The following is a 178,683-nucleotide window of genomic DNA, read 5'->3' on the forward strand; positions in this document are numbered from 1 at the left end:
GGAAAGGAAGGAATACAGCCGCTGGTAGGCCTGCATGTCACCCTTGAAGAGGACAAGGACCTCCATCTCCTCATGGGCCTCTTTCGCGGCGGTATCGTTTCCCAATGCCAGCGCTGCCTGAAAACGGTCCAAAGCCTGCTTGTATTTTTTCAAGACCCGATCGGCGACCGGCTCCAGAGCCGCAACCAAATCCCCCTGCTTCGATGAAGGGTTCATTTCGACGGCGACAATACGATTGACCTCGAAGTCGTCGTAAAACCCTTGGGCGTCGAGTTTGGCGCGTAGGTCAAAAACCAGGTTCGGATCGGATGAAGCCTCAAGCTCCGCTGTCTCGAAATAGGTCTTGAACGCCTTGAGGATTTCCTCTGAGCTGTTCACGAAGTCCACGATATAGGTGGTCTCCTTGCCTGGATAGGCACGGTTGAGGCGGGAAAGCGTCTGCACGGCCTGGATGCCAGCAAGACGCCGATCCACATACATACCGCACAATAGGGGCTGGTCGAATCCGGTCTGGAATTTGTTGGCAACGAGAAGGATATGGTAGTCGGGCTGCCTGAAGGTCTCGCGGATATCGCGGCCCCGTAATCCGGGATTCAACGCCTTACTGACCTCGGTGAAAGGCTCGTCACCGGATTCCGGGTCTTCCACCTCCCCAGAGAAGGCGACGAGCGTCCCAATGGCGTAGCCTTGGGTCTTTATATATTTCTGGATCGCGAGTTGCCAGCGGACGGCTTCCTGTCGGCTCCCGACCACCACCATAGCCTTGGCCCTGCTATCAAGCAGAGGAGCGACGTTCTCCCTAAAATGCTCCACGACAACTTCGACCTTCTGGCTGATATTGTACGGGTGAAGCCGCACCCAGCGCATAATGCCCTTGAGCGCAGCGGAACGCTCAACCTCCCTGTCCTCCATCTCTCTGCCCTCGTGGGCGAGTTTAAAGGCCAGGTTATAAGGCGTGTAGTTGCGCAGAACGTCGAGAATGAAGCCCTCCTCAATCGCCTGCCGCATGGAATAGACATGAAATGGCTCCGGCAGGTTTCCCGGACCTTTTGGTTGACCGGGATCAGGCAGCCGTCCGAACAGTTCCATCGTCTTCGATTTGGGCGTGGCGGTGAACGCGATATAGGTGATGCCGGTGTCGTTCGCCCGTGCGGCCATCTGTGCAGCCAACATGTCTTCGGCGGTGATTTCTCCGCCGTCCGCGAGGTCTTTCAATTCCTCCGCCGACAGGAGTTCTTTCAGCTTAGACGCAGCCTCGCCCGTCTGTGAGCTATGGGCCTCGTCGGCGATTACGGCAAAGCGTTTTCCCTCGGTCGCGGCCATGTCGCGAACCGCTTTGAGAGCGAACGGAAAGGTTTGAATGGTGCAAACGATAATCTTCTTCCCGCCCGCGAGGGCATCAGCAAGCTCGCCGCTCTTACTCGTTGCGTCCCCCTTGATAACCGCGACGACACCCGTATTGCGCTGGAAATCGAAGATTGCTTCCTGAAGCTGGGTATCGATGACGTTGCGATCGGAGACAACGATAACGCTGCCGAAGACCTTATTATGCGCGGCATCATGAAGGTCGGCGAGGAAATGTGCCGACCAGGCGATGGAGTTTGTTTTTCCCGAGCCGGCGGAGTGTTGGATCAAGAACCTGCCGCCTACTCCCTCTTCCAGTATTGCGCCTTGAAGCTTTCTAGTGGCATCGAGCTGGTGGTAGCGGGGAAAAATGATATCAGCGATTTTTTTCTTGGCGTCCCGTTTCGCCACCATGTAGCGGCCGAGGATTTCAAGAAAGCTTTCCCGTTCCCAGATTTCCTCCCAAAGATAGGCTGTTCGATGCCCCGCAAGATTGACGGGGTTGCCCCTCCCGCCATTGTCACCCTTGTTGAAGGGCAGGAAGCGGGTCGCCTTGCCTTGCAATTTGGTGGTCATCATCACTTCGGCATTGCTAAGCGCGAAATGAACCAGCGCGCCAGACGGAAAGACCAGAAGCGGTTCCGGAGATTGCCCTTTCGGGGTCGGATCACGGTCGAATCGGTACTGATCAACGGCATCGGCCACGCTCTGCGTGAAGTCTGTTTTTAATTCGACGGTCGCGACGGGGATGCCATTCAGGACCATTACCAGGTCGATGCAATTTTCGTTGTACCGTGAATAGCGGACCTGGCGGATGACGCGGAGCCTGTTCGCGTGGTAGCGGACAAGGATATCGGAATTCATGGCAAGCGCGGGCTTAAACTGCGCCAATGACAGGGTGGCCCGCAGGCCGATCAACTCGACACCGTTTCGGAGGATGTCCAACGTACCGCGGTCATCCAACTGCTTGCGAAGGCGATCTGCCAGCACGGTTTCGGTGTTTGCGCCATGGCTTTTCTCAAGTGTTTCCCAAGACGTGGGCTGGGTATCCTTAATCCACGCAATCAGATCGGGGAGGAACAGCGCCCGCTCGCGATCATAGGCCGTCGCCGCGTCGGCTTCGTAGAGCCATCCATGCGCCGCCATGTAGATGCAGATTTCGTCCTCGAAGCTGATCTCCCTATGAAGATTCATCAAACGAACAGCCTCCCGCCTGAGGTTCGGGGTCCATGCCCATGCGGGATGATTTTACGACGCCGCATCCATCCGAGCCATGTCCTCAACTCATCGGCCTTGAATTTTTCGCGCTTTTTAGGATGCCAGTCGTCGAGAACGCCTAACACAATCGCATCGTCGGTTGGCGTCTGTCCGTCGATCTGAAAGTCGTTCCAGACTGCGAATAGAGTTGTGACAGCCTCGACGGCCTTTGTGTCGAGATCACCCAGCTCATTCAGAAGATGATCGAACTTTTTCTTTCGGTCGCCGAGCATCGGACCCAGATAATCGGACTCTTGATTTTCGCACCCGAGAAGCCTGTAGATGACCTGTCCACCACGACCATCCGGCTGCTCGACGGAAACCTTGCCGGCTCGCTGAAGACCGATCTCAATTTCCGACAGCATGGCCCGATCTAATGGCCCCGCAGCCTCCCGGTCATAGTTGCCAGCAATTTCCGTAACCTCTGCGTAGGTCTCAGTCAGGTACAGAAACTTCTGAAGTTTAACGCGTCCGAAATTTGGGCGATGTGAAAATCGCAGGATGGTGGCCAATGCAATCGCTGACCGAACTTTGTCTCCATCGATCAAACGCTCTAAATGCAAGTTCGAACGTTCGCGAACGTCAATTTGCCCGGTGACGGCTGCAGAAATAAGGGTAGAACGTCGCTCTTGAAGCAAAGCGAGTGCTTTTGATGCCTCCGCGATCAAGGTGTCGACAGATGTCGTCTCTTTTTCAAGCCACGAAATAATATCACGCTGCTCTTCAATCGTGGGCAGGGCAAGCCAGATTTTTATCATCCGGGTCAGCCCCAAGTCTTTGTTTGTCGCCCCTCTTGTATATAGCTGGGCCTGTCGAAAACAGCCCAAGCTATTTAGCGCGAACGCCACATATCGCGGGTCAGCTCGGCCATTCATCTTCAATACTGCGACATGAACCCATACCTGAAATTTTTGCTCGAAATCCACCACTCTGGCGACACCAGTTGTTCCGCCCTTGGTGTAAAGAATATCTCCTTTTTTAGGAACTACACGGCGACTAAACTCGTGGTAATCATCCTCGCTAATGTACTTCGCATCCTCAAGTGCCCAACCATCGAGTTTGATGTTTCTGGCGGAAATGAACATAACGCCGTCGTCAACGTAGTTCGGAGAAAAATGGGGGCCATCGGAAACCTGGCTACACAAATGCCCTAACTGTACACGCTCCCAACGTTGGGGTATGTCACCAAGCCAATCAACGCCCGAGTCTTTCATTTCGGCATCAGGATTGAGTCCCTTGGTGACGGCACGGGAAATTATGGCTTGGCGCTTTTCCCTAAGCAGTTCGATCAAACGCTGCTGCTCCTCGACCAGTGTATCGATCTTGGCCGTCTCGCGGTCAAGAAAGGCGGCAATCACAGCCTGCTCGTCAGTTGGGGGTACAGGGAAGGAAAATTCGTTAAAGCTCTCAGGTGGAAGACGCCACCGTCCGAGGTGCGACGACCCTTGGCCGAATGGGAAGAACAACCGCTGATGATAACAATTTTGTAGGAGATAAAGAAAATATTTCCGCGAATTATTCTGGTCCCTCAGACGAAACGTGCGGTAATCTGGACTTGTGACCCCATGATATTGGGAAACATCGACATATCCAGTGAGTAGGTCCATATGGTTCATCACGAAGTCGCCGGGGTTAACGATCTGATATTTTGTATAATCCATTGAAAGCTGACCATCGTTGCTTTCAATATCCTTGATCTTTATGCCTTTTTGAGTAACAGACAGCACATCGAAGCCATCCGTTTTGGCAATTCGCTTCACTATTTCAAAGAGTAATTTTAATCGCTGAACTTTCCAATGCGCGGGTATCTCTTCGAGCCACGGGACGCCTGTGCTGTCGTATGTTGGATAACGGGCGTTACTCATGCCGAGAGCTCCCCGATCATCGCCAGTATTCGCCCGGTAACATGTTTTAGGTCAGCATCGATCTCGCCCAATGGCCGCGGCGGCTCAAACACGTGGAAGTATCGGTTGAATAGGACTTCGTATCCTATCTTCGTCTTGTCATGGTCGATCCAGGCGTCGGGAGCATGGGACAGCACTTCACGCCTAAAATAATCATTGATGTCGTCGACTAGCGGTATGTTCTCAGTTTCCCGCTTGGTGGTGTCCGGCTGTGGCTTGCCCTTTTGCTTGCCACGCTCAATAACTACCGGCTTGCCGCTCTCATCGTAAAGCGGTCGCTCGACAGTGATGGCGCTGTAGGCAAATTCTCTATTGCCGAATATACGCGACAGGGGGGCGAGCTTGACTCTTCCGCCCTCTGGGGCGGCAGGCGTGGCCTCGCCCTTGCTGATTATCACCCTGTCGAGTTCCTTGCCCGATGGATCGAGAACAATGGCGATCTGCGCCTCGCTGAAGCTGCCGAACAATTGCGTGACATCGTCGATGTGCCGCTCACTCATCTCCTTGCGCTTCGATCCAAGGCTCTTGCGCATCTTCTGCCAGAAGCCACTTGCGTCGATTAGTTGCACTTTGCCGCGGCGATGAGCAGGCTTGCGGTTCGACAATATCCAGACATAGGTGGAAATGCCCGTATTGTAGAACATGTCGGTCGGCAGGGCGATGATGGCCTCGACTAGATCGTTTTCGAGCACATAGCGGCGAATTTCGCTTTCGCCGCTGCCTGCACCGCCCGTAAACAGCGGCGACCCATTCAGGACGATGCCGAAGCGGCTTCCTCCATCGATGGCAGGCCGCATCTTAGAAATTAGGTGCATAAGGAATAGAAGTGAACCATCCGATACACGCGGAAGGCCGGGACCAAAGCGCCCCTCGAAGCCACGCTGCTCATGTTCCTGCCGAACTTCCTTTTCTACCTTTTTCCATTCGACGCCGAACGGTGGGTTAGAAAGCATGTAGTCGAATTTTTTGTGAGGGTGGCCATCATCCGAAAGTGTATTACCGGCCGCGATGTTGCCGACGTCCTGCCCCTTAATGAGCATGTCCGCCTTGCAAATCGCATAAGACTCGTCGTTCAATTCCTGACCGTGCATAATCAGGCGGGTGTTCGGGCGACCTTCCAAATACTCGTCCGCAACCGAAAGCATACCCCCAGTTCCAGCCGTCGGATCATATATGCTGCGGACTATACCGGGCCTGTTGAGGATGTCTTCGTCCTCAACGAACAGCAGATGGACCATTAACCGGATAACTTCGCGTGGCGTGAAGTGCTCACCGGCCGTCTCGTTCGATAGCTCGGCGAACCGGCGGATGAGTTCTTCGAATATCAGCCCCATCTGCATGTTGCTGACTTCGTTCGGGTGCAGGTCTATGCGGGCGAAGCGTTCCGTCACCTGGTACAACAGCCCTGCCTTCGCCAGTCTGTCTATCTGGGTCTGAAACTGGAACCGCTCGAAGATATCCCGCACCGACGGCGCAAAAGCTTGGATGTACGCGTAAAGGTTCTGGGCGATGTTGTCTTGGTCGCCCACCAGCTTCTTCATGTCGAGGGGCGACGTGTTGTAGAACGTTTGACCGGCCTTGCGCAGCAGGAAGGGCTCCGGATTAATGCCGACCTTTGTTTTCTCCGCGAATTCGGAAATCACGGCATCCTTGGTAGACGCCAATACGGAATCAAGACGGCGCAACACCGTGAACGGCAATATGACCTTTCCATATTCGGACTGGCGGTAGTCACCGCGGAGAAGATCGGCGACGGACCAGATGAAGGCGGAAAGAGCTTGCTGGTTCATCATGGCATCCTGAAATTCGTGCGACGCCCTCAAGACGTCAGAATCGAAAGACCCCGTCGAAGCGGAGCTTCGCGAGGTCTTGGATGAAACTAGAGAGAAATGGTTAATGCCTGTTAAAGAGCAAATAAGAATTATCTAATATAATGGATATTAGAATTTTGGGGTTTTTGGATCGTTGTCTGGGTCTTCTTTTCCGACGTCGGCGACAGGCGTGAGCGCAGCGGCCACTTCGGCAGGCCCAGAAGCGCCAGGACTCGACTTCTGTTGTCCCTCCACCCACGCCAATGTCGACTTGAGAAGGCTGACGTCGGTGTCGTCCTCGCTTCCATTTCGATGGAAACACCGCGTCAGGTCCGACCATAGGCCTTTCCGCTCGATATGGTTAAGCCATGCAAGCGCAGCGTCTGGCGCTCTCTTGCGAAGTTCGTTCATGGCATCGCGCCGCATCGGGCCGCCTTGGCGGATGTGGTCGAAGAGGATCGAATAAGGGACCTCACCTTGGCTGAGAACAAGGTCGAGATACCGAACTGGAATACCAAGACGCCGCGCGGTTTCGATCCGCTGCGCCTGCCTCGGGGACATCGGCGGCGCGATGTAAGGCGTCGGCATCGGGGCGGCGGCCGGTATTCGACAGACGATAAAAGTGAAGACCCCGAGCAATTGCAGGGCGACGGAACCGGCAGGGTTCAAACCGCGAGCACGACGGAACTCAAGCATTCGCTTCCTGAACCTGTCGTAGCATGTCCGACGTCTTCTCCTACGGCTTGTCATTGCTGTATTCATGGTCTCATCCTCCTCGTGAAATTGTAGGTTGGCGTTTGCGCCTCGATCGGATCGGAATGCGGAAATGATTTCCGCTTTTGCGTTGTCTCGGCGATCAGGCGCGAAAAACGATCCCGATCGGACTCGAACAAAGATCGGATCGATGCAGCGAGGTCCATCGCTCGCTGAAGAAGATCGTCAAGGTCCAGCTTTGCAAGCCGATACAGAAACAGCGCCTCTCGGGAACGTGCTATCGACGCGGAAGCCGATCGACCCTTATGGCGAGGTCTTTCAATGCGTTCGCTTGCTGATGCTGGGCGTCCAGGATCAGCCCCAGCAACTCCAGCAATTGCTCGATCCTGTCGGGTTGATCCGGCGCTTCGAGGAGCGATAGAAGCGGCAGGAGCCGCACTGTGTTGCTTTCCACCGTCGCGAGGGTGGTCAGGTAGTCGGGTCTGGCTTCCGATAAGTTGTTCATTCTCGATTCCTCCTTTTAGGAAATTTTGAAGCTCGTCACGCTTCATGCCGGTTGCCCGACTGGCGGCAGCAACGAACGCGCCGGACATGGAGATAAAGATCGGGCCCCTATCTCCATCCGCAACTCGAAGACCCTGGCGGTTGAGTTCGCGAACAAAGGCAGGGTGTCCCTGGTCGGCTGCCTGCCGTAGTCTGGTCCGATCGAATCCGGGGACAGTTCGCTCGGCGCGTTTGCGCGCCACATCCGAAAAGCCTTCCAAGCGCTTGGCCCGGCGTTCTTCGCGAGTGGGCTGCACGGTCTCGTCGTGTTTTTGCTCGTAGCGTCGGGCGAGGTCTTCAAGACGCCGAAAGTCGTTTTTGCAGTCGAGCACCCGGAGCGTCATGGGGTCCACTTCAGCGACCGCGAGGTGGAAATGGCTCCGGCCATGCTTGACGTGTCGCACCACCAGACGCGGCCGTGCCGTGCCGATCCTGAACTCTTCATCGATCGAGTTCAGGAACTGGGACAACTGCGCGGGCGTCATTTCCCGTTCCGGGGAAATTGAAAGATGTCGGATCGCGTAACGGCAGCCTTTCACCGAAGCGAGCGCCTGCGAGTCGTGAAGCGAATTCCTGTCGCCCGCCAGAACCTCGATGCGTTCGTTTTCCGTGGTCTTGTCGAGCAAATGACGGGCGAGGTAGTGGATGCCACCCGCGCGGCTGACGCGTGTCGTCTGGATGATCATACAATGATCTCCCGGACCTGGGCGCGCAGCGTGTCGAGTTCCGCAAGCGTTAGGGAAAGGTTGACATCGTGACCCACGAGCTTGCCGCTGTTCGCCCGCCTGACAAGCTGATTGAGGTTGCCGCCCACGCGCCCGAGTTCACCGAGGAGGCGGCCGAGTAAGGCGGCATCGGGAGTAGCAAGGGACCGGACGGGCATGCGTACGCCGAGAGCCGCGCGACGAACCAGATCGGACAATGTAAGACCCCGAGCGATTGCTAGGTCTTTCATTGTCGCCGTCTCCTCGCGGGTGGCGCGGATACGAATGGTCTGATCGCGCATCGGGCATCTCCTTGTCGGACCGTTTGGGCCGTGGGGGTTCACGGGGGACCTTCCCCCTGACCGGCGGCGTGGGCACACGCCATTGCTGGCTACCTTCCTTTTCTGGCTTTGGAAATGATGGGCTCCAGGCCCTGCCGGCGCAAATTAGGGATTTCGAACTTCGAAACGATCAGGTCGAAAATCGAACGATCGGTCTCCTCACCAAAATTCAAATTGAGCGTATCGGAGACATCAGCATAGCGCCGTCGATAAGGCGGGATGTCGGGCATTCGCGCGTGACGACAGCGGAACCGAGGCAGCCGTAGGAGGTCGCGCCCGCCGCGATCCGGAACCGACCGCCGCCGCTTTCGAACTCAATTCTGATGACATGTCGAAAGTCGAACCAATGACTTCGAAGGTCGAAACGATCATGTCGAAACTCGAAACGATCCGTTCGGCTTTCGAGCCAATATATCGGCAATCGAAGCGACGCGGGCGATTTGTCCCGATCAAGGCTCCAGAACTGGCGGAAATTTCGTCATGTAATTGTACGTGACGTCTGCAAAGCCATCTATCCGTTCGAGTTTCGACATGATCGTTTCGACTTTCGAGGTATTCACTTCGAAAGTTGAAACGTTCGAGAGGCTGCGAAGAGAAGACCCGTCAAGGTCCGGCGTAGCGGGTGGTGCGGGCGCAGGCGTTTACGCCGAGCCTCGGCCGCAAGGCGGAGCTTGACGGGTCGGAGCGACTCGACACTTCGACAACCGAGCGTGACTTCCATGCTCGGTTCTAGGCCAGCGCCAATGAGCGCCCCTATCTTGGTTATCGGGAAAATGCGGTTTCCGTGGTCGCCAGATGGGTGTCGCCCCCAAAATGATGTCGGGTGCATTCGAGAGGTTCATATGTGTCTGACGGTCCGCGATTTCCCTCTGGGGCACCACCCGACCCCCGGACGAACGGCTATCTATTCACTGTCGAACGGTACGGGGTGTAAACGCCACTGCGTACCAGTCCTTGGGTCACGGATATATCCTGACCGAATGGCTTCAGCTTGCCCATCCAACTTCCCTTTTTGCCAAGCAGCGTCTTTCAATAACGCCATTGAGGTGAAGGTCAGCAGAAACCTGGCGTCGTCATAGTCTGCCGAGTTCCCCGCCATGTATCGCAGGACATATCGGTTGTTCTCCCGAAGTTTCGGATCATCCATCTGGGCGATCGCGTCCAATCGCTTGAGCTTCCAAGTGCCGCCCGCGTCCGAAATGTCTCCGGCTACCTCCACGGCTCCTGAATCGAGTGCTCCACCTAACGTCTTCATTAACTGTTCCTCAGATTTAGGCGCATTCAAATAATCGCACCAGTATCAAATGGTCTGGTCGGCAGAAGCTTCGGTCAAGTCTAATCTCGATATACCGATGGATGTCTATCTTGAGACTCGGAGAAGGAAGCCTCCAAGAACGGCCCCCCTCACGGGGCCGCTTGTAGTCTATACCTGTGTTATCCAATTGTTTCAGAATAGCTTTCGGGCGGTTTTGGCAACAGCGTCGAACGCCGTCCGCATCACCTGCGAAAGCGTGTCCTCGTGCTCCTCCGGGACGACGAAGGAGTCATGCACAGGAAGCGCCACGATGCCTTTCCGATACATCGCCACGAGAACCTGACGGCAGATTTCAGAATCGATATTCTGGAGCGACATGCCGATGCCGCTGTGGAAATATGATTTGATATCCGGGTGCCGTGTCGTGATATCGAGGATCAACCATTCTGCGGTGTCCCGATCGACGCCCAGATTCTTGGCAATCGCGCCGCGCGCTTCCGGGAAGTCCTGAGTATTCAGAAGGGTATTGAACCCTTTCTTGACGACATCGCGATCCCATCCGGGAATAGTGTAGGCATCTCCCTCCAGGTGTAGCCCCGCAAGACCGTAAAGAAGGCGGGGATGGATTTGCTGATAGTCCAGTTCGACCGTGCGTTGGCCGTCGATAGTGAGGTGCTGCCGATGCGTCTTTCGGCACGATTGCCACCATCCGCCATAGAAACGTCCGCCGCGATCCCATCCGCCCTTATAGACCCGGTACAGGGCTGTCATGCTGGGGAACACCGCATAGCCGTCGAGGTGGATCGCATTACCGTCCCGAATGGCTGCGGGAACGTTGAAACCGATGTCCGCGTCTGCGAGGCAGCGGTTGATCTTCGTCAGCATGGCGCGATCCCTCCGCGTCCTGTCATTGTCGCGGTAATCCACTAAATGCCCCTCGATGTCTTTCATTCGGATGACCTCGCCGACCTCATAGCGCAGGTCCGGCAATGCGACGTCGGCGAGCCATGGCGCGGGCCGGCAGCTCGACTGGATGCCTGTGGCTCGGCCTGCCGGCTGTAGGTCGTAGTCGACCAGAATTCCAGCGTCCACCAGGGCGTCGATCGCCGGCACGACGTTATAGTAGGTGAAATCTGGATCGCGGTAGCGCCGTGTCTCATGCCACCACCCATTGCGGCGGGAGCAGGAAATGCGAAGCTCGGGAAAATGACGCGCCGTATAAACGGCATCGATGGCGACGGCGATTATCGCCCGTACGTTCTTCGCCGACCCCATAAGTGGGAGGTCTAGGCGCTTGGCAAACTCATACTCGTTGCAACGCCACGACAGACGAAGGGCGCGATCGCGATCCCGGCCTTGCCACACTTCATCCACGAAGGAGCGGGGCTTCCAAATTTGTTGACGCCGTTGCGCGCGCTCGTCCTCGGACTTGGCTGGGGTGTCGCCCAGCCCGCGGGTCACCGGCTAAAGTGACGGGGCTTTACTGCAGTCTCGCTGTCGGTCAACATGAACTCGCACCTAAAAAAACCGCCTGAGGGTTCCAGCCCGTCGATGGCGGTTTTTTCATGCTCAGCGCCTTTTGCGCACTGGTCAAGCGCCGATGGTCAGGATCATCCAATAAAATAGGGTGTCAGGTCCAAGCCCTCCGGAAGCTCAATGGCGCTCAGGACTTCGATCTCCTCCCGAAGCAACAATGGCGACCCATAGCTTCCTGAGACATTTTTGGCCGCATGGCCTGTCTGCTTGTCGTGTGTCCGCTCATCAATCTTGGCAACGCGCATAATATCCTTGCCGGAATGGCGCGTACTGTGGAACGTGGCCTCGATCGGCTTATGGATGCCAACTTCCTTTAACTGCGCATTCAGGCGCTTGGATGCTGCGCCGGCTGGGTCCTTCACCTGTTCCTTGCCGTGGTAAAAACATGCAGGAAATAGAAAGTCGTGAGGCCTACGGGTTTTCGCATACTGAATGAACCCTGTGCGCTTGATGACGTCAGGCAAGGCGATAATCCGACGGCTCGACTTCGTCTTGATTGCGCGTTTTATCGGTCTCCCATCGTCTCCGATCGTGTCCGTCGTAAGATCGATGACCCAGGAGCCCCCCTCAACTTGATAAACATCTTTCCCCTGAAGCCAAACCATTTCAGCGACACGCATGGATGCGATGGTTCCGAGCAGGGGCATCCATTTCATGTCGGCGCGGTCAACAAGTGCTGTCGTTGCAAACAGCACATTGAGGGAAGTGATCTCGAGCGGCAGTCGCTTAACTGCCTCTTTCGCGTCCTTCGAGATAATCACCTCGACATCGGCGAGTGGCGAACGAAAGTCGTAGTTTGGCCCAACGTTCTTGAAAAATGTTCGGAGCGGCGAAAAATAGTTCGTCTCGATAGACGTGACCGACAGAGTTGGCAGCCGTTTGTTGATAGGCAGTGCCTCGTTGTAAAGAGCCGCCTCCAAACGAGACTTGTCCCGAATTTCCGGGATTTTGTTGTAGTTCGATGGAACCTTCGCGAGCAGATTGGCGTATTTCTGAAAGTCGAAATAGCGATACTTGTTCACGGGCCTGTCGCCTGCAAACTCAATGAAATCCTTGATCCGATTGTAATCGGTATCCGTCTTCTTCTGGGCTATCCCTTGGCCCAAACGGACACTTGTGTGCCACTCGTCCAATGCAATCGACATCAAGGGGCGCACTGGTCCACCGTCCAATACAGTTTCTACGGCTTCGCTGAGCGATGCTATCCTGATGGAAAGTGCTTCGAGTTTGGGAAGAACGGCATCCGATGCCGAAGAGGCGATCCCCTTCTTCGCGCTGTTCAATGTTTCGAGGACGGTTGCCTGGGTGTCGAGATAAGAGCTGTACACCGCGTTGACGTCGCGCCTGAAACCGCTCTCCCGTTCGAGGGCCTTCGCTGTCAGTCGGAGAGTTTGCGTTTCCAACTCTGCTGCATGAACCCGTTCTTGTTGCTCCATCACCTTATCGGTGATCACGGCAGTTTTTCGCGTTTCCTCCATCAGTTCATCAATCTGCCTGCGCAGATCGGCGACGATGGCGTCTCTCGGGTCTTGTAATTTGCTCATGGTTTTACCCCCTGTGATGAGGGTATGAGCAAATAGCCGGTCGAGACGTGCGACGAGTAGCCGGCAGATTGTCGCAGCCTGTCGCGCCGGGACCTTGCCGATATTGAGTCTTATGGGAGATTTTCCAAGAATCGGAACCAGCTCTGACGGAATTCGCCGCTGGAATCGGAAACTGTTGCCGTGACGGGTGAGGTACATGAAAGCCCTGGGTACATGCGTGGGTACGCACCCTTTTTGGACTTCAGAAACTCGAGTAAAATCAACGGTCGGTTTTGTGGCGGAGAAGATGGGATTCGAACCCACGATACCCTCACGGGTATACTCCCTTAGCAGGGGAGCGCCTTCGACCACTCGGCCACCTCTCCGGTCGGGCCTGATTAAGTCGAAGCGCTTCGGAATGCAAGGCCCTTTGGCAGAATAAGAAATTTGACGCCTTCCGCCCATGCTTCCCCGCCGAGAAGCGGGTTTGGGAGGCGGATGATCAATAGCCCGAGAGCTTCGGCGCACCTTGCCCACGACCGTAACGCGCCGCCAAAGAGCGTAGGGCGGACGAGAATTCGGTCACATCGGCTCCGACCGCGACAAACGTAGCGCCGAGATCGAGATAGCGGCGATTGAGGGTTTCGCTGAAGGTGAGAATTCCGGCCGGCTTACCCGCAGCGATGATTCGGCCGAGCGCCTTCTCGATCACTTCCTGAACTTCCGCCGCTTCGAAGCGGCCACGATACCCCATATCGGCGGAAAGATCGGCCGGGCCTATGAAAATACCGTCGACGCCATCGACCGCAGCGATTCGCTCGATGTCCTTGATTGCCGCCATGGTTTCCGCCTGGACGAGCAGGCAGATCTCGTTATCGGCGGTATCGGCGTAATCCGGTATGGTATTGAACCTGGATGCCCGCGCCACGGCTGCACCTAGCCCGCGCTTGCCGGCCGGCGGATAGCGAACGGCCTGCACCAATTCCTTCGCCTGCTCGGCCGAATCGACCATGGGCACGAGCAATGTGCGCGCGCCCACGTCGAGAAGCTGCTTGATGATCCAGGTTTCGCCAACGGGCGGGCGGACAACGATTTCCGACGGTGAGGCGGCAAGCGCCTGCAACTGTGCCATGATGCTGCGCAGATCGTTGGGGCCGTGCTCGCCGTCGATGACCAGCCAATCGAAGCCCGCCTGCCCTGCCACTTCGGCCGGCAAGGCTTCGGCCATGTTCAGCCACAGCCCGATCTGCGGAAGCCGGCCCTGCAACGCCGCCTTGAACTTGTTCTTGTCAGCCGGCATGGGAGATCCTCGTCAGGACAGCAATTGCTTGAGATCGGCGGCGGGGTTGGCAAGAATGGACTTGTCGGGCGTCTGCCCGCTTTCCAAAAGCTTCTTGCCGGTCACATAGGCTTTTGCATCGTTGACGGCATCCACCGCGATCAGATGACCTTCGCGGAAATACCAGACGGAGACACTGCCTTCGCGGCTGCCGGGTCGCAGCAGCGTGTCGTCATAGCCGAGGTTGAAGCCGGCAATCTGAAGCTTCACGTCGTACTGATCCGACCAGAACCAGGGCTTCGGCACATAGGGCAAGGTGCCGCCGGCAAGAATCGCGGCTGCGGCTTCCGCCTGATCGACCGCGTTCTGTACCGATTCGAGACGGATGTGCATGCCTTTCCACGGCAGCATGGCGCAGTCGCCCATAGCGAGAATAGCAGGGTCGGAGGTACGAGCGAAGTGATCGACGACGATGCCGTTCGCCACTTCGATGCCGCTGTCCTGCGCCAGCCGGTCATTGGGCGTAACGCCGATGCCGACGATCACGAAATCCACGTCTATGACCGATCCATCGGACAGTTCGGCGGACCTGACCTTGCCGTCCTCGCCAATGAGGCGTCGCAGGCCGGTCTTTTCGCGAATGACGACGCCGTGACCGTGGTGGATGGCGCGCATGATATCGGCGGTTTCGCGCGAGGCGACCCGCTGGAGAATACGGTCGGCCATCTCGATCAGGGTCACTTCCAGCCCGAGGTGACGAGCCACGGCGGCCGCTTCGAGCCCGATATAGCCGCCGCCGATAATTAGCAGGCGCCGGCCGGGGCGCATTTCGTCCGCAAGTCGGTCGGCATCGCGCTTGTCGCGCACCGTATATACTCCATCGAGATCGCCGCCGATTGCAGGGGGCAGCGTGCGCGGGGTTGCGCCGGTGGCGAACGCCATCGTGTCATAGTCGAGCGTCGCGCCGTCCTGCATGCGCACCCGCTTTGCATTGCGATCGATCTCTTCCACATAGGCCGACAGCTTCAGCTCTACATTATTCTCCGCAAACCAGGTCTGTGGGCGGAAGGTCAGCCGCTCGAAGTCCATTTCTCCCAGCAGGTACTTCTTGGACAAGGGCGGACGCTGGTAAGGAATGACGTCTTCGGCGCCCAACATGGTGATCGGCCGGTCGTCCTTTAGCGCACGCAGCTTTGCAGCAAGCGCAAATCCTGCCTGTCCGGCACCAACGATGACCAATCTACCCGTCACGCCATGTTCCTCGTTCTTGATACCCCAACGGATGACCGTGACGGGTAACCCCGCCCCGGCGGGCCGTCAACAGCCTCAGGCAACGACAATAACCGCGCAGGCTTGAGTCTGCCGCCCGTACGCGACGAAAAGGCACAGATGCGCGGCATTTTACCGGTCGCTTTCAGCATGCTTCAGCGAAGTTGGAATAATGTCAGGCCATGAGGAGCAGAGAGGAGGGTTGCATGCCCTTGACGAACGTAGACAACCTCAAGAACGACAGCACGCCCCTGGAACAGGCTTTCGAGAAGTTCCCCGTCGATCGCCCCGGGCGAATCGTCTTTGTCGGGCATCACCTCAGCACGAAGACATCGTTCCGGTGCCTTATCCGGCGCATCTCGCTTGCTGGGGCCGAAATCGAAATCAGCCCGCAACAGCCGGTGCCGCAGAACTTCTTCCTGGAAATCCTCGGCATTCACGACGAGATCGGCTGCACGCTGGTGCGGCGGGAAGAGGAAAAGGTCACCATCGGCTTCAACATGCTGATCGATGCGGAATTCCTTCACCACGTGATTCGCCTGAGCTTCGAGACGAGCCACTGAGGGTGAAAATGCGGGATCGCCGACTGCCGGCCCTGTTTGATCGGTGTCCAAATTTTCAGGCGTGGCGCCACATTTGAGGCGGCTCAAGACTTGCGCCGGGGCGACCACTTCTTATTGTGGCCGTTCACGAAACCGGACCGCATCATGTCTGCATTCTTGCGCTTTACTCCCCTCGTCAAAACCCTGCCTGTAACCGTGCCCTTTGTGGGTCCCGAAGCCATAGAGCGAAATCGCGGGCTTTCGGTAAAGGCCAGAATCGGCGCCAATGAGAGCGGCTTCGGCCCCGCGCCTTCTGTGATCGAGGCGATGGGCGCCGCGGCCGGCGAGACATGGAAATATGCCGACCCGGAGAATTTCACGCTGAAGCAGGCGCTGGCGGCGCATCTCGGCTGCCGTGCAGAGAATATTGCGATCGGCGAAGGTATCGACAGCCTTCTCGGTCAGATCGTGCGGCTAGTAATCGAGCCGGGCATGCCTGTCGTCAGTTCGCTCGGTGCCTATCCGACCTTCAACTTCCATGTTGTCGGCCATGGCGGGCGCCTGGTGACGGTGCCTTACGAGAGCGATCAGGAGAATTTGGCGGCCCTTCTGGATTGTGTGCGACGGGAAAATGCTCCGCTCGTCTATTTCGCCAATCCCGATAATCCCATGGGAAGCTGGTGGGATGCCGGCAGCATCATCGACTTTGCCCGTGCATTGCCGGAGACCTGCCTCCTCATTCTGGACGAGGCCTATTGCGAAACGGGACCGGCTGGGGCGATGCCTGATCTGCCGTCGCTGATCGACCAGCCGAACGTGATCCGCACCCGCACATTCTCCAAGGCCTACGGTCTGGCGGGATCGCGCGTCGGCTACGCAATCTCGACCCCTGCAAATGCCCAAGCCTTTGACAAGATCCGCAATCATTTCGGCATGAACCGCGTCGGCGTCGCCGCCGCGTTGGCAGCGCTCGCCGATCAAGCCTATCTCGCTGCGGTGGTGGAAAGGATAAAGGCTTCGCGGGAACGGATTGCGGCGATTGCGGCGGCCAACGGGCTGCAGGCCCTGCCTTCTGCCACGAATTTCGTCGCGATCGATTGCGGACGCGACGGTACTTACGCGCGCGCGATCGTAAACGGTTTGATGGAACACGGCGTCTTCATCCGCATGCCGGGCGTTGCGCCACTCAATCGCTGCATCCGCATCAGCACGGGTCCCAATCCGGACATGGCCCTGTTGGAAGAGGCCCTGCCGCAGGTGCTCAAGGCGTTGGGATAACCCTTATATAAAAGAAGAGGCCGCGCCGGCCTTGTTCCTGCCGGTCGCGACCTAATTTTTGAGCGTCAGCCGCATGCGGCCTGTGCCCCGCCCCTCTTGGTGCTTGTTCTTTATATTGGCTGCGATGATGTTGCTTGCATCCGGGCGAAGCCGGATCGACGCGCCAATCAATGTATGGTCATCCACTCGCGGGCCGCGCGGAGTGCTGCGGCGAGCTGCATCTTCGTCATCGTCTGGGCTAGGTCGGCGCGCAACTCGGCGGCGCGGTCGGAGCCCTTGATCGCGGCGATGTTGAGCCACTTGTGGGCGGAGACGAGGTCGATGGCGCAACCGCGCCCCGTTGCATACATCAGCCCCATATCGCAGAAGGTATCGGCGCGGGTTTCGCCACCCATGGTGGCCGTATCGGTAGAGTTGATTTCAAAGCGTGCCATCGGTTTGGATCCCTGTTGAAGCCTGTCGTCGTCTGCCCTGTTTTCTTGCCTTCAGATCACCGTCTTGAAGCGGCTTTTTCGATCTTTCCGGCCGGCGGGTTTCCCGCTCGTTTGATGAACCCACTATGCGCCAAACCTTCCAAGAGACGCCTAAAAAGCATGATTAATTCGCTGAAAACAAAGTTCAAACACTTGGTAAACTTGAGTTTTTGTTAAACATCAGAGGTCCTGGTTTCCAAGGCAAACGGCTCAATTTTTACGAAAACTTCACCCGAGGTTTTTCACCCTTTCCTAACTACGAAAAAAGCTCTCCTTCGAAAACTCATTGGAAACCGCGTCTTTTCGCACCGCGGATCTCGGCAAACGGCCGTTTACCTTTACGTGCGGGTAAGATATTCTTCGGTTTCGATCTGAGGAGGATCGGCCGCGGCTAATGATCGAGCGTGCGGCAGCGTGACAGGAGGAGATGAGGATGAAGAGACTGGTACTGGCTGCAGCCATGGCGCTGTTTGCCGCACAGGCCGGCGCTGCCGAGCCTATCGAAGGCAATTGGAAGACGGCAAGCGGAGAAACTGCGCAAATCGCCAAATGCGGCAGTGCCTTCTGCGTGACGCTGAAGACAGGCAAGCATGCCGGCAAGCAGATCGGTTCACTCGCCGGCACGAAGGGCGAATATACGGGTGAGATCACCGATCCGGCCAATGACAAGACCTATAGCGGGTCTGGCTCTGTCTCCGGCAACTCGTTGAAAATGACGGGTTGTGTCATGAAGATTCTCTGCAAGTCGCAGACCTGGTCGAGGCTCTAACGGTCGAGACACGCATTCTGTCTCTCTCCATATATATATATGGAGCCTACAGGAGCGCCCAATCCGCGGCGGCACCAACGATGGGGCGCTCCGACACGTTCCCCACTCCTGCGGGGATGAACCGCAGATGAAGTGTCTTCTCAGCGGCCGTTCAGCCCGCGGGCTTATCCTGCAGAGATCGGGACAAGTCTGGGGGACAAGAGCATGCAAGGTCTGGGACTGCGTTTTACGATCTTCACATTGCTGATGATCAACTTTGCACTCTTGTTCTCGGCGGTCGCCCGTCATCCGGTATCCGTCATGCGGGCCTCAGCGGGGGTGACCTCCCCTTTCTGCATCGACGGACAGGGCACCGGCTGCAAAAGCAGGCTTTGAGCCTTGCGCCAAAGAGCTTCGGGCGTCGTTTGATTGTCAACGAGTTCCCGCTATAATGGCCCATGAACACACGAATCTTTTCCCTTCCCCCACTTTCCTTCATCAGCCCGAGCCCGGCTCAGCCGCAGGTTTGCCACGATGCGGTGGAAGCCGTCGATGCGCTGACGGCGCTTTACGAGCGTAACACCCGCTTCCTGATCGACGCCTTTGGCGCCCTTGCCGAAGGCGCCGCCGTCACGGGGCGATACCGCGCATGCTATCCGCAGGTGAGCATCGAGACGACATCGTTCGGCCACGCCGACTCGCGCCTGTCCTATGGGCATGTCACAGCGCCCGGCATTTACACGACCACGATCACCCGGCCGGTCCTTTTCCGGGATTACCTGATCGAGCAGCTCGACCTCCTGATGCGCAACCACAGCGTTCCGATCACGGTGTCCGAATCGACAACGCCGATCCCGCTGCATTTCGCGTTCGGCGAAGGCGCCAATGTGGAGGCTTACGGCAGCAGCGCGCTTGCCGACATTCCCATGCGCGACCTGTTCGACACGCCCGACCTCAACAATACGGACGATCTGATCGCCAATGGGGAATATGAGGCCCTGCCCGGCCAGCCGGCCCCGCTTGCGCCTTTCACCGCCCAGCGCATCGACTACTCGCTGGCACGCCTCAGCCACTATACGGCAACCGAGGCGCAGCACTTCCAGAACTTCGTGCTGTTCACCAACTACCAGTTCTATATAGACGAGTTTGCTGCCTGGGCCCGCAAGCTGATGGCAGAAGGCGGAGATGGCTATTCCGCCTTCGTGGAGCCCGGCAATGTCGTAACGCTTGCCGGCAAGGACAGGCCGGAAACGCTGGTCGCGACCCGCATGCCGCAAATGCCGGCCTATCACCTCAAGAAGGACGACCATTGCGGCATCACGCTCGTCAATATCGGGGTCGGGCCTTCCAATGCCAAGACGATCACCGACCATATCGCTGTGCTGCGCCCGCATGCCTGGCTGATGGTGGGCCACTGCGCGGGCCTGCGCAACAGCCAGCGGCTCGGCGATTACGTCCTTGCTCACGCCTATGTGCGCGAGGACCATGTGCTGGACGACGACCTGCCGGTCTGGGTGCCGATCCCCGCGCTTGCCGAAGTGCAGCAGGCGCTTGAAAGTGCCGTCGAGGAAGTGACCGGCTACGAAGGTTTCGAGCTGAAGCGCATCATGCGGACCGGCACGGTCGCCACGATCGACAACCGTAACTGGGAACTGCGCGATCAGCGTGGGCCGGTGAAGCGGCTGTCCCAATCGCGCGCCATCGCGCTCGACATGGAGTCGGCGACCATCGCCGCCAATGGCTTCCGCTTCCGCGTACCCTACGGCACGCTGCTATGCGTGTCCGACCGACCGCTGCATGGCGAGCTGAAGTTGCCCGGCATGGCGACTGCCTTCTATCGCACGCAGGTCAGCCAGCATCTGCAGATCGGCATCCGTGCCGTGCAGAAGCTTGCTGCCATGCCGGTGGAGACACTGCATTCCCGCAAGCTGCGCAGCTTCTACGAAACCGCGTTTCAGTAATATTGCACGGGCATGCGCACTGGTGTATAAAAACTGAATTCCATACACACGAGGTTGAGCATGCGCACGAACATCGATCTGGATGATGATTTGGTCGCACGGGCGATGGAGCTTGGCGGGATGTCGACGAAAAAGGCGGCTGTGGATCAGGCTCTGCGGGACTTTGTCGGCCACCGAAGCCGGAAGAAGGCTCTTGAGGAATTGAAGGGCATGGGTTGGTACGGCGACCTGGATGCCATGCGTGAAGGACGAGTTCCAGAAATGATCGAGCCGGACCACCAAGACGCCGCCGAATGATCTTGGTCGATAGTTCTGTTTGGATCTCCGTCCTGCGTGGTGTCTCAACCCTGCAGACAACGAAATTCTACCAGATCGAAGACCTTCAGGAGGTCGTTCTGGGCGATCTCGTGCTGCTTGAGATATTACAAGGCGCCCAGAGCGAACAGCATGCCGCTGAAATTCGGAAGCGAATGCACGCGTTCGATGCTGTGCCGTTGCTTTCTCCGGATCTTGCCGTAAAGGCAGCCCGTAATTACAGGTTGCTGAGGAGCCGGGGAAGGACCATGAGCAAGACAGCCGACCTCATCATCGGCACCTATTGCATCGAAAACGACCTTAGCCTGCTGCATTCGGATAAGGATTACCTCCCGATGGCGGAATATCTGGGGCTGCAGATCGCCTGATCAGCCCCGCACTCTCCGCCTCGCTGCAAACAGCGAAAGCGCCGTCCCCGCCAGCGACGAAACGATGACAAGCAGATGCGTATTGACGGCGGCCTGCGCGAGCGCGTCGAGCGCTGGTTTTGCCGTGTCGGCGCCGAAGGCGAGCGCTCCCGCAGTGATGCCAGCCGGGTAGGTGCCGACGCCGGCCGGCGCATGAACCGGCAGAACCGAGGACAGCTCGCCGCCAAGTGCGCCGCCGAAGCTCGCGGCCACCGGCAGATGCCCGAGCAGGCCTAGCACCCACGCCAGCACCGCAATCTTGGTGAACCAGTTGATCAGGGTGGCACCCCAGGCGCGCATGAAGGCGGATGCGTCTGCGGGTAGCCCCGCCTCCACCTCATGCAGAAGCGCCTGTGCCTTGCGCGGCAAAAGCCTTGTCAGCATGGACAGAGCATGGCGGCGCATCCCAAAGGCGGCGGCAGGCAGCAGCAGAAAGACCAGCCAGAGCGCCCAGGCCCAAGGACGACCGTCCTGCAGGGCCAGGCCGGTGCCGGCGGCGGCCAGCAGCGCGTGCAGATCGAAAAGGCGCATGACGAAGAGTGCCGCCGTGCCCCGCGCGAGTGGCAGGCCGAATTCGCGCTTCATCAACAGCGGAAAGCTCGCCTCTCCGGTCCGGAACGGAAGCATGATGTTCAGCAGGTTATGCACCTGAACGAGACGCAGAAGAACGCCGAAATGCCCGCCCGTTTCGCGCGGGAAATAGTCGTAGATACGCCAGGTGCGCAGCACATAGGTGGCAAGCAGCAGCAGCATGGCCAGCAATGCCGATCCCCAGCCAGCCGCAGCCCAGAGCGAGATCACTGTCTCCCAACCCCATACCCACTGGATGAAGAGGGCATAAAGCAGGATGATCGCAACGGTTGCCAGCGTCATGGCGTTGCGAATTATCCATGCGGGGCGGCTGGCAACCGGGGAATTCTTCATATAGTAGGTGCCCCATGTGAAATCGGGTTCCGCAGCCATGAAGGCCGCCAATCGAGCCCGTGGTTTAGGAGAAACGCAAGGTGCGTACAACAGCTGAGTCCGTCAGCAACCGCATCGAGACGGTTGACCCCATCGAACTGTCGCTCGTGGTCCCGCTCTTCAACGAAGAGGAAAGCGTCGGGCCGCTGATCGACCGGATCACTGCCGCCATGGTCAGCTATGGCCCGCGATGGGAACTCATCCTGGTTGACGACGGAAGCACGGATGCGACGATCGTCAATGCCCGCAGCGCCGTGAACCGCCCTGGCCTTGACCTGAAGGTCGTCGCCCTGCAGCGCAATTTCGGCCAGACGGCCGCCATGCAGGCAGGCATTACCCAGGCACAGGGGCGGCTGATCGCTACCCTCGACGGCGACCTCCAGAACGACCCGAAGGACATTCCCGGCATGGTCGCCGAGCTGGAACGCCGCGAGCTGGATCTGCTCGTCGGCTGGCGCAAGAACCGCAAGGACGGCCTTGTCCTGCGCAAGATACCGTCCTTCATCGCCAACCGGCTGATCGGGCGCATCACAGGCGTGCGGCTGCACGACTACGGCTGTTCCCTTAAGATCTATCGCAGCTCCATCATCAAGCAGGTCAAGCTGATGGGCGAGATGCACCGTTTCATCCCGGCCTGGGTTGCCGGTGTGGTGCCGAGCTCCCGCATCGGCGAAATGCCCGTCACCCACCATGCACGCCAGCACGGGGTTTCGAAGTACGGCATCTCCCGCACCTTTCGGGTCATTCTCGATCTTCTGTCGGTGATGTTCTTCATGCGCTTCAAGGCGCGTCCGGGCCACTTTTTCGGCTCGCTCGGCCTGGGCCTCGGGGCGATCTCGGCGATCATCCTCGCCTATCTGTTCGTCGACAAGTTCATCATGGGCAACGATATCGGCACACGTCCGCTGTTCATGATCGGGGTCATGCTGTTCCTGTCGGCTGTGCAGATGATCACCACCGGCATTCTGGCCGAGATGATCGCCAGAACCTATTACCGCGAAGACACCGAACTCAGCTATATCGTCAGGGAAGTGTACGAGGGCGATGCGGCGCATCCATGAGGCGCTCAGCCGCCGGCCGGAGCTCGTGCTCTGGCTGATCGCGGCCTATTACGTCATCGCTGTGGCCGTCCGCATTCTGCGGTCGGACGGCGTGCAGACCGACGAATCCGAGCAGCTTTTCCTGTCGCAGTTCCTGCTGCTTGGTTATGGCCGCCAGCCTCCCTTCTACAACTGGCTGCAATACGGGTTCGTGCACCTGCTCGGGCCTTCGATCGCCGCCCTTTCCATTCTCAAGAACGGGCTGCTTTTCCTCTGCTGCCTGTTCTACGGCATGGCGGCGCGCCTGATCGTCAAGGACCGCGCCCTGCCCTATGCCGCCATGCTGGGCGTGCTGGCCCTGCCCTCCGTATCGGTGCTCGCGCAACGCGACCTCACCCATGCGGTTGCGACCATGTGGGCGGTCTCCTTCTTCCTCTACGCCTTCCTGCTTGCGTTGACACGTCCAAGCCTTGGCGCCTATCTCCTGACCGGTATCGCGGTCGGACTTGGCACGATCTCCAAATACAATTTCGTCGTGGTTCCAGTCGCTGCCATTCTCGCCATTTTGCCGGAGGCTGAACTGCGCCGACGGCTGTTCGACTGGCGTATCCTGCCGGCACTCGCGATCGCCGCCATCATCTGCCTGCCGCATGCGCTCTGGGTGATCCAAAACCTTCAAGCAGCGACCGTCGGCACGATCAACTCCATGCGCAATGACGCCACCGGCGATCCGCTTTTCGACCGGCTGAACGGCCTCGTCATGCTGGTGGCGTCGACGCTGGACAGCCTTGTCCCACTTCTCGCCTTCGCGCTGATCGGTTTCCGTCGCGACCTCCTCAAGTCTTGGCCGGCCAGCAGCATGTGGACCCGCGTTATCGGCCGGGCCTTCCTGCTCTGCATTCTGCTCGTCGGCCTGATCGGCATCGGGCTCGGCGCCACCACCATCAGCCAGAAATGGCTGTCGCCTTTCGTCATGCTGCTGCCGCTCTATCTCTGCCTCAAGCTCGACGCGGCGGGCGCAGACACCAGGCGCGGCACAGCGCGGTTCGCCTTGCCCGTGTTCATCCTCGCCTTCGGCTTCATCCTCTATCTTGTCGTCGGCAATATCGTCTCGCCGTCGCTCGGCCGCACCGCCAAGGAAAACCTGCCCGCCGCTGACGCCGTACGGCAGGCCTTGGCCGAGCCGGGTCACACCGAGCCTGCCTTCGTGATTGCGGGGGATCTGGCCATGGCGGCGGGGGCACGGCTGGCGGCACCGCAGGCACGCGTGGTGCTTCCGTCCTTCCCAGAGGGGCCGCTGCCCGATCCGGCCAGCTGGGCCAGGACCGGCCTGGCGATCTGGAGGTCAGACGCTGCCACCACGGCCTTGCCTGAAGATCTGAAGATCTTCCTGGACGCTCAGGGCGGCAAGAGCGCGGCGCTCGACATCCGTACCCTTGAGGTGCCCTATCCCTATTCGGGCGGCCAGATGAAGGCTCGATTCGGCTATGCCTGGATCGACGGGCACTGAAAACACAAAGTTTGGAGCGCCCCTTGCAGCCGGCAGAGACATCCATCGAAGACGATAGCAGCCGGCTGACCCGCGGCAAGATGCTGCTGATCGTGCTCGGCTGTTATTTCCTGGTCAACCTTATGGTGCGGCTCGTGCTGCCGCACGGACTGGAACTGGACGAAGCGGAACAGACCTATTTCTCCCAGTGGCTGCTGGCGGGCTACAGTTCGCAGCCGCCCTTCTACAACTGGCTCGAATATGCAGCGGTCCACAGCCTGGGCATGTCGCTCTTGACGCTATCGCTGCTCAAGAACGTGCTGCTTTTCTTGACATATCTCTTCTACTGGCTGGCCGCCCGGCAGGTGCTGACCGACAAGCGGCTCGCCATCGTTGCGGCACTCGGGCTGCTCACCATTCCGCAGGTTGCCTTCGAGGCGCAGCGGGATCTCAGTCACACCGTGGCTGCAATGTTCGGGGTATCGCTCTTTCTCTATGCTCTGTTCCGCGTGATTGCGAAACCATCGCTTTCGACCTTCCTGTTGCTGGGTCTCGCGACCGGAATCGGCGGCATCACCAAATATAATTTCGCGGTTGTGCCTCTGGCCGCAGGCGTCGCGGTGCTGATGGACCGGAGCATGCGCAAGAAATTGCTGGACTGGCGCATCCTGCCGGCTGGGCTGCTGGCTCTCGCTATCGTCTCGCCGCATGCCTTCTGGCTCATCAACAATTTCGAGGCTTCCGAAAGCCATACGATGAAGAAGCTGGTGGACGACAAGACCGGCTTCCTCATCAGCCTTGTGGACGGGTTCGGTTCGCTCGCCCTTTCCACGCTCGGCTTCCTTGCCCTGACACTGGTGATCTTCTCGCTGGTGTTCCGAGAGCATATCAAACCTGTTGTCGTCGCAACCAATCCGTGGACCCGGCTCGTGGGACGCATTCTGGCCCTCTGCCTTGGTGTGATCGTGCTGATGATCCTGTTCGCAGGGCTTGAGAACGTAAGGGACCGCTGGCTTGCCCCCATCCTGCTGGCGGCTCCTCTCTATATTGCGCTCAAGGTGGATGCAGCGAAGATACCGGCAATGCTGGGTCTACGCCGGCTTTGGGGGGTGGCAGCCGTTATCATGGTGCTGATTCCCACGATACTTTTCGGACGCGTCGCAAGCTCGGCCTTCACCGGCAAATACGGCTACGTCAACATCCCCTTTGCAAGCATCGCTACCCTCGTCACGGAAAAGGCGGCCAGGGCCAATACGGTTGTGGTGGCGGGCGATGGGCAGCTGGCAGGAAATCTGCACTTCAACCTTGGCGACCTGCCGGTGCTGACGCTTCGGCCGCCGCTCGGCCTGCCGCCGCAACCGGTGCTGGAATTCGACCGTATCGTGCTCGTCTGGCGCAATTCGGACGGCAGCCCGCCGTCATCGCTGGAGGAGAGCTTTGCTCAGTATCTAAAGGAAGAACAGGTCACGATAGCGCCTACCGAATCGGCCATCGTGAGCTATCCTTACGCCTGGGGTCGAGCGGGTGACCAATACCGGTTCGGGTACGCGGTGATCGACCTTCCGCGCGAGATCAAACCTACGCCGTGACCGTGTCGCGCAGGTGGTCGAGGGCGTGGCGAAGCTTTTCCACCACCTGATCGACCTCAGAGCGGCTGATCGTCAGCGCCGGAGAGGCCAGCATGCGGTCACCGGTGGCGCGCAGGATAACCCCATTCTCGACGCAGTGGTTGCGCACCAGCGTACCGATATCGTCCGGCTTCGAATACCGGCGGCGCGTTGCCTTGTCCGCCGCAAGCTGCACCGCACCCATCAAGCCGACGCTTTCCGCCTGGCCGACGACCTCGTGATCCTCCAGGCTTTTCCAGGCGGCGGCGAAATAGGGGCCAATATCGTCGCGCACCCGCTCCACCAGGCCTTCATCCTCGATGATGCGGATGTTCTCCAAGGCCGCGGCCGCGCAGACCGGATGACCCGAATAGGTGAAGCCATGGTAGAATTCTCCCAGCTCGTTGACCATGACATCGGCAACCCGGTCGGAAACCATGACGCCGCCGATCGGCAGGTAGCCTGATGAAAGTCCCTTGGCGATGGGCGCAAGATCCGGTTCGATCCCGAAGTGCTGATAGCCGAACCAGGAGCCCAGCCGGCCGAAGCCGCAGATCACTTCGTCCGAGACCAACAGGATGTTGCGCGCTTTGCAGATGCGGGCAATCTTCGGCCAGTAGGTGTCCGGTGGAATGATGACACCGCCGGCGCCCTGAATAGGTTCGGCGACGAACGCCGCCACCCGGTCCTCGCCAAGCTCGTCGATCTTCGCCTCCAATTCGCGGGCGACCTTGAGGCCGAACTCGTCAGGGGTAAGGTCGCCGCCTTCGGCATACCAATAGGGCTGGCCGATGTGATGTACACCTTCGATCGGCAGATTGCCCTGCTCGTGCATCAGCTTCATGCCGCCGAGCGATGCGCCGGCAACGGTAGAGCCGTGATAGCCATTCTTGCGGGCGATCACTTCGGTCTTTTCCGGCTTGCCCAGCGCCTTCCAGTAGACGCGGGCGATGCGGAACCAGGTATCGGTGGCTTCGGAGCCGGAATTCGTGAAGAAGATGCGGTTCAGCTTGCCGCCAGTATGGGAGGCGATCTTCTGGGCGAGCAGGGTTGCAGGCGGCGTCGTGGTGCCGAAGAAGCTGTTGTAATAGGGCAGCTCCTCCATCTGCCTGCGAGCAGCCTCGGCAATCGAAGTGCGGCCATAGCCGACATTGACGCACCACAGACCCGCAAAGGCATCCAGATATCGCTTGCCCGTCGAGTCGTAGATGAAGACGCCTTCTGCACGTTCGATGATCCGCGTGCCCTTGGCGTTCAGCTGTTTCATGTCCGAGAACGGATGGAGATGATGGGCGGCGTCGATCGCCGCGAGATTCGAAATCTTTGGTGCGTCGTTCATGCTGTTCTCCCGGCCGGTTCCCAGATTGTCTGGTTAGTTTCTATCGGCTACGAATGGGTTTCCGCAACACCCCCCAAAGAAGTTGGCATGACGTCCCACGACACCAGCCCGCCCCGCATCGAAATCCTTCTCGTCGGCATGAACGGCGATCTGCGCGGAAAGCAAATCCCGCTCGAGGCGCAGAAGAAGGTCTGGGACGGGACTGTGCGCCTGCCCTCGTCCACCCAGTCGCTCGATATCTGGGGGTATGACAATGACGAGTTTACCGGGCTTTCGATGTCGGTCGGCGATCCGGATGGGCAGTGTATCCCCGACAGCCGGAGCCTTGCACCGATGCCATGGGCGCCGGCTGGGTCCGTTCAGGTGCTGGCGACCATGCACGAGATGGACGGCACTCCGAGCTTTATCGATCCACGGGCCATCCTTGCCGCCATGCTGGAGCGCTATCGCAAGCGTGGCCTGACGCCGGTCGTTGCCACGGAACTCGAGTTCTACGTGGTCGAGGATGACTGGCGGGAAACGGGCAGGCCACAGCCTCCGGCCCGGCTGCGCTATCGCGACGAGCCAAACGGGTTCCAGCTTTACGACATGAATGCCGTGGACACGCTCGATGCTTACCTACAGACGGTGCGGGCCTGGGCAAAGCTTCAGGAACTGCCGGCAGATGCCACGACGGCGGAATTCGGGCCGGGACAGTTCGAGATCAACCTCCTGCACCGCGCCGATGCGCTGGCTGCCGCGGACGACTGCATCTATTTGAAGCGCATTGCCGAACAGGCCGCCCGCAAGCATGGTCTGAAATCCACCTGCATGGCAAAACCTTATGCGGATCATGCCGGGTCCGGCCTGCATGTCCATGCCAGCGTGATCGATGCCGACGGCAGAAACGTGCTCGATGCTGGGGATAACGATCCGGTTCGGCTGAAATCCGTGACGGCCGGGCTGCTGAAGACCATGCGCGAAGCACAGCTGATCTTTGCGCCCTTTGCCAATTCCTACCGCCGCTTTCAGCCGGGCTCCTTTGCGCCGGTGGACATAGATTGGGGATTTGGCCATCGCGGTACGGCGATCCGCATTCCGGATGCCAAAGGGCCAGCAGCCCGCGTCGAGCATCGCGTGGCGGGTGCCGATGCCAATCCCTACCTGCTGCTGACGGCGATCCTTGGCGGCATGCTGCTTGGTCTGGACGAGGCGCTCGATCCGGGTCCCGCCACCGAGCCCGGCAAGGAACCACCCACAGGCGGACAGCGCCTGACGCATGATTTCCTGACGGCAGTGGAAGAGTTTTCCGCATCTCCCTTCATCCGGGACGCCTTCGGCGAGCGCTATCAGAAGCTCTACGGAGATACGAAGCGCAAGGAGGCGATCACCTATCTGCGAACGGTCTCCGACTTCGACTACCGGACCTATCTGCCACGGATCTGAGGTGCCAGCCCGTGGATGCGGGAGCGACTGGCGGGATGGGCGTATTGGCCATATGATGGCCCTCAGGGGGTAACAGACATGCTGTGTCAGCGGATGGGTTGGTAGCGCCGATGGAAAAGCTGATGCCGTTCTGCCGGGCTGCCGTCATAGGTCTGGCGGCGATCTTCGGAGTTGCTTCGCCGGCGCTCGCGCAGGACGCGCCGCTGACGATCATTCTCCACCAGGGCCAGAGCGCTTCGGATGTGCAGCAGGTGCTTGATCTTGCCGCCCAGACGGGGCGACCGGTCACGGTGCAGGTGGAGCAAGCCAAAACCTCGCCAGCCGGCGCTACTGCCGTGGCCGCGACTGCTCCACCCGCACCGATAGCGCCTGCTCCAGCAACACCGACCCCGGCAATGGAATCGACGCCCGAAATGGCCGCCGGTAGCATGGGCATGGCGTCCTGGGAGCGGTCTTCCGACGCCCTTCTTCGCGGCGCAACGGTTGCGCTGGCTGGTCTTTCCGGCCTTTCCGGCATGATTGCGACGACGGCTGCCAAGCTCGAGGCGGAAAATAGCAGCTACGGCCGGGCGGTGCTGGCCGGCATTTTATCCGTGGCAGCCGGCGCGGGAGCGACTTTTCTGGTGCGCTCGCTCCTGCAGATGCTCGTGTCTCGCCGCATGGTGACCCACAGGGTTGCCGGGACGTTCCGCCGGGCCATCCGCTGCCTTCTCATTGACCTTGCTTCGATAGGCTTCTTTCTTGCAGCCTCTAAACTCGTGCTTCATCTGGCAAGCGAAGCGACAACGACCGCATTCCAACTTGGCGAAGGGATCGTCACCGCGGCCTTCGTCTCCTCCGTCTACATCGTCGTCGCACGCTTCCTGTTCCTGCCCGACCGGCACGGAACACCGCTGATCGACATCCGCAATCCCCATTGGCATTACCGCATGCTGGTCTCCTACGGCCTCATCAGCGCCTGCCTGAGCGAAAGTGTGAGGCTTGCCCATGCGCTGGGTCTGGAGAAAGGGTCGATCGACGGCTGGTTCCTGATCGGCAACATGGTGCTGGTTGTCTTGAAACTTACCTGGTTCATTGGAGGACGAGAAAGTATCCGCGATGCCTTCCTGGGCGCCAAGCCCGGCCTTGTGCGCAGGGTCATCGGCAACCTGTTGCCGGAATTCTATATCGCGACGGCCATTTTCATCTGGCTGGGGGGCTTCCTTGTCGCAGGCACGACCGATAGCCCGCGCTGGACCTTTGCCGCCGGCAGCACACAGATGATCCTGCTGATCGTACCCGTTCTTGCATTGGGTGCCCATGCCCTGATGGACGAGATCACTCTGCATTGGGAAGCGACCCATGGCCACGGCTTCTGGTCGTCTTTCCTGGCAAGCCTCCGGGTCGTGCTGGCCGGCGCCGCCTGGATAATCGGGCTGCATCTCATTACCCGCATCTGGTGGCCGCTCATGCAGGGGGAAGCCGTGCTTGCCACAGGCTGGATCATTTGGCTGGAGCGTTTCAGCCTGGCGATCGCGGCAAGCTGGGCCGTCTACACCTTCGTCTGGAAATATGCCGAATCGATTGCGCCGCAGCAGCAGGTCATGCTTCCGGGCCAGGAGGACGAGCAAGCCGAGAAGAAGCCCACCAGCCGGCTTTCGACCGCACTTCCGGTGATCCGCAACCTCGTGCTGGGCGCCGTGCTGGCGGTCGGCGGATTGATTATCCTGAGTTCGCTCGGCCTCAATGTCGCGCCACTCCTGGCAGGCTTCGGCGTACTGGGCCTGGCGCTTTCCTTCGGCTCGCAGGCATTGGTGAAGGATGTTGTCTCCGGCATCTTCTTCATCGTTGATGACGCCTTCCGGATCGGGGAATATATCAATACCGGCAAGCTGCAAGGAACAGTGGAGCAGATCACGGTCCGTTCGGTGCGGCTCCGTCACCATAACGGGCCGATCCATACGATCCCGTTCGGCCAGATTACGTCCGTCAGCAATTTCAGCCGCGATTGGGGTACTATCAAGTTCCAGCTGCGCTTCGAACGCGACAGCGATGCGGAAGTCATCCGCAAGGCTGCAAAAAAGGTGGGCCTGGGCATGCTGGAAGATCCGGAATACGGGCCGGAGTTCCTGATCCCGCTGAAGATGCAGGGCATTCAGGACATCACCGAAACCTCGATGATCGTGCGCTTCAAGTTCACCTGCCTGCCCGGCAATCCCAGCATCCTGAAGCGGGAGGCGATGAAGCGGCTGATCGCTGCCTGCAAGGAGGCCGGGCTGGAATTCGCATCGAACGCGGTCACGGTCCGATCGAACTCGACCAGCGTCGTGGAGGCTGCGGCCGCGAGCTCCTCTCCTCCGTCGCTTACGTCCGTCGCCATATGACGACCGAAGGCAGCGTGGCTACAGGCGCACAGGCTTGATCTTGGCGATACGTGTCGGGTAGAGCGACACCCAAAGAGGTGAAATTTTATGCTGCCCTGGATTCAACTCGATTCCGCGACCATTCCCGGAGATGGCGGCGAACTGCGCTTGAAACAACGCGGCCAGGAATTCTCCATCATGCTTGGCGCCAATGAGCTGATGAACAGCCGGCTGAGCGGCTCGGAAGAAGCTCTGGCAACGCTGGCGCAGGAGAAGCTCCGGGGTCGGACTGCGCCCACCATGCTGATCGGCGGGCTCGGCATGGGCTTCACCCTGCGGGCAGCGCTTTCCGTTCTGCCATCCAACGCCCGCGTCACGGTTGCGGAACTGGTGCCAACCGTCATTGCTTGGGCGCGTGGCCCGATGGCGGGAGTTTTCCAAGGCTGTCTGGACGATCCACGCGTCGAAATCCATGAGGGTGATGTGGCAGGGCTTATCCGGTCGGTCAATAACCGCTTCGACGCCATCCTGCTCGATGTCGACAATGGCCCGGACGGCTTGACCCGCCCGTCCAACGACCGCCTCTACGATGCGGTCGGATTGCGCGCCAGCCGGGACGCACTGCGTCCGGGCGGCGTGCTTGCTGTCTGGTCGTCCGGTCCGGATCCGCGCTTCACGCGTCGGCTGAAGGATGCCGGCTTCACCGCCGAGGTCGTGAACATGCGCGCCAACGGCAAGCGGGGCGGCGCAAGGCATGTCATCTGGCTGGCGGTAAAGGCGGAGTGATAATCCTCTACCGACAGTGCGACAGGCCTACTTGTTCTTCAAGAGCCAGATCTTGCCGGCCATAGTAATGCCGTGCGAGGCCTCTTCCGGAGGAAGGTCCGGGTTGAGGCTTTGAATGAGCCCGAGTTCCCGCAGTTCGTTGACGGTGGTCGTCGTCAGGAACTTGATCTTCTGCGGGCGCTCCTTGAACCTGTCCGTGCGCGCATAGGTGGCCGTCGCGTTCAGATGCGTCCACCGCTTGGCTTCCTGCGGAAACAGATCGCCATCCTTGGCGAGCTTGAGACCCCGGATCTGCGTAGGGGTGAGAATGGCATCATGGGCAGCATTTGCTGCTGCCGGTTCGGGTCTAGTCGTCGCGTTCAAACTACGGGTCCTTTTCGGAAGATCGGTGCCCTGTCATCTTGGTTGCCTACGGTGCTGTTCATGTGATTTGACAACAGCTTCGCACGGCCCTGCACCGATGACGGGAAGGTGAAAGCCTTTGGCTCCCTCTTCTATGCGCCAAAATTGCGGGTTTGGGGACCCTGAAAATGCGAAAGACGACGAACAAAGTTGATTCGCGCCTCTTTCGAGGCCTTAACCCCTCATAATTTGCCTCTTGCAGACCTGCTTTGGGAGTGCACGGGTGCTTATCACCGGGCATTATCCAGCAGGTCCCGAGCTTCCTGGCCATGAACACTGTTTACCAGCACCTTCAATTCGCCGGCATGGATCTTCAGCAGCACGTCGCGTTTCATGGGCAAAAGTTCGCCATCGATGACGCAGCGCACGTCGTGACGATGGCGGGGAAAATGAAGCTCCAACTGCGTCGCCGTCATGGCCGTGACTGACGCACTCTCCTTCAATCGACCGCGCAGAATGTCGAAGGTAAGCCTTGCAACGCCAGCGGGCTTCAGAGGTTCGGCAATATAGAAGCCGAGATGTCCGCGCGTCAGGTCGTCCGCGTACATGAGCGGATCTCTGCCGAACTCGTTGTTGGAGACCGATATGGCCGATACCTTCCGATAGCCGGTCTTGCCGTCCATGGTGAACTCCACCTCGAATTCCGGCGGATTGAACATGACGCCGACGGCCGCCCGCATGCTGGCCCGCATCTTGCCGAGGCGGGAGGCGAAATCCATGGAGTTACGATAGCGCACCATGCGGGCATGGAGGCCGGCGGAGAACTGGTGGACAAAGCTCTGGCCGTTGGCGCTGGCGATGTCGATATTTTCCGGAACGGCCACTGCGAGCGCATCGAGCACTTCCCATATGTCTAGCGGCAATTTCAACGAGCGGGCGAAAAGGTTCATCGTGCCAGCCGGCACCACGCCAAGCGCGATCTGCCCTTTCCAGGCGATCCGCGCGGCCGAGGAAATGGTTCCGTCGCCGCCCCCGGCAATCAGCGCATCTATACCGTTGGTTGAAGCTGCGCGTTCCATGGTCTCGACGACCTTGTCGCCGGAAACCACATGACATTCGATCTGGTGACCTGCCGCCTCGAACGTCTTCGTTGCATGGGCGCAATAAGCGCTCATGTCGGTCGTCCTGAAAGTACCGCCATCGCGGTTAAACACGGCAAACAGATTCATGTCTGGCAAGTCCCCGGCGTTTAGCCCGGACCCACAACGGACCAGGAACCAAATGGTTGCGCGGCGGTTGGGGAGGCAAGAATCACACCACGAGACACAATGCCGTGAATATTGCAACAAATATAAATCCAATCTACCGCAATGCACAAGTTCATGATACTCAAATGACAGGTCATTGTTGACCTACACCTCCAGGGCGGGTAGGCATCCACGCCTAACCCGCTTTTTTTCCCACCTTATCCCGAACAGACGTTATCATGAGCAAAAGTGCAGCGCGCCTTGATTCTGCAGAGGAATTCGATGCAGAGAGGCAGGAGGCTGCAGTGGCTCTTTCACCACTTGCGGTCGCCTTGATCGTCATTGCACTTGCCGTCGGCGGCTTCGGCATCGGCACGGGCGAATTCGTCATCATGGGTCTTTTGCCGGAGGTCGCCTCCACATTCGAGGTCAGCATTCCCCGTGCCGGCTACGTCATTAGCGCCTATGCTCTCGGCGTCGTTGTCGGTGCGCCGATCATCGCAGTGCTCGCTGCAAAGCTGCCGCGTCGCCTGCTGCTGTTGTGCCTGATAGGGCTTTTTGCGATCGGCAATATCCTCAGCGCAATGGCGCCGACATTCTGGAGCTTCACGGCACTCCGTTTCTTAACAGGCCTGCCGCACGGCGCCTATTTTGGCGTTGCCTCGCTCGTGGCTGCATCTATGGTTCCGCCGAACAAGCGTGCCCGGGCTGTCGGGCGCGTCATGCTGGGCTTGACGATCGCCACGCTTGCCGGAACGCCGCTTGCTACCTTCCTCGGCCAGAGCCTCAACTGGCGCGCGGCCTTCCTGCTTGTCGGCGGCATCGGCGCTTTGACGGTCGCCCTGCTGTGGTACTTCCTGCCGCGTGACAAGGTTCAGGAGGGAGCGAGCATCCGCCGCGAACTCAGCGCGTTTGGCCGCACCCAAGTCTGGCTGACGCTCGGCATCTCGGCCATCGGCTTCGGCGGCATGTTTTCCGTGTTCAGCTATATCGCCTCGACCACCACCGTCATGGCAGGGCTACCGGTCGGCATGGTCTCGATCGTGCTAGCGCTTTTCGGGATCGGCATGAATGTCGGCAATGTCGTCGGCTCGCGGCTTGCCGACTGGTCGCTGAAAGGCACGATCGGCGGCTCCATGGTCTTCTACATCGTGGTCATGCTGTGCTTCGCGCTTTTCTCGCATAATCCGATTGCGCTTTACATCACCGTCTTCCTGGTAGGTTGCGGCTTTGCACCGGGTCCTGCCCTGCAGACGCGGCTGATGGATGTGGCGGCGGATGCACAGACGCTGGCGGCGGCCTCCAACCATTCGGCGTTCAATATCGCCAATGCGCTCGGTGCCTGGCTTGGCGGCCTGGTTATCACATGGGGCTGGGGCTTTGCAGCGACCGGCTATGTGGGCGCCCTGCTCTCGCTGCTCGGCCTGTGCGTCTTCGGTATTTCCGTCACCCTCGAAAAGCGCCAGGCCAGGGTTTAGATTGCCTTCTACCCGAGCGCTCGATCCAAAACGAAGCTCGACTTTTGGCTGAGCCGGGGCAGCCGATGCTCCATCTTCCTGCTATCGCCCACCGGTGCTACCTTTACACTGAGGGCACCAAAAGGGGGATATGATGGCGACTTCACAGACAAGCACATTCGGCAATCCGTTGGAGGCACTGACGGGCACGACCTGGTTCGGCTATCTGGCCCGAGCCATGTTGACTTTCATGTATTGGGGAAGCGGCCTTTCGAAGCTGATCGACTTCAATGGCGGGGTTGCCGAAATGACCCATTTCGGTCTCGAGCCGGCGGTCGCCTTCAACATCGCGGTGATCGTCACGCAACTGGCCGGCTCAGCACTGATCATCCTCAATCGCTGGACATGGCTCGGCGCCGGAGCACTGGCCGTCTTCACCGCGCTCACCATCCCAATCGCCCATACGTTCTGGGCTATGGAAGAGCCGTTCAAGACCATGGAGTTTTATGTGGTCATGGAGCACATCACCGTTATCGGCGGGCTGATGGTGGTCGCCTGGAAGTCTCGCTGACCGGGAGACCGCGGCTCAGCTTTTGCCGCGATCTTCCTTGTACAAGATGATTGATCAGGCCTGAATGACCACTACCCGGGCGCCGACTTTGACGCGCTCGTAAAGGTCGATGACATCGTGGTTCATCATGCGGATGCAGCCGCTTGACATGGCGTGACCGATTGACTGGGGCTGGTTGGTGCCGTGGATGCGGAAATGCGTGTCGTTGCCGTCGCGGTAGAGATACATGGCTCGCGCGCCGAGCGGGTTCATCGGGCCGCCCGGCATGCCGCCTGCCAATTCCCGGTAACGTGGCTCGCGCTGCATCATGTTTGCGGTCGGCGTCCAGGTAGGCCATTCCGCCTTGCGGCCGACATAGGCGCCGCCTGAAAATGCCAGGCCCTCACGACCGACGCCGACGCCATAACGGATGGCGCGGCCCTCGCCCAGCAGGTAATAGGCGCGGCGGGCCGGTGTATCGACGATCACCGTGCCTGCGGGATGGGACGTTTCATAGGCGACTTCCGTGCGGCGCAACTCGGGCTTGATCCGATCGATCGGGACCTGTCGCAGCGGATATTCTTCATTGGGCAGCGCGGCGTAATTGTTCTGCTCGCTATAGGTGGAAGCGCAGCCGGCCAGCATGAGCGGCAGGCCGGCGAGAAAGCCGCGGCGGGAGATCGACATGAAGAATCCTTGGTGCGTCGTGAAGATGACCAAGGAGTAAAAAATTATTGTTAATGAAGTGCTAAACGCTGACTGCGAAAGGTTAATGGCAAACGTCTCCGCGATTGCACCATGTAGGACAGCGCATTGAAATCCGCATTATCAGATGCTATTTTTGATGCAGGAGAGGCTTCCTATGAGAACGACAGTCACACTTGACGACAAACTTATCGCCCGTGCACAAGAGGTCACGGGTATCAAGGAGCGATCAGCTCTCTTGAAGGAGGCGCTGACGCGCCTGATCCAGGACGAAGCCGCCCGGCGCCTTATCCTGCTTGGAGGCTCCGAGCCAGACATGCGAGTTCCGCCAAGACGCCGGTGGAACGTCGACGGCACTTGGGGCGGCTCGGAGTGGGATCAGTCCGAGTGATCCTTCTCGACACATCGATTTGGATCGATCATCTCCGGAAGCGCGAAGAGCATGTCGAGTTTCTACTCAAACGAAAGCAGATCCTCGTGCATCCTTTCGTTATCGGAGAAATAGCCCTTGGGCCGATGCAGCGCTACGATCTGGTTCTTCGATCGCTTTCAGAACTGCCGCAAGTCGTAACGGCCAGTGACAGTGAAGTTTTGGCAATGATCAGAGAGCATTCACTCATGGGAAGCGGGATCGGCTACGTCGATGCACATCTACTCGCATCAGCCAGCCTGCTCGAAAGCACCCGGCTGTACACGCGCGATAAACGCCTTGTACGGGTTGCAGTGGCTCTTGCCCTTAGCTATCAGCCTTAGTGAGTAGTCGTACCGCTCATCAGGCTTGACGGCGCACAGACCTATTTCTATGGCGCCCCATCATTCCTGTCTTCGATCTCACATGCTCTGATACAATGGCCCTTCACCGCCTTGCGGCGGGACCCAGTTGATATTCTGGTTCGGGTCCTTGATGTCGCAGGTCTTGCAGTGAACGCAGTTCTGCGCGTTGATGACGTAAACCTCTTCGCCATCCTTCTCCACCCATTCATAGACGCCGGCCGGGCAATAGCGGGTCGAAGGACCGCCGTAGACTTCAAGCTCGGAGCGCTTCTGCAGGTCCATATCCTTGACCTGAAGATGGATCGGCTGGTCCTCCTCGTGATTGGTGTTGGACAGGAAGACGGACGATAGCCGGTCGAAGGTCAGCACGCCGTCGGGCTTCGGATAGTCGATGCGCTTGTGCTTGGCTGCCGGCTCCAACGATGCCGCGTCCGTCTTGCCATGCTTCATGGTTCCGAAGAGGGAGAAGCCGAAGAGCTGGTTGGTCCACATATCGAGCCCGCCAAGCGCGATGCCCAAGCCAGTACCAAGCTTAGACCAGAGCGGCTTGACGTTGCGCACGCGCCGTAGATCGGTGCCGATTGCTGTATTGCGCCATTGGTTCTCGATCTCGATGACTTCGTCATTGGCGCGGCCGGCGGCAAGTGCGGCGGCGATATTGTCTGCGGCAAGAATACCGGAGAGAACCGCGTTGTGGCTGCCCTTGATGCGCGGCACGTTGACCAGACCGGCGGAACAGCCGATCAGCGACCCGCCCGGGAAGGTGAGCTTGGGAACCGACTGATAACCGCCTTCGGTAATGGCGCGGGCGCCGTAGGAGAGACGCTTTGCGCCTTCGAACGTGCCGCGAATGGCCTCGTGCGTCTTGAAGCGCTGGAACTCTTCGAAGGGGTAGAGATAGGGGTTCTTGTAGTTGAGGTGGACCACGAAGCCGACGGCAACAAGATTGTCCTCGAGGTGATAGAGGAACGAGCCGCCGCCTGTGGACATGCCGAGCGGCCAGCCGAAGGAGTGCTGAACAAGGCCGGGACGGTGGTTTTCCGGCTTCACCTGCCAGAGTTCCTTCAAGCCGATGCCGTATTTCTGCGGCTCACGATCCTTCTGCAGATCGAAGCGCGCGATAAGCTGCTTGGCCAGCGACCCGCGAACGCCTTCGCCGATCAGCACATATTTGCCGCGTAGTTCCATGCCGCGAGTAAAGGCCGGGCCGGGTTCGCCATTGCGCTCCACGCCCATATCACCGGTCGCGACACCCACCACGGCACCCGCCTCGTTGTAGAGGACTTCCGTTGCAGCGAATCCCGGATAGATCTCGACGCCAAGCGCCTCGGCCTTTTCGGCGAGCCACCGACAGACATTGCCGAGCGACACGATGTAATTGCCGTGATTGTTCATCAGCGGCGGCATGAACATGTTCGGCAGGCGCACCGAGCCCGCGGGGCCCAAAAACAGGAAGTGGTCGGCCGTCACAGGTTGCTTGAAGGGGTGGCCCTCCTCCTCGCGCCAACCCGGCAGAAGCTTGTCGACGCCCGAAGGATCGACAACGGCGCCGGACAGGATATGCGCTCCGACCTCCGAGCCCTTTTCCAGCACGACGACGGAGAGATCCGGGTTGATCTGCTTCAGACGGATTGCCGCGGACAGGCCGGCAGGCCCCGCACCGACAACAACCACGTCGAATTCCATGCTCTCGCGTTCGGGAAGGTCTTGCTCGCTCATTCTCAACTCCGCTCGCCGGCCCCTTCCGGCGTATTGTTTAATGTCTGTCTTGGCAAAGACCTTACCCGTTGTCGAGCCGCGATTGCGTCCTCAACGGTATCAATTGCGCTTAGGGCAAAGGTCGATTTCTTACGTTTACGTACACGTAATTAACGCCACATGCGGCGGCTGGCAAGTTCAGTCTTCCGGCACCGGCGGACGCTGCTATAAAAGGCGCGACTCCAGTCACGACATGCAAGGAACTGCACCATGGATCTCGGCCTCACCGGCAAACGCGCTCTCGTTCTTGCTTCATCACGCGGCCTCGGCCTCGGCATTGCCAAGGCACTAGCCGCCGAGGGCGCAAACGTCCTGCTGGTCGGGCGCTCTGGTGACCGGCTGCTGGAAAACTGCAAGGAAATCAATGCTGCCGGCAAGGGCAAGGCCGATTGGGTCCGGGGCGATCTTGCAGAAGACAATTTCATCGAAGCCATGGTCGCAGCCGTAGAGGACAAACTGGGCGGGATCGACATCCTCGTCAACAATACCGGCGGCCCGACGCCAGGCACCGTCGAAGACATGAGCATCGCCAAGCTTGATACATTCTTCCAGTCCATGGTGCTGCGCGTCATCACGCTCACCAATGCGCTGGTGCCCCAGATGAAGGCACAGAGCTTCGGGCGGATCCTGACGGTCGCCTCTTCCGGCGTGATCGAACCCATCCCCAACCTTGCCCTGTCGAACACTTTGCGCGCAGCTCTTGTCGGCTGGAACAAGACGCTGGCCACGGAAGTCGCCGGCTTCGGGATCACGGCCAATATGCTGCTGCCCGGCCGCATTCACACGGACCGGATCGATGAACTCGACGGTGCCAATGCCAAGCGTCAGGGCAAGAGCGTTGAGGAGGTTCGTTCCGCATCGCTGAAGACGATCCCGGTCGGCCGTCTCGGCACGGTGGAAGAGTTCGGGGCCGCCGGAGCTTTCCTCTGCTCAGGCCCTGCCAGCTACATTACCGGCACGATGCTGCGCGTCGATGGTGGAGCAGCCCGATCCATCTGAACGGCCAAGCTGCGCCCGCGACCACGGTGCCTTCCCTGAGGCACCGTCACCATCAGGGGCATTGCCTCAAGGCCCATGGATATGCTCCGCAAGCGCGCATCTCACGCGATTGCGTCTCGCCTTGTCCCTTCGCTCGCCCTATGGTCATTGAAGTTGATCACGACGGGAGGCAGGCATGGTTGTGGTAAGAGCGGGCGTTTCCATTACTGGGTTGCTTGCAGCGCTGATCGGCCTTGTCTGGATCAGCCAGGGCACCGGCCTTTTTCCCTACCCGGCCACGAGCTTCATGATCAACCAGTCGCCCTGGATCTGGCGCGGCGCCCTGCTTTTTATCTTAGGGCTTGCGATCTTCTGGGCGGGCCGGCGCTTCATTCGCTGACGCTTCTCTTCATTACCAAGATTTAATCCCTTCTTACGTTAACTTAACTGGTTCATCGCGGTTAAACGGCAATATACGTTGCTTAGACATGCTCGCGCCGACGTGGCGAGCCCATGCACCCGGATCAGCCGATGAAGAAAATCTTGATGCTTGCCATCTGTCTCGCCGCCTTCGCCTATGCGGGATGGCAATACCGGGACAGGATACCTTATCTATCCGAGATCGCGCCGAAAACGGCGGCTAACGACCAGTTGCCCCAGGGGCAACAGGATCAAGGGCAACAGGATCAGGGCCGGCGTCGCGGCAACGGACCGCCGCCCGTCGTTAAGACGGTTGCCGCGAGCCGCGCCGTACTGCCGATGGACGCGACTGCGACGGGATCTGCCGACGCCGACGAAAACACCACGATCGCAGCGCAGGAAGCCGGGCTCATCGTCAGCATCGCGGCGCATGACGGCGACGTCGTGAAGGCCGGCGACCTGATTGCCAAACTCGACGATCGCACGGCCAAGGCGACAGTGGACAAGGACAAGGCGCTTCTGGCGCGGGATCAGGCGACGCTCGCCCAGGCGGAAACAGCGCTGACACGCGCCCAGACGCTGGTGGAACGCAATGCCGGCACCCAACAGGCTGCCGACGAGGCGCGTGCGTCCCGAGACACGGCTGCCGCCACGCTGCTGAGTGACAGAGCGGCAATCGCGGCGGACGAGATTACCGTAGAGCACACAGATATCCGGGCTCCGTTCGACGGACGGCTCGGCGACATCTCGATCAGCATCGGCGCCTATCTCAGCGCTGGTGCCACTGTCGTGACCATCGCCAAATACGACCCCATCTTCGTCAACTTCCACCTGCCGGAAGCTTATCTCGACGATCTGCGCGAAGGTTTCGGAGGAGACACCATCGCCGTCGATGCCATACCACAAAGCTCGGCCAAGGCCCCTGTAAAGGGCAAGCTCACCTTCTTCAACAATACGGTGGACGCCGCTTCCGGAACGATCCTCGCCAAGGCCCGGTTCGAGAACGCATCCGGTGCGCTCTGGCCCGGCCAGTCGGTCAATGTGACCGTTCACTTCCAGAGCGACAAGAAGGACATCGTGATCCCAACGGTCGCGATCAATCCCGGCGTCGATCAGCCCTTCGTCTACACGGTCGGCGACGACAAGAAGGTCCACATGACCAAGATCGAGGTCTCCCGCTCGAACGGCGACCAAAGCGCGGTTACGAAGGGACTCGATGAAGGCACGCATGTGGTGGTCGAAGGCCAGGTTCAGCTGGTGGACGGCGCGGTGGTCAACGAGCAATTCGGCGATGACCCGAAAGGCAAGAAGGCCGCGGCTCCCGCTGCCGGCATCAGCAAAGCTGACGGCTCCGTCGAGGTGGGAGAGGCGAAATGATCTCGGAATTCTGCATCCGACGTCCCGTCGCGACCACGCTGCTGGCCATCGGCGCAGTGCTGGCAGGCCTTGCCGGCTACCAGCTGCTGCCGGTTGCAGCCCTGCCGCAGGTCGATTTTCCGACGGTCAATGTGTCCGCTTCGCTGACAGGCGCGTCGCCGCAAACTATGGCGACATCTGTTTCGACGCCGCTGATCAAGAAGTTCGAGACGATCCCCGGGATCAGCGAAATCAGCGCGAGCAATTCGCTCGGCAATACGTCGATCGTGCTGCAGTTCGACCTGAACCGAAACATCGATGCGGCGGCGGCCGACGTGCAGGCGGCGATCTCCCAGGCGACGCGACAACTGCCCGACAACATGACGACGCCGCCCAGCTACCGCAAGACGAACCCTGCTGATGCGCCGGTTCTGCTGCTGGCGGTGCGCAGCGACAGCATGCCTCCAAGCAAGGTCGATGAGATTGCCGAGGACATTCTTTCGCCGGCCCTCTCCACTTTGTCGGGTGTCGCAGAAGTCTCGATCTACGGCTCCAAGACCTATGCCGTGCGTGTGGAAGTGGATCCGGCCAAGCTGCAGGCGCGCGGGATCGGCGTCCAGAGCGTGACGGACGCGATCGCGTCCGCCAACAGCCAGACACCGGTCGGTTCGCTGCAGAATCACAGCCAGAAACTGACCATCAATGCGGATACGCAGCGGACCAATGCTCAGCAGTTTCGCTCGCTGGTGATCGCTTCTCCGAACGGCGCGCCGATCCACCTGGGCGATGTGGCGCGCGTGGAAGACAGTGTCGGCGTCGTCGATTCCGGCAGCTGGTATGACGGCAAGCAGGGCATCATCCTCGCCATCCAGCGCCAGCCGGACGCCAATACTGTGGACGTGGTCGATGCGGTGAAGGCCAAGCTACCCTCCCTCATGGCCGAAATGCCGGCTTCCGTCTCCATCGACGTGATGAACGATTCGTCCACCGCGATCCGTGATTCGATTTCCGATGTGAAGTTCACCCTGCTTTTGACCATCGGCCTCGTCGTACTGGTGATCTTCCTGTTTCTGGGCCGGCTTTCGGCGACCATCGTTCCGGCGCTCGCCGTGCCGCTGTCGCTGATCACCACATTCGGCGCCATGTATGTCCTGGGCTACAGCATCGACAATATTTCGCTGCTGGGCCTTACGCTGTCCGTCGGGCTTGTGGTGGACGATGCGATCGTGATGCTTGAGAACATCATGCGGCATGTCGAGGACGGCATGCCCGTGCGCCAGGCCGCCATCCAGGGTGCTGCGGAAGTCAGCTATACCATCATTTCCATGTCGGTGTCGCTGATTGCCGTGTTCATCCCAATCCTGCTGATGGGGGGCGTTGTGGGGCGCCTGTTCAACGAGTTCGGCATGGTCGTGGCGCTGGCCATCCTTGCCTCCACCATCGTCTCCCTGACCGTCACGCCCATGCTTGGCTCGCGCATGCGGGGCGGTCACCACAATCCGGGCTTCGTGGTCCGAAATTTTGATCGCGGCTTCAACTGGACGGTGCGCGGCTACGACCGTTCCGTTGGCTGGTGCTTGCGGCACCGCATGATCATCATGCTGCTGTTTGCAGCCTCCATCGGTGGTTCGCTCTACCTGTTCAAGACTCTCCCCTCCAGCTTCTTCCCGCAGGAGGATATCGGCCGCCTTTCGATCTCGACCCGCGCCCGCGAGGACATTTCCTATACCGCCATGCGCGACCTCCAGGCGCAAATCGCCTCGGCCGTGCGGGCCAATGGCGCGGTCAAGCACGTGACCTCCATCGTTGGCGGCAATGCGCGCAGCCCTCTCAATAACGGCACCATGTTCGTCGAGTTGAAGGAACGCAACCAGCGTCCGCCGCTTGAGCAGACCTTGCGCGAGTTGCGCCAGAGCACGTCCAAGATCGCCGGCATCAAGGCCTTCATCACGCCGCAGCAGAGCCTGCGCTTCGGCGGTCGCTCGACAGCCAGCCAGTATCAGCTGGTGGTGCAGTCGGTGGATGCAAAGCAGACCAATGCCTGGTCCGGCAAGCTGCAGGACGCCATGCGCAAGGACACAGCCCATTTTACCGACGTGACCTCGGATGCGCAGAACGCCGCGATCGAGGCCAATATCAAGGTGGATACGGAAAAGGCAGCGGCTTTCGGCATCACCGACCAGACGCTTCGCCAGACCCTGGAAATGGCATTCGGCGGCTATACGGCAGCCGAGATCCAGTCCACCGGCGACAGCTATGACGTGATCACCGAGTTCGACACGACGCGCGCCTGGAACGACCAGATGCTGCAGGACATCCGCGTCATGTCGACCAATGGCGCGCTCGTGCCGCTGTCGAATTTCGCATCGGTGCAGAGAAAGACGGCGCCGGTGACGATCAACCAGACCGGCCAGCTCGTTTCCACCACCCTCTCGTTCAACCTGCCGGCCGGCGTAGCGCTCGGAGATGCGACGACCGCCATCAACGCGCTGAAGACTGATATCCAGATGCCGACAGACGTCTTCACCTCCTATGGCGGCACGGCGCAGATCTTCCAGCAGAGCCAGGGCAATACGCCCATGCTTATCCTGGCGGCCGTGCTGACCATCTATGTGGTGCTGGGGGTGCTCTACGAGAGCTTCATCCACCCGCTGACCATCCTGTCGGGCCTGCCGGCGGCTGCATTCGGAGCGCTGCTGGCGCTGAAGATCTTCGGCTTCGACCTGTCGATCATCGCGCTGATCGGCCTTCTGATGCTGATCGGCATCGTCAAGAAGAACGCCATCATGATGATTGACGTGGCGGTGGAAACCATGCGCGAGAAAGGCGAAAGCGCCGCCGCGGCCATTCACGAGGCGAGTGTGCGACGCTTCCGGCCAATCATGATGACGACTTTCTGCGCGCTGCTCGGCGCCCTGCCGATCGCGCTTGGCACCGGCGCATCGTCGGAGCTGCGCCAGCCGCTCGGCGTGGCGGTAGTCGGCGGACTGATCGTCTCCCAGGCGCTGACGCTATTCATCACGCCGGTGATCTTCGTGGAGATGGATCGTTTCGGCCGGTTCCTCAGCCGCCTTGGCAAGCGTAAGGACGACGAGCACCACGAGGCCAATGACGACGTGCCGACAGCAATTGCGGCTGAGTGAACGGTTGGATCAAAGGGCTCGTTGCGCCCGGGCGAGCCCATGCTCGACAAGCCGGTCGATGACCTCGCCATAGCTGACACCGCTTGCGGCCATGGCTTTGGCATACATGCTGATATCGGTGAAGCCGGGTATAGTGTTGATCTCGTTGACGAGGAACGTCATGTCCGGCTTCAGGAAGAAATCGACGCGGGCCATGCCATCGCAACCGAGTGCCCGGAAGGCAAGTGCTGCCGCTTTACGGATTTCGGCTTCCACCTCGGGCGGCAAATCGGCGGGCACTTTGACCGCAGCGCCATCCGCATCGATGTATTTGGCATCGTAGCTGTAGAAGCCGTGGCTTTCGGCCGGCACGATCTCGCCCGGACGGGAGACGAAGAGGCCGCCGTCGCTGTCCTCCAGCACGCTGCATTCGATCTCGCGCCCGGCGATGAATTCCTCCGCCAGCAGCTTCTGGTCATGCTCGAAGGCGGCCACGAGCGCAGGGGCAAACTCCTGGCTACCCGAAACCTTGCTAACGCCGACGGAAGAACCCTGCCGCGCCGGCTTGACGAAGATGGGCGATCCCAGCGCCTCCTCCAGGTCGGGAAGCACCGGCACCGCACCCTCATGAATGGTCACGGAGCGGGCAACCGGAAGGCCTGCGGCCTTCAGCAGCCGCTTGGCGACGTCCTTGTCCAGTGCCGCTGCCGAGCCAAGAATGCCGCAGCCGACGAGCGGGACACGCGCCACTTCGGCCAGCCCTTGCACCGAGCCATCCTCGCCGTGAAGGCCGTGCAGCACCGGAAACAGGATATCTATCCTGCCGGCATCGCTCGAACCACCGTGCGGAACGACTGCGAGCATACGGCCCTCACCGCCGGGAACAAGGCAGAGTTCCGTTCCAGTGGATGGCCTCGCAAGCGCGCCGTCCTCAAATCGGCTCAGCAACCAGCGCCCTTCCCGGCTGACATAGATCGGGACCGGGTCGTATTTCTGTGGGTCCAGCGCCGCCATGACATTGGTCGCGGAAAGAACGGAGACCTCGTGCTCCGGGGAACGTCCGCCGAAAAGCACGGCCATGCGCAGTCTGCTCGATGGATTGCTCACGATAAGCTCCGGAAATGTTTCGGAAGGGGATGGGAACAGGGAACTGGCTAGAAGCCCTTCGCCAGCAGGGGCAAATCGGCAACGAGGCTGTCGCGCACCACATAGCTGATCGGCGTATCGTGATATGGCTTGGTGTCCACCAGCAGGCGGGCGAACACGAGGCGGCGGTCGCCCTTTGTTGCCCAGCCGACGAACCAGCCGATGGGACGACTGGAGTCCGCATTTCCTGCCTTGTCGCGCTGCGACCCGCTGCCCGTCTTGCCCTGGATATCCCATCCGTCCACACCTACGAAATGCGGAACGATGGCCATGGTCATGTCCATTGCGGTCTTCGAGATGTGCAGTTCTCGGTTAAGAAAGCGGCGCAGGAAGCTGACCTGCTCGTCCGGTGAGATCTTGAGCGACGACATCAGCCAGGCATGTGTAAGACCATCCGCCTTGCCCGGTCCGCCGGTGACATCGCGGTTGCCATAGCCGAAGCGCTGGACATAATCGGTGAAGGATTTGCGGCCGAGCTTGCGGGTCAGTTCCTGCGAGTACCAGACGATGGAATCCCGCTCCCATATGACAGGATCGGTATCCTTCTGTTCGCGCGCCGAGCGGTTGAACTTCGCCTGGTACTTCCAGAGGGGCTCATGCTCGCTCTTCAGGATGCCGGCATCATAGGCCATCATGGCCAAAGCCAGTTTGAAGGTCGATTGCGGATAGACGGGCTTATCGCAGTCACCCTGCCGGTAAAGCCGCTCGCCGGTCTTTGCGTCGATAATGACCGTGCAGCGCAGTGGGTCTGCCGCCCAAGCCGCCGCAGGAGCTACAAAATTCGCGACTGCGACTGCAATGAAGGAACCGAGGAAGAATCGTCTGGGCGTCATGATCATGCTCCAACTGGATCGACTGCAGTGTTCTAGGCTGTCTTGCAGGCTGCAAACAAACGATGATAACTGCTGGCAGACATTAGCTGAGCTAGGGCTGGAAATATGGTCAGACCGCATCTGCCGCTGAACGCCCTGCGGGCCTTCGAGGCCGCCGCCCGGCATTTGAGCTTCACCCGGGCGGCGATCGAACTCTGCGTCACCCAGGCAGCCGTCAGCCATCAGGTGAAGCTGCTGGAGCAGAAACTAGGAGCGACGCTCTTCCGACGCCTGCCCCGCGGGCTGATGATCACGGAGGAAGGACTGGCGCTGCTTCCCGCCCTGCAGGACAGCTTCGATCGTATGGCGGAGATGCTGGATCGCTTCGAGGGCGGCCACGTGCGCCAGGTGCTGAAGCTCGGCACGGTCGGCACACTTGCGGTAGGGTGGCTTGTGCCACGGCTTGCCGAGTTTCGGGACAGATACCCGTTCGTCGATCTCAGGCTTTCCACCAATAACAACCGCGTCGATATCGCGGCCGAGGGCCTCGACTACGCGATCAAATTCGGCAATGGCGCCTGGCACGACATCGAGGCGGAGGCGCTGTTCGAGGCACCGCTTTCGGTTCTCTGCGTCTCCTCGATTGCGCGGCAGCTGAAGTCGCCGCAGGACGTGGCACAGCAACCGCTGCTGCGCTCCTACCGGGCCGACGAATGGCCGGGCTGGTTTGCGGCGGCGCAGGTGGCTCCGCCCCCGGTTCACGGCCTCGTCTTCGACAGTTCCGTGCTGATGGTCGAGGCGGCCCTGCAGGGCGTGGGCATAGCGCTGGCGCCTCCCCTCATGTTTTCTCGGCACCTCTCATCGGGTGCGCTTCAGCAGCCTTTCCCGATCTGCATTTCCAAGGGCAGCTATTGGCTGACCCGGCTGAAGTCGCGGGCCGCGACGCCGGCCATGGAGATGTTCCGCAACTGGCTCTCCGAGAAGGCGGCGGAGACACGGCAGCGTGTCGGAATTTAGATTCACCGCCTTGCCTTACCCTCCACCTTGTGCGATCACGCGCCCTCTCAAAAAATCAGAGGGCGCAAAGCGATTGCAGCAGCGCCCTTCTTGTGCGGCCCCAGCCCTTCCAGCAGGCGCCGGTTCATCCAATTCGCATCGGCGATCTTCAGGAGCACAGCCATGGCACAGGCGCTTGGGCTTGATTTCGGCACGACCAACACGGTTCTGGCGCTTGCACAGGGCGGTTCGGACACGGGTTCGGTGCGCTTCACCAGCAGCGCCGGCACGACCGACAGCATGCGCACCGCGCTGTCCTTCATGAAGGACGCGCAGCTCGGCGCCCAGGCGCTGAAGGTGGAGGCGGGCCAGGCGGCTATCCGCCAGTTCATCGACAATCCGGGCGATGCCCGTTTCCTGCAGTCGATCAAGACATTTGCGGCCAGCGCGCTCTTCCAGGGCACGCTGATCTTTGCGCGCCGCCACGCCTTCGAGGACCTGATGGAGATTTTCCTGAGGCGCCTCAAGGCCTACGCGGGCGACGAATGGCCGGCGGACATTTCCCGGCTTGTGGCCGGCCGCCCTGTTCATTTTGCCGGCGCCAATCCGGACCCGAACCTTGCGACGCAACGATACAACGAGGCGCTGACGCGGCTAGGCTTTCCGGAGATCCACTATGTCTACGAACCCGTCGCGGCCGCCTATTACTTTGCGCAGACACTGAAGAGCGACGCCACCGTACTGGTCGCCGACTTCGGCGGCGGCACGACGGACTATTCACTGATCCGTTTCGAGCGGCGTGCAGGCAAGCTGATCGCAACCCCGATCGGCCATTCCGGCGTCGGTATCGCCGGCGACCATTTCGACGCGAGAATGATCGAGCGTCTCGTGGCGCCTGAAATCGGCAAGGGCACGTTCTTCAAGAGCTTCGACAAGGTGCTGGAAGTGCCGTCTGGGTATTACGCCAACTTCTCGCGCTGGAACCAGCTCTCCATCTTCAAGACGAGCCGCGAATTCAATGAGCTGAAGTCGCTGGTGCGATCCTCGCTTGACCCGGACAAGCTGGAGCTGTTCATCGACCTTGTCGAACACGACGAGGGCTATCCGCTCTACCAGGCAATTTCCGCCACCAAAATGGCGCTGTCGGGCGCGGAAGAGGCCGAGTTCAGCTTCACGCCGCTCGGGAAGGCCGGCAACCGAACCGTGAAGCGTTCGGATTTCGAAGGCTGGATCGCGGATGATCTGGCGCGGATCGAGGGCGCCCTGGACGAAGTGCTGACCAAGACGAATACGGTGCCCGATCAGGTGGACAAGGTCTTCCTGACCGGAGGGACGTCATTCGTGCCGGCGGTGCGCAATATCTTCATCCGGCGATTTGATGCGTCCAGGATCGAGAGCGGCGGCGAACTCCTGTCCATCGCCCACGGGCTGGCGCTGATCGGCGAAAGCGGAGACGTGGCGCAGTGGGCGGCATGAGCTGCGCGACATGACTTCCCACTCAGCGACCGGTTCGCTACTGTCATCCTCATGAACGCTGCCAGCGACCTCGATCCCAGAGAGCTACGAGCCCTTCTGCATTTCTATGCAGACTTAGGGGTTGAATGGCTGGTGGAAGAAGAGCCGGTCGATCGGTTCGCGCAGTTTGCAGCGCAGAAGGCGGCGCATTCGGCAGCCAAGACCAAGGCTGCTGCGCGCCCATCCCCGTTGCAAGCGGATGATGTGCCTAGCTCCTCAGGCAGCTCAGCAAGTGTTCCAGCTGGCAGGGCCGAATCCGCGACAAGCGCTCGCCCCGCAGCGCCCGTGACCAGCGCGCCCGTCCCCAGCTCGGGTCCGGTTTCCATTCCCGATGGCGAGGCCGTTGCCGCTGCTCGGTTTGCTGCCGATAGTGCCCGCTCGCTCCCTGAGCTGCAGGCTGCAATCGAAGCGTTCAACGGCTGCAATCTCAAGAACGGCGCACGCTCCACGGTCTTCGCATCCGGCAGCGCTGCGGCGGGCATCATGGTGCTCGGCCCCATGCCGAATGCAGATGACGATCGTGAGGGCATTCCCTTTTCCGGCCGCCAGGGCCAGCTGCTCGACCGCATGCTCGGCGCCATCGGGCTTTCGCGGGAGACGGTGCTTCTCACCAACATCATTCCCTGGCGTCCGCCGGGAAACCGCATGCCGTCGCCTGCCGAGCTTGAGATCTGCCGACCCTTCCTAGAGCGCCAGCTGGCGCTTGCCGAGCCTAAGCATCTTCTTCTGTTGGGAAATTTTCCTGCCCGCTTCTTCCTCGGCGGCACGGGCACGATCCACTCCATGCGGGGGGAGTGGCGCAAGATCTCCATGGCCGGCACGGAGGCAGAAGCTTTGGCAACGCTGCACCCGCAGGAACTGCTCGCCGCACCCGCCAACAAATCGCTGGCCTGGCAGGATCTGCTCGCATTCAAGCAGCGAATCATGGCGGTCAACGCCTAAATTTCAGGCGGAAACTAGTTCGAAATCGATAAAATTAAAGAATTATGACGAGTGCTATGCACCAAGCACATGGCAGGGCGGCGTGATGTCGCATTGCGGAATCAATGATGCAGTGCAATATAAGCAATGTGTCTTGGGAGGAACCACATCAAGGAACCAAGGCCATGACCACACGCTTCCGTCCGATTCATTCGGGCTTCGAAACCCTCCGGATCGCTGGCCTCTCGGCTCGTTCCAGCCAGGGCTATCACCATTTCGGCTCGGCCACTAACGAGCAGATCACGTCCCGCGCATTGGGGCACCCCGTCGGCATAACCCGCCCGGCGGCCGTCTTTGCGGATTTCCGCGAAAGATAATCAAGGAAAGATCGATCCGATGGCAACCATGCTCCACCCTATCCGCGCGTTCCGCGACAGCCTGCAGCACATCGGAGCCGCCATCAACGCCTCACGCGAATACAGCCGTGCAGGCAATCGCGGCAGCGATGGCGCTCATTCGGCTTCTCAGGGCATCCCGCTCTAAAACAGTCTTGCTGAGCGTAAGTAGATCAGGTCCGCGGCGGTAACGCCTTGCGGGCCTTTCGCGTTTGCGTCTGGAGCTTTGCCTGCCACGATCGGCTACTGGAGCGGGCTCTGTCTCATTCCGGCACGAATCCAAGTCTTCGCTGTCGCAGCACCGACTGTCATTTGCCAGTGGAACCGACCGGCATGCGCGCTTCTTTTGCAGCTAACCTGTCGCGCTAAAACAGATGATATGCCAATAGTTTGCGCTGGACGAAGCGGCGATAGAGCATGATGCGCGAATAGTTCCGTAGCGCCAGCCAACAAAATTGGCTATTTAAGACATGGTTCAATAATCGTTTAACTTTGAATGCCAATATCGGCGCACGGTAATGGCCAGACCCTTTCAGGTTGAACCTGTAGCAGTGTTCCCAATACCTTTTTTAAAGATCCGGTTCAGGAAGACCCATGCGAACAGATAAGGGCCAGATCGTTAATCTGGCAGATTACCGTCCCACAGATTTCATTCTGGAACGCGTCGACCTGACATTCGAGCTCGACCCCACCAATACGAAGGTAGATTCGCGTCTCATCTTTCACCGGCGCGAAGGTGTCGATCCATCGGCGCCGCTGGTGCTGGACGGCGACGAACTGACTTTGTCCGGGCTTCTGTTCGACCAGAACGAGCTGCCGACGAGCCAGTACGACGCGACGCCGGAAAGCCTGATCGTGCGTGACCTGCCGGCGAGCGAGCCCTTCGAGCTCACCATCACCACTTATATCAATCCGGAAGCCAATACCCAGCTGATGGGGCTTTACCGGACGAACGGCATCTATTGCACGCAGTGCGAGGCCGAGGGCTTCCGCCGCATCACCTATTTCCCCGACCGGCCGGATGTGCTGGCGCCCTATACGATCACCATTATCGGCGACAAGGCCGCCAATCCGGTCATGCTGTCGAACGGCAATTTTCTCGGCGGTGCCGGCTATGACGAGGGTCGCGCCTTCGCCGCCTGGTTCGATCCACATCCGAAGCCAAGCTACCTCTTCGCGCTGGTGGCCGGCGATCTCGGTGTCGTGGACGACACGTTCGAAACCATGTCCGGCAACGAAGTCGCCCTGAAGATCTATGTGGAGCACGGCAAGGAAGCCCGTGCCGCTTATGCCATGGACGCTCTGAAGCGCTCGATGAAATGGGACGAAGAGCGCTTCGGGCGCGAATACGACCTGAACATCTTCCAGATCGTTGCCGTCTCCGACTTCAACATGGGGGCCATGGAAAACAAGGGCCTCAACGTCTTCAACGACAAATACGTGCTGGCTGACCCCGAAACGGCAACCGACCAGGACTACGCGAATATCGAGGCGATCATCGCCCACGAGTATTTTCACAACTGGACCGGAAACCGTATTACCTGCCGCGACTGGTTCCAGCTCTGCCTCAAGGAAGGCCTAACGGTCTACCGCGATCACGAGTTCTCGGCCGACATGCGGTCGCGCGCCGTCAAGCGCATCGCCGAGGTCCGGCACCTTAAATCGGAGCAGTTCCCGGAGGACGCCGGTCCGCTGGCGCATCCGGTCCGGCCGACGAAATACCGCGAGATCAACAATTTCTACACGACCACGGTCTATGAGAAGGGTTCCGAAGTCACGCGCATGATCGCCACCCTGCTGGGCGAATCGGGCTTCAAGGCGGGCATGGATCTCTATTTCGAGCGCCATGACGGCCAGGCCGTGACGGTGGAGGATTTCGTCACGTGTTTCGAGGACGCCAACCACCGCGACCTCACGCAGTTTTCGCTCTGGTATCGCCAGGCCGGCACTCCGCTCGTCACCGTCTCCAGCCAGTACGATCAGTCGAGCGGTAGCTTCACCCTGTCGCTGGAGCAGATGATCCCGGCCACGCCCGGCCAGCCGACCAAGGAGCCCATGCACATCCCGCTCTCCTTCGCGCTGATATCGGACAACGGGGCGCTCGCTACCCCGACCGCAGTCAAAGGCGGCGAAGTGACGGGAGAGGTGCTGCATCTTACCGAACGGCAGCAGAATTTCACGTTCTCGGGTATCTCACCCCGACCGGTGCTGTCGCTCAACCGGTCCTTCTCGGCGCCGGTGAACCTGCATTTCGACCAGACGCCGACGGATCTTGCCCATATCGCCCGCTACGACACGGACCTCTTTGCCCGCTGGCAGGCGCTGACGGAACTGGCCGTGCTCAATCTGACCCAGGGCGTGCGCGACCTGAAGACCGGCAAGGCTTTGACTTGCGACCCGGCATTCCTGTCGGCGCTTCTGGAAGCCGCCGGTGACGAGACATTGGAACCAGCTTTCCGGGCACAAGCCCTGACTTTGCCAAGCGAGTCCGACATCGCACGGGAGCTGGGCGGCAACAACGATCCCGAGGCCATTCATGCGGCACGGCAAGCGGTGCTTTATGCAGTCGCCAAGGAAGGCCAACCGCTCTTCCTGCGCCTCTTCGAGGACATGAAACCGGCCGGCGCCTATTCACCGGATGCCGCAAGTGCTGGCAAGCGGTCGCTGCGCAACATTGCTCTCTCTTATCTGAGCTATGCCGAGGCAAGCCATGCTCGCGCAGCAGAAGCCTTTGCGGCCGCCGACAACATGACGGATCTCGCCCAGGCGTTGACGGTTCTGGCCCATCGCTTCCCCGATTCGACGCAAGCGACGGAGGCGTTGGAGACCTTCCAGTCTCGCTTTGAAGGAAATGCGCTGGTCACCGACAAATGGTTCTCCATTCAGGCAACGATACCGGGCGCGGGGGCGCTCGAACGCGTCAAGCAGCTTATGGCGGACGCGCGTTTCGTGGCGAGCAACCCGAACCGCGTGCGAGCTCTGGTTGGCTCCTTCGCCTTCTCCAACCCGACCGGCTTCAACCGTGCGGATGGCGAAGCCTACCGGTTCCTCGCCGAGCAGATCCTGGCGATCGATCAGAGGAACCCACAGCTTGCCGCACGCATCCTCACCTCCATGCGATCCTGGCGATCGCTCGAGGCGCAGCGTGCCGATCATGCGCATTCGGCACTGATGCAGATCGAACGGGCGACCGTGCTGTCTGCCGATGTCAGGGACATCGTCGAGCGGATGCTGAAGGGCTGAATTCGAAGAGCGTCGCAAGACCTGCGGCGCCTTCTTTCGCCTATACACGCATGGGACAATGCGGCAGGCAAGCTGTGGGCAACGCTACATAGAGCTTGACGCGAAAACTCGCTCTCCCTCAGCGGACGATACAGGGTGGAAGCCTCATCCCTAGGCCGCGCGTGATTTCTGCTCGGAAATCAAAAGGTTAAAAATATATTACCTCCCCTATAGACACGAAGAATCACTAATGATTCATTAGCGCAGATTCGGGCGAGCGGCGCGTCGAATCATCGCGAGGGATCACATGAACACGATGTCGGACGTGCAGCGGGAAACCGCCGCCGAGGGGCGGCTGCGTTTCAAATTTCCGAGTTTTTCCAGTCTGAAAAGGGTCATTCCGTCGGAAGCGCAGATTTCCGTCAAGCCCATCGCGCGCCAGGTGCCGCGCGTAGAACTGGTCCTGAAGCGTTCTATCCCCCTCCTCATCATCGCCTTCCTGATGGTGGTGGCGGCATCGCGCGTGCTTGGCATCCTCGGCGAACACGAGCGCATGGAGGACGCCGCCCGCCAGTCCACCTCGCTCATGGCGGCGGCTGCCGCCGCTGCATTTTCAGGCCAGGAGGCCGTGTTTTCTTCCTCCGATCGGGCTGCCGCTGAAAAGCGGCTGAGTTCCTTCCTGCCGGAAAGCCGGCTGGAAGCTGGCGCCGTCATCCTGCTCGTGGATGGTGCCGGGCGCATTTTCGGCGGCTCAGGCGACACGTCCTCCTATATCGGCAAGCGGCTCGCCTCGGTCCTTCCAGAAACCGCGGCGCTTCGCAGCTTCGGCGGAGAAGGCGGCGTCATCGAAACCTATTTTGGCGACATCCGGCATTATGCGGCCATTCAGCCGATCGGCGACGACGGCGGGCTGATCGTCGCAGCCCATTCGCTTGGCGCCGCCAATCGTTTTCTGCGCAACGAGGTCTCCCTCAACGTTACCATCTTCACCGGCATTTCCGCTATCCTGCTCGTCATCCTCTACGCCTATTACATGCAGGTAAAGCGTGCGCGGGATGCCGACGACATCTTCGTCGAGTCGAACCTGCGCATAGAGACGGCCTTGTCTCGCGGGCGCTGCGGGCTTTGGGATTTCGACGTCAACAACCGCCGCCTGTTCTGGTCGGGATCGATGTACGAAATGCTCGGCCTGCCGCCGGCCGGCAATGTCATCTCGTTTTCGGATGCGGCGCGCATGATGCACCCGACGGATGCCAACATCTATTCGCTTGCCCGTGCCATCAGCCGCGGCAATGCCAAGCAGGTCGATCAGGTGTTTCGCATGCGTCACGCGGCCGGCCATTACGTCTGGATGCGAGCCCGCGCGCAGGTAGTACGCATGGCAAACGGCCGAACTCATGTCATCGGCATCGCCATGGACGTAACCGAACAGCACAGGCTTGCACAGAGGTATGCCGAAGCCGATCAGCGGCTGGCAGATGCCATCGAATGTACGTCGGAAGCCTTCGTGCTGTGGGACAAGAACGACAGGTTGGTCATGTGCAATACGCACTTCCAGCAAGCTTACGGTCTGCCGGACAGTGTGCTGGTCCCCGGCACCGAGCGGGTTACCGTCACCGCCGCCTCCGCCCGCCCCGTCATCGAGCGGCGCGTGGCCGACCCGGACGGCAGCGGCCATTCCCGCACTACGGAAGTGCAGCTCGCCGATGAGCGCTGGCTGCAGATCAACGAGCGCCGCACCCGCGATGGCGGCACCGTGTCGGTGGGCACCGACATCACGCTTCTGAAGCGCCATCAGGAGCGGCTGCGTGACAGCGAGCGCCGTCTGATGGCGACTATCGGCGACCTGTCATCCTCGCAGAAGAAACTCGAACGGCAGAAGGCGGAACTCTCCGTCGCCAATGCCAATTATCAGGCAGAAAAAGAGCGCGCCGAGGCCGCCAACAAGGCCAAGTCCGAGTTTCTCGCCAACATGTCACATGAACTGCGCACGCCGCTCAACGCCATCCTCGGCTTCTCGGAAATCCTTGTGAACGGCATGTTTGGCCCGCTCGGATCTGCGAAATACAACGAATATTCGAAAGACATCCACGACAGCGGCAAGCATCTTCTCAACGTCATCAACGACATTCTCGACATGTCGAAGATCGAGGCCGGCCATATGCGCGTCGAATGCGAGCCGGTCGATCTCACCCCCTTGATCGAGGAAAGCCTCCGGCTGACCGCCATCGCCGCGCAAGACAAGTCCATTTCCATCGATCAGAAGCTTTCTGAGCAATTGGAGATCATTGGCGACCGCCGGGCATTGAAACAGATCATGCTCAACATTCTTTCGAATGCGGTCAAATTTACCAATGAAGGCGGCCATGTGGAACTCCGCGCCAAGCGGCTGCCGAAGGGCGTCGTACTGACCATTGCCGATACGGGCATCGGCATTCCGGATTGCTCGCTGTCTAAGATCGGCCAGCCGTTCGAACAGGTCCAGAGCCAGTATGCCAAGAGCAAGGGCGGCTCCGGCCTCGGCCTTGCCATCTCCCGCTCGCTGATTGCGTTACATGGCGGCACGATGCGCATCCGCTCCCGGGTGGGCGAAGGCACGGTTGTCTCGCTGCATATTCCAGATAGCGTAGAACCGGCAGCCCGCAAGCTGGTGGCTTGACAGAGCTCAAACCACCGAAAGGCCCGCTTTCAGAGTTTTGTCGAAGACGGCCCGCACCGCCTTGGATAGCCGCTTCACCTCGCCTTGCACAGTCGCTATATCCGGGCAGTCAGCGGCCCTGCAAATCCGCTCGACAAGACCGGCCGGCGCATCCTTGGGGTCGAAGGGACCCTCCATGCACAGCCTGATGATTTGCGATAGCTCGGTAAACAGCGAAAGAGCCTGAAGGCAGGTGTCCAGCTCGCTTGGGGCCATGACCGGGCCGCCCAGCATCTCGAGCGACTGCCGAGTGCTGGCGCCGTAGGTTTCAGGGGCAACACCACGCGCCGGCGCGACAAGCCGCAGATATTGGGCGATGAATTCGATATCGACCAGACCGCCCGGAATAAGCTTGAAATCCCAGCCGTCGCGTGGCGGTTTTTCCTTCTCGATCAGCGCGCGCATCTCGCGCACGTCGGCTGCGATCTTCTGCGTATCCTGCTGCGTGGACAACACCTCAGCGACGACCGACTTTGCCAGGTCCATGAGGGAGGCGTCGCCGCAGACCATTCGGGCGCGCGTCAGAGCCATATGCTCCCAGGTCCAGGCCTCTTCCTGCTGGTATTTGCGGAAGGCGCCAAGGCGGGTCGCGACCGGGCCTTTATTGCCGGAAGGCCGCAGACGCATGTCCACCTCGAAAATCACGCCCTCGGCCATGGGTGCCGACAATGCCGCGATCAGCCGCTGGGTGATGCGGGTAAAATAGCGTTGAGCATCGAGCGGTTTTGGCCCGAGGCTTTCGGAGGCTTCGCCGTCATGGTCGTAGAGCAGTACGAGGTCCACGTCGGAGCCTGCAGTGAGCTCGAAACTGCCGAGTTTGCCCATGCCCATGACGGTAACATAGCTGCCCGGCAGCATGCCATGCGCCGCTTCGACCTCCGAACGCACCGCGTCGAGCGCCGCCTCGATCAGAACATCAGCCAGGTGGGTAAAGGCTCGCCCCGCCTGCTCGCCGGAGATCGCGCCGGTCAGCAGGCGGATACCGATCAGGAAGCGCTGCTCGGCGGCAAAGATGCGCAACCGGTCGAGCCGCTCCTCGTAATGGCGACCGACAGAAATGAACGTCTTCAGGCGGGCTGAAAGGTAGTCGCGTGTCGGCAGTTCCGCCATCAAACCCGGATCGAGCATTCCGTCGAAAACATGCGGCTTGGAGGCAATGATATCCGCAAGCCGCGGTGCCGACCCCATGATGGTGACGACGAGCGACAGCAATGAAGGATTGTTGCCGATCAGTGAAAACAGCTGGATGCCGGCAGGCAGGCCTTTGAGGAAAGTGTCGAAGCGCAGCAACGCATCGTCGGCGCGCCTGCTTTCGCCGAAGGCTTTCAGGAGGTCCGGTGTCAGTTCGGTCAGTCGCTCGCGCGCCTCGGCCGACTGAGTGGCGCGGTAGCGACCATTGTGCCAGGTGCGGATGACGCGGGACATGTCGGCGGGACGCTGGAAACCCAAAGCCGCAAGCGTCTTCAGCGTGTCCGGATCGTCCTTCTGCCCGGTAAAGACCAAGTTTCCCGCCCCGCTTGAAAGCTTGGCCTCCTGCTCGAAGAGCCGGGCATACCTCTTTTCGACAGTGCGCAGCACCTGCTCCAGCCGCGCCGAAAATGCTTCGACCGTTTCGAAACCCAGCATGAAGGCGATCCGCTTCAGCTCCGCATCGGTCGTCGGAAGGCTATGCGTCTGTTCATCCCGCACCATCTGGATGCGGTGCTCGACGTCTCGCAGGAACCAGTAGGCTTCCGTCAGTTCCCTGGCTATGTCGGTCGTAATCCACTTGGCATCGGCCAGTGCGAAAAGTGCGGCCTCCGTTTCCCGTACTCGAAGCGGCGGCATGCGTCCGCCCGCGATCAATTGCTGCGTCTGAGCGAAGAATTCGATCTCGCGTATTCCGCCTCGTCCGAGCTTGATGTCATGACCTTTCACGGCGATCGCGCCATGACCCTTGTGGACGTGGATCTGCCGCTTGATGGAATGGATGTCTGCTATCGCGGCGTAATCCAGGTATTTTCGGAACACGAAGGGCGTCAGCAGCCGCAGGAAGCCCTCACCTGCCACAATGTCGCCCGCAACCGGCCGTGCCTTGATGAAGGCTGCACGCTCCCAGTTCTGACCCCTGCCCTCGTAATAGATCAGTGCCGCATCCAGCGACACCGCCAGGGGTGTCGAACCCGGATCCGGGCGCAGCCGCAGATCCGTGCGGAAGACATAGCCGTCGGCCGTGCGCTCTTGCAGGATGCGGATCAGGCGCCGCATCATCCGCCCATAGATCTCCGAAGCATCGATCGGGTCGGCCACGATGCCGGCCTCCGGATCATAGAAGACGACGATGTCGATATCCGAGGAATAGTTCAGCTCGTGTCCTCCGAGCTTACCCATGCCGAGCACGATCAGGCCCGAACCCTTGCTCGGCTCGTCCGGATCCGGCAGCGTCACCTTGCCGGTCTGATGCCCGGCCAGCAGAAGATGGTCGATGGCCGCCGCGCTACACGCTTCCGCAAAAAGGCTCAACCACCGGGTGGTCTGGCGAGCATCGAATATGCGGGCAAGGTCGGCAAGCGCCAGAAGGAAACCAAAGGCGCGCTTGGCGGACCTCAGGCACGTCATCACCTCGTTTTCGGAAGGAGCCCTACCTTCTTTCGGTTGCCAGGCCTGGCGCGCCTCGGCAATGATGCGCTCCAGTTCAGGTTCCACAGGCTTTGTGACGGCAAGCGTGAGAAGGCTCGGAGAAGCGATTGCAAGGTCTCTCAGATAGGGCGAGAGCGTGAAGGCGGCAGTGACGAAGTCCTTGAGCGGGCTTGTCCCCGCCAGCAGATCCGCGACGGCGGCCTCGGTGCGGGCCATGTCCTTCAGGCTGGCCAGAACGGATTTGGTTTCCGTCTGGTTGAACGAACGGATGGTGCCTGCCTTAACGGTATCGAGCTGGTTTCCGGTCTCCATGACGGTCCTCCTTTGCAAGCACGGGCGCGAGCAACATTCGTGCCGGTCTCCTCACCGGCATTGCAGGTGCCCGCACCACTTTCAGCTTTAGAGCTTCGGTGCGGGAAAGACCATGGTGGCGGTGAGGCCAGGCGCCTGCGGTTTGTCGTCCTGCGTGGCGGAAAGCTCCAGCGCCCCGCCATGCAGTTCCATCACCGCTTCCACCAGCGACAGACCGAGGCCCGTGCCCGGCTTGGAACGGCTTTCGTCCAGCCGCACGAAGCGCTTGACGACTTCCTTGCGCTTCTCCGGCGGAATGCCCGTACCATTGTCGCAAACCGAAAGCCGGATCAGGCCATCGCTTCGCGCCAACTTTACCGTGATCCGAGGCCCGTCCGGGCTTCCCGCGGCATATTTGATCGCATTGTCGAGCAGATTGAAGATGGCCTGGCCGATCAGTTCTCGGTTTCCGTTGACGATCAGGCCGGGCTCGATCTCAGTGGTCAGCGCCAGCCCCGCCTCCTCCGCTGCTGGCTCGTAGAGTTCGGCGCTGTCGGCGGAGATGGCGGAAAGATCCACCTCGGACATTTCCGCCGCGATCGATCCCGCCTCGACGCGGGAGATCATCAGCAGCGCATTGAAGGTGCGGATCAACTGGTCCGATTCGCCGATAATGCCTTCCAGGGCATTGCGGCGAATATCCTCGCGGTTGTCGTCCAGCGCATCCGCTGCCTTGTTGCGCAGCCGCGTCAGCGGCGTCTTCAGGTCGTGCGCGATGTTGTCGGACACCTGCCGCAGACCCTCGTTCAGCCGCTCGATGCGGCCGAGCATCGCGTTCAGCGAATCGGACAAGCGGTCGAACTCGTCGCCCGAGCGACCGACGGGCAGCCGCTGCGAGAGATCGCCCGCCATGATCTTCTGGCTCGCGGCCGACATGCGGTCGATCCGCTTCAACGCATTGCGGCCGATGCCGAACCAGATGACCAGCGCGCCAAGGCCCATGATCGCCAGCGCCACCATGAGAGCACGGCGCACAATGCCACGGAACCGGCCCGGATCGCCAAGATCGCGACCCACCATGATCCGCAGCCCATTGTCGAGCTTGACCACATTGGCGGTCGCCAGATGAAAGCGTGGCCCGCCCATTTCGGCAAAGGGTTCGTAGCGGAAGGGAACATCCGTCCATCCCTCCTCCTCCAGCACGCCCGGCTGCACGGAGGAGACATTGCCGGCCAGGATTTCGCCATTGGGCGCCGCGATCACGTACAGGTTGGCGCCCGGCTGCCGGGCGCGGCGCTCCATGATCCTCAAGAGCAGGTTGATCCCGCCGCGCTCATAGGAGCGCTGGATATCCGTCACTTCTTCCTGCACGGCCTGCTGCGTCTGCTGCGATAGCAGGCGCTCGGACATGGCGGTGACGTAGAAGACGAGAAAGGCGGCGCAAAGCGCGAAAAGCAGAATGTAGAGGGCCGACAGCCGCACCGCCGTCGAACGGAACATCAGCCGAGACCGCTGGATCGTGCGGGCAAACAAGTAGGTCTACCCCTCGTCCTTGATCATGTAGCCGGCGCCGCGAATAGTTTTCAGCAGAGGCTTATCGAAGTCCTTCTCGATCTTCGAGCGCAGCCGAGACACATGCACGTCGATGACGTTGGTCTGAGGATCGAAATGATAGTCCCATACATTTTCCAGCAGCATGGTGCGGGTCACGACCTGGCCGGCATTCTTCATCAGATATTCCAGCAGGCGGAATTCGCGCGGCTGCAGCAGGATTTCCTTGCCCGTACGGCGAACCTCGTGCGACAGGCGGTCGAGTTCGAGATCGCCCACGCGGTAGACCATGTCCTGCTCGGGCGTACCCTTGCGGCGGCCCAGCACCTCGACGCGGGCCAGCAGCTCGGAAAAGGCATAGGGCTTGGGAAGATAATCGTCGCCGCCGGCGCGAAGACCGGTTACCCGGTCGTCCACCTGGCCGAGAGCCGACAGGATCAGGACCGGCGTATTGATGCCGCGCTTGCGCAGTTCGCTGATCACCGACAGGCCGTCGCGGCGCGGCAACATGCGGTCGATGACCATCACGTCATAGGTGTTCTCGGTCCCCAGGAAGAGACCGCTGTCGCCGTCGCTTGCATGGTCGGCCACAATGCCCGCCTCCCGGAAGGCCTTGGTCATATAGGCCGCAGCTTCCAGATCGTCTTCAATCACCAGAATCTTCATATGCGGCACAATAGCGTCCGCCGCATTTTTTGCATCAGCGGAATTCTGAGAGGCGGCAGAATGTGGGAAAGTGGTCTGCATCTCTAGCTCCGGGAAAGGGCGCAAAGGAAGGGGGGCCGGCCGTCACCGGCGGCGCCCCTTCCTGACGATGGCCGGGAGGCTCAGCCTTCGTTGATGGGAAGTGCCACGAAGCGGCTGGTGCCGTTAGCCTCGACCTGGAAGAGCGCGCGGGTGCGGCCATCCTTGCGAGCCTGCTCGATCACCTTGCCGATATCGCCGGCGCTCTGGACCTTGCGGTTGTTCACCGAGACGATCTTTTCGCCTTCCTTAAGGCCGCGGGCCGCAGCCTCGCTATCCGGATCGACGTCGGTGACCGAGAGGCCGGAGCCGTCTTCAGCCGGCGCAACCGTGATGCCGAGGCTTGCAAGCGCCTTGTCGCTCGAAGGAGCGGGCGCATCCGGCTGGCGCGGTTCGGCAGCGGCGGCTTCGTCGCTGGCGAGGTTGCCGAGCATGACCGGCAGGGTCTGCTGCTTGCCATCGCGCCACAGGTCCACATCGACCTTGGTGTTGGGACCGAAAGCGGCGACACGGCGGGCGAGATCGCGGGCATCCTTGATCGGCTGACCGTTGACGGCGGTGATCACGTCGCCCTGCTTGATGCCGGCCTTTTGACCCGGCGAGCCTTCCTGCGGAGCCACGACGAGAGCACCGGAGGCTTCCTTCAGGCCAAGCGAATCGGCGATGTCCTTGGTGACGGGCTGGATCTGCACACCCAGCCAGCCGCGCTCGACCTTGCCGTCCTTCATCAGGTTGGCAATGACGTCTTTCGCGGTGGAGGCCGGAATGGCGAAGGCGATGCCGACATTGCCGCCGGAGGGCGAGAAAATCGCCGTGTTGATGCCGACCACCTGGCCGTTGAGGTCGAAAGTCGGGCCGCCCGAATTGCCGCGGTTCACGGCCGCGTCCACCTGGATGTAATCATCGTAGGGGCCGGAGCCGATATCGCGGCCACGAGCCGAGACGATGCCGGCGGTGACGGTGCCACCAAGCCCGAAGGGATTGCCCACGGCGACGACCCAATCGCCCACGCGAACCTTTGCGTCATCGGCGAAGCTGACATAGGTGAACTTGCGGCTGGTCGCATCGACTTTCAGGAGCGCGAGGTCAGTGCGCGTGTCCTTGCCAACAAGCTTGGCGTCGAGTTCCGTGCCGTCGCTCAGCACGACCGTATAAGCCTGACCGTCGGAAACGACGTGGTTGTTGGTGACCAGGTAGCCGTCCTCGGAGATGAAGAAGCCTGAACCCTGGGCCGTCGGACGAAGATGGTGCGGCTTGTTATCGTTCGGACCCTTCTGCGGGCCACGATCGGCGCGGTCCTGATTGCGGTTCGGACCGCCCGGAGCATTCGGGCCACCTGGGATCTGGCCGCCAAATTCCTTGAAGAAGCGCTTCAGAGGGTGATCGTCCGGCAGTTCGTCAAAACCGCGACCGCCGAAGTTGAAGGAGAAATTGCTGTTGTCGTCGGAAACCGGCTGTGCGTCGGACTGGACCTTGACCGAAACGACGGCGGGGGAAACGGCGGACACCACATCGGCGAAGCTCGGCGCCTGGGGCGCGGTCACCTTAACGGGCTCAGCGAAAGAGGACATGACCTGGGCAGGAATACCGGTCGAAAGCATGACGGCGGCGAGGCCGGCGACGGTGGAGGTCTTCAAGACCGTCTTCAGGGAGGGACGTCCAAATGTGCTCATCTTCAAGCTACCTTCTCTATTCACTCATCAGCGCCGGACATATCCGGCAGGCGGTGGATGACAGAGATATAGGCGGCGTCAGGTTAACTGCACGTGGCGGAGGCGTGAATTCTTGGTAATATTGGCAGAACGCACGCGCAGTCGCTCATTTCTTCAAAAGGTCCTCGATCCTCGCCTGCTCCTCGGCGGTCAGAGCTGCAACCGTACGCTGCGCAGGACGCTTGCGCAGGACAGCCAAGAGGCTGAGGCCACCGATCAGCAAAAGCAGCACCGGCATTGCCCAGAGGATGATCGTCCTGGCGTTGAGGCGCGGCTTCAGAAGCACGAACTCGCCGTATCGCGACACCACGTAGTCGATCACCTGGCCGTCGCTGTCACCGTCCTTGATCCGCTCACGCACCAACAGTCGCAGATCGCGAGCAAGGTCCGCATTGGAATCGTCGATCGACTGGTTCTGGCAAACCATGCAGCGCAGCTGCGACGAAATCTCCCGCGCCCGATGCTCCTGGGTTGCGTCGGGAAGGATCTCGTCCGGGTTGACGGCAAAGGCAGGCAGAGGGGCGAGGAGAAGGACAATGCAGAGGACAAGTTTCGCGAAAAGGCCGGCGGTCCAGGAAGCGGGCAAGGCCTTTCCCTTCCTCATTCCTGTGCTTGTCACAGGAATCCAGTCACAGCGCGTCCGCGCTGTGGGAAGAGCCTTTCGCGCCATCGACATGGCGCGGCTGGATTCCTGTGACAAGCACAGGAATGAGGGAAAAAAGAGAGCCTTCACTCCGCAGCCTCCAGCCCCGGCTTGACGACCTTCGCCGCCTTCGCCTTCCGGCTCGGCGCGCCCACTCGCAGGCGGCGGTCGGAGAGCGACACGAAGCCGGCGAACATCATCACCAGCGCACCACCCCATATGCAGAGAATGAAAGGCTTCCACCATATCCGCACGACGATGCCGCCATCCGCCATGGGATCGCCCAGCGACACGTAAAGCTGGCTGGCGCCGAAGCTCAGGATTCCTGCCTCCGTCGTCGGCATGCGCCGGGCGGTATAGAGCCGCTTCGAAGACCATGTTTCCGCCACCGAGACGCTGCCGCGCTTGACCGTGAAGTGCCCGCGGCTTTCGGTGTAATTCGGACCTGCCGCTTCGCGCATGCCGTCGAAGGTCAGCGTATAGCCGCCGGCATCGACAGAGGCGCCGGGCTTCATCTCGGTCACCGTCTCGGTTCCGAACGTGGTGGCGGCAAAAATACCGAGCACGGTGACGCCGAGGCCGAAATGGGCAAGGGCGGTGCCGAAGGTGGAGCGTGGAAGACCGGACAGCCGTCGGAAGGCGACGCCGAGCTTCACCTTGCCGAAATTGCCGCGATACCAGAGATCGGCGACAGCGCCGAACATGCCCCAGAAGCCGAGTGCCAGACCGAAGATCGACAGGATCGGCCCGCCATTATAGATGTAGAAGAAGACCAGCCCGGCCACCAGCGAAAGGCCTGCGACAAGGTAGAGCCGTTGCAGCGCGCCAAGCAGATCGCCGCGCTTCCAGGCCAGCAGCGGCCCGAAGGGAACCGCGACCAGCAGCGGCAGCATGAGCAGGCCGAAGGTCATGTTGAAAAAGGGTGCGCCGACGGAGATCTTTTCACCCGTCAGCGTTTCCAGCACGAGCGGATAGAGCGTGCCCGTCAGCACCGTGCCGGTCGCAACCGTCAGGATGAGGTTGTTCAGCACCAGCGCGCCTTCCCGCGAGATCGGCGCGAACAGGCCGCCGGATTTGAGGCTCGGCGCCCGCCATGCAAACAGCGTGAAGGCGCCGCCGATGAAGATCGCCAGAATGCAAAGGATGAAGATGCCGCGTGTCGGGTCGGTCGCGAAGGAATGGACGGAGGTCAGCACGCCGGAGCGCACGAGGAAAGTCCCGAGCAGCGACAGGGAGAAGGTGATGATGGCGAGCAGCACCGTCCAGATCTTCAGCGCCTCCCGCTTTTCCATGACAAGGGCGGAATGGAGGAGCGCGGTTCCGGCCAGCCAGGGCATGAAGGACGCGTTTTCGACCGGATCCCAGAACCACCAGCCGCCCCAGCCGAGTTCGTAATAGGCCCAGTAGGAACCCATGGCGATACCGGCCGTCAGGAAGGTCCAGGCCGCCAGGGTCCAGGGCCGCACCCAGCGCGCCCAGGCAGCGTCTATGCGTCCTTCGATAAGCGCTGCGACGGCAAAGGAGAAACAGACCGAAAAGCCCACATAGCCGAGATAGAGGAGTGGCGGATGGATCGCGAGGCCCAGATCCTGCAGCACGGGGTTGAGATCCTGACCTTCCGCCGGCGCAGGGTCAAGACGCAGAAACGGGTTGGAGGTCAGCAGGATGAAGAACAGGAAGGCGCTGGCAATCAGGGCCTGCACCGCCAGCACATTGGCCTTCAGCGTCTCGGGCAAGTTGCGGCCGAACAGTGCCACCATCGCGCTGAAAAGGCACAGGATCAGCAACCAGAGCATCATGGAGCCTTCGTGATTGCCCCAGACACCGGAAAATTTATAGATCAGCGGCATCAGCGAATGGGAGTTTTCCCAGACATTGACCACTGAAAAATCCGATACGACATAGGCCCAGGTCAGGGCGCCGAAAGACATGAGGACTAGCGCAAACAGCGCCAGCGAGCCGGTGGTGGCAAGCGTCATCATGGCCATGTCGCCGCGCCTTGCGCCGATCATCGGCATCACGGACACGATCAGCGCAGTCGCAAGCGCCAGGACGAGGGCATAGTGTCCGATCTCGATGATCATTGCCGCACAACTCCCTGTGCCACAGGCATACCCGCGCCCTTCGCAGTAGCCTTGCCGTCTTCCCAGACGCCCTCTTTCTTCAGCCGGTCGGCGACATCCTTCGGCATATAGGTCTCGTCGTGCTTGGCGAGCACACTGTCCGCCACGAAAGCATGGCTTGCATCGAACGCGCCTTCCGTCACCACGCCCTGCCCCTCGCGGAACAGGTCCGGCAGGATACCGGTATAGGTTACCGGCACATTGCCCTTGCCGTCCGTCACGGTGAAGCTGACGGTCGAGCCCTGCCCGCGTTTGACAGAGCCTTCCGCCACCAGGCCGCCAAGCCTGATACGGGTGCCCGGTCGGATCTCCGTCTGGGCGATATCGGCCGGCATGAAGAAATAGGCGACCGACTGGCTGAAGGCGAACATGACCAGCAGCACCGCCACCGTGATGAAGCTCACGCCGCCGAGGATCACCGCCAGCCGCTTCTGCTTGCGCGTCATGGATTTGCTCCTTCGGCGGCAAGACCCATCTCTTGCGCCAGTGCCACAAGCTGCTTGCCGTCTTCGCCCACGGCAGGGAATTGCGTGAGGCCGCTTTTCAGGGCCTCCTGCGCCTTGGCCTTGTTACCAAGCACGGCATAGGACCGCACCAGCCGCAGCCAGCCGTCCAGGTTTTTGGGATCTTCCTTCAGCCGCGCCGCCAGGCTGTCCACCATGCCGCGGATCATCTGCTGGCGGTCGCCCTGCGACATCTGGCCGGCGGCGGCGACGTCCTGCGAAGACGGATTACCGGGCGCCTGCGCGGCATCGCTTCCGGCAGCACCCTTCGGCGCCACCTGTCCGCCGTTTTTGGCGATGTGTTCGTTGACGAGCGGCATCCAGGGCGCGTCGGACGGCGATTCGCCGGCGATCTTCTCGAACACGTCTTTCGCTTCGGGCGCGCGTCCTGCCTGCTCCAGGCCCAGGCCGGTATAAAAGCGGGCGCGCGGATTGTCCGGGTCGAGCTTCACCGCCTGCTCGAAGGCAGCGCGCGCATCGTCCGTCACCACACCGTCGCTCGCCGCCACAAGCGTTTCTCCGAGCCCGGTCAGCCTGGTCGCGCTGGGCCCGAGAATGCGAACCGCATTTCGGAAGGCCAGTTCCGCGTCGCCCAGCCGCATGCTGCGCAGATAGATGGGGGCCAGCAGGTCCCAGCCGGCGCCGTCTTGCGGGTTTTGCGCCAGATGACGTTCCGCCTTGGTGACCAGCAGCGCCAGATTATTGCCCGGATTGGCAAGCCGCGCCTGCAGAGGCTGATCCGGCAGACCGGGATTCCCGAGCGACAAGTAAAGACAGAGCCCCAGCACGGGAGGCAGCAAGGTTACGATCGCAGTTGCGACCCGATGTCGGCTAGCCTTGGCCGCCACCGTACCCGACACTGAGCCTGCTCCTGCCGCCGCCAGAAGCCGCCGCCCGATTTCGGCGCGCGCATACTCGGCTTCCTGCGTGCCGATCAGTCCCTGCGCACGGTCGCGGTTCAGTTCTTCGAGCTGGTCGCGATAGACCTCGACGTCACCGGCACGGTCGGCAGGCGTCGCTGCTGCGGTGCGTGCAAAAGGCATGAGCAGCACAGCCGCGACGCCCGCCGTCAGAAACGCAAGAAGGATCCATAAAACCATAGGTCCCATTACTGCAATGGACCACGCTTTCCAACCGATCTGCCGGCGTTGACGTGAAATTGAGGCGTTTGGCCGCAAGTTCGTGAATACGCTAGGTCAGCGGCGTCCAGGTTCCATCGGAATTACGGCAGGCAGCGCCCTTCGCCACCAGATCCTTGCCCTTTGCGGTCACTGTATGACGATATTGGCGGCAGTTCTGCGTCCCGACCTGGAAGGGGGCGTTAGCGATGACCTCTCCGCTGGCATCGCCGCCTTTCCAGTCGATCGCCTGTCCGCCTGCAGCCCCTTCAAGTGCCCGGTACTCCGCCTCCAGCGCGCGCGAACGATCGCTGTTTGAAAGCTCTGCGCCCATGCGCCCGACAATACCGCCCTGAAGCGCGGTGATGTAGTCGGTCGAGGCAGAGGACCGCGACGATACGGGGACGCGCGATCCGGCCGATGTCGTATTGCATGCCACCAAAAGGCTGGCAGCAATCAGCAGGGAAACCGTGTTACGGGGGCTCACAAAGCTCATTTTGTCGGAAACCGGTTTGCGGACAGGCGCGTGAAATCTCTGCCGGCAGAACTCACCTTCTCGTGTCATCATTATGGCACCGGAGGCGCGGGGGAATAGGGCAGCGATCGTCTCATCTCCGTTTTGTCGGTTCGCCGTCTTGCGGTTGCAGTCCAAGATATAGCAGGCGATAAAACCGTCCAGCCGGTGCGGCAGCAAGTCTTAAGGCAGTTGCTCATCGGCCACAGCTCATGCTGCTTCCTTTGCAAGCCCGGGCAGGAGAAGCTCTACCCGCAATCCGCCTCTCGTGCCACGTCCCAGATGCAGCTGTCCCTGGTACTCCGTGACGATCTCACGCACGATGGAGAGCCCCAGCCCCGCACCCGGCTTGCTTTCGTCCAGCCGGCGGCCGCGCTTCAGCGCCTCCTTGATCTGGTCCGGCTCAAGTCCCGGACCATCGTCTTCCACTGTCATAGCCAGCCATGAACGTCGTCCAGCCTCCGCCTCATGCCCCTGCGGCAGGGTTCCGGCAGTCGCAGTCACCCATACGCCCGTCTTGCAGAACCGGGCCGCATTCTCCAGGAGATTGCCTATGGCCTCCTCCACGTCCTGCTGTTCCATGGCAAGCGCCAGGCCATGCGAAACGGAAAGATGGAATTCCCTTTCCGGGTTGAGCCGCCGCATCACGCGTACCAGGCGTTCGAGCACGGGCTCCACCTCGGTTCGTGCCAGAAGCGATTCGCGCTGTGCGGCGATGCGGGCGCGGTTGAGATAGGATTGCACCTGCGCCTGCATGGCCTCCGCCTGCGAACGGACGAGATCCGACTGGACCTTCTCGAGCATGCGCGATTCGTTCAGCAGAACCGCGATCGGCGTCTTCAGCGAATGGGCAAGATTGCCCACCTGCATGCGGGCCCGCTCAACGATGCGACGGTTGCTCTCGATCAGGGCATTGACGTCATTGGCAAGCGGCATGATCTCGCGTGGGAAATCCCCTTCCAGCCGCTCCGCCTCGCCGCGCCGCACCTTCTCCAGCGAACGTCTGGCCGCATCCAGTGGCCTCAGGCCATAGAGAATGGCAAGCCCGTTCACCACCAGGCTTCCGAACCCGAAGACGGCAAGCGAAATATAGAGATTGCGGGAAAAGGCACCGATATCGTCCTCAACCACCGACAAATTGCCGGACACACGGAAACGCGCAGCCCGCCCCTCGCCATCCAGCACGACTTCCGTTTCCGCGACCAGCACACGGTTTCCGAAAGCATCGGTCGCCGGATAAAACCGTTCGTAGCGATTATTGAAGGGTGCGGCCAGAATGGAGGGCACGGCGATGTTGGATGTGCCGAGCGAAGACGAGGAAAGCGGGGTTGCCGCGAAGGTGCCGAGCGGCTCGATGATCCAGTACCAGCCCGTTTCCGGCTGGGAAAAGCGTAGGTCGCCCAGTTGCGGGCTGCCGGACAGCTTGTTGTCGTCGCCGATGGTGATGGAATTGATCACGTTGTAAAGCTGCGCGCGCAGCAGATCGGTGAAAGCGCGGTCCGCCGACTGGCGATACAATTGCAGGATGACGATCGAGATCACCACGAGCGCGAAGGCCGACCAGAGCGTCGCCAGCATGAGCACGCGGGCTGTAAGGGAGCTCGGACCGATCATGTGGCGTCGTTCGGCGCCTGCATGCGATAGCCGAGACCTCTTACCGTTTCGATCAGGTCCACGCCGAGCTTCTTGCGCAGCCTGCCCACGAAGACCTCGATGGTGTTGGAATCGCGGTCGAAATCCTGGTCGTACATATGTTCGACAAGTTCGGTGCGGGACACGACCGTTCCCATATGGTGCATGAGATAGGATAGAAGCCGGAACTCGTGCGACGTGAGTTTCAGGGTCACGCCGTCCACCGTCGCCTTGGAAGCTTTGGTGTCGAGCCGCACGGGTCCGCAGACGATCTCCGAGGAGGAGTGACCCGCAGCGCGCCGGATCAGCGCCCGCACGCGCGCCAGAACTTCCTCCACATGAAAGGGCTTGGCGACATAATCGTCGGCACCGGCGTCGATGCCGGAAACCTTGTCGCTCCAGCGGTCACGCGCGGTCAGCATCAGCACGGGCATTCCCTTGCTGTTGGCGCGCCATTTCTCGACCACGGTAATGCCATCCATGACCGGCAAGCCGATATCGAGGATGACAGCGTCGTAGGGCTCGGTGTCGCCGAGATAATGCCCTTCCTCGCCATCGAAAGCCTGATCAACGACATAGCCAGACTCTTTCAGGGCGTCGGCCAGCTGGCGATTGAGGTTGATGTCGTCTTCGACCACGAGAATGCGCATGAGCCGCCTTTTAAGATGGATTTGCCGCCGGCTCCCCCGAGCCGTTACGTCCTACATCGGCACCCGGACGGTCACCTTGCGAGGCCGTTCGCTGCCGCTGCCCTGAACCAGCACCGTCACGATGCAGGTCTGGCCGTCGGAGGAAGGCTGGGCGGAAAGCAGCTGGCCGCCCGTCTCGCGCATCACTCGTGAAGCTGCGGCACCGCAGTCGCCGGCGACAAGCACAAGATAATCGCGGGCGGGGGCCATGTCGGCCTGGAAGGCAATCAAAGCCCCCAACCCGGCGGCCACTAACGCGATAATCGGCAGTCGTGCCATGTCTACAGTTTCCGCTCACGAGACGTCAGGATCATGTCCAAAGCATGTGATGGATTATGTAGCCAAAGGCGGCTGAATGGCAAATGAATGCTCGGTAATGGGCATGGGCTCACCGCTAATTTCCCCCGATTGTGCTTTCCGCCCTGATGCGCCCGTATATCGCGATGAGCCCGCCGACCGCACCCGCCAGCGTTACGGCCAGATCGGCCAGCTGATTCTGGGCGTCCGATCCGAGATCGATCCCGAAACCATGTAGCAACGAGGCAGCGATCGCGATCAGAGCGCCCCAGACGGTCTTGGATTTGTACCAGGCTTTCATAGCGTCCATGTCGTCGTCTCCTTGAGGTTGTCAAACATCGATATCGGCCGTGGCAGGGATGCCGAGCGGCACCGCCCGACCCATTTGCCGCACACGAAAGCGCAGGCTCGGTTGCGGTACGCCGAAGTCGGCCAGTTCGTCGGCGGCCGCGTAAAGGAATTTGGGGCTATCGACCTCGGCCATGCGCTTGACACTTGGCCCGTTCAGGATTTCCACCCGGTAACGCTCGAAGGGCTCGTCCAGCGGAATGTCGGAGGCCTCCCAGTCATCCGCGTCCAGCCGTCCGCGCCGCGTCCAGCGGGTCGTAATGCCGGATGCGTTGCGTTCGGCTTTCAGATGAACCGGCGCCAATGGGGTCTGCGCCCTCATACCGCCGCTGAACTGGATCGGGCCGATCCGGCCGCCGGAAGCGCCGGTGCTTTCCACCAGCCAGTTCAGGCTACGTCCCCTCTCTTCGCTCGTCAGGCCAAGCGGGATGACCGCCTCGTCCAGCACCACCACCGGCGCACCGGCAGCCGTACCAGCCGCTATGGCATCTTCCGTGCCGGCCAGGCCGCGCAGCAGCCTGCTCAACCGCCAGATGCCGGGCTTGATCTCCATCGCGTCCGCAAAACCGACCACTTCCCAAACGCCGGCGTCACTTTTCACCGCAAGCAGGTTTCCTCCGCTCATAGCCGCCAACCTGTCGATGGACGACAGGCCGCCGAAGAACAGTTGCAGCGTCAGATCGTTTGCGTGGTCGAACCGCCCGAGCGGCCCCGCCTGCAACCCCTCCCTCAGCATGCCAATTCGCGCCGGGCAATCGAGGCTCGCGCGCAGACGGTAGCCTTCGCTTCCCGTCGAGGAGGAGGCCACCATGCGGCGCCAGGGTCGGCAATAGGCGGCGATGCGGGCAAAGCTTGCGGCATCTCCGCCGGAATATTGCGGAAGGTCGAGCCAATGGACGATCGGGGCGAAACCGGCCGAGACGGTGCTGTCGTCGTTCCGCCGGGCGTTTTCACCGGAGTGGTCGGCGGGCGCGAGCGGCGCATGGTGGCGCGCTTCCACCCGCCGCACATCCCCCTCCTCGATCCGCTCCACGATGAAGGTTCCGATTGCACCGCCGCCATCCGGCAGGGCCAGTTCCACGGCATCGCCGGGTTCGATCCCAACCTCCGCAGGCGACAATGAGAGGTTCAGCGCGCGCCGCGAGACCCGCTGGCTGCGCAGGAGCGTTTCGACGGAGGTGAGCGCTGTTTCCTCGCTCAGCGTCGCCGGCAGGTCGTAACCGAGAATGCGCTTGCTCGCCGCCTCCACCCGCCGCGACCTGACGCTCGCCTGCTCGTAGTCGAGCACGGGATTGTAGGAGGTCAGCACCGCTTCCACCGGGAAGTCGCTGTCGTGGCCGCGGTTCTCGGACCACAGCGCCTCGCCCTCCACATCGGCCAGCATCTGCAACTGTCGCGCAGGCAGGCTTGACCGCAGCCGAGACCGGAAGCGCAAGAGTCCGCCATCTTCCGCCACGTCCACCTGGAACAGTTCCAGCAGCGGTTCGAGCAGCGAGCGCGCCGAGGTCACGTCGCCTTGGATATAGCCCAGCACGTCACCGCCGACGTCGGACACGTCATAGTCGTCGAAGCCATGTTCCGTCAGGACGGCAGCGATGAGATCCGCAAGCGTCGTGCCGCCCAGGCGCCCGTTCAGCCAGTGTCCGGTTCGCCAGTTGCCGCCATCGCTCCAGATCGACAGGTCGTCCGGAAAAGCCGGCGACGGTCGCGCATCCCAGGTCCAGACGAAGACATGCTGCGGATCGACCATGCCCTGCAGCGGGCCGTCTCCATGCCACCACGCATGATGCGCCTGCAGAAACCGGCGCTGCATGCTGTCCGAGCGGCCACCGCCGGAGAAATAGGGCAAATGGCTCTCGACCGATTTCGGATCGATGAAGACGTTCGGCTGGTTGGCGCCCTTGTCGACCGCCGGGCAACCGAGTTCAGTGAACCAGATCGGCTTCATGCCGGGCAGCCACGCCGTGGGCAGCGCCTTTTCAGCACCGCCCACCCGCTCGAAATGGCGGTTCGACCACCAGCCTTCCAGGTCCTTGGGGCGGAACACCCAGGGCTTGCCCGCCAGTCCGTCGGTGATGGGCGAGCGCAGCCGCGCCGTGCGATCCGCGTCGCTGGCATAATACCAATCGAAGCCTTCGCCAGCTGCGATCTGCCGCGTCATCGCAGCCATGTCTTCCGCAGAGCGAAAGCCGTCCGGGTTGACCGCCGACAGATCCTCGTCGCGCCAATCGGCCAGCGGCATGTAGTTATCGATCCCGACCGCATCGATGTCCGGCGACGACCATAGCGGATCAAGGTGGAAGAACACGTCGCCCGATCCGTCGGCCGGATGATAGCCGAAATATTCGCTCCAGTCGGCGCCGTAGGTCAGCTTGGCCGAAGGCCCGAGAAGCGCACGCACATCCGCCGCCAGATCGACCAGCTCCTCGACAAAGGGGAACCGGTTCATCTCATCGCGCAACTGCGTCAGGCCCCGCAGTTCGGAACCCAGGATGAACCCATCCACGCCACCCGCTTCCGCCGCCAGCGCCGCGTAATGCAGCATCATGCGCCGGTAACCGTCTGCGTCCCGGCTGAAGCTCTGCACCTGGCTGCGCGCCGCCGACGTTCTGTCGGCCGTGCCCATCTGTCCCGGTCCAGGATGACAGGTGATCCGTCCTCGCCACGGAAACGCTGCCTGTTCGGCCTCGCCATAGGGATCGGGCATGCCATTGCCCGGCGGAATATCCATCATCAGAAAAGGATAGAGGAAGACGTCCAGTCCACGCCCCTTGAGGTCCGCGATGGCCTGGACGACGCTGCTGTCGCTCGGCGTGCCGCCAAAGGCCGGGCCGCCATCGATACGGCTGACCAGATGCGCCGTCGCACGGCTCACGCCCGCAACCTCCCATTGCACACTCTCGTCTTCGCGTGCCGAGACCTCCACGCCGGGCAGGATGCGGCAGTGCCCTGCCCGCAGGTCCGTCCCGAACCAGGAGACGACCAGCGCCACCCGCTGGAGGTTGGGGCAGAGCGCCTGCAACTCGTCAAGCGAGGCCTGCCAGTCGGTTGCCGCCGTCAGCGAGTTGCGGTTGAGCACGCGGGCGCTGCCTTCGCCGGTCTTCTCGCTGACCGCTTCGGTTGCATAGCCGTGTTCGGTCGCACCGGGAATGATCGTGACCGCCCGGATCTGCTTTTCCAGCCTACCGGTCGGCCGCATCACCTCGAACTGCAGCACCGGGATACGGTTGCCGAAACTGTCGAGCGGCAACCGCTCGAACACGACATAGGCGAGGCCGCGATAGGCCGGTGCCCTGCCCTCGCCCTGCTTGGCCTCGATCAGCGGATCGGGAAGCTGCGCCTCATCGCCACGATGGACGCGCATTTCGATGCCGGTCAGGTCCAGCTCGCGGCCGTCCGCCCAGACGCGCCGCACATGGGCGATCGGCCCCTCGCAGAGCCCGACCGCAAGATTGGCATAGTAGCGGAAGGTTTCCACCCGCGGCCCCGTCGCCTTGGAGCCGCTGCGCTCGCGCGTCACTTCCTCCTCGAAGCGCGTCGCCCAGATCAGGGTGCCGCCGATCCGGGCCGTGCCGTAAAGACGGCTCACCGCCGTCCCCTCGTCGGCGCCCGGCAGCCTTGCCGTCGCCAGCCGCGCGCCGGATACGGTGGTGGTGCCATTGATGAGGGCCTTGTCGAGCATGCTGCCCGCGAGTGCTCCCGCGGCACGTCCGATCACCGCGCCGACCGGACCGAAAACGCCGCCGAGTGCGGCACCCGCCGCCTGGAAGAGAAGAGTGGCCATAGAGCATCCCTCGCGGCCATCCGGCACCTTTTCGGATGCCACTGGATGCGCGTTCAAATTGTGATAGCGTCGGGGTGTTTGGGAGCAGAAGCAGTGCGCGCCGCGCCAGCCGGCGCACCGGTGAGGACGGGCCCCACCCGGTTTTCAATCATGCGATGCGGGTGGAAATCGGAACACGCCGGCCACCCTTTTCCGCCATGCCGGAACCAGCGCAGAGCGCGTCACCGCCGTCTGCTCGTAGGCGTGGATGAAGTGCTGCGGCCCGCACAGAATGCCTGCATGCTTGGCCGCGCAATCGGCCCGCCAGCGGAACAGCAGCAGGTCGCCCGGCATCGCATCGGCGATGGGAAGCGCCGGCCCGAAGAGCCGCAGCGCCGCATTCATCAGCCGGTCTTCGCCGCTGCGTTCCGCCCAATCCGGCGCATAGGCCGGCACCGGACCCGGATCCTCGCCATACAGCTCCTGCCAGATGCCGCGGATGAGGCCAATGCAATCGCAACCGACATGCTTCAGCGCGCCTTGATGACGATAAGGCGTGCCGATCCAGTCTTCCGCCAGCCGTACGATCGTTACACCGGACGCGCTCATTCGAAGATCGGGCCGCCGTCATGGACCCGCTCCCCGTCGGCGTAGGAATAGGCGAAGTCCGCGCCGGGCACATGAGGAAAGCCGCGGAAATTGAGGTGGTTGCCGAAGCGCAGGCGGCAGGTGGTGAAACTCTTGTCGCAGCCGGCACTTATGGTGAATTGGGTGCCCAGGGCCACCGGCATGTCGAGCGGCAACCACAGGCCCAGTTCCGCCGTTCCGTCCGCCAGACGCCGATGTGTGTCGATCTCCGCCATGGTTCCATCCGGAAACTGCATCCTGCCCCTGTCGAAGAAACCCGTCGCAAAATTGGCAAGGCCTGAAGCGCGAATGACGCTGCCGCCCTGCATCCCGGTCACCAGCCCCTGCCCGCGCCAGACAGCCAGATCGACACTGCATCGGGTGTCGCCCAGACTTGCGTCGCAGCGCCGGTTGTAGACACGCCCCTGCGGCTGGCTCAGCCGGTGCGCAAGGCTGCGCAATTCGGCCCTGAACTGGCCGCCAGCCCGCACCACGTCGCCGATCTCACGCAGGTTCAGCAGCACATGCTGCTCGGGCTCGGCCCAATTGACGAGAAACAACTCCACCCGCGCGCCGTCGTAATGCCCGTCCGCCAGGTCCTTCTCGCTGATCACGGCACTCGAAAATCCACCGGATACCTCGTCGGCGCTGGCCGCAAGGCCGGATGCACTGTCCGCTTCGCTTGCGGAAAAGCCGCTTGCGGCCTGAAAGACCGTGCCGCTGAAAGCAAGGTCGTGATCATGTTCGGTAAAGCCGAGCACCTCGCCGTCGCGGCGGGTTACGCGCCAGCAATGGCAGGTTGTGGTCGCCTCTTCGCGAAGATGCGCTGCGAGCGCGTCGGGAAGAACTCTCATGCCAGGACCTCCGCAAGCGGGATGGATGGGATACGACCGGCGTTGAAATGCGCCAGATCCACATCGATGCGGTCGGTATCGAAGCGCACCGGCACATCGAATTCGAAGCCGGCGCGGATCGCCGCGCCAGCCGCCGGCACATGACCGGCCGCAAAACCGACGGTGCCGGTCGTGGCATCCACCTCAAAGGCCGAGGTAGCTACGGTCACCCCGTCCACTGAGACCATCACCGATCCCGCAACCGGCTTGGTGATGCGCCTCACCCAATTGCCGCCGCTGTCGCCATAAATCTTCACCAGCGGAAAGTTCGACGTGACACCGTCGCCGGTGCCGAGCGCCTGGTCCACTGCGGAGATGCTTTCCGTTGGCCCGCAGGATTTCCAGTCGAGCGGATCGCGAAAGCGGAAGCCGTAGAGCTGCCCGCCCCGCGCTTCGAAGAATTCCAGCACGGCATAGAGATCGGCGAGCGACTTCACGCCCGACCCCGCATCATATCGGCGGCGCGAATCCCGCCAGCGCTGGTTGCGCTGTTCCCGCCCGTTCGACAGATTGACGATATCGGTGCGACGCATCGGCCCGCCGCTTGCTCCCAGCGCCAGGCGCAGGGGAAACCGCACGTCGTGAAAACCGCTCATGGCTTACTTCCTCTCTATCGGGTCACAATCCCCGACGGCCGCGCGCCACGCTGCGAGCCAGCATGGCGGAGACCTGACCCTCGCTCTTGCGGAAGCTCGCTGCATCGGTCGCCGTCACGTTGAAGACGATCTGCGGCTGCGAGCCGCCCCCGGAGGCCGCGACGCCGAGACTTCCGTCAGCCCCGCGCTGCAGAGGCAGGATCGCCTCCGCGCCCGCCTCGCCCATCAGGCCGGTTCCGCCGCCTGTCGAAAAATAGGTCGGCGCGCGCACCACGCCGCCATCCGCAAAAGCGGTGACCGAACCGAGCGCGCTGCCGACAGCATTGCCCAGCATGCTCTCCAGCGGCTTCAGGCCGGCCGAAAGCGCGACATCCGTCAGCCGGTTTGCCAGCCCCTTCAGCACGTCGTCCAGTCCCTTGCCGCCGGTGGTCGCGGAGCGCAGCGCGCTCGTCAGCGCAGATCCGAAGCGTTGTGACCGCGCCTCCAGATCGGCCATGGTCTGGCTCAAGGCCGTCGCCCCGGAAAGGCTGCCGGCAAAATCGTTATCGCTATTGTCCGTCACGGATCGTCTCCATCAGGCGTCTTGATCGGGAAAATCCCCCATCAGCGCGTCGAGCCTCTGCCCGTCGATGCCATGCCCGCGCGGCTTCAGCCCGCCTGCCATGGCGAAGAATTCGATCGGCGTCAGGCTCCAGAAGTCTTGAGGTTTAAGCCGCAGCAGGCAGAGGCCGATGTGCATCGACGCTTCCCAAGGGAAGGGCTCGACGCCCAGCCTGCCGCCCGCTGCGGCCTTCAAGGGTTTGCGGTCGGTGCTCCGTCCGCCGGTGCGAATGTGGCGCTCAGCAGTTCGCCGACGGTCCGGGCGCAGCCGGCCACGCCTTCGTCGAAACAGGCCGCCGCCACGTCATCGTCGGAGATGAGGTTGCCGGCACCGCGCAGGCCCGCGCCGATAATGCGGATCATGTCGGCCGCCTTCAGCCCGCCGGAGGAAAAACGTGCCGCCAGCCCGGCAAGATCGCCGGCCGCGAATGCGGTTTCCAGCTCCGCCAGTGCCCCAAGCGTCAGGCAGAGGATCCGGCATTGACCGTCGATCAGCGCCTCCACCTCGCCGCGACGGCGGTTCGCGCGTCGTCCGCTCGCCATATTCATCAGAGCGCTCCGAAGGAAAGGCTGCCGGCCGACTCGAGCGCTAGCTCGAAGCGCACCTCGCCATTGTACTCGCCGGAATATTCCAGCGATGTCATCTGGAAGGGTCCCGTAACGGAACCGAAATCGGGAATGAGGATCTGCCAGGACAGAATGCTGCCCGCGAAGAAGGCGCTGCGCACCGTCGCGTCGCTCGCCTGATCCTTGAAGATGCCACCGCCCGAAAGGGAGGCGCGCTGGATGCCGGCGCCGCCTAAGAGTTCGCGCCAGCGGCCGGCGCTTTCGGCGTCGGTAATGTCCACGGTTTCCGCGTTGAAGGCGAGCCGCTTCGTCCGCAGCCCCGCCACCGTCACGAATGCTCCGCCGTCACTGATCTTCAGCAGCAGGTCCCTGCCCTTCTGCGCCACCATTGTCACATCCCTTTCGTTCGCCGATGCTACGGCTTCTGCCTCTCGCGCGGCTATGCTACGCCGTCGGAATCCTTCGCCTTCCCGAGTCGCCGCCAATGCCCCAGACACTCCCGCTGCGCTCGGCGCGAACCATCGCGGTGCTCGCCGTCACGCAGATCATTTCCTGGGGCACGAGCTTCGACATGCTCGGCATCATGGGCCGCGTGATCGCGCCCGATCTCGGTCTCCCGAACGAGGTCATTTTCTTCGGCCTGACGATCATGATGCTGGTCAGCGCATTTGCCGGTCCATCGGCCGGACGGCTGCTGAAGCGATACGGCGCTGCGAGCGTGCTCGCCTGCGCCTCGCTGATTTTTGCTGCCGGGCTGCTATTGCTCGCCGCCGCGGGAGGGATCGCAACCTACGCCCTTGCCTGGGTGGTCATCGGCATCGGCGGTGCGCTCGGCCTCTCGGCTCCGGCCTATACGGCCGTCGTCGAGCGCGAAGGCATGAACGGCAAGCGTGTCATCGCCATTCTCATGCTCTTCACCGGCCTGTCCGCCACCGTCTTCTGGCCGGCGCTCGCCGCCCTCGATCATCTCTTCGGCTGGCGAATGACATTCGTCATCTGCGCCGCGCTCCAGGTCTTCGTCTGCCTGCCGCTTTACCTGTTCGGTTTGCCGAAGCCCGTGGAAAGCCGCGAACAGGCGCAGGCGGCGGCGCTCGATCCGGTGGATCTTACCCCCGCCGAACGCAGCCGCGCCTTTCTCTACATGGCGGCGGCAACCTCGATCAGTTCCTTCGTCAGCTTCGGGCTGGCGCCATCCCTGCTCGCGCTCCTGCGCCAATCCGGTGCGTCGCCGGCGCTCGCCCTGCAGCTCGGCTCTGCCCGCGGCGCACTTGGGGTCACGGCCCGCTTCGTCGATACGGTTCTCGGCCGGCGCGGCAACGCCATCCTCACCTCGGTCATCGGCACGGTGCTCACGCTTGCAAGCTTCCTGCTTGCCGCGCTCGTTCCGTCCACGCCCACGGTGCTGATCGTCTTCATGATCCTCTACGGCTTCGGCACCGGCGTCCTGGCCGTAGCCCGGGCGCTGCTGCCGCTCTCGCTGTTTTCCGCCCGCGACTACGGTTTGCAGGCGGCGCGGCTGTCGCTGCCGCAGAACCTTGCCAACGGGGTCGCGCCCGTGGTCTTCACGGCGCTTCTCGACCGTGTCGGCGCCACAGCCGCTCTCTGCGTCGGCGCTGTTCTTTCCGCGATCTCGCTCGCCTGCATTCTCATGCTGCTGCGTCTGGTGAGACGCGCCGACCACCGGACGACCTATTCGGTCACCGCCCGCAACCTCACCTCGGCAAGGTAGTATTTCGTCTTCGGCTCGCGCCTTGTGCGCAAGCTCGTGACCTGCAGGTTCACCAGAACTGTGTCGCCAAGATCCAGATCCAGATCCGCCTCGTGAAGAAGCGTGTGAACGCGGCCCGCAACCTCTTGGCCTTGGCGGCGCCCTTCGCCGTCCGACCAGACTTCCAGCGTCAGGACATGCTCATCGAGCTTTCCGTCATCGGCGGAAATATCGCGCGTCTCCATGTCGCCGAACACGATGCAGGGCAGGCTCGGGCGCGGCAGAAGCCGGTCCCGCACTCCGTCCGCGCCGAGCATGGCGACAAGCGCCGCATCCGATGACAGTCGCTGAAACAGGGCGGCAAGCAGAGACTGGGCAGATTTCATCGCGCATCCTCCTCGCACTGGCACACCAGGTAGCGGCGCGTCTCGTCCGGATCGCGCACCAGCTTGATCGTGAAAACGCGCATGCCCTTGCGAAGCCGCTGTCCGGCCACGACGTCATCGCGGAAGCGCAGCCAGATCCGGTGGCTGATCGTCCCAGTCTGTGCGGCCGCCTCGTCCTCTGCCACGACGAAGGAGACGGGCTCGATCCGCGCCCAGACCGACGCTAGGACCTGCCAGATCAAAGTCGCGCCGCCCTGCCCATCGGCGAACGGCTGCGGCGCTTCGATATCCAGCCGAGCGGTCATCTGGCCGGGGTCGAAGAAGGCGACCATCAGAGCCTCCGCAGTTTGAACGGCGCCGTCAGTCGCTCGTATCCGTCCGGAATGCCGGCCGGCTGCTGGTCGGGCGAGATCACGCCACGGAAGGCGAACATGTGACCGATATGGATCAGCATGGCCCGCTTCAGCGTATCGGGCACGTCCGTGCCCGCCTCGCCATAGCCGGCCGTAAAATCGATCTCGATGCCATTGACCGCCTGGGCAGGCTTCGGCGGGTTGCGCAGCCAGAACCGGGCCGGACGTCCTGAGCCATCCAGCAGATGATCCTCCAGTGAAACATCAACCGGATCACCGTCGGCATCATAGACGCGAGCGTTTTGAATCGCTTGCACAGGAGATCTCGCAATCCGGACGATGCCGTCCCTCGGCCAGCGGTCGAGGTAGAGCCGCCAGGACTGGGTGATCAGGCAGAGCCCGGTCTCGCGCTCCAGGTGTTCGCGGGCGGTGCGGATCAGGGATAGGAGCAGCGCATCCTCGTCGGTCTGGTCCAGGCGCAGATGCGCCTTCACCTCGGCAAGCGTCAGCGGCTCCGCGACAGGCGGAGTGATCAGGGCATAGGTCATGGGAAGCCTTTTCATTGCGGGGTCAGTGCTCCTCGCACCCCCCTCTGTCACTTCGTGACATCTCCCCCTCAAGGGGGGAGATTGGGAACTCGTGGCCGCGCCTCCTTCGATCTCCCCCCTTGAGGGGGAGATGCCCGGCAGGGCAGAGGGGGGTATTCAGTTGGCTGCGAACTTTACGAGCTTGATCGCCTCGAAATTCTGCACCCCGCCACCGACGCGCTTGGTCGTGTAGAACAGCACATAGGGCTTTGCCGAATAGGGATCGCGCAGGATACGCACACCCGCCCGGTCCACAACCAGATAGCCGGAGCGAAAGTCGCCGAAGGCAAGCGACAGCGAATTGGCACCGACATCGGGCATTTCCTCCGCCTCGGCAATCGCGAAGCCGAGCAGCGAGGCCGGCTGGCTGGCGGTCGCCGGCGGGCGCCAGAGGTAATTGCCGTCCGCATCCTTGAACTTGCGGATGTCGCTCTGCGTCTTGCGGTTCATCATGAACGTGCCGTTCTGGCGATGGCCGGCCCGCAGCGAATAGATCGTCTCGATCAGCGTGTCGGAGGGGCCGGTCGCCTTCCATCCGGCTGCCGCGCCGGTGGCGATGTAGCCGAGACTGCCCCAGCTCCAGGCGCTGTCGGCCACCGTCGGGTAGGAGAGGAAGCCCTTCGGCTTGGCCACGCCATCGCCGCGGATGAAGGCGTCGCCTTCCTGTTCGGCAAAGACGACGTCCACTTCGCCGGCGATCCAGGCCTCGATATCGACGGCGGCATCATCGAGCAGCGCCTGCGTGGCGGCCGGCATGGCGTAGAGTTCCATGGTCGGGAAGGCCAGTTCCGCCAGCTGCGCGGAATTGGTCTGCGGCCGCGCCGCCGTCTCGGCCACCCATCCGGTGGCAAGGCCGCTGGTGGCAAAGGGCTTCTTCAGGACGGAGGAGGAGACAGTCCGCACGGTCGAGAGCGCCCGCATCGGCGAGACCACGGAAATGCGCCGGCCGATCTCGCTATCGGTTTCCGGCGGCACCAGATAGCCGCCATCGGCGCCGCTGCCGGCGGAAAAGGCCTTGGCCTCCAGTTCGCGCAGGCTCGCCTCCTCGCCACGCCGGACATAGGCGTCGAAAGCCGCCTTGTGCTCCGTGGCGTCCGGCGACAGGTCATCCTGCCCACGCCCGAGCGGCGGCCGCGCCTTCTTGAGCACGATCTGGTCGAGCACCTTCTTCTGCTCGTCCATCGCCCGATTGATGCGGTCCATCTTGTCGCGTGTCACGACATCGGCGGTCAGCTTCTGCTCGATCTCGCCGAGCCTGCGGTCGTTGACGTCCTTGAAGGCCTCGAAGGCCTCCATGAATTCGTCGAAGGCCGCCGTCATCGTCTCCGGCACGGCCTTCACCTCGGGCGCCACCCGGCTCGCCTGCATATCCGTCTGCACACCCTGTTGCGTCATATCGCTTTTCCCTTGAAGGTTGTTCTGATCATCATCTTTGCCGCCCGCCGCATCTGGCGGACCAGCTCGGTTTCCCGATCCCGGAAGAACCGTGCATTCTTGACGTCGGAGACCCTGGCCGATGGCAGCATCGGAAAGGTCACCACCGAGATCTCCCAGAGATCCGCCTCGAGAATCCGCCGCACCCCGCTCCTGGGGTCGGTGCGAGCCCGCACAGTGCGAAAGCCGATCGACAGGCCGTCGAGCGCGCCGGACTTCATCAGCGCCAGCACCTCGCGGGAGCGGGCGACGCCGGGCGACAGCACACCCTCGACGTAAAGGCCGCGGGCATCCTCGCGGATTGCCTTCCAGGCGCCGATCGGTTCGTTCGGGTCATGCTGGTAGAGCATGCGCACGCCCTGCGGCCCGCGGCCGACGAGCGAGTTGAGGAAGGCGCCGCGTTCGATCCGGTCCTTGCCGAGATCGACCTCGCCGAAGACGCTGGCATAGCCGGAAAACGTCCCGTCGCCCTTGAGGCCCGACAGTTCGAGATTGGCGAATTTGCGCGCAGACGAAGTCATGACGGGGCGCGGCCCGCGGTAAGCGTGCATCGAGCATTCTCCTGCATTGAATTGAAAAGGCCGGCTCAGTCGCCGCTGGTCGTCCGTCGGCCGTAACGCTCAGCGATCCGGGCCAGCGCACCCAGCGCCCACCAGGCGCAGAGGCTGGCGGACGCCGAACCCGCCAGCATGAGTTCCGGGCCGGACAGGAGGCCGTTGATGCCCAGCCGGGCCGCCAGCCACAGGCCGGTCGGCGCGCCGAAGATCAGGCCGCAGCTGACGCCGGTGATGAAGCGGGTGGCGGCCTCGCGACGGCTCTTCGGCAAGAGGTAGATGAGCGAGACGCCCGCTCCCGATGCCGCGCCCAACAGCTTCGCCGCCCAGACGCCGGTGTCGTTGCCGATGTCAGCCATTGTTAATCTTTCTGTTTCAGAATGGAGGCCGCAAGAGCGGTTCACGCCAGACGTACGGACGCCGGCGCTGCTTCACGCGACACTTCAAGAGCAGCGAATTTCAAGAGTCGGCTCAAGCCCTTGGTGGGGCCGGCTGACGAACGACATCCGGTGCCTCGGGCTTTGAATGAGGAGCCTGAGACTACACCAAGTGTGATCGGCAGCCGGTTCCTTACTCGAAGCTGCCGTCTTCGTCCTTCTCCAGATCTGCCGGTCCCTGTCTTGCATGCAAAACCGAAACGATCAGGACGTGATCCGGCTTGATTACGTAGTCCAGGTGATAAGGTGCCGATACGAACCTGCGGACACCCTCAACGGGTGCCACCACCGTACCGATCCGAGGATGCTCACCAATCAGTCGGACCCCACGTTTCAGCTGCTGAGAAAACGCAATTGAAGCACGGCGGCTGAAGTGGCCAAGGTAAGTCCTCTCTCTTTGGATGTAGCGGATCGCTTCTTCCGAGATGAGAACTTTCATCAGGCGGCGTCTTCCTGATCGAGACGGTCGAGTTCATCGAAGAATTCCTCGGCATCGATTGTCCGCCCGGCGGCTGCGTCCTCCAGGCCTCGCCGAATGCTTAGTATTTCACTCCCCTCTGCCATCAGATAATATTTCAGCGCGCGGACGATCACCCAGCTGCGGCTGCGCTCGGAGGTCTCGGCGATCTTCTCGATGTCATCGAGAATGTCCTGGGGCATGCGCAGCGTGATAGGATCGGACAGAACGGGCTTGTCGGCCATCGGAGCCTCCTTTTGTAATACGGCGTATTACAATCTACACCCGCGGCCGCACTTCATCAATAACCCACCGCCTCGCGCTTCTCGTCGTCGGTGAGGAAGCTTGCCGCGCCCACCCGCGCCCACAACGCCTCGCGCTCGGCGGCAAGGCCGGCGATCGCATCCAAATCCGGCTCCAGCCGCAGCGCATCGCCATAGGCTTCGCCCAGCCAGGCGGAAAAGCTTGCGGCCGTTCTCGCCACCAGCGGCAGCACGGTCAGGCGGTAGAAGGCGCGGTTAGCCTCCTGGTAATTGGCGTAGGTATTGTCGCCCGGAATGCCGATCAGCATGGGCGGCACGCCGAGCCCCAGCGCAATATCGCGGGCCGCACCGTTGCGGGCCTCCGCGAAATCCATGTCCTTGGGCGACAGCGCCATCGCCTTCCAGTCCAGCCCGCCTTCGAGCAGCAGCGGCCGTCCGGCATTGACGGCGCCGGCATATCCGGCCTCCAGCTCCTCCTTCAGCCGCTCATACTGGTCGGCGGAAAGATTGCCGCCCTCCTTGGGCTGATAGACGAGCGCGCCGGAGGGTCTGGCCGAATTGTCGAGAAGCGCCTTGTTCCAGGCCATGGCCGCATTGTGTAGATCAAGCGCCGCGCCCGCCGCACCGAGCGGGGAGAAGCCGCACTGATCGTCGAGCGGATGGAACAGCTTCAGGTGCAGCAGCGCCACGCCCGGCGTCTCGGCCGGTAGCCGGCGCGTCACGCCACCGGCGCGGTAGTCGTAGGCGGCGATCCAGCCGTCGCGGCCCTCGACCACGCTGACACGATCCGGCCGCAGCAGGTGCAGCTCGCGCAGTTCCTCGCCCAGCACCAGCGGTTCCACATAGGCATTACCGGAAAGTTGCAGATGACCGTACAGCGTCTCGAAGAAATCCGGCCCGCTCTGGCGGCTGTTCGGCCGGGCCAGCAGCGACCGCGCCGAATGATCGGCGATTTCGCTGCGTCCCTCATAGGCGAGCCATGGCACGGCGGCTGCCGCTTCCGCGATCATGCGGATGCAGCGATAGGCGACCGGGTTCTTCATGAAGCCCGTGCGCGACAGCGCCGCATAGGAGCGGCCCGACCAGTGGGCAGCACCCTCGCCCGAGACGATTGCAAAGGCTCCGCCTAGGCTGGTGGTCTTTACCTCGACAGACTGCCTTTCGGCCACGGCCGGTCGTCCGCCCGCGAGGAATCGCGGCCGGCGAAATGGAGATTTCATGATGGATCTTCCTCTGGATGAAGATTTGGAGTTGAATATCTGGCGGGATGCGTTTCAGGCAGCCTGTGCCCCGACCGTATAGCTGATGGAGGCGTAATAGCTTCTGGCATAGTCGGCGATGTCGCTGGCGCGGTCCAGCGCGTTGATGATCTTGCGGGCGTTCACCCAATCTGCCTCGTCGCCGTGGAAATAGCTCGCCAGGCTCTTGCCAGTATAGCGCCCGGCGATCATGCCCTCGACCAGAATACGCACCGCGGTCCGCGGCTCAAGCGCCCTGTCCGGCTCGCCTGCAAGACCGAACTTGCCGTAATTGCTCCGGCCGGTGATCTGCACAAGGCCACGGCCTCGATAGCGCCAGCCATCGCCGCTCGCCTCGGGGCCGTTGCCGAGCCGGCCGCCATACACACGGTTGGCGATCCGCTCCGGCCGGCGGGCATAGCGCCTCGCCTCTTCCGGTGTGAACCGGCTCGGAAACACGACCAGCAGACGTTCGGCAGTGTAATTCAGGTTCTCGACCACCGGCAGCAGCGTCCGCCCCGTTTCGTGGAAGGCCGTCGCCAGACTATAGGCGAGCCAGCGGTCGTCCTCATGGGCATGATGTGCTTCCCAATAGTCGAGAACAGCTTCGTGCCCATTGACCTGCGCCTGGCTTAAGCCCTTGCGGTAAAGCGCGTCGCTCAAATGATCGAAGAAAAAGCTGCGGTTGATTCCCATCTGTGAACCCCTTCGAAGGCAGGCTCGCGTCTCGGTTCCAGCCTCTTCAGGCCTTTCACCGGACGCGGTCCAAGTTTCAATCGGTTTAGAAAAATCTAAATCGTTTTAGGCGCTTAGGCGCCCGTTTACATTTCGGATCGCCTGTGGAACCAAGAGCGTCGCACGACGTTTGGGGTCGGCTTTCATGAAGAAACAGGAGATCATGATGATGCAGCAACCGGTGCAGGCAACCCCTTCGAAACCGATCCCCCAGCACGTCCTCGATCGTCTCGAGTCCGAGTGGAAGCAGATCCGCGAAACCGCTCCGAAGCAGCCGAACCAGCGCTGATCCTGCGTTGGCTTGCCGCGTCAGATCCCTCTGATCCGCGGCACGCCCGTTCCGTCCAGCACCAGCTCCGTCAGCGCCCAGACCAGCGCATCGAGCCTGTCCGGCGAGCGGCCGGATGATAGGCCGTCAGGACCGAAATCGCACATCTGGTCCTCGAGATCGGTGAAACGGCCGGCATGGACCACCCGGCCCTGCTCGTAGAGTGCTGCCACCGGTTCGGCCCGCAGGAATTTCCCCCGCGTCGCCCGCACCATGGTCACGGGCAATGCGGCCTCCACGCTTTTCAGCATGGCCGCCACCATTTCCCCGCCCTGGTTGACTTCCGCCACCACGCGATCCGCCTGGAACCGCCGATAGGCCTTGACCACCGCCTGCGCCCAACCGGCCGGGCTTGCGCCTGCCACAGAGCAGTCGGCCAGCACCACGGCCCGGCCGTTTTCCTCCAGTCCGGCCACCACGATGCCGCAGCAGGAGGCCTCCCCGGCGCCCGCCGGCGGGTCCACGGCTACTACGATGCGCCGAAGCGGCGACGTCAGCCGTATCCGAAGCGTTTCCAGATCGGCGCGGTTCCACAGCGCATCCTGCCGGTCCTCGATCAGTTCACCGCCCAGTTCCTGACGACCCAGACGGCTGCCGCCATAGCGGGCTTCCAGCGCCTCGATGAAGCCCGGCGCCAGATTGCCGGCATTGGTGCGGGTCGAGATCTTCACCAGCCGCGTGCCCGCCTCGCCGATCAGCTGCTTGAGGATCGGCACAGACCGTGGCGTGGTCGTTACCAGCTGGCGCGGATCGGTGCCTAGCCTCAAGCCGAACTGCAGCATGTCGTATGTCTCCTGCGCATGCTTCCACTTGGCGAGTTCATCGCACCAGGCAAAATGAAACTGCGGCCCGCGCAGACTTTCTGGATCTTCCGAGGAGAAGATCTGCGCGATTGCTCCGTTCGGCCAGACCAGCCGGCGCCGGGAGATCTCGAATTCCGGCGGGTTCTTGCGGGCAATCCGGCAAATGCCGGAAACGCCGTCGATCATCACCTCGCGGGCATCGCCCAGAGTTTCGGCCACCAGCGCGATCCTGAGACTGGAGCGAGACGCGTCCGAAGCAAGTGCATGCACCCATTCGGCGCCGGCGCGGGTCTTGCCCGAGCCGCGCCCGCCCATGATCAGCCAGGTGCGCCAGTCGCCTTCCGGCGGCCTCTGCTCGGGCCGCCCCGTAAACGTCCAGTCGCGTTCGAGGCGAAGGATGAAGGGGCCATCCGGGTCGTAGTGCGTCTGGCCAATCTCTATCTTGGGAGCAGCGCCGTCGTTGCCGGGAACATGCGGCGGTGTGAGGAGCCCCTCCCCCTTGTGGGGAGGGGCTGGGGAGGGGTTTTTCGGAAGCGCCGAGTTTTCCGCAGAGACCAGATCCCCTCCCGCCTGCCGGCCACCCTCCCCACAAGGGGGAGGGTTAGGCACACCGCACAGCCCAGCAATTCCCTGCCCGATCGCATTGCTCAACACCGTGCTTACCATCAGGGCGGCGCGACCTTCTGTCCGAAGTTGCATAAACTGACGCATCTTCCGTTCTTGCTGCGTCAAAGCCGCCAGCGCGCTATCCGCAATCTTCTCCTGCGCCAGACGCATCGACCGCTGACTGTGTCCCACCTTCCCCAGGTGGGCCGTCGCGTTTCCAGGCTTCGTAAAGCTTGAGAGCATTTTCATTCGCCCGCTCCTCGATCATCTTCAGGAAGCGGCCCTTGGCCTCTTCATAGCCGCCCTCGTCGGCGGTCCGTTCCACCTCCATTGCCCGGTCACGAGCCAGCTGGCGCTGCAGGGAATCCACCTTTTCGAGCGTCCGGACGATCAGCGACATGGCATCGGTCGCGGCCTTCACGTCGGCGCGGGCAAGCTTCTGCGCCGCATCGTCACCATCCTCCAATGCCTTTTCGGCGGCAGCCCGCAGGCGCCGGAAGGTCGAAAACTGGTCGCGCATCTCGACCGTCATCTCGTTCAAAAGCCGCCGCAACTCCTCCGCCTGGTCCAGCGCGCCCTCGGCTGCCTTGGTCTCCAGCAGCACGCCGCGCACATGGTCGGCCAGTTCCGCATCCGAAAATCGAGGCTGCTGCGCATAGCGCGGGCGCTCCGTCCAGATGCCGAAAAGGCTCGGGTCGAAGTGGTCCAGATTGTCCATGGGGCGCTCGCCGCTTTACGTCATACGCAAGCAGCACCGTCCGCATCCGGCCATTCGACCGATGCAGGCGTTGCCGCTGATGATGACATGTCTGTTGTTTATGAACTCTGCGTCGCAGTGACGTGCGGACCCGAAGTCCCCGGCGCCGTATCCGGCCTTACCATTGCCGCTTCGGCGGCCCTTGAGCCGCCCGGTGTCGCACTTCTCCGACTATAGCTAGACACTACCAAAGCACCGTCACGCCGTCAAGGATTATTTTCCTATATCGGTATTTTTCCTTCGCCCCTGCCACGCAGACGGGCAGGCCGGGGGAACAAAGGGCTTTTGCTACTGTTACCGATCCATCAGCAGAGAAAGGCGTTCTCCCATGGATCTCAGCTCCCAGCATCCTCCCCTGTCCACCTGTCCGGTTTCGCTCACCATCAACGGCCAGATCCGCAATTTCGACCTTCACCCCTGGGTGTCGCTTCTCGATCTTCTGCGCGGTCCGCTGGAACTTACCGGCACCAAGAAGGGATGCGATCACGGCCAGTGCGGCGCCTGCACGGTGCTGGTGGACGGCGAACGGATGAATTCCTGCCTGAAGCTCGCGGTATCGCTCGATGGCGCCGAGATCACCACGATCGAAGGCCTCGGCACGCCGGATGACATGCACCCGATGCAGAAGGCCTTTCTGGAGCATGACGCCTACCAGTGCGGCTATTGCACGCCCGGCCAGATCTGTTCCGCCGTGGCCCTCCTCAAGGAAGGCCACGCCCATCAACGCCACGAAATCCGCGAAGCCATGAGCGGCAATCTCTGTCGCTGCGGCGCCTATACCAACATTGCCGATGCCATCGAGGAGGTGCTGGGCACCGAGGCGGCGGCTTCTGTGCGGGAGGCTGCGGAATGAGACATTTTTCCTATACCCGCGCCGAAACTGTGTCCGATGCCGTCGAGGCGCTCGCCTCCGATCCGCAAGCGCAGATCCTTGCCGGCGGCACCAATCTCGTCGATCTGATGAAATACGAGGTCATGCGGCCCGCCGCGATCATCGACATCAACAGGCTTCCTCTGCGCGACATCGAGGATCTGCCGAACGGCGGATTGCGGATCGGCGCGCTCGCCAGCAATTCGGCCGTCGCCTATGACGAGCGGGTGAAGGAGCGCTATCCGCTTCTCTCCAGCGCCATCCTAGCCGGCGCCTCGCCGCAGCTGCGCAATGCGGCCACCAGCGGCGGAAACCTTCTCCAGCGCACCCGCTGCTATTATTTCTACGATCCCGCCACGCCCTGCAACAAGCGCGAGCCTGGTTCCGGCTGCGGCGCCATCGGCGGCGTCAACCGCATCCACGCCATTCTCGGCGCCAGCGACCATTGCATCGCCACCCATCCGTCCGACATGTGCGTGGCCCTTGCCGCCCTCTCTGCCGTGGTCGAGGTGGAAGGGCCGGACGGGCGGCACGATATTCCCTTTGCCGAGTTCCACCGCCTGCCGGGTGACCATCCGGAGCGTGACAATACCTTGGGCCAGGGCGAAATCGTCACCGCGATCCGTCTCGAAGGCAACCATTTCGCCAGCCACCACACCTATCTCAAGCTGCGCGACCGCCGATCCTACGCCTTTGCGCTGGTTTCCGTTGCCGCCGCCATGGAAGTTGCCGACGACAAGATCGTCGAGCTTCGCGTGGCGCTTGGCGGCGTTGCCCACAAGCCATGGCGCGACTTTCTGGCGGAGGCGGAATTTGCCGGCGAAGCCGTGGACGAAGTGACTTTCCGCCGCATCGCCCAGCGGCTTCTCACCGGCGCCAAGGGTCAGGGCCAGAACGATTTCAAGATCCCGCTGGCCGAAAAGGCGATCGTCCGCGCCCTGCGCCAGGCCGCCTCCGGCCGCCCGCAGGACCAGGCCGTCAAGGCGATCCAGTAAACAAGGAACCGGACCCATGCTGAATTCATCCAAGGTCGTCGGGCTTCCGCTTCCGCGCATCGACGGGCCGCTCAAGGTCACCGGCCGCGCGCCCTATGCGGCCGAGCATTTCGCGCCCGGCATGCTGCAGGGTTATGCGCTCTGTTCCACCATCGCCACCGGCCGCATTGCCGAGATCGACACGTCGGAGGCGGAACGCATGCCCGGCGTGGTCAAGATCTACACCCATGAGAACCGGCCCAAGGCGGCCAGGAGAGACGAGAAGTGGAAGGACGAGGTTGCCGTTCCCGGCCATCCGCTGCGCCCGCTGGAAAACGACCGTATCCTCTATGACGGCCAGCCGGTGGCGCTGGTGGTGGCGGAAAGCTTCGAGGCCGCCCGCGATGCCGCAGCCCTCATCCGCGTCCGTTACGAGGCGGGCGAGCCGCATACGGATCTTTTCCGCGAACAGGCCAACAGCTATGTCCCGCCCGTTCTCCGTGCCAAGGACATGGCGCCCCCTTCGCCGCGCGGAAACGCCGAGGCAGCCTTTGCCCAGGCGCCCCACCAGATTTCCGCCGAATATTCCATCGAAGGCGAGTATCACAACCCGATCGAGCTGTTCGGCACGACTGCCATCCCCGCTGAAGACGGCAGCCTGATGATCCACGACAAGTCGCAGGGTTCGCAGAACAGCCACGACACGATCTGCAAGATCTTCGGCCTGAACCCGGACAAGGTGACGGTCAGGAACAGCTTTGTCGGCGGCGCCTTCGGCTCCGGCCTGCGTCCCAAGCACCAGCTGTTCTTCGCGGTCATGGCCGCGCTGGATCTGAAGCGCCCGGTCAAGGTGGAGATGAGCCGCAGCGAGATGTTCTATCTCACCTGGCGTCCGTCCTGCATCCAGACGGTGTCGCTGGCGGCGGACGAACAGGGGCGCCTGCAGTCGGTCATGCACCATGCGCTGGAAGCCACGTCGCGCTATGAGGACTATCAGGAGAATGTCGTCAACTGGTCGGGCCTCGCCTACAAATGCGATAACGTCACCATGTCTTACGAAATCGCCAAGCTCGACGTTTCCACCCCCGGCGACATGCGGGCACCGGGGGCCGCGACCGGCATAACGGCGCTGGAAGCCGCCATGGACGAGCTTGCCTACGAGGTCGGCATGGATCCGCTGGAACTCAGGGTCATCAACTTCGTCCACCGCGACCAGAACCAGGACAAGGAGATCACCTCCAAGGCGCTGCATGCTTGCTACCGCGAGGGTGCGGCCCGGTTCGGCTGGTCGGAGCGCAGCCACGAGCCGCGGTCCATGCGCGAGGGCAACGAGCTGATCGGCTGGGGCGTCGCCACCGGCATATGGGAAGCACAAATGTCGCCCGCCGAAGCCAGGGTCAGCCTTTCGGCCGAGGGCAAGGTCGTGGTTTCGGCCGCCGCCTCCGATATCGGCACCGGCACCTATACCATTCTGGGCCAGCTTGCGGCAGAAACGCTCGGCGTCGCCTTGAGCGAGGTCGCGGTCGAGATCGGCGATTCCCGGCTTCCAACGACGAGTGTCGAAGGCGGATCGTGGACCGCCGCTTCTTCCGGCACCGCGGTTCAGGTCGCCGGCCGGATGATTATTGCCACCCTGCTGAAGCACGCCCGAAAGATGGACAATTCGCCGTTCGCGAAAGCCACGGAGGACCAGGTGGAGCTTTCCGACGGCCGTCTCGTGCTCGAAGCCAATCATCAGTTGGGCGTCGCAGTCTCTGACATCATGGGAGAAGCCGGCCTCACCGTGATCGAGGAGCATGCCAAGGTGGAGCCGGACAAAGCCATCCAGAAGAAGTACTCCGCCTATACCCATTCGGTCGTCTTCGTGGAGGTGCGGGTGGACGAGGAGCTTGGCCAGGTGCGCGTCACCCGCGTGGTCGATGCGGTCGCCGCAGGTCGCATCCTCAACCCCAAGACGGCACGCAGCCAGGTGCTTGGCGGCGTCGTGATGGGCATCGGCATGGCGCTCGAAGAGGAAGGCATGGTCGATCATCGGACCGGCCGGATCATGAACCACAATATCGCCGAGTATCACGTGCCCGTCCATGCGGATATCGAGGATATCGAGGTCATCTTCGTGGACGAGGACGACGACAAGGCAAGCCCGATCGGCGTCAAGGGACTGGGCGAGATCGGCATCCTCGGTGTCGCAGCCGCCGTCTCCAATGCCATCTTCCACGCCACGGGAAGCCGCATCCGCTCCTTCCCCATTACCATAGACAAGATCCTCGAAAGCGAGACGATGCAATGATCGACCCGGCCTCCATCTCCCCCGTCCGCTTCAGCCCCGATGTCGAGCAGATTGAACCGGACGAGCCGCAGACGGCCCGCGACATCGCCGAAACCATGCTGTCCGTATCCGAAAAGACTTATGCTGACTCCGGCCATGCCATCCGCTCCGTCCATGCCAAGAGCCATGGCCTGCTGGAGGCACGGATCGAGGTGCTGGCGAATCTGCCGCCGTATTACGCGCAGGGCCTTTTTGCCAAACCCGACAGCTATGAAGCGGTAATCCGTCTCTCCACCACACCAGGCGACCTGCTGCATGACAGCGTATCCACGCCGCGCGGCATGGCACTGAAGATCCTCGACGTGGAGGGCGAACGCCTGCCTGGCTCGGAACAGTCCCGCAGCCAGGATTTCATCATGGTCAACGGCCGCGAATTCAATTCGCCGAGCGGCAAGGCGTTTCTGAAAAACCTGAAGCTGCTGGCAGCCACCACCGACCGCATGGAAGGCGCCAAGCAACTGCTGTCCAAGGCGTTCCGCGGTGTGGAAGCGGCACTGGAAGCCGTGGGGCACGAAAGCGCTACGCTCAAATCCATGGGCGGCAATCCCCATACCCATATTCTTGGTGAAAGCTTCTTTGCGCAACTGCCGCTCCGCTATGGTGATTATATCGCCAAGTTTGCCCTGATCCCTGTTTCCGAAAACCTGAAAGCCTTGACCGGCGTCAAGCTCGATACGGGCAAGGACAGCGATGTCATCCGCCACGCGGTGCAGAGTTTCTTCGAAGGCCAGACCGCCATGTGGGAGCTGCAGGTCCAGCTTTGCACCGATCTCGACGCCATGCCGGTGGAGGGCATCGACGCCTGGGACGAGGAGAAGAGCCCCTTCGTCACCGTAGCCCGCATCACCACGCAGCCGCAGACGGCCTGGACGGATGACCGCTCGGAAGCGGTGGATGACGGCATGCATTTCAGCCCCTGGAACGGTCTTGCCGCGCACCAGCCGCTCGGGTCGATCATGCGGCTGCGCAAGCTCGCCTATCAGCGTTCCGCAGCCTTCCGGTCGCAGCGCAACGAGACGCCGGTCACAGAACCGCTCATCTGTCCTTTCGGGCATGGCGGGCATGCCGTGGCGCCGGCGGTGACCGAGGCCTCCGCGTCTGCTCCGCACTGATCCACGGCGGGCTCCTGAAACCAAGCCGCCGCCCTCCACGGGCGGCGTTTTTCGTTCGGGCGCGACTTGCACCCGGTCACCAGCCGAGCATAGTAGCGCAGCAGTCTTTACCCGGAGCCATTCATGCCGCAGCCGATCTTCGCCGGTCTTTCCGCCTTCCCGCTGACCCCCGCCGACGAGGCAGGCCGGGTGGAAACCGAAGGGTTGCAGCGCCTGTTGAAACGCATCCTCGATGCGGATGTCCAGTCGATCGGCCTGCTCGGCAGCACCGGCACCTACATGTATCTCAGCCGAGAAGAACGGCGGCGGGCAATAGCGGCGGCGGTCGAGTGCGTCAACCGGAAGGTCCCGATCATCGTCGGTATCGGGGCGCTGCGCACCGACGAGGCGCAGGCCCTAGCCCAGGATGCAGCCAAAGAGGGCGCAGATGCCCTGCTTCTGGCGCCCGTCTCCTACACGCCGTTGACCGAAGAGGAAGCCTTCCGGCATTTCGAGGCCGTGGCCGGTGCGACAGACCTGCCGCTCTGCATCTACAACAATCCTTCGACCACGCATTTCAACTTCAGCGAGCCGCTGCTGGAGCGACTGGCCGGCCTTCCAACCATTCAGGGGGTCAAGATGCCGCTGCCGAAGGACGCGGACTTCGCCGGTGAAATCGCCCGGCTCAGGGCGGTCACGCCCGTCGGCTTCATGATCGGCTATAGCGGCGACTGGGGCGCGGCAGAGTCCCTGCTTGCCGGCGGCGATGCCTGGTACAGTGTCGTTGCAGGTTTGTTTCCCAGCCAAGCTGCCGCGCTCACCCGAGCCGCGACCCAGGGCCAGGCGACGGAAGTCGATTATCTGGACAAGGCCTTCGCGCCTTTCTGGCGGCTGTTCAAGGCGCATGGCAGCCTGCGCGTCGTCTATGCCGCTGCCAATATACTCGGCCTGACCGATGCCAAGCCGCCTCGCCCGATTTTGCCGCTTTCGCCTGACCTCACGCCCGCCATCGAAGCGGCCATTGCGGCGCTGGAGGGGTAGCAACGTTGCCGCTGCAAATATGGGTAGTTAGGTAGCAATGCCACTACGCACACAGCAGGACAACGTCAGCAGGAAAATCTACAAATAATGCTTGCCGGTAGCGCTTTCCATTACGCCGGCTAGCTGTGTAGCCAACATGCCTTCTATGAGGTCTTCCATTCTGGAAAGATCTATTTTCCCGCTTTTTGCTGCCTCATCCGCAGCCTCCAGAGCGTCGAAATACGGCTTGCGATTATTAACGATTTGATCCGGGATTGTATTTCGTCCCGGTAATAAAAGGGCCAACTTCACGCATAAAACCAGATAGGACACCATTCTTGACGTGCGTCCATTGCCGTCACTGAAGGGATGAATCCAGTTCAGACGCCACATAACATACGAGGCTAAATGGACAGCGGTTTTGTTCTTCCAATTGTCATTTACGTAGTCGCAAAGTTCTTCCACAAGTTCCGGCACCAGATGAGATTCGACCGGCTTATGGTCGCTACCTTCGATTTTCACACCGGATGGTCGAAAATTTCCTGCATAATTGCTGAGGCCGCTGAGAGCCTCACGATGTAGAGCTAGCAGAACAGAAAGTCGAAGCTTCCAGCTCTCGCCCTTCTCAATTGCATCCACGATCATGCGACATGCGACATCAAACTGCAGCAACCCGTTGCGCGCTTCGGCCTCAGCACGAGCTGTCTGGTCTTTTACCAGATTCGCGTCAGCAGCTACGCTATGTCGACGAGTGTGGTCAGTCATCCTTGTCCTTTGCGGCCATTTCGTCCGCAATACGATCGACCATCTCTCGCGTTATCATGCTGTTTTCGAAATGGGTGTTTCCATAAGCGAAACTGCGACGCTGTAACTCGATATCTTTTTGGGTCTGAGGAACCTTTTTAGCGGCATCCAGAAGCTTCTGCAGTGGTTCGTTCATCCGAAAATCCTTCCAAGTTCTGATCCATAAACTCAATTTTCCGATTCCCGGCAATCCGGCTTGATCAATCCGCAAAATTTGCGTCATCCTTATGATGATATGGCCACAGCATGAATGCGACCAGACAGCCCGTTCACGTCCCGCAAAACGTCTGCATGACCCGTTCTTCCACCTGCGGCGGGAGAGCGTATGAGGCGAAATCCGGGCGTTCCTCGTATGGCTTTTCCAGCGCCTGCAACAGCCGTTCGAAGACGCTCAGATCGCCCTGCAGGGCTGCGGCGATCGCCTCCTCGACGCGGTGGTTGCGCGGAATGACCGCCGGATTGACCGAGCGCATGGCTGCCGCACGGGCTTCAGGGGATGCCTGCTCTCGCTCAAGCCTCTGCCGCCATGTGGCCAGCCAGGCCTCGGCTTTGGCGGGGTCTGGAAAGAGCGCCAGAAAGGCCTCATCGCTTCCATCGGCAGCATGGCTCAGCAGGCGGAAGGCGAGCGTGAAATCGGCCTGCGCTTCCTGCATGGCAGCCAGCAGGCCCTGAACAAGATCGAGATCACCGTCTTCCTGCGTTTGCAGCCCGATCTTTGCCCGGAACACTTCCAGCCACTGCGCCTGAAAGCGCTCGCCGAAGCGTTTCAACACGGCATTGGCCGCCTCGACGGCCTTTTCCTCGTCGTCGTCCAGAAGCGGCAGCAGGCATTCGGCCAGCCTTGCCATGTTCCACTGGCCGATGCCGGGCTGGTTGCCATAGGCATAACGGCCCATTCGGTCGATGGAGGAAAACACCTTCTTGGGGTCGTATTCGTCCAGGAAGGCGCAGGGGCCGAAATCGATCGTCTCGCCCGAAATCGTCATATTGTCCGTGTTCATGACGCCGTGGATGAAGCCGACGCCCATCCAGCGCGCGATGAGATCGGCCTGGCGCAGCGCCACCGCGTCCATGAGCGCGAGGTAGGGGTTGGAAGCGCCCTTCAGCTCCGGATAGTGCCGTTCGATGACGTAGTCCGCCAGCACCTTCACACCGTCATTGTCGCCACGCGCCGCGAAGAACTGGAAGGTGCCGACGCGGACATGGCTTGCGGCAACGCGTACGAAGACGGCGCCGGGCAATACCTGTTCGCGTTGCACGGCCTCTCCCGTTGCCACCGCTGCCAATGCCCGGGTCGCCGGAATGCCGAGCGCATTCATGGCTTCCGAGACGATATATTCGCGCAGCACCGGCCCCAGTGCTGCACGCCCGTCGCCGCGGCGGGAAAAGGGCGTCGGACCGGCGCCTTTCAGCTGGATATCGCGGCGCCTGCCGGTGGTGTCGATTACCTCGCCCAGCAGAATGGCACGCCCGTCGCCGAGCTGCGGCACGAAATTGCCGAACTGGTGACCGGCATAGGCCATGGCGAGCGGCATGGCGCCGGGCGGGACCACATTGCCCGCAAGCACCGCCGCCAGCCGCGCCTTGTCGGAAAGATCCGCCTCGATCCCCAGTTCCTCCGCCAGAGCCTCGTTGAATTTCAGGAGCACCGGTCCTTCGACCGGCTCCGGATAGACCGAGGCATGAAAACGGTCCGGCAGCTGGGCGTAGCTATTGTCGAAATGGAACACGGAAAACTCCTTTGGCCGAAGAAGCGGCGGCCGTATTTCCCCATATGGGGCCGCATTTTCCCATATGGGAATGCCGTCCTGCCGAACAAGGCAAGCCGCTTTTTATTGCCGGCACCGGGGCTCCTTGATTTTCAGGGCATCTTTTTAGCTTTTCATAATGTATGACGGTCATTCTGCTCCCGCATGTTGAAAAGGCATGGAATGTTTTCCCCCGCTATCCGATCGACACTGTCGACGCTCACGGCGTTATGCAGCTTCCTTGCCTTTATCGCCCTGTTCTGCTGGGCCGAATATTCCAACTGGGGCACGCAGGTTTCCCGTGTGGAGGTCAGCCTCGAGCAGACGGCGGAGGCGGTTGCCCAGCATGCCGACGATGTCATCGAGATGTCGCACCTGCCGCTCGCCAGCCTGATTGCCGAAATCAACGACGATGTCGGGCACCCGGACCTTGCCACAAAGATCAAGGCGCTGATCACCCGGCAAATGAAGGCCTCACCCACGCTCGACACGCTGTCTTATATCGATGCGGACGGGCAAATGATCGCCACATCCTCCAACGATCCGCCAGCCGGCATGAACTATGCCGATCGCGAATATTTCACCTTTCACAAGACGAACCCGCTGCCGCTTCCCGTCGTCGGGCGACCGATCATGAGCCGTTTGTCGAAGATCTGGGTGATCCCGATCACGCAAAAGGTGACGCTGGAGGACGGTTCCTTTAGCGGCGTCGTCGTTTCCACGATCCGGGTCAACCACTTCATCAACTTCTTCCGCAATTTCGACGTTGGCAGCGACGGCACTTTCCTTCTCGTGCGCGGCGATGGCATCTTGCTTGTGCGCGGACCGGCTCAGGAGAGCACGTTCGGCATGAACATCTCGTCCTCCCAGCTTTTCAGCCTTTATCTCAAGCGGCAGACGGTCGGTGCCTATCATTACACGTCACCGATCGACGCCACGGACCGTGTTGGCGGCTTCTACCAGAGCGAGCGCACCGGGATCGTCGTGCTTGCTTCCGCAGCGGAGAGGGAAGTCCTCCTCAACTGGGTCGAAACAGCCCGGCCGCGATGGATCTATGCCTCCGTTCTCGTCGCAGTCACCCTGATGGCGGCCCTGCTTTGGCAGAGGCAGACACGGTTGCGGCGCGAAAGCGAGGCGCTGGTGGCAGCGCGAGAGGCGGAATTCCGGCTGCTTGCGGAATCTTCCAGCGATGTCATTTCCCGCTACGACGAGAACGGACTGCGCGAATATGTATCGCCCTCCTCGACCGTGATCCTGGGGATAGAGCCGGAACGGCTGATCGGCAAAAGCGTCTTTGCCGGCATGCCGGAGGAGACCGCGGTAATCGTGAAGCAGGCGGCGGAGCGCCTCAAGACCGGTTCCATGCAGGAGAAGCTCGTCACCCCCTATGTCAAGCCGAACGGCGAGGAAGTGTGGCTCGAAACGGCGCTGAGCAAGCTTCCTGCCACGCGCGACCATCCGGCCACCCGCGTCGTCGCCATCACCCGCGACGTCAGCCGCCAGAAGAAGATGCAGGACGAGCTCGATACGCTCGCCCATACGGACGAGCTGACGCGGCTTGCGAACCGCCGCTTCTTCAACATCCGCTTCGAGGAATCGATGCAGCGGGCTCTCGATATCGCGGCACCGCTCAGCCTGCTGATGATCGATGCAGACCGGTTCAAGCTCTTCAACGACACCTATGGACATGCCGCCGGAGACGAATGCCTGCGCCAGATCGCGGCCGTGATCCGCGACTGCGTGCGCCGCCCGGGCGACGTTGCCGCCCGCTATGGCGGCGAGGAACTGTCCATCCTGCTGGCCGACACGGACGCGGGCCAGGCCGCCCAGGTTGCCGAAGCCATCCGCTCCAAGGTGGAAGCGCTCGGCCTGCCGCATGTCCATAACGCACCGATGAGCCGGGTTACCGTCAGCATCGGTGTGGCAAGCTTCGATCCGCAGGCCGCGGCCCCCATGACCGCGCAGGCGCTCTTCGCACAGGCGGACGAAGCACTCTACAGCGCCAAGTCTGTCGGCCGAAACCGCGTCGTCAGCGCCGGGCCGCAATCATGACAGACAGTGCCAGGATCAGCGGGCGGCGCGCGACAGAAGCCGGGCGGTCGCTGGCCCCGTGATCACCACGAACAGGAAGCGGGCGATCTGCATGGTCATCACGAAGGGCACGTCCACCTTGGTCGAAGCGGCGATGATCGCGACGGAATCCGCTCCGCCGGGGCTGGTGGCGAGATAGGCCGATAGCGGGTCCATGCCGGTTACCGCGACCAATACCATGGCGAAGACGCCGCAGATGGCGATCAGCGAGAGCACCGACATCAGAACCCGCGGAAAGGTGCTGGCCGCATGGGCGATGACATCGGGCGTGAACCGCATGCCGATGCCCCAGCCGATCACCGCATAGCTGATCGCCAGCAGCCAGGGCGGCAGGACGATCGGCATGAGGCCGGAGAGGTTGAGAACCATTCCGACGGCGAGCGGCAGCAGCATAGGCCCGCCTGGGATGCGCAGTTTTGCACCCAGAAGCGAGACGCCGGCGGCAATCGCGGCCGTTGCCAGCACTGCCGGCCAGGAAACGTCCGGAAACCAGACAATCTCCAGCGCTGCGTCGGCCGGTGTCACGCCCATCACCCGCGCGACGACCGTTGCTACCAGCGCGCAGCAGACCACGCGGATATACTGCATGAAGGCGACGAGGCGCATGTCGCCGCCATAGGATTCCGACATCAGCGTCATGACGGAAGCCGCTCCCGGCGAGGAGCCCCAGATGGCCGTGGTTCCCGGGAAGATCTGCGCGCGCGCCATCAGCCATCCAAGGGCCGCCGCGGCGATGGCGGTGGACAGGACGCCCGCCACGAAAATCGGCCACTGCTCGGCGATCTCTCCAAAGATGGTGGGCGGCAGGCTGGTTGAAATCATCAGGCCAACCACGCCTTGCGCAATGACGAAGCCCCAGCGGGGCGTGCCGACGCCGCCGCCAGTGACTGCGAGAATGACGGCGATTGCCATCGGTCCGAGCAGCAGCGCGGCCGGCAGGTGCAGCCATTCAAGCGCCATGGCCAGGAGAAACGAGCCAACCACGAGGCACAGCCAGCGCAGCCAGACCGGCTGCGACGACAGGCGCCCGGAGACGGGTCCAACGGATTGATCAACCAAAATTCAACTCTCCGGCCCGCACGACGCGAGAAATGCGCGGAAAGACCCGGTTCATGGCCATCTGGTGCAGTTCTTCGGAAACCGTCGTGCAGGCGTCTTCGACAACAACCATGTTGTAGCCATGTTCCCAGCCGGCCCGAAGGGTCGATTCCACGCCGAAATTGGTGGCAATGCCACCGAGGACGATGGTGTCTATGCCGCGCCGGCGCAGCTTGACGTCAAGGTCCGTGCCGTGAAAAGCGCCCCATTGGTGCTTGGTCACCCGGAGATCGCCCGGCTCCAGAAGATCGTCCGCAAGCTCCGACCAGTCCGCCGGACGCTCGTCACCCCTTGGCATGGGCGCATCGACGAGACTGCGCGGCGCATCGCCGAAGTCCGGCCCGAAATCCACATTCACCAGAACGACTGTCGCGCCGGCAGCCCGGAACCAGCCGGCCAGCGAGCGCCCCGTCTCCAGCACCTGCACGGTCGGATAGGGTGCCGTATCCATGGCGAGAATGCCGTTCTGGAGATCGATCAGGACGAGAGCAGTCGTTTTAGGCGTCAAGGAGATCATCGAAAACCTGCAACTGTGGCGAAGGCCGCCAGACATCCATGCCGGCGACAGGTTGGAATCATGCGGGCTATGCCCCGCAAAACCTCAAGACCTTAACTGAGGACAGGCGTGCAAATATCAAGTGCCGCGTGCCGGCGCCAGACCCGATGGACGTCTTTCGAAGCGCTTCCCGATCCTCAGGCCGAAACGCGTTCGGGGCTGTAACCCGCCTCGCGGATGGCATCCTCCGCGATGACGGCATCGCCCTCCACCGTCACCCGATGCGCGCCGAGATCCACCGTGACCGAGGCATCGGGCAGCACCTCGCCCAGCGCGCCGCGCAGGGTCTTCTCGCAATGGCCGCAGGTCATGTCCGGAACGTTGAAAATGGCAGTCATGTCGTTCTCCTTGAAGGTATGGATCTCAAATTCGAAGGTAGCAGGGGCCTGCGTAGCTATGGAGCTATGGGTTCAGCGGAGCTTTCGCCCGCTGCGGAGCTGACGCCCGCTAGATCATCGAGGATAGGACAATCGGGCCGGTGGTCGCCGCCGCAGCACTGGGCGAGATGCTTCAGCGTGTTCACCATGCCCTGCATTTCGGCGATCCGCCGCTCCAGATCGGCGATATGGGCGGTTGCCACCTGCCGGACGGCGGCGCTTTCGCGGCTCTTGTCCTGCCAGAGTTTCAGCAGCGTTTCCGTCTCCTCCAGCGAGAAGCCGAGCGAGCGCGCCCGCTTGACGAAGCGCAGGACATGCACTTCGTCCTCGCCATAGATGCGGTAATTGTTGCCGGTGCGGGCGGCCGGGCGGACAAGCCCGATCTCCTCGTAATAGCGGATCATCTTGGCCGAAACGCCGGAGGCCTCGGATGCCTCTCCAATATTCATGACCTGCCTCCAATCCTCACGGTTTTCAGCCGCAGCGCATTGCCGAGCACGAAAACGCTGGACAGCGCCATGGCGGCGGCCCCGATCATCGGCGACAGCGACAGGCCGAAGACCGGATAAAGCGCGCCGGCGGCAATCGGGATCAGCGCGACATTGTAGCCGAAGGCCCAGAACAGGTTCTGCCTGATGTTGCGCATGGTGGCGCGGCTCATCGCGATGGCTGAAACAACACCCGACAGATCGCCGCCGACCAGCACCACATCGGCGCTTTCAATCGCCACATCGGTGCCCGTGCCGATAGCGATGCCGATATCGGCTTCCGCCAGCGCTGGCGCGTCGTTGATGCCATCGCCGACAAAGGCGACGATGCGAGGGGCGGTCTCCCCCCTCACCCCGCGTCCGCTTCGCTCCGCGACCCTCTCCCCAAGGGGAGAGGAAGAGCCGAGACCTCCCGGCATGCTCCCTCTTCTCCCCTCGGGGAGAAGGTGGTCCGAAGGACCGGATGAGGGGGTGGCTTCTGCACGATCCCCCGTCCGCAACGCCGGATAAGTCCCTCCCCCTTGTGGGGAGGGGTTGGGGAGGGGTATTTCTTTCGCGCCGCCCGTCCGCAACGCCTTGAGCGCTGCAACCTTGCCTTCCGGCAGCACTTCGGCCACCACTCGGTCAATGCCCACCTGGGCAGCGATCGCCTCGGCTGTGCGCCGGTTGTCGCCGGTGACGAGCGCCACCTCGACGCCCATGGCGCGCAGCGCCGCAATCGCATCCCGGCTGGAGGGCTTCAGCGGATCGGCAACCGCAAGAACGGCGGCGAGCTTTCCATCCACCGCGGCATAGATCGGCGTCTTGCCTTCCTCACCCATCCGGCGGGCGGCATCGGCGAAACCCTCCACCGAGAGCCCGAGCTTTGCCATGAACCGGTCGGCGCCGACTGCCACTCGGCGATCACCGACATCCGCTTCGATGCCGTAGCCGGCAACCGCCTGAAAGTTCTGCGCCTTCGGCAGGACAAGTCCGCGGGTGTGAGCCGTCTTGACCAGCGCCTCGGCAATAGGATGTTCCGATTGTGTTTCCACTGCTGCCACCAGGGTTAGCACCGCGTCTTCAGCGAAACCCTCGGCCGCTACAAGATCGGTCAGTTCCGGTTGCCCTTTGGTGATCGTGCCGGTCTTGTCGAAGACCACGAGATCGACATTGCGCAATGCCTGCAGCGCCTCGCCCTTGCGGAACAGCACGCCGAATTCCGCTGCACGGCCACCGCCGACGACGATGGAGGTGGGGACGGCAAGGCCCATGGCGCAGGGGCAGGCAATTATGAGCACCGCCACCGCATTAACCAGAGCATGCGATAGCGCCGGCTCCGGCCCGAGGAAGAACCAGACGAAGAATGTCAGCAGGGCCAAGCCCATCACGGCCGGCACGAACCAGGCCGTCACCCGGTCCACCAGCGTCTGGATGGGCAGCTTGGCGCCCTGCGCCTGTTCCACCATGCGGATGATGCCGGCCAGCATGGTATCGCGGCCGACCTTGTCGGCGCGGAAGCGGAAGGCGCCGTTTCCGTTGATCGTACCGCCAATTACAGGACTGCCGGCGCTCTTGCCTACCGGCAGCGGCTCGCCGGAGATCATCGATTCGTCGATATTCGACTGCCCGTCGATCACAGTGCCATCGACCGGTATCCGCTCGCCGGGTCGGATGACCAGAATATCGCCCGTGCGCAGATCGGCAGCCGGGACATCGATCGTCTTGCCGTCCAGCTCGATCCGCGCGGTCTTGGCCTGCAGGCCGGCGAGCTTTTCGATCGCCTCGCCGGTGCGGCCCGTTGCCCGCGCTTCCAGCAGGCGACCGAACAGGATGAGCACGACGATCACGGTCGCCGCCTCATAATAGACGAAGCGGGCCTGTTCCGGCAGAAGCGCCGGGGCGAAGGTCGTCACAAGCGAATAGCCGTAGGCCGCAAGCACGCCGACCGCGACAAGCGAATTCATCTCCGGATAGCCCCGAAACAACGCCGGCAGGCCGAGGCGGAGGAAACGCAAGCCCGGCCAGAAGATCACCGCCGTCGCCAGCGCGAAATAGAGGTAATAAAGGTTCTGCGTGTCGATGACGCCCATCAGCCAGTGATGGAAAGGCGCGTAAATATGCCCAGTCATTTCGCCCAGGAAAATGGGCAGGGTCAGCACCAGTGCGATCAGCAGATCGCGCTTCACCACCGCCTGTTCGCCGGCATGGGCGTGCATGTGGTCGTGGCCTTGGTGGGCCGAATGGGGATGGGAGGCCTGGAGCTTCGGAACCTCCCTCTGCCTGCCGGCATCTCCCCCACGAGGGGGGAGACCGCCAGGGGCGCCCTCACTGCCTTCACTTTCGTGGTGGTGATGGTGCAGCGGGCTAAACCCTGCCTCCCGCAGCGCATGGTCCATGGCGCCTTGCGGAATTTCGTAGCCAACCTTGCGGATCGCCTTGTCCAGCGCGCCGGCCGAGAAATCTTCGGTCGTTGCGACGGTGAGCTTCTTCGTCGCGAAGTTGACGGCGCCGGTCTCGACGCCCGGCACCTTGGCGGCCGCCATCTCCACCCGGCGCACACAGGAGGCGCAGGTCATGCCTTCCACCGGCACGGTGAGCTGCAGGGTTTTCGGATGGGACGTTGCGGTCTCGGTCATGGCAGGATCTCGCTTTCCTGCCTGAGATAGGGCTTCCCATCATGGGAAGGTCAAGGGGCAGCAAGAAAGAATGTCATCGGTAGACTTCTCGCCTGTGGCCGACCCGGACCACGATAACGCGCACCGCGTCATCCCGGATATCCGCAATGATGCGGTGCTGCCCGACGCGATACTTCCAGTATTTTCCAAGCACCGGCCCATGCAGCGCTTCCCCCACCAAGCGTGGGTCTTCGAGGCTGGCAATCCGCGTGTTAAGGAACTTCAGGATACGCCTGATCTCTTCGCTGCCGAGCTTCGCAAGATCGCGCTCCGCCTCGCGCAAAAACTCAATCTTCCACGCCATGCTTCTTCATGACGTCGTCAAGAGAGATGATTTCGCTGTCGCCCTGCTGCAGTGCATCCAGCCGCTCTTCGGCGAGATAATAATCTTCGAGATCGTCGAGATGGGCGAGGATGGCCTCACGGGCGTAGAAGCTCTTGCTTCGTCCCGTCTGTTTAGACAGATCTTCCAACCGATCTTCGATATCCTTCGGGAGCCTTAGCGCCAACATTGGGTCATCTCCAGTTGCTATACTTGTATAGCAGCCCTGTACGGCTTGCAACCTGCTACCGCTTCTCGCCCACCGTCAAAGGCCAGTCGACCAGATAATCCTCGAAGTCTTCGGCATCGACATCGTTTTCACTGACCGTGCGGCCGCGGGCGGAAATGCCGGCCTGATGCACCGTTTCCGGATCTCCCGAGATCAGCGGGTGCCACCAGTAGAGGTCTTCACCGTCGCGCACCAGGCGATAGCCGCAAGTGGGCGGCAGCCAGGGGATTTCGTCGACTTCCCTTGGGGTCAGCTGGATGCAGTCGGGCACGATTGCCTGGCGGTTAGGATAGTTGGAACAGCGACAGCTCGTGCCGTCCAGCAGCCGGCAAGCGACCGAGGTGAAGGCGACTTCGCCCGTATCCCAATCCTCGAGCTTGTTGAGGCAACAGAGGCCGCAGCCGTCGCAGAGGCTTTCCCACTCCACTTGGTTCAGCTCTTCGAGCCGTTTGGTCTTCCAGAAAGGTTCGCTCATCATCATATATGCAAAAGGACGGAAGCACGCGCATCCGACTGCCCTTTACCCTGTTGCGATTTGGCATTGGTCCTAAACCATTTGTCAGCTAATGCTGAATAACGGTGATAGGCTCAGGGTCTTGATCCTCGGGCGGGCCTACGTCAAGCATAACTCAGCGACAGCGGGGAATTCCAGCGGTGCAGGACGAACCACAGTCACCCCAAGATCAGCCATCGGGGCGGCCGCGCAAGAAGCGTCATATGCTGCTGCGCATCGATTCCTGGATCGACTCCACCGTCTGGAACCTTGGCTTCCGGCTGGCCGAAACCTGGGAAGACATCACCATTTTCTTCCGCCGCTTCCGCGTGCGCGGCTGGAAGAGGCTCGGCTTCGAACTTGCCGGCGAGGCGATGACGCTCGGCACGGCCGGCTTCGTCGTGCTGCTGGCGCTGGCCATGCCGGCCTTCGAGGAAACCAAGGAAGACTGGCGCAATCGCGGCGATTTCGCCGTCACCTTCCTCGACCGATACGGCAATGTCGTCGGCCATCGCGGCATCATCCATGAGGGTTCGGTGCCGATCGACCAGTTGCCGGACCACCTGATCAAGGCGGTTCTGGCGACGGAAGACCGCCGCTTTTTCGACCATTTCGGCATCGACTTTCTGGGTCTTACCCGCGCCATGAGCGAGAATGCCAAGGCGGGCGGCGTGGTCCAGGGCGGCTCGACGCTGACCCAGCAGCTCGCCAAGAACCTTTTCCTGTCGAACGAGCGCTCCATCGAGCGCAAGATCAAGGAAGCGTTCCTGGCGCTCTGGCTCGAGGCCAACCTGTCGAAGAAGGAGATCCTGTCGCTCTATCTCGACCGCGCCTATATGGGCGGCGGCACGTTCGGCGCGGCGGCGGCCTCGCAATTCTATTTCGGCAAGAACATCACCGAGGTCAGCCTGGCGGAATCGGCCATGCTGGCCGGCCTGTTCAAGGCGCCGACGAAATATGCGCCGCATGTCAACCTGCCGGCAGCCCGCGCCCGCGCCAACGAAGTGCTGACCAATCTCGTGCAGAGCGGCCTGATGTCCGAGGGACAGGTGATTGCCGCGCGGCGCAACCCGGCAACGGTCGTGGACCGGGCGGATGTAAAATCGCCCGACTATTTCCTCGACTGGGCCTTCGACGAGGTGCAGCGGCTCGCCGCGGCCGGCAAGTTCAAGCAGCATTCCGTCGTCGTGCGCACCACCATCGACATGGGGCTGCAGCAGGCGGCTGAATCGGCCATGGAGACCAGCCTGCGCGAATATGGCGAGACCTACCGGGTCAAGCAGGGCGCCATGGTGATGATCGAGAACGGCGGCGGCGTGCGCGCCATGGTCGGCGGGCGAGACTATGGCGAAAGCCAGTTCAACCGCGCCACCAAGGCGCTGCGCCAGCCGGGTTCCTCCTTCAAGCTCTACACCTATTCTGCGGCCATGGAGCACGGCATGACGCCGGAAACCACGATTTCCGACGCGCCGATCACCTGGCGCGGCTGGTCGCCGCAGAACTACGGCCGCTCCTACAAGGGCAAGGTGACGCTGCTCTCCGCCATGGCCCAATCGCTGAACACGGTGCCGGTGCGGCTTGCCAAGGAAGTTCTGGGCACGGACGTGATCGTCCAGACGGCCAAGGCCTTCGGGGTCGAAACCCCGCTGCGCAACGACAAGACCATCCCGCTCGGGACCTCGGAAGTCACCGTCATGGACCAGGCGACCGCCTATGCGGTGATGCCGGCGGGCGGGCTCACCTCGCGGCGGCACGGGATCGAACAGGTGCTCGGCTATGACGGCGGGGTGCTCTACGATTTTAACCGGGACGAGATGCCGGCCAGACGTGTGCTCTCGGAGAAAGCCACCTCCTCGATGAACCGCATCCTGACGCAGATCCCGGTGATCGGCACCGCCAGGAAGGCAGCGCTCGACGGCGGCATCGTCACCGGCGGCAAGACGGGTACGTCGCAAAGCTATCGCGATGCCTGGTTCATCGGCTTTACCGGCAATTACACGACGGCCGTCTGGTTTGGAAACGACGACTTCACGCCGATGAACAACATGACCGGCGGTTCTCTTCCGGCCATGACGTTCAAGCCGCTGATGGATTACGCCCATCAGGGCATAGAGCTTCGCCCCATACCCGGCATCGAGAACCCCTTGCCGAGCGGCAACCACAAGCCGGGCGACGCGGTGGCGCAGAAGAAACCGGAAGCAAACGCCTTCGCGACGCTTGTGCGGCCGCGCTCGCTGTCGGCCGAATCCACCCGCATCCTCAGGCAGATCGGCGAAAAGCTGAAGGCTGCCGGACCCTTGTTGCCAACCACCGCCAAGGTCGTTGACGCCACCACAACCGGTTCGGTGGACGCGCTTTCGAGCGCCGACTCCACGAACCCCGCCGCCATCCTGCCGGCAAGCACCCCGGCACAGAGGTAGAAGGATCTAAACTCTCCCCCTCACTTGCAGTTTCTAACACTTAGCTTCGCTAAGATGTTGAAACTGCTTTCTCTCCGACAAGGGGAGAGACGGTGTCCGCGGCACCCTCGCCGCTCCAGCCGGCACGTCGCATGCTGAGTTACTTTGCCGCTCAGCATGGAAACACGTCAAGCGTGGCACCCGTCCTCTCCCCCTTGTGGGAGAGGTTACAAAATCACGATCTTAGCAATGCTAAGTCGTAGATTTTGTTGGTGAGGGGTCAGGCCGCCGTTACTCGACACAGCCTGTCAACTCGATCAAGATCGCACGCAGCGTACCATCCATGTTCCTGACGATATCGTCGTTCCAGAACCGCAGCACCCGGAACCCTTGCAATCGGAAGAAAGCATCCCGGTTTTCGTCCCGAGGGTTTTCGGCGTGTTGCGACCCATCAACTTCCACGATCAATGAGGCTTCGAAGCAAACGAAGTCGAGGATGTAATTCTGCAAGGGCACCTGACGGCGAAATTTGTAGCCCTCCAATTGCCGGTTGCGGACGGCATGCCAAAGCAAAGCTTCCGCCTTGGTGGAATCGAAGCGCATATCCCGTGCTCGGCGGCGATTGACCGGTGGTGGTTGATGCCCCATTCTGCCCCTCCATCGAGGACAAGATATCTATGATCCCCTCACTTGCAGTTTCTAACACTTAGCTTCGCTAAGATGTTGAAACTGCTTTCTCTCCCACAAGGGGAGAGACGGTGTCCGCGGCACCCTCGCCGCTCCAGCCGCCGCGTCGATATGCTGAGATAGTTTTTGCCATTCAGCACGGAAACGAGTCGAGCGTGGCACACTTCCTCTCCCCCTTGTGGGAGAGGTTACAAAATTACGATCTTAGCTTGGCTAAGTCGTAGATTTTGTTGGTGAGGGGTCAGGCCGCCCGCGGCTGGATCCGAGCCAGTTCCTCGCCAAGTTCCCGGCGGCGCTGCAGCAGGTCGTAATCCGCCTGCAGTCCCAGGAAGAAACCGTCCGACATGCCGAAATAACGGGCAAGGCGCAGATCGGTGTCTGCCGTGACCGATCTCTTGCCGAGAACGATCTCGTTGATCCGGCGTGGCGGAACGCCTACAGCGCGCGCCAAGGCGTTTTGTGAAACCTCCATCGGCTTCAGGAACTCCTCCAGCAGGATCTCTCCCGGATGGGGATTGGGCAGCCATTCGGTATCAGTCATGGTAATCGACGATTTCAACATCGGCGGGTCCTCCATCGGTCCAGACGAAACAAATGCGCCATTGGTCGTTCACACGGATCGAGAACTGGCCAGCGCGCTTTCCCTTCAGTGCCTCCAACCGGTTTGCCGGTGGTATTCTCATATCGTTCAATGTCCGAGCCTGATCCAACATTCGCAACTTCCGCAGGGCGACAGACTGGATATCCGAGGGTAGCCTGCGGCTGCGCCTGCCGGACCAGATGAGCTCTGTCTCGCCACCCACGAAATTCCTGATCCTACCAGACCATAACGCAAGACGTTATAGCCTGCAATGGATGAGGTTTTGCCGATCAGCCCGTTTCTTCGCAGGGAAATCAGTGCTAATCGTCTCAAACCATTCCGATAAAGGGCCGTAGCCTGTCGTGTTCCGCCTTCCCCTCCTCATCGCCATCGCGCTTGTGATCGCCTTCGGCGGCGGGATCTGGTCGACCATTGCAGCGCTCAATGCGACGACCGGGTTCGGCGCCATCAAGCTCGGCGCATGGGAGGCTTTTCCGCAGGCCCAAACTGCGGATGCCGATCCCTATGCCAGCTCGCACCGGGCTAATGCCGGCAAGCTGCTCTATGCGAGCGCAGAAGGTCTGGCGTTTACCGCATCGGTGGACGATACCGGCCAGCGACTGACAGGTGACTGCAGCTACAGCATCGTCGGCCAGACGCCTGCCGCCCGCTTCTGGACCCTGTTTGCCGCAGCACCCGGAGCCGCGCCGCCCTCCCCCGACGGCGATCTGCCCAGCGCGCTCAATTCCCGCACGGCGCTCTACAACACGGATGGGACCTTCGACATCCGGATCGGAAAGACTGCGACAGCAGGCAATTGGCTCGCCGTTCCGGTCGGCCCCTTCCGCCTGACGCTGACCCTGCTGGACACGCCGACCGCCGGAAGCTCCGGCGTGATCGACCTTTCCATGCCGAGCATCCGGAAGATCGGGTGCGGCAATGTCTAGGCGGTTCGCGTTCCACCTCGTTCTGGCGGTCCTTGTCGGCGTCGTGGGCGCCGCTCTCCTGCACCTCATCATCGTGCTGCTTCTGCCGCAGTTCAGCGACCGCGACGCCTATACGCGCGTGCTGGCCGAAGGCGAAGTGCAACGGTTCTGGCGTCTGGGGGAAAAGCCGGACAAGGCCGGGCTTGCAAAGGACGATCCCTATCTGGAGACGGCCGTCTGCGCCTTCGACCTTAGCGAAAGCCCGGCGCGCATCGCAGGCGCCAATCCCGGCATTCCCTTCTGGTCGCTCGCCGTCTACGACAGCGGCTCGAACGAAGTGTTCAGCATCAACGACCGGACTTCCGTCGCTGGAGCGCTGGACGTGGTGCTGGCGACGCCCATGCAGATGACCCAGCTTCGCAAGACCCTGCCGACCGGTGCCACGCAATCCATCCTCGTGGAAAGCCAGACCTCGGACGGCTACGTGGTCTTGAGAGCCCTGGCTCCGGGCCGAAGCTTTGCCGAAAGCGTATCGGAATTTCTGGACAAGGCGACCTGCGCGCCGTTCGAATGGCGCTCCAGAAGCCGCTTTTGAGCGAGCCGTCTATTCCGCACGGACTGCGTGGTTTTCAGCCCTGCGATCAATGCCTGCATGCTCTTGATAGCGCTCATAGCGAACGCCCGTGAAGAACACGATCTCGCCCGCATCCTCGCTTTCGCCGATCCGCACCTGGGGACGGCGGCTGCGCTGAGCGCGCCATTTGTTCAGAACTACTATCTCTGCCATGCTCGCCTCCGTTGAACGAATTCGAGACGGATGAAGACGGACCGATTTCACCCTGCCCTTCAAGGGGCAGGCGCGCCCTGCGGTATCTGCCGCAAGCATCCGCGCCTTTCTCGTCAGCGGCGCTTTTTTAAAGCGCCGAGACATCATGCCGACCAACCCCGCCTGGCTCGGTCGTTCTCCGAATGGCGCTGCCACGACACCATCCGGAGTTGAACGCACCGGCAGGATACGCGCCGGTCACCTGGGATTCAGCCAGAGCATCGTTAATAATTCACTAATTCTAATGTAATGCCTGCAACTGATGCAGTTCTGCAACATGCCTTGCGATCCAGACAACGCCGCGTTGTAACAGGGCGATCCGCAAAAACGCACTCACTGCAAGAAATCAGGGGCGTGTCAAAACGGCGCGTTTTCACCAAGCATTAACCCTCCCGACGTTAGCATAAGGGTTAAACCTAGGCGGGACCTGCGGTTGAACGAGGGACGTTCTGCCCAAGGCTCGCCACCGGGAGTTTCCCAGGCAAGGTACGATGAGAAGAACCGGCAGGCCAGTTCGCCTTTCGGTTGCTTTCCGGCACTTCAAACTTGTTTTGCGTTTTGTGAGTTTGCCCGTGATGAGCGAGTTTCGAGAGCTTGAGAGGCCCCAGGCCATGCGGAAGAAGGATGTGGTGCTAATGGCCACGGTAACGAGTTTCGAAAGTCTGCCGCATCCTACGCGGTCGGAGCTTCGACAGTTTGCCGAGCTGTTTTCGCCTCTCTTCACCGCCTCGTCGGATGAGGCGCGCCGTCAGGCGGTGGCAGCGCTGTCGCAATCGCAGACCGTGCCGCCGGCAGTCGCCTTCTTCATTGCAAGCCAGCCAATCGCAATCTCGGCGCCCTTTCTGATCGCCTCGCCCTGCCTTTCCAACGAAGCGCTGATTGCCATCGCCCGAACGCAAGGGGTGGATCATGCCCATGCGATAGCGCGCCGCGACTCCCTCTCCCCCATCGTCCTGGATGCGCTGGTCGGCCTCCGGTATGCGCGCCCCGCGCAGCCCGCCGAAGCCCGAACCCCTGCCCAGGACGACACGACCCGCGCCCTGGAAGAAGCGCGGGAGGCCGAACGCCTCCTGCAGGAGGAGAAGCTGAGGGGCCGGATCAAAATCCTGGCGGGACATGTGGAGCGAGCCGAGAATGACCGGCTGGGCTTGAGAACGGTCTCGTCGATCCACACTGCCCTTCTGGTGCGTTTTGCCCGCGCCCGCGAAGCCGGATTGTTCGCAGGCGTACTCGCCGATGCCCTCTCCGCCAGCCGCTGGCTTGCCGAGCGAATCATGCTCGATGTTTCCGGCCGCCAGCTTGCCACGACGCTGAAGGGCGTTTTCATGGAACAGCCGGACGCCCTCTTCATCCTAGAGCGGTTTTACAGCCATTTGAGCACGGTAGAAGAGTCGGAAACGAGTGCAGAGACGTTGTGGCACACACTCGACACGGACGAATGCGGCCGGCGGGTGGAAGCCTGGCGTCGCGCCGATCGTTACACCTATGCCGAGCCGCTCCCCCAACCAACGGATCAAGTGCCGCCGGACGTAGAGCCGGTTCAGGCAGAGGAACCCGCAGCACCGCTGCGGACATCCGCCAGCCTACGCCGCAATGTGGGCGGCCAGTGGCGCCGCTGAATAGGCGCTAAAGAGTATCCACCACCTCGAACAGGCCAGCCAACTCATCCGTCTCCAGTTCCAGCAACCAGAGATCGGGGTCGAAGCGGCGTTCGCGCGCCATGAGATCGGCGACCGCCTCCGGTTCCGCCGCCTTCATGCGCGTTTCAAATTTTCGGTCGCCGTCGTCTTCGGCAAAGAAGTTCTGCGGCGCCGGCCCATAGAGAGTTTCGAGGCCATCCCGGTGCCGATGGCGGATGAAGATGGCTCCGGCCGCATCGGCGCCCCTATGCTCCACGGCAGCAAATCCGCCAGCCGAAAAAACGCGGCGGGTCAGGGCGGATACGAAAATATCGGAACGCAGGCGCATGTGTTCCTTTAAAACCTTCTGCACCGAAAGAAAATGCAATCGCGGCATGCCAGCGGAGACAAAAAACGAGCCCGTTCGCCCATTGAACCCTTTCCTTTCGCCGAACCCCTCATAATTAAAGGCGAATTGCCGCTTTGGCATAATCGTAAAAAGGAGTTGGGGCCGTGGCTACTTCCGTTCTTATCAGCATTCTGATCACCTTCCTGGTGATCCTTCTCGTTCTCTATCTCGTTGCGCGACTGCCGATCGATGGCCGCGCCAAGCAGATCGTGCAGATCATCGTCATCATCATCGGTATTATTTCGATCCTGAAATATCTCGCTGTATTCTGATTTTGAAACAAATGCGCCCGGCAAGAGGCCTTCAGGTCAACAACCGGGCGCAGATTTCCTCACGCCAAAGCGCGCGTAGGCATATGCCTCAGAGAGCGCCGATCGCTTTCAATTTCTTCAAGACTGCTTCATTGGGCTCGCCCGTTTCCGGAAGCCGGTAGTGCTTCTCGAAGCGTCGGATGGCAGCCTTGGTCTGGGCGCCGGCGACGCCATCCATCTCCACATCCGTATAAGCGATGTTGGAAAGCCCCTTCTGGATCTGCGAGACGAGTTGCGACGCTCCGCCCGAGGCCGAGGCGACCTGCCGCGCGGGCCTGGAGCTGCCGGTCGGGATATCGGCTGGCGGCGTCATGATCGGATTGCGCTCGGAGGAGCGGATCGCCGCGGCAATCGGGTCGTCACCATGCAGCCGGACATTTTCCGTAGGCCGGGCTGACGAGCCCGATCCGGTCGTTGCTGCCGTATTTGAGGCCTGCGTCTTCTTGGCCGGCTCGCGACGGGTGCTGTCCGGCAGCGGCGGCTTCGGCAAGGGTGCCGCCACCTGTTGCAGATGAGGCATCGGCATAGGTTGCGGCAGCGGGGGCTGCGGCTGCGGGCTTGCGGTCTGCGCCGGAAAGGGTGCGGTCGTCGGCCCGGGGGTCGCGGGTGCCGATGCGGGCTGGCTCACGACAGTCGGGGGCGCGGCTTGGGGAGCAGTCACCGGCGGGGCAGATTGCGGATCGGGCGCCCGTTCGATGCGGAATGTGGTGACATCTCCGGGGGCCGCACGCTTGGCGGGACGATAGCCGGCGATGCGGTTTGGATCGTTGGAGTCTCGGGTCGCGAGAAACGGCGCGGGATGGCCGCCGGGCTGATACCAAAGCGCATTGGCGGCCACGAAGGAAAACAGCACGACAAAGCCCGCCGAGCCAAGGAGCGGCTTCGGATGGCGCGCAACGAGGCTCGCCACGCCCGAGAGGAGTCGCAGGAACAGGCCCGACTTGCGGGCAGGCTGCTTCTTGCCCGTTCGCCTGGGATCAGGCGATTTTTGCTTCCGCCCGCTCATTCGTCAGTTCCTGTGGGTCAATCATGATCCGCTGGTGGCTTGCCTTAAGCCGTGGTGGAAACTCCACCATCTCCCCTGTAGCATCCTGCGGCTCGCAATGCACGCCCGAGCCGTCTGCCGGAAGGGTAATCGTTACAACCGTGCCCTCACCGGGCCGGCTGGCAATCGAAAAGCGCCCACCGTGAAGAGCGACTAGGCCCTTCACCAGCGACAGGCCGAGGCCTGTGCCTTCGTAATGCCGCGTATAATCGTTCTGCACCTGCATGAAGGGCTGGCCTATCAGGGCAAGCTTGTCCTGCGCAATGCCGATGCCGGTATCGCTCACGGAAATCACCAGCTGGTCGCCCTGCAGGCTCGCATCGATAGAGACGACGCCGCCCGGGCCGGTGAACTTGATGGCATTGCCGGCAAGATTGATCAGCACCTGCTGGATGGCACGCCGATCGGCCACGACTTCACCGATCGTGCGTGAGGCGCGGGTGGTCAACGTGATCCCCTTGTCGCGTGCGGAGAGGTCCAGCATGGCGCGGCAGGTTTCCATCGCCTCGGCGATCGCAAAAGGTTCGGTCAGAAGCTCGTAGCGTCCTGTCTCGATCTTCGACATGTCGAGCATGGTATTGACCACTGACAGAAGATGCGCGCCCGACTGGCGGATGAGGCCGACATATTCGCGCTGCCGGTCGTTGGCCAGCCGGCCGAAATATTCGCCGGCCAGCACGTCCGAAAAACCAAGTATAGCATTGAGCGGCGTGCGCAGCTCGTGGCTGACGGCGGCGAGGAAGCGAGACTTCGCTTCATGGGCGGAATGAGCCTCCGCCGTGCGGCTGACCGCTTCGGCGCGCAGCATCTCTTCCTCGGACCAGTCGCGGGCCTGGCCGAAGATCTGCGCGAGTTCGCCTTCGGCATTGCGGATGGCAGTCAGGTCGAGGCGGACATGCAGGAACTGGCGACCGGCGGCAGCGGAAAGTGGCCGTTCGATGCGGATGTCGGCAACCGTGCCCGACGCGCCCTGGCGGAGCAGATCGACGGCCTGAACGAGCGCGATCCGGTCCGACACATGGACGAGTTCGGCAAGCGCCTGGCCCGCACCGTCGCGTAGGAGAATCGGGAAGGCCAGACGGTCGCGGCCGCCGATCTTTTCCACCAGGCCATGCGGATCGAGCATCAGGGAAAGGCCTGGGCAGGCCTCGAAGGCCAGATCCTGCGACAGTTGCTGGCCTGCCGGCTGCGCCAGGCGCGCCGGGAGGAAGGCAAGTGCCGCGACAATGAGGAAGAAGGCCACCACCAATGCCGCACCGACCGGCAGCGCAAGCGCCGGGGTCAGCACCATGCTTAGCGCCAGCGGCACGACCAGGAAAGCCAATGCACCGGCAAATGCAAGGCTGCGCAGCAGCGCGATATCGCCAGCGCGCGCCGCCTGGTTATCTCCCAGGCGGGTCAGCCAGCGGGCTGCCGTCTTATCGACGAACAGCACCGCGCTACCGGCAATGTTACTCAATACGCTCACGCAAAAAAACCTGTCGCAGAACTCATCTTACCTCGCCACATTAGGTCTCGGCGGCTTAAGGAAAGGATAAAAGAGAAGGCGCCAACTGGCCCGGAACCGGCCGTTTATCCCGCTTTGAGACAGCGGGGGAGACGCAATTACCGTCGTGGTTAACGGGGCGTAAGCGGCGGATTTATCTTGATTTTTCCTGGCACGTTAACCTTTGCGGCAAAGAAGCTGTTGAAAGCCTCGGCACTTTGGGGGCGCTGCCGCATTTATGCTTAACCCCGACCGTTAAACTGCGACGGAAAACGATAAGGATGAGCGGCAACGGAACGGATAGATGGCATTTTAGATAAATTTGCCGCGAATCCGAACAAAGCCGTCAAAGGCATATTTTCTTCCGGGCAGTAGAGTGATGTTCAAGACCGGGACAGACCGGCGACCACGGCCAAGAGCTGCGGACAGAACAGGTGGACAAGGCGATGTGGTTTCTGATCAAGGGAAGCGTATTCTTTGCAGCCGTGCTGGTGGTGCTCTCCTATTTCAGCAGCAAGCCGGTAACGGAGATCGACGGGGTGAAGACCCTTCAGGTCGGCGATGCGATGACGGCCGCCACGCAAGCCTATCAATATGTCAGCGCCATCTGCAGCGAAAAACCCGACGTCTGCCAGAAGGGAGCCGAAACCTTTTCCGCGCTTGGTGTCAGGGCCACCGAAGGTGCCCGCGTTGCCTTCGAACTCCTGGACAAGCAGTTCGGCGCCAAGGAGATGTCGGTCGCCGAACGGGCCGACCCTGATCCGACATCCTTCCCGTCCAAGGCCATGGCATCCGCCGCCTCCACCGGATCGGCCTCCTCCGACCAGGTTTATACCGGCACCGTGCCGCTGCCGCAAAAGCGACCCACGACGCGTTAAGCGCCGATCTATTCGATTTCAAAACTTGCGCCGGGCCTCCGTGCCACGGTTCCCGGCGCCTGACTGCCCACCTTAGCATTTGCTGACGCCGTGAGGATTGACCCCTCACGGCGTTTTTTTCTTTATCGGCGCGTCATATTCCCTATATCAGCGGCACGATAGTGGAGCGCGCATGGCAAGCCTGGAACAGATCCTCGACGATTTCGCCTTTCTGGACGAGTGGGAAGACCGCTATCGCTATGTCATCGAGCTTGGAAAGCAGCTTCCCGACCTGCCGGATTCCGAAAAGACGGCCGAAAACAAAGTGCAGGGCTGCGCGAGCCAGGTCTGGCTGGTCAGCCATACGGCAGACACAGGCACCGATCCGCTGATGACCTTCGACGGCGATTCCGACGCCCATATCGTGCGCGGTCTGGTGGCGATCGTGCTTGCCGTCTATTCCGGCAAACACGCTTCCGAAATCGCCGCTATGGATGCGATCGAGATCTTCAACAAGATCGGGCTGGTGGAGCATCTTTCCTCGCAACGCGCCAATGGTTTGCGCTCCATGGTCAAGCGCATCCGCGAGGAAGCACGGCTGCGGGCAGCCGCTTAGGACCAATCCCTTCCGGCTTGGCACGTCACAGGCTCGGCCGATAATCCTCTGCTCCCCAATGATGATTGCGGCGTGCGGATCGCACCGGTGGCGGAGCATAGTGGCGGGCAAGCGCCAGAAGCGCGGTGCGCAGCATCAGCTTGGCGGATCGCGCCGGCCATTGCCGTTCCCGTTCCACCAGTTCCAGACCCTTGGAAAAGCAGCAGACATCCATGGCGACGCCGGCAAGTTCCGGACCCATGGCCTCCACCGCCTCGCCGAAGCGGGTGCGCGCCGCAATGGCGCTGTCGGCAATCTCCCCTTGCCCGCCCGCATGACCCTTGCCGCGACCGGCAAGCCTCGGCTCCCAGGATGCCGTGATGCGCGGCTGCATCTGCCCGCGGGTGAAATCGGCCAGCAGCCTTTCGCCCGCTTCGACCGCTTCTGCCGGCATGAAGGGCTCGCCGTCCCGGTCCTTCAACCGAGCAATCGCACCGAGTGGCGATTCGGTGAGGTTGCGCCGGGCTTTTTGGCGCACCGCCTCGACCTCCACCACCGTATCCACGATCTCGCGATGCTGATCGGCAAACACATCCTCGCTTTCCAACAGGGCGCGGCGCAGAAAGGCAGCCGCCTCGTTCGATGCGTGAAGCTCGCCCGCTGTCCACTGCACGAGCCCCAGCGACTGCGCCTGGTCCAGGACGGCTTGCGGATAGATCCGCTCTTCGCCGCCGCAAACGCGGATGCCGTCTTGCGCCTTTTCGGTACGGCAGGTGCCGCGCAGAAGCTGGCGGACAAGGCGAAGGAGCTGTTTGCGGCCGGCTCTGGCGGTTTCTGCCGTCTTTTTGGCGTCAGTCATGGGCCGGAACCTCCACGAGGCCGAAGACGGTCGTGACAAGCCGCTCCACCGTCGCAACGAAATCGTCGAAGGCCGGATCGTCCCGGCGATCCTCCACCACATGGCAGGCATGGCCGACCGTGGTGCGGTCTCGCCCGAAGGCATCGCCGATGTCGCTCAGAGAAACGCGCAGGGCGACATGGCAGACATACATGGCGATCTGCCGGACATGGCAGGCGAAACGTCTCCGGTCGCGACGCAGCATGATCCGGTCGCCGAGGAGAAGCACAAGCTCAGCAGTCAGCTGGCGCACGATCCGGCAAGCCGTCTTCAGCGGCAAACTGGCCGGCAGCTGCGGCGTGGAAAAGGGCTGTGCCGCCTGCAAAAGGCCGGGTTCAGGTGTAAAATGAGGCTCGATATGTTTCTCGAAGGGCATGACAACTCCTCAATTAATAGGAATTAATTCATACACCTTGGAGCATATATGGGGATGCAATCAACCATGCTTCCGCAACCTTACGCTGAATATACACGGTTTTCGGCAATTCCTGCACCGATTTATGGGATTATTTTCCTCTTTTCATCCCCGCAGTTTCCGTACAAACGAAAAGACCGGGCACGAGCCCGGTCTTTTTCTGCTGGTGGGAAAGTCGCCCCGTATCGGCGGCGGGCGGCGGGCGTTGTGATTGCGCCCACGCCTTTGACGAGCCGGCATAGAGTTGAACCGGCGGCGGCCGTTCAGGCCTTTGCGCGCTTGCGGCGCTGGCCGAGACCCATTTCCTTGGCAAGCCGCGAGCGGGCTTCCGCATAGGCCGGCGCGACCATGGGGTAATCTGCCGGCAGGCCCCATTTTTCGCGGTATTCTTCAGGCGTCATATTATAGTGAGTCATCAGGTGGCGCTTCAGCGACTTGAACTTCATGCCGTCTTCCAGGCAGATCAGGTAGTCGTCTTCGATCGACTTCTTGATCGGAACCGGCGGCTTCGGCTTCTCGACGGGGGCCGCAACCGGGGCCGGCGAGGACGTATTGCTGAGTGCGGAATGCACGTCGGAAATCAGGTTGGAAAGATCTCCGACCGGGACAACATGATTGCTCACATAGGCAGCCACGATGTCTGCGGTCAGTTCCACCAGCAGATCCGGGCTGTTGCCCAATGCGACTTCGGTCATTTTCTCAGTCTCCTGTCTTCATTTCGTGACGAGCACCACGACCTTCGCGGCACTCGCTTTTCGTAAAGCCGTCAAGCAAATCCATTCCTCACGCCCGCATTGTCCGAAGACCGAAACCTACCCCTAAGTTTCATGCGGATCGTAACGAATCGACTACTTGATGTTGCTCTGACCGGGAGAATTTTCCTTGAACTGACGCGTTGTGCGCACGGCACAATTGCGCGGTCTACGGGAAAACGCCAGGTTTAGACCAACATCCATGCTCTACAGAGCGTGAAGTAGCATCGGGATTTAAAAAGTCCAACTGCGAAATTTAGTAATGAATCAAATTTGCATATGCTACAGCGGCAAAAAATGCCTTTTACTGGCCGAAATCGGTAACAATTCCCGCAGTATGACGTTCTTATAACTTTATGGTGGAAGCCTATATTGACTCTGGACGATTCTTCATCTCATCCAAGACTGACTGCTTCGCCAGCGGATAACCCGATTTGCGGGCTGCCATTGCAAGAAGATGCGCCGATACGGGTGCTGTTAGCAAAAAGAAAAAGAATCCGGCAAGCGCCCGTGCAAGCGTACCCAGATCTCCCGCATGAAGGCCGACCGCAAGCAGCATCAGAGCCGACCCCACCGTGCCCGCCTTCGAGGCTGCGTGCATCCGGCTATAGAGGTCCGGCAGCCGGTTGAGGCCGACTGCCGCCGCCAGCACGAAGAGCGCGCCCAGGAGGACGATCATGGCGATCGCCGTCTCGCTCAGCATCTGGATCATCGGGATTTCCTCCGGCGATTGCTCACAGTCTCGTCGGGTTTTTCCTTGCGGCCCGGCTTACGGCGGGCCTGAGGCGGCGCCATGGTTACGATCGCCGGCCGCAGCAGCGCTGGAGGCTCCCCTTCGGGCGCCGGGCTGGCGAGGATGAAGCGGGCAAAGGCGACGGTCGCGAGAAAGCCGACAAGGCCAAGCGAGATGGCGATGTCGATATAGAGCGTGAAACCCGTGCGGATCGCGATCAGGGCGATGAAGCCGATCACGATTCCGACCAGCATGTCGAGCGCCACCACGCGGTCCGGCAGGGTCGGCCCCTTCACCACCCGCCACACGGTCAGCAGGAAGGCGAGGCACAGCACGAGCATGGCAACCCAGATGGCGGCAGACAGGATCATCGGAAAGCCTCCATGATCTTGCGCTCGAAGCCTTCCGCAATCTCCCGCTTCGTGGCCTCCACGTTGGAGCAATCGAGCGCATGGACGAAGAGCGTGCGGCGATCGGGCGAGACATCGACCGAGAGCGTGCCGGGCGTCAGCGTGATCAGGTTGGCCAGAAGCGTGATCTCGAAATCCCGATCGACGGTCAAGGGAAAGGCGAAGATGCCGGGATGGATCTGCATGCGCGGCGACAGCACCAGCACGGCCACTTTCCAGGCCGACAGCGCCAGCTCCTTGAAGAAGAGCAGCAGCAGCGACAGGATCCGGCCAAGCCGGCGGCCATAGCCGGTGGCGCTGATCTCCCCCCGCACGATCCAGAGCGCCAGCGTCGAGAGAGCAAAGCCGAACAGGAGGTTCTGGACGGAGGCGCTTCCGGTGATCGCCGCCCAGATCACGGCGAAAACAAGCGACAGAACGAAGACGATCATGGCACCCGACCTCCCGGAAAGACGGAGTTTATATAGGCCTGCGGATCGGCAAGGCTATCGGCCGCCGCCTGCGACAGGCGCAGCACCGGCTCGGGAAACACGCCGAAGACAAGCGTGACGACGGCAAGGCCGGCGAGCGGCAGGGTGATGCGCCAATCCGTCGGGCATGGCTGTTCGACCGCCGGTGTGGGCTGCGGCCGCCAATAGGCAAGCAGGAAGACGCGGGCAAGCGCCAGCGTCAGCAGGAAGGCGGAGACGAGGATCGCGGCGGCAAGCCACCATGCGCCGATATCGAGCGCTGCCTTGAGCAGCGCCACCTTGGGCCACAGCCCGGACAGCGGCGGCAGGCCCGCTGCCGCCAGCATGAGAAGGAAGGAGATGGCAGCAAAGCCCGGCGACCGGCGATAGAGACCGCCAAGGCTCGCCAGCGACCAGGACCCGCCGATGCGCGCCGCCTCCCCCGCCATGAGATAGAGCGCCGTCATGGTGATCACCGAGTGGAGCGCGTAAAGGACCGCCCCGCCGACCGCTGCCGGCGTGCCGACTGCGACGCCTGCCATCATATTGCCGATGCCGGCGATGACCACATAACCGATCAGCCGGCGCGTATCCATCTGGGCTAGCGCGCCGAGCGCGCCTAGCAGCATGGTCAGCGCCGCGGATACGGCAATCACGAAGCTCAACGCCTCGCGCTCCACCGGCAGAAGCATGATGGTGACGCGGATCAGCGCATAAATGCCGACCTTGGTCAGCAGGCCACCGAACAGGGCCGACACGACGATACGCGGCGTGTGATAGGAGGCGGGAAGCCAGAAGTTGACGGGGAAGGCCGCCGCCTTCATGGCGAAGGCGAGCACGAACAGTGCCGTCAGCGTGGTGAGCGGCGCATCGGGCGGGGCAAGCCTCGCCTTGGTGGCGATATCGGCCATATTGAGCGTGCCGAAGATCGCATAGAGAATGCCGACGGCGATGAGGAAAAGCGTCGTGGCGATCAGGTTGAGCAGCGCATATTTGAGCGCGCCCTCGATCTGCCGCGGTTCCGAGCCCAGGATCAGCAGGCCGAAGGAGGAGATCAGCAGCACTTCGAACCAGACATAGAGGTTGAAGATGTCGCCGGTCAGGAAGGCGCCGCTGACGCCTGCCATCAGCAGCATCAGGAAGGGGTAGAACCCGTAACGCCGCCCTGCCGCGTCGATATCGGCGAGCGAAAACAGGCCGGCCGCCAGCGCTGCAATCGCTGCGGCAAGCGCCATGGCCGCCCCGAAGAGATCGGCGGTAAAGGCGATGCCATAGGGCGGCAACCAGCGGCCCATGACCATGGTGACCGGACCATGCAGGCTGACCCGCCAGAGCAGCGCCGCATCCAGCACGACGAGCATCACGAGCGCGGCAATGGCGATCGCGCCATGCAGGCGTACGGATTTTCGCACCATCATCAACAGGGCGCCGGTGCCGATCATCAGCACGACCGGGAGCACGACCAGCCAGTCGCCGAGCGGCGGCGGGGTCAGCACCAGGGCTGCGGAGAGATCGACGGCGGGAGATGCGGAAGCGGCCATCAGCGGACGGCCTCCACAGACCTGCGGCTCAGGGTATTACCCCCCTCTGCCCTGCTGGGCATCTCCCCCTCAAGGGGGGAGATCACAAGTGGCATGACCTTCCCGCAAAGCCGACCTCGCGTTCCGTGATCGCCAAGGGTTGATTGATGACTTCGTTCATTGTCTGGGGACGCCGGTGCGCCCAGCCGATCTCCCCCCTTGAGGGGGAGATGCCCGGCAGGGCAGAGGGGGGTGGTTTCGGGAGCGGCCATTCGTCTCAATATCCCATCGGCGGCAGCGGCTCGTCGCTCGGTTCCGACAGCCGCATCCGGTCGCTATTGTCGGTGCCCAGTTCCTGATAGGCGCGGTAGGTCAGCACCAGCAGAAAGGCGAAGAAAGAGAACGAGATGACGATGGCCGTCAGGATCAGCGCCTGCGGCAGGGGGTTGGCGGCACCCGTGCCCAGCGTCTCCTGCCCTGCGACAATGATGGGCGGCACTTCGCGCACCAGCCGCCCGGTGGTGAAGAGAAGCAGGTTGACGCCATTGCCGAGCAGCGCCACGCCGAGCAGGATGCGCACCGTATGCCTGGACAGCATGAGATAGATGGCGGCGGCAAAGAAGAAGCCGACGAGAACGGCAAACAGCGCTTCCATCAGCGGGTCTCCCTCGGCTGACGGTCACGCCGACGGCGCTTGCCCCGCAGAGGCACCTGCTCAAGCGGAGGTGCTTGCGCGACTTCGGCGTCCGGGATCTCCGTCTCGCTGTCCTGTTCCAGCGCCAGTGCGATCGAGACGATGGAGCCGAGCACGACGAGATAGACGCCGAGATCGAAGGAGATGACGGTTGCAAGCGGCACTTCGAGCCCGAGAATGCGCGGATAGACCCACAAGCCGGTCATGAAGGGCACCCCGAAGAGGATCGAGAGAAGGCCGGAGAGCGTTGCCAGGAAAAGCCCCGCGCCAGCGATTGCCATGGGGTGGAAGCGCAGCGCGCGCCGGACGGCGCCGACCCCGAAGGCGATACCGTAGATGGCAAGCGCCGAGGCGGCGATCAGCCCGCCGATAAAGCCGCCGCCCGGCTCGTTATGGCCGCGCAGCAGCACGAAGACCGAGAAGAGAAGCATGAGCGCCGTCAGCGCGGGTGCGACCGTGCGCAGGATGAGCGTGTTCATGTCGCTCGTCTCCCCGCCCGCACCCGGATCAGCGCCAGCACTGCAAGCCCCGTGATCATGACGACGGCGATCTCGCCCAGCGTGTCCGTGCCGCGGAAATCGACGATGATGACGTTGACGACATTGGCGCCATGGGCGATGGCCTTGGAATAGGTGTTGAAGAAATCGGTCAGCACGCGGTCGAAGGGCATTTGCAACGCCTTCAGCAACAGCAGGGTGAAGCCCAGCCCACAGGCAGTTGCGATGGTGGCATCGAGCAACGCCTCTCGCATCGGGCGGTGATCGGAAAGCGTCAGTTGCAGCTTGGTCATCACCAAGGCGAGGATGACGACCGACAGGGTTTCCACCATGAACTGGGTGAAGGAAAGATCCGGCGCGCCGAACAGCAGGAAGATGACCGCCACCGCAAAGCCCTGGATGCCGAGCGAGACGATGGCCGTCAGGCGGTTGCGGGCGCGCAGCACGGCGAAGATGCCGATCAGCGCGATCACCAGAAAGGCGGCTTCCTCAATCAGCATGTCCTTCGGCCAGACGGGCATGGCCGGCAGTTCGCCGAAGGCAAAGAGCGGCACAAGCAAAGTGAGCGCCAGCATGACAAAGGTGACAGCGACATAGATGTGCAGCCGCCCCGGCTGCACGACGCGCGTCACCAGCACGGCTGCCCGCACAAGGCCCGAGACGAAATGATCGAAACCGCGATCCGGTCCCTCCCCCAGAGCGTCGAGCGCGCGGGTGGTCACGTCCCTCACCCGGTCGAGCTGCCAGTAGACGAGCACGCCGAGCGCAATCGTCAGCAGCGACAGGGCGAGCGGGGTCCTAAAATGTGGTATCGCAGTGATATCGATTGTCACCGCCTGTCCGGCCACAGCGCTGGCCATGGGCGAGGAAAGATAGGTATGCGAAAGGCCGGGAAACAGCGCGCAGGCAAGCCCGAGAAACGCCAGCAGCAACGGCCCGAGCAGCAGTGCGGGCGGCGCCTCATGCACGGGAGCTGCCGTCCTGTTGCGTGCCCCGATAAAGGGTTTCAGGCCGGTGGCGAAGGCGAGCGCGAACATCAGCGCATTGCCTATGACGGCAAGAGCCGTGAAGAAGACTGCGCGCGGATTTCCCGCCGCCAGGGCCGCATAGATCTCCTCCTTGGCCAGGAAACCGAAGAAGAGCGGCAGGCCGCCCATGGAAAGTGCTGCCAGAAGCGCTGCCGCAAAGGTGAGAGGCATGGTGTGGCGCAAACCCGACAGCCGGGTGATATCGCGGCTGCCCGCTTCATGATCCACGGCGCCGGCCGCCATGAAGAGCGCGCCCTTGAAGAAGGAATGGGCAAGCAGGTAAAGCACCGCTGCTTCCAGCGCATGCGACGAACCGAAGCCGGTCAGCATCACAAGCAGGCCGAGCGAGGCGACCGTGCTATAGGCGAGGATAAGCTTCATATCCGTCTGCCGGAGCCCCAGCAGCACTCCCACCAGCAAGGTGATGCCGCCGAAAAAGGGCAGCAGGATTTCCCACGCCGGCGTATCGCCCATGACCGGCTGGAGACGCATGAGCAGGTAGACGCCTGCCTTCACCATGGTGGCGGAATGCAGATAGGCGGACACCGGCGTCGGCGCTTCCATGGCGTTGGGCAGCCAGAAGTGAAACGGAAACTGCGCCGATTTGGTGAAGGCGCCGCCCAATACCAGCAGAAGAGTCGCCAGGTAAAAGGGGCTTTCGCGTAAGCCGTCCGCCATATGCACCAGCAGCGAGAATTGGGTGACGCCGGTGATATTCCACAGGAAGACGAGGCCTGCGAGTAGGCTCAGGCCGCCTGCCCCGGTCACTATCAGCGCCTGCAATGCTGCCCGCCGCGCCGCCTCCCGCTCATGATCGAAGCCGATCAGCAGGAAGGAGGCAATCGACGTCAGTTCCCAATAGACGAAGAGCATCAGGAAACTGTCCGACACGACCAGACCCAGCATGGCCCCCATGAACAGGAGGATGAAGGATAGGAAGCGCCCCTGATGGGGATGGCCCTTCATGTAAGCGCCGGAATAGATGACGATCAGCGTGCCGATGCCGGTGATCAGCAGAGCGAAGGCGAGCGACAGCCCGTCCACAAACCAGGAGAAGGAAAGGTTCAGACTGGGGACCCAGGCATAACCGCCGGTCCTCACCTCGCCTCGAGCGATCTCCGGCAGGAAGCCGCAGAAATGCAGGAAGGCCAACGCCGGAAAAAGCGCCAGCAGCCAGGCGGCTCTCGCGCCGCCGATCCGCGAAACGAGCCAGGGCGCCATGAGCGCGCCCATAAACGGAAGGAGGAGTACGCAGAATGTCAGTGCCGGCCCTATGGCAGCCATGTCGCCTCCCCGCTCCCATGTCCATATAGACCAGGGTTTCTACGGGAAAGGTTCGTCACCCTCAAGCGAAAGCAGGACGAACATGCAGGCGGGAGGCCTTTTCCCCGGCATTCCGGCCCCCTATCTTCAGGGAAACCGAAAGGAAATGCTCATGTCCGAGGTCGTTACCCCGAAAATCCAGAAATCCGACGAGGAATGGCGCAGCCAGTTATCGCCGGAGCAATACCGCATCCTGCGTCAGGCCGGGACGGAAAGGCCGTTCACAGGCCCTTTCGTCAACAACAAGGAAAAAGGCATATACAGCTGTGCCGCGTGTCACGAAGAGCTGTTCATCTCCGACACCAAGTTCGATTCAGGCTGCGGCTGGCCCAGCTATTTCGAGCCGGTGAAGCCGGATGCGGTGACCGACTTGCGCGACACGACCCATGGCATGGTGCGCACGGAAGTTCGTTGCGCCAATTGCGGCGGCCATCTCGGCCATGTGTTTCCCGACGGCCCGCCACCGACCGGCCTGCGCTACTGCATCAACGGCCACTCGATGACCTTCGAGCCGCTAAAATAAAACGTCGAACGATATTTGCGTGAAAAATTTTGCACTCATGCAACTTTCGCAGAACGCCCCGGTTGGGGACCATGAGCGCTGGAGCGGACCGGTTCCCTGCCGCGACGTGCACTCCCGCTCTTGGCGCTCGCCTATTGCCAATCTCCCAGAACTGGCCCGCTTCGGCGGGTCTTTTTTTTGGCGCGAGCAAGGGGATTTGGTGCCAGCAGGTTTGTCGCAAGGTTGGTATTCGTGACACTCGGCAGAAATGCGCCAGAAGCCGTCGTTGCAACCGTGCTGTCGCAAATCACTGGTAGCGTTCCTTGTAATGAGTCTTGCTACGGCCATTGAGGATATTATGGGCGACACATTCAGAGAGCTGAGTGACCGGATCGGTAAAGTCGGGGAGCTTTACGCCCGCGTGCACGATATCGAGCGCAGCGCCGATTGGTATCTTTTAAAGCTGATGGAGGAGCTTGGCGAATTGACGGCTGAGCACCTTCTATTGGGCGGCAGAGCGAAGCCCGACGCTGACGGCGCAGGCGGTACCCGCGAAGCTTTGGAAAACGAAGCGGCGGATTTGTTCGGCCAGTTCGTCCTGTATCTCCGGGCGAATGAAATCGACATCGAAGCAGCCATTGAACGCAAATGGCTTAGACATCTCGATAAATATGTCGATCTCGACGCTAAGATGTAATGGGTGCATCCGAAGTCCGCTTTGGGCCAAATGGAGACTTGTGGCTCGATCGCAAAGCACTCCGCAAAAGGCTGCGGCGAAAGCTTCACGACGTATTTTCAACAGATACGCGGCCCGAAGCGTCCATGCCACACGGGAATTCGGCACCAGCATCTGCTGGATTCAACATCTGAATCAGGGGGCTCGCCTCCGAGCCCCCTCTTCTGTTCCAGGGCCGTGCCTGCCGTGGTCGTTTTTCGCCCGAAGCTGCCTGGCCGCTTCAGATGCCGAGGCCGCCGGCGATGTTGATGGCTTCGCCGTTGATGTAACCGGCATGCGGTCCGGCGAGGAAGGCGATGGTTTCCGCCACCTCTTCCAGGGTTGCGATACGGCGGATCGGGTGCATGTCCAGAATGGCGTCGCGGTTGGGAAGCTCGCCCGCAACATCCGAGGCCATGTCGGTCGGCATGATGCCCGGCTGGACGACGTTCACCGTGATATTGCGCGGGCCGAGATCGCGGGCGATGCCCTTGGCATAGCCGGCTAGCGCCCATTTCGTTCCGGTATAGTCGGCAACCCCCGGAAAGGGCACGTAAGAGCCGAGAAGAGAGCCGACGAAGATGATCCGTCCGCCATCGGTCAGCCGGGAAGCAGCAGCGCGGGTGTTGGCGATGGTGCCCAGCACATTCACCTGCCACTGGCGATTGTAATTGTCCCAATCGAGTTCCGGATCGTCCACCAGCTGGCCCTGGATGGCGATGCCGGCATTGTTGACCAGAATATCGAGCCTGCCGAACTCGGCCATGACCCGCTCGATCAGCGGCTTGGCGGAGGAAAGATCCGCCTGGTCGCTCTTGACGGCGATGGCGCGGACGCCCTTTGCCTTGAGCTTTTCCACCACAGCATTCGCCTTGTCGGCGGAGGCCGCATAGGTGATCGCAACATCTGCTCCATAGCCAGCCAATGTTTCCGCAGTCACCGCACCGAGCCCGCGCGAGCCGCCGGTCACGAGCGCGACCTTACCCTTCAACATGTTCGACATGAATAACTTCTCCATTTGGCGACACCGGCCATCGGAGAGCATCTCCAATACCGTAACGTCTATTACGATAACGATCGGTATGTAATTTGACAGCGAAGGTCAAGCGGTTTAATAACGGTCATTATGAAAAATATCGAGCTGGGCTGATGGGACGCCATCGGGAATTCGACGTGGGAAAAGTGCTGGACGCCGCCCTGTGCGTTTTCTGGCGCAAGGGCTATGAGGGTGCCTCCTATGCCGACCTGACGGCGGCGGCCGGGGTGGAGAGGCCCGCTCTCTATTCGGCATTCGGCAACAAGGAAGCGCTCTTTCGCCGAGCGCTGGCGCGCTATTACGAGCTCTATCTGGGCTATATTCCGGAAGCATTGCAGCTTGCGACCGCGCGCGAGGTCGCAGCGCACATATTGGATAGCGCGATCGCCCTCAACACGCGGTTTCCCGAGCATACGGGTTGCATGGTCATCAACGGGGTGCTTGCCGGATCGGATGACGCAGAGCCGGTACGACAGATCCTGATAGAGGCGCGCGCGGTGGCCGAGACCCAGCTCCGCGAGCGCTTTGAGCGCGCCAAGGCCGAAGGCGATCTGCCACAGACAGCCAGGCCCGATGCGCTTGCGGCATTCCTGATGGCGGTCTTGCATGGCATGGCGGTGCAGGCCAAAGCGGGCTTCAGCCGCGACATACTGAAAGCCGTGGCCGAACAGGCATTATCCGCATGGCCTGCCAGCGAGCAACGCGCCTGACGGCTTGTTGGCTGGAAACCTCGGCCAATTGTCGCTCTATCGCATGTGAGCCGATTGAGATATAATTCTTCCCTCAGGGCTTTGGGAGGCCGCGCTGATGGGAGCCGATGACGTCTTCGCAGGGAGCATTCCCGCAATTTACCAACGCTGTCTCGTGCCGATGATCTTCGAGCCTTATGCGCGGGACATGGCGGATCGAGCCGCGCGCCTCGGGCCGACGAAGATCCTCGAGATCGCGGTGGGAACGGGTGTCGTGACGCGGGCACTCGCAGCCAGACTGGGGAACGCGGCGGACATTACCGCCACCGATCTCAACCAGCCCATGCTCGACATAGCAGCCAGTCTCCAGAACGGGCAGGACAGGGTTACATTCCGCCAGGCGGATGCGCTGTCGCTTCCCTTCGATGAGGAGAGCTTCGACCTCGCCGTCTGCCAGTTCGGAGTGATGTTCTTCCCCGACAAGCTGCAAAGCTACCGCGAGGCGCGCCGTGTCCTGCAACCCGGTGGCAGCTATATTTTCTCCGTCTGGGACGGGCTTGCCGGCAATGAATTCGTGAGCACTGCCCAAGCCGCGCTCGAACGACACTTTGCGGAGGATCCTCCAAAGTTCATGGAGCGGTCGCCGCACGGCTATCATGACACCAGGGCCATCGAGAACACTGTGCGGGAAGCCGGCTTCTCGAAGGTTTCGATCGAGACCGTGGAGAAGATGGCCAGGGCGGATTCGGCGCTCGATGCGGCGACCGGTTATTGCCAGGGAAATCCCTTGCGCATGGAGATCGAAGCCCGCGCGCCGGGAGAGCTTCAGGCCGTTACGGAAATGGTGGCCTCGGCGCTGGCAGAGCGTTTCGGCCATGGTCAGATCGAGGGCAGAATTCGCGCCCACATCATAACACTCGAGAAATAACCGCCTCGATTACGCCGGAAGCTCGACGCTCCAGGCGAAACGTGAGGTCTGACCGGGCGGCAGAAGCGTCGAATAGGGTCGCTCCGACAGTTCGCCGGAGCTGCCGACGTCCGCCGCCGTGCCATGCCAGGGTTCGATGCACAGGAAGGGCGGTGCCGGGTCCGTGCCAGGCTTCGACCACAGCGCGATGTTCGGCAGGTTGTCGAAGGAGAAGTTGAGCGCCGGCCCCTCTTCGGCGCCATAAACCAGGCCGTTGCCGGCCCCTTCCGGAAAGATCATCGCATCGGCATCGAACATGCCGTGATCGAGCGTCAGTTCGCCCTGCGTGAAGGGGGACGGCAGCCTGCCCTCGTCCACCAGCCCCTCTTGCAGCCGCACGAGTTCCGGCTCCGCGCCATTGTCCAGCACGACCCGGTGCGGCTTGCCTTCGGCGCCCGGCAGCGGCCAGAGAAAGGCAGGATGGAAGCCGAAACCGAAGGGCATGATGCGCGTGTCACGGTTTTCGACCTCGGCAGACACCGTCAGCCGGTTGTCATCCAGCGCATACTCTACCGACAGCAGGAACTCGAACGGATAGACCGCCCGCGTCGCTTCTGAGGCAGCAAGCTCGTAGCGGCACAGGGTATCGGTGGAGGTTGCCAAGGTGAACTGGCTGCGGCGGGCAAAGCCGTGCTGCGCCATGTCATAGGGCGTGCCGTCGATACGGATGCGGTTGTCGGGCGCCTTGCCGACGATCGGAAAGAGGATGGGCGAGCGGCCGGTCCAGAAGGCGGCATCGCCATTCCACAGCCATGATTTTCCGTCGGCGGTGGTCAGCGTCTGCAATTCAGCGCCGAGTGCCGCAATCTCGACACTGATGCGGCCGTTCGACAGGCGCTTGGTGGAGGTATTCATCTGCATATCCTTCCGGGCGAGCGATTCGCTACAGCATGTCGCGCAAAAGTGTGTATCGGTTTTGCGTCAACGACATGCGAAAAACAAAGGCTTAAGCGTGGAAAGCGAATCTGCAAGATCGCGACACGCTTTAGTGAGCTTGGCGCCCGATCATTGCTATTCAATGACTGGCTTCGGCCAAGCCCCTCGCCGTCAGGACAGCTTCAGTTCCATGCAGGTGAGATCCAGCCAGCGGCCGAACTTGATGCCCACTTCGGAAAAACGGCCGGCGAGCCGGAAACCAAGCTTTTCATGCAGCGCAATCGAGCCCGCATTGCCGGATTCAATCGCTGCGATCATCACGTGAATGCCGTTGGCGCTGGCACGCGCGACCAGTTCCTCCATCAGCTTGCGGCCGATGCCGCCACCACGGTGGTCGCGGTGCACATAGACCGAGTGCTCCACGGTCTGCCGGAAACCTTCGAAATTGCGCCAGTCTCCATAGGAGGCATAGCCGGCAACGGCACCATCTTCGACCGCGACCAGAACCGGAAAAGACTTCGCCTGGCGGGCTGCGAACCACTGCCTGCGGTTCTCGAGATCGACCAACGTCTCGTTCCAGATGGCCGTGGTATTGGCCACCGCATCATTATAGATGTCCATGATCCCGGCCAGATCCGCCTCGGTGGCATCGCGGATAGTCATGCTCGTCTCCGTCCACTATGAAAGTCAATTATCCACTATAGTAGACGACGCTGTCTGTCCAGCAGGAGCGTCAGGACGCACCGGGCGACAGACTGAAGCAGGTGATCACCGCGCTGTAATGAACGGCCGCCGCCGAGACAACGAAGCCGTGCCAGATGGCATTCTGGTATTTGAGCTTTTCCCAAACGTGGAAGATGACGCCGAGCGAGTAGATCATGCCGCCGATGACGATGAGCCAGACGGTGATGGAGGGCAGATATGTCGAGACCGGCTGCATGATCATGACGCCGCTCCAGCCCATGCCGAGATAAAGCAGGATGGCGAGCCTGTCGTAGCGACCGGGGAAAAGGCATTTCAGCAGTACGCCTGCAATGGCGCTAGCCCATATGGCAACGAGCATGACGAGGATCAGCGGATCTTCGGCGCCGCGTTGGAGAAAGGGCGTGTAGGTTGCCGCGATCAGGATGAAGATTGCCGAATGGTCGAGCCGGCGCAACAGCCATTTGGTGCGGGTATAAGGCCAGAGATTGTAGGTGAAGGAGATCGACAGGCACAGCACCAGGCCGATGCCGTAGATCCAGGCCGCGACCAGTTGCCCATGGCTGGACCAGACGCTGGCATAGAAGATCAGCGCCGTCGCGCCGATCAGCGCAAAGACGATTCCTATGCCGTTGACAATGCCATCGGCTACCAGTTCGCTGAAATCGTAACGTCGTCCGAAATTGAAGAAATCGCTCATTTGTCCTCGCTCTAACTGCGGGAAATGATGGCGTCGAGGATGCGCCAAGGCAAGAGCAGCGACGGCTAAAATCCGCTTCAGCTTTTCGTTCAGAATACTTGCTGGGCGCCATTGTCAACAAAGCGACGACGATCTTTCGCCGGAAGGCTCTCTATCGTGAACGATGAAAATCCCGGATATTGTCGCCGAACATTTCGTACAGGTCGGGAGCACCGCTACCATGACAATCACTGCCGAACCCTTTGCCCTGACGCGCCCGGCGCATGTAGGCCGCGCTCATCTCGTGGTGGACGACCTGCGACTGGTCTCCGACTTCTACCAGACGATCGTCGGGCTCTCCGTTCTGGAAAAGACGGCAAGCGGCGAAGTGCTGGGCGTCGCGGGTACGCCGCTGCTGACGTTGACGACGGGAACAGGGGTAGCGCGCGCACCGCGCAACGCCGCCGGTCTTTTCCACACGGCGTTTCTGGTGCCCGACCGCCCTGCCCTTGCGCATTGGCTGGCGCATGCGGCGGAAAACGGCGTCCGGCTCGATGGCGCGTCGGATCACCTCGTCAGCGAGGCGCTCTACCTGTCGGACCCGGAAGGCAACGGCATCGAGATCTACCGCGACCGCCGGCCGGACGAATGGACCTACCACCCGGACGGTACGGTTGCCATGGCGACCGAACGGCTGAACCTGCAGGCGCTGGTTGCCGGCGCACCCCAGAGCCGCTGGGGCGGCATGGCGGACGGCACGGCGCTCGGCCACATCCATCTCCAGGTCGGCGACATACCGCAGGCGGACGCCTTCTATCGCGACGTGCTGGGGCTGAAGATCATGGCCCGCTATCCCGGCGCGAGCTTCTTTGCCACCGGCGGCTACCATCATCATATCGCGGCTAACATCTGGAACAGCCGAGGCGCCCGCGCCCGCGAAGACAAGATGACCGGCCTTTCCGACTATATGGTCCACTTCAACGACAAGGCCTCGCTCGACAAGGCGCTTGCCGCGGCAGAAGTCCAGGAAATCACCGTCGAGAAGAATGCCGAAGGCTGGTCCCTGCGCGATCCTTGGGGCATCGGGTTGACCCTTGCAGCCTAAGGCGGATACTGCGGTCCAGACCGAGCCCTGGGGCATCGGCCTCACCCTCGCAGCATAGGGCGGAGACTGCGGACTGGGCCGAGCCCTGGGGCATCGGCCTTACCCTCGCAGCTTAAAGCCCAGATTGCGGCTGGGCCAAGTCCTTCGGCGTAAAGCGGAGCGCATCATTAGACGACGGCTATGGCAGCGCGGGTGTTGAGATATGCTGCCGTATCAGGTCCATCGGTCATCATCGTATCGCGCCACAACTGCTGTTCGGCATTAATCAGCCCCAATTCCCATACGCACGCAATCACGGGTCTCGTTGCGGTGTCCATAGGTTTATCTGCGCCCCACAGCGTTCGGCGAATGTGTTGGCAGAGCACTGACCCCTGGATCCACCAATGCGCTAGAACTGATATGCCGAGATCACCTGGATGTATGATGACGAAGCCTAACCCGTTGTCATCGCCTTCAGCCGACACGAGCGGCGGTAGGTCTTGCACAACAAATGCGTTGGCATCATCGATCATGGAACTGGTTAACTCTTTTCCGGCGGCTAGAACGCCGTAAACCTTAAGCTTAAGATGACCAACGTCCCAAGTTCCCAAATACATTACGGTTCGCGGGCTATAGCGTTCAATTGTCCCCGTGCTCATCGATAAATCCTCGTTTCCCGATACTCTCCCGCATGACAGCCGAGAATGTCAACTTGTGCTCAAGACCCGGAGCCGCTGCGCGCCCTTGCTTCAGAAGAACAGATGGATATGTCACGGCAAAGTATCATGGAGGCTGAATTCCTGGATGACGCCTGTACGCATCACTGCTGACATGACGCCGTCAGGAGGGGTTATGGTAGAAGTCGATATTTCGGCAGAACCAGGGGAATGTCCGTGTCCGTCATCAGCCACATCACGTTGGGAACGAACGATAAAGAACGCTCGGCGAAATTCTACGATGCGGTGCTTGGAGCCATTGGCTTCTCCAGATTGCCTAAACCACCCGAAAAGCCGTTGGCATATGAACGAGATGGGAAGATGCCGACGATTTACATCTACACTCCGGAAGATGGCCGTCCGGCGACCTGGGGGAACGGCACGCATATTGCCTTCATTGCCGATACCAAAGAGCAGGTTCACTCGTTCTATGAACACGCCCTAGAATTGGGCGGCAAGAGTGAAGGTCAACCTGGCCCTCGCGCGCATTACGGGCCAAACTACTATGCCGCTTACATTCGCGATCCGGATGGAAACAAACTTCAGGCGGTCTGTTACGCGGCAGATTGACCGCCATCAGGTTCCGGCCAACCGCGTTGACTTTTGACACGGTCTGCGGAGTTTCTGTCGCCCCCAAGAGCCGCATCGCGTCCGCCCGGAACCGAATGCCCGGCGCCGCGTTCTAGGGGCTTCACCGGGGACCCCATTATGGCAGTGATCAGCGCGCGCGGCGGCAAGCCGAAAAAGCATCCAATGGATATGGGTCCCTCCCGGAAGGAAGCGGTCGCAGCCCAGATGGAAGAGGATGAGGATAACGAGCCTCTGGTCCTTGGCCGGGAAGCGCTCGACGTCGCCATGGCCTGGGCGACGATCGGCATATTCATGATCGTCTTCTTCGCGCTGGTCCATTACATGGCGCTGATCCTCATTCCGGTCACGCTCGCCGTGGTCGTGGGGCTCATCCTGGGGCTCGTCGCAGACAAGCTCGGAAAGCTCGGCGTACCGCGCTCCGGCATAGCGCTCATCCTCTCCTCGTTGGTGTTCGCAGCACTGTTCCTGATCATCAACGCGCTTGCCGAACCCGCCGCAACGCTTGTGAGCGAAGGTCCGAACTTCGTGCAGCAGATCATCAACCGCACCATGCCGATCCTGGAGCGCCAGCACTGGCTGAACATCTCGCCCTCGACCTTCCAGACCGGGCCGATGTCGATGCAGTCGCTGATCGAGAATTCCGGGAACATCCTCGGCGTCGTGACCTCGAACCTGACGCCAGCCATCGTTCAGGGCCTGATCTTCTTTGCCGCTCTCCTGCTGTTTCTCTATGGCCGGTTGCGGCTGCGCCGCACGATCATCATGGCCTTTCCCAAGCGCCGGCAGAGGCTGATGACGATCCGCGTCCTCAATGCCATCGACCGGGTGCTGGGCTATTATTTTGCCACCGCCAGCGTCATGTATTTCTGCCTTGGCGTGGTGATGACGCTGATCGCCTATTTCGGCGGCCTGAGCATGCCGGTGCTGTGGGGCGTATTCGCCTTCGTTTCGAGCTTCATCCCCTTCCTGGGGATCACGCTGATGACCGTCTCGGTAGCGATCGCCGGCATCCTGACCCATGACGGACTGCTGGTGGCGCTGATCCCGGCGATCATCTTCTTCTCCGTTCACCTGGTCATGGAAAACCTGCTGTTTCCCGCAGTCATGGGACGGCAGTGGGAGCTCAACCCCTTCGTCGTCTTCATCGCCATCCTGTTCTGGACCTGGATGTGGGGTGCCGTCGGCGCGATGCTCGCGCTGCCGCTGTCGCTGATCATGATGACCGTGCTGTCGGAGCTCTTTCCAGAGCGCAAGACGGTGCCGAACCTGCCCGGCTGAAACCGCAACGACCGGACGAGGAGGCGCTGCCTTCTCGTCCGGCCACGTGTATCGCGTCATTCGTAGAGGTAGTGTTGTTCCCACTCCTCGCGGGGAACCTTCGAACCGATCTTGTAGTCGAAGGACTGGACCTTCAGGCCTTCGTCGGCCGTCTCGCATTTGTATTTCAGGCGATACCAGTCGCCGCCGCTGCGAAAGACGGCGCCGGGCGCACGGATGGCGTCGCCCGCCTCCACCGGATCGCCGAAGCTGTAGGCGATGACCTTGTCCGGCTTGAAATCGCCTTCCTTGCGAATCCTGTCCATGGCTTCCATGTCGCAACGCTGTTCGCGACGTTCATCGGGTGCAAGGGCATTCAGCTGCTTGACGATCCGATCATCCAGCGCATGGGCGCTCGACGCGGAAAACAGGGCGAAAGCCACTAGCAACAGCGGTTTTTTCATGTCGTTCCCATCAAGATGATTCATTGCGGCGCGGAAAATAGGAAAGTGTGTGGCGATTGACCATCTACCGGCGCGCGAAATAGGATGTTGTGATCGGGGTGGGGTTAGGCGCCGCAAAAATGGCGAATGAAGGGCTGACAAGCAAACGGCTGGAGAGGATGCGCGCCAATCCACAAGCGGATTGGCGTATGGAGGACATCATCGCCGTCTGTGCGGAGTTCGAAATTGCATGCCGAGCCCCGCGGGGAGGAAGCTCGCACTTCAAGGTCAGTCATCCCGCCATACGGGATATTTTGACTGTTCCTTCCAAACGGCCGATCAAACCTGTATATATCAGGCACCTGGTGCAATTCATCGATGCCGTGAGGACCGCATGAGCTCGTTGCTTTATTCCGTTCTGGTATCTCCGCTTGCGCCTGAAGACGGCGGTGGCTTCGTGGCGACCGTTCCGGATCTTCCAGGCTGCATTAGCGACGGGGAGACACCGCAGGAGGCGCTTTTTAATGTTCAGGATGCCATAGAAAGCTGGATCGAGGCGGCAGAGGATCTCGGGCGCGACGTTCCGAAGCCTTCCAGGCAGCTTGCCTACGCGAAATGACCTCAAACATCATCCTTTCCTTACTGCTATTGTCGGCGTCTCGCTGGTAGCGGGCTTCGTCTACTGGCAGAACGAGCGCGATGCCGTGCAGCGGGCGAAGAAGAAGTAGCCTCTTTGCTTCGCGCTTGCCTCTCCGGGCGACCACCCCTATCTCTGGCACTCCTTCCATGACTTTCGGAGTGCTTCCTTGGCCCCCTCCCCGACATCGCCCTTTGCCAACCTGCCGACACCGCCCAAGGCGGCGAAGAAGCCCGTCAGCGACACGCGTCACGGTGTAACCCGCACCGACGATTACGCCTGGCTGCGCGCGGATAACTGGCAGGCCATGTTCAAGGACCCTTCCATTCTCGACCCGGACATCCGCCGGCATCTGGAGGCGGAGAACGCCTATATGGAAGCGGCCATGGGCGACACGGCCGAGCTTCAGAAGGCGCTGTTTGCCGAGATGCGCGGACGCATCAAGGAAGACGACAGCTCCGTTCCGATGAAGGACGGCCCCTTTGCCTATGGATCGCTGTTCGTGACGGGCGGCGAGCAACCGCATTATTTCCGCACGCCTCGGGATGGCGGCGACCGTCAGCTCCTGCTCGATGGCGACAGGGAAGCATCGGGCAAGGACTATTTCCGTCTGGCCGGCATCGACCACACTACCGACCATGCCAAGGGCATATGGGGTTACGACGACAAGGGCTCGGAATATTTCACGCTGCGCGTTCGCGATCTTTCGACCGGCGAGGACTTGTCCGATGTGATCGAGAACACGTCCGGCGGCGGCGTCTGGGCACCGGACGGCAAGAGTTTCTTCTATACGTTGCAGGACGAGAACCACCGTCCCTCCAAGGTCTTCCACCATATCGTGGGGCAGCCGCAATCGGCCGACCGGCTGGTCTACGAGGAAGAAGATCCGGGCTTCTTCATGGGGGTCGGCGGATCCTTGCTGGACGACTTCATCTATATCGACATCCATGACCACGAGACGTCCGAATACCGGCTGCTATCCACCACGGACCTTATGGCGGAACCCCGGCTGGTGGCGATACGCGAGGAAGGCATCGAATATTCGCTGACCGAGGGTGGCGACGTCTTCTACATCCTCACCAATGAGGGCGGCGCCAAGGATTTCAAGATCTGCCAGGCGCCCGTTGCATCGCCAGACAAGGAGAACTGGACGGAACTCGTGGCCCACGAGCCCGGTCGGCTGATCATCAGCCATATGGCCTTTGCGCGTCATCTCGTCTGGCTGCAACGCAAGGACGGCCTGCCGCAGATCATCGTGCGCGACCGCGTTTCGGGCGAGGAACATGCCATCGCGTTCGATGAGGAGGCCTATTCGCTCGGGCTGCAGGGGGCAGCCGAATACGATACGGACGTCATCCGTTTCTCCTATTCCTCCATGACGACGCCGAGCCAGTTGTTCGACTACAATATGGCGACCCGCGAACGGGTTCTGCTGAAGACGCAGGAAGTGCCGTCGGGCCACGATCCCGAACACTATGTAACGCGCCGGGTGATGGCGCCGGCCCATGACGGAGAACTGGTGCCCGTCACGCTGCTTTACCGCAAGGACACGGTTCTCGACGGTTCGGCGCCCTGCCTGCTCTATGGCTACGGCGCCTATGGCATCACAATTCCCGCCAGTTTCTCGACCAATGCGCTGTCGCTCGCCGATCGCGGCTTCGTCTATGCCATCGCCCATATCCGCGGCGGCAAGGACAAGGGGTTCGCCTGGTATGAAGACGGCAAGATGCAGGCCAAGGAGAACACCTTCAAGGATTTCATCGCCACCGCCGATCATCTGGTGAAGGAAGGGTTCACCTCCTACGAGAACATCATCGCGGAAGGCGGCTCTGCCGGCGGCATGCTGATGGGCGCGGTCGCCAATATGGCGCCGGAGAAATTCGCCGGCATCATCGCCGCCGTACCTTTCGTCGATGTTCTCAACACCATGCTCGACGACACGCTGCCGCTGACGCCTCCCGAATGGCCGGAATGGGGAAACCCGATCGAGAGCCTCGATGAATACCAGTGGATTGCGGCCTATAGCCCCTACGACAATGTTGGGGCGAAACCCTATCCGCCGATCCTTGCGATCTCGGGCCTCACCGATCCGCGCGTTACATATTGGGAGCCGACCAAATGGGTGGCTAAGCTGCGCGAGACAGCGCCGGACGCCGGACCTTACCTTCTGAAGACGAACATGGCGGCCGGGCATGGCGGCAAGTCGGGTCGTTTCCAGCGGCTGGAGGAGATCGCCTTCGAATATGCCTTCGCCATCAAGATGGCCGGCAAGATGTGAGAAGCCCGGTGGGCGGCGGCAACGTCGCCCTCTTCCGGCCCCGGCAGCCCCGCCGGAACGGAGAAAGAACGACGCAGCGCCATCATCATCTCGGTAATTCTTTGTCAAGCCTCTGAAAGCTTCGGCACAAACGGGACGCAAGCCTCGCGCAAGCTTCGCGGATTAACCTCTCCTTAACCGAAGTAAATGGTTTGGGCTGAGTGCCATGAAAATCGACAGCGGCCTCAACGGCTACTACTATCAAGGCCGTGCGCAGGATATCGACCGGAAAACGGAAGATGCACCGCAGCGCGAAGATGCCATCGTATCCCGCATGGCCGATGCCATCACAGGCAGCAGCACGCTGTTTTCCAGTTCGCTGTCCAATGCGCTCTGGGTCATGGAAAGCGGCCAGTCCTCGGCGACACCGGCCCACGAAGCCGTAAGCGCCAGCATGTCCCAGGACTGGGTCGAGAACCTCTACCAGGAATTCAACTAAGATTGTCTTTACGCGGCTGCGGCCGGCGTGACTTCCACCGTGACATGCGACAATTCTTCAAGGTCCCGTAGCTTTTCCTTGTAGAAGGAGGGCTCGCGGGGCTTTTGCGCAACCAGCGCAACAATCGCCGCATGATGACCCGGCCCGACCTGCCAGACATGCAGGTCTGAAATCCGATCCTCCTCCGTTTCCACGGCGCGGCGAATATCGTCCGCAAGGTCGTCCCCGGATGCGCGCGCATCCAGAAGGACGGTTGCGGTCGCCTTGATCAGGCTCCAGGACCAACGCGCGATAACCAGTCCGCCGACAATGCCCATGATCGGATCGAGCGCATTCCAGCCGTAGATCCAGCCGAGCGTGAGCGCCGCAATCGCCAGAACCGATGTCAGCGCATCGGCGACCACATGCAGATAGGCGGCCCGCAGATTGTTGTCTGCGCCTGCATGAGCGCCATGGTGACTGGCGTCATGGTGATGCCCGCCATGATGCCCTGCGTGGTGAGCGTGATGCCCGCCGTGGTGATGATCGCCCTCGTCCTTCAGCAGCCAGGCGCTGACGAGATTGACCACAAGACCGATGACGGCGACGAGGATCGCCTGGCTGAAGTCGATCGCGACCGGATTTGCCAGCCGCACCAGGCTTTCGACGGCAATCAGCAGCGCGATCAGGGCGAGAACGATGGCACTGGCAAAACCGGCGAGGTCACCGAGCTTGCCGGTGCCGAAGGTGAAGCGCGGATTGCGCGCCTGGCGGCGGGCATAGACATAGGCCAGCACCGAGATCAGCATGGCGGCGGCATGGGTGGACATGTGCCAGCCATCCGCCGTCAGCGCCATCGAACCGAAGACGGAACCACCCACGATTTCTGCCACCATCATCGTTGCCGTCAGCGCTATGACCAGCCAGACCTTGCGCTCGTTGCGCGCATGGTCTGCGCCGAGGAAAACATGGTCGTGCCTCAGGCTTTCCACATCCCGTTCCATTGTTCGTCTCCTTCGATCGTCAGCGGATATAGGTCCGCAGCACCTGGGCCAGTTCGTTTGCCGCCTCCGCCCTCGCCGTCTCGTCGCTAGCATGAAGCACATGTTCGTGGAGATAGCCTTCCACCACTTCGCTGGTGAGGCCTGCAAGAGCGCCGCGGATGGAGGCCAGAAGCTGCATGACATCGCCGCAGGGAGCCTCGGATTCCAGCGCCCGCTCCACCGCCTCCATCTGCCCCTTCATGCGCCGCACCCGCGCCAGAAGCTTTGCCTTTTCTCGAACCGTATGGGCCAAACGACTGCTCCAATAATATAGGGGGGTATCCTATATGCGGCAGCCAACCCTTTCAAGCCGGCTCGGAGATTGCCTCGAGTATGGCAGTTGCAGCGCCGGCTTTGCGACATTAGATTTGGAGCGTGAGGCGGGCGTTCTTCATCAGCGTGACGATACTGCCGCTGCGGAATGCGAATTTGGAGCGAACCATGCTGTCGATCGGAGACCTGTCCAGACGCACCGGCGTCAAAGTGCCAACCATCCGCTATTACGAGCAGATGGGGCTCCTGGAGGCGGCCGAACGCTCGGAAGGCAATCAGCGCCGCTACGAGCAGCGGGATCTGGAGCGCCTCGCCTTCATCCGCCACGGTCGGGATCTTGGGCTCGATATCTCGGCCATCCGCGAGCTCATCGCGCTCAGCCAGCATCCGCAGCAACCTTGCGCCCATGCGGACCGGATCGCGTCCGACCATCTCGGCACCGTGCGGGCCAAGATCGCCAAGCTCAGGACGCTGGAACAGGAGCTGGAGCGGATCGTCTCCCATTGCGACGGCGGGCATTCCATCGAGGAGTGCTATGTCATACGCTCGCTTTCCGATCACGGGCTATGCAAGAGCGAGCATTAGAGGGTGTCATCTGCCGTATCGAGCGGCTTGACCCTGTGCTTAAGGCTACGATACGCGCCGCTCTCCTCGCATCTGTTCCCGCTTGAGCCAACCGCACGAGTTCCATTAACCCTGACCCATTCTCAGCAATCTCCCGGCGAAACTTTCCTCTCTCCTACCCATTTAGTTGTGCTACGACGGGAACGATGACACAGGCGAAAGGTTACGGACCACGCAATCTTTCAAGGAGATATTCATGCGCGCCCTAAACCTCGTCACTCTCTTCCTCATCATTGTCGGCGGCCTGAACTGGCTCCTCGTCGGCATCGCCCATTTCGACCTTGTGGCTGTGATCTTCGGCGGCCAGGACGCCGCACTTTCCAGGGTCGTCTATGTTCTTGTCGGTCTATCAGCCCTTTGGCAGATAATGCCTTTCGCCAGGGCTATCTCGGCTGGCGAACCGGCTGCCGAAGCCAATCTGGCCAACCGCCGCTAAGACCGGCGACAAGCATTCAGGCTGCCGGTTTGGAACCGGCCGCCTTGATCATGACCAAGTTTCCGCACGAAATCCGAAGGAACCTTTTGCGCCTTTGTCTGTTCATGCGTCGTTGCTCGGGGAGAAGTTCGTGATTCGTGATGCAGTGGTTCGTGTATCGGCGGACCTGAATTGGAATGAGCCTGTGTCGGCTGTCAGCCGTGGCTTGGTGCTTGTCACCATCAATGGGCCTGCAGAAGCATTCGACTTCCTCAGCAATGAGTGGCCCGCCCGCCAGGGTCTGATCTTCGAAGATGCACGCAAAGCCGCCATGGATGCTCTTCAAGGCGCCTCCCGCCCGGCGGACGCGCGTTCCGCCTTCATCACCGCCTGCGAAGATGCCGGCTGCCTTGTAAGACAGATAGCCTCTCGTTAGTGGGCGAGCCTGCAGATTGCGCATTATCGCAGCCGCTTGACAGTCCCATCGTTCGGGCGCATTGAACTGGGCATGATCAAGACGCGCACCATCAGCTCCTGCACGTATTTTTGGGCCTACCTGTAAAGGGCGGCTCGACAGATCATTTTGTCAACAAGCCGCCGTCAGGCGGCTTTGTTGTATCAAACGGCACCTGACGGCACTCGAAACGAAAAGAGGATGCCGGACATGACTGCCCCGCTCATCGAAGACAGCGAAATCTCCCTGACCCGCCCGCCGGTGGTAACCATTCGTGCCGCCAAGCGACACGACCTGCCGGAGCTCAGCGACATGATCGCCCTGCTCGCCGCCCATCACAACGACGCGGCGGCCATGACACCCGATACGCTTGAGCGGGATCTCTTCGGTGACATGCCGTGGATTACGGCGCTGGTCGCCGATAGCGGTTCCGGGCTGGTGGGCTACGCCATCCTCGTGCCGCTCTACAGGGCGCAGGAAGGCCAGCGCGGCATGGACCTGCACCATCTCTTCGTGCGCGACGGTCAGCGCGGCCATGGCATCGGCCAGCATCTGGTGGCGCGCGCCCGCGAAGTGGCAAGGAGCGCCGGCTGCGGCTACCTCTCCGTGAGTGCGGCTACCGGCAATTCCGCCGCGCATCGTTTCTACGAGCAGATGGATTTCAAGCCGCGCCCGGTCATCGGCATGCGCTATATGCAGGCGCTGGCGTGAGGCGGAGGGATTCTACCACCGTCTGTGCATAGACCCCGGCACATCCGGTCCAGGCGAAGCTCAATCCTGCTCGGGCAACGGGTCGATGACGCTCACAACCCGCGCTACGATCTCGTCGATCGTGGCCTTGTCCAGCGTCTCTATAAATCGCGCCGTCTTGCCCTGGACACGCGCCGGGATATCGAAGCTGCGGACCTGATTGCAGACGACGACGCCGGTCGTATCGTGTCCCGACACGGGCACTGCGAGACCGACATCGCGCATAAAAGCGCCACCACTGGTGATCGGCACGGTCATGCTGACCCCAAGAGCGTTGATGGCGCGCGGGCTGATAACGACGAAGCGGTGGCGGTCCTTCATCTCACGCCCTGCCACCGGGTTGGGATCGATCCAGAACACATCGCCGCGATCGGGCACGCCGCTGCGCACCATCATACGATCTCGTGCCCGACCGGATCTCCTTCCATGGCCCAGGCCATGTCGGCATTCATGCGGGAGACATGCTCCTGCCCTTCCAGCAGTTCGCTCAGCTTGTAGCGCTTGCGGGTCTTGAGCGGACGGGCCACAAGCTCGCCATCCGCGACGGCAAGCGACAGTTGATCGCCCACTTCAAGCTGCATCATCTTTAAAACCGTCGGCGGAATGGTCACGATGGCAGCACCGCCCTGCCGCCTGATCTTCGTCGTCACGCTCATTCAGCGTCTCCATTGTGCAACAAATATAGCACATATGGAGGCGTAAACAAGCATTACTGCGCCGGCACGGCCTTGAGATAGGCGGCGATGGCTTCGAGATCCGCCTGCGGCAGATGGGCGAGGTTCTGCTGCACCTCCGCCATCTGACCGCCGGCCGAATCATAGTCCGGCGTGAAGCCCGTCTTGAAGTAATTCACGAGGTCGTCCTCGCTCCAGGACTTGATGTCGCCGCCGGGCGTGATGTCGGGGATCGAGCCCTTGCCTTCCGGGTTCGGGCCGCCGGCCAGCCATTTGCCGGAGACGAAACCGCCAAGCGCGTCGCGCGGCGTATGACATTCTCCACAATGCCCGGGTCCCTCGACCAGGAACTGGCCGCGCTTGACCTTGTCATCGGCGCTTGCAAGCTCCACGCGGGGCTGATCGGTGAAGTAGAGCAGTTTCCAGCCGCCGATCGTCATGCGGATGTTGAAGGGAAAGCCGAGTTCGTGCGGCGGCGCGACATTGCTGCTTGCCGGCAAGGTTTTGATATAGCCGAACAGGTTGTTGATGTCGGCAGGCGACAGCCTCGCATAGGAGCCGTAGGGAAAAGACGGGTAGAGATGCTCGCCGTCCGGCCCGATACCGCGGGTCATGGCGTTGCCGAACTGCGCCAGCGTCCAGTCGCCGATGCCGTCCTTGGGATCGGGCGAAATATTGGGAATATGGAAGGTGCCGAAGGGGCTCGGCAGCGCCCGTCCACCCGCAAGCACCTTGGCGGCATCGCCTGTCGCGCCGGTTGCGGCATGACAGCTGACGCAGCCGCCTGCCCAGAAGAGCTGCTCGCCCTTGGCCAGATCGGGCGAGCCAAGATTGGCCCAATCGGACTCGGGCCGCGGGGATGGCTTGGTTAGCGCCCATGCGGCTACGGCTCCAATTGCAAGCACAAGTAAAGCGCCACCCAGGATTTTCGAGCCTCTCGAGGCCATGGCTATTCTCCCCCGCGCCTGTCTCAAACTCGAGCGCACCTGATGGCATGGAGAGCGGCCGCATCCGGCGACCGCCCTGCCGTCGTTTCCGGTTACTTCTTGAGACGGTAGACCTGATGGCAGGCGCCGCAATCGGCACCGAGCGTCTGCACCGCTTTCTGGACGCCGGCCTGATCCGCCGGCAGGGCGGCGAGTATAGTATCTGCATCGCTTCCGAGCTTTGCCGCCTTGGCGCGGAAATCCGCATTGTTCTGCCAGATGGCTGGTGCGGCTTCCGAATTTGCCTCGGAGCCGGCCGGGAACTGATCCGGGAAGGCCTTGATATTGGTGCTGATCGTGGTCAGCGACTTCTTGACCGTTGCTTCGTCGTAAGGCTTCTCGCCCTTGGCGATGGCGCCGAGCGCCCCGACCGATCCGCCGATCTGCTTCATCATCTGCTCACGCTTGGCCTGCGGCGTTTCCTGCGCCGTGACCGCCGTGAAGCCAAGACAGAGAAGGGCTGTGGCAATCGTGACTGTTTTCAATCTCATCGACGAACTCCCGTGATCGCTCCGGCGGCGCCGGAAGCTATGCGTGGCGATGATCGCAAGCTTATACGTCTGAAAAAAGTCACTTTTTCGTCAGGGGCCTTTGGTCTGATGCAGGGCTTCGAGACCTTGCGTCAAGCGTCCCAGCGCTTCCGCCTGAAAGCGCTTACGGCTTGAGCGGCAGGCTGCGGCTTTCCTCGCGGCCATGGCCGGTGATCTCGATCCGGTCCGCAAAGATCGCCACAGTCGCGAACGTGTTGTCGTGTTCGGTATCCACCATGCCCTTGAAGTTGACATACCAGGTGCTGCCATGGCGGCCGAGATTGCCCTCGTGGTTGTGGCCGTTGAGATAGGCCAGCACATTGCCGGAGCGGTCGAAAAGCGCCACCAGCCGCTCGCAATTCCACTGGTTGTGCTGGTTTTCCGGATATAACGGATAATGCCCCATGACGACGACCGGCTCGCCAGCCACCTTGGCACGCGCCAGCGCATCCTCCAGCCAGGCATGCTGCTCTTCGCTCATGCCGCCGTTCCACGGCATGGCGTTGATGGCGCCGGCCTGCTCCAGCGCCCGCAGCCGCTCCACGGCCAAGGCATGCCGGGGATCGCCTTCAGGTGTGGAAAAGAGGCTCACCTCGCTGCCGTCGATGATCACGAAACGGATACCGCCGCGCAGGAACTCATGCCAGGGCGCCGGCATGCCGAGCCGGCGATGCACCTCGCCCAGATGCTCGGGCGCAACGGAGAAATCGTGATTGCCGGGCAGAAGCACGCTTTCATGACGAAGTGCGCCATAGATTTCCAGAACCGGAGCGAGGCTCTCCGCACCGCGATCGATGAGATCCCCAAGTGTGACCACGAAGGCAAGGTCTTCTTCGTTCAGCACGCCAATCGCGTCGCGCAGCTTGGCGAGGCTGTTGCGATAGTAACGGTCGGTCTCGAGCCAGGGCTCGATATCGGCATATTGGGGATCGGCGATGACGCCGAAGCGGATCAGGGGCGTGTCTTGAGGCATTCGAGCGGAGTTAGGCACGGCTTGTGACATGCGTGTGACGGGCTCACATTCCGCGGTTATTCCTCGTCCGACTCCGATGATTCCGGCGGTGACGGATCGAAATCCATGCCGTCGCCGACCTGATCGAGCGAGATCCTGCGGGGACCCGAGAGCTTTGTCCGCTTTGTCCTGGTCCTGTCGTTCTCGATGCTGCCGCGCGTGATCTTCAGAGTGCCCGCGTCATAGTCTGCAACGGTCAGCGTCGTCTTGCCGCTGCCACGATGCGTGTTGCGATAGTCGAACCGCGACAGGCGCATCTGGCCCTGTTTCCAGGCAAAGGCATAGGTCTTGGTCCACATGTCCCATCCGCCGGCCGTCGCGAAGAAACCAAGTTTGACGACAAGCTTGCCCTTTCCGATGGCAAGACCCCCGCTTTCGGCATCGAAGCAATCCTCGACATTGGAATTGTCCGAACGGGGAATAAGATCGTGATTGACCAGAGCCATGCTGTATCCCTCGCCCGAGGCAAAGGCGACGATCAGCATGCGCGGGCCGACGAGCGGTGTGCCGGAGAAGCTGAGATCCGGTTTTTCCGACTGGATGACCAGGGCAAGATCGGCGCGCTTGTCGCCATCCAGATCGCCCTTGGCTTCAGCTTCCAGCTTCCAGCCGGGCGGCACGAATTGCGAGCGATCAGCGACCCGTTCCGGGATGGCGGGATAATCGACCGGCGGCATGTCGTCATCCGTCGCTGCTGCCGGCAGAGCCGCAAAAGCCGCGGCAGCAACGATGATCCACGCCCTCAGAGATTTGCGCATCGCCACTCCCTCGCCTCCTGATTCTGCGGAGAATAGCAGGTTGCGATGGACGCAAGAAGGAGAGCACAAACCTGACCCCCAGAACGCGAAAACCCGGCATCCTGTGATACCGGGTTTTCGGATGCCTCGTTAAGACCGCTTACTTGGTGGCGGCTTCGTAGCGCTCCAGCACGTAGTCCCAGTTGATCAGGCTGTCGATGAAGGCTTCCAGATACTTCGGGCGCGCATTGCGGTAGTCGATGTAATAGGAATGCTCCCAGACGTCGACGCCGAGGATCGGCTCTGCGCCATGCACCAGCGGGTTTTCACCGTTCGGGGTCTTGGAGATGACGAGCTTGCCGTCCTTGACGGACACCCAGGCCCAGCCGGAGCCGAACTGCGTGGTGCCGGCCGCGATCAGATCGGCCTTGAACTTGTCGTAGCCGCCGAGATCGCTGTCGATGGCGCTCTGCAGCTTGCCCGGCAGCAAGGTGCCGCCGCCGCCCTTCTTCATCCACTTCCAGAAATGGATGTGGTTGTAGTGCTGGGCCGCGTTGTTGAACAGCGTCTGGTGGGTGCCGAAGGACTTCTTGACCACGTCTTCGACGGACAGATCGCTGAGGCCAGCTTCCGCCGCGAGCTTGTTGCCCATGTCGACATAAGCCTTGTGGTGCTTGTCATGGTGGAATTCGAGCGTTTCCTTCGACATGAAAGGCTGCAGCGCTTCGTAATCATAGGGCAGTTCGGGAAGTTCGAAAGCCATTGGTCTACTCCTCTTGGCAAACACCTTGGGTAAAGGGTCGTGCGGGAACATAGGAGCGGCAGGGCCAAGAGGCAACGGCGAACTTGCCAAAAAGCATGGGCGAGACGACAAGACGCTGCTGCATTTGGCGGCTAGAAGATGCCTTCGTTCTACCGAATCGGAGGCTCCCATGAAACCCGTTCATCTTCTCGCTGTTGCCCTTCTTCCGTTGACCGCGACTGCTGCGCATGCTTCTTCCGACAGCGCCTGGAGCGCGTTCCAGGCGGATGTTTCGAAAGCCTGCGTAACGGCTGCCAAGGGGCTTATCGAGAACGGCCGGGCGCTGGCAGATCCCTATGGCAGCGAGCATTTCGGGCTGGCGGTCGTCACCGGCAACGCAAAGGGGGCGAAAGTGACGATCAGCACGATCTGCGTCTACGACAAGAAGACCAAAAGGGCAGAGATCGGCGGCGAAATCCCCGCAGATCAGCTGCTGGTCAAGCCCTGAGACCTTTGCCTCACGCCGCGCGGCGGAAGGCGAAGCGCTTGCCGTCGGCCGTCGAGACCAGACCCATGCGATAGAGCGAAGCGAGCACGGCCTGCACGCTGCCCAGGCATTTGCGGCCCTGGCGGAAGGCTGAGGCGATGGTGGCCGCATCGACGGGACCTTCGGCCTCCATCAACTGATGGAGCACCGCGGGTGTCTGGTCGCGTTCGTCGGTCGGGAAGCCCGGCTTGGGGCCGCTTTTCGCCACCGCCGCCTCGCCGAAATCGGCCTCCAGCTGCTCGGCCTTCTCCTTGTCCGAACCGAAGCGCGGGATCTGGTAATCCGGCCGCAGCCAGCGCACTAGGCCGCGCTTTTCCTCCCTCGCCCGCTCCCTGTTGAGCACCACGAGATTGACCAGCACCTCTTCCTCCGGCAGATCGACCGGCCAGCCATAGGCGTCAGCCACCGCGACATCGAGCTTTTCGTGCAGTTCCTTGAGGATCAGCACCAGCCCGTCATCGAAGATGCGGCGCTCCTTCTCGTTGAGATCGGCGGGTTTGACGCCGGATTTCAGCCGCTCCAGCACATTGTAGAGGCCGGTCAGGGTCAGGTGGTCATGATCCGCCAGCACCCGCTTGCGATGGGCATCAAGCTCTTCGGCAATGGCGCCGATGGCGTGTTTCTGGGCGTCGGTGGCGGCGGGAAATGGGAAGGGGTCGAAGCAGCGGGATTTGACGTAGACGGAGTCATTGCCGACGCCGAGCCAACTGCCTGTACGGATCGCCCAAGGGACATGGAGCCATGACGACAGGACACCCAGCGAAAAGCCATCGCTCAAGCCGATAGCGACCAGCTTGTTGTCCGGCAGGATCGAGGCGTCGAGGAACTGGAATACGCGGTGCTTGGCGGTCTCGACGGTTGCGATGTAGCGGGGGAGGTTGAGAAGGGCGGGACGCAAGTCCCTTCGGGGCTCGCCAAAAATCCACCAGTTATCGCGATAGGACGTGCGATTGTTATCATCACGCTCCGGCTTTACCGTCGTAAGCAGGTGCTGATAAACTGAAGGGAACCTTGCTCGCACCTCTTCTGCCGTCATGCCGAATAGATCAATCACCATGACGCCTCGCGGACGGTCGGTAAGATCGCGGCCGTTGCGATAAACACGAATGTGCTGATCGAGACCGGGCAGCCGACCAAGGCCGAGTTGTTCCGCCTCATTGGGCGAAACGATGAAGCCAGAACCGTGCAGCTTCATTCCTGGGGAACACATCGCAGCGTTCGCCATCAACTCCACCGCGCCGGTCACATCCACCCCAACCGTCAGATCCGAATTGATCTTGCCGGTCTTCTCGGCAAACGAAATCACCGGGCTATCGGTCTCGACCCCCTCCTCCGCCGTCACCTCCAGCAACCGGCCGTCGTGTTTACCCGCCTGCGCTACCGTCATGGCGATGCGCACGGCGGCGCTGTCCTTCGTCACCTTGGTCCAGGGATGGTCGGCAATCGCCATGACAAGCGACAGCGGCTTCTTGGCCGCGAGATAGGGCTCCATGACCCGGCGCTGGAACACCTGGCTGATCGAATTGGTGGTGACGAAGCCGAAGCGCTTCAGCCGGGTCTTCGGTTTGAGCAGGATCTCGGCCGAGCGGTCCCACCAGTACATGACGAAATCGGCACTTTCGTTCATGTGTTTATGCGCCTTCCACAGCGCCTCGGCATAACCCGACCCCATGCGGGCGCGGATATCCTTGCCGCCGACAAACGGCGGGTTGCCGACGATGTAATCGGCGTCCGGCCATTTCGGCCGGCGCGGGTTGGGATAGGCTTCCTTGCCGTCCACCACTTTCGGCATGGGGTAGCCGTCCCACAGCAGCACCGCATCCATCTGCTGGATATTGTGGAAAGCCTTGAGGATCGGTTCGGAGGGGGCGACGCCCTTGTTGCGGAAATGCCATTGCAGATGGCCGATCCACAACACCAGCTCGGCGATCGCCGCGGCGCGCGGATTGATCTCCATGCCTAGAAACTGGTGCGGATCGACGGTGTGGCTTTCCAGCGCCAGTCCTTCCTGACCGCCGAGATCGTTCAGCGCCTCCAGCACTTCGCCTTCCAGCCGCTTCATCAATTCCAGCGAGACGTAGAGGAAATTTCCGGTGCCGCAGGCGGGGTCGAGCACGCGGGTTTCGCAGAGCCGGCCGTGAAAGGCGGCAACCGTTGCGATTGCCGCATCGGCCTTGCCCTCGGCCTTCTGCCGGTCGGCGGTGGAGCGGGCATTGTCCCATTCGGCGCGCAGCGGATCGATGACGGTGGCGATGACCAGCCGTTCCACATAGGCGCGCGGCGTGTAATGGGCGCCGAGCTTGCGACGGTCGGCGGGATCGAGCGCCTGTTCCAGGAAAGTGCCGAAGATCGCCGGCTCGACATCCTTCCAGTCATAGCGGGCGGCCGCCAGCAGTTCGCCGATCTCCTCCTTTGCCAGCGACAGCGCCCGCCGCCGCTTGAAGAATTCGCCGTTGAACTTCTTCACCTTTTCGCGGATCGTCGCGGTAAAGGTGCCCTCGTCCATCGCCTTCCACAGGTCTTCCATCATGCCGGGAAAGATCTCGGGCTTTTCCGCACAGAGCGTCAGCAGCTCCTTGAAACTGTCCTTCGGCAGAAGTTCGACATCTTCGGCGAACATGGTGAACAGCATGCGCATCAGGAACATCGCCACGTCTTCGGTGGCATGGCCGGATTTTTCCAGCGCCTGGCTGACCTTGGCGATCCGGCCGGCGATCTCGCGGGTGACCTTGGCGGCGTGACGGGAGGGATCGAGCGAAGTCGGATCGGTCCAGATCGCGGCGAGCCTGTCGCGGACGTCCTTTTGGCGCAGGTCCTCCAGATAGATGCGGAACGAGCGGCGGTCGGGGAACTGGTCATAGGCCTTGCCGTCGCGGCGGAAATTGGCATAGACCTCGATGGCGTGCCCGACATCGCAGACCAGCACGAAGGGCGGCGGTTCATGGCTTGCGGGCAGCAGTCGGACGTAGTTTTCCGCCTGGGCGCGGGCATTCATCATCAGCACGTCCCAGGATCGGTTGGCCGAGACGCGGCGGCCGCGCGGCGTGGCTTCGAGCCCAGGAAGCTGCGGCGCATCCGGAACCTTCTTGTCACCGGAAAGGCGGCTCTGCTTGGCCTCCAGCACGAAACAGTCGCGCTTGTAGAGATCGATGCGCTTTGCCGAGACCGAGCCGTCGCGCGACACTTCCCTGACCACCCGCTCGAAGACATAGTCGTTGGTTTCGTGGGCGGCAGATGCCGGATCGGGATGGGCCAGCCCCAGCAGGCCGCACAATTCCGTCAGGAACAGCGCGTAGTTGGCGCGCTCCTGCCCGCCTTCCTGCCCCTGCCAGCGCCTGATGAAGGCTTCGACTGCCTCTGCCACCTGTGATTCCGCTCTCCGTATGCCGGCCGGGGATCATAAGGACCATCCCCGGTTAAGCAAGGCGCAGCCGCACGAAACGAACGATCCGCGCCATCCACGGTTTCATCCGCCAGCGCGGTAGCCGCCTGCTCCAGACCGGTTCAGGCGTCGCCGCGGCCGCCGGAGCGGGCCCAGTCCATATAGACTTCCAGCGCCTTGCGGGCGACCGGGCCTTCCTGCAGGGAGCGGTCTTCGAATTTCGTTACCGGCACGATCTTTGAATAATTGCCCGAGGTGAAGATCTCGTCCGCATCGGCAAAATCCTGAACGGTCAGCGTCGTCTCGCGAACCTCGAAGCCAACCTGGCGCAAAAGCGTGATGAGGCGCGAGCGGGTGATACCGGCGAGGAAGGTGCCGTTGGCGATCGGCGTCATGACCACGCCGTCCTTGACGAGGAAGATGTTGGAGGACGCGGTTTCCGCCACATTGCCGTTCATGTCGCGGGCCAGCGCATTGTCGAAGCCGCGGGCGCGGGCTTCCAGGATCATGCGGCCGCTATTGGGATAAAGGCTGCCGGTCTTGGCGCCGGTCAGGGCCACTTCCGGGTTGGGGCGGCGATAGGGCGAAACAGTCAGCGAGGACGGCTTTGCCGTGTGCATGGGCGCTTCGAACAGGCAGAGCGCGAAGCGGGTGGATTCCGCATCGGGCGCGACAACGCTGAACGCCGTGCCATGCTCGGCCCAGTACATGGGCTTGATGTAGATCGCCGTCTGGCCGTCGAATTTCCTGACGCCCTCCCAGGCCAACGCCTCGATTTCCTCAGGCTTCATCGTCGGATCGAGGCCGATATTGACCGCAGACCGGTTGATGCGCTGGCAGTGCTGGTCGAGATCCGGCGCAATGCCATCGAACCAGCGGGCGCCGTCGAACACGGTCGAGCCCAGCCACATGGCATGCGAGGTGGGGCCGATTAGCTTCGGGTTGCCTTCCAGCCATTCGCCCTCCACGAAGGTCCAGGTAGCGGTGCGGGGGGCTGTGTCGACGGGCATGACGATCTCCTTCAGGGCATATAAAACGCCGTGAATGAAGGGCGGGCGCGGCATAAGGTCAAGCGAGAATTGGAGATGAGCCATCACAATAATTGATGGTTCCGGCATAACGAGGTCATCGTAGCGCCATACAGGCCGTGCTAGTCCCTGCCCAATTGAAGTGAGAGGATCGAGCGATGGCGTGGTCTGCCGAGCAATATGTGAAGTTCGAGGACGAGCGGACGCGCCCGGCGCGCGATCTGCTGGCGCAGGTGCCGCTTGCCGAGGCCTCGGACGCCTACGATCTCGGCTGCGGCCCCGGCAATTCGACCGAGCTTTTGGTGGAGCGCTTCGGGGCAAGCCATGTGACCGGACTGGACAGCGACGAGAACATGCTGACCGCGGCCCGCCAGCGCTTGGGTGGCACGCAGTTCAGGAAGGCCGACCTTGCGAACTGGCTGCCGGACGCGCCGGCCGACCTGCTTTACGCCAATGCCGTATTCCAATGGGTGCCGAACCATATCGACGTGCTGGCGCAGCTGATGGACCACCTGAAGCCCGGCGGCGTGCTGGCCGTGCAGATGCCCGACAACCTCACCGAGCCCAGCCATACGCTGATGGAGGAGACCGGCCTTGCCGGGCCGTGGGCTGCGGCCTTCGAAGGCGGCAAGGTGCGGCGAAGCCCGCTTCCCGCCCCTCAACGCTATTTCGATGCACTGATGCCGAAGGCTGCCCGCGTCGATCTTTGGCACACCGTCTACTATCATCCGCTGGCCGATGCAGAAGCCATCGTCGAATGGGTGAAGGCGACGGGTTTGCGGCCTTATCTCGATGCGGCAGGAGCGGAAAACGCCCAGGCCTTCATCGCGGATTACACGGCAAGGATCGCCAAGGCCTATCCGGCGATGGCGGATGGGCGCGTGCTCCTGCGCTTCCCGCGGCTGTTCCTCGTCGCCGTCAAGGCATAAAGCTTCGGCTTACTTGCGCTTCAGGTCCAGCTGGGTGGTGACGACCGACTTGCCGGATTTCGGATCCTGATCGACGGTGCGAATGCGCAGCCCGTCATCGCCGACCTTCTGGATCGTCATCTTGGCATCGCGATCGCCATATTCGGCAACCGCCCAGGTCACATCCAGGGCTATCGTATCGCCGCTGCGGCTGCCGACCAGCTTTGACGGCTTGCCCGACACGCCGACGTAATTGCCGGAATAGGCGTTTCCGGATGCCTTTATATTGGCGTTGAAGCTGCGCGACACGACCGCAAGAGCACGGCATGTGCCGTTCATCGAAAAGCTCGATGCCTGGGCATCTGACTGCATGTTGCAGGTGACGTTGACATTGCTTCCGCCGATGCTGGTCAGCACTTTTCCGCCGCCGCTCCATTGTCCTTCTATGGATTTCAGGAAGTCCTGTTCGGCAGCGGATGCCGCGGAAGAGACAGACATGGCGCAAGCCAGGGCCAGCGCGGATAGAACTCGCATGATGAAATTCCTGTTGGGTTGAGAGGGGTGAACTTCACTGCCGGCGGTTTGTTCCGCAGCGGCTGTTCTTCACTCGCCCAAAAGTCAGGCCTACTGACCCTGCGCCGGCGGAAGCAGCGTCTGGTCGTTGGCGGGAGCGACCTGCTGGTCCGGGGAGCGGTTGCCGTTCATGTGCGACCGGCCCGAGTGGTTCATGAAGCCGATGCTCAGGATCAGGCCGACCAGAACGACAAGCACGGCGACGAACAGCCAACGCATCAACAGCAATATCCTCTTCGCTTCTTTTCGATACAATTTCCTCAGCGCGTCTAAAGCAGAACAGTTGGGCGGCGGTGCGGCATTGCGGGAAATCAAATTGACACGGGCAAGGCTACGGCTGCAATCTGCCCATTCGGCTTAACCTCCCCCCGTGAAACCTGTCGCACCCATGCCAAGATCGATGCCATTGTCGCTGACCCCGGACCTTGTGGAACTTTGCTTCCGCGAGGAGACGGACCCCGGCCTGCCGCCAAGCTGGCTGCCGCTGAGCGACGAGGATTACGCCCTGATCGCCGATCGGCTGACCGCAGAGATCGGCGACGCGCCGCTCTGGGTCTTCGCCTATGGCTCGCTGATCTGGAAGCCGGGGTTCGATTCGATCGACAGCCGGCGGGCGACCGCCTATGGCTGGCACAGGTCGTTTTCGCTCCGGATCGAGCGCGGCCGCGGCTCGCCGGAACAGCCGGGCCTGATGATGATGCTGTCTCGCGGCGGGCGCTGCGACGGGGTGATCTACCGGGTTCCCGACCACGACAAGCGCGAACAGATCGAAAAGGCGCTGCGCCGTGAAGTGAGCCACCAGGACAGCCTGGAGACGTTCCGCTGGTTGCCGGTGCGCACGGATGACGGCGAGACGATCCGGGCGCTGACCTTCTGGGTGGGCGGCGACAGCCCGCGCATCGTGCGCCCACTCCAGCCGCTCGAAGAGGTGGCGCCGGTGCTGGCGCGCGCCTGCGGTCATCGCGGCTCCTGCGCCGAATATCTCTACAATACCGTCGTGCATCTGGCCGAATTCGGCATTCGCGACCGCAATCTGTGGCGTCTGCAGCATCTGGTGGCCGAGGAAATCCGGGCAATGAAGGCGCAGGGTTCCGCCTCGTCCGACAAGGGCTGAGGCGGACCGGGAAGATTGGCGGGCAGGAGTTGCAGCGGGTCGCCGATACGAATACCGCTATTGATCGATATGCCGGTTGGAGGCCACGCCGTGAGTGAACCCAAGCGTCCGATTCTCTATTCGCATCCTTTCTCGTCCTACTGCCAGAAGGCGCTGATCGCACTCTACGAGAACGGGACCGAATTCGACATCCGCATGCTCGGTCCGGACGATCCGGATGCCTATGCGGACCTCGTCGCCCGCTGGCCCGTAAAGCGCTTTCCCATGCTGATGGATGGCGGCCATGCCGTTCACGAAGCCTCGATCATCATCGAATATCTTCAGGTCCACTATCCCGGCCCGGTGCGATTGATCCCCGGCGATACTGACGCGGCGCTGGAAGTGCGGATGCTGGACCGTTTCTTCGACAACTATATTTCGACTCCGCAGCAAAAACTGGTCTTCGACGCGCTCCGCCCGCAGGACCGCCGGGACCCTTACGGCGTGGAGGAAGCCCGCACCATGCTCGACGCTGCCTATGGCTGGCTCGATGCCCGCATGGTTGGGCGGGAATGGGCCGCTGGCGACAGCTTCACCCTGGCGGACTGCGCTGCCGCACCTTTCCTCTTCTATGCGGACTGGTCGCATCCGCTCGGCGAACGCTTCCCCCAAGTCACGGCATATCGCAGCCGGCTCCTCGCGCGCCCTTCCTTTGCCCGCGCCGTGGACGAAGCCCGCCCATACCGGAAGTACTTTCCGCTCGGCGCGCCTGATCAGGACTAACCTGCAGCTCGGCGCGTGGCAGGACTAATCCGAGCGCCGAGAAAGTCGATGAAGGCTCGAATACGGGCCGCCAGATGCTCGTGGCCGGCATACACGGCGTGAATTTCCTCTATGTCCTCGGGATTGTAATCCTCCAGCACGGCGAGCAGGTTTCCGGCTTCGATATCCGGCTCCACATGGAAGCGGCCGACGCGGCCGATGCCGAGCCCATCAAGGCACCATTGCCGGATGATGGAGCCGCTCGACCCCTTGAGATTGCCCGATATCGGCCGCGCTTCCACCATGCCGGTCTTCGGATCGCGAAACGGCCAGCCCTCGATCGAGCGGCGGAAATTGAAGTTGATGCAGTTATGACCGTCGAGATCGGCCGGCGTCCGGGGCATGCCATGGCGCGCAAGGTAGGCCGGCGATGCGATGACGGCCTGGCGGCTCTGCCCCAGCCGACGCGCCATCAGGGAACTGTCGCGCAGCGGCCCATGACGGATGGCGATATCGACGCGGTCGCGAATGACGTCCACCATGTCGTCCGTCAGGGTCACGTCGAGTTGCACGTCCGGGAAGGTTTCCAGGAACTCGCCCACCAGCGGCAGGATATAGCGCTCGCCAAAGCCGACCGAGGCATTGACCGAAAGCGGACCGCGCGGCAGCATGCGGCCACCCCCGGCCACCACTTCTTCCATATCGGCGATCTCGGCCAGGATGCGGCTTGCCCGCGCCAGATAGGTTTCGCCTTCCGGCGTCAGTTGCAGGGTGCGCGTGGAGCGCACGACAAGGCGCGTGCCCAGCCTGTCTTCCAGCCGCGTCACGAGCTTGCTCACCGCCGAGGGCGACAGCTTGAGCTTGCGGCCCGCAGCCGAAAAGCTCTTTAGCTCAGCGGCGAGCGCGAAGACTTCCATTTCGCCTGCGCGGTTATCCATGATGGGTTCCTTGTGGGTTTTGCTTTGCGCGTCCGCTGAGGGACCCTGCGCCTGCTAGGGCAAGTGACGCGGCTTTTTTCTCCGTCATTCCTGTGCTTGTCACAGGAATCCAGTCACGGCGCGTCTGCGCCGTGGAAAGACCCTCTCGCGCCATGGACATGGCGCTGCTAGATTCCTGTGACAAGCACAGGAATGACGGCGAGAGAGCTTTGGGACCCTTACGGACCACCCGCATCTTCGCCGCATCACCCACGCATCACCTGTGACTTCATTTCACAAATGATTATCCACTTTTGCCGCTACACAGGCAAGTGCGCGAAGCAGATATTGCGTTGCAGAAGACGGCTCCCTTACTCCTGAGGATTAAAACAATGCCCCTTGCTCTTTATGCCCTGACGGCCGGCGCCTTCGGCATCGGCGTCACGGAATTCGTCATCATGGGCCTGCTGCCGCAGGTCGCCGCCGATATCCACGTCTCGATCGCCACCGCCGGCCTGCTGATTTCGGGCTATGCGCTCGGCGTCGTCGTCGGCGCGCCGGTCCTCACCGTTGTCACCGGACGCTTGCCGCGCAAGACGGTTCTGCTCGGGCTGATGGTCGTCTTCATCCTCGGCAACGCGATCTGCGCACTTGCTCCGAGCTACGAGATCCTGATGGCCGCCCGCGTCGTCACGGCGCTCGCCCACGGCACCTTCTTCGGCGTCGGCTCGGTGGTCGCGACTAAACTGGTCACGCCCGACAAGCGCGCATCCGCCATTGCCGTGATGTTTACCGGGCTGACCGTCGCCAATATTCTCGGCGTGCCGTTCGGCACCTGGCTCGGCCAGACCTATGGCTGGCGGTCGACCTTCTGGGCCGTTTCGCTGGTGGGGATAGCAGCGCTTGCCATCATCGTGGCGCTTCTGCCCAAGGATAAGGAAGCTCCCGAAGCATCCGACTGGAAGGCCGACCTCAAGGCGATTTCCCGCACCCCGGTCCTGCTCGGCCTGCTTACCACGGTGCTCGGCTATGGCGGCGTGTTTGCCCTGTTCACCTATATCGCGCCGTTGCTGACGGATATCGCCCATCTGCCGGAAAGCTGGGTCTCGCCGATCCTGCTCGTGTTCGGCGGTGGCCTGATTGCCGGCAATCTTCTCGGCGGCAAGCTCGCCGACCGCAATCTGCGGCTGACCGTGCTCGGCACGATGGCGCTGCTCGGCATCGTGCTCGTGCTGTTCCCGGCTGCCTTCCTGAGCCCGGTCACGTCGGTCATCTTCGTCGGCCTGCTCGGGCTTGCCGGGTTCGCCACCGTCGCACCGCTGCAGATGTGGGTTCTGGGCAAGGCGGAAGGTGCGGGTGAACAGCTTGCCTCGTCGTTCAACATCGCCGCCTTCAACCTCGGCAATGCGCTCGGCGCCTGGGCCGGCGGCTTTGCGATCAGCCACGGACCCGGACTTGCCGGGGTGCCTTACGTCTCGGCCCTATTCCCGACTGCTGCCATCGTCGTCGCGCTGATCGCCATGAAGGGCGAACGACGCGACGCAAGCCCTGCCCTTTCCACCCGCTAAACCCAAATTCAAGGAGACATCCCATGGAATATCGTAGTCTCGGCGCATCCGGCCTCAAGGTGCCGGTCATCTCTTTCGGCGCCGGCACGTTCGGCGGCTCCGGCCCGCTGTTCAGCCATTGGGGCACGACGGATGTGGAGGAGGCCCGCCGCCTGGTCGACATCTGCCTGGAGGCCGGCGTCAACCTGTTCGACACGGCCGACGTCTATTCGAACGGCGCTTCGGAAGACGTGCTCGGCCAGGCGATCAAGGGCCGGCGCAACGAAGTGCTCATCTCCACCAAGGCGAGCCTGCCGACAGGCGACGGGGCGAACGACTGGGGCTCGTCGCGGGCGCGGCTGATCGCCTCCGTCGAGGCGGCGTTGAAGCGGCTGGACACGGACCATATCGACATCTTCCAGCTTCATGCCTTCGACGCCTCGACGCCGGTGGAGGAAGTTGTCTCGACGCTTGACCGGCTTGTGCAGGACGGCAAGCTGCGCTATATCGGCGTCTCCAACTTTTCCGGCTGGCAGATCATGAAATCGCTGGCGGCTGCCGAGAAAAACGGCTGGACGCGCTATGTTGCGAACCAGGTCTATTATTCGCTGGTCGGTCGCGACTACGAATGGGACCTGATGCCTTTAGGCCAGGACCAGGGGCTCGGCGCTCTGGTATGGAGCCCGCTCGGCTGGGGACGGCTCACCGGCAAGATCAGCCGTTCGAAACCCATTCCCGCAGAAAGCCGCCTGCATGAAACGGCGGATTTCGGTCCGCCGGTGGCCGAAGACCTGCTCTACAAGGTGGTCGATGCCCTGGAAGAGGTCGCAGCGGAAACAGGCAAGACCGTGCCGCAGGTGGCGATCAACTGGCTGATCGGCCGGCCGACCGTTTCCTCCGTCATCATCGGCGCCCGCAACGAGGAACAGCTGCGCCAGAATCTTGGCGCCGTCGGCTGGTCGCTGTCGGCGGATCAGGTGGCAAAGCTGGATGCGGCAAGCACTGTTACGGCTCCCTATCCGCATTTCCCCTACCGCCGCCAGGAGGCCTTTGCGCGGCTCAACCCGCCACTGGCCGGCTGAGCCTCCTGCTTTAGCGCTTGATCGAAACACGAAGAGGCCCATCTAGTAAGGGCCTCTTTCTCGCCCGGTCCCGTGTCGGGCTCACCTTCCAAAGGAATTCCCATGCACACAGTCACCGCCCATGGCGCCAATATCCCTGCTCTCGGCTTCGGCACCTTCCGCATGCCCGATGCGGAAGTTCACAGCATCCTGCCGCAGGCCCTGAAGCTCGGTTTCCGGCATGTGGACACCGCCCAGATCTACAAGAACGAGGCTGCCGTCGGCGACGTGATCGCCAAGTCCGGCATTGCGCGCTCGGACATCTTCCTCACCACCAAGGTATGGGTGGACAAGGTCGGCCATCAGGCCTTCATCGCATCGGTGGACGAGAGCCTTGCGAAGCTGAAGACGGATTACGTCGATCTGCTGCTTCTCCACTGGCCGCAGAGCGAGATGCCGCTCGCCGACCGGATGGGTGCGCTGAACGAGCTGCGCCAAGCCGGCAAGGTGAAGAATATCGGCATTTCGAACTTCTCGACGGCATTGATGGACGAGGCGGTTCGTCTGTCCGAGGCTCCCGTCGTCAATAACCAGATCGAATACCATCCCTATCTCGACCAGACCAAGGTGATCGACAAGGCGCATGAGACGGACATGTCCGTGACCGGCTATTACCTGATGGCGGACGGCGCGGTGCCGAAGGACGAGGTGCTGAAGGATATCGGCTCCAGGCATGGCAAGACGGCGGCGCAGGTGGTGTTGCGCTGGGCCGTGAGCCAAAAGGGCGTGATCGCGCTTTCAAAGACCTCGACGGCAAGCCGTCTTTCGGAAAACTACGACATCTTCGACTTCACGCTGTCCCCGGAAGACATGGACGCGATCCACAAGCTGGCGCGGCCCGATGGACGCATCGTCAATCCCCGCCATCTCGCTCCGGAATGGGACCGTTAGAAAGCGGATAACGCGCACTTATGCCACCATCGCAGCAGACCCTCGGGACAGGCCCGAGGGTGACGAACCGGGAGACCGGAGCAGCAATCAGGCGTCGAAGTGTAGATCTTCGGTTATGCGGTCTGCTTGACATACATCTCGGGATCGAAATCGACGCGCCTTACTTCCCCGTCAGGCATTTTCAACACAAGCTCGACGCCCCCGCCAATAGAACGCATGTAGCGAACGACCGACGATAGAAGCACATCGTCAGCGCTCTCGATCTTCGAAACGGTATTCTGGGTCATGGAGGCACGCGTAGCGACCTCCTGCTGTGTCGCATTCATCGCCTTGCGCACTTCCGCCAAGGCCTTACCCAAACGCCGATCTTCCCGTTTTGCATCGAGCCGGGTCCGGACATCTTCGGGAAGTTCGGCACGTAACGTCTTCCACTCAGTGCTCATCTTCGTACTCCTTGAGCCACGTATCGAACCGCGCATCTGCTTTCTTGATCAGCTGTCTGTAAAAAAGTGCCTGGTTCCCACCTTGCTTGTCGCCACCGCAAAGAATGATGGCCCTTTGAGCAGGGTCGAACGCGAAAGCAAAACGCCACACCTGCTGTTTAAACTTAACCCTAATCTCTTTCATATTGGCATGGTCAGAACCTGAAAGCGTATCCACTTCAGGACGGCCAAGGAATGGACCATCGTCTTCCAGATGATCGAGTACCTCACCAACCAGCTCCTTCAATCCCATTTCCAGGCTTTTCCACTCAGGAATGAAGTCGGCATGGAAACGCACTTCGTACGCCATTGATTGCCTCAAATATATATTTAAAGATATAACGTCAAGATTGCATCAGTATTTTGAAATGGCGCTTCTGCCATGGCAAGCCGTTAATATGACAGAGTATTCGAACATTCTCATCCATGGCGAGGCAAGCTTGGGTCTTTAGGTCTCCCATCGCCGCCGATCGAAAGGTTGCCGGCAAGTCCGGGAGGATCTGCCCGCCTAGCGGTCCTCCCGTTTCCCCTCCTGCTCCTAACCACGACTTGGGTGTCCGGCCAGCAGCAGCGACAAGGCTCGGCCTCCGCCTCACATCTCATTCGCCCTTGTTGTTCGGCCCTGCCGCTCTACCATTGGAGCTTGCAACAGGAGACGATCATGCAGCCTGAAGACCGCATCAAACGCCACGAAGACACCATCCAGCGCCTGAGGGAAGATGCGGAATGGCTGCATGAAACAGGATTCTGGACGGATATCGCCAGCAATGCGGAACTGATTGCCGCCAATGAGCAGATGACCGCGCTTTACGTAAGCCTGGTGCGCGAATTGACGAGGCCCGTCGGCTGACGGCCTCGTCGCGTTACGCTTCTAGGACCAACCTTAAAGCCAGCCCTTCCGTTTGAAGTAGAGATAGGGCAGTACCATCGACACGATCATCATGACGATGGCGAGGTGGTAGCCGTAGTGCCACTGCAGTTCCGGCTGGTAGGCGAAGTTCATGCCGTAGATGGAGGCGACCAGGGTCGGCGGCAGGAAGACGACCGAGGCGACCGAGAAGATCTTGATGATCTGGTTCTGCTCGAGATTGATCAGCCCCAGCGTCGCATCCAGCAGGAAGTTGATCTTGCTGGACAGGAAGGCCGAGTGATCGCCGAGCGATGTGGCGTCCCGCTGCAGCAATTTCAGCCGCTGGCGAAGTTCCTTGGAAAGCTTGCGGTCCACGCCATCGAGCGCGGCATAATAGGCAACGACACGGCTGACACTGACGAGACTTTCCCGCGTCACCGTGATGAACTCGCCCTTCTGGCCGATCGCCCGGAGCAGTTCCTGCAGGTCGCGCGTCTTCTTGCTGGCCTTATCGGCCTTGGCCACGAAGACTTCCCGCGAGATCTGGTCGATCTCGTTGCCGAGACGTTCCAACGTATCGGCCATCCGGTCGATGATCGCTTCGATCAGGCCGGTCATGATCAGTTCGCCGGAAGCGGAATGAATGCCGATACCGTTCGGCTTGCGGGCGCGCGCCATGAAGGCGTCGAAGGGACGCGGCTCCGCATAGCGAACGGTAACCAGGGCCTGGCCCTTGATGATGAAGCAGACCGGAACCTTGTGCGGTGTGCCGGCGTCCGGCCGGATCAGCACCGTCATGGTCATGAATTCGGCGCCGTCCTCCTGATAGAGCCGGGCGGATAGCTCGATATCGTCCATCTCGTCCATGGTGGGCACGGCAATGCCGAGGCGCTCACTGACGAGACGCTCTTCTTCGGAGGAAGGCTCGACCAAATCGTACCAGACGATGCCCGGCTGGCCATCGACCGGAAGGTCGAGAGCGGCGGACACGAGGCGGTCGTTGTCATAGGCATGGATACGCAGCATGACGGCTCCTTTTTTGGACCATCAGGTCCTCGGAGCCCAGTATCCGAGAGAACGGATCAGAGCCCCGAAGTCACAGGTCTGTCTTTTGACGTCGAACTTCGACTGTCGGGGTTCATCTCGGTTGTTCCTTTGAAAGAAGGGACGCCCGGTCGGCCGTCCCTCTGGAAAAGCGCTTGCGCCTAGCGCACACGAAAGTCAACGACTTTTTCGAAGGTACGGTGACGGCCTGGGACCGCACGCGGTTTAAACCTCCGCGCCCGGGTGCTGCGACCGCAGTTCCGCATTCTCGGCTTCAAGCTGGGCGAGGCGTTCACGCAAGGGACCCACCGCAGCCAGCACTTCCTGCTCGGTAAAGCGGGGCGTGATGTGCTGCTGGCAATTCCAGTCGAAACTCGCCAGCCGCAGGCGAAAGATACGCTCGACCTTCGCCTTGTAGCCATTGTCCGCCAACTGCTCGGCCAGCGCCGGATCGTCGTCGACGCCGAGCTTTTCCACATGCGCATAGATCTTCAGGCGGGCGCGCCGCGGGTAATCCATCAGGAACAGGCAGGCGCGATCATTCGCCGCCCAGTTTCCAGTGCTGATATACTGCCGATTGCCGCGATAGTCCGCAAAGGCCAACGTCGTGTCGTCGATCACCTTCAGGAACCCACGCGGGCCGCCGCGATGCTGGACATAAGGCCAGCCGGTCTCCGACACCGACGCGACATAGAGGCTGTCGCGCTCGGCGATGAAGGCCTTTTCGTTTTCGGTGAAGCGGTCGAATTCGCGATGGCCGCGAAAATCCGACCAGATGCCATCCGCGCCCATCTCGGCTTGCGCGGCGCGAACGCTCGGCGTGACTGCAATATCAAGAAAGCCGTAGGACATGATCTTCTCCCGCATTGAACGCGATGACGCGAATATGGATCATTCCATTCAGCAGCGTAATGCCGCAATATTGGCGACCACCTATCCAACAAATGGGAAAACAAATGGACCGCCTGGAAGCCATGTCCCTGCTGATCGAGGTCGCCGAGAGCGGCAGTTTTTCCGCGGCGGCCCGTCGCCGCGGCATGCCGGTCACCACCATCACGCGGAAGATCTCTGATCTTGAAAAGGCGCTCGGGGCGACCCTTCTGGTCCGCACCACACGCAAGCTCAGCGTAACCGATGCCGGCGGCACCTATCTGGCTGCTGCGCGCAGGATCATCGCCGACGTGGAGGAGGCCGAACGGGAAGCGGCCGGCGAATTCAACACGCCGAAGGGCGAACTCGTGATCACAGCGCCCGTTCAGTTCGGCCAGCTGCATGTCCTGCCGATGGTGACCGACTTCCTTGACATGTTTCCCGAGATCAATGTCCGGCTGCTGCTGCTCGACGGCAATGTGCCGATGCTGGATGGCCATGTGGATATGGCGGTACGGATCGGCAGCCTTGCCGACAGCGCGATGGTGGCAACGACAGTCGGCTCGATGCGCATGATCGTGTGCGCCAGCTCGCAACTGCTGGCCTCCAAGGGCGTGCCGGCGACGGTTGACGACCTTCGGCGGATGCCCTGCATCGTTTTCGAAGGGCCGGCCGCACTGTCGGACTGGAGGTTCATCGACAAGGACACCAAGGCACCGATCATGTTTCGGCCCATCCCTCGCCTGTCCGTAACGACAGCCGAGGCTGTGGTGCGGGCAGCCCTGCGCCATGTCGGCGTGGCGCGGCTCCTGCATTATCAGGCGGCGGACGCGATAAAATCCGGGGCGCTGGAGATCATGCTGGAGGCGTTCGAGCCCAAGCCGGCGCCGGTCAGCCTCGTGCATGTCGCACGCGGGCAAATGCCGCTCAAGATGCGGCGCTTTCTCGATTTCGCGGCACCGCGGTTGAGAGACTTGCTGCGATGAGAATTCCGGATCAAGCCGCAGCACTTCGGGTCTGCGGCTTGATCTTTTAAAAAGGAATTAGACGAACTGCGACAGGCCGGGCACCGAGCCCACCACCTGATCGACGGTCTCGTCGCCGGCATTTTCGCGGGCAACGGCCATGGTTTCCTTGGCAAGCGTGGTGATCTCGCCCATGCCAAGGCCCTGGCTCATCAGCTGCTGGCCGAGCGCCATGACGCCGCCGCCGAAGCTCGCCATCAGGCTACCCAGGAGGCCGCCGCCGCCGGCTCCTTCACCGTTGAATTTGGCGACGAGTTCGGGCGCGCCGGGAATGGCTGCGATCATCTTGGCGACCGCGGCATCATCGGCTTCGCGCTGGAGGAAACCCAGCATCATCCCAATCGCCTTTTCGGCGACGTCGGGCGCAAGGCCAACCTTATCGGCGACACGGGATACCAGTTCGTTCATGGGGAGATTCTCCTCGGAAATCTGACGTTGACGTCAAGGTAATATACATACTTGGCAGATTGCGCCAGACGCGGCAACAGCACCTTAGACGCGAAACCTTACGGCAAAAAGACGCAAGCCTGACGAAGGGCGTCAGTCGCTCGCCTTGCCGACCGTATCTGCCATATAGGCGCCGCGCTTGCCCATTTCCTTCGGGTGGCCGGTGGTGGAATCACGCGTCGTCTGATGCTCGAGCTCGGCGTTGATTTCGGCGCCGACGATGACGATGATGACGGATACCCATGTCCAGACCATGAAGCCGACCAAGGCTCCGAGCGTGCCATAGGTCGCGTTATAATCGGCAACGTTGGACAGATAATAGGAGACGGCGAGCGAAGCTGCCAGCCAGAAGAATGCCGCAAAGGCCGCGCCCCAGGTGATCCAACGCAGCTTGGCGGGCTCCCGGCTCGGCCCAAAGCGGTAGAGCGCCATGATGCCGGCGCCGACGAACATCATCATCAGCGGCCAGCGCGCAATGCGGATGATCATCTCCGCCCAGCGGTCGAGCCAGAGATAGCTCAACACGGCGGGCACCACCCCCATGAAGATGATGGTGACGACCACGATCAGCAGAGCGCCGAAGGTGAAGGCGAGCGAGATGAGATTGAGGCGCACGATGCTGCGCTTCTCGTTCTCGCCATAAGCGACATTCATGGCCTCGAACAGAGCCTTGATGCCGTTGTTGGAGCTCCACAGCGCCAGAAGCACACCGAAGACGATGCCGAGTGACAGGGTCGTGTTGCGTTCGGTGGTCAGCGCCCGCAACTGGTTGAGAAACAGGTCGAGCGCATCCGCCGGCATGACCGTGCTCAGGAAATTGATGCGGTCGACAATGGCGGCAGGATCGGAAAACACACCGTAGAGCGAAACGAGGACGGTCGCGGTGGGGAAAAGCGACAGCAGCAGATAATAGGTAACACCGGCTGCGATTAGCATGACGCGGTCCTGTTGTATGGACGCATACAGCCGCCAGAATACGTCCTTCAGCCCCTTGGACGGTATTTCCGAGGGCGAATCCGCTTCGCGCCCGCGGTCCTCTTCCACAGAGATGGTCGTATCGCTCGTCGTCATGTCGCCCCCAGCTTTCCCGGTGCGGCAGCGGCGGAACTTCGGCCCGTTGCCCGCGCTTGCGGCACACCCTATAACTGACCACGAAACGCTGCCAGGGAGGTCATAGTTGCATGGACGAAGCGGGAAAACTCTTCATTGGCGGCAGTCGCAAGCCTGACGATAGCCTGAACAAGCCGGAATATCTGGAGCTGAAGTTCGGCAACCGGCACGGGCTGATCACCGGCGCCACCGGCACGGGCAAAACCGTGAGCCTGCAGGTGCTGGCGGAAGGCTTCTCGAAAGCCGGCGTGCCGGTGTTCGCGGCCGACATCAAGGGCGATCTTTCCGGCGTGGCGGCGCAGGGCGAGCCCAAGGATTTCCTGGCCAAGCGCGCCGAAGAGATCGGCTTTTCCGACTACGAATTCGACAAGTTCCCAGTGATTTTCTGGGACATCTTCGGCGAGAAGGGTCACCGCGTCCGCACCACGATCGCGGAGATGGGACCGCTCCTGCTGTCGCGCCTGATGGATGCCTCCGAGCCGCAGGAAGGCGTGATCAACATCGCCTTCAAGCTTGCCGACAAGGCGGGCCTGCCGCTGCTCGATCTCAAGGATTTCACCTCGCTGCTGAACTACATGGCCGAGAATGCCGGCGAGCTTTCCAAGGAATTCGGGCTGATCTCCAAGGCTTCGGTCGGGTCCATCCAGCGCGCCATGCTGGTGCTGGAGCAACAGGGCGCCGAGCATTTCTTCGGCGAACCGGCGCTCAAGATCAGCGACATCATGCGGATCAACCCGAACAATGGTTACGGGCAGATCTCGGTACTTGCCGCCGACAAGCTGATGATGAACCCCAGGCTCTACGCCACCTTCCTTCTCTGGCTGCTGTCGGAGCTTTTCGAGGAACTGCCGGAAGTGGGCGATCCGGACAAGCCCAAGCTGGTGTTCTTCTTCGACGAGGCGCACCTGCTGTTCGACGATGCACCCAAAGTGCTGCTGGACCGCATCGAACAGGTGGTAAGGCTGATCCGCTCCAAGGGCGTCGGCGTCTATTTCGTCACGCAGAACCCGATCGACGTACCGGAAAGCGTGCTGGCGCAGCTCGGCAACCGGGTGCAGCATGCGCTGCGGGCCTATACGCCGCGCGAGCAGAAGGCGGTAAAGACGGCGGCAGAGACATTCCGCCCCAACCCGGCCTTCGACTGTGCCACTGTCATCACCACACTGGGGACCGGCGAGGCGCTGGTCTCGACGCTGGAGGGCAAAGGCGCGCCTTCCATCGTGGAGCGGACGCTGATCCGCCCGCCGTCGGGCCGCATCGGGCCGCTTACCGATGCGGAGCGTCAGGCCGTGATGGACCGGAGCCCCGTGCTCGGCGTCTATGACGAGGATATCGACCGGGAATCGGCCTTCGAGAAACTGGCCGCGCGCGCCCGGCAGGCGTCCGACCAGGCCGCGGCAAAACAGGCGAAGGACGAACTCGCTCCCTCCCCGCCGGCCGGCTCCGGCGAGACCAGTGGCTGGACGCTTCCGGGCTTCGGAAACAAGGACGACGAACCGCAGGGCCGCGGCAATGGGCGCACGGTGGGCCGCTCCGGCTATCAGCGCGAGACGATTATCGAAGCCGCACTGAAGAGCGTGACCCGCACCGTCGCCACACAGGTGGGCCGGGCGCTGGTGCGCGGCATTCTGGGTAGCCTCAAGCGGTGACGCATTTCGCAGGAGCGGCGGCGGCAAGGACTTGTCTTCACAGGTGCGCTCCCCTGCTTTCCGCCCTGGCAATGCTGTTTCCGTTCGCGGCGCAGGAGGTTGAGGCCGCCGATCTCGCGCATGGCAAAAGAGTGTTCCAGACCTGCAGTTCCTGCCATGTGGTGGATAGCGAAGCCACCCGCTTCGGCCCGACGCTGAAGGGCGTCGTCGGCCGCAAGGCCGGCTCCGTGCAGGACTTTCGCTATTCGCAGGCGATGAAGGATGCCGGTGCGGCAGGGCTCGTTTGGGACGAGGCAGCGCTTGGCGAATTCCTTTCCAGCCCGAAGCGCAAGGTGCCGGGCACATCCATGCGCTTCTGGGGCCTTTGGACGCAAAGCGAGATCGACGATGTCATCGCCTATCTCAAGGCCAATCCTTGATTGGGGCCTACCGTTCCCGGCGCTTTTGAGCTACGATTAAGTACGATTAAATCCCGTAATTCCGCTTAGGTGAGGCCATGCACAACTATATCGCACTGATCCGCAAGGACGCTGATAGCGGTTACGGTGTTTCCTTTCCCGACTTCCCCGGCGTCGTGACCGCCGGCACCGATCTCGACGATGCCCGCCGCATGGCCCAGGAGGCTTTGGCGCTTCACGTCGAAGGCATGGAGGAAGACGGCGAAGCAATCCCGGAACCATCCGCGCTGGAAACCATCATGGCCGATCAAGAAAATAGCGACGCCGTGGCGACGATGCTATTTCAGAAGCGCAAGGCCTGAACTTCTCCGCCCGCCAGAAGCCTTACGTCACTACCGCTTGCGGACGAACTCCGTGCGCAGCACCAGGCCCTTGATGGCGTCGTGGCGGCAGTCGATTTCCTCCGGGTTGTCGGTCAGCCGGATGGACTTGATAACGGTGCCCTGCTTCAGGGTCTGGCCGGCGCCCTTGACCTTCAGGTCCTTGATCAGGCTGACGGAATCGCCATCCTTCAGCACATTGCCGGCGGCATCCACCACCTCTACTGCACCTGCGGCCTTGGCTGCGGCGGCAATTTCCGACGCAGGGCGCCAGTCGCCGGTCGCTTCGTCATAGACGTATTCGTCGTCATCGGCAGCCATGGGTACTCCTTCGGGAACCGAGCATCACTCGTCAGGCCGCTTACAACGGCAGCCTGCGGCACGCAATCCCCAGCCCCCTTCCGGTGCCGTTCATCACCCGTCGTCATTCGGGATATTGAGGATCTCGCCGCAGGCCTTGCAATGAACGGCATCGAGATCATGCCGCTGCAGCCCGCAGCGCGGACAGGGAAACTGGACCTTCAACGGCCTGACCACCGCCTGGGCCAGCCGCACGAAGAGCGAGATGCCGATGATCATGGTTGCGACGGAGGTGAGCTTTCCAAGCGTTCCCGGCAGCGTGATATCGCCGAACCCGGTCGTGGTGACGGTGGCGACCGTGAAATAGAGAGCATCCACGAAACCCTCGCTTCCTTCCCGGTCATAGAAGAAGCTCGTATAGACGAAGCCGGTCACGACGAAGAGGAAGACCAGGAAATGCAGGACGGCCTTCGCCACATCCTGCAGGTGGCCATAGCCCAGCCGCCGCAAGCCCTGCCGCAGAAGCGGACTATCGCCCACAGCCCAGAGCCGCATGACGCGCAGGAAAGCGAAATTGTAGAGCAGATCGGGAAACAGCAGCGTCGCCAGCACGACGAGATCGATCCAGGTCAGCGCCCGACTAATCCACACCCTTAAGCTGGGCGCAGCCAGGGCGCGGGCGGCCATTTCGGCCATGATCCACAGGGCGACCCCGTAATCGATGATGAGATAGGTCGGGCGGGTGCGCAGATAGGGACCGAGCAGGAAGAAGGCGAGAATGGCGAGATCGACCGTTGCGAGCAGCACCTGCCAGCGCAAGGCCCAGCGGTCATGGCCGCGTTCGATCCTTTGCAGCTTGTGCCGCAGGTCAGCAAGTGGAGACGTCATTGGACCTGCATGCGAGGATTACGATCATGCACGAGACATAGCGCCCCGGTGCCGGCCTTCAACAGGCCAAGAGCCGGGACTTACCGCATTGGCGCCGTGGACATGGTGGGGGTGTCGGGGCGTGTCGGGCCTGCTCAAGGCGCTCCTCATGATCGAATGGCAAGCCCGACCTTTGGGACTTGTCAATCCGCGTAAGCCGGTCCTATAAGCGCCCAGCGGGCGGTTTCGCCTGCGGTGGCCGTGCATCGGGAGGACATGGCAGCCGAAAGTCCGTTTTTACAGGGCACTCCCGATCCGCTGGACACGAACGGACCGAGATGGCGCCACGTCTGCCGGTTTATCGTTAGGTTCCCTCGCGTCTGCCTTAGGACCATGGAACTCGCTGCAGCGAAGATCGGTTCGACATCCAACCCGGAGTTGACGAAGCCATGTTAGATTCTCCTCGCCCACTGTCTTTGCCGGCCAAGCTATGGCTAATCCTGCTTGGTGCCGCCCTGATAGCGGCCGGCCTGTTCCTGACGATCGGCGGCGGCAAGCTCGTCATGCTCGGCGGTAGTTGGTACTTCCTGCTTGCAGGGATTGCGGTTGTCCTGTCGGGACTTCTCGTGATCCTGCGCCGCCCTTCCGGGGCTCTGCTCTTCGGGCTGGTGACTGTCCTAACCGCCGCCTGGGCCGTATGGGAGGCCGGGCTCGAGTTCTGGCCGCTGATTTCCCGCCTTCTCGCCTTCGGCGTCGGCGCCACTGTCATCGCGTTCAGCTACCCGCTGTTGCGGAAGTCCTCCGGCCGCACACCCGCCTATGCGGGATCCTTCGTGATCGGTATCGTTCTGGCCATAGCCTCGGCGGCCGGTTTTGCCGGCATGTTCGTGGCCCATCCGCCCGTTGCCTTCAGCGGCACCCCGGCGCCGTTGACCCCGGTCGATCCGGCGCGCGAACAGAAGAACTGGGAAGCCTATGGCAATACGTCCGGCGGCAGCCGGTTTGCCGCGCTCGACCAGATTACCCGCGACAATATCGACAAGCTGCAAGTCGCCTGGACCTATCACACCGGCGACACGCCGATCAGCCCTGGCGCCAACGGCGCGGAAGACCAGGAAACGCCCCTGCAGGTGGGCGACCGTGTCTTCCTGTGCACGCCGCACAACAACGTCATCGCGATCGACGCCGATACTGGCAAGGAGATATGGAAGAACGAGATCAACGCCAAATCGTCCGTCTGGATGCGCTGCCGCGGTCTTGCCTATTTCGACGCGACGCGCCCGCTCGTCCAGCCGGCCGCGCCAGGTTCCACGCCGGTCACGGCAGCCACCGTTGCCGAAGGTGCCCTGTGCCAGCGCCGTATCCTGATGAACACGATCAATGCGGAACTGATCGCGCTCGATGCCGATACCGGCGCCTTCTGCCCGGATTTCGGCACCAATGGCCGCGTCGACCTGAAGATCGGCATGGGCGATGCGCCTGATCCCAGCTACGTGCTGACCTCCGCCCCGACGCTTGCCGGCACCACCGTCGTCGTCGGTGGCCGTGTCGCCGACAATGTGCAGGTGGACATGCCGGGCGGCGTCATGCGCGGCTTCGACGTCATTACCGGCGAATTGCGCTGGGCCTTCGATCCGGGCAACCCGGAAATTACCAAGCTGCCGCCGGCGGGCAGTACCTATACCCGTTCGACCCCTAACGTCTGGGCCGCCATGTCCTACGACCCGGCCTCGAACACCGTGTTCATGCCGGTCGGCAGCCCGTCGGTCGATCTTTACGGAGCAACCCGCACGGCGCTCGATCACAAATACGGCGCCTCGATGCTGGCACTCGATGCCACGACCGGACGCGAGAAATGGGTCTACCAGACCGTTCACAACGATCTGTGGGATTTCGACGTGCCGATGCAGCCGTCCTTCATCGACTTCCCCAAGGCGGATGGCTCAACGGTTCCGGCACTCGTCTTCGGCACCAAGGCCGGGCAGATCTACGTGCTCGACCGCGCCACCGGCCAGCCGCTGACCAAGGTCGAGGACGTGCCCGTCAAACCCGGCAATATTCCGAACGAACCCTATGCACCGACCCAGCACCTTTCGGTCGGCATGCCGCAGATCGGGGCGCAGACGCTGAGCGAAAGCGACATGTGGGGCGCCACCCCTTTCGACCAGCTCCTGTGCCGCATCGCTTTCAAGGGCATGCGTTATGATGGCGTCTATACGGTGCCGGGCACCGACCTCGCCCTCAACTTCCCCGGTTCGCTCGGCGGCATGAACTGGGGCGGCATTTCAACCGATCCGGTGACGAACACCATCTTCGTCAACGACATGCGGCTCGGCCTGTGGATACAGATGGTGGAGGCGGCGCCGACCAAGGCTGTCAGCAATGGCGGCGAAGCGGTCAATACCGGCATGGGCGTGGTGCCGATGAAGGGTACGCCCTATGCGGTCAACAAGAACCGCTTTCTCTCGGCACTCGGCATTCCCTGCCAGAAGCCGCCCTTCGGCAGCCTGACGGCAATCGACATGGCGACGCAGAAGATCCGCTGGCAGGTGCCGGTCGGCACGGTCCAGGATACCGGCCCGCTCGGCATCAAGATGGGTCTGCCCATCCCGATCGGCATGCCCACGCTTGGCGGCACGCTGACGACCCAGGGCGGCCTCGTGTTCATCGCGGGTACGCAGGATTACTACCTGCGCGCCTTCGACAGCGCCACTGGCAAGGAAGTCTGGAAGGCCCGCCTGCCGGTCGGCAGCCAGGGCGGCCCGATGACCTACAAGTCGCCGAAGACCGGCAAGCAGTATGTGGTGATTTCAGCCGGCGGAGCGCGCCAGTCGCCAGACCGCGGCGATTATGTTATCGCTTACGCATTGCCGAACTGACCGGCGCGATACCTGAATGAAGAGATGCCCGGCGATGAGTGGGCATCTTCTTCAGCGCGCATGGTTTACTCCCGAATCCATAGTGTCAGGACCTTGCCCCATGCCTTCAGCCGAGCTTCTCCTCACATTCTTCGTCACCACGGTCTTGTTTGCCTATCTTCCCGGGCCGGCCATGCTGTATGCCGCAGCCCAGACTTTGGCAGGCGGGCGACGCGCCGGGTTGATGGCAACGCTCGGCATCCATCTCGGCTGCTATGTGCATGTGGTGGCCGCGGCCGCGGGCCTGTCGATCCTGTTTGCAGCCGTTCCTATTCTCTACGCGGCGGTGAAGCTGATCGGGGCCGGCTATCTGATCTGGCTCGGGATTTCGCTGTTCCGTTCCCGCGGGCAGGAGGATGGGGGAGAAGCCGGCACCCCGAAATCCGCTGCTCGCGCCTTCCTGCACAGCATCAGCGTCGAGGTGCTGAACCCCAAGACGGCTATCTTCTTCATGGCCTTCCTGCCGCAGTTCATCGATCCGTCCGCAGCATTTCCGGTCTGGGCGCAGTTCCTGATCCTCGGCACGATCGTCAACCTCACCTTCTCCTCGGCGGATATCGTCTGCGTCATGCTGGCCGAGGCGATCATGGGGCGGCTTCGCCGATCCGGCCGGGCACAGAAGATGATGCGGCGGGCGGGCGGCGCGGTTCTTGTTGGCCTCGGCACGCATCTGGCGCTGCAGAGAACGTGAAAAAGGCCGGATGCGGGAGCATCCAGCCTTGAGCATAGTTGAGCCGGAGTCCGGTTCGGGATCGTCTTAGGCGACAGAGACCGGCACTTCGGTCGAGGTGCGCATAGCATGGCTATAGGGGCATACGATATGCGCCTTGGCGACCAGATCTTCCGCCTGAGCACGTTCGATGCCGGGCAGATCGACCAGCAGCGACACTTCGATGCCGAAGCCGGTGCCGTCATCACGTGGGCCGATACCGACCGTTGCCGTGACCTTGGCGTCTTCCGGGATCTTCACCTTTTCCTTGCCCGCGACGGCCTTGAGGGCGCCGAGGAAGCAGGCGGAGTAGCCGACTGCGAAAAGCTGTTCAGGATTGGTGCCGGTCGCGCCGTCGCCGCCGAGTTCCTTCGGAACCGTCAGCGTGACATCGAGAACGCCGTTTTCAGAAGCGCCGTGGCCTGCACGGCCGCCGGTGGCGGAACCCTTGGTGGTGTAGAGAATGGCCATGTCACAAACTCCCTTCGTTAAAACTTGTTCGCAATTTAATTGCGCACAATCTAATTACGCGCATTGCAAGCCGTCGTCAAGCCTGCAACAATAGCAACAGCAAAAAAGATAGAGCGCCGCGCCATGAAGTCAGCACCCGGACCGGAGAATAAGGCTCATCAGCCTAGGAAGGCATCGCAGCCGAACGAGCCAGCACGGCCCGCAGCGGGGCTGGATGCCATGCTTTGCTTTGCGATCTATGGGGCGGCGCATGCCTTCAACCGCAGTTACAAGCCGCTGCTCGATCCGCTCGGCCTCACCTATCCGCAATTCCTGGTGATGATGGCGCTCTGGGACGAGGACGGACAGCCGGTGAAAGGGATCGGCGAAAAGCTCGGACTCGATTCCGGCACGCTGTCTCCGCTGCTCAAGCGGCTCGAACAATCCGGCCTCGTGGCCCGGCAGCGGGACCGGGAGGACGAGCGGCAGGTCAGGATCACCCTTACGGACAAGGGGCGGGAACTTCAGCGGGATGCGGAGGGCGTAATGACGGCGATCGGTCATGCCGTCGGCTGCAGCCTGGACGAGGCAATGTCCCTGCGCAACGAACTCGTGGCGCTGAAGGAAAGGCTATCGTCCGCAGACGAATGACGCCGTCGGAAGGGCAATCGGCCTGCCCCGCATCCTACCGCTTATGGCGTCGGGCTGCGGAACAGGCCGGATAGAGGATTACTGCCAGACGAGGACACGCGCCTTTTCGGGCACGCGGTCGTAGAGATCGATAATATCCTGGTTCATCAGACGCACGCAGCCCGAGGAGACTGCCTTGCCGATGGAATTCCATTCCGGCGAACCATGAAGGCGATAAAGCGTATCCTGGCCGTTCTGGAAAATGTAGAGCGCACGGGCGCCAAGCGGGTTGGTCAAGCCGGGCGGCATGCCACCGTTCTTCGAAGAGTATTTGACGAGTTCCGGCTGGCGCGCCACCATTTCATCCGGCGGCGTCCATTTCGGCCATTTCTGACGCCACTGGATAACGCCCTCCCCGCTCCAGGCAAAGCCCTCGCGGCCGATGCCTACGCCGTAGCGCATGGCGCTGCCGCCCGGCTCGACCAGATAGAGGAAGCGGGACGGCGTATCGACGACGATGGTGCCGGGGCGCTCACCCGTCGGATCGACGACGCGCTGACGGTAATAGCGCGGGTTGATCTTCTGATAGGGAACTGCCGGAACGATGAAGCCCCCGTCTTCGACGGTGCCATACATCTGCGCGACATCGGCCGAGCCGGCCATGACCGGTTCCGGGCCATTGAAGCTCACGCCGTCGCGATAGGTGATGATTGTCTGATCGGGGCCGGAGGCCGTCGAAGCGCAACCGGCCAGCGATGCCGTGCCCGCGCCAAGAAAGGCCATGAAGCCCCGGCGAGAATAGTCTTTATTGAGGATCATGTGAGGATGGACCACCGAGAGAAACGCATTTGCGAAAAAAGCATACTGTAACGGGATGAAAGGCAAAAGGTTTCGCCCATGTTTCCGGCCTATCAAAAGATAGATCTGCGGTAATTACGCAACTACTCACAAGCCGCGCACATGCGCTCACATCTTTGCGATGGCGTTTATACAGGATGAAAGCTGGTGCACGCATGAATGCGTGTCAAATGACGACGATTGGCGTGCCGGAGGGGACGCGGTCAAACAGGTCGATGACGTCCTGGTTCAGCATGCGCACGCAGCCGGAGGACGTGGCCTTGCCGACCGACTGCCAGTCCGGCGTTCCATGAACGCGGTAGAGCGTATCCTTGCCGTTCTGGAAGATATAGAGCGCCCGCGCGCCGAGCGGATTGTTGAGGCCGGGATTGGCGCCGCCTTCGGCCGCCGCAAACTGCCGCAGGTCCGGCTGGCGCGCGACCATGTCATCGGGCGGGGTCCAGCGCGGCCATTTCGCCTTGCGCTGGATGACGCCGCGCCCGCTCCAGGCAAAGCCGGCCTTGCCGAGACCGACGCCATAACGCATCGCCTTGCCGTCCGGTTCGACCAGGTAAAGATAGTGGGCCTGGGTATCGACCACGATCGTGCCCGGCGCTTCGCTGGTGGCATAGCTCACCTCCTGGCGCAGAAAGCGCGGATCGATGCGCGAATAGGGGATGGCAGGCAGCGTATGGCCATCGTCGCGGGTGACATCATACATCATGCGATGCACGGGATTGGAGATCGGCAAGCCATAGGTCTGATGGAAATTCGACGGATAAAGCTGGCGTTTCTGCGGAATCGCGCCCGGCATGGGCGGAGGCTGATTGGACGGCGGATCGGCATAGGGCGGCACGTAGAAGTTCGGCGCTGTTTCGCGGGCAAACACGGCCGGGTCCATGCGGGTCGTATCCGTCACGAAGGGCACGGTGCAGCCGGACAGGACAGCCACTGCCGCACAGGCAAGCGACAGGGCGCGGGCAGCGATCGGGCGAAACGCTGAGGGAGAATCGGGCATGGCAACGGCTTCCGGCTGATGACGTCGAAGGCCAAGCTTGCATATCGGGCTTTCGTGAAACTGGCGGCAAACGGTTGACGCCCAGCGACAGCAGGATCCGAGATATGCGCGCATTGGTAGCAGTATATCGATGTAAAGAATTGCCATAGATCAAATACTACAAGATTCAATCGTTCACATATCACAGTGCAGTTTCGTCAAATCTTATGATCGAATTTAACGTTTTGGGAAAAGATAAACTTATCGAAATTCTGAAGTCGTCCCGAAAATGGCGGCAAATACTCTAGGGTAGGACGAGGTATGACTATCTTCCAAAATGTGAAAATACTGACCAAAATTTCTGTCGTCATGCTGGGTCTGATCGTGGTCAGCCTTGCTGTCGCCTACATCAGCCATAGCTCCAGTGCGGTTCAGTCGGCGAATGCCAATATGACCGATCACACGCATGACGTCCTGTCGAAGCTATCGACCATGATGGCCGCCATGGTCGATCAGGAAACCGGGATGCGGGGCTACGTCATCGCGGGAGACCAGAAATTCCTGGATCCTCAGATCGCCGGCGCCAAGACATTTCAGGAATACCTGGCCGCAGCGCAGCAGCTGACTTCCGACAATCCGGCCCAGCAGACGCGCCTGAAGGATGTGGCAAAGCTTGCCGAAGCCTGGACTGTCGGCGTGGTGAAGCCGGAAATGGACTTCATGAAGGACGCTTCGACCTGGGACAAAGCTCGTCAGATCGAGATTTCCGGCGCCGGCAAGGCTTCCATGGACGGCATCCGCGCAAAAATCAAAGAACTCGCAGAGGCGGAAACTTCGCTTCTCGGCGTGCGAAAGGCTGCAGCCGATGCGGCCGCTGCTCGGGCCCAGTTTGCGGCCGTTACCGGCGGCGGCACAATGCTGCTTCTGTCGGCAATCGGGCTTTTCATTCTCAACAGCGCCCTCGTCAAGCCGCTGCGGAGCCTTAATGCCTGCATGATGACCCTGGTCGGAGGTCAAAATGACGTCGATGTACCCGGACGTGGCCGCAAGGACGAAATCGGCGAAATGGCTGCTGCCGTCGAAAGCTTCCGTCAAACCGCTATAGCCAAGGTCGAGAGCGATCGTCAGGCCGCAGAAACCCGCCAGACGTCCGACTCGGAACGGGCGCGCGCCGCAGATTCGGATCGCCAGCGTGCGCAAGAAATGGCTGAAGCGACCAACGGTCTGGCAGAAGGCCTGAAGCATCTCGCCCAGGGCAACATGACCTTCCAGCTCGCACAGCCCTTCGCGCCGGACTTCGAAAGCCTTCGGGAAGACTTCAACCTGGCGATCGAGCAGCTGCGCGGCACGCTGAACACGGTTGCCGAAAGCGGCGCCTCCATCGACAGCG

Annotated in this window: 182 protein-coding genes, 1 tRNA gene and 2 pseudogenes (1 of these 185 only partly in view); 72 read left to right on the forward strand and 113 right to left on the reverse strand. The window is 61.6% G+C overall.

The window, feature by feature from the left end; all coding sequences use genetic code 11:
* The 12 genes from EPK99_RS19995 to EPK99_RS20050 form a co-directional block, all read right to left on the reverse strand.
* Nucleotides 1-2,538 carry the 5' portion of a type I restriction endonuclease subunit R gene (locus tag EPK99_RS19995; RefSeq protein ID WP_128445023.1) on the reverse strand. 585 nt of this gene lie to the left of the window's left edge, so 2,538 of the gene's 3,123 nt are visible here — the first part of the coding sequence; the start codon lies at nucleotides 2,536-2,538; the stop codon falls past the left edge of the window.
* On the reverse strand, nucleotides 2,538-4,466 hold the full coding sequence (locus EPK99_RS20000) for a restriction endonuclease subunit S (protein ID WP_128444833.1): 1,929 nt from the start codon (nucleotides 4,464-4,466) through the stop codon (nucleotides 2,538-2,540). The genes EPK99_RS19995 and EPK99_RS20000 overlap by 1 nt, the downstream gene beginning before the upstream one ends.
* The gene (locus EPK99_RS20005) at nucleotides 4,463-6,295 is read right to left on the reverse strand and encodes a type I restriction-modification system subunit M (protein ID WP_128444834.1); all 1,833 of its coding nucleotides are present in this window, start codon (nucleotides 6,293-6,295) and stop codon (nucleotides 4,463-4,465) included. The genes EPK99_RS20000 and EPK99_RS20005 overlap by 4 nt, the downstream gene beginning before the upstream one ends.
* 150 nt (nucleotides 6,296-6,445) lie before the next feature.
* Nucleotides 6,446-7,012, reverse strand: a complete 567-nt coding sequence (locus EPK99_RS20010; protein WP_128444835.1) for a hypothetical protein — start codon at nucleotides 7,010-7,012, stop codon at nucleotides 6,446-6,448.
* Between the two features lie 62 nt (nucleotides 7,013-7,074).
* Nucleotides 7,075-8,259 carry a relaxase/mobilization nuclease domain-containing protein gene (locus EPK99_RS20015; RefSeq protein WP_128444836.1) on the reverse strand — a complete coding sequence of 395 codons (1,185 nt, stop codon included), beginning with the start codon at nucleotides 8,257-8,259 and terminating at the stop codon, nucleotides 7,075-7,077.
* Entirely contained in the window at nucleotides 8,256-8,579 is a 324-nt protein-coding gene (locus tag EPK99_RS20020) for a plasmid mobilization protein (protein ID WP_128444837.1), read from the reverse strand. The genes EPK99_RS20015 and EPK99_RS20020 overlap by 4 nt, the downstream gene beginning before the upstream one ends.
* Nucleotides 8,580-9,522: 943 nt before the next feature.
* A complete protein-coding gene (locus tag EPK99_RS20025; protein ID WP_128444838.1) occupies nucleotides 9,523-9,873 on the reverse strand; it encodes a hypothetical protein in 351 nt (116 codons plus the stop codon).
* A 192-nt stretch (nucleotides 9,874-10,065) separates the two neighbouring features.
* Nucleotides 10,066-11,247 (reverse strand): hypothetical protein, encoded by a 1,182-nt coding sequence (locus tag EPK99_RS20030; protein WP_128444839.1) that lies wholly within the window; start codon nucleotides 11,245-11,247, stop codon nucleotides 10,066-10,068.
* A gap of 236 nt (nucleotides 11,248-11,483) precedes the next feature.
* Entirely contained in the window at nucleotides 11,484-13,151 is a 1,668-nt protein-coding gene (locus tag EPK99_RS20035; protein ID WP_128444840.1) for a DUF6538 domain-containing protein, read from the reverse strand.
* Between the two features lie 77 nt (nucleotides 13,152-13,228).
* Nucleotides 13,229-13,318: transfer RNA gene (locus tag EPK99_RS20040), tRNA-Ser, on the reverse strand.
* A gap of 116 nt (nucleotides 13,319-13,434) precedes the next feature.
* Nucleotides 13,435-14,232 (reverse strand): aldolase/citrate lyase family protein, encoded by a 798-nt coding sequence (locus tag EPK99_RS20045; RefSeq protein ID WP_128444841.1) that lies wholly within the window; start codon nucleotides 14,230-14,232, stop codon nucleotides 13,435-13,437.
* 12 nt (nucleotides 14,233-14,244) lie between these two features.
* Complete coding sequence (locus EPK99_RS20050) at nucleotides 14,245-15,462, reverse strand: NAD(P)/FAD-dependent oxidoreductase (protein ID WP_128444842.1); 1,218 nt, start codon at nucleotides 15,460-15,462, stop codon at nucleotides 14,245-14,247.
* Between the two features lie 224 nt (nucleotides 15,463-15,686).
* On the opposite strand from EPK99_RS20050, the gene EPK99_RS20055 reads away from it, so the two are divergent.
* Both EPK99_RS20055 and EPK99_RS20060 read left to right on the forward strand, forming a co-directional pair.
* A complete protein-coding gene (locus tag EPK99_RS20055; RefSeq protein ID WP_128444843.1) occupies nucleotides 15,687-16,043 on the forward strand; it encodes a PilZ domain-containing protein in 357 nt (118 codons plus the stop codon).
* A 144-nt stretch (nucleotides 16,044-16,187) separates the two neighbouring features.
* Nucleotides 16,188-17,300: a pyridoxal phosphate-dependent aminotransferase gene (locus tag EPK99_RS20060; RefSeq protein ID WP_128444844.1), complete on the forward strand. Its 1,113-nt coding sequence runs from the start codon at nucleotides 16,188-16,190 to the stop codon at nucleotides 17,298-17,300.
* 167 nt (nucleotides 17,301-17,467) lie between these two features.
* On the opposite strand, the gene EPK99_RS20065 is transcribed toward EPK99_RS20060, so the two are convergent.
* Nucleotides 17,468-17,734, reverse strand: coding sequence for an SEL1-like repeat protein (locus EPK99_RS20065; RefSeq protein ID WP_128444845.1), 267 nt, complete (start codon nucleotides 17,732-17,734; stop codon nucleotides 17,468-17,470).
* Between the two features lie 472 nt (nucleotides 17,735-18,206).
* Here EPK99_RS20065 and EPK99_RS20070 point away from each other — a divergent pair, with 472 nt between their 5' ends.
* From EPK99_RS20070 to vapC, 4 genes are all read left to right on the forward strand, one after another.
* Complete coding sequence (locus tag EPK99_RS20070) at nucleotides 18,207-18,542, forward strand: DUF2147 domain-containing protein (protein ID WP_128444846.1); 336 nt, start codon at nucleotides 18,207-18,209, stop codon at nucleotides 18,540-18,542.
* 437 nt (nucleotides 18,543-18,979) lie between these two features.
* Entirely contained in the window at nucleotides 18,980-20,482 is a 1,503-nt protein-coding gene (gene amn / locus EPK99_RS20075) for an AMP nucleosidase (RefSeq protein WP_128444847.1), read from the forward strand.
* A gap of 60 nt (nucleotides 20,483-20,542) precedes the next feature.
* A complete protein-coding gene (locus EPK99_RS20080) occupies nucleotides 20,543-20,779 on the forward strand; it encodes a type II toxin-antitoxin system VapB family antitoxin (protein WP_128444848.1) in 237 nt (78 codons plus the stop codon).
* On the forward strand, nucleotides 20,776-21,165 hold the full coding sequence (gene vapC, locus EPK99_RS20085; protein WP_128444849.1) for a type II toxin-antitoxin system VapC family toxin: 390 nt from the start codon (nucleotides 20,776-20,778) through the stop codon (nucleotides 21,163-21,165). The genes EPK99_RS20080 and vapC overlap by 4 nt, the downstream gene beginning before the upstream one ends.
* Here vapC and EPK99_RS20090 read toward each other — a convergent pair whose 3' ends face one another.
* On the reverse strand, nucleotides 21,166-22,128 hold the full coding sequence (locus EPK99_RS20090) for a lysylphosphatidylglycerol synthase transmembrane domain-containing protein (RefSeq protein WP_128445024.1): 963 nt from the start codon (nucleotides 22,126-22,128) through the stop codon (nucleotides 21,166-21,168).
* A gap of 80 nt (nucleotides 22,129-22,208) precedes the next feature.
* Between EPK99_RS20090 and EPK99_RS20095 the strand changes: the two genes are divergently transcribed.
* From EPK99_RS20095 to EPK99_RS20105, 3 genes are read left to right on the forward strand one after another with little or no spacing between them, the layout of a single operon-like run.
* Complete coding sequence (locus EPK99_RS20095; protein ID WP_128444850.1) at nucleotides 22,209-23,228, forward strand: glycosyltransferase family 2 protein; 1,020 nt, start codon at nucleotides 22,209-22,211, stop codon at nucleotides 23,226-23,228.
* Nucleotides 23,212-24,717: an ArnT family glycosyltransferase gene (locus tag EPK99_RS20100; protein ID WP_245582493.1), complete on the forward strand. Its 1,506-nt coding sequence runs from the start codon at nucleotides 23,212-23,214 to the stop codon at nucleotides 24,715-24,717. Before EPK99_RS20095 ends, EPK99_RS20100 begins: the two co-directional genes overlap by 17 nt.
* Before the next feature lie 23 nt (nucleotides 24,718-24,740).
* Nucleotides 24,741-26,285, forward strand: a complete 1,545-nt coding sequence (locus EPK99_RS20105; RefSeq protein ID WP_128444851.1) for an ArnT family glycosyltransferase — start codon at nucleotides 24,741-24,743, stop codon at nucleotides 26,283-26,285.
* On the opposite strand, the gene EPK99_RS20110 is transcribed toward EPK99_RS20105, so the two are convergent.
* Nucleotides 26,275-27,642 (reverse strand): aspartate aminotransferase family protein, encoded by a 1,368-nt coding sequence (locus EPK99_RS20110; protein ID WP_128444852.1) that lies wholly within the window; start codon nucleotides 27,640-27,642, stop codon nucleotides 26,275-26,277. The two genes, EPK99_RS20105 and EPK99_RS20110, sit on opposite strands and share 11 nt — an antisense overlap.
* Before the next feature lie 87 nt (nucleotides 27,643-27,729).
* Between EPK99_RS20110 and EPK99_RS20115 the strand changes: the two genes are divergently transcribed.
* The 3 genes from EPK99_RS20115 (at nucleotide 27,730) to EPK99_RS20125 (ending at nucleotide 32,195) form a co-directional block, all read left to right on the forward strand.
* Nucleotides 27,730-29,067: a glutamine synthetase family protein gene (locus EPK99_RS20115; RefSeq protein ID WP_128444853.1), complete on the forward strand. Its 1,338-nt coding sequence runs from the start codon at nucleotides 27,730-27,732 to the stop codon at nucleotides 29,065-29,067.
* 110 nt (nucleotides 29,068-29,177) lie between these two features.
* Nucleotides 29,178-31,430: a mechanosensitive ion channel family protein gene (locus tag EPK99_RS20120; protein ID WP_128444854.1), complete on the forward strand. Its 2,253-nt coding sequence runs from the start codon at nucleotides 29,178-29,180 to the stop codon at nucleotides 31,428-31,430.
* A gap of 87 nt (nucleotides 31,431-31,517) precedes the next feature.
* Nucleotides 31,518-32,195: a spermidine synthase gene (locus EPK99_RS20125; RefSeq protein ID WP_128444855.1), complete on the forward strand. Its 678-nt coding sequence runs from the start codon at nucleotides 31,518-31,520 to the stop codon at nucleotides 32,193-32,195.
* A 27-nt stretch (nucleotides 32,196-32,222) separates the two neighbouring features.
* Here the strand turns inward: EPK99_RS20125 and EPK99_RS20130 are convergent, their stop codons facing one another.
* Together EPK99_RS20130 and EPK99_RS20135 are read right to left on the reverse strand one after the other, a co-directional pair.
* Entirely contained in the window at nucleotides 32,223-32,558 is a 336-nt protein-coding gene (locus tag EPK99_RS20130) for a hypothetical protein (protein ID WP_245582494.1), read from the reverse strand.
* Between the two features lie 269 nt (nucleotides 32,559-32,827).
* Entirely contained in the window at nucleotides 32,828-33,766 is a 939-nt protein-coding gene (locus EPK99_RS20135) for a diacylglycerol/lipid kinase family protein (protein ID WP_128444856.1), read from the reverse strand.
* A gap of 257 nt (nucleotides 33,767-34,023) precedes the next feature.
* On the opposite strand from EPK99_RS20135, the gene EPK99_RS20140 reads away from it, so the two are divergent.
* Nucleotides 34,024-35,262, forward strand: coding sequence for an MFS transporter (locus tag EPK99_RS20140; RefSeq protein ID WP_128444857.1), 1,239 nt, complete (start codon nucleotides 34,024-34,026; stop codon nucleotides 35,260-35,262).
* A gap of 133 nt (nucleotides 35,263-35,395) precedes the next feature.
* Entirely contained in the window at nucleotides 35,396-35,812 is a 417-nt protein-coding gene (locus tag EPK99_RS20145; RefSeq protein WP_128444858.1) for a DoxX family protein, read from the forward strand.
* Nucleotides 35,813-35,866: 54 nt separating this feature from the next.
* On the opposite strand, the gene EPK99_RS20150 is transcribed toward EPK99_RS20145, so the two are convergent.
* The gene (locus EPK99_RS20150) at nucleotides 35,867-36,478 is read right to left on the reverse strand and encodes a L,D-transpeptidase (RefSeq protein ID WP_128444859.1); all 612 of its coding nucleotides are present in this window, start codon (nucleotides 36,476-36,478) and stop codon (nucleotides 35,867-35,869) included.
* A gap of 175 nt (nucleotides 36,479-36,653) precedes the next feature.
* On the opposite strand from EPK99_RS20150, the gene EPK99_RS20155 reads away from it, so the two are divergent.
* Nucleotides 36,654-36,887, forward strand: a complete 234-nt coding sequence (locus tag EPK99_RS20155) for a type II toxin-antitoxin system VapB family antitoxin (RefSeq protein WP_128444860.1) — start codon at nucleotides 36,654-36,656, stop codon at nucleotides 36,885-36,887.
* Complete coding sequence (locus EPK99_RS20160) at nucleotides 36,884-37,249, forward strand: type II toxin-antitoxin system VapC family toxin (protein ID WP_128444861.1); 366 nt, start codon at nucleotides 36,884-36,886, stop codon at nucleotides 37,247-37,249. Before EPK99_RS20155 ends, EPK99_RS20160 begins: the two co-directional genes overlap by 4 nt.
* Nucleotides 37,250-37,327: 78 nt before the next feature.
* Here EPK99_RS20160 and EPK99_RS20165 read toward each other — a convergent pair whose 3' ends face one another.
* Nucleotides 37,328-38,989 (reverse strand): electron transfer flavoprotein-ubiquinone oxidoreductase, encoded by a 1,662-nt coding sequence (locus tag EPK99_RS20165; protein WP_128444862.1) that lies wholly within the window; start codon nucleotides 38,987-38,989, stop codon nucleotides 37,328-37,330.
* A 249-nt stretch (nucleotides 38,990-39,238) separates the two neighbouring features.
* Between EPK99_RS20165 and EPK99_RS20170 the strand changes: the two genes are divergently transcribed.
* From EPK99_RS20170 to EPK99_RS20185, 4 genes are all read left to right on the forward strand, one after another.
* The gene (locus EPK99_RS20170) at nucleotides 39,239-40,027 is read left to right on the forward strand and encodes an SDR family oxidoreductase (protein WP_128444863.1); all 789 of its coding nucleotides are present in this window, start codon (nucleotides 39,239-39,241) and stop codon (nucleotides 40,025-40,027) included.
* Nucleotides 40,028-40,202: 175 nt separating this feature from the next.
* Entirely contained in the window at nucleotides 40,203-40,406 is a 204-nt protein-coding gene (locus tag EPK99_RS20175; protein ID WP_128444864.1) for a hypothetical protein, read from the forward strand.
* A 131-nt stretch (nucleotides 40,407-40,537) separates the two neighbouring features.
* The gene (locus EPK99_RS20180; RefSeq protein ID WP_128444865.1) at nucleotides 40,538-41,803 is read left to right on the forward strand and encodes an efflux RND transporter periplasmic adaptor subunit; all 1,266 of its coding nucleotides are present in this window, start codon (nucleotides 40,538-40,540) and stop codon (nucleotides 41,801-41,803) included.
* Complete coding sequence (locus EPK99_RS20185) at nucleotides 41,800-44,925, forward strand: efflux RND transporter permease subunit (RefSeq protein ID WP_128444866.1); 3,126 nt, start codon at nucleotides 41,800-41,802, stop codon at nucleotides 44,923-44,925. Before EPK99_RS20180 ends, EPK99_RS20185 begins: the two co-directional genes overlap by 4 nt.
* Nucleotides 44,926-44,934: 9 nt before the next feature.
* On the opposite strand, the gene EPK99_RS20190 is transcribed toward EPK99_RS20185, so the two are convergent.
* The gene (locus EPK99_RS20190) at nucleotides 44,935-45,984 is read right to left on the reverse strand and encodes a D-alanine--D-alanine ligase family protein (protein ID WP_128445027.1); all 1,050 of its coding nucleotides are present in this window, start codon (nucleotides 45,982-45,984) and stop codon (nucleotides 44,935-44,937) included.
* A 74-nt stretch (nucleotides 45,985-46,058) separates the two neighbouring features.
* Nucleotides 46,059-46,883 carry a class D beta-lactamase gene (gene blaOXA, locus EPK99_RS20195; RefSeq protein WP_128444867.1) on the reverse strand — a complete coding sequence of 275 codons (825 nt, stop codon included), beginning with the start codon at nucleotides 46,881-46,883 and terminating at the stop codon, nucleotides 46,059-46,061.
* A 105-nt stretch (nucleotides 46,884-46,988) separates the two neighbouring features.
* Between blaOXA and EPK99_RS20200 the strand changes: the two genes are divergently transcribed.
* From EPK99_RS20200 to EPK99_RS20225, 7 genes are all read left to right on the forward strand, one after another.
* Nucleotides 46,989-47,879: a LysR family transcriptional regulator gene (locus EPK99_RS20200; RefSeq protein WP_128444868.1), complete on the forward strand. Its 891-nt coding sequence runs from the start codon at nucleotides 46,989-46,991 to the stop codon at nucleotides 47,877-47,879.
* Nucleotides 47,880-48,041: 162 nt separating this feature from the next.
* The gene (locus EPK99_RS20205; RefSeq protein ID WP_128444869.1) at nucleotides 48,042-49,334 is read left to right on the forward strand and encodes an Hsp70 family protein; all 1,293 of its coding nucleotides are present in this window, start codon (nucleotides 48,042-48,044) and stop codon (nucleotides 49,332-49,334) included.
* Nucleotides 49,335-49,385: 51 nt separating this feature from the next.
* Nucleotides 49,386-50,315, forward strand: coding sequence for a uracil-DNA glycosylase (locus EPK99_RS20210; protein WP_128444870.1), 930 nt, complete (start codon nucleotides 49,386-49,388; stop codon nucleotides 50,313-50,315).
* 164 nt (nucleotides 50,316-50,479) lie between these two features.
* Entirely contained in the window at nucleotides 50,480-50,671 is a 192-nt protein-coding gene (locus tag EPK99_RS20215; RefSeq protein WP_128444871.1) for a hypothetical protein, read from the forward strand.
* Nucleotides 50,672-50,690: 19 nt separating this feature from the next.
* A complete protein-coding gene (locus tag EPK99_RS25370) occupies nucleotides 50,691-50,837 on the forward strand; it encodes a hypothetical protein (protein WP_164901825.1) in 147 nt (48 codons plus the stop codon).
* A 446-nt stretch (nucleotides 50,838-51,283) separates the two neighbouring features.
* Complete coding sequence (gene pepN / locus EPK99_RS20220) at nucleotides 51,284-53,932, forward strand: aminopeptidase N (protein WP_128444872.1); 2,649 nt, start codon at nucleotides 51,284-51,286, stop codon at nucleotides 53,930-53,932.
* 295 nt (nucleotides 53,933-54,227) lie between these two features.
* Nucleotides 54,228-56,570, forward strand: a complete 2,343-nt coding sequence (locus tag EPK99_RS20225; RefSeq protein ID WP_128445028.1) for a PAS domain-containing sensor histidine kinase — start codon at nucleotides 54,228-54,230, stop codon at nucleotides 56,568-56,570.
* Between the two features lie 6 nt (nucleotides 56,571-56,576).
* Here EPK99_RS20225 and EPK99_RS20230 read toward each other — a convergent pair whose 3' ends face one another.
* From EPK99_RS20230 to EPK99_RS20330, 21 genes are all read right to left on the reverse strand, one after another.
* Complete coding sequence (locus tag EPK99_RS20230; protein WP_128444873.1) at nucleotides 56,577-59,540, reverse strand: bifunctional [glutamine synthetase] adenylyltransferase/[glutamine synthetase]-adenylyl-L-tyrosine phosphorylase; 2,964 nt, start codon at nucleotides 59,538-59,540, stop codon at nucleotides 56,577-56,579.
* Nucleotides 59,541-59,627: 87 nt separating this feature from the next.
* Entirely contained in the window at nucleotides 59,628-61,019 is a 1,392-nt protein-coding gene (locus EPK99_RS20235; RefSeq protein ID WP_425374228.1) for a sensor histidine kinase, read from the reverse strand.
* A gap of 39 nt (nucleotides 61,020-61,058) precedes the next feature.
* The gene (locus tag EPK99_RS20240) at nucleotides 61,059-61,817 is read right to left on the reverse strand and encodes a response regulator transcription factor (protein ID WP_281033480.1); all 759 of its coding nucleotides are present in this window, start codon (nucleotides 61,815-61,817) and stop codon (nucleotides 61,059-61,061) included.
* Between the two features lie 80 nt (nucleotides 61,818-61,897).
* Entirely contained in the window at nucleotides 61,898-63,487 is a 1,590-nt protein-coding gene (locus tag EPK99_RS20245) for a Do family serine endopeptidase (protein WP_128444874.1), read from the reverse strand.
* A 145-nt stretch (nucleotides 63,488-63,632) separates the two neighbouring features.
* Nucleotides 63,633-64,130 (reverse strand): cytochrome c-type biogenesis protein, encoded by a 498-nt coding sequence (locus EPK99_RS20250; protein WP_425374218.1) that lies wholly within the window; start codon nucleotides 64,128-64,130, stop codon nucleotides 63,633-63,635.
* A gap of 125 nt (nucleotides 64,131-64,255) precedes the next feature.
* Nucleotides 64,256-66,253: a heme lyase CcmF/NrfE family subunit gene (locus EPK99_RS20255; protein ID WP_128444875.1), complete on the reverse strand. Its 1,998-nt coding sequence runs from the start codon at nucleotides 66,251-66,253 to the stop codon at nucleotides 64,256-64,258.
* Entirely contained in the window at nucleotides 66,250-66,738 is a 489-nt protein-coding gene (gene ccmE, locus EPK99_RS20260; protein ID WP_128444876.1) for a cytochrome c maturation protein CcmE, read from the reverse strand. Before ccmE ends, EPK99_RS20255 begins: the two co-directional genes overlap by 4 nt.
* Nucleotides 66,735-67,895 carry a c-type cytochrome biogenesis protein CcmI gene (gene ccmI, locus EPK99_RS20265; protein WP_128444877.1) on the reverse strand — a complete coding sequence of 387 codons (1,161 nt, stop codon included), beginning with the start codon at nucleotides 67,893-67,895 and terminating at the stop codon, nucleotides 66,735-66,737. The genes ccmE and ccmI overlap by 4 nt, the downstream gene beginning before the upstream one ends.
* A gap of 91 nt (nucleotides 67,896-67,986) precedes the next feature.
* Nucleotides 67,987-68,409 carry a hypothetical protein gene (locus tag EPK99_RS20270; protein ID WP_128444878.1) on the reverse strand — a complete coding sequence of 141 codons (423 nt, stop codon included), beginning with the start codon at nucleotides 68,407-68,409 and terminating at the stop codon, nucleotides 67,987-67,989.
* A gap of 228 nt (nucleotides 68,410-68,637) precedes the next feature.
* Nucleotides 68,638-70,038 (reverse strand): ATP-binding protein, encoded by a 1,401-nt coding sequence (locus EPK99_RS20275; RefSeq protein WP_128445032.1) that lies wholly within the window; start codon nucleotides 70,036-70,038, stop codon nucleotides 68,638-68,640.
* Nucleotides 70,038-70,709, reverse strand: a complete 672-nt coding sequence (locus EPK99_RS20280; protein ID WP_128444879.1) for a response regulator transcription factor — start codon at nucleotides 70,707-70,709, stop codon at nucleotides 70,038-70,040. Before EPK99_RS20280 ends, EPK99_RS20275 begins: the two co-directional genes overlap by 1 nt.
* A gap of 51 nt (nucleotides 70,710-70,760) precedes the next feature.
* On the reverse strand, nucleotides 70,761-71,027 hold the full coding sequence (locus EPK99_RS20285) for a hypothetical protein (protein WP_128444880.1): 267 nt from the start codon (nucleotides 71,025-71,027) through the stop codon (nucleotides 70,761-70,763).
* A gap of 115 nt (nucleotides 71,028-71,142) precedes the next feature.
* Nucleotides 71,143-71,355 (reverse strand): hypothetical protein, encoded by a 213-nt coding sequence (locus tag EPK99_RS20290; protein ID WP_128444881.1) that lies wholly within the window; start codon nucleotides 71,353-71,355, stop codon nucleotides 71,143-71,145.
* Between the two features lie 21 nt (nucleotides 71,356-71,376).
* Nucleotides 71,377-75,177 (reverse strand): baseplate multidomain protein megatron, encoded by a 3,801-nt coding sequence (locus EPK99_RS20295; RefSeq protein ID WP_128444882.1) that lies wholly within the window; start codon nucleotides 75,175-75,177, stop codon nucleotides 71,377-71,379.
* A 144-nt stretch (nucleotides 75,178-75,321) separates the two neighbouring features.
* Nucleotides 75,322-75,765 (reverse strand): NlpC/P60 family protein, encoded by a 444-nt coding sequence (locus EPK99_RS20300; protein WP_128444883.1) that lies wholly within the window; start codon nucleotides 75,763-75,765, stop codon nucleotides 75,322-75,324.
* Complete coding sequence (locus EPK99_RS20305) at nucleotides 75,762-76,637, reverse strand: DUF2163 domain-containing protein (RefSeq protein WP_128444884.1); 876 nt, start codon at nucleotides 76,635-76,637, stop codon at nucleotides 75,762-75,764. Before EPK99_RS20305 ends, EPK99_RS20300 begins: the two co-directional genes overlap by 4 nt.
* Complete coding sequence (locus tag EPK99_RS20310; RefSeq protein ID WP_128444885.1) at nucleotides 76,634-77,272, reverse strand: DUF2460 domain-containing protein; 639 nt, start codon at nucleotides 77,270-77,272, stop codon at nucleotides 76,634-76,636. Before EPK99_RS20310 ends, EPK99_RS20305 begins: the two co-directional genes overlap by 4 nt.
* A 22-nt stretch (nucleotides 77,273-77,294) precedes the next feature.
* Nucleotides 77,295-77,768, reverse strand: coding sequence for a phage tail tape measure protein (locus EPK99_RS20315; RefSeq protein ID WP_128445033.1), 474 nt, complete (start codon nucleotides 77,766-77,768; stop codon nucleotides 77,295-77,297).
* 78 nt (nucleotides 77,769-77,846) lie between these two features.
* On the reverse strand, nucleotides 77,847-78,068 hold the full coding sequence (locus EPK99_RS20320) for a rcc01693 family protein (RefSeq protein ID WP_128444886.1): 222 nt from the start codon (nucleotides 78,066-78,068) through the stop codon (nucleotides 77,847-77,849).
* Nucleotides 78,065-78,415, reverse strand: a complete 351-nt coding sequence (locus tag EPK99_RS20325; RefSeq protein WP_128445034.1) for a gene transfer agent family protein — start codon at nucleotides 78,413-78,415, stop codon at nucleotides 78,065-78,067. Before EPK99_RS20325 ends, EPK99_RS20320 begins: the two co-directional genes overlap by 4 nt.
* A 5-nt stretch (nucleotides 78,416-78,420) precedes the next feature.
* On the reverse strand, nucleotides 78,421-78,828 hold the full coding sequence (locus tag EPK99_RS20330) for a phage major tail protein, TP901-1 family (protein WP_128444887.1): 408 nt from the start codon (nucleotides 78,826-78,828) through the stop codon (nucleotides 78,421-78,423).
* A gap of 95 nt (nucleotides 78,829-78,923) precedes the next feature.
* On the opposite strand from EPK99_RS20330, the gene EPK99_RS20335 reads away from it, so the two are divergent.
* Complete coding sequence (locus EPK99_RS20335; protein WP_128444888.1) at nucleotides 78,924-80,168, forward strand: MFS transporter; 1,245 nt, start codon at nucleotides 78,924-78,926, stop codon at nucleotides 80,166-80,168.
* Here the strand turns inward: EPK99_RS20335 and EPK99_RS20340 are convergent.
* The 10 genes from EPK99_RS20340 to EPK99_RS20390 all read right to left on the reverse strand — a co-directional run bounded on the left by EPK99_RS20340 (nucleotide 80,129) and on the right by EPK99_RS20390 (nucleotide 86,552).
* Nucleotides 80,129-80,533 carry a DUF3168 domain-containing protein gene (locus tag EPK99_RS20340; protein WP_128444889.1) on the reverse strand — a complete coding sequence of 135 codons (405 nt, stop codon included), beginning with the start codon at nucleotides 80,531-80,533 and terminating at the stop codon, nucleotides 80,129-80,131. The two genes, EPK99_RS20335 and EPK99_RS20340, sit on opposite strands and share 40 nt — an antisense overlap.
* Nucleotides 80,530-80,865: a phage head closure protein gene (locus EPK99_RS20345; protein WP_425374219.1), complete on the reverse strand. Its 336-nt coding sequence runs from the start codon at nucleotides 80,863-80,865 to the stop codon at nucleotides 80,530-80,532. The genes EPK99_RS20340 and EPK99_RS20345 overlap by 4 nt, the downstream gene beginning before the upstream one ends.
* Nucleotides 80,865-81,434, reverse strand: a complete 570-nt coding sequence (locus tag EPK99_RS20350; RefSeq protein WP_128444891.1) for a head-tail connector protein — start codon at nucleotides 81,432-81,434, stop codon at nucleotides 80,865-80,867. Before EPK99_RS20350 ends, EPK99_RS20345 begins: the two co-directional genes overlap by 1 nt.
* A 156-nt stretch (nucleotides 81,435-81,590) precedes the next feature.
* Nucleotides 81,591-82,868 (reverse strand): phage major capsid protein, encoded by a 1,278-nt coding sequence (locus tag EPK99_RS20360; RefSeq protein ID WP_128444892.1) that lies wholly within the window; start codon nucleotides 82,866-82,868, stop codon nucleotides 81,591-81,593.
* Entirely contained in the window at nucleotides 82,865-83,458 is a 594-nt protein-coding gene (locus EPK99_RS20365; protein ID WP_128444893.1) for an HK97 family phage prohead protease, read from the reverse strand. The genes EPK99_RS20360 and EPK99_RS20365 overlap by 4 nt, the downstream gene beginning before the upstream one ends.
* A gap of 35 nt (nucleotides 83,459-83,493) precedes the next feature.
* Nucleotides 83,494-83,820, reverse strand: coding sequence for a DUF6107 family protein (locus tag EPK99_RS20370; protein ID WP_128444894.1), 327 nt, complete (start codon nucleotides 83,818-83,820; stop codon nucleotides 83,494-83,496).
* A gap of 211 nt (nucleotides 83,821-84,031) precedes the next feature.
* Complete coding sequence (locus EPK99_RS20375; protein WP_128444895.1) at nucleotides 84,032-84,337, reverse strand: type II toxin-antitoxin system RelE/ParE family toxin; 306 nt, start codon at nucleotides 84,335-84,337, stop codon at nucleotides 84,032-84,034.
* Entirely contained in the window at nucleotides 84,337-84,600 is a 264-nt protein-coding gene (locus EPK99_RS20380; protein WP_128444896.1) for a CopG family ribbon-helix-helix protein, read from the reverse strand. The genes EPK99_RS20375 and EPK99_RS20380 overlap by 1 nt, the downstream gene beginning before the upstream one ends.
* Nucleotides 84,601-84,656: 56 nt before the next feature.
* Nucleotides 84,657-85,838 carry a phage portal protein gene (locus tag EPK99_RS20385; protein WP_128444897.1) on the reverse strand — a complete coding sequence of 394 codons (1,182 nt, stop codon included), beginning with the start codon at nucleotides 85,836-85,838 and terminating at the stop codon, nucleotides 84,657-84,659.
* Nucleotides 85,839-85,892: 54 nt separating this feature from the next.
* Nucleotides 85,893-86,552, reverse strand: coding sequence for a hypothetical protein (locus tag EPK99_RS20390; RefSeq protein ID WP_205909113.1), 660 nt, complete (start codon nucleotides 86,550-86,552; stop codon nucleotides 85,893-85,895).
* 205 nt (nucleotides 86,553-86,757) lie between these two features.
* Here EPK99_RS20390 and EPK99_RS25935 point away from each other — a divergent pair, with 205 nt between their 5' ends.
* Entirely contained in the window at nucleotides 86,758-86,880 is a 123-nt protein-coding gene (locus tag EPK99_RS25935; RefSeq protein ID WP_281033481.1) for a hypothetical protein, read from the forward strand.
* Nucleotides 86,881-86,900: 20 nt separating this feature from the next.
* Here the strand turns inward: EPK99_RS25935 and EPK99_RS20395 are convergent, their stop codons facing one another.
* Together EPK99_RS20395 and EPK99_RS20400 are read right to left on the reverse strand one after the other, a co-directional pair.
* A complete protein-coding gene (locus tag EPK99_RS20395) occupies nucleotides 86,901-88,421 on the reverse strand; it encodes a DNA-packaging protein (RefSeq protein WP_245582497.1) in 1,521 nt (506 codons plus the stop codon).
* A 46-nt stretch (nucleotides 88,422-88,467) separates the two neighbouring features.
* Nucleotides 88,468-89,046 (reverse strand): hypothetical protein, encoded by a 579-nt coding sequence (locus EPK99_RS20400; protein ID WP_128444898.1) that lies wholly within the window; start codon nucleotides 89,044-89,046, stop codon nucleotides 88,468-88,470.
* Between the two features lie 367 nt (nucleotides 89,047-89,413).
* On the opposite strand from EPK99_RS20400, the gene EPK99_RS20405 reads away from it, so the two are divergent.
* The 5 genes from EPK99_RS20405 (at nucleotide 89,414) to EPK99_RS20425 (ending at nucleotide 95,391) form a co-directional block, all read left to right on the forward strand.
* Nucleotides 89,414-89,938, forward strand: coding sequence for a (2Fe-2S)-binding protein (locus EPK99_RS20405; RefSeq protein WP_128444899.1), 525 nt, complete (start codon nucleotides 89,414-89,416; stop codon nucleotides 89,936-89,938).
* Nucleotides 89,935-90,951, forward strand: coding sequence for an FAD binding domain-containing protein (locus EPK99_RS20410; protein ID WP_128444900.1), 1,017 nt, complete (start codon nucleotides 89,935-89,937; stop codon nucleotides 90,949-90,951). Before EPK99_RS20405 ends, EPK99_RS20410 begins: the two co-directional genes overlap by 4 nt.
* Nucleotides 90,952-90,967: 16 nt before the next feature.
* On the forward strand, nucleotides 90,968-93,220 hold the full coding sequence (locus EPK99_RS20415) for a xanthine dehydrogenase family protein molybdopterin-binding subunit (RefSeq protein ID WP_128444901.1): 2,253 nt from the start codon (nucleotides 90,968-90,970) through the stop codon (nucleotides 93,218-93,220).
* A complete protein-coding gene (locus EPK99_RS20420; RefSeq protein ID WP_245582498.1) occupies nucleotides 93,217-94,371 on the forward strand; it encodes a catalase family protein in 1,155 nt (384 codons plus the stop codon). The genes EPK99_RS20415 and EPK99_RS20420 overlap by 4 nt, the downstream gene beginning before the upstream one ends.
* A 123-nt stretch (nucleotides 94,372-94,494) precedes the next feature.
* On the forward strand, nucleotides 94,495-95,391 hold the full coding sequence (locus tag EPK99_RS20425; protein ID WP_128444902.1) for a dihydrodipicolinate synthase family protein: 897 nt from the start codon (nucleotides 94,495-94,497) through the stop codon (nucleotides 95,389-95,391).
* Nucleotides 95,392-95,469: 78 nt separating this feature from the next.
* Here the strand turns inward: EPK99_RS20425 and EPK99_RS20430 are convergent, their stop codons facing one another.
* The 3 genes from EPK99_RS20430 to EPK99_RS20440 form a co-directional block, all read right to left on the reverse strand.
* A complete protein-coding gene (locus EPK99_RS20430) occupies nucleotides 95,470-96,135 on the reverse strand; it encodes a Fic family protein (RefSeq protein ID WP_128444903.1) in 666 nt (221 codons plus the stop codon).
* Nucleotides 96,128-96,310, reverse strand: coding sequence for a hypothetical protein (locus tag EPK99_RS20435; protein ID WP_128444904.1), 183 nt, complete (start codon nucleotides 96,308-96,310; stop codon nucleotides 96,128-96,130). The genes EPK99_RS20430 and EPK99_RS20435 overlap by 8 nt, the downstream gene beginning before the upstream one ends.
* A gap of 133 nt (nucleotides 96,311-96,443) precedes the next feature.
* Nucleotides 96,444-97,940 (reverse strand): protein adenylyltransferase SelO, encoded by a 1,497-nt coding sequence (locus tag EPK99_RS20440; protein ID WP_342633751.1) that lies wholly within the window; start codon nucleotides 97,938-97,940, stop codon nucleotides 96,444-96,446.
* Between the two features lie 165 nt (nucleotides 97,941-98,105).
* Here EPK99_RS20440 and EPK99_RS20445 point away from each other — a divergent pair, with 165 nt between their 5' ends.
* On the forward strand, nucleotides 98,106-99,974 hold the full coding sequence (locus tag EPK99_RS20445; RefSeq protein WP_164901826.1) for a diguanylate cyclase domain-containing protein: 1,869 nt from the start codon (nucleotides 98,106-98,108) through the stop codon (nucleotides 99,972-99,974).
* A gap of 15 nt (nucleotides 99,975-99,989) precedes the next feature.
* On the opposite strand, the gene EPK99_RS20450 is transcribed toward EPK99_RS20445, so the two are convergent.
* The 8 genes from EPK99_RS20450 to EPK99_RS20485 all read right to left on the reverse strand — a co-directional run bounded on the left by EPK99_RS20450 (nucleotide 99,990) and on the right by EPK99_RS20485 (nucleotide 106,218).
* Nucleotides 99,990-101,072: an AbrB family transcriptional regulator gene (locus EPK99_RS20450; RefSeq protein WP_245582499.1), complete on the reverse strand. Its 1,083-nt coding sequence runs from the start codon at nucleotides 101,070-101,072 to the stop codon at nucleotides 99,990-99,992.
* A complete protein-coding gene (locus EPK99_RS20455) occupies nucleotides 101,065-101,628 on the reverse strand; it encodes a hydrolase (protein ID WP_128444907.1) in 564 nt (187 codons plus the stop codon). Before EPK99_RS20455 ends, EPK99_RS20450 begins: the two co-directional genes overlap by 8 nt.
* A 176-nt stretch (nucleotides 101,629-101,804) precedes the next feature.
* Complete coding sequence (locus EPK99_RS20460; protein ID WP_128444908.1) at nucleotides 101,805-102,005, reverse strand: heavy-metal-associated domain-containing protein; 201 nt, start codon at nucleotides 102,003-102,005, stop codon at nucleotides 101,805-101,807.
* Nucleotides 102,006-102,061: 56 nt separating this feature from the next.
* Entirely contained in the window at nucleotides 102,062-102,493 is a 432-nt protein-coding gene (gene cueR, locus EPK99_RS20465; protein ID WP_128444909.1) for a Cu(I)-responsive transcriptional regulator, read from the reverse strand.
* Nucleotides 102,490-105,150: a heavy metal translocating P-type ATPase gene (locus EPK99_RS20470; protein WP_128444910.1), complete on the reverse strand. Its 2,661-nt coding sequence runs from the start codon at nucleotides 105,148-105,150 to the stop codon at nucleotides 102,490-102,492. Before EPK99_RS20470 ends, cueR begins: the two co-directional genes overlap by 4 nt.
* 73 nt (nucleotides 105,151-105,223) lie before the next feature.
* Nucleotides 105,224-105,493: a type II toxin-antitoxin system RelE family toxin gene (locus EPK99_RS20475; RefSeq protein ID WP_128444911.1), complete on the reverse strand. Its 270-nt coding sequence runs from the start codon at nucleotides 105,491-105,493 to the stop codon at nucleotides 105,224-105,226.
* Complete coding sequence (gene relB, locus EPK99_RS20480) at nucleotides 105,477-105,701, reverse strand: type II toxin-antitoxin system RelB family antitoxin (RefSeq protein ID WP_128444912.1); 225 nt, start codon at nucleotides 105,699-105,701, stop codon at nucleotides 105,477-105,479. Before relB ends, EPK99_RS20475 begins: the two co-directional genes overlap by 17 nt.
* 55 nt (nucleotides 105,702-105,756) lie before the next feature.
* Nucleotides 105,757-106,218 carry a YcgN family cysteine cluster protein gene (locus EPK99_RS20485; RefSeq protein ID WP_128444913.1) on the reverse strand — a complete coding sequence of 154 codons (462 nt, stop codon included), beginning with the start codon at nucleotides 106,216-106,218 and terminating at the stop codon, nucleotides 105,757-105,759.
* Between the two features lie 239 nt (nucleotides 106,219-106,457).
* Here EPK99_RS20485 and EPK99_RS20490 point away from each other — a divergent pair, with 239 nt between their 5' ends.
* Nucleotides 106,458-108,653 carry a transglycosylase domain-containing protein gene (locus tag EPK99_RS20490; RefSeq protein WP_128444914.1) on the forward strand — a complete coding sequence of 732 codons (2,196 nt, stop codon included), beginning with the start codon at nucleotides 106,458-106,460 and terminating at the stop codon, nucleotides 108,651-108,653.
* 270 nt (nucleotides 108,654-108,923) lie between these two features.
* On the opposite strand, the gene EPK99_RS20495 is transcribed toward EPK99_RS20490, so the two are convergent.
* From EPK99_RS20495 to EPK99_RS20505, 3 genes are all read right to left on the reverse strand, one after another.
* Entirely contained in the window at nucleotides 108,924-109,280 is a 357-nt protein-coding gene (locus EPK99_RS20495) for an endonuclease domain-containing protein (protein ID WP_128444915.1), read from the reverse strand.
* Nucleotides 109,281-109,560: 280 nt separating this feature from the next.
* Complete coding sequence (locus EPK99_RS20500; RefSeq protein ID WP_128444916.1) at nucleotides 109,561-109,881, reverse strand: HigA family addiction module antitoxin; 321 nt, start codon at nucleotides 109,879-109,881, stop codon at nucleotides 109,561-109,563.
* A complete protein-coding gene (locus EPK99_RS20505; RefSeq protein WP_128445038.1) occupies nucleotides 109,853-110,134 on the reverse strand; it encodes a type II toxin-antitoxin system RelE/ParE family toxin in 282 nt (93 codons plus the stop codon). The genes EPK99_RS20500 and EPK99_RS20505 overlap by 29 nt, the downstream gene beginning before the upstream one ends.
* Before the next feature lie 127 nt (nucleotides 110,135-110,261).
* Here EPK99_RS20505 and EPK99_RS20510 point away from each other — a divergent pair, with 127 nt between their 5' ends.
* Entirely contained in the window at nucleotides 110,262-110,846 is a 585-nt protein-coding gene (locus EPK99_RS20510) for a DUF1214 domain-containing protein (RefSeq protein WP_128444917.1), read from the forward strand.
* Nucleotides 110,839-111,420, forward strand: a complete 582-nt coding sequence (locus EPK99_RS20515) for a DUF1254 domain-containing protein (RefSeq protein ID WP_128444918.1) — start codon at nucleotides 110,839-110,841, stop codon at nucleotides 111,418-111,420. Before EPK99_RS20510 ends, EPK99_RS20515 begins: the two co-directional genes overlap by 8 nt.
* A gap of 9 nt (nucleotides 111,421-111,429) precedes the next feature.
* On the opposite strand, the gene EPK99_RS20520 is transcribed toward EPK99_RS20515, so the two are convergent.
* Nucleotides 111,430-111,612, reverse strand: a complete 183-nt coding sequence (locus tag EPK99_RS20520; protein WP_128444919.1) for a hypothetical protein — start codon at nucleotides 111,610-111,612, stop codon at nucleotides 111,430-111,432.
* Between the two features lie 611 nt (nucleotides 111,613-112,223).
* On the opposite strand from EPK99_RS20520, the gene EPK99_RS20525 reads away from it, so the two are divergent.
* On the forward strand, nucleotides 112,224-113,270 hold the full coding sequence (locus EPK99_RS20525) for a DUF2336 domain-containing protein (RefSeq protein ID WP_205909114.1): 1,047 nt from the start codon (nucleotides 112,224-112,226) through the stop codon (nucleotides 113,268-113,270).
* Nucleotides 113,271-113,277: 7 nt separating this feature from the next.
* Here EPK99_RS20525 and EPK99_RS20530 read toward each other — a convergent pair whose 3' ends face one another.
* Nucleotides 113,278-113,619, reverse strand: coding sequence for a DUF1491 family protein (locus EPK99_RS20530; RefSeq protein ID WP_128444920.1), 342 nt, complete (start codon nucleotides 113,617-113,619; stop codon nucleotides 113,278-113,280).
* A gap of 164 nt (nucleotides 113,620-113,783) precedes the next feature.
* Here EPK99_RS20530 and EPK99_RS20535 point away from each other — a divergent pair, with 164 nt between their 5' ends.
* Entirely contained in the window at nucleotides 113,784-113,951 is a 168-nt protein-coding gene (locus EPK99_RS20535) for a Thivi_2564 family membrane protein (protein WP_128444921.1), read from the forward strand.
* Nucleotides 113,952-114,039: 88 nt separating this feature from the next.
* Here the strand turns inward: EPK99_RS20535 and EPK99_RS20540 are convergent, their stop codons facing one another.
* Together EPK99_RS20540 and EPK99_RS20545 are read right to left on the reverse strand one after the other, a co-directional pair.
* On the reverse strand, nucleotides 114,040-114,996 hold the full coding sequence (locus EPK99_RS20540) for a peptidoglycan-binding domain-containing protein (protein WP_128444922.1): 957 nt from the start codon (nucleotides 114,994-114,996) through the stop codon (nucleotides 114,040-114,042).
* A complete protein-coding gene (locus EPK99_RS20545) occupies nucleotides 114,968-116,503 on the reverse strand; it encodes a sensor histidine kinase (protein ID WP_425374220.1) in 1,536 nt (511 codons plus the stop codon). The genes EPK99_RS20540 and EPK99_RS20545 overlap by 29 nt, the downstream gene beginning before the upstream one ends.
* Nucleotides 116,504-116,967: 464 nt before the next feature.
* Here EPK99_RS20545 and EPK99_RS20550 point away from each other — a divergent pair, with 464 nt between their 5' ends.
* Both EPK99_RS20550 and EPK99_RS20555 read left to right on the forward strand, forming a co-directional pair.
* Nucleotides 116,968-117,399: a DUF5330 domain-containing protein gene (locus tag EPK99_RS20550; RefSeq protein WP_128445041.1), complete on the forward strand. Its 432-nt coding sequence runs from the start codon at nucleotides 116,968-116,970 to the stop codon at nucleotides 117,397-117,399.
* Nucleotides 117,400-117,571: 172 nt separating this feature from the next.
* Nucleotides 117,572-117,994 (forward strand): SufE family protein, encoded by a 423-nt coding sequence (locus EPK99_RS20555; RefSeq protein ID WP_128444923.1) that lies wholly within the window; start codon nucleotides 117,572-117,574, stop codon nucleotides 117,992-117,994.
* Nucleotides 117,995-118,019: 25 nt separating this feature from the next.
* On the opposite strand, the gene EPK99_RS20560 is transcribed toward EPK99_RS20555, so the two are convergent.
* From EPK99_RS20560 to EPK99_RS20610, 10 genes and pseudogenes are all read right to left on the reverse strand, one after another.
* Complete coding sequence (locus EPK99_RS20560; protein ID WP_128444924.1) at nucleotides 118,020-118,832, reverse strand: DUF6456 domain-containing protein; 813 nt, start codon at nucleotides 118,830-118,832, stop codon at nucleotides 118,020-118,022.
* A complete protein-coding gene (locus EPK99_RS20565) occupies nucleotides 118,825-119,247 on the reverse strand; it encodes a helix-turn-helix domain-containing protein (RefSeq protein WP_342633749.1) in 423 nt (140 codons plus the stop codon). Before EPK99_RS20565 ends, EPK99_RS20560 begins: the two co-directional genes overlap by 8 nt.
* Nucleotides 119,248-119,549: 302 nt before the next feature.
* Nucleotides 119,550-119,981, reverse strand: coding sequence for a Ros/MucR family transcriptional regulator (locus tag EPK99_RS20570; RefSeq protein ID WP_128444925.1), 432 nt, complete (start codon nucleotides 119,979-119,981; stop codon nucleotides 119,550-119,552).
* A gap of 424 nt (nucleotides 119,982-120,405) precedes the next feature.
* Nucleotides 120,406-120,750: a monovalent cation/H(+) antiporter subunit G gene (gene mnhG, locus EPK99_RS20575; protein ID WP_128444926.1), complete on the reverse strand. Its 345-nt coding sequence runs from the start codon at nucleotides 120,748-120,750 to the stop codon at nucleotides 120,406-120,408.
* Nucleotides 120,747-121,142, reverse strand: coding sequence for a cation:proton antiporter (locus tag EPK99_RS20580; protein ID WP_128444927.1), 396 nt, complete (start codon nucleotides 121,140-121,142; stop codon nucleotides 120,747-120,749). Before EPK99_RS20580 ends, mnhG begins: the two co-directional genes overlap by 4 nt.
* Nucleotides 121,139-121,612 (reverse strand): Na+/H+ antiporter subunit E, encoded by a 474-nt coding sequence (locus EPK99_RS20585; RefSeq protein WP_128444928.1) that lies wholly within the window; start codon nucleotides 121,610-121,612, stop codon nucleotides 121,139-121,141. Before EPK99_RS20585 ends, EPK99_RS20580 begins: the two co-directional genes overlap by 4 nt.
* On the reverse strand, nucleotides 121,609-123,171 hold the full coding sequence (locus tag EPK99_RS20590) for a Na+/H+ antiporter subunit D (protein WP_128444929.1): 1,563 nt from the start codon (nucleotides 123,169-123,171) through the stop codon (nucleotides 121,609-121,611). The genes EPK99_RS20585 and EPK99_RS20590 overlap by 4 nt, the downstream gene beginning before the upstream one ends.
* A 256-nt stretch (nucleotides 123,172-123,427) precedes the next feature.
* A complete protein-coding gene (locus EPK99_RS20600; protein ID WP_128444930.1) occupies nucleotides 123,428-123,805 on the reverse strand; it encodes a Na+/H+ antiporter subunit C in 378 nt (125 codons plus the stop codon).
* 113 nt (nucleotides 123,806-123,918) lie between these two features.
* Nucleotides 123,919-124,323 (reverse strand): annotated as a pseudogene (locus tag EPK99_RS20605) (Na+/H+ antiporter subunit B); the annotation flags it as partial.
* Entirely contained in the window at nucleotides 124,320-126,653 is a 2,334-nt protein-coding gene (locus EPK99_RS20610) for a putative monovalent cation/H+ antiporter subunit A (protein ID WP_128444932.1), read from the reverse strand. The gene EPK99_RS20610 and the pseudogene EPK99_RS20605, both read right to left, overlap by 4 nt.
* Nucleotides 126,654-126,804: 151 nt before the next feature.
* Here EPK99_RS20610 and msrB point away from each other — a divergent pair, with 151 nt between their 5' ends.
* Together msrB and EPK99_RS20620 are read left to right on the forward strand one after the other, a co-directional pair.
* On the forward strand, nucleotides 126,805-127,215 hold the full coding sequence (msrB, locus tag EPK99_RS20615) for a peptide-methionine (R)-S-oxide reductase MsrB (RefSeq protein ID WP_128444933.1): 411 nt from the start codon (nucleotides 126,805-126,807) through the stop codon (nucleotides 127,213-127,215).
* Between the two features lie 337 nt (nucleotides 127,216-127,552).
* A complete protein-coding gene (locus EPK99_RS20620; RefSeq protein ID WP_245582500.1) occupies nucleotides 127,553-127,891 on the forward strand; it encodes a nucleoside triphosphate pyrophosphohydrolase family protein in 339 nt (112 codons plus the stop codon).
* Between the two features lie 259 nt (nucleotides 127,892-128,150).
* Here the strand turns inward: EPK99_RS20620 and EPK99_RS20625 are convergent, their stop codons facing one another.
* Nucleotides 128,151-128,912, reverse strand: a complete 762-nt coding sequence (locus EPK99_RS20625) for an SDR family NAD(P)-dependent oxidoreductase (RefSeq protein WP_128444934.1) — start codon at nucleotides 128,910-128,912, stop codon at nucleotides 128,151-128,153.
* Nucleotides 128,913-129,058: 146 nt separating this feature from the next.
* Between EPK99_RS20625 and EPK99_RS20630 the strand changes: the two genes are divergently transcribed.
* Complete coding sequence (locus tag EPK99_RS20630) at nucleotides 129,059-129,655, forward strand: TetR/AcrR family transcriptional regulator (RefSeq protein ID WP_128444935.1); 597 nt, start codon at nucleotides 129,059-129,061, stop codon at nucleotides 129,653-129,655.
* A 94-nt stretch (nucleotides 129,656-129,749) separates the two neighbouring features.
* Nucleotides 129,750-130,562, forward strand: a complete 813-nt coding sequence (locus EPK99_RS20635) for a class I SAM-dependent methyltransferase (protein ID WP_128444936.1) — start codon at nucleotides 129,750-129,752, stop codon at nucleotides 130,560-130,562.
* A 9-nt stretch (nucleotides 130,563-130,571) separates the two neighbouring features.
* Here the strand turns inward: EPK99_RS20635 and EPK99_RS20640 are convergent, their stop codons facing one another.
* The 3 genes from EPK99_RS20640 to trhA all read right to left on the reverse strand — a co-directional run bounded on the left by EPK99_RS20640 (nucleotide 130,572) and on the right by trhA (nucleotide 132,879).
* Nucleotides 130,572-131,456 (reverse strand): aldose 1-epimerase family protein, encoded by an 885-nt coding sequence (locus tag EPK99_RS20640; protein ID WP_128444937.1) that lies wholly within the window; start codon nucleotides 131,454-131,456, stop codon nucleotides 130,572-130,574.
* Between the two features lie 192 nt (nucleotides 131,457-131,648).
* On the reverse strand, nucleotides 131,649-132,140 hold the full coding sequence (locus EPK99_RS20645) for a GNAT family N-acetyltransferase (RefSeq protein WP_128444938.1): 492 nt from the start codon (nucleotides 132,138-132,140) through the stop codon (nucleotides 131,649-131,651).
* Between the two features lie 70 nt (nucleotides 132,141-132,210).
* On the reverse strand, nucleotides 132,211-132,879 hold the full coding sequence (trhA, locus tag EPK99_RS20650; protein ID WP_128444939.1) for a PAQR family membrane homeostasis protein TrhA: 669 nt from the start codon (nucleotides 132,877-132,879) through the stop codon (nucleotides 132,211-132,213).
* 220 nt (nucleotides 132,880-133,099) lie between these two features.
* Here trhA and EPK99_RS20655 point away from each other — a divergent pair, with 220 nt between their 5' ends.
* Nucleotides 133,100-133,963, forward strand: a complete 864-nt coding sequence (locus tag EPK99_RS20655) for a VOC family protein (RefSeq protein WP_128444940.1) — start codon at nucleotides 133,100-133,102, stop codon at nucleotides 133,961-133,963.
* A 167-nt stretch (nucleotides 133,964-134,130) separates the two neighbouring features.
* On the opposite strand, the gene EPK99_RS25765 is transcribed toward EPK99_RS20655, so the two are convergent.
* Nucleotides 134,131-134,601, reverse strand: a complete 471-nt coding sequence (locus tag EPK99_RS25765) for a hypothetical protein (protein WP_128444941.1) — start codon at nucleotides 134,599-134,601, stop codon at nucleotides 134,131-134,133.
* A 234-nt stretch (nucleotides 134,602-134,835) separates the two neighbouring features.
* On the opposite strand from EPK99_RS25765, the gene EPK99_RS20665 reads away from it, so the two are divergent.
* Both EPK99_RS20665 and EPK99_RS20670 read left to right on the forward strand, forming a co-directional pair.
* A complete protein-coding gene (locus tag EPK99_RS20665; protein ID WP_128444942.1) occupies nucleotides 134,836-135,228 on the forward strand; it encodes a VOC family protein in 393 nt (130 codons plus the stop codon).
* Nucleotides 135,229-135,366: 138 nt separating this feature from the next.
* The gene (locus EPK99_RS20670; RefSeq protein ID WP_128444943.1) at nucleotides 135,367-136,527 is read left to right on the forward strand and encodes an AI-2E family transporter; all 1,161 of its coding nucleotides are present in this window, start codon (nucleotides 135,367-135,369) and stop codon (nucleotides 136,525-136,527) included.
* 56 nt (nucleotides 136,528-136,583) lie between these two features.
* On the opposite strand, the gene EPK99_RS20675 is transcribed toward EPK99_RS20670, so the two are convergent.
* Entirely contained in the window at nucleotides 136,584-136,970 is a 387-nt protein-coding gene (locus EPK99_RS20675; RefSeq protein ID WP_128444944.1) for a DUF930 domain-containing protein, read from the reverse strand.
* Between the two features lie 373 nt (nucleotides 136,971-137,343).
* On the opposite strand from EPK99_RS20675, the gene EPK99_RS20685 reads away from it, so the two are divergent.
* The 3 genes from EPK99_RS20685 to EPK99_RS20695 all read left to right on the forward strand — a co-directional run bounded on the left by EPK99_RS20685 (nucleotide 137,344) and on the right by EPK99_RS20695 (nucleotide 140,342).
* Entirely contained in the window at nucleotides 137,344-137,568 is a 225-nt protein-coding gene (locus EPK99_RS20685; protein ID WP_128444946.1) for a type II toxin-antitoxin system HicB family antitoxin, read from the forward strand.
* Nucleotides 137,569-137,755: 187 nt separating this feature from the next.
* Nucleotides 137,756-139,864, forward strand: coding sequence for a S9 family peptidase (locus EPK99_RS20690; protein ID WP_128444947.1), 2,109 nt, complete (start codon nucleotides 137,756-137,758; stop codon nucleotides 139,862-139,864).
* 205 nt (nucleotides 139,865-140,069) lie between these two features.
* Nucleotides 140,070-140,342, forward strand: a complete 273-nt coding sequence (locus EPK99_RS20695; protein WP_128444948.1) for a hypothetical protein — start codon at nucleotides 140,070-140,072, stop codon at nucleotides 140,340-140,342.
* Between the two features lie 8 nt (nucleotides 140,343-140,350).
* Here EPK99_RS20695 and dmeF read toward each other — a convergent pair whose 3' ends face one another.
* Together dmeF and EPK99_RS20705 are read right to left on the reverse strand one after the other, a co-directional pair.
* Complete coding sequence (gene dmeF, locus EPK99_RS20700) at nucleotides 140,351-141,325, reverse strand: CDF family Co(II)/Ni(II) efflux transporter DmeF (protein WP_128444949.1); 975 nt, start codon at nucleotides 141,323-141,325, stop codon at nucleotides 140,351-140,353.
* 19 nt (nucleotides 141,326-141,344) lie between these two features.
* On the reverse strand, nucleotides 141,345-141,617 hold the full coding sequence (locus tag EPK99_RS20705) for a metal/formaldehyde-sensitive transcriptional repressor (protein WP_128444950.1): 273 nt from the start codon (nucleotides 141,615-141,617) through the stop codon (nucleotides 141,345-141,347).
* A 188-nt stretch (nucleotides 141,618-141,805) separates the two neighbouring features.
* Between EPK99_RS20705 and EPK99_RS20710 the strand changes: the two genes are divergently transcribed.
* From EPK99_RS20710 to EPK99_RS20725, 4 genes are all read left to right on the forward strand, one after another.
* Nucleotides 141,806-142,222: a MerR family transcriptional regulator gene (locus EPK99_RS20710; RefSeq protein ID WP_128444951.1), complete on the forward strand. Its 417-nt coding sequence runs from the start codon at nucleotides 141,806-141,808 to the stop codon at nucleotides 142,220-142,222.
* 235 nt (nucleotides 142,223-142,457) lie between these two features.
* A complete protein-coding gene (locus tag EPK99_RS20715; protein WP_128444952.1) occupies nucleotides 142,458-142,697 on the forward strand; it encodes a DUF378 domain-containing protein in 240 nt (79 codons plus the stop codon).
* A 130-nt stretch (nucleotides 142,698-142,827) separates the two neighbouring features.
* On the forward strand, nucleotides 142,828-143,112 hold the full coding sequence (locus EPK99_RS25380; RefSeq protein ID WP_164901827.1) for a DUF982 domain-containing protein: 285 nt from the start codon (nucleotides 142,828-142,830) through the stop codon (nucleotides 143,110-143,112).
* A gap of 147 nt (nucleotides 143,113-143,259) precedes the next feature.
* On the forward strand, nucleotides 143,260-143,841 hold the full coding sequence (locus tag EPK99_RS20725) for a GNAT family N-acetyltransferase (protein WP_205909115.1): 582 nt from the start codon (nucleotides 143,260-143,262) through the stop codon (nucleotides 143,839-143,841).
* Between the two features lie 60 nt (nucleotides 143,842-143,901).
* On the opposite strand, the gene mazF is transcribed toward EPK99_RS20725, so the two are convergent.
* The 7 genes from mazF to EPK99_RS20760 all read right to left on the reverse strand — a co-directional run bounded on the left by mazF (nucleotide 143,902) and on the right by EPK99_RS20760 (nucleotide 148,582).
* Entirely contained in the window at nucleotides 143,902-144,276 is a 375-nt protein-coding gene (mazF, locus tag EPK99_RS20730; RefSeq protein ID WP_245582501.1) for a type II toxin-antitoxin system toxin MazF, read from the reverse strand.
* Nucleotides 144,273-144,536 carry a type II toxin-antitoxin system antitoxin MazE gene (mazE, locus tag EPK99_RS20735; RefSeq protein WP_128444955.1) on the reverse strand — a complete coding sequence of 88 codons (264 nt, stop codon included), beginning with the start codon at nucleotides 144,534-144,536 and terminating at the stop codon, nucleotides 144,273-144,275. The genes mazF and mazE overlap by 4 nt, the downstream gene beginning before the upstream one ends.
* Nucleotides 144,537-144,589: 53 nt before the next feature.
* Nucleotides 144,590-145,501 carry a c-type cytochrome gene (locus EPK99_RS20740; RefSeq protein ID WP_128444956.1) on the reverse strand — a complete coding sequence of 304 codons (912 nt, stop codon included), beginning with the start codon at nucleotides 145,499-145,501 and terminating at the stop codon, nucleotides 144,590-144,592.
* Between the two features lie 92 nt (nucleotides 145,502-145,593).
* Nucleotides 145,594-146,031, reverse strand: a complete 438-nt coding sequence (locus EPK99_RS20745) for a c-type cytochrome (protein ID WP_128444957.1) — start codon at nucleotides 146,029-146,031, stop codon at nucleotides 145,594-145,596.
* Nucleotides 146,032-146,194: 163 nt separating this feature from the next.
* Entirely contained in the window at nucleotides 146,195-147,043 is an 849-nt protein-coding gene (locus EPK99_RS20750; RefSeq protein ID WP_128444958.1) for a metallophosphoesterase, read from the reverse strand.
* Between the two features lie 56 nt (nucleotides 147,044-147,099).
* The gene (locus tag EPK99_RS20755; RefSeq protein WP_128444959.1) at nucleotides 147,100-147,840 is read right to left on the reverse strand and encodes a hypothetical protein; all 741 of its coding nucleotides are present in this window, start codon (nucleotides 147,838-147,840) and stop codon (nucleotides 147,100-147,102) included.
* A gap of 139 nt (nucleotides 147,841-147,979) precedes the next feature.
* Nucleotides 147,980-148,582: a superoxide dismutase gene (locus tag EPK99_RS20760; RefSeq protein WP_128444960.1), complete on the reverse strand. Its 603-nt coding sequence runs from the start codon at nucleotides 148,580-148,582 to the stop codon at nucleotides 147,980-147,982.
* A gap of 169 nt (nucleotides 148,583-148,751) precedes the next feature.
* On the opposite strand from EPK99_RS20760, the gene EPK99_RS20765 reads away from it, so the two are divergent.
* Nucleotides 148,752-149,069, forward strand: coding sequence for a hypothetical protein (locus EPK99_RS20765; RefSeq protein ID WP_128444961.1), 318 nt, complete (start codon nucleotides 148,752-148,754; stop codon nucleotides 149,067-149,069).
* Nucleotides 149,070-149,079: 10 nt separating this feature from the next.
* Here the strand turns inward: EPK99_RS20765 and EPK99_RS20770 are convergent, their stop codons facing one another.
* On the reverse strand, nucleotides 149,080-152,472 hold the full coding sequence (locus EPK99_RS20770) for a class I SAM-dependent DNA methyltransferase (protein WP_128444962.1): 3,393 nt from the start codon (nucleotides 152,470-152,472) through the stop codon (nucleotides 149,080-149,082).
* 140 nt (nucleotides 152,473-152,612) lie between these two features.
* On the reverse strand, nucleotides 152,613-153,500 hold the full coding sequence (locus EPK99_RS20775) for a branched-chain amino acid aminotransferase (RefSeq protein WP_128444963.1): 888 nt from the start codon (nucleotides 153,498-153,500) through the stop codon (nucleotides 152,613-152,615).
* 176 nt (nucleotides 153,501-153,676) lie between these two features.
* Between EPK99_RS20775 and tam the strand changes: the two genes are divergently transcribed.
* Nucleotides 153,677-154,447 (forward strand): trans-aconitate 2-methyltransferase, encoded by a 771-nt coding sequence (gene tam / locus EPK99_RS20780; RefSeq protein WP_128444964.1) that lies wholly within the window; start codon nucleotides 153,677-153,679, stop codon nucleotides 154,445-154,447.
* Nucleotides 154,448-154,456: 9 nt separating this feature from the next.
* Here the strand turns inward: tam and EPK99_RS20785 are convergent, their stop codons facing one another.
* On the reverse strand, nucleotides 154,457-154,960 hold the full coding sequence (locus EPK99_RS20785; RefSeq protein ID WP_128444965.1) for a hypothetical protein: 504 nt from the start codon (nucleotides 154,958-154,960) through the stop codon (nucleotides 154,457-154,459).
* Nucleotides 154,961-155,050: 90 nt separating this feature from the next.
* On the reverse strand, nucleotides 155,051-155,218 hold the full coding sequence (locus EPK99_RS25385; protein WP_164901828.1) for a hypothetical protein: 168 nt from the start codon (nucleotides 155,216-155,218) through the stop codon (nucleotides 155,051-155,053).
* Nucleotides 155,219-155,399: 181 nt separating this feature from the next.
* Between EPK99_RS25385 and EPK99_RS20790 the strand changes: the two genes are divergently transcribed.
* Both EPK99_RS20790 and EPK99_RS20795 read left to right on the forward strand, forming a co-directional pair.
* Nucleotides 155,400-156,113, forward strand: a complete 714-nt coding sequence (locus EPK99_RS20790) for a gamma-glutamylcyclotransferase (protein WP_245582513.1) — start codon at nucleotides 155,400-155,402, stop codon at nucleotides 156,111-156,113.
* A 90-nt stretch (nucleotides 156,114-156,203) separates the two neighbouring features.
* Complete coding sequence (locus tag EPK99_RS20795; RefSeq protein ID WP_245582502.1) at nucleotides 156,204-156,875, forward strand: glutathione S-transferase family protein; 672 nt, start codon at nucleotides 156,204-156,206, stop codon at nucleotides 156,873-156,875.
* Here the strand turns inward: EPK99_RS20795 and EPK99_RS20800 are convergent.
* Nucleotides 156,872-157,792 carry a LysR family transcriptional regulator gene (locus tag EPK99_RS20800; protein ID WP_128444967.1) on the reverse strand — a complete coding sequence of 307 codons (921 nt, stop codon included), beginning with the start codon at nucleotides 157,790-157,792 and terminating at the stop codon, nucleotides 156,872-156,874. The genes EPK99_RS20795 and EPK99_RS20800 overlap by 4 nt on opposite strands.
* Before the next feature lie 371 nt (nucleotides 157,793-158,163).
* On the opposite strand from EPK99_RS20800, the gene EPK99_RS20805 reads away from it, so the two are divergent.
* From EPK99_RS20805 to EPK99_RS20815, 3 genes are all read left to right on the forward strand, one after another.
* Nucleotides 158,164-159,339: an MFS transporter gene (locus EPK99_RS20805; RefSeq protein ID WP_128444968.1), complete on the forward strand. Its 1,176-nt coding sequence runs from the start codon at nucleotides 158,164-158,166 to the stop codon at nucleotides 159,337-159,339.
* A 23-nt stretch (nucleotides 159,340-159,362) separates the two neighbouring features.
* The gene (locus EPK99_RS20810; protein ID WP_128444969.1) at nucleotides 159,363-160,400 is read left to right on the forward strand and encodes an aldo/keto reductase; all 1,038 of its coding nucleotides are present in this window, start codon (nucleotides 159,363-159,365) and stop codon (nucleotides 160,398-160,400) included.
* 102 nt (nucleotides 160,401-160,502) lie between these two features.
* Nucleotides 160,503-161,330 carry an aldo/keto reductase gene (locus tag EPK99_RS20815; protein WP_128444970.1) on the forward strand — a complete coding sequence of 276 codons (828 nt, stop codon included), beginning with the start codon at nucleotides 160,503-160,505 and terminating at the stop codon, nucleotides 161,328-161,330.
* Between the two features lie 113 nt (nucleotides 161,331-161,443).
* On the opposite strand, the gene EPK99_RS20820 is transcribed toward EPK99_RS20815, so the two are convergent.
* Both EPK99_RS20820 and EPK99_RS20825 read right to left on the reverse strand, forming a co-directional pair.
* Complete coding sequence (locus EPK99_RS20820; RefSeq protein ID WP_128444971.1) at nucleotides 161,444-161,773, reverse strand: helix-turn-helix domain-containing protein; 330 nt, start codon at nucleotides 161,771-161,773, stop codon at nucleotides 161,444-161,446.
* Nucleotides 161,763-162,122, reverse strand: coding sequence for a type II toxin-antitoxin system RelE/ParE family toxin (locus EPK99_RS20825; RefSeq protein ID WP_128444972.1), 360 nt, complete (start codon nucleotides 162,120-162,122; stop codon nucleotides 161,763-161,765). The genes EPK99_RS20820 and EPK99_RS20825 overlap by 11 nt, the downstream gene beginning before the upstream one ends.
* Nucleotides 162,123-162,473: 351 nt before the next feature.
* Between EPK99_RS20825 and EPK99_RS20830 the strand changes: the two genes are divergently transcribed.
* Nucleotides 162,474-162,662 carry a hypothetical protein gene (locus EPK99_RS20830; RefSeq protein WP_128444973.1) on the forward strand — a complete coding sequence of 63 codons (189 nt, stop codon included), beginning with the start codon at nucleotides 162,474-162,476 and terminating at the stop codon, nucleotides 162,660-162,662.
* Nucleotides 162,663-162,695: 33 nt separating this feature from the next.
* Here the strand turns inward: EPK99_RS20830 and EPK99_RS20835 are convergent, their stop codons facing one another.
* On the reverse strand, nucleotides 162,696-163,688 hold the full coding sequence (locus EPK99_RS20835) for a magnesium transporter CorA family protein (protein WP_128444974.1): 993 nt from the start codon (nucleotides 163,686-163,688) through the stop codon (nucleotides 162,696-162,698).
* 243 nt (nucleotides 163,689-163,931) lie between these two features.
* Nucleotides 163,932-164,558: a pyridoxamine 5'-phosphate oxidase family protein gene (locus EPK99_RS20840; RefSeq protein WP_128444975.1), complete on the reverse strand. Its 627-nt coding sequence runs from the start codon at nucleotides 164,556-164,558 to the stop codon at nucleotides 163,932-163,934.
* Nucleotides 164,559-164,662: 104 nt separating this feature from the next.
* On the opposite strand from EPK99_RS20840, the gene EPK99_RS20845 reads away from it, so the two are divergent.
* Entirely contained in the window at nucleotides 164,663-165,562 is a 900-nt protein-coding gene (locus tag EPK99_RS20845; protein ID WP_128444976.1) for a LysR family transcriptional regulator, read from the forward strand.
* 57 nt (nucleotides 165,563-165,619) lie between these two features.
* Here the strand turns inward: EPK99_RS20845 and EPK99_RS20850 are convergent, their stop codons facing one another.
* Together EPK99_RS20850 and EPK99_RS20855 are read right to left on the reverse strand one after the other, a co-directional pair.
* A complete protein-coding gene (locus tag EPK99_RS20850) occupies nucleotides 165,620-166,009 on the reverse strand; it encodes a hypothetical protein (RefSeq protein ID WP_128444977.1) in 390 nt (129 codons plus the stop codon).
* A gap of 132 nt (nucleotides 166,010-166,141) precedes the next feature.
* Complete coding sequence (locus EPK99_RS20855) at nucleotides 166,142-167,119, reverse strand: YihY/virulence factor BrkB family protein (protein ID WP_128444978.1); 978 nt, start codon at nucleotides 167,117-167,119, stop codon at nucleotides 166,142-166,144.
* A 110-nt stretch (nucleotides 167,120-167,229) separates the two neighbouring features.
* Here EPK99_RS20855 and EPK99_RS20860 point away from each other — a divergent pair, with 110 nt between their 5' ends.
* From EPK99_RS20860 to EPK99_RS20870, 3 genes and pseudogenes are all read left to right on the forward strand, one after another.
* Complete coding sequence (locus EPK99_RS20860; RefSeq protein WP_128444979.1) at nucleotides 167,230-168,807, forward strand: helicase HerA-like C-terminal domain-containing protein; 1,578 nt, start codon at nucleotides 167,230-167,232, stop codon at nucleotides 168,805-168,807.
* A 71-nt stretch (nucleotides 168,808-168,878) separates the two neighbouring features.
* Complete coding sequence (locus EPK99_RS20865; RefSeq protein ID WP_128444980.1) at nucleotides 168,879-169,226, forward strand: c-type cytochrome; 348 nt, start codon at nucleotides 168,879-168,881, stop codon at nucleotides 169,224-169,226.
* Between the two features lie 77 nt (nucleotides 169,227-169,303).
* Nucleotides 169,304-169,564: pseudogene (locus tag EPK99_RS20870) on the forward strand (type II toxin-antitoxin system HicB family antitoxin); the annotation flags it as partial.
* A 33-nt stretch (nucleotides 169,565-169,597) separates the two neighbouring features.
* Here the strand turns inward: EPK99_RS20870 and EPK99_RS20875 are convergent.
* Nucleotides 169,598-169,906, reverse strand: coding sequence for an alkylphosphonate utilization protein (locus tag EPK99_RS20875; RefSeq protein WP_128444982.1), 309 nt, complete (start codon nucleotides 169,904-169,906; stop codon nucleotides 169,598-169,600).
* 93 nt (nucleotides 169,907-169,999) lie between these two features.
* Nucleotides 170,000-170,773, reverse strand: coding sequence for a potassium channel family protein (locus EPK99_RS20880; protein WP_128444983.1), 774 nt, complete (start codon nucleotides 170,771-170,773; stop codon nucleotides 170,000-170,002).
* Between the two features lie 428 nt (nucleotides 170,774-171,201).
* On the opposite strand from EPK99_RS20880, the gene EPK99_RS20885 reads away from it, so the two are divergent.
* Together EPK99_RS20885 and EPK99_RS20890 are read left to right on the forward strand one after the other, a co-directional pair.
* A complete protein-coding gene (locus EPK99_RS20885; protein WP_164901829.1) occupies nucleotides 171,202-173,631 on the forward strand; it encodes a glucose/quinate/shikimate family membrane-bound PQQ-dependent dehydrogenase in 2,430 nt (809 codons plus the stop codon).
* Between the two features lie 100 nt (nucleotides 173,632-173,731).
* Nucleotides 173,732-174,361, forward strand: coding sequence for a LysE family translocator (locus tag EPK99_RS20890; RefSeq protein WP_128444984.1), 630 nt, complete (start codon nucleotides 173,732-173,734; stop codon nucleotides 174,359-174,361).
* Nucleotides 174,362-174,427: 66 nt separating this feature from the next.
* Here the strand turns inward: EPK99_RS20890 and EPK99_RS20895 are convergent, their stop codons facing one another.
* Complete coding sequence (locus tag EPK99_RS20895; protein ID WP_128444985.1) at nucleotides 174,428-174,850, reverse strand: organic hydroperoxide resistance protein; 423 nt, start codon at nucleotides 174,848-174,850, stop codon at nucleotides 174,428-174,430.
* 123 nt (nucleotides 174,851-174,973) lie between these two features.
* On the opposite strand from EPK99_RS20895, the gene EPK99_RS20900 reads away from it, so the two are divergent.
* Nucleotides 174,974-175,480 carry a MarR family winged helix-turn-helix transcriptional regulator gene (locus EPK99_RS20900; RefSeq protein ID WP_128444986.1) on the forward strand — a complete coding sequence of 169 codons (507 nt, stop codon included), beginning with the start codon at nucleotides 174,974-174,976 and terminating at the stop codon, nucleotides 175,478-175,480.
* A 78-nt stretch (nucleotides 175,481-175,558) separates the two neighbouring features.
* Here EPK99_RS20900 and EPK99_RS20905 read toward each other — a convergent pair whose 3' ends face one another.
* Nucleotides 175,559-176,278, reverse strand: a complete 720-nt coding sequence (locus EPK99_RS20905) for a L,D-transpeptidase (RefSeq protein ID WP_128444987.1) — start codon at nucleotides 176,276-176,278, stop codon at nucleotides 175,559-175,561.
* Nucleotides 176,279-176,483: 205 nt separating this feature from the next.
* Entirely contained in the window at nucleotides 176,484-177,314 is an 831-nt protein-coding gene (locus tag EPK99_RS20910) for a L,D-transpeptidase (protein ID WP_128444988.1), read from the reverse strand.
* A gap of 300 nt (nucleotides 177,315-177,614) precedes the next feature.
* Here EPK99_RS20910 and EPK99_RS20915 point away from each other — a divergent pair.
* Nucleotides 177,615-178,683: CHASE3 domain-containing protein (locus tag EPK99_RS20915; RefSeq protein ID WP_128444989.1), on the forward strand; the 1,069-nt coding region annotated here is incomplete at its 3' end.

The sequence above is a fragment of the Neorhizobium lilium genome (assembly GCF_004053875.1).
GTDB lineage: Bacteria > Pseudomonadota > Alphaproteobacteria > Rhizobiales > Rhizobiaceae > Neorhizobium > Neorhizobium lilii.

What these genes read in the sequence shown, in the direction of transcription:
- EPK99_RS20835 (WP_128444974.1), bottom strand. Translation starts at nt 163,688, where the DNA reads ATGCTGCGTATCCATGCCTATGACAACGACCGCCTCGTGTCCGCCGCT.
- EPK99_RS20020 (WP_128444837.1), bottom strand. Translation starts at nt 8,579, where the DNA reads ATGCGCGATCAGACCATTCGTATCCGCGCCACCCGCGAGGAGACGGCG.
- EPK99_RS20345 (WP_425374219.1), bottom strand. Translation starts at nt 80,865, where the DNA reads ATGGTCGCCTTCTTCGACCCCGGCCAGATGACCGCTCGGCTGGATATC.
- EPK99_RS20905 (WP_128444987.1), bottom strand. Translation starts at nt 176,278, where the DNA reads ATGATCCTCAATAAAGACTATTCTCGCCGGGGCTTCATGGCCTTTCTT.
- EPK99_RS20590 (WP_128444929.1), bottom strand. Translation starts at nt 123,171, where the DNA reads ATGGCCGCTTCCGCATCTCCCGCCGTCGATCTCTCCGCAGCCCTGGTG.
- EPK99_RS20180 (WP_128444865.1), top strand. Translation starts at nt 40,538, where the DNA reads ATGAAGAAAATCTTGATGCTTGCCATCTGTCTCGCCGCCTTCGCCTAT.
- EPK99_RS20490 (WP_128444914.1), top strand. Translation starts at nt 106,458, where the DNA reads ATGCTGCTGCGCATCGATTCCTGGATCGACTCCACCGTCTGGAACCTT.
- EPK99_RS20215 (WP_128444871.1), top strand. Translation starts at nt 50,480, where the DNA reads ATGACCACACGCTTCCGTCCGATTCATTCGGGCTTCGAAACCCTCCGG.
- EPK99_RS20885 (WP_164901829.1), top strand. Translation starts at nt 171,202, where the DNA reads ATGTTAGATTCTCCTCGCCCACTGTCTTTGCCGGCCAAGCTATGGCTA.
- EPK99_RS20850 (WP_128444977.1), bottom strand. Translation starts at nt 166,009, where the DNA reads ATGAACGAACTGGTATCCCGTGTCGCCGATAAGGTTGGCCTTGCGCCC.
- EPK99_RS20565 (WP_342633749.1), bottom strand. Translation starts at nt 119,247, where the DNA reads ATGCCCTTCGAGAAACATATCGAGCCTCATTTTACACCTGAACCCGGC.
- EPK99_RS20430 (WP_128444903.1), bottom strand. Translation starts at nt 96,135, where the DNA reads ATGACTGACCACACTCGTCGACATAGCGTAGCTGCTGACGCGAATCTG.
- EPK99_RS20845 (WP_128444976.1), top strand. Translation starts at nt 164,663, where the DNA reads ATGGACCGCCTGGAAGCCATGTCCCTGCTGATCGAGGTCGCCGAGAGC.
- EPK99_RS20395 (WP_245582497.1), bottom strand. Translation starts at nt 88,421, where the DNA reads ATGCAACTTCGGACAGAAGGTCGCGCCGCCCTGATGGTAAGCACGGTG.
- EPK99_RS20080 (WP_128444848.1), top strand. Translation starts at nt 20,543, where the DNA reads ATGCGCACGAACATCGATCTGGATGATGATTTGGTCGCACGGGCGATG.
- EPK99_RS20900 (WP_128444986.1), top strand. Translation starts at nt 174,974, where the DNA reads ATGAAGTCAGCACCCGGACCGGAGAATAAGGCTCATCAGCCTAGGAAG.
- EPK99_RS20655 (WP_128444940.1), top strand. Translation starts at nt 133,100, where the DNA reads ATGACAATCACTGCCGAACCCTTTGCCCTGACGCGCCCGGCGCATGTA.
- EPK99_RS20760 (WP_128444960.1), bottom strand. Translation starts at nt 148,582, where the DNA reads ATGGCTTTCGAACTTCCCGAACTGCCCTATGATTACGAAGCGCTGCAG.
- EPK99_RS20645 (WP_128444938.1), bottom strand. Translation starts at nt 132,140, where the DNA reads ATGACTATCCGCGATGCCACCGAGGCGGATCTGGCCGGGATCATGGAC.
- amn (WP_128444847.1), top strand. Translation starts at nt 18,980, where the DNA reads ATGAACACACGAATCTTTTCCCTTCCCCCACTTTCCTTCATCAGCCCG.
- mnhG (WP_128444926.1), bottom strand. Translation starts at nt 120,750, where the DNA reads ATGATCCAGATGCTGAGCGAGACGGCGATCGCCATGATCGTCCTCCTG.
- EPK99_RS20570 (WP_128444925.1), bottom strand. Translation starts at nt 119,981, where the DNA reads ATGACCGAAGTCGCATTGGGCAACAGCCCGGATCTGCTGGTGGAACTG.
- EPK99_RS20585 (WP_128444928.1), bottom strand. Translation starts at nt 121,612, where the DNA reads ATGATCGTCTTCGTTCTGTCGCTTGTTTTCGCCGTGATCTGGGCGGCG.
- EPK99_RS20305 (WP_128444884.1), bottom strand. Translation starts at nt 76,637, where the DNA reads ATGAGAGTTCTTCCCGACGCGCTCGCAGCGCATCTTCGCGAAGAGGCG.
- EPK99_RS20840 (WP_128444975.1), bottom strand. Translation starts at nt 164,558, where the DNA reads ATGTCCTACGGCTTTCTTGATATTGCAGTCACGCCGAGCGTTCGCGCC.
- pepN (WP_128444872.1), top strand. Translation starts at nt 51,284, where the DNA reads ATGCGAACAGATAAGGGCCAGATCGTTAATCTGGCAGATTACCGTCCC.
- EPK99_RS20310 (WP_128444885.1), bottom strand. Translation starts at nt 77,272, where the DNA reads ATGAGCGGTTTTCACGACGTGCGGTTTCCCCTGCGCCTGGCGCTGGGA.
- EPK99_RS20625 (WP_128444934.1), bottom strand. Translation starts at nt 128,912, where the DNA reads ATGTCGAACATGTTGAAGGGTAAGGTCGCGCTCGTGACCGGCGGCTCG.
- EPK99_RS20815 (WP_128444970.1), top strand. Translation starts at nt 160,503, where the DNA reads ATGCACACAGTCACCGCCCATGGCGCCAATATCCCTGCTCTCGGCTTC.
- EPK99_RS20670 (WP_128444943.1), top strand. Translation starts at nt 135,367, where the DNA reads ATGGCAGTGATCAGCGCGCGCGGCGGCAAGCCGAAAAAGCATCCAATG.
- EPK99_RS20340 (WP_128444889.1), bottom strand. Translation starts at nt 80,533, where the DNA reads ATGAAATCTGCCCAGTCTCTGCTTGCCGCCCTGTTTCAGCGACTGTCA.
- EPK99_RS20300 (WP_128444883.1), bottom strand. Translation starts at nt 75,765, where the DNA reads ATGAGCGCGTCCGGTGTAACGATCGTACGGCTGGCGGAAGACTGGATC.
- EPK99_RS20015 (WP_128444836.1), bottom strand. Translation starts at nt 8,259, where the DNA reads ATGATCATCCAGACGACACGCGTCAGCCGCGCGGGTGGCATCCACTAC.
- EPK99_RS20060 (WP_128444844.1), top strand. Translation starts at nt 16,188, where the DNA reads ATGTCTGCATTCTTGCGCTTTACTCCCCTCGTCAAAACCCTGCCTGTA.
- tam (WP_128444964.1), top strand. Translation starts at nt 153,677, where the DNA reads ATGGCGTGGTCTGCCGAGCAATATGTGAAGTTCGAGGACGAGCGGACG.
- EPK99_RS20385 (WP_128444897.1), bottom strand. Translation starts at nt 85,838, where the DNA reads ATGAAATCTCCATTTCGCCGGCCGCGATTCCTCGCGGGCGGACGACCG.
- EPK99_RS20750 (WP_128444958.1), bottom strand. Translation starts at nt 147,043, where the DNA reads ATGCCTCAAGACACGCCCCTGATCCGCTTCGGCGTCATCGCCGATCCC.
- EPK99_RS20380 (WP_128444896.1), bottom strand. Translation starts at nt 84,600, where the DNA reads ATGGCCGACAAGCCCGTTCTGTCCGATCCTATCACGCTGCGCATGCCC.
- EPK99_RS20500 (WP_128444916.1), bottom strand. Translation starts at nt 109,881, where the DNA reads ATGTTGAAATCGTCGATTACCATGACTGATACCGAATGGCTGCCCAAT.
- EPK99_RS20610 (WP_128444932.1), bottom strand. Translation starts at nt 126,653, where the DNA reads ATGGCTGCCATAGGGCCGGCACTGACATTCTGCGTACTCCTCCTTCCG.
- EPK99_RS20890 (WP_128444984.1), top strand. Translation starts at nt 173,732, where the DNA reads ATGCCTTCAGCCGAGCTTCTCCTCACATTCTTCGTCACCACGGTCTTG.
- cueR (WP_128444909.1), bottom strand. Translation starts at nt 102,493, where the DNA reads ATGAATATTGGAGAGGCATCCGAGGCCTCCGGCGTTTCGGCCAAGATG.
- EPK99_RS20115 (WP_128444853.1), top strand. Translation starts at nt 27,730, where the DNA reads ATGACGTCCCACGACACCAGCCCGCCCCGCATCGAAATCCTTCTCGTC.
- EPK99_RS25370 (WP_164901825.1), top strand. Translation starts at nt 50,691, where the DNA reads ATGGCAACCATGCTCCACCCTATCCGCGCGTTCCGCGACAGCCTGCAG.
- EPK99_RS20755 (WP_128444959.1), bottom strand. Translation starts at nt 147,840, where the DNA reads ATGCGCAAATCTCTGAGGGCGTGGATCATCGTTGCTGCCGCGGCTTTT.
- EPK99_RS20640 (WP_128444937.1), bottom strand. Translation starts at nt 131,456, where the DNA reads ATGAATACCTCCACCAAGCGCCTGTCGAACGGCCGCATCAGTGTCGAG.
- EPK99_RS20710 (WP_128444951.1), top strand. Translation starts at nt 141,806, where the DNA reads ATGCTGTCGATCGGAGACCTGTCCAGACGCACCGGCGTCAAAGTGCCA.
- EPK99_RS20460 (WP_128444908.1), bottom strand. Translation starts at nt 102,005, where the DNA reads ATGACTGCCATTTTCAACGTTCCGGACATGACCTGCGGCCATTGCGAG.
- EPK99_RS20550 (WP_128445041.1), top strand. Translation starts at nt 116,968, where the DNA reads ATGTGGTTTCTGATCAAGGGAAGCGTATTCTTTGCAGCCGTGCTGGTG.
- msrB (WP_128444933.1), top strand. Translation starts at nt 126,805, where the DNA reads ATGTCCGAGGTCGTTACCCCGAAAATCCAGAAATCCGACGAGGAATGG.
- trhA (WP_128444939.1), bottom strand. Translation starts at nt 132,879, where the DNA reads ATGAGCGATTTCTTCAATTTCGGACGACGTTACGATTTCAGCGAACTG.
- EPK99_RS20825 (WP_128444972.1), bottom strand. Translation starts at nt 162,122, where the DNA reads ATGGCGTACGAAGTGCGTTTCCATGCCGACTTCATTCCTGAGTGGAAA.
- EPK99_RS20140 (WP_128444857.1), top strand. Translation starts at nt 34,024, where the DNA reads ATGAGCAAAAGTGCAGCGCGCCTTGATTCTGCAGAGGAATTCGATGCA.
- EPK99_RS20250 (WP_425374218.1), bottom strand. Translation starts at nt 64,130, where the DNA reads ATGAGGAAGGGAAAGGCCTTGCCCGCTTCCTGGACCGCCGGCCTTTTC.
- EPK99_RS20325 (WP_128445034.1), bottom strand. Translation starts at nt 78,415, where the DNA reads ATGGCGAGCGGACGACGCGCGAACCGCCGTCGCGGCGAGGTGGAGGCG.
- EPK99_RS20455 (WP_128444907.1), bottom strand. Translation starts at nt 101,628, where the DNA reads ATGATCTCCTTGACGCCTAAAACGACTGCTCTCGTCCTGATCGATCTC.
- EPK99_RS20540 (WP_128444922.1), bottom strand. Translation starts at nt 114,996, where the DNA reads ATGAGCGGGCGGAAGCAAAAATCGCCTGATCCCAGGCGAACGGGCAAG.
- EPK99_RS20485 (WP_128444913.1), bottom strand. Translation starts at nt 106,218, where the DNA reads ATGATGAGCGAACCTTTCTGGAAGACCAAACGGCTCGAAGAGCTGAAC.
- EPK99_RS20145 (WP_128444858.1), top strand. Translation starts at nt 35,396, where the DNA reads ATGGCGACTTCACAGACAAGCACATTCGGCAATCCGTTGGAGGCACTG.
- EPK99_RS20150 (WP_128444859.1), bottom strand. Translation starts at nt 36,478, where the DNA reads ATGTCGATCTCCCGCCGCGGCTTTCTCGCCGGCCTGCCGCTCATGCTG.
- EPK99_RS20555 (WP_128444923.1), top strand. Translation starts at nt 117,572, where the DNA reads ATGGCAAGCCTGGAACAGATCCTCGACGATTTCGCCTTTCTGGACGAG.
- EPK99_RS20805 (WP_128444968.1), top strand. Translation starts at nt 158,164, where the DNA reads ATGCCCCTTGCTCTTTATGCCCTGACGGCCGGCGCCTTCGGCATCGGC.
- EPK99_RS20790 (WP_245582513.1), top strand. Translation starts at nt 155,400, where the DNA reads ATGCCATTGTCGCTGACCCCGGACCTTGTGGAACTTTGCTTCCGCGAG.
- EPK99_RS20065 (WP_128444845.1), bottom strand. Translation starts at nt 17,734, where the DNA reads ATGGCACGCTTTGAAATCAACTCTACCGATACGGCCACCATGGGTGGC.
- ccmI (WP_128444877.1), bottom strand. Translation starts at nt 67,895, where the DNA reads ATGGTTTTATGGATCCTTCTTGCGTTTCTGACGGCGGGCGTCGCGGCT.
- EPK99_RS20175 (WP_128444864.1), top strand. Translation starts at nt 40,203, where the DNA reads ATGGTTGTGGTAAGAGCGGGCGTTTCCATTACTGGGTTGCTTGCAGCG.
- EPK99_RS20295 (WP_128444882.1), bottom strand. Translation starts at nt 75,177, where the DNA reads ATGGCCACTCTTCTCTTCCAGGCGGCGGGTGCCGCACTCGGCGGCGTT.
- EPK99_RS20240 (WP_281033480.1), bottom strand. Translation starts at nt 61,817, where the DNA reads ATGCAGACCACTTTCCCACATTCTGCCGCCTCTCAGAATTCCGCTGAT.
- EPK99_RS20425 (WP_128444902.1), top strand. Translation starts at nt 94,495, where the DNA reads ATGCCGCAGCCGATCTTCGCCGGTCTTTCCGCCTTCCCGCTGACCCCC.
- ccmE (WP_128444876.1), bottom strand. Translation starts at nt 66,738, where the DNA reads ATGACGCGCAAGCAGAAGCGGCTGGCGGTGATCCTCGGCGGCGTGAGC.
- EPK99_RS20620 (WP_245582500.1), top strand. Translation starts at nt 127,553, where the DNA reads ATGGGCGACACATTCAGAGAGCTGAGTGACCGGATCGGTAAAGTCGGG.
- EPK99_RS20865 (WP_128444980.1), top strand. Translation starts at nt 168,879, where the DNA reads ATGCTGTTTCCGTTCGCGGCGCAGGAGGTTGAGGCCGCCGATCTCGCG.
- EPK99_RS20185 (WP_128444866.1), top strand. Translation starts at nt 41,800, where the DNA reads ATGATCTCGGAATTCTGCATCCGACGTCCCGTCGCGACCACGCTGCTG.
- EPK99_RS20335 (WP_128444888.1), top strand. Translation starts at nt 78,924, where the DNA reads ATGCCCCAGACACTCCCGCTGCGCTCGGCGCGAACCATCGCGGTGCTC.
- EPK99_RS20230 (WP_128444873.1), bottom strand. Translation starts at nt 59,540, where the DNA reads ATGGAGACCGGAAACCAGCTCGATACCGTTAAGGCAGGCACCATCCGT.
- EPK99_RS20695 (WP_128444948.1), top strand. Translation starts at nt 140,070, where the DNA reads ATGAAAATCGACAGCGGCCTCAACGGCTACTACTATCAAGGCCGTGCG.
- EPK99_RS20125 (WP_128444855.1), top strand. Translation starts at nt 31,518, where the DNA reads ATGCTGCCCTGGATTCAACTCGATTCCGCGACCATTCCCGGAGATGGC.
- EPK99_RS20225 (WP_128445028.1), top strand. Translation starts at nt 54,228, where the DNA reads ATGTCGGACGTGCAGCGGGAAACCGCCGCCGAGGGGCGGCTGCGTTTC.
- EPK99_RS20365 (WP_128444893.1), bottom strand. Translation starts at nt 83,458, where the DNA reads ATGCACGCTTACCGCGGGCCGCGCCCCGTCATGACTTCGTCTGCGCGC.
- EPK99_RS20370 (WP_128444894.1), bottom strand. Translation starts at nt 83,820, where the DNA reads ATGGCTGACATCGGCAACGACACCGGCGTCTGGGCGGCGAAGCTGTTG.
- EPK99_RS20205 (WP_128444869.1), top strand. Translation starts at nt 48,042, where the DNA reads ATGGCACAGGCGCTTGGGCTTGATTTCGGCACGACCAACACGGTTCTG.
- EPK99_RS20410 (WP_128444900.1), top strand. Translation starts at nt 89,935, where the DNA reads ATGAGACATTTTTCCTATACCCGCGCCGAAACTGTGTCCGATGCCGTC.
- EPK99_RS20765 (WP_128444961.1), top strand. Translation starts at nt 148,752, where the DNA reads ATGAAACCCGTTCATCTTCTCGCTGTTGCCCTTCTTCCGTTGACCGCG.
- EPK99_RS20685 (WP_128444946.1), top strand. Translation starts at nt 137,344, where the DNA reads ATGAGCTCGTTGCTTTATTCCGTTCTGGTATCTCCGCTTGCGCCTGAA.
- EPK99_RS25765 (WP_128444941.1), bottom strand. Translation starts at nt 134,601, where the DNA reads ATGAGCACGGGGACAATTGAACGCTATAGCCCGCGAACCGTAATGTAT.
- EPK99_RS20315 (WP_128445033.1), bottom strand. Translation starts at nt 77,768, where the DNA reads ATGGCCGATCTGGAGGCGCGGTCACAACGCTTCGGATCTGCGCTGACG.
- EPK99_RS20120 (WP_128444854.1), top strand. Translation starts at nt 29,178, where the DNA reads ATGGAAAAGCTGATGCCGTTCTGCCGGGCTGCCGTCATAGGTCTGGCG.
- EPK99_RS20155 (WP_128444860.1), top strand. Translation starts at nt 36,654, where the DNA reads ATGAGAACGACAGTCACACTTGACGACAAACTTATCGCCCGTGCACAA.
- EPK99_RS20330 (WP_128444887.1), bottom strand. Translation starts at nt 78,828, where the DNA reads ATGGTGGCGCAGAAGGGCAGGGACCTGCTGCTGAAGATCAGTGACGGC.
- vapC (WP_128444849.1), top strand. Translation starts at nt 20,776, where the DNA reads ATGATCTTGGTCGATAGTTCTGTTTGGATCTCCGTCCTGCGTGGTGTC.
- EPK99_RS20100 (WP_245582493.1), top strand. Translation starts at nt 23,212, where the DNA reads ATGCGGCGCATCCATGAGGCGCTCAGCCGCCGGCCGGAGCTCGTGCTC.
- EPK99_RS20560 (WP_128444924.1), bottom strand. Translation starts at nt 118,832, where the DNA reads ATGACTGACGCCAAAAAGACGGCAGAAACCGCCAGAGCCGGCCGCAAA.
- EPK99_RS20580 (WP_128444927.1), bottom strand. Translation starts at nt 121,142, where the DNA reads ATGATCCTGTCTGCCGCCATCTGGGTTGCCATGCTCGTGCTGTGCCTC.
- EPK99_RS20360 (WP_128444892.1), bottom strand. Translation starts at nt 82,868, where the DNA reads ATGACGCAACAGGGTGTGCAGACGGATATGCAGGCGAGCCGGGTGGCG.
- EPK99_RS20110 (WP_128444852.1), bottom strand. Translation starts at nt 27,642, where the DNA reads ATGAACGACGCACCAAAGATTTCGAATCTCGCGGCGATCGACGCCGCC.
- mazF (WP_245582501.1), bottom strand. Translation starts at nt 144,276, where the DNA reads ATGATGGTGCGCAGCGGCGTGCCCGATCGCGGCGATGTGTTCTGGATC.
- EPK99_RS20010 (WP_128444835.1), bottom strand. Translation starts at nt 7,012, where the DNA reads ATGCTTGAGTTCCGTCGTGCTCGCGGTTTGAACCCTGCCGGTTCCGTC.
- EPK99_RS20210 (WP_128444870.1), top strand. Translation starts at nt 49,386, where the DNA reads ATGAACGCTGCCAGCGACCTCGATCCCAGAGAGCTACGAGCCCTTCTG.
- EPK99_RS20715 (WP_128444952.1), top strand. Translation starts at nt 142,458, where the DNA reads ATGCGCGCCCTAAACCTCGTCACTCTCTTCCTCATCATTGTCGGCGGC.
- EPK99_RS20675 (WP_128444944.1), bottom strand. Translation starts at nt 136,970, where the DNA reads ATGAAAAAACCGCTGTTGCTAGTGGCTTTCGCCCTGTTTTCCGCGTCG.
- EPK99_RS20875 (WP_128444982.1), bottom strand. Translation starts at nt 169,906, where the DNA reads ATGGCTGCCGATGACGACGAATACGTCTATGACGAAGCGACCGGCGAC.
- EPK99_RS20895 (WP_128444985.1), bottom strand. Translation starts at nt 174,850, where the DNA reads ATGGCCATTCTCTACACCACCAAGGGTTCCGCCACCGGCGGCCGTGCA.
- EPK99_RS20415 (WP_128444901.1), top strand. Translation starts at nt 90,968, where the DNA reads ATGCTGAATTCATCCAAGGTCGTCGGGCTTCCGCTTCCGCGCATCGAC.
- dmeF (WP_128444949.1), bottom strand. Translation starts at nt 141,325, where the DNA reads ATGGAACGGGATGTGGAAAGCCTGAGGCACGACCATGTTTTCCTCGGC.
- EPK99_RS20600 (WP_128444930.1), bottom strand. Translation starts at nt 123,805, where the DNA reads ATGGAAGCGCTGTTTGCCGTTCTCGTCGGCTTCTTCTTTGCCGCCGCC.
- EPK99_RS20035 (WP_128444840.1), bottom strand. Translation starts at nt 13,151, where the DNA reads ATGTACCTCACCCGTCACGGCAACAGTTTCCGATTCCAGCGGCGAATT.
- blaOXA (WP_128444867.1), bottom strand. Translation starts at nt 46,883, where the DNA reads ATGACGCCCAGACGATTCTTCCTCGGTTCCTTCATTGCAGTCGCAGTC.
- EPK99_RS20775 (WP_128444963.1), bottom strand. Translation starts at nt 153,500, where the DNA reads ATGCCCGTCGACACAGCCCCCCGCACCGCTACCTGGACCTTCGTGGAG.
- EPK99_RS20000 (WP_128444833.1), bottom strand. Translation starts at nt 4,466, where the DNA reads ATGAGTAACGCCCGTTATCCAACATACGACAGCACAGGCGTCCCGTGG.
- EPK99_RS20495 (WP_128444915.1), bottom strand. Translation starts at nt 109,280, where the DNA reads ATGGGGCATCAACCACCACCGGTCAATCGCCGCCGAGCACGGGATATG.
- EPK99_RS20860 (WP_128444979.1), top strand. Translation starts at nt 167,230, where the DNA reads ATGGACGAAGCGGGAAAACTCTTCATTGGCGGCAGTCGCAAGCCTGAC.
- EPK99_RS20820 (WP_128444971.1), bottom strand. Translation starts at nt 161,773, where the DNA reads ATGAGCACTGAGTGGAAGACGTTACGTGCCGAACTTCCCGAAGATGTC.
- EPK99_RS20200 (WP_128444868.1), top strand. Translation starts at nt 46,989, where the DNA reads ATGGTCAGACCGCATCTGCCGCTGAACGCCCTGCGGGCCTTCGAGGCC.
- EPK99_RS20435 (WP_128444904.1), bottom strand. Translation starts at nt 96,310, where the DNA reads ATGAACGAACCACTGCAGAAGCTTCTGGATGCCGCTAAAAAGGTTCCT.
- EPK99_RS20045 (WP_128444841.1), bottom strand. Translation starts at nt 14,232, where the DNA reads ATGCCGGCTGACAAGAACAAGTTCAAGGCGGCGTTGCAGGGCCGGCTT.
- EPK99_RS20375 (WP_128444895.1), bottom strand. Translation starts at nt 84,337, where the DNA reads ATGAAAGTTCTCATCTCGGAAGAAGCGATCCGCTACATCCAAAGAGAG.
- EPK99_RS20070 (WP_128444846.1), top strand. Translation starts at nt 18,207, where the DNA reads ATGAAGAGACTGGTACTGGCTGCAGCCATGGCGCTGTTTGCCGCACAG.
- EPK99_RS20855 (WP_128444978.1), bottom strand. Translation starts at nt 167,119, where the DNA reads ATGACGACGAGCGATACGACCATCTCTGTGGAAGAGGACCGCGGGCGC.
- EPK99_RS20880 (WP_128444983.1), bottom strand. Translation starts at nt 170,773, where the DNA reads ATGACGTCTCCACTTGCTGACCTGCGGCACAAGCTGCAAAGGATCGAA.
- EPK99_RS20405 (WP_128444899.1), top strand. Translation starts at nt 89,414, where the DNA reads ATGGATCTCAGCTCCCAGCATCCTCCCCTGTCCACCTGTCCGGTTTCG.
- EPK99_RS20280 (WP_128444879.1), bottom strand. Translation starts at nt 70,709, where the DNA reads ATGCGCATTCTCGTGGTCGAAGACGACATCAACCTCAATCGCCAGCTG.
- EPK99_RS20135 (WP_128444856.1), bottom strand. Translation starts at nt 33,766, where the DNA reads ATGAATCTGTTTGCCGTGTTTAACCGCGATGGCGGTACTTTCAGGACG.
- EPK99_RS20390 (WP_205909113.1), bottom strand. Translation starts at nt 86,552, where the DNA reads ATGGGAATCAACCGCAGCTTTTTCTTCGATCATTTGAGCGACGCGCTT.
- EPK99_RS20350 (WP_128444891.1), bottom strand. Translation starts at nt 81,434, where the DNA reads ATGACCTATGCCCTGATCACTCCGCCTGTCGCGGAGCCGCTGACGCTT.
- EPK99_RS20400 (WP_128444898.1), bottom strand. Translation starts at nt 89,046, where the DNA reads ATGGACAATCTGGACCACTTCGACCCGAGCCTTTTCGGCATCTGGACG.
- EPK99_RS20785 (WP_128444965.1), bottom strand. Translation starts at nt 154,960, where the DNA reads ATGCGAGTTCTATCCGCGCTGGCCCTGGCTTGCGCCATGTCTGTCTCT.
- EPK99_RS20470 (WP_128444910.1), bottom strand. Translation starts at nt 105,150, where the DNA reads ATGACCGAGACCGCAACGTCCCATCCGAAAACCCTGCAGCTCACCGTG.
- EPK99_RS20745 (WP_128444957.1), bottom strand. Translation starts at nt 146,031, where the DNA reads ATGAGATTGAAAACAGTCACGATTGCCACAGCCCTTCTCTGTCTTGGC.
- EPK99_RS20245 (WP_128444874.1), bottom strand. Translation starts at nt 63,487, where the DNA reads ATGAGCACATTTGGACGTCCCTCCCTGAAGACGGTCTTGAAGACCTCC.
- EPK99_RS20830 (WP_128444973.1), top strand. Translation starts at nt 162,474, where the DNA reads ATGCAGCCTGAAGACCGCATCAAACGCCACGAAGACACCATCCAGCGC.
- EPK99_RS20055 (WP_128444843.1), top strand. Translation starts at nt 15,687, where the DNA reads ATGCCCTTGACGAACGTAGACAACCTCAAGAACGACAGCACGCCCCTG.
- EPK99_RS20475 (WP_128444911.1), bottom strand. Translation starts at nt 105,493, where the DNA reads ATGGCGTGGAAGATTGAGTTTTTGCGCGAGGCGGAGCGCGATCTTGCG.
- EPK99_RS20270 (WP_128444878.1), bottom strand. Translation starts at nt 68,409, where the DNA reads ATGAGCTTTGTGAGCCCCCGTAACACGGTTTCCCTGCTGATTGCTGCC.
- mazE (WP_128444955.1), bottom strand. Translation starts at nt 144,536, where the DNA reads ATGAGCGTGACGACGAAGATCAGGCGGCAGGGCGGTGCTGCCATCGTG.
- EPK99_RS20235 (WP_425374228.1), bottom strand. Translation starts at nt 61,019, where the DNA reads ATGTTCCGTTCGACGGCGGTGCGGCTGTCGGCCCTCTACATTCTGCTT.
- EPK99_RS20810 (WP_128444969.1), top strand. Translation starts at nt 159,363, where the DNA reads ATGGAATATCGTAGTCTCGGCGCATCCGGCCTCAAGGTGCCGGTCATC.
- EPK99_RS20530 (WP_128444920.1), bottom strand. Translation starts at nt 113,619, where the DNA reads ATGCGCCTGCGTTCCGATATTTTCGTATCCGCCCTGACCCGCCGCGTT.
- EPK99_RS20165 (WP_128444862.1), bottom strand. Translation starts at nt 38,989, where the DNA reads ATGAGCGAGCAAGACCTTCCCGAACGCGAGAGCATGGAATTCGACGTG.
- EPK99_RS20285 (WP_128444880.1), bottom strand. Translation starts at nt 71,027, where the DNA reads ATGGCACGACTGCCGATTATCGCGTTAGTGGCCGCCGGGTTGGGGGCT.
- EPK99_RS20255 (WP_128444875.1), bottom strand. Translation starts at nt 66,253, where the DNA reads ATGATCATCGAGATCGGACACTATGCCCTCGTCCTGGCGCTTGCGACT.
- EPK99_RS20520 (WP_128444919.1), bottom strand. Translation starts at nt 111,612, where the DNA reads ATGGCAGAGATAGTAGTTCTGAACAAATGGCGCGCTCAGCGCAGCCGC.
- relB (WP_128444912.1), bottom strand. Translation starts at nt 105,701, where the DNA reads ATGTTGGCGCTAAGGCTCCCGAAGGATATCGAAGATCGGTTGGAAGAT.
- EPK99_RS20740 (WP_128444956.1), bottom strand. Translation starts at nt 145,501, where the DNA reads ATGGCCTCGAGAGGCTCGAAAATCCTGGGTGGCGCTTTACTTGTGCTT.
- EPK99_RS20445 (WP_164901826.1), top strand. Translation starts at nt 98,106, where the DNA reads ATGTTTTCCCCCGCTATCCGATCGACACTGTCGACGCTCACGGCGTTA.
- EPK99_RS20025 (WP_128444838.1), bottom strand. Translation starts at nt 9,873, where the DNA reads ATGAAGACGTTAGGTGGAGCACTCGATTCAGGAGCCGTGGAGGTAGCC.
- EPK99_RS20630 (WP_128444935.1), top strand. Translation starts at nt 129,059, where the DNA reads ATGGGACGCCATCGGGAATTCGACGTGGGAAAAGTGCTGGACGCCGCC.
- EPK99_RS25935 (WP_281033481.1), top strand. Translation starts at nt 86,758, where the DNA reads ATGATGCAGCAACCGGTGCAGGCAACCCCTTCGAAACCGATCCCCCAG.
- EPK99_RS20515 (WP_128444918.1), top strand. Translation starts at nt 110,839, where the DNA reads ATGTCTAGGCGGTTCGCGTTCCACCTCGTTCTGGCGGTCCTTGTCGGC.
- EPK99_RS25385 (WP_164901828.1), bottom strand. Translation starts at nt 155,218, where the DNA reads ATGCGTTGGCTGTTCGTCGCCGTGCTTGTCGTTCTGGTCGGCCTGATC.
- EPK99_RS20420 (WP_245582498.1), top strand. Translation starts at nt 93,217, where the DNA reads ATGATCGACCCGGCCTCCATCTCCCCCGTCCGCTTCAGCCCCGATGTC.
- EPK99_RS20090 (WP_128445024.1), bottom strand. Translation starts at nt 22,128, where the DNA reads ATGAAGAATTCCCCGGTTGCCAGCCGCCCCGCATGGATAATTCGCAAC.
- EPK99_RS20190 (WP_128445027.1), bottom strand. Translation starts at nt 45,984, where the DNA reads ATGGCCGTGCTTTTCGGCGGACGTTCCCCGGAGCACGAGGTCTCCGTT.
- EPK99_RS20290 (WP_128444881.1), bottom strand. Translation starts at nt 71,355, where the DNA reads ATGGACGCTATGAAAGCCTGGTACAAATCCAAGACCGTCTGGGGCGCT.
- EPK99_RS20910 (WP_128444988.1), bottom strand. Translation starts at nt 177,314, where the DNA reads ATGCCCGATTCTCCCTCAGCGTTTCGCCCGATCGCTGCCCGCGCCCTG.
- EPK99_RS20170 (WP_128444863.1), top strand. Translation starts at nt 39,239, where the DNA reads ATGGATCTCGGCCTCACCGGCAAACGCGCTCTCGTTCTTGCTTCATCA.
- EPK99_RS20005 (WP_128444834.1), bottom strand. Translation starts at nt 6,295, where the DNA reads ATGAACCAGCAAGCTCTTTCCGCCTTCATCTGGTCCGTCGCCGATCTT.
- EPK99_RS20800 (WP_128444967.1), bottom strand. Translation starts at nt 157,792, where the DNA reads ATGGATAACCGCGCAGGCGAAATGGAAGTCTTCGCGCTCGCCGCTGAG.